Source organism: Micromonospora sp. NPDC006766, from assembly GCF_040636055.1.
Lineage (GTDB): Bacteria > Actinomycetota > Actinomycetes > Mycobacteriales > Micromonosporaceae > Micromonospora.
This window is the reverse complement of the sequence record NZ_JBEYIX010000003.1, coordinates 1-226,279: the sequence shown is the minus strand read 5'-3', so window position 1 is coordinate 226,279 and position 226,279 is coordinate 1. Positions and strand designations below refer to the sequence as shown.

214 protein-coding genes, 3 tRNA genes and 2 pseudogenes (1 of these 219 cut by a window edge) are annotated in these 226,279 nt (G+C 71.8%); 121 read left to right on the top strand and 98 right to left on the bottom strand.

Annotation, left to right across the window (positions count from 1 at the left end):
* The 4 genes from ABZ671_RS06690 to ABZ671_RS06675 all read left to right on the top strand — a co-directional run.
* Window positions 1–247 carry the final stretch of an ABC transporter permease gene (locus ABZ671_RS06690; RefSeq protein ID WP_357852341.1) on the top strand. The gene continues 680 nt to the left of window position 1, outside the view, so only the last 247 of its 927 coding nucleotides appear in the window; its start codon lies beyond the left edge, outside the window; its stop codon occupies window positions 245–247.
* Between the two features lie 72 nt (window positions 248–319).
* Window positions 320–1,300, top strand: a complete 981-nt coding sequence (locus tag ABZ671_RS06685; protein ID WP_357852339.1) for an ABC transporter permease — start codon at window positions 320–322, stop codon at window positions 1,298–1,300.
* A 25-nt stretch (window positions 1,301–1,325) separates the two neighbouring features.
* A complete protein-coding gene (locus ABZ671_RS06680; protein ID WP_357852604.1) occupies window positions 1,326–2,354 on the top strand; it encodes an ABC transporter ATP-binding protein in 1,029 nt (342 codons plus the stop codon).
* Window positions 2,347–3,360, top strand: a complete 1,014-nt coding sequence (locus ABZ671_RS06675; RefSeq protein ID WP_357852336.1) for a dipeptide ABC transporter ATP-binding protein — start codon at window positions 2,347–2,349, stop codon at window positions 3,358–3,360. Before ABZ671_RS06680 ends, ABZ671_RS06675 begins: the two co-directional genes overlap by 8 nt.
* 98 nt (window positions 3,361–3,458) lie before the next feature.
* On the opposite strand, the gene ABZ671_RS06670 is transcribed toward ABZ671_RS06675, so the two are convergent.
* Window positions 3,459–3,812, bottom strand: coding sequence for a chorismate mutase (locus ABZ671_RS06670; protein WP_357852333.1), 354 nt, complete (start codon window positions 3,810–3,812; stop codon window positions 3,459–3,461).
* Window positions 3,813–4,106: 294 nt separating this feature from the next.
* Here ABZ671_RS06670 and pcrA point away from each other — a divergent pair, with 294 nt between their 5' ends.
* Window positions 4,107–6,497, top strand: coding sequence for a DNA helicase PcrA (gene pcrA / locus ABZ671_RS06665; protein ID WP_357852330.1), 2,391 nt, complete (start codon window positions 4,107–4,109; stop codon window positions 6,495–6,497).
* Between the two features lie 197 nt (window positions 6,498–6,694).
* Window positions 6,695–7,486, top strand: coding sequence for a metalloregulator ArsR/SmtB family transcription factor (locus ABZ671_RS06660; RefSeq protein WP_357852326.1), 792 nt, complete (start codon window positions 6,695–6,697; stop codon window positions 7,484–7,486).
* A 10-nt stretch (window positions 7,487–7,496) separates the two neighbouring features.
* Here ABZ671_RS06660 and ABZ671_RS06655 read toward each other — a convergent pair whose 3' ends face one another.
* Together ABZ671_RS06655 and ABZ671_RS06650 are read right to left on the bottom strand one after the other, a co-directional pair.
* Complete coding sequence (locus tag ABZ671_RS06655) at window positions 7,497–8,309, bottom strand: M23 family metallopeptidase (RefSeq protein WP_357852323.1); 813 nt, start codon at window positions 8,307–8,309, stop codon at window positions 7,497–7,499.
* Window positions 8,310–8,579: 270 nt separating this feature from the next.
* Window positions 8,580–9,272: a M23 family metallopeptidase gene (locus tag ABZ671_RS06650; RefSeq protein ID WP_357852320.1), complete on the bottom strand. Its 693-nt coding sequence runs from the start codon at window positions 9,270–9,272 to the stop codon at window positions 8,580–8,582.
* A 387-nt stretch (window positions 9,273–9,659) separates the two neighbouring features.
* On the opposite strand from ABZ671_RS06650, the gene ABZ671_RS06645 reads away from it, so the two are divergent.
* The 4 genes from ABZ671_RS06645 (at window position 9,660) to sucD (ending at window position 13,374) form a co-directional block, all read left to right on the top strand.
* Entirely contained in the window at window positions 9,660–10,064 is a 405-nt protein-coding gene (locus tag ABZ671_RS06645) for a cobalamin B12-binding domain-containing protein (protein ID WP_357852317.1), read from the top strand.
* Between the two features lie 351 nt (window positions 10,065–10,415).
* A complete protein-coding gene (locus tag ABZ671_RS06640) occupies window positions 10,416–11,123 on the top strand; it encodes a hypothetical protein (protein ID WP_357852314.1) in 708 nt (235 codons plus the stop codon).
* A 182-nt stretch (window positions 11,124–11,305) separates the two neighbouring features.
* Window positions 11,306–12,484 (top strand): ADP-forming succinate--CoA ligase subunit beta, encoded by a 1,179-nt coding sequence (gene sucC / locus ABZ671_RS06635; RefSeq protein ID WP_357852311.1) that lies wholly within the window; start codon window positions 11,306–11,308, stop codon window positions 12,482–12,484.
* A 2-nt stretch (window positions 12,485–12,486) separates the two neighbouring features.
* A complete protein-coding gene (gene sucD / locus ABZ671_RS06630) occupies window positions 12,487–13,374 on the top strand; it encodes a succinate--CoA ligase subunit alpha (RefSeq protein WP_357852308.1) in 888 nt (295 codons plus the stop codon).
* A gap of 57 nt (window positions 13,375–13,431) precedes the next feature.
* Here sucD and ABZ671_RS06625 read toward each other — a convergent pair whose 3' ends face one another.
* On the bottom strand, window positions 13,432–13,692 hold the full coding sequence (locus tag ABZ671_RS06625) for a DUF4190 domain-containing protein (RefSeq protein WP_357852305.1): 261 nt from the start codon (window positions 13,690–13,692) through the stop codon (window positions 13,432–13,434).
* 159 nt (window positions 13,693–13,851) lie between these two features.
* Here ABZ671_RS06625 and ABZ671_RS06620 point away from each other — a divergent pair, with 159 nt between their 5' ends.
* Window positions 13,852–15,198 (top strand): DUF6350 family protein, encoded by a 1,347-nt coding sequence (locus tag ABZ671_RS06620; protein ID WP_357852302.1) that lies wholly within the window; start codon window positions 13,852–13,854, stop codon window positions 15,196–15,198.
* Window positions 15,199–15,210: 12 nt separating this feature from the next.
* Here the strand turns inward: ABZ671_RS06620 and ABZ671_RS06615 are convergent, their stop codons facing one another.
* Entirely contained in the window at window positions 15,211–15,678 is a 468-nt protein-coding gene (locus tag ABZ671_RS06615) for a hypothetical protein (RefSeq protein ID WP_357852300.1), read from the bottom strand.
* A 39-nt stretch (window positions 15,679–15,717) separates the two neighbouring features.
* On the bottom strand, window positions 15,718–16,008 hold the full coding sequence (locus ABZ671_RS06610; RefSeq protein WP_357852298.1) for a CD225/dispanin family protein: 291 nt from the start codon (window positions 16,006–16,008) through the stop codon (window positions 15,718–15,720).
* Between the two features lie 177 nt (window positions 16,009–16,185).
* Between ABZ671_RS06610 and purN the strand changes: the two genes are divergently transcribed.
* Both purN and purH read left to right on the top strand, forming a co-directional pair.
* Window positions 16,186–16,806 carry a phosphoribosylglycinamide formyltransferase gene (gene purN, locus ABZ671_RS06605; RefSeq protein WP_357852295.1) on the top strand — a complete coding sequence of 207 codons (621 nt, stop codon included), beginning with the start codon at window positions 16,186–16,188 and terminating at the stop codon, window positions 16,804–16,806.
* Window positions 16,803–18,374: a bifunctional phosphoribosylaminoimidazolecarboxamide formyltransferase/IMP cyclohydrolase gene (purH, locus tag ABZ671_RS06600; RefSeq protein ID WP_357852292.1), complete on the top strand. Its 1,572-nt coding sequence runs from the start codon at window positions 16,803–16,805 to the stop codon at window positions 18,372–18,374. The genes purN and purH overlap by 4 nt, the downstream gene beginning before the upstream one ends.
* 47 nt (window positions 18,375–18,421) lie before the next feature.
* Here the strand turns inward: purH and ABZ671_RS06595 are convergent, their stop codons facing one another.
* The 5 genes from ABZ671_RS06595 to ABZ671_RS06575 form a co-directional block, all read right to left on the bottom strand.
* Window positions 18,422–19,450 (bottom strand): dipeptide ABC transporter ATP-binding protein, encoded by a 1,029-nt coding sequence (locus tag ABZ671_RS06595; protein ID WP_357852289.1) that lies wholly within the window; start codon window positions 19,448–19,450, stop codon window positions 18,422–18,424.
* Entirely contained in the window at window positions 19,434–20,471 is a 1,038-nt protein-coding gene (locus tag ABZ671_RS06590) for an ABC transporter ATP-binding protein (RefSeq protein WP_357852286.1), read from the bottom strand. The genes ABZ671_RS06595 and ABZ671_RS06590 overlap by 17 nt, the downstream gene beginning before the upstream one ends.
* A 5-nt stretch (window positions 20,472–20,476) precedes the next feature.
* Window positions 20,477–21,364, bottom strand: coding sequence for an ABC transporter permease (locus tag ABZ671_RS06585; protein WP_357852283.1), 888 nt, complete (start codon window positions 21,362–21,364; stop codon window positions 20,477–20,479).
* Window positions 21,357–22,295 (bottom strand): ABC transporter permease, encoded by a 939-nt coding sequence (locus tag ABZ671_RS06580; protein WP_357852280.1) that lies wholly within the window; start codon window positions 22,293–22,295, stop codon window positions 21,357–21,359. Before ABZ671_RS06580 ends, ABZ671_RS06585 begins: the two co-directional genes overlap by 8 nt.
* Before the next feature lie 87 nt (window positions 22,296–22,382).
* The gene (locus ABZ671_RS06575; RefSeq protein WP_357852277.1) at window positions 22,383–23,990 is read right to left on the bottom strand and encodes an ABC transporter substrate-binding protein; all 1,608 of its coding nucleotides are present in this window, start codon (window positions 23,988–23,990) and stop codon (window positions 22,383–22,385) included.
* 417 nt (window positions 23,991–24,407) lie between these two features.
* Between ABZ671_RS06575 and ABZ671_RS06570 the strand changes: the two genes are divergently transcribed.
* Both ABZ671_RS06570 and mdh read left to right on the top strand, forming a co-directional pair.
* Window positions 24,408–25,280: a bifunctional methylenetetrahydrofolate dehydrogenase/methenyltetrahydrofolate cyclohydrolase gene (locus tag ABZ671_RS06570; protein WP_357852274.1), complete on the top strand. Its 873-nt coding sequence runs from the start codon at window positions 24,408–24,410 to the stop codon at window positions 25,278–25,280.
* 129 nt (window positions 25,281–25,409) lie between these two features.
* On the top strand, window positions 25,410–26,360 hold the full coding sequence (mdh, locus tag ABZ671_RS06565; RefSeq protein ID WP_357852271.1) for a malate dehydrogenase: 951 nt from the start codon (window positions 25,410–25,412) through the stop codon (window positions 26,358–26,360).
* Window positions 26,361–26,387: 27 nt separating this feature from the next.
* On the opposite strand, the gene ABZ671_RS06560 is transcribed toward mdh, so the two are convergent.
* Complete coding sequence (locus ABZ671_RS06560) at window positions 26,388–27,179, bottom strand: TetR/AcrR family transcriptional regulator (protein WP_357852268.1); 792 nt, start codon at window positions 27,177–27,179, stop codon at window positions 26,388–26,390.
* Between the two features lie 90 nt (window positions 27,180–27,269).
* Between ABZ671_RS06560 and ABZ671_RS06555 the strand changes: the two genes are divergently transcribed.
* Together ABZ671_RS06555 and ABZ671_RS06550 are read left to right on the top strand one after the other, a co-directional pair.
* Window positions 27,270–27,680: a VOC family protein gene (locus ABZ671_RS06555; RefSeq protein ID WP_357852265.1), complete on the top strand. Its 411-nt coding sequence runs from the start codon at window positions 27,270–27,272 to the stop codon at window positions 27,678–27,680.
* A 111-nt stretch (window positions 27,681–27,791) separates the two neighbouring features.
* Complete coding sequence (locus ABZ671_RS06550) at window positions 27,792–29,009, top strand: NADP-dependent isocitrate dehydrogenase (RefSeq protein WP_357852262.1); 1,218 nt, start codon at window positions 27,792–27,794, stop codon at window positions 29,007–29,009.
* A gap of 294 nt (window positions 29,010–29,303) precedes the next feature.
* Here the strand turns inward: ABZ671_RS06550 and galT are convergent, their stop codons facing one another.
* The 4 genes from galT to ABZ671_RS06530 all read right to left on the bottom strand — a co-directional run bounded on the left by galT (window position 29,304) and on the right by ABZ671_RS06530 (window position 34,515).
* On the bottom strand, window positions 29,304–30,422 hold the full coding sequence (gene galT / locus ABZ671_RS06545) for a galactose-1-phosphate uridylyltransferase (protein WP_357852260.1): 1,119 nt from the start codon (window positions 30,420–30,422) through the stop codon (window positions 29,304–29,306).
* On the bottom strand, window positions 30,419–31,207 hold the full coding sequence (locus tag ABZ671_RS06540) for a DeoR/GlpR family DNA-binding transcription regulator (protein WP_357852257.1): 789 nt from the start codon (window positions 31,205–31,207) through the stop codon (window positions 30,419–30,421). The genes galT and ABZ671_RS06540 overlap by 4 nt, the downstream gene beginning before the upstream one ends.
* Window positions 31,208–31,353: 146 nt before the next feature.
* Entirely contained in the window at window positions 31,354–32,883 is a 1,530-nt protein-coding gene (cysC, locus tag ABZ671_RS06535) for an adenylyl-sulfate kinase (protein WP_357852254.1), read from the bottom strand.
* A 105-nt stretch (window positions 32,884–32,988) separates the two neighbouring features.
* Window positions 32,989–34,515 carry a glycosyltransferase family 2 protein gene (locus tag ABZ671_RS06530; protein ID WP_357852251.1) on the bottom strand — a complete coding sequence of 509 codons (1,527 nt, stop codon included), beginning with the start codon at window positions 34,513–34,515 and terminating at the stop codon, window positions 32,989–32,991.
* Between the two features lie 243 nt (window positions 34,516–34,758).
* Here ABZ671_RS06530 and ABZ671_RS06525 point away from each other — a divergent pair, with 243 nt between their 5' ends.
* Genes ABZ671_RS06525 through ABZ671_RS06510 form a run of 4 tightly spaced genes read left to right on the top strand, consistent with a single transcriptional unit; the run spans window position 34,759 to window position 38,212 of the window.
* The gene (locus ABZ671_RS06525) at window positions 34,759–35,673 is read left to right on the top strand and encodes an ABC transporter ATP-binding protein (RefSeq protein WP_357852249.1); all 915 of its coding nucleotides are present in this window, start codon (window positions 34,759–34,761) and stop codon (window positions 35,671–35,673) included.
* The gene (locus ABZ671_RS06520; protein WP_357852246.1) at window positions 35,666–36,550 is read left to right on the top strand and encodes an ABC transporter permease subunit; all 885 of its coding nucleotides are present in this window, start codon (window positions 35,666–35,668) and stop codon (window positions 36,548–36,550) included. Before ABZ671_RS06525 ends, ABZ671_RS06520 begins: the two co-directional genes overlap by 8 nt.
* Window positions 36,547–37,500 (top strand): ABC transporter ATP-binding protein, encoded by a 954-nt coding sequence (locus ABZ671_RS06515; RefSeq protein ID WP_357852243.1) that lies wholly within the window; start codon window positions 36,547–36,549, stop codon window positions 37,498–37,500. The genes ABZ671_RS06520 and ABZ671_RS06515 overlap by 4 nt, the downstream gene beginning before the upstream one ends.
* A 1-nt stretch (window position 37,501) precedes the next feature.
* Entirely contained in the window at window positions 37,502–38,212 is a 711-nt protein-coding gene (locus tag ABZ671_RS06510) for an ABC transporter permease (protein WP_357852240.1), read from the top strand.
* Between the two features lie 48 nt (window positions 38,213–38,260).
* Here the strand turns inward: ABZ671_RS06510 and ABZ671_RS06505 are convergent.
* Window positions 38,261–38,491 (bottom strand): annotated as a pseudogene (locus tag ABZ671_RS06505) (hypothetical protein); the annotation flags it as partial.
* 14 nt (window positions 38,492–38,505) lie between these two features.
* Here ABZ671_RS06505 and ABZ671_RS06500 point away from each other — a divergent pair.
* Window positions 38,506–38,694, top strand: a complete 189-nt coding sequence (locus tag ABZ671_RS06500; protein WP_357852237.1) for a zinc ribbon domain-containing protein — start codon at window positions 38,506–38,508, stop codon at window positions 38,692–38,694.
* A gap of 153 nt (window positions 38,695–38,847) precedes the next feature.
* On the opposite strand, the gene ABZ671_RS06495 is transcribed toward ABZ671_RS06500, so the two are convergent.
* The 4 genes from ABZ671_RS06495 to ABZ671_RS06480 all read right to left on the bottom strand — a co-directional run bounded on the left by ABZ671_RS06495 (window position 38,848) and on the right by ABZ671_RS06480 (window position 41,978).
* Complete coding sequence (locus ABZ671_RS06495; RefSeq protein ID WP_357852234.1) at window positions 38,848–39,369, bottom strand: methylated-DNA--[protein]-cysteine S-methyltransferase; 522 nt, start codon at window positions 39,367–39,369, stop codon at window positions 38,848–38,850.
* Complete coding sequence (locus ABZ671_RS06490; RefSeq protein ID WP_357852231.1) at window positions 39,366–40,862, bottom strand: AlkA N-terminal domain-containing protein; 1,497 nt, start codon at window positions 40,860–40,862, stop codon at window positions 39,366–39,368. Before ABZ671_RS06490 ends, ABZ671_RS06495 begins: the two co-directional genes overlap by 4 nt.
* Before the next feature lie 187 nt (window positions 40,863–41,049).
* Window positions 41,050–41,472, bottom strand: a complete 423-nt coding sequence (locus ABZ671_RS06485) for a hypothetical protein (protein WP_357852228.1) — start codon at window positions 41,470–41,472, stop codon at window positions 41,050–41,052.
* Window positions 41,469–41,978 (bottom strand): SigE family RNA polymerase sigma factor, encoded by a 510-nt coding sequence (locus ABZ671_RS06480; RefSeq protein WP_357852225.1) that lies wholly within the window; start codon window positions 41,976–41,978, stop codon window positions 41,469–41,471. Before ABZ671_RS06480 ends, ABZ671_RS06485 begins: the two co-directional genes overlap by 4 nt.
* Window positions 41,979–42,153: 175 nt before the next feature.
* Here ABZ671_RS06480 and ABZ671_RS06475 point away from each other — a divergent pair, with 175 nt between their 5' ends.
* From ABZ671_RS06475 to ABZ671_RS06445, 7 genes are all read left to right on the top strand, one after another.
* Window positions 42,154–42,597 carry a hypothetical protein gene (locus tag ABZ671_RS06475; protein ID WP_357852222.1) on the top strand — a complete coding sequence of 148 codons (444 nt, stop codon included), beginning with the start codon at window positions 42,154–42,156 and terminating at the stop codon, window positions 42,595–42,597.
* Window positions 42,598–42,667: 70 nt separating this feature from the next.
* On the top strand, window positions 42,668–43,414 hold the full coding sequence (locus ABZ671_RS06470) for a peptidase E (protein ID WP_357852601.1): 747 nt from the start codon (window positions 42,668–42,670) through the stop codon (window positions 43,412–43,414).
* A gap of 51 nt (window positions 43,415–43,465) precedes the next feature.
* Complete coding sequence (ychF, locus tag ABZ671_RS06465) at window positions 43,466–44,551, top strand: redox-regulated ATPase YchF (RefSeq protein WP_357852219.1); 1,086 nt, start codon at window positions 43,466–43,468, stop codon at window positions 44,549–44,551.
* Between the two features lie 193 nt (window positions 44,552–44,744).
* Window positions 44,745–46,376 carry a hypothetical protein gene (locus ABZ671_RS06460; RefSeq protein ID WP_357852216.1) on the top strand — a complete coding sequence of 544 codons (1,632 nt, stop codon included), beginning with the start codon at window positions 44,745–44,747 and terminating at the stop codon, window positions 46,374–46,376.
* Window positions 46,377–46,467: 91 nt separating this feature from the next.
* Window positions 46,468–46,965, top strand: a complete 498-nt coding sequence (locus ABZ671_RS06455) for a SigE family RNA polymerase sigma factor (protein WP_357852214.1) — start codon at window positions 46,468–46,470, stop codon at window positions 46,963–46,965.
* A complete protein-coding gene (locus ABZ671_RS06450; RefSeq protein WP_357852211.1) occupies window positions 46,962–48,005 on the top strand; it encodes a hypothetical protein in 1,044 nt (347 codons plus the stop codon). Before ABZ671_RS06455 ends, ABZ671_RS06450 begins: the two co-directional genes overlap by 4 nt.
* A 42-nt stretch (window positions 48,006–48,047) precedes the next feature.
* Window positions 48,048–48,836, top strand: coding sequence for an alpha/beta hydrolase (locus ABZ671_RS06445; protein WP_357852208.1), 789 nt, complete (start codon window positions 48,048–48,050; stop codon window positions 48,834–48,836).
* Here the strand turns inward: ABZ671_RS06445 and ABZ671_RS06440 are convergent.
* Window positions 48,833–49,051 (bottom strand): hypothetical protein, encoded by a 219-nt coding sequence (locus ABZ671_RS06440; RefSeq protein WP_357852205.1) that lies wholly within the window; start codon window positions 49,049–49,051, stop codon window positions 48,833–48,835. The genes ABZ671_RS06445 and ABZ671_RS06440 overlap by 4 nt on opposite strands.
* A 230-nt stretch (window positions 49,052–49,281) precedes the next feature.
* Here ABZ671_RS06440 and ABZ671_RS06435 point away from each other — a divergent pair, with 230 nt between their 5' ends.
* On the top strand, window positions 49,282–49,695 hold the full coding sequence (locus ABZ671_RS06435; protein WP_357852203.1) for a hypothetical protein: 414 nt from the start codon (window positions 49,282–49,284) through the stop codon (window positions 49,693–49,695).
* 216 nt (window positions 49,696–49,911) lie between these two features.
* Here ABZ671_RS06435 and ABZ671_RS06430 read toward each other — a convergent pair whose 3' ends face one another.
* From ABZ671_RS06430 to ABZ671_RS06420, 3 genes are read right to left on the bottom strand one after another with little or no spacing between them, the layout of a single operon-like run.
* Window positions 49,912–50,307 carry an arsenate reductase ArsC gene (locus tag ABZ671_RS06430; RefSeq protein WP_357852200.1) on the bottom strand — a complete coding sequence of 132 codons (396 nt, stop codon included), beginning with the start codon at window positions 50,305–50,307 and terminating at the stop codon, window positions 49,912–49,914.
* A complete protein-coding gene (locus ABZ671_RS06425) occupies window positions 50,304–51,035 on the bottom strand; it encodes an aquaporin (protein WP_357852197.1) in 732 nt (243 codons plus the stop codon). Before ABZ671_RS06425 ends, ABZ671_RS06430 begins: the two co-directional genes overlap by 4 nt.
* On the bottom strand, window positions 51,032–51,403 hold the full coding sequence (locus ABZ671_RS06420) for a metalloregulator ArsR/SmtB family transcription factor (protein WP_357852194.1): 372 nt from the start codon (window positions 51,401–51,403) through the stop codon (window positions 51,032–51,034). Before ABZ671_RS06420 ends, ABZ671_RS06425 begins: the two co-directional genes overlap by 4 nt.
* A gap of 79 nt (window positions 51,404–51,482) precedes the next feature.
* Here ABZ671_RS06420 and ABZ671_RS06415 point away from each other — a divergent pair, with 79 nt between their 5' ends.
* Entirely contained in the window at window positions 51,483–51,884 is a 402-nt protein-coding gene (locus tag ABZ671_RS06415) for an ArsI/CadI family heavy metal resistance metalloenzyme (protein ID WP_357852191.1), read from the top strand.
* A 273-nt stretch (window positions 51,885–52,157) separates the two neighbouring features.
* On the opposite strand, the gene ABZ671_RS06410 is transcribed toward ABZ671_RS06415, so the two are convergent.
* From ABZ671_RS06410 to ABZ671_RS06400, 3 genes are all read right to left on the bottom strand, one after another.
* Window positions 52,158–52,538: a GntR family transcriptional regulator gene (locus ABZ671_RS06410; protein WP_357852188.1), complete on the bottom strand. Its 381-nt coding sequence runs from the start codon at window positions 52,536–52,538 to the stop codon at window positions 52,158–52,160.
* Window positions 52,539–52,617: 79 nt separating this feature from the next.
* Complete coding sequence (locus ABZ671_RS06405) at window positions 52,618–53,049, bottom strand: GntR family transcriptional regulator (RefSeq protein WP_357852185.1); 432 nt, start codon at window positions 53,047–53,049, stop codon at window positions 52,618–52,620.
* A gap of 122 nt (window positions 53,050–53,171) precedes the next feature.
* Window positions 53,172–53,588: a winged helix-turn-helix domain-containing protein gene (locus tag ABZ671_RS06400; RefSeq protein WP_357852182.1), complete on the bottom strand. Its 417-nt coding sequence runs from the start codon at window positions 53,586–53,588 to the stop codon at window positions 53,172–53,174.
* A 347-nt stretch (window positions 53,589–53,935) separates the two neighbouring features.
* Here ABZ671_RS06400 and ABZ671_RS06395 point away from each other — a divergent pair, with 347 nt between their 5' ends.
* The 3 genes from ABZ671_RS06395 to ABZ671_RS06385 are packed head-to-tail and all read left to right on the top strand — an operon-like array spanning window position 53,936 to window position 56,930.
* Window positions 53,936–54,163 (top strand): DivIVA domain-containing protein, encoded by a 228-nt coding sequence (locus ABZ671_RS06395; RefSeq protein ID WP_357852598.1) that lies wholly within the window; start codon window positions 53,936–53,938, stop codon window positions 54,161–54,163.
* Window positions 54,163–54,423 (top strand): hypothetical protein, encoded by a 261-nt coding sequence (locus ABZ671_RS06390; RefSeq protein WP_357852179.1) that lies wholly within the window; start codon window positions 54,163–54,165, stop codon window positions 54,421–54,423. The genes ABZ671_RS06395 and ABZ671_RS06390 overlap by 1 nt, the downstream gene beginning before the upstream one ends.
* Window positions 54,424–54,434: 11 nt before the next feature.
* Window positions 54,435–56,930: a GNAT family N-acetyltransferase gene (locus tag ABZ671_RS06385; RefSeq protein WP_357852177.1), complete on the top strand. Its 2,496-nt coding sequence runs from the start codon at window positions 54,435–54,437 to the stop codon at window positions 56,928–56,930.
* A 15-nt stretch (window positions 56,931–56,945) separates the two neighbouring features.
* Here the strand turns inward: ABZ671_RS06385 and ABZ671_RS06380 are convergent, their stop codons facing one another.
* The 3 genes from ABZ671_RS06380 to ABZ671_RS06370 form a co-directional block, all read right to left on the bottom strand.
* Window positions 56,946–57,650, bottom strand: a complete 705-nt coding sequence (locus ABZ671_RS06380) for an ElyC/SanA/YdcF family protein (protein WP_357852174.1) — start codon at window positions 57,648–57,650, stop codon at window positions 56,946–56,948.
* Window positions 57,651–58,073: 423 nt separating this feature from the next.
* Window positions 58,074–58,436 carry a PH domain-containing protein gene (locus ABZ671_RS06375; RefSeq protein ID WP_357852171.1) on the bottom strand — a complete coding sequence of 121 codons (363 nt, stop codon included), beginning with the start codon at window positions 58,434–58,436 and terminating at the stop codon, window positions 58,074–58,076.
* A 34-nt stretch (window positions 58,437–58,470) separates the two neighbouring features.
* Window positions 58,471–58,779 (bottom strand): 4a-hydroxytetrahydrobiopterin dehydratase, encoded by a 309-nt coding sequence (locus tag ABZ671_RS06370; RefSeq protein WP_357852168.1) that lies wholly within the window; start codon window positions 58,777–58,779, stop codon window positions 58,471–58,473.
* A 184-nt stretch (window positions 58,780–58,963) separates the two neighbouring features.
* On the opposite strand from ABZ671_RS06370, the gene ABZ671_RS06365 reads away from it, so the two are divergent.
* Complete coding sequence (locus ABZ671_RS06365) at window positions 58,964–59,398, top strand: (deoxy)nucleoside triphosphate pyrophosphohydrolase (protein ID WP_357852165.1); 435 nt, start codon at window positions 58,964–58,966, stop codon at window positions 59,396–59,398.
* 53 nt (window positions 59,399–59,451) lie between these two features.
* Here the strand turns inward: ABZ671_RS06365 and ABZ671_RS06360 are convergent, their stop codons facing one another.
* The 6 genes from ABZ671_RS06360 to ABZ671_RS06335 all read right to left on the bottom strand — a co-directional run bounded on the left by ABZ671_RS06360 (window position 59,452) and on the right by ABZ671_RS06335 (window position 66,931).
* Window positions 59,452–60,519, bottom strand: a complete 1,068-nt coding sequence (locus tag ABZ671_RS06360) for a succinate dehydrogenase/fumarate reductase iron-sulfur subunit (RefSeq protein WP_357852162.1) — start codon at window positions 60,517–60,519, stop codon at window positions 59,452–59,454.
* A complete protein-coding gene (locus tag ABZ671_RS06355) occupies window positions 60,519–62,432 on the bottom strand; it encodes a fumarate reductase/succinate dehydrogenase flavoprotein subunit (protein ID WP_357852159.1) in 1,914 nt (637 codons plus the stop codon). The genes ABZ671_RS06360 and ABZ671_RS06355 overlap by 1 nt, the downstream gene beginning before the upstream one ends.
* A gap of 12 nt (window positions 62,433–62,444) precedes the next feature.
* Window positions 62,445–63,251 (bottom strand): hypothetical protein, encoded by an 807-nt coding sequence (locus tag ABZ671_RS06350; RefSeq protein ID WP_357852156.1) that lies wholly within the window; start codon window positions 63,249–63,251, stop codon window positions 62,445–62,447.
* A gap of 283 nt (window positions 63,252–63,534) precedes the next feature.
* Entirely contained in the window at window positions 63,535–64,923 is a 1,389-nt protein-coding gene (locus tag ABZ671_RS06345; RefSeq protein WP_357852153.1) for a metallopeptidase TldD-related protein, read from the bottom strand.
* Window positions 64,920–66,350: a TldD/PmbA family protein gene (locus tag ABZ671_RS06340; protein WP_357852150.1), complete on the bottom strand. Its 1,431-nt coding sequence runs from the start codon at window positions 66,348–66,350 to the stop codon at window positions 64,920–64,922. Before ABZ671_RS06340 ends, ABZ671_RS06345 begins: the two co-directional genes overlap by 4 nt.
* Window positions 66,351–66,382: 32 nt before the next feature.
* A complete protein-coding gene (locus tag ABZ671_RS06335) occupies window positions 66,383–66,931 on the bottom strand; it encodes a Uma2 family endonuclease (RefSeq protein ID WP_357852147.1) in 549 nt (182 codons plus the stop codon).
* Window positions 66,932–67,171: 240 nt separating this feature from the next.
* On the opposite strand from ABZ671_RS06335, the gene ABZ671_RS06330 reads away from it, so the two are divergent.
* The 5 genes from ABZ671_RS06330 to ABZ671_RS06310 all read left to right on the top strand — a co-directional run bounded on the left by ABZ671_RS06330 (window position 67,172) and on the right by ABZ671_RS06310 (window position 73,151).
* Complete coding sequence (locus ABZ671_RS06330) at window positions 67,172–68,275, top strand: ABC transporter ATP-binding protein (protein ID WP_357852144.1); 1,104 nt, start codon at window positions 67,172–67,174, stop codon at window positions 68,273–68,275.
* A complete protein-coding gene (locus ABZ671_RS06325; protein ID WP_357852141.1) occupies window positions 68,272–69,252 on the top strand; it encodes a dipeptide ABC transporter ATP-binding protein in 981 nt (326 codons plus the stop codon). Before ABZ671_RS06330 ends, ABZ671_RS06325 begins: the two co-directional genes overlap by 4 nt.
* A complete protein-coding gene (locus ABZ671_RS06320) occupies window positions 69,249–70,256 on the top strand; it encodes an ABC transporter permease (RefSeq protein WP_357852138.1) in 1,008 nt (335 codons plus the stop codon). The genes ABZ671_RS06325 and ABZ671_RS06320 overlap by 4 nt, the downstream gene beginning before the upstream one ends.
* A 12-nt stretch (window positions 70,257–70,268) precedes the next feature.
* The gene (locus tag ABZ671_RS06315; RefSeq protein WP_357852135.1) at window positions 70,269–71,264 is read left to right on the top strand and encodes an ABC transporter permease; all 996 of its coding nucleotides are present in this window, start codon (window positions 70,269–70,271) and stop codon (window positions 71,262–71,264) included.
* Between the two features lie 129 nt (window positions 71,265–71,393).
* Window positions 71,394–73,151, top strand: a complete 1,758-nt coding sequence (locus ABZ671_RS06310; protein ID WP_357852132.1) for an ABC transporter substrate-binding protein — start codon at window positions 71,394–71,396, stop codon at window positions 73,149–73,151.
* Window positions 73,152–73,215: 64 nt separating this feature from the next.
* On the opposite strand, the gene ABZ671_RS06305 is transcribed toward ABZ671_RS06310, so the two are convergent.
* The gene (locus ABZ671_RS06305) at window positions 73,216–75,363 is read right to left on the bottom strand and encodes a prolyl oligopeptidase family serine peptidase (RefSeq protein ID WP_357852129.1); all 2,148 of its coding nucleotides are present in this window, start codon (window positions 75,361–75,363) and stop codon (window positions 73,216–73,218) included.
* Between the two features lie 86 nt (window positions 75,364–75,449).
* On the opposite strand from ABZ671_RS06305, the gene mshB reads away from it, so the two are divergent.
* From mshB to ABZ671_RS06290, 3 genes are all read left to right on the top strand, one after another.
* On the top strand, window positions 75,450–76,373 hold the full coding sequence (gene mshB / locus ABZ671_RS06300; RefSeq protein ID WP_357852126.1) for an N-acetyl-1-D-myo-inositol-2-amino-2-deoxy-alpha-D-glucopyranoside deacetylase: 924 nt from the start codon (window positions 75,450–75,452) through the stop codon (window positions 76,371–76,373).
* Window positions 76,370–76,867, top strand: coding sequence for a hypothetical protein (locus tag ABZ671_RS06295; protein ID WP_357852123.1), 498 nt, complete (start codon window positions 76,370–76,372; stop codon window positions 76,865–76,867). The genes mshB and ABZ671_RS06295 overlap by 4 nt, the downstream gene beginning before the upstream one ends.
* A gap of 462 nt (window positions 76,868–77,329) precedes the next feature.
* The gene (locus ABZ671_RS06290; protein WP_357852120.1) at window positions 77,330–77,794 is read left to right on the top strand and encodes a hypothetical protein; all 465 of its coding nucleotides are present in this window, start codon (window positions 77,330–77,332) and stop codon (window positions 77,792–77,794) included.
* A 26-nt stretch (window positions 77,795–77,820) separates the two neighbouring features.
* Here ABZ671_RS06290 and ABZ671_RS06285 read toward each other — a convergent pair whose 3' ends face one another.
* On the bottom strand, window positions 77,821–78,807 hold the full coding sequence (locus tag ABZ671_RS06285; RefSeq protein ID WP_357852117.1) for a GNAT family N-acetyltransferase: 987 nt from the start codon (window positions 78,805–78,807) through the stop codon (window positions 77,821–77,823).
* A gap of 79 nt (window positions 78,808–78,886) precedes the next feature.
* Here ABZ671_RS06285 and fdxA point away from each other — a divergent pair, with 79 nt between their 5' ends.
* On the top strand, window positions 78,887–79,213 hold the full coding sequence (gene fdxA, locus ABZ671_RS06280; protein ID WP_089005361.1) for a ferredoxin: 327 nt from the start codon (window positions 78,887–78,889) through the stop codon (window positions 79,211–79,213).
* On the top strand, window positions 79,210–80,319 hold the full coding sequence (dapC, locus tag ABZ671_RS06275; protein WP_357852595.1) for a succinyldiaminopimelate transaminase: 1,110 nt from the start codon (window positions 79,210–79,212) through the stop codon (window positions 80,317–80,319). The genes fdxA and dapC overlap by 4 nt, the downstream gene beginning before the upstream one ends.
* A 48-nt stretch (window positions 80,320–80,367) precedes the next feature.
* Here dapC and ABZ671_RS06270 read toward each other — a convergent pair whose 3' ends face one another.
* Window positions 80,368–82,209, bottom strand: a complete 1,842-nt coding sequence (locus ABZ671_RS06270) for a M48 family metallopeptidase (protein ID WP_357852114.1) — start codon at window positions 82,207–82,209, stop codon at window positions 80,368–80,370.
* A gap of 211 nt (window positions 82,210–82,420) precedes the next feature.
* On the opposite strand from ABZ671_RS06270, the gene ABZ671_RS06265 reads away from it, so the two are divergent.
* From ABZ671_RS06265 to ABZ671_RS06255, 3 genes are read left to right on the top strand one after another with little or no spacing between them, the layout of a single operon-like run.
* The gene (locus tag ABZ671_RS06265; protein ID WP_357852111.1) at window positions 82,421–83,425 is read left to right on the top strand and encodes a prephenate dehydrogenase/arogenate dehydrogenase family protein; all 1,005 of its coding nucleotides are present in this window, start codon (window positions 82,421–82,423) and stop codon (window positions 83,423–83,425) included.
* A gap of 5 nt (window positions 83,426–83,430) precedes the next feature.
* Window positions 83,431–84,078, top strand: coding sequence for an SIMPL domain-containing protein (locus tag ABZ671_RS06260; protein WP_357852108.1), 648 nt, complete (start codon window positions 83,431–83,433; stop codon window positions 84,076–84,078).
* The gene (locus ABZ671_RS06255) at window positions 84,078–84,725 is read left to right on the top strand and encodes a nucleoside/nucleotide kinase family protein (RefSeq protein WP_357852105.1); all 648 of its coding nucleotides are present in this window, start codon (window positions 84,078–84,080) and stop codon (window positions 84,723–84,725) included. The genes ABZ671_RS06260 and ABZ671_RS06255 overlap by 1 nt, the downstream gene beginning before the upstream one ends.
* On the opposite strand, the gene ABZ671_RS06250 is transcribed toward ABZ671_RS06255, so the two are convergent.
* Window positions 84,702–87,263: a hypothetical protein gene (locus ABZ671_RS06250; protein ID WP_357852102.1), complete on the bottom strand. Its 2,562-nt coding sequence runs from the start codon at window positions 87,261–87,263 to the stop codon at window positions 84,702–84,704. The genes ABZ671_RS06255 and ABZ671_RS06250 overlap by 24 nt on opposite strands.
* Window positions 87,264–87,346: 83 nt before the next feature.
* A complete protein-coding gene (locus ABZ671_RS06245) occupies window positions 87,347–87,913 on the bottom strand; it encodes a sugar O-acetyltransferase (protein WP_357852099.1) in 567 nt (188 codons plus the stop codon).
* A gap of 130 nt (window positions 87,914–88,043) precedes the next feature.
* Between ABZ671_RS06245 and ABZ671_RS06240 the strand changes: the two genes are divergently transcribed.
* Window positions 88,044–91,406: a S8 family serine peptidase gene (locus ABZ671_RS06240; protein ID WP_357852096.1), complete on the top strand. Its 3,363-nt coding sequence runs from the start codon at window positions 88,044–88,046 to the stop codon at window positions 91,404–91,406.
* Between the two features lie 73 nt (window positions 91,407–91,479).
* Here ABZ671_RS06240 and dapD read toward each other — a convergent pair whose 3' ends face one another.
* Window positions 91,480–92,439, bottom strand: a complete 960-nt coding sequence (dapD, locus tag ABZ671_RS06235) for a 2,3,4,5-tetrahydropyridine-2,6-dicarboxylate N-succinyltransferase (protein WP_357852093.1) — start codon at window positions 92,437–92,439, stop codon at window positions 91,480–91,482.
* Window positions 92,440–92,463: 24 nt separating this feature from the next.
* Between dapD and dapE the strand changes: the two genes are divergently transcribed.
* Entirely contained in the window at window positions 92,464–93,537 is a 1,074-nt protein-coding gene (dapE, locus tag ABZ671_RS06230) for a succinyl-diaminopimelate desuccinylase (protein WP_357852090.1), read from the top strand.
* A 62-nt stretch (window positions 93,538–93,599) separates the two neighbouring features.
* Here the strand turns inward: dapE and ABZ671_RS06225 are convergent, their stop codons facing one another.
* Window positions 93,600–93,761: a hypothetical protein gene (locus ABZ671_RS06225; protein WP_357852087.1), complete on the bottom strand. Its 162-nt coding sequence runs from the start codon at window positions 93,759–93,761 to the stop codon at window positions 93,600–93,602.
* Window positions 93,762–93,918: 157 nt separating this feature from the next.
* On the opposite strand from ABZ671_RS06225, the gene ABZ671_RS06220 reads away from it, so the two are divergent.
* From ABZ671_RS06220 to ABZ671_RS06195, 6 genes are all read left to right on the top strand, one after another.
* The gene (locus ABZ671_RS06220) at window positions 93,919–94,782 is read left to right on the top strand and encodes a TIGR00730 family Rossman fold protein (RefSeq protein ID WP_357852084.1); all 864 of its coding nucleotides are present in this window, start codon (window positions 93,919–93,921) and stop codon (window positions 94,780–94,782) included.
* Between the two features lie 4 nt (window positions 94,783–94,786).
* Window positions 94,787–95,335 (top strand): TIGR00730 family Rossman fold protein, encoded by a 549-nt coding sequence (locus ABZ671_RS06215; protein ID WP_357852081.1) that lies wholly within the window; start codon window positions 94,787–94,789, stop codon window positions 95,333–95,335.
* Window positions 95,336–95,395: 60 nt separating this feature from the next.
* A complete protein-coding gene (locus tag ABZ671_RS06210; protein WP_357852592.1) occupies window positions 95,396–98,743 on the top strand; it encodes an ATP-dependent DNA helicase in 3,348 nt (1,115 codons plus the stop codon).
* Window positions 98,740–102,180, top strand: a complete 3,441-nt coding sequence (locus tag ABZ671_RS06205) for an ATP-dependent DNA helicase (protein ID WP_357852078.1) — start codon at window positions 98,740–98,742, stop codon at window positions 102,178–102,180. Before ABZ671_RS06210 ends, ABZ671_RS06205 begins: the two co-directional genes overlap by 4 nt.
* Before the next feature lie 195 nt (window positions 102,181–102,375).
* Window positions 102,376–102,579, top strand: a complete 204-nt coding sequence (locus ABZ671_RS06200) for a cold-shock protein (RefSeq protein WP_091595283.1) — start codon at window positions 102,376–102,378, stop codon at window positions 102,577–102,579.
* 196 nt (window positions 102,580–102,775) lie between these two features.
* Window positions 102,776–102,961: a hypothetical protein gene (locus ABZ671_RS06195; RefSeq protein ID WP_357852074.1), complete on the top strand. Its 186-nt coding sequence runs from the start codon at window positions 102,776–102,778 to the stop codon at window positions 102,959–102,961.
* A 21-nt stretch (window positions 102,962–102,982) separates the two neighbouring features.
* On the opposite strand, the gene ABZ671_RS06190 is transcribed toward ABZ671_RS06195, so the two are convergent.
* From ABZ671_RS06190 to ABZ671_RS06180, 3 genes are read right to left on the bottom strand one after another with little or no spacing between them, the layout of a single operon-like run.
* On the bottom strand, window positions 102,983–103,867 hold the full coding sequence (locus tag ABZ671_RS06190; RefSeq protein WP_357852071.1) for an ABC transporter permease: 885 nt from the start codon (window positions 103,865–103,867) through the stop codon (window positions 102,983–102,985).
* Window positions 103,857–104,633, bottom strand: a complete 777-nt coding sequence (locus tag ABZ671_RS06185; RefSeq protein ID WP_357852068.1) for an ABC transporter ATP-binding protein — start codon at window positions 104,631–104,633, stop codon at window positions 103,857–103,859. The genes ABZ671_RS06190 and ABZ671_RS06185 overlap by 11 nt, the downstream gene beginning before the upstream one ends.
* Complete coding sequence (locus ABZ671_RS06180; RefSeq protein WP_357852065.1) at window positions 104,630–105,685, bottom strand: ABC transporter substrate-binding protein; 1,056 nt, start codon at window positions 105,683–105,685, stop codon at window positions 104,630–104,632. The genes ABZ671_RS06185 and ABZ671_RS06180 overlap by 4 nt, the downstream gene beginning before the upstream one ends.
* A 225-nt stretch (window positions 105,686–105,910) precedes the next feature.
* Between ABZ671_RS06180 and ABZ671_RS06175 the strand changes: the two genes are divergently transcribed.
* From ABZ671_RS06175 to nudC, 3 genes are read left to right on the top strand one after another with little or no spacing between them, the layout of a single operon-like run.
* Entirely contained in the window at window positions 105,911–107,221 is a 1,311-nt protein-coding gene (locus tag ABZ671_RS06175; protein ID WP_357852063.1) for a pitrilysin family protein, read from the top strand.
* Window positions 107,218–108,555 (top strand): pitrilysin family protein, encoded by a 1,338-nt coding sequence (locus ABZ671_RS06170; RefSeq protein WP_357852059.1) that lies wholly within the window; start codon window positions 107,218–107,220, stop codon window positions 108,553–108,555. Before ABZ671_RS06175 ends, ABZ671_RS06170 begins: the two co-directional genes overlap by 4 nt.
* On the top strand, window positions 108,552–109,496 hold the full coding sequence (gene nudC / locus ABZ671_RS06165) for an NAD(+) diphosphatase (protein WP_357852056.1): 945 nt from the start codon (window positions 108,552–108,554) through the stop codon (window positions 109,494–109,496). The genes ABZ671_RS06170 and nudC overlap by 4 nt, the downstream gene beginning before the upstream one ends.
* 142 nt (window positions 109,497–109,638) lie before the next feature.
* Here the strand turns inward: nudC and ABZ671_RS06160 are convergent, their stop codons facing one another.
* The 3 genes from ABZ671_RS06160 to ABZ671_RS06150 form a co-directional block, all read right to left on the bottom strand.
* On the bottom strand, window positions 109,639–109,908 hold the full coding sequence (locus ABZ671_RS06160; RefSeq protein ID WP_357852053.1) for a hypothetical protein: 270 nt from the start codon (window positions 109,906–109,908) through the stop codon (window positions 109,639–109,641).
* Between the two features lie 213 nt (window positions 109,909–110,121).
* A complete protein-coding gene (locus ABZ671_RS06155) occupies window positions 110,122–110,361 on the bottom strand; it encodes a DUF397 domain-containing protein (RefSeq protein ID WP_357852050.1) in 240 nt (79 codons plus the stop codon).
* 73 nt (window positions 110,362–110,434) lie between these two features.
* A complete protein-coding gene (locus ABZ671_RS06150; RefSeq protein WP_357852047.1) occupies window positions 110,435–111,415 on the bottom strand; it encodes a helix-turn-helix transcriptional regulator in 981 nt (326 codons plus the stop codon).
* 203 nt (window positions 111,416–111,618) lie between these two features.
* Between ABZ671_RS06150 and ABZ671_RS06145 the strand changes: the two genes are divergently transcribed.
* Window positions 111,619–112,920, top strand: a complete 1,302-nt coding sequence (locus ABZ671_RS06145) for an MFS transporter (RefSeq protein ID WP_357852044.1) — start codon at window positions 111,619–111,621, stop codon at window positions 112,918–112,920.
* Between the two features lie 33 nt (window positions 112,921–112,953).
* Here the strand turns inward: ABZ671_RS06145 and ABZ671_RS06140 are convergent, their stop codons facing one another.
* On the bottom strand, window positions 112,954–113,196 hold the full coding sequence (locus ABZ671_RS06140) for a mycoredoxin (protein ID WP_357852041.1): 243 nt from the start codon (window positions 113,194–113,196) through the stop codon (window positions 112,954–112,956).
* A 93-nt stretch (window positions 113,197–113,289) separates the two neighbouring features.
* On the opposite strand from ABZ671_RS06140, the gene ABZ671_RS06135 reads away from it, so the two are divergent.
* The 3 genes from ABZ671_RS06135 to ABZ671_RS06125 all read left to right on the top strand — a co-directional run bounded on the left by ABZ671_RS06135 (window position 113,290) and on the right by ABZ671_RS06125 (window position 116,331).
* Window positions 113,290–115,449: an ATP-dependent DNA helicase UvrD2 gene (locus ABZ671_RS06135; RefSeq protein ID WP_357852038.1), complete on the top strand. Its 2,160-nt coding sequence runs from the start codon at window positions 113,290–113,292 to the stop codon at window positions 115,447–115,449.
* 124 nt (window positions 115,450–115,573) lie between these two features.
* Window positions 115,574–115,825 carry a hypothetical protein gene (locus ABZ671_RS06130; RefSeq protein WP_357852035.1) on the top strand — a complete coding sequence of 84 codons (252 nt, stop codon included), beginning with the start codon at window positions 115,574–115,576 and terminating at the stop codon, window positions 115,823–115,825.
* Window positions 115,826–115,965: 140 nt separating this feature from the next.
* Complete coding sequence (locus ABZ671_RS06125; protein WP_357852032.1) at window positions 115,966–116,331, top strand: WhiB family transcriptional regulator; 366 nt, start codon at window positions 115,966–115,968, stop codon at window positions 116,329–116,331.
* Window positions 116,332–116,691: 360 nt separating this feature from the next.
* On the opposite strand, the gene ABZ671_RS06120 is transcribed toward ABZ671_RS06125, so the two are convergent.
* The 3 genes from ABZ671_RS06120 to ABZ671_RS06110 all read right to left on the bottom strand — a co-directional run bounded on the left by ABZ671_RS06120 (window position 116,692) and on the right by ABZ671_RS06110 (window position 119,568).
* Window positions 116,692–118,038, bottom strand: a complete 1,347-nt coding sequence (locus tag ABZ671_RS06120) for an AarF/ABC1/UbiB kinase family protein (protein WP_357852029.1) — start codon at window positions 118,036–118,038, stop codon at window positions 116,692–116,694.
* Between the two features lie 10 nt (window positions 118,039–118,048).
* Window positions 118,049–119,167 carry a TOMM precursor leader peptide-binding protein gene (locus tag ABZ671_RS06115; RefSeq protein WP_357852026.1) on the bottom strand — a complete coding sequence of 373 codons (1,119 nt, stop codon included), beginning with the start codon at window positions 119,165–119,167 and terminating at the stop codon, window positions 118,049–118,051.
* A 233-nt stretch (window positions 119,168–119,400) separates the two neighbouring features.
* Entirely contained in the window at window positions 119,401–119,568 is a 168-nt protein-coding gene (locus ABZ671_RS06110; RefSeq protein ID WP_012014940.1) for a DUF5679 domain-containing protein, read from the bottom strand.
* A gap of 465 nt (window positions 119,569–120,033) precedes the next feature.
* On the opposite strand from ABZ671_RS06110, the gene ABZ671_RS06105 reads away from it, so the two are divergent.
* Window positions 120,034–120,555, top strand: coding sequence for a M48 family metallopeptidase (locus ABZ671_RS06105; protein WP_357852023.1), 522 nt, complete (start codon window positions 120,034–120,036; stop codon window positions 120,553–120,555).
* A 240-nt stretch (window positions 120,556–120,795) separates the two neighbouring features.
* The gene (locus tag ABZ671_RS06100; RefSeq protein WP_357852020.1) at window positions 120,796–121,410 is read left to right on the top strand and encodes a hypothetical protein; all 615 of its coding nucleotides are present in this window, start codon (window positions 120,796–120,798) and stop codon (window positions 121,408–121,410) included.
* A gap of 20 nt (window positions 121,411–121,430) precedes the next feature.
* Here the strand turns inward: ABZ671_RS06100 and ABZ671_RS06095 are convergent, their stop codons facing one another.
* Window positions 121,431–122,705, bottom strand: coding sequence for a zinc-dependent metalloprotease (locus tag ABZ671_RS06095; RefSeq protein ID WP_357852018.1), 1,275 nt, complete (start codon window positions 122,703–122,705; stop codon window positions 121,431–121,433).
* Window positions 122,706–122,821: 116 nt separating this feature from the next.
* Between ABZ671_RS06095 and ABZ671_RS06090 the strand changes: the two genes are divergently transcribed.
* The 8 genes from ABZ671_RS06090 to ABZ671_RS06055 all read left to right on the top strand — a co-directional run bounded on the left by ABZ671_RS06090 (window position 122,822) and on the right by ABZ671_RS06055 (window position 130,211).
* A complete protein-coding gene (locus tag ABZ671_RS06090) occupies window positions 122,822–123,835 on the top strand; it encodes a PDZ domain-containing protein (RefSeq protein WP_357852015.1) in 1,014 nt (337 codons plus the stop codon).
* A gap of 123 nt (window positions 123,836–123,958) precedes the next feature.
* Entirely contained in the window at window positions 123,959–126,934 is a 2,976-nt protein-coding gene (locus ABZ671_RS06085; protein ID WP_357852012.1) for a UPF0182 family protein, read from the top strand.
* Window positions 126,935–127,034: 100 nt separating this feature from the next.
* A tRNA-Met gene (locus tag ABZ671_RS06080) sits at window positions 127,035–127,108 on the top strand.
* A gap of 158 nt (window positions 127,109–127,266) precedes the next feature.
* Window positions 127,267–127,340, top strand: a tRNA-Met gene (locus ABZ671_RS06075).
* Between the two features lie 104 nt (window positions 127,341–127,444).
* A complete protein-coding gene (locus ABZ671_RS06070) occupies window positions 127,445–128,044 on the top strand; it encodes a helix-turn-helix domain-containing protein (RefSeq protein ID WP_357852009.1) in 600 nt (199 codons plus the stop codon).
* Window positions 128,045–128,263: 219 nt separating this feature from the next.
* The gene (locus ABZ671_RS06065) at window positions 128,264–128,962 is read left to right on the top strand and encodes an MFS transporter (protein ID WP_357852006.1); all 699 of its coding nucleotides are present in this window, start codon (window positions 128,264–128,266) and stop codon (window positions 128,960–128,962) included.
* 64 nt (window positions 128,963–129,026) lie between these two features.
* Window positions 129,027–129,278, top strand: a complete 252-nt coding sequence (locus tag ABZ671_RS06060; RefSeq protein ID WP_357852003.1) for a hypothetical protein — start codon at window positions 129,027–129,029, stop codon at window positions 129,276–129,278.
* A 99-nt stretch (window positions 129,279–129,377) separates the two neighbouring features.
* Window positions 129,378–130,211 carry a phosphoribosylaminoimidazolesuccinocarboxamide synthase gene (locus tag ABZ671_RS06055; RefSeq protein ID WP_357852000.1) on the top strand — a complete coding sequence of 278 codons (834 nt, stop codon included), beginning with the start codon at window positions 129,378–129,380 and terminating at the stop codon, window positions 130,209–130,211.
* A 20-nt stretch (window positions 130,212–130,231) separates the two neighbouring features.
* Here ABZ671_RS06055 and ABZ671_RS06050 read toward each other — a convergent pair whose 3' ends face one another.
* Together ABZ671_RS06050 and ABZ671_RS06045 are read right to left on the bottom strand one after the other, a co-directional pair.
* The gene (locus ABZ671_RS06050; protein WP_357851997.1) at window positions 130,232–131,107 is read right to left on the bottom strand and encodes a hypothetical protein; all 876 of its coding nucleotides are present in this window, start codon (window positions 131,105–131,107) and stop codon (window positions 130,232–130,234) included.
* Window positions 131,108–131,119: 12 nt separating this feature from the next.
* Window positions 131,120–131,413 (bottom strand): hypothetical protein, encoded by a 294-nt coding sequence (locus tag ABZ671_RS06045; protein ID WP_357851994.1) that lies wholly within the window; start codon window positions 131,411–131,413, stop codon window positions 131,120–131,122.
* Between the two features lie 102 nt (window positions 131,414–131,515).
* On the opposite strand from ABZ671_RS06045, the gene ABZ671_RS06040 reads away from it, so the two are divergent.
* On the top strand, window positions 131,516–131,977 hold the full coding sequence (locus tag ABZ671_RS06040) for a hypothetical protein (protein WP_357851991.1): 462 nt from the start codon (window positions 131,516–131,518) through the stop codon (window positions 131,975–131,977).
* 34 nt (window positions 131,978–132,011) lie between these two features.
* On the opposite strand, the gene ABZ671_RS06035 is transcribed toward ABZ671_RS06040, so the two are convergent.
* The 3 genes from ABZ671_RS06035 to glpK all read right to left on the bottom strand — a co-directional run bounded on the left by ABZ671_RS06035 (window position 132,012) and on the right by glpK (window position 134,500).
* Entirely contained in the window at window positions 132,012–132,464 is a 453-nt protein-coding gene (locus tag ABZ671_RS06035; protein ID WP_357851988.1) for a hypothetical protein, read from the bottom strand.
* 80 nt (window positions 132,465–132,544) lie between these two features.
* Window positions 132,545–132,967 carry a DUF3592 domain-containing protein gene (locus tag ABZ671_RS06030; protein ID WP_357851985.1) on the bottom strand — a complete coding sequence of 141 codons (423 nt, stop codon included), beginning with the start codon at window positions 132,965–132,967 and terminating at the stop codon, window positions 132,545–132,547.
* Window positions 132,968–133,015: 48 nt separating this feature from the next.
* On the bottom strand, window positions 133,016–134,500 hold the full coding sequence (gene glpK / locus ABZ671_RS06025; protein ID WP_357851982.1) for a glycerol kinase GlpK: 1,485 nt from the start codon (window positions 134,498–134,500) through the stop codon (window positions 133,016–133,018).
* A gap of 65 nt (window positions 134,501–134,565) precedes the next feature.
* On the opposite strand from glpK, the gene ABZ671_RS06020 reads away from it, so the two are divergent.
* Window positions 134,566–135,504 (top strand): ribose-phosphate pyrophosphokinase, encoded by a 939-nt coding sequence (locus tag ABZ671_RS06020; protein ID WP_357851979.1) that lies wholly within the window; start codon window positions 134,566–134,568, stop codon window positions 135,502–135,504.
* Between the two features lie 39 nt (window positions 135,505–135,543).
* On the opposite strand, the gene ABZ671_RS06015 is transcribed toward ABZ671_RS06020, so the two are convergent.
* The gene (locus tag ABZ671_RS06015) at window positions 135,544–135,996 is read right to left on the bottom strand and encodes an ATP-binding protein (RefSeq protein WP_357851976.1); all 453 of its coding nucleotides are present in this window, start codon (window positions 135,994–135,996) and stop codon (window positions 135,544–135,546) included.
* Window positions 135,997–136,111: 115 nt separating this feature from the next.
* Here ABZ671_RS06015 and ABZ671_RS06010 point away from each other — a divergent pair, with 115 nt between their 5' ends.
* Together ABZ671_RS06010 and ABZ671_RS06005 are read left to right on the top strand one after the other, a co-directional pair.
* Window positions 136,112–137,251, top strand: a complete 1,140-nt coding sequence (locus ABZ671_RS06010) for a DUF5931 domain-containing protein (RefSeq protein ID WP_357851972.1) — start codon at window positions 136,112–136,114, stop codon at window positions 137,249–137,251.
* Complete coding sequence (locus ABZ671_RS06005) at window positions 137,248–137,898, top strand: response regulator transcription factor (protein ID WP_357851969.1); 651 nt, start codon at window positions 137,248–137,250, stop codon at window positions 137,896–137,898. The genes ABZ671_RS06010 and ABZ671_RS06005 overlap by 4 nt, the downstream gene beginning before the upstream one ends.
* 4 nt (window positions 137,899–137,902) lie before the next feature.
* On the opposite strand, the gene ABZ671_RS06000 is transcribed toward ABZ671_RS06005, so the two are convergent.
* Entirely contained in the window at window positions 137,903–138,478 is a 576-nt protein-coding gene (locus ABZ671_RS06000; protein WP_357851966.1) for a DUF5709 domain-containing protein, read from the bottom strand.
* 210 nt (window positions 138,479–138,688) lie between these two features.
* Here ABZ671_RS06000 and ABZ671_RS05995 point away from each other — a divergent pair, with 210 nt between their 5' ends.
* Window positions 138,689–139,885 (top strand): glycosyltransferase, encoded by a 1,197-nt coding sequence (locus ABZ671_RS05995; protein ID WP_357851963.1) that lies wholly within the window; start codon window positions 138,689–138,691, stop codon window positions 139,883–139,885.
* Window positions 139,886–139,890: 5 nt separating this feature from the next.
* On the opposite strand, the pseudogene ABZ671_RS05990 reads toward ABZ671_RS05995, so the two are convergent.
* The 4 genes and pseudogenes from ABZ671_RS05990 to aroA form a co-directional block, all read right to left on the bottom strand.
* Window positions 139,891–140,776: pseudogene (locus ABZ671_RS05990) on the bottom strand (hypothetical protein); the annotation flags it as partial.
* A 61-nt stretch (window positions 140,777–140,837) separates the two neighbouring features.
* On the bottom strand, window positions 140,838–141,656 hold the full coding sequence (hisN, locus tag ABZ671_RS05985; RefSeq protein WP_357851960.1) for a histidinol-phosphatase: 819 nt from the start codon (window positions 141,654–141,656) through the stop codon (window positions 140,838–140,840).
* A gap of 43 nt (window positions 141,657–141,699) precedes the next feature.
* On the bottom strand, window positions 141,700–142,830 hold the full coding sequence (gene rsgA, locus ABZ671_RS05980; RefSeq protein ID WP_357851958.1) for a ribosome small subunit-dependent GTPase A: 1,131 nt from the start codon (window positions 142,828–142,830) through the stop codon (window positions 141,700–141,702).
* Complete coding sequence (gene aroA, locus ABZ671_RS05975; protein ID WP_357851955.1) at window positions 142,800–144,101, bottom strand: 3-phosphoshikimate 1-carboxyvinyltransferase; 1,302 nt, start codon at window positions 144,099–144,101, stop codon at window positions 142,800–142,802. Before aroA ends, rsgA begins: the two co-directional genes overlap by 31 nt.
* Window positions 144,102–144,202: 101 nt before the next feature.
* Between aroA and ABZ671_RS05970 the strand changes: the two genes are divergently transcribed.
* The 9 genes from ABZ671_RS05970 (at window position 144,203) to ABZ671_RS05930 (ending at window position 152,026) form a co-directional block, all read left to right on the top strand.
* Complete coding sequence (locus tag ABZ671_RS05970) at window positions 144,203–144,913, top strand: SOS response-associated peptidase (protein WP_357851952.1); 711 nt, start codon at window positions 144,203–144,205, stop codon at window positions 144,911–144,913.
* Between the two features lie 209 nt (window positions 144,914–145,122).
* Window positions 145,123–145,515 carry a WhiB family transcriptional regulator gene (locus tag ABZ671_RS05965; protein WP_357851949.1) on the top strand — a complete coding sequence of 131 codons (393 nt, stop codon included), beginning with the start codon at window positions 145,123–145,125 and terminating at the stop codon, window positions 145,513–145,515.
* A gap of 122 nt (window positions 145,516–145,637) precedes the next feature.
* Window positions 145,638–146,258 carry an alpha/beta family hydrolase gene (locus ABZ671_RS05960; protein WP_357851946.1) on the top strand — a complete coding sequence of 207 codons (621 nt, stop codon included), beginning with the start codon at window positions 145,638–145,640 and terminating at the stop codon, window positions 146,256–146,258.
* Window positions 146,259–146,491: 233 nt separating this feature from the next.
* Window positions 146,492–147,298, top strand: coding sequence for a sigma-70 family RNA polymerase sigma factor (locus ABZ671_RS05955; RefSeq protein ID WP_357851943.1), 807 nt, complete (start codon window positions 146,492–146,494; stop codon window positions 147,296–147,298).
* The gene (rsrA, locus tag ABZ671_RS05950; protein WP_357851940.1) at window positions 147,295–147,582 is read left to right on the top strand and encodes a mycothiol system anti-sigma-R factor; all 288 of its coding nucleotides are present in this window, start codon (window positions 147,295–147,297) and stop codon (window positions 147,580–147,582) included. The genes ABZ671_RS05955 and rsrA overlap by 4 nt, the downstream gene beginning before the upstream one ends.
* 186 nt (window positions 147,583–147,768) lie before the next feature.
* Window positions 147,769–148,776 (top strand): ABC transporter permease, encoded by a 1,008-nt coding sequence (locus ABZ671_RS05945; RefSeq protein WP_357851938.1) that lies wholly within the window; start codon window positions 147,769–147,771, stop codon window positions 148,774–148,776.
* 175 nt (window positions 148,777–148,951) lie between these two features.
* Window positions 148,952–149,893: an ABC transporter permease gene (locus tag ABZ671_RS05940; RefSeq protein WP_357852589.1), complete on the top strand. Its 942-nt coding sequence runs from the start codon at window positions 148,952–148,954 to the stop codon at window positions 149,891–149,893.
* Between the two features lie 52 nt (window positions 149,894–149,945).
* Window positions 149,946–150,932 carry an ABC transporter ATP-binding protein gene (locus ABZ671_RS05935; protein ID WP_357851935.1) on the top strand — a complete coding sequence of 329 codons (987 nt, stop codon included), beginning with the start codon at window positions 149,946–149,948 and terminating at the stop codon, window positions 150,930–150,932.
* Window positions 150,929–152,026, top strand: coding sequence for an ABC transporter ATP-binding protein (locus tag ABZ671_RS05930; protein WP_357851932.1), 1,098 nt, complete (start codon window positions 150,929–150,931; stop codon window positions 152,024–152,026). The genes ABZ671_RS05935 and ABZ671_RS05930 overlap by 4 nt, the downstream gene beginning before the upstream one ends.
* A 51-nt stretch (window positions 152,027–152,077) precedes the next feature.
* On the opposite strand, the gene ABZ671_RS05925 is transcribed toward ABZ671_RS05930, so the two are convergent.
* Together ABZ671_RS05925 and ABZ671_RS05920 are read right to left on the bottom strand one after the other, a co-directional pair.
* Entirely contained in the window at window positions 152,078–152,458 is a 381-nt protein-coding gene (locus ABZ671_RS05925; RefSeq protein ID WP_357851929.1) for a hypothetical protein, read from the bottom strand.
* Window positions 152,455–153,120: an HNH endonuclease family protein gene (locus tag ABZ671_RS05920; RefSeq protein WP_357851926.1), complete on the bottom strand. Its 666-nt coding sequence runs from the start codon at window positions 153,118–153,120 to the stop codon at window positions 152,455–152,457. The genes ABZ671_RS05925 and ABZ671_RS05920 overlap by 4 nt, the downstream gene beginning before the upstream one ends.
* Before the next feature lie 108 nt (window positions 153,121–153,228).
* Between ABZ671_RS05920 and ABZ671_RS05915 the strand changes: the two genes are divergently transcribed.
* Entirely contained in the window at window positions 153,229–154,692 is a 1,464-nt protein-coding gene (locus ABZ671_RS05915) for an MFS transporter (protein WP_357851923.1), read from the top strand.
* Between the two features lie 37 nt (window positions 154,693–154,729).
* Here ABZ671_RS05915 and leuA read toward each other — a convergent pair whose 3' ends face one another.
* A complete protein-coding gene (leuA, locus tag ABZ671_RS05910) occupies window positions 154,730–156,481 on the bottom strand; it encodes a 2-isopropylmalate synthase (RefSeq protein WP_357851920.1) in 1,752 nt (583 codons plus the stop codon).
* 263 nt (window positions 156,482–156,744) lie between these two features.
* The gene (locus ABZ671_RS05905) at window positions 156,745–157,494 is read right to left on the bottom strand and encodes a hypothetical protein (RefSeq protein ID WP_357851917.1); all 750 of its coding nucleotides are present in this window, start codon (window positions 157,492–157,494) and stop codon (window positions 156,745–156,747) included.
* Between the two features lie 249 nt (window positions 157,495–157,743).
* On the opposite strand from ABZ671_RS05905, the gene ABZ671_RS05900 reads away from it, so the two are divergent.
* Complete coding sequence (locus tag ABZ671_RS05900; RefSeq protein ID WP_357851914.1) at window positions 157,744–159,009, top strand: aspartate kinase; 1,266 nt, start codon at window positions 157,744–157,746, stop codon at window positions 159,007–159,009.
* Window positions 159,010–159,013: 4 nt separating this feature from the next.
* Window positions 159,014–160,081 carry an aspartate-semialdehyde dehydrogenase gene (locus ABZ671_RS05895; protein WP_357851911.1) on the top strand — a complete coding sequence of 356 codons (1,068 nt, stop codon included), beginning with the start codon at window positions 159,014–159,016 and terminating at the stop codon, window positions 160,079–160,081.
* A gap of 111 nt (window positions 160,082–160,192) precedes the next feature.
* Here the strand turns inward: ABZ671_RS05895 and ABZ671_RS05890 are convergent, their stop codons facing one another.
* Window positions 160,193–161,665, bottom strand: a complete 1,473-nt coding sequence (locus tag ABZ671_RS05890; RefSeq protein ID WP_357851908.1) for a sensor domain-containing diguanylate cyclase — start codon at window positions 161,663–161,665, stop codon at window positions 160,193–160,195.
* A 171-nt stretch (window positions 161,666–161,836) separates the two neighbouring features.
* Between ABZ671_RS05890 and ABZ671_RS05885 the strand changes: the two genes are divergently transcribed.
* Window positions 161,837–162,616: a phosphodiesterase gene (locus ABZ671_RS05885; RefSeq protein WP_357851905.1), complete on the top strand. Its 780-nt coding sequence runs from the start codon at window positions 161,837–161,839 to the stop codon at window positions 162,614–162,616.
* Window positions 162,617–162,623: 7 nt separating this feature from the next.
* On the opposite strand, the gene ABZ671_RS05880 is transcribed toward ABZ671_RS05885, so the two are convergent.
* The 4 genes from ABZ671_RS05880 to ABZ671_RS05865 all read right to left on the bottom strand — a co-directional run bounded on the left by ABZ671_RS05880 (window position 162,624) and on the right by ABZ671_RS05865 (window position 167,412).
* Complete coding sequence (locus ABZ671_RS05880; protein ID WP_357851902.1) at window positions 162,624–163,901, bottom strand: MFS transporter; 1,278 nt, start codon at window positions 163,899–163,901, stop codon at window positions 162,624–162,626.
* Between the two features lie 196 nt (window positions 163,902–164,097).
* On the bottom strand, window positions 164,098–166,140 hold the full coding sequence (locus ABZ671_RS05875; protein ID WP_357851899.1) for a carboxypeptidase regulatory-like domain-containing protein: 2,043 nt from the start codon (window positions 166,138–166,140) through the stop codon (window positions 164,098–164,100).
* 228 nt (window positions 166,141–166,368) lie between these two features.
* Window positions 166,369–166,445, bottom strand: a tRNA-Pro gene (locus ABZ671_RS05870).
* A gap of 73 nt (window positions 166,446–166,518) precedes the next feature.
* Window positions 166,519–167,412, bottom strand: a complete 894-nt coding sequence (locus tag ABZ671_RS05865) for a metallophosphoesterase (protein ID WP_357851896.1) — start codon at window positions 167,410–167,412, stop codon at window positions 166,519–166,521.
* A 25-nt stretch (window positions 167,413–167,437) separates the two neighbouring features.
* Between ABZ671_RS05865 and ABZ671_RS05860 the strand changes: the two genes are divergently transcribed.
* A complete protein-coding gene (locus tag ABZ671_RS05860) occupies window positions 167,438–167,893 on the top strand; it encodes a GatB/YqeY domain-containing protein (protein WP_357851893.1) in 456 nt (151 codons plus the stop codon).
* Between the two features lie 63 nt (window positions 167,894–167,956).
* Here the strand turns inward: ABZ671_RS05860 and ABZ671_RS05855 are convergent, their stop codons facing one another.
* A complete protein-coding gene (locus ABZ671_RS05855; protein ID WP_357851889.1) occupies window positions 167,957–170,395 on the bottom strand; it encodes a transglycosylase domain-containing protein in 2,439 nt (812 codons plus the stop codon).
* A gap of 403 nt (window positions 170,396–170,798) precedes the next feature.
* Between ABZ671_RS05855 and ABZ671_RS05850 the strand changes: the two genes are divergently transcribed.
* Window positions 170,799–171,119: a WhiB family transcriptional regulator gene (locus ABZ671_RS05850; protein WP_091199158.1), complete on the top strand. Its 321-nt coding sequence runs from the start codon at window positions 170,799–170,801 to the stop codon at window positions 171,117–171,119.
* A gap of 40 nt (window positions 171,120–171,159) precedes the next feature.
* Here ABZ671_RS05850 and ABZ671_RS05845 read toward each other — a convergent pair whose 3' ends face one another.
* The 3 genes from ABZ671_RS05845 to ABZ671_RS05835 are packed head-to-tail and all read right to left on the bottom strand — an operon-like array spanning window position 171,160 to window position 173,926.
* On the bottom strand, window positions 171,160–172,311 hold the full coding sequence (locus tag ABZ671_RS05845) for an ArsA-related P-loop ATPase (RefSeq protein ID WP_357851886.1): 1,152 nt from the start codon (window positions 172,309–172,311) through the stop codon (window positions 171,160–171,162).
* Between the two features lie 53 nt (window positions 172,312–172,364).
* On the bottom strand, window positions 172,365–173,342 hold the full coding sequence (locus ABZ671_RS05840) for an ArsA-related P-loop ATPase (RefSeq protein ID WP_357851883.1): 978 nt from the start codon (window positions 173,340–173,342) through the stop codon (window positions 172,365–172,367).
* Window positions 173,343–173,368: 26 nt separating this feature from the next.
* Entirely contained in the window at window positions 173,369–173,926 is a 558-nt protein-coding gene (locus ABZ671_RS05835; RefSeq protein ID WP_357851879.1) for a hypothetical protein, read from the bottom strand.
* Between the two features lie 354 nt (window positions 173,927–174,280).
* Between ABZ671_RS05835 and ABZ671_RS05830 the strand changes: the two genes are divergently transcribed.
* From ABZ671_RS05830 to ABZ671_RS05800, 7 genes are all read left to right on the top strand, one after another.
* Window positions 174,281–174,730 carry a hypothetical protein gene (locus ABZ671_RS05830; RefSeq protein WP_357851876.1) on the top strand — a complete coding sequence of 150 codons (450 nt, stop codon included), beginning with the start codon at window positions 174,281–174,283 and terminating at the stop codon, window positions 174,728–174,730.
* Window positions 174,731–174,790: 60 nt separating this feature from the next.
* The gene (locus tag ABZ671_RS05825) at window positions 174,791–174,946 is read left to right on the top strand and encodes a DUF4177 domain-containing protein (protein WP_013736319.1); all 156 of its coding nucleotides are present in this window, start codon (window positions 174,791–174,793) and stop codon (window positions 174,944–174,946) included.
* A gap of 5 nt (window positions 174,947–174,951) precedes the next feature.
* Window positions 174,952–175,413: a RidA family protein gene (locus tag ABZ671_RS05820; protein WP_357851873.1), complete on the top strand. Its 462-nt coding sequence runs from the start codon at window positions 174,952–174,954 to the stop codon at window positions 175,411–175,413.
* A gap of 128 nt (window positions 175,414–175,541) precedes the next feature.
* A complete protein-coding gene (locus tag ABZ671_RS05815) occupies window positions 175,542–176,336 on the top strand; it encodes an MBL fold metallo-hydrolase (protein ID WP_357851870.1) in 795 nt (264 codons plus the stop codon).
* Complete coding sequence (locus ABZ671_RS05810; protein WP_357851867.1) at window positions 176,333–179,905, top strand: adenylate/guanylate cyclase domain-containing protein; 3,573 nt, start codon at window positions 176,333–176,335, stop codon at window positions 179,903–179,905. Before ABZ671_RS05815 ends, ABZ671_RS05810 begins: the two co-directional genes overlap by 4 nt.
* Window positions 179,906–180,036: 131 nt before the next feature.
* Entirely contained in the window at window positions 180,037–180,507 is a 471-nt protein-coding gene (locus ABZ671_RS05805; RefSeq protein WP_357851864.1) for a hypothetical protein, read from the top strand.
* A gap of 30 nt (window positions 180,508–180,537) precedes the next feature.
* A complete protein-coding gene (locus ABZ671_RS05800) occupies window positions 180,538–182,061 on the top strand; it encodes a serine/threonine-protein kinase (RefSeq protein ID WP_357851861.1) in 1,524 nt (507 codons plus the stop codon).
* On the opposite strand, the gene ABZ671_RS05795 is transcribed toward ABZ671_RS05800, so the two are convergent.
* On the bottom strand, window positions 182,048–182,362 hold the full coding sequence (locus ABZ671_RS05795; protein ID WP_357851858.1) for a hypothetical protein: 315 nt from the start codon (window positions 182,360–182,362) through the stop codon (window positions 182,048–182,050). The genes ABZ671_RS05800 and ABZ671_RS05795 overlap by 14 nt on opposite strands.
* Before the next feature lie 187 nt (window positions 182,363–182,549).
* On the opposite strand from ABZ671_RS05795, the gene ABZ671_RS05790 reads away from it, so the two are divergent.
* On the top strand, window positions 182,550–184,361 hold the full coding sequence (locus ABZ671_RS05790; protein WP_357851855.1) for an alpha/beta hydrolase: 1,812 nt from the start codon (window positions 182,550–182,552) through the stop codon (window positions 184,359–184,361).
* A gap of 51 nt (window positions 184,362–184,412) precedes the next feature.
* Here the strand turns inward: ABZ671_RS05790 and ABZ671_RS05785 are convergent, their stop codons facing one another.
* From ABZ671_RS05785 to ABZ671_RS05775, 3 genes are all read right to left on the bottom strand, one after another.
* Entirely contained in the window at window positions 184,413–185,405 is a 993-nt protein-coding gene (locus tag ABZ671_RS05785) for a hypothetical protein (protein WP_357851853.1), read from the bottom strand.
* A 66-nt stretch (window positions 185,406–185,471) separates the two neighbouring features.
* The gene (locus ABZ671_RS05780; protein WP_357851850.1) at window positions 185,472–185,705 is read right to left on the bottom strand and encodes a hypothetical protein; all 234 of its coding nucleotides are present in this window, start codon (window positions 185,703–185,705) and stop codon (window positions 185,472–185,474) included.
* Window positions 185,702–185,920, bottom strand: a complete 219-nt coding sequence (locus ABZ671_RS05775; protein ID WP_357851847.1) for a hypothetical protein — start codon at window positions 185,918–185,920, stop codon at window positions 185,702–185,704. Before ABZ671_RS05775 ends, ABZ671_RS05780 begins: the two co-directional genes overlap by 4 nt.
* A gap of 409 nt (window positions 185,921–186,329) precedes the next feature.
* On the opposite strand from ABZ671_RS05775, the gene ABZ671_RS05770 reads away from it, so the two are divergent.
* The 5 genes from ABZ671_RS05770 (at window position 186,330) to ABZ671_RS05750 (ending at window position 188,542) form a co-directional block, all read left to right on the top strand.
* On the top strand, window positions 186,330–187,184 hold the full coding sequence (locus ABZ671_RS05770; RefSeq protein WP_357851844.1) for a helix-turn-helix transcriptional regulator: 855 nt from the start codon (window positions 186,330–186,332) through the stop codon (window positions 187,182–187,184).
* Entirely contained in the window at window positions 187,181–187,369 is a 189-nt protein-coding gene (locus ABZ671_RS05765; RefSeq protein WP_357851841.1) for a DUF397 domain-containing protein, read from the top strand. The genes ABZ671_RS05770 and ABZ671_RS05765 overlap by 4 nt, the downstream gene beginning before the upstream one ends.
* Before the next feature lie 99 nt (window positions 187,370–187,468).
* Window positions 187,469–188,029: a GNAT family N-acetyltransferase gene (locus tag ABZ671_RS05760; RefSeq protein ID WP_357851838.1), complete on the top strand. Its 561-nt coding sequence runs from the start codon at window positions 187,469–187,471 to the stop codon at window positions 188,027–188,029.
* 85 nt (window positions 188,030–188,114) lie between these two features.
* Complete coding sequence (locus tag ABZ671_RS05755) at window positions 188,115–188,336, top strand: Scr1 family TA system antitoxin-like transcriptional regulator (RefSeq protein ID WP_357851836.1); 222 nt, start codon at window positions 188,115–188,117, stop codon at window positions 188,334–188,336.
* 11 nt (window positions 188,337–188,347) lie between these two features.
* A complete protein-coding gene (locus ABZ671_RS05750; RefSeq protein ID WP_357851833.1) occupies window positions 188,348–188,542 on the top strand; it encodes a DUF397 domain-containing protein in 195 nt (64 codons plus the stop codon).
* 284 nt (window positions 188,543–188,826) lie between these two features.
* Here ABZ671_RS05750 and ABZ671_RS05745 read toward each other — a convergent pair whose 3' ends face one another.
* The 8 genes from ABZ671_RS05745 to ABZ671_RS05710 all read right to left on the bottom strand — a co-directional run bounded on the left by ABZ671_RS05745 (window position 188,827) and on the right by ABZ671_RS05710 (window position 199,143).
* Window positions 188,827–189,318, bottom strand: a complete 492-nt coding sequence (locus tag ABZ671_RS05745; RefSeq protein ID WP_357851830.1) for a hypothetical protein — start codon at window positions 189,316–189,318, stop codon at window positions 188,827–188,829.
* A gap of 931 nt (window positions 189,319–190,249) precedes the next feature.
* The gene (locus ABZ671_RS05740) at window positions 190,250–191,413 is read right to left on the bottom strand and encodes an acyl-CoA dehydrogenase family protein (RefSeq protein ID WP_357851827.1); all 1,164 of its coding nucleotides are present in this window, start codon (window positions 191,411–191,413) and stop codon (window positions 190,250–190,252) included.
* Window positions 191,413–193,389, bottom strand: coding sequence for a biotin carboxylase N-terminal domain-containing protein (locus ABZ671_RS05735; RefSeq protein WP_357851824.1), 1,977 nt, complete (start codon window positions 193,387–193,389; stop codon window positions 191,413–191,415). The genes ABZ671_RS05740 and ABZ671_RS05735 overlap by 1 nt, the downstream gene beginning before the upstream one ends.
* Before the next feature lie 9 nt (window positions 193,390–193,398).
* Window positions 193,399–195,000, bottom strand: coding sequence for a carboxyl transferase domain-containing protein (locus ABZ671_RS05730; RefSeq protein ID WP_357851821.1), 1,602 nt, complete (start codon window positions 194,998–195,000; stop codon window positions 193,399–193,401).
* The gene (locus ABZ671_RS05725) at window positions 194,997–196,694 is read right to left on the bottom strand and encodes an acyclic terpene utilization AtuA family protein (RefSeq protein ID WP_357851818.1); all 1,698 of its coding nucleotides are present in this window, start codon (window positions 196,692–196,694) and stop codon (window positions 194,997–194,999) included. Before ABZ671_RS05725 ends, ABZ671_RS05730 begins: the two co-directional genes overlap by 4 nt.
* On the bottom strand, window positions 196,691–197,359 hold the full coding sequence (locus ABZ671_RS05720) for a TetR/AcrR family transcriptional regulator (RefSeq protein WP_357851815.1): 669 nt from the start codon (window positions 197,357–197,359) through the stop codon (window positions 196,691–196,693). Before ABZ671_RS05720 ends, ABZ671_RS05725 begins: the two co-directional genes overlap by 4 nt.
* A 296-nt stretch (window positions 197,360–197,655) precedes the next feature.
* Window positions 197,656–198,399: a metallophosphoesterase family protein gene (locus tag ABZ671_RS05715; RefSeq protein ID WP_357851812.1), complete on the bottom strand. Its 744-nt coding sequence runs from the start codon at window positions 198,397–198,399 to the stop codon at window positions 197,656–197,658.
* Between the two features lie 66 nt (window positions 198,400–198,465).
* Window positions 198,466–199,143 carry a Crp/Fnr family transcriptional regulator gene (locus tag ABZ671_RS05710; protein WP_088981720.1) on the bottom strand — a complete coding sequence of 226 codons (678 nt, stop codon included), beginning with the start codon at window positions 199,141–199,143 and terminating at the stop codon, window positions 198,466–198,468.
* 129 nt (window positions 199,144–199,272) lie between these two features.
* Here ABZ671_RS05710 and ABZ671_RS05705 point away from each other — a divergent pair, with 129 nt between their 5' ends.
* The 6 genes from ABZ671_RS05705 (at window position 199,273) to ABZ671_RS05680 (ending at window position 204,609) form a co-directional block, all read left to right on the top strand.
* Window positions 199,273–199,935, top strand: coding sequence for an adenosylcobinamide amidohydrolase (locus ABZ671_RS05705; RefSeq protein ID WP_357851808.1), 663 nt, complete (start codon window positions 199,273–199,275; stop codon window positions 199,933–199,935).
* A gap of 83 nt (window positions 199,936–200,018) precedes the next feature.
* Complete coding sequence (locus ABZ671_RS05700; RefSeq protein WP_357851806.1) at window positions 200,019–201,176, top strand: CapA family protein; 1,158 nt, start codon at window positions 200,019–200,021, stop codon at window positions 201,174–201,176.
* 62 nt (window positions 201,177–201,238) lie between these two features.
* A complete protein-coding gene (gene nth / locus ABZ671_RS05695; protein ID WP_357851803.1) occupies window positions 201,239–202,018 on the top strand; it encodes an endonuclease III in 780 nt (259 codons plus the stop codon).
* Window positions 202,015–202,620 carry a TlpA disulfide reductase family protein gene (locus ABZ671_RS05690; RefSeq protein ID WP_357851800.1) on the top strand — a complete coding sequence of 202 codons (606 nt, stop codon included), beginning with the start codon at window positions 202,015–202,017 and terminating at the stop codon, window positions 202,618–202,620. Before nth ends, ABZ671_RS05690 begins: the two co-directional genes overlap by 4 nt.
* A gap of 55 nt (window positions 202,621–202,675) precedes the next feature.
* A complete protein-coding gene (locus tag ABZ671_RS05685) occupies window positions 202,676–203,368 on the top strand; it encodes a CoA pyrophosphatase (protein WP_357851797.1) in 693 nt (230 codons plus the stop codon).
* A gap of 62 nt (window positions 203,369–203,430) precedes the next feature.
* Window positions 203,431–204,609, top strand: coding sequence for a MarP family serine protease (locus tag ABZ671_RS05680; protein WP_357851794.1), 1,179 nt, complete (start codon window positions 203,431–203,433; stop codon window positions 204,607–204,609).
* A 52-nt stretch (window positions 204,610–204,661) separates the two neighbouring features.
* Here ABZ671_RS05680 and mycP read toward each other — a convergent pair whose 3' ends face one another.
* Window positions 204,662–206,026, bottom strand: coding sequence for a type VII secretion-associated serine protease mycosin (gene mycP / locus ABZ671_RS05675; protein WP_357851791.1), 1,365 nt, complete (start codon window positions 206,024–206,026; stop codon window positions 204,662–204,664).
* A 69-nt stretch (window positions 206,027–206,095) separates the two neighbouring features.
* On the bottom strand, window positions 206,096–210,061 hold the full coding sequence (gene eccCa, locus ABZ671_RS05670; RefSeq protein WP_357851788.1) for a type VII secretion protein EccCa: 3,966 nt from the start codon (window positions 210,059–210,061) through the stop codon (window positions 206,096–206,098).
* 104 nt (window positions 210,062–210,165) lie between these two features.
* Between eccCa and eccD the strand changes: the two genes are divergently transcribed.
* Window positions 210,166–211,569, top strand: coding sequence for a type VII secretion integral membrane protein EccD (gene eccD, locus ABZ671_RS05665; RefSeq protein ID WP_357851785.1), 1,404 nt, complete (start codon window positions 210,166–210,168; stop codon window positions 211,567–211,569).
* Window positions 211,570–211,642: 73 nt separating this feature from the next.
* On the opposite strand, the gene ABZ671_RS05660 is transcribed toward eccD, so the two are convergent.
* On the bottom strand, window positions 211,643–212,143 hold the full coding sequence (locus ABZ671_RS05660; RefSeq protein ID WP_091199103.1) for an inorganic diphosphatase: 501 nt from the start codon (window positions 212,141–212,143) through the stop codon (window positions 211,643–211,645).
* A gap of 602 nt (window positions 212,144–212,745) precedes the next feature.
* Between ABZ671_RS05660 and dacB the strand changes: the two genes are divergently transcribed.
* The 3 genes from dacB to tilS all read left to right on the top strand — a co-directional run bounded on the left by dacB (window position 212,746) and on the right by tilS (window position 216,311).
* Window positions 212,746–214,167, top strand: a complete 1,422-nt coding sequence (gene dacB / locus ABZ671_RS05655; protein WP_357851781.1) for a D-alanyl-D-alanine carboxypeptidase/D-alanyl-D-alanine-endopeptidase — start codon at window positions 212,746–212,748, stop codon at window positions 214,165–214,167.
* Window positions 214,168–214,249: 82 nt separating this feature from the next.
* Window positions 214,250–215,320 (top strand): zinc-dependent metalloprotease, encoded by a 1,071-nt coding sequence (locus tag ABZ671_RS05650; protein ID WP_357851778.1) that lies wholly within the window; start codon window positions 214,250–214,252, stop codon window positions 215,318–215,320.
* A gap of 4 nt (window positions 215,321–215,324) precedes the next feature.
* Window positions 215,325–216,311, top strand: coding sequence for a tRNA lysidine(34) synthetase TilS (gene tilS, locus ABZ671_RS05645; protein ID WP_357851775.1), 987 nt, complete (start codon window positions 215,325–215,327; stop codon window positions 216,309–216,311).
* 34 nt (window positions 216,312–216,345) lie between these two features.
* Here tilS and ABZ671_RS05640 read toward each other — a convergent pair whose 3' ends face one another.
* Entirely contained in the window at window positions 216,346–217,305 is a 960-nt protein-coding gene (locus tag ABZ671_RS05640) for a helix-turn-helix domain-containing protein (protein ID WP_357851772.1), read from the bottom strand.
* A 149-nt stretch (window positions 217,306–217,454) separates the two neighbouring features.
* Between ABZ671_RS05640 and ABZ671_RS05635 the strand changes: the two genes are divergently transcribed.
* From ABZ671_RS05635 to folE, 4 genes are all read left to right on the top strand, one after another.
* A complete protein-coding gene (locus ABZ671_RS05635) occupies window positions 217,455–217,592 on the top strand; it encodes a hypothetical protein (RefSeq protein WP_357851769.1) in 138 nt (45 codons plus the stop codon).
* A gap of 99 nt (window positions 217,593–217,691) precedes the next feature.
* Window positions 217,692–218,267, top strand: coding sequence for a hypoxanthine phosphoribosyltransferase (hpt, locus tag ABZ671_RS05630; RefSeq protein ID WP_357851766.1), 576 nt, complete (start codon window positions 217,692–217,694; stop codon window positions 218,265–218,267).
* Between the two features lie 388 nt (window positions 218,268–218,655).
* Complete coding sequence (ftsH, locus tag ABZ671_RS05625; RefSeq protein WP_357852586.1) at window positions 218,656–220,662, top strand: ATP-dependent zinc metalloprotease FtsH; 2,007 nt, start codon at window positions 218,656–218,658, stop codon at window positions 220,660–220,662.
* 32 nt (window positions 220,663–220,694) lie between these two features.
* A complete protein-coding gene (folE, locus tag ABZ671_RS05620; RefSeq protein WP_357852583.1) occupies window positions 220,695–221,360 on the top strand; it encodes a GTP cyclohydrolase I FolE in 666 nt (221 codons plus the stop codon).
* A gap of 2 nt (window positions 221,361–221,362) precedes the next feature.
* On the opposite strand, the gene ABZ671_RS05615 is transcribed toward folE, so the two are convergent.
* A complete protein-coding gene (locus ABZ671_RS05615; protein ID WP_357851763.1) occupies window positions 221,363–222,064 on the bottom strand; it encodes a hypothetical protein in 702 nt (233 codons plus the stop codon).
* Between the two features lie 4 nt (window positions 222,065–222,068).
* Window positions 222,069–224,633, bottom strand: a complete 2,565-nt coding sequence (locus ABZ671_RS05610) for an FtsK/SpoIIIE domain-containing protein (RefSeq protein WP_357851760.1) — start codon at window positions 224,631–224,633, stop codon at window positions 222,069–222,071.
* 286 nt (window positions 224,634–224,919) lie between these two features.
* On the opposite strand from ABZ671_RS05610, the gene ABZ671_RS05605 reads away from it, so the two are divergent.
* Window positions 224,920–225,477 (top strand): hypothetical protein, encoded by a 558-nt coding sequence (locus tag ABZ671_RS05605; protein WP_357852580.1) that lies wholly within the window; start codon window positions 224,920–224,922, stop codon window positions 225,475–225,477.
* A 3-nt stretch (window positions 225,478–225,480) separates the two neighbouring features.
* Here ABZ671_RS05605 and ABZ671_RS05600 read toward each other — a convergent pair whose 3' ends face one another.
* Window positions 225,481–226,080 carry a hypothetical protein gene (locus tag ABZ671_RS05600; RefSeq protein ID WP_357851757.1) on the bottom strand — a complete coding sequence of 200 codons (600 nt, stop codon included), beginning with the start codon at window positions 226,078–226,080 and terminating at the stop codon, window positions 225,481–225,483.
* Between the last annotated feature and the right edge of the window lie 199 nt (window positions 226,081–226,279).

Below are 226,279 nucleotides of genomic sequence, written 5' to 3'. Positions count from 1 at the left end.
CAACTCGCTCATCCCGGTCGTCACCCTGCTCGGGACCGACCTCGGTGCCCTGATGGGTGGCGCGATCGTGACCGAGGGCATCTTCGGCATCAACGGCATCGGCCGGCAGGTGCTGCGCGCCATCGTGACCAAGGAGAGCGCTACCGTTGTCGGCATCGTGGTGATCCTGGTGCTCGTCTACCTGCTGATGAACCTGCTGGTGGACCTGCTCTACGCCGCCCTGGACCCGAGGATCCGCTATGAGTGAGCGCAGCGAACGAATCATCAACGCAGTGCGCGTGGGCAATCAGGCCCGCGCTGAGCGAAGCGAGGTGCCGGCATGAGTGACCCGAGTGCCGCGTCGCTGGTCAACACCCCCCGCGCCGAGCAGCCGGCCGAGGCCGGCGCCCCGGTCGACGCCGGGCTGCCGGAGAGCGCGCAGAAGCAGCAGAAGCCGCGCGGCCTGCTCGGCGACGCCTGGCTCGACCTGCGCCGCAAGCCGCTGTTCTGGATCTCCGCCGGGTTCATCCTGCTCTTCGTGCTGATGGCGGCCTTCCCGTCGCTGTTCACCTCCGGAGACCCGGTGAACGGCTCGCTCGACAACAGCCAGGTGCGGCCGTCGGCCGACGCCTGGTTCGGCTACGACCTGCAGGGTCGGGACGTCTACGCCCGCACGATCTACGGCGCCCGCGCCTCGATCGTGGTGGCCCTGCTCTCCGTGGTCGGCACCCTGCTGATCGGCGGGACCATGGGCATCATCGCCGGCTTCCGCGGCGGCTGGGTGGACGCGCTGCTCTCCCGGGTCGCGGACATCTTCTTCGGCCTGCCCTTCGTGCTCGGCTCGATCGTCATCCTGACCACCTTCAACGGGGCCGGGACGGACAACAGCGAGTGGGCGATCATGGGCCTGGTGACCATGTCGCTGACCGTGCTGAGCTGGCCGGTCGTGATGCGGCTGATGCGCTCCTCGGTGCTGGCCACCAAGGAGGCCGACTACATCGTCGCGGCCCGGGCGCTGGGTGCCGGCACCGGCCGGATCATCCTCAAGCATCTGCTGCCGAACTGCCTGGCCCCGCTGCTGGTCTACGGCACGATCCTGGTCGGCTCCTTCATCGGCGCCGAGGCCACGCTGTCCTTCCTGGGCATCGGCCTGAAGCACCCGGTCGTGTCCTGGGGAATCATGATCAGTGAATCGCAGAACCTGCTCCGGGTCTCGCCCTATCTGCTCTTCTTCCCCGCCGCGTTCCTCGTCACGGCCGTGCTGAGCTTCGTCATGCTCGGCGAGACGGTTCGCGAGGCCCTCGACCCGAAGCTTCGATAGGGGAACTGAGTTGTCCGACATTCTCGTGTCCGAGCAGTCCGCGCCGGGCGCCGACGGTTCCGGCCGCCCCTCGGGCCGGCTGCTCGAGGTCGACGACCTGCGGGTCGAGTTCCGTACCCGGGACGGCGTCGCCAAGGTCATCAACGGCGTGACGTACCACGTCGACGCGGGGGAGACCCTCGCCGTGCTCGGCGAGTCCGGCTCCGGCAAGAGCGTCACCGCGCAGACGATCATGGGCATCCTCGACACCCCGCCCGGCTTCGTCACCGGTGGCCAGGTCCGCTTCCACGGCAAGGACATGCTCACGATGTCCCCCGAGCAGCGGCGTCGGATCCGGGGCGAAGGCATTGCGATGATCTTCCAGGACTCGCTCTCCGCCCTCAACCCGGTTTTCACCGTCGGCTTCCAGATCGCCGAGCAGTTCCGCATCCGGCGCGGCATGAGCCGCGCGGACGCCAAGAAGCGCGCGATCGAGATGCTCGACCAGGTGAAGATCCCGAACGCCAAGGGCCGGTACAGCAACTACCCGCACCAGTTCTCGGGTGGTATGCGGCAGCGCGCCATGATCGCGATGTCGTTGGCGCTGGACCCCGAGGTGCTGATCGCCGACGAGCCCACCACCGCGCTGGACGTGACCGTGCAGGCCCAGATCATGGACCTGCTCGGCGAGCTCCAGCGGGAGCGGCAGATGGGCATGATCCTGATCACCCACGACCTCGGCGTGGTCGCCGACGTCGCGGACCGGATCGCGGTCATGTACGCCGGCCGGATCGTTGAGGAAGCCGACGTGTTCGACCTGTACGCCAAGCCGGCGCACCCGTACACGCTCGGCCTGCTCAACTCGATCCCGCGGATGGACGAGAAGGGGCAGGAGCTCCGTACCATCAAGGGGCTTCCGCCGAACCTCATGAACATCCCGTCGGGCTGCGCGTTCAACCCGCGCTGCCCGATGGCGCAGCCGGTGTGCCGGGAGAAGCTGCCCATGCTGCTGCAGCTCGGCAGCGGCCGGGCCAGTGCCTGCCACTTCGCCGAGGAGCTCGTGAACCGTGACTGAGAACATCATCGAGGTTCGTGACCTGGTCAAGCACTACCCGGTCACCCGGGGCGTCGTCTTCAAGAAGACCATCGGTCACGTCAAGGCGGTCGACGGCGTCTCCTTCGACCTGAAGGCCGGCGAGACCCTCGGCGTGGTGGGCGAGTCCGGCTGCGGTAAGTCGACGCTGGCCCGGGTGCTGATGAACCTGGAGCGGCCGACCTCCGGCCAGGTGCTCTACAAGGGCCAGGACATCTCCCGGCTTTCCGGCGGGGCGCTGCGCCGCCTGCGCCGGCAGATCCAGCTGGTGATGCAGGACCCGTACACCTCGCTGAACCCGCGGATGACGGTCGGTGACCTGATCGGCGAGCCGTTCGAGATCCACCCCGAGGTGGCCCCGCGCGGCAGCCGCCGGACCAAGGTCAAGGAGCTGCTCGACCTGGTCGGCCTTAACCCGGAGCACATCAACCGGTATCCGCACCAGTTCTCCGGCGGCCAGCGCCAGCGCATCGGCATCGCCCGGGCGCTCGCCCTGCGGCCCGAGGTCATCGTCTGTGACGAGCCGGTGTCGGCCCTGGACGTGTCGATCCAGGCGCAGGTCATGAACCTGCTGGAGAAGCTCCAGGCCGAGTTCGGTCTGTCGTACGTCTTCATCGCCCACGACCTGTCGGTCGTGCGCCACCTCTCCGACCGGGTCGCCGTGATGTACCTGGGCAAGATGGTGGAGGTCGGCACCGAGGACGAGATCTACGAGCGGCCGACGCACCCGTACACCCAGGCGCTGCTCTCGGCGGTGCCGGTGCCGGACCCGACGGTGCGACAAAGCAAGGCGATCATCCGGCTCACCGGTGACGTCCCCTCCCCGATCAGCCCGCCCTCGGGCTGCCGGTTCCGGACCCGGTGCTGGAAGGCGCAGGACCTGTGCGCCCAGGAAGTGCCGCTGCTGGAGATCCAGCGGGGCTCGGACCACCCGAGCGCCTGCCACTTCGCCGAGCAGCGGGAGATCGTCGCCACCCACGAGGCGTGATCCGTCCGGGCCGCCTGCCGGTGTCGATCTGACGCCGGCAGGCGGTCCGTCCTTTTTTCGGCCCGTTCGAGGACGGCCCGCTCGTTTTCGGGGTCGCGTCACAGGGGTCCGCGGCCGGAGCGCAGCAGCAGCAGGGCGAGCTGGGTGCCGTCCGCGCCGAGCGCCACGCGGAACCGTTCCAGGATCTCTCGCTCCCGGGAGAGCACGAGCCGGGTCCCGCCGGCGGCCAGCCGGGTGGCCCCGACCTCCTGGGACAGGGCGGCCCGCTCCTGCCAGAGCGCGATGATCGTGCGGTCTATTTCGTCGATCCGCTCCCGGATGGCCACGATCCGCTCGGCGGCAGCCGAATCGTCGGTGCCCGTCCGGGCCGCCGCTGCCTCGGTCGGGCTCGCCTCGCCGGCCCGGCCGTGCCGCGCCACGCCGCCGCTGGACTCCACCACATCAGTCATCATCGTCGTACCTTTCGGGTCTCGGGTCAGGTGCCCGGATCCCGGGACGAAAAAGCCCCGGACTCCAGGAGCCCGGGGCTTGTCGCAGGTCTGTGCTCAGGCGCGACCTACGGCTGCCGGACTCCCGGTGCCGTAGTAAAAGTAAAAGCGCTGCTCGAACACGTCGTCGAGTATGCCGACCCGCGGGCGGGCCGCGCAAGGAAACCGCCAACCTGTGGGATCCCACGCCTATGTCCCGCACCCGGGGGGCCCGCGCCTCCCGAAGATGTCCGGCCTGCGGCATAGACTCGCCGTGCGATGCAACCTCTCTTCGACATTCCCGCGTCCCCGTCCGCACCGGAGTCCCGGCCGACCCCGCCGCACCGGCCGTCGGCGGCCCGGTCGGATCCGCAGGCCCTTCTCACCGGGTTGAACGGCCCGCAGCGGGACGCCGTCACCCACGCCGGTTCCCCCCTGCTGATCGTGGCCGGCGCGGGCTCCGGCAAGACCCGGGTGCTGACCAACCGGATCGCCCATCTGCTCGCCGCGCGGGACGTGCACCCGGGCGAGATCATCGCGATCACCTTCACCAACAAGGCCGCGGGCGAGATGAAGGAGCGGGTGGCCGCGCTGGTCGGTCCGCGCGCCCGGATGATGTGGGTGTCGACCTTCCACTCGGCCTGTGTCCGTATCCTGCGCGCCGAGCACGAGCACGCCGGCCTGAAGTCCACCTTCTCGATCTACGACGCGGACGACTCGCGTCGGTTGATGCAACTGGTCGCCCGGGAGTTGGATCTCGACCCTAAGCGCTACCCGGCGCGCGGGCTGGCGACCCAGGTCTCCAACCTCAAGAACGAGCTGGTCGACCCAGAGGCGTTCGCCGCGCGGGCCAAGGGGCCCAACGAGCGGGCCCTGGCGGAGGCCTACACGCTCTACCAGCGGCGCCTGCGCGAGGCACATGCGCTGGACTTCGACGACCTGATCATGGCGACGGTGCATCTGCTCCAGTCGCACCCGCACGTGGCCGAGAGCTACCGGCGCCGGTTCCGGCACGTCCTCGTCGACGAATACCAGGACACCAACCACGCCCAGTACGTGCTGATCAAGGAGCTGGTCTCCGGCACCGAGGGGGTCGACCCGGCGGAGCTGTGCGTGGTCGGCGACGCCGACCAGTCGATCTACGCGTTCCGGGGCGCGACCATCCGCAACATCCTGGAGTTCGAGCGCGACTTCACCGACGCCCGGACGATCCTGCTGGAGCAGAACTACCGCTCCACGCAGACCATCCTGAACGCCGCCAACGCGGTGATCGACCGGAACACCTCGCGCAAGCCCAAGCGGCTGTGGAGCGACGCCGGGGCCGGCGAGCAGATCGTCGGCTACGTGGCCGACACCGAGCACGCGGAGGCGGACTGGGTGGCCCGGGAGATCGACCGGCTGGTCGACTCCGGCGACACCCGTCCGGGTGACGTGGCGGTCTTCTACCGCACCAACGCCATGTCCCGGGTCTTCGAGGAGGTGTTCATCCGGGTCGGCCTGCCCTACAAGGTGGTCGGCGGGGTGCGCTTCTACGAGCGCAAGGAGGTCCGCGACGCGCTGGCCTACCTGCGCGCGGTGGTCAACGACGACGACACGGTCAGCCTTCGCCGGATCCTCAACACCCCACGTCGAGGCATCGGGGAGCGGGCCGAGGCGTGCCTGGAGGCGCTGGCCAGCCGCGACCGGATCTCCTTCGGGGCGGCGTTGCGCCGGGCCAAGGACGCACCCGGCATCTCCACCCGGGCCGCCAACGGCATCGCCGAGTTCGTCGCGCTCCTCGACTCCGCGCGGGAGCTGGCCGCGACCGGCACCCCGGAGGAGGTGCTGGAGGCCCTGTTGACCCGTTCGGGCTACCTGACCGAGCTGGAGGAGAGCCTGGACCCGCAGGACGCCGGCCGGGTGGACAACCTCCAGGAGCTGGTCAGCGTCGCCCGCGAATACACCGAGCGGATCGAGGCGCTCGGGGCGGAGGGGGAGCGGGCCACCGTGGCCGGCTTCCTGGAGCAGGTGGCGCTGGTCGCCGACGCCGACCAGATCCCCGCCGACGACCCCGACCACCAGGGTGTGGTCACCCTGATGACGCTGCACACGGCGAAGGGCCTGGAATTCCCGGTGGTCTTCCTGAGCGGTCTGGAAGACGGCGTCTTCCCGCACCTGCGCTCGCTGGGCGACAACCGCGAGCTGGAGGAGGAACGCCGACTGGCGTACGTGGGCATCACCCGGGCCCGGCAGCGCCTCTACCTGTCCCGCGCGGTCACCCGGTCGGCGTGGGGCCAGCCGGCCTACAACCCGCCGTCGCGATTCCTTGAGGAGCTGCCGCCGGAGCTGGTCCGCTGGGAGCGCGTCGAGGGCTCGTACACCTCGTGGGCCGGCGGGGGTGGGGGCGTGGGCGGCCGCGCCGACCGCGCGCCCGGCGGCTTCACCGGGGGTACGCCCAGGGCGACCCAGTTGGCGAAGCGGCTCGGGGTGGACGCCAGCCGGCTCTCCACCGCCAGCGAGCTGAAGCAGACGCCGAAGGTGTCGGCGGGGGACCGGGTGAACCACCAGCGCTACGGCCTCGGCCGGGTGCTGGCCGTGGAGGGGCACGGCCCGGGTGCCCGGGCGCAGATCGACTTCGGCGACCAGAGCCTGTGGCTGGTGCTCCGGCACGCTCCGATCGACAAACTGTGAGGCGGGCCGGCCCGGCGCGCTGCCGGGCCGGCCTCACCGCGTTCCGTGGCGCTCTGGTGGCGCCTCAAATCGTGTGAGCTCGACTTGATGGGCCTCGACCAGCCACGCGTCTTGACAGGCAGCCATCCGGCTGCCTAAATTTCATGCAGCCGAAAGGCTGCATACCGACAGGCGGCAACCCGGGTACGAGGGCGGGCATGGACGAGGTGTTCAAGGCACTGGCCGATCCGAGCCGACGCGCGTTGCTCGACTCGCTCAACGCCCGCAACGGGCAGACGCTGCGCGAGCTGTGCTCCGGCCTCGAGATGGCCAGGCAGTCCGTCAGCAAGCACCTCGCGGTGTTGGAGGAGGCCGGGCTCGTCGCCACCGTGCGGCGGGGCCGGGAGAAGCTGCACTACCTCAACGCCGCGCCCGTGCAGGAAATCGCCCATCGGTGGATCAGCCGCTACGACCGGGCCAGGGTTCAAGCCCTGGCGGACCTGAAACTCGTCTTGGAGGAGACCCCGATGAACGCGCCAACCTTCGTCTACACCACCTACATCCGCACCACCCCGCAGAAGCTCTGGCAGGCGCTGACCGAGCCCGCCTTCACCCGCCGCTACTGGGCCACGGAGTTCACCACGGACTGGTCCGTCGGCTCGCCGATGACCTGGGACAACCACGGCGTGCTGATCAGCGACCCGGAGCAGGTCGTGCTGGAGGCCGAACCCTACAGCCGGCTCTCCTACACCTGGCACGCCATCACCCCGGAGCTCGCCAAGCGCTTCGGCTGGGACGAGGGGCTGCTCGCCCGGCTGTCCGGCGAGGCCCGTTCGAAGGTCACCTTCACGATCGAGGAGACCGCGCAGGTCGTGAAGCTCACCGTCGTGCACGACGGCTTCGAGCCCGGATCGAGCCTGGCCGAGATGGTCAGCTACGGCTGGCCGAACGTGGTGGCGAGCCTGAAGACGCTGCTGGAGACCGGCGAACCGCTGCCGGCCGACGCCTGACCACCACTCGTCAGCAGGCCACGTCGATGCCCCGAGCGCGCAGGAAGGGCGCCGGGTCGATCTGGTTCCACATCTCGCCCTGGTGCACCTCGAAGTGCAGGTGGGGGCCGGTCGCGTCCCCGGTGGCGCCCTCGTAGCCGATGACCTGGCCGGCGCTCACCTGGTCGCCGACGCTCACGATCAGCCGGCTCTGGTGGGCATAGTGGGTCAGGTAGCCGTTGTGGTGGTCGATGAAGATCGAGTTTCCGTAGCCGTCGCCGTCGTTGCCGGCCTTGATCACGGTGCCCGCCGCGGTGGCGTGGATCGGCGTGCCCTCGGGCATCGCGAAGTCGATGCCGGCGTGCAGGGTGCCCCACCGTGGCCCGTAGCAGGAAGTGATCGTGGCACCGGCCATCGGGATGACCCACGCGGGCTTCGGCGGGGTGCTCTTCGTCGGCTTCGGCTTCGGCTTCGGCTTGGCGGTAGCGGTCTTCGTCGGCTTCGGGCTCGCCATGGTCGGGCCCGGCGACGGGCTGACCGCGGCGGCGGACGAGGCGGCCGGGGCGGCCGACGAGGTGTCCGGCACGGCAGAGCCTCGGGTCGAGCGGTCGGCGCGAGCGGCGGCCTCGGCGCGGGCCCGCGCCTCGAAGTCGACGGCGACCGGGTCGCCGGTCGGGGCGCCGTGATCGGCGGTGGCGACGGCGACGCCACCGAGGGCGAGGCCGACCAGGGCGACCGCGCCGATCACGAGGTACGTGGTGCGCCGACCCGTCCGCTTGCGCAGCCGGTGCCGGCCGGGGGCGTCGTTCTGGATGGAGCTGTCTTCCTGCACGGGGACCTTCACCAGTTGAGGGGCACGTGACCTCGAAATACTGGTTTCGGTCCGGGCCGCGACGGGCACCGACTCCGGGGCGACGCGTTCGGCCGGTGTCGCCTGCTGCCCGGCTTCATCCGCTCTGAGTGGTTTCGCGGCAAAGAGGATCACGACTTGGTATGGCGCCGCTCACAGTTGGAGGTGTGACCCAGTAGACTTTTACGCAAAGAAAACCGCCCGGATCGGTCGATCCGGGCGGCCAGTGGGCGATACGCAGCGTCAGGAAGCGGCTACGCTTCTCTAATATGCCTCGGTTTGCAGCTCAATGTCCACATCGCGGTCCTTGAGCCACGGCACCGGGTCCAACGGCTGCCCGTTGACATGCACTTCGAGATGTAGTTGAGGGCCGTAGGCGTGGCCGGTGTTTCCGACTAGGCCGAGCTGGTCGCCGGCCTTGACCTGCTGACCCTCCTTGACGGTGACCTCCGAGGAGTGACCATAGATCGCCTCGCTACCGTCCGCGTGCTGGACGATCACGGCGTAGCCGTAGCCACCGAACCAGCCGGCCTTGGTGACCGTGCCGCCGTGGATCGCGACGTACGGGGTGCCCTCCGGGGCGACCAGGTCGATGCCGGTGTGCAGCTTGCCCCAGCGCATGCCGTAGGCCGTGTTGAGGTCGTAGTCGTGCAGGGGAAGCCGCCAGACATCCTGCTCGGTGGCGGCCTTGCTGTCCGCGCGGCTGTCCCGGGAGGCGCGGTCGGCGCTGCCGGCGCGGGCCGCCGCGTCCTGGCTGGTGACCGAGGCCTGCTTGAGCTGGTCGAGGACCGACGGGCTGACGCTCTTGGCGTCGGGGAGGGCGTTCGCGCCGAGGGCGACGATGCCGGCCCCCACGAAGGCGGTGGTGACGACCGCGGCGTAGCGGCTTCGGGGAGGGGTGGGTACGCGGCGGCGACCGCGATATCTATCGGGCTCAGACGACAGGCGCTGGCGCACGCACACCCTCCGTTGTCGGGGATCCGATGCGATCGCCAGCCGTTCGGTGTGGCTCCGTTGAACGTCCGGCGACCGCGTCGTCACCCGTCCGTGGACCTGATGACAACCGTGGACACGGTAGCCAACAGCCACTCGTGTCACAAGCCAAAGCGCCGAATTGGTGTTTCGTTATGTCCGTTTACATGCGCTCTTGTCATAGCTCATGCCGCCGGTCGGATGGCCCTACGACTGGCCGTTCGTGGCGCAGAGTGACCGTTCGGCGGAGGTGTCCAGCTTCCCGTGTGCGTGGCCGGACGGTAGAAGCGCCGCCCGGGTGCCCGGCCCCCGGTCGGCCGGGTTACCGTTCGTTCAGGTGACAGTGCCGGAGCCGGCGAAAGGTGTGCGCTGATGAGCTCTCGTATCCGGGTAGTCGTCGCGAAGCCCGGCCTGGACGGTCATGACCGGGGCGCAAAGGTCGTGGCGCGGGCCCTGCGTGACGCCGGTATGGAGGTCATCTACACGGGCCTGCACCAGACCCCGGAACAGGTCGTGGAGACCGCGATCCAGGAGGACGCCGACGCGGTCGGCCTCTCCGTGCTGTCCGGCGCGCACATGACCCTTTTCAAGCGGGTGCTGGAGCTGCTCGCCGAACGCGACGCGGCCGACATCGTGGTCTTCGGTGGCGGCATCATCCCGGACGCCGACATCCCCGAGCTGGAGCGGCTCGGCGTCGCGAAGATCTTCACCCCGGGCGCGACCACCCAGTCCATCGTCGAGTGGGTTCGGGGGAACGTCGCCCAACCGGTCGGCTGACCGGCGTCCCCCTGCCTGAAAGCAGGCAGGGGGAGGGGCCGGACGCACCCCTCACACGCCCGGCCCCTCTATGCACGATGCCCCGCCGCCACCCCTCGACCGACAGGGCATCGGCCGTCTCCCGCCATCGCGCCTGACCAGCGCTCCGACATCAGACTCAACGACGCCCCCACCGGGGGGTTACGCCCGTCTGCCAACATCCCCCGGACGGCTGAGCTCGGCCCGAAGGGCGCGTGCCGCGTACACCGGGGCCGGCAGTTCACCGGGACGGTACGACCGCAGCGAGGGCCGTATCGTGTGCCTGCCCACACCGCCTTCCCGCGGTCGACGACTCTCAGCCGGGAGCCCGCCGTGACCCATCCCTCCCCGCAGCCGGATCCCGCCGGCGGGCCGCCGCCCCAGCAGCCGGGTCAGGGCTGGCCTCCGCCGCCGCAGCAGCTGTATCCGGCCGGGCCCGCGTACCCCGGCGGGCCCGGCCCGGCGCCGCTGCCGCCACCGTGGCCGGCGCCGACGGCGAAACGGATTCCGGAGAACCTGCCGTTCGTGGTCCGGCCGAACCTGGGCAAGCGGGCGCTGCTCTTCGGCGGCCTGCTCCTGTTCGTCGGCCTGGTGACGGCCTGCCCGCTGGGCCTGGCCGCGTCGTCCGCGGGCGACGCCGCGCTGCTGTTCGTCGTCATCCCGATGGTCATGCTGTTCTTCGCGGTGCCGGTGGGCCTCCAGCTCTGGCTCATCTCCTCCGGCGGCCCGGTCCTCGCGGTCGGGCCGGACGGGCTCTGGATCAAGACCCGGCCGACCCGGGGGCAGGCGATCTGGCTCCCCTGGGCGGCAATCGAACGGATCTACCTACGACGCTGGTCGCTGGAGAAGATGCTCTGCGTCAAGCCGCGTGACCCACGCGTCGGCTCCGGCCTGGGCGCCTTCACCGCCCTGGACTCGGGCCTGCAGCAGGCGTTCTTCGGCACGGGTTTCACCGCCACCGTCAATTTCGCCGACCGCCCGGAGGCGGAAATCATGCGGGCGGTCGTCGGGTACGCGGCCGGCCGCTGCCAGGTGGGCTGACCCGACGCGCCGGGTGGCTGTGTATTACCACACACGCCGCACCCGCTCGGTTGCCGCCGGTACCCACCTCGTTAGGCTGCGGCAAATGGCCTGTCTCATCTGATGACAGGCGTCAAACTGATTTGACCAACGCTGGTGGCGGCGCGACGGCGCGCCGCGGAGACGGGACGGGACGCGCAAACGTGGACCTGTACGAGTACCAGGGGCGGGACCTGTTCGAGCGGCACGGGTTGCCCGTGCTCGCCGGCGGCGTCGCCACTACCCCGGAGGAGGCCCGCGCGATCGCCGAACGCCTCGGCGGCCGAGTGGTCGTCAAGGCGCAGGTGAAGGTCGGCGGCCGTGGCAAGGCGGGCGGCGTGAAGCTGGCCGAGGGCGCGGAGGAGACGGTGGCCCGGGCCACCGACATCCTCGGCATGGACATCAAGGGTCACACGGTCCACAAGGTCATGATCACCGTGACCGCGGACGTGGCCGAGGAGTACTACTTCTCGTACCTGCTCGACCGGGCGAACCGCACCTTCCTCTGCATCGCCAGCGTTGCCGGCGGCATGGACATCGAGCAGGTCGCCGCTGAAACCCCGGAGAAGGTCGTCAAGGCCCCGATCGACGCCAACACCGGCGTGGACGAGGCGAAGGCGCGTGAGATCGTCACCGCTGCCGCCTTCCCGGCCGAGGTGGCCGACCAGGTCGTCGACGTCGCGGTGAAGCTGTGGCAGGCGTTCGTCGCCGAGGACGCCACGCTGGTCGAGGTGAACCCGCTGGCCAAGACCAAGGACGGCAAGTTGCTGCTGCTGGACGCGAAGGTCAGCCTCGACGAGAACGCCGGGTTCCGGCACCCGGACCACGAGGCTCTGGTCGACCAGGCCGCGGTCGACCCGCTGGAGCAGGCCGCCAAGGAGAAGGACCTCAACTACGTCAAGCTCGACGGCGAGGTCGGCATCATCGGCAACGGCGCGGGCCTGGTCATGTCCACCCTCGACGTGGTGGCGTACGCGGGCGAGCGGCACGGCGGCGTCAAGCCGGCCAACTTCCTCGACATCGGCGGTGGCGCGAGCGCCGCGGTGATGGCGAACGGCCTGGAGATCGTCCTCTCCGACCCCTCGGTCAAGAGCGTCTTCGTCAACGTCTTCGGCGGCATCACCGCCTGTGACGCCGTCGCCAACGGCATCGTGCAGGCGCTCGCCCTGCTCGAGCAGCGCGGCGAGCAGGTCACCAAGCCGCTCGTCGTCCGTCTCGACGGCAACAACGCCGAGGCCGGTCGGGCGATCCTCGACGGCGCGAACAACCCGTTGATCGAGCGGGTCGACACCATGGACGGCGCGGCCGAGCGGGCCGCCGAGCTGGCAGCTGCGGGGGTCTGACAATGGCTATCTGGCTGACCAAGGACTCCAAGGTCATCGTGCAGGGGATGACCGGTTCCGAGGGTTCCAAGCACACCCGGCGGATGCTGGCCGCCGGCACCAACGTGGTCGGCGGCGTCAACCCGCGCAAGGCGGGCCAGACGGTCGACTTCGACGGCACCGAGCTGCCGGTCTTCGCGACCGTCGCCGACGCCATGAAGGAGACCGGTGCCGACGTCACGGTCATCTTCGTGCCGCCGCAGTTCACCAAGGCCGCGGCCATCGAGGCGATCGACGCTGGCATCGACCTGGCCGTGGTGATCACCGAGGGCGTGCCGGTGCACGACACCGCCGCGCTCTGGGCGTACAACGTCGCCAAGGGCGAGCGGACCCGGATCATCGGCCCGAACTGCCCGGGTATCGCCTCGCCGGGCGCCTCCAACGCCGGCATCATCCCGGCCGACATCACCGGCAGCGGCCGGATCGGCCTGGTCAGCAAGAGCGGCACGCTGACCTACCAGATGATGTACGAGCTGCGCGACATCGGCTTCTCGACCTGCGTGGGCATCGGCGGTGACCCGATCATCGGCACCACCCACATCGACGCCCTGGCCGCGTTCGAGGCGGACCCGGAGACCGACGCCATCGTGATGATCGGTGAGATCGGCGGCGACGCCGAGGAGCGGGCGGCCGAGTTCATCAAGGCCAACGTCACCAAGCCGGTCGTCGGCTACATCGCCGGCTTCACCGCTCCGCCCGGCAAGACCATGGGCCACGCCGGCGCGATCATCTCCGGCTCGGCGGGCACCGCCGAGGCGAAGAAGGCGGCGCTGGAGGCGGTCGGTGTCAAGGTCGGCAAGACCCCGACCGAGACCGCCAAGCTGATGCGGGAGATCATGTCCGGCCGCTGAGCGGTCGGTGTGTTGTGCCGAGGGGGTCGACCGGATCCGGTCGACCCCCTCGTTGTCTCAGCGGTACCAGTACGGGTACCAGTAGGTGCCCCGGGCCCGGGCGATCGCGCTGCCGACGAGGTTGATGACGCCGAACGCGATGGCCAGCCAGCCGACCAGCTGAGACCGGTGGAACCGCCGCGCGTCCCGGATCGACAGGTAGCCGAAGACGATGCCGAGGACGCCGCAGCAGAACAGGCCGAGGATGATTCCCACGATGCCCCAGAAGAAGGACCGGTCCCGGCCGGCCGGTGGTGGCGGCGGATACGGAGCGTTCACGGCTTCCTCCGAACGGTCGCTGCCGCGACAAGACGGTCGCGCCTCCTCGGCTGAGGCTAGACCGTCATGGGGCCGTCGGCCGCGTGATCACGCAACTCGCCGCGGCACCGAGGCGGTATCGGACTGCCGCCGTTCGCGCGGCATGCCAGAGTAGAGCCGATGTCACCCGTCACCCCTGACCAGCCCCGCCTGCCCGCCGCCGGTGTCGTCGGCGGCCGGCCGATCGGCCGTGCCGAGCCCCGGGTGCCCGCGCCCCGGTCGGGGGAGGCGCCGCGCAGTCGGGCCCCGCTGCCCGTCGCCGCCGGGGTGGCGGCCGGCTGGGCCGCCGTGACGTCCTGGCTGCCGGTGACCCTGGTGCTCGGCCTGGCGCAGCTCAGCGCGGACGCCGGCTCGCTGCCTGGCGCGTTGCGTGCCGGCCTCGCCGGCTGGCTGCTCGGCCACGGGGTGCCGCTGCAGACCTCCGCCGGGCCGCTCGGCCTGGCGCCGCTCGCCCTGACCGCGCTCGTGGTCTGGCGGCTCACCCGCGCGGGCGTGCACACCACCCGGGCCATCGGTGCCCGCGGTGGTCGCTCGCCCCGGCAGGCGCTCACCGTCGCGGTCGCCGTCGGCATCGGGTACGCGCTGCTCGGCGCCCTCGCCGCGGTCGCGGTCAGCGCCGGCGGGCCACGGGTGTCCCCGGTCCGGGCCGGGCTGACCTTCGCGCTGCTGGGCGCCCTCGCCGCGCTGGTCGGGGCGGTGCGTACCACCGGTGTGTCGGTGCTGCTGGCCCGGCGGTCCGCGCCGCCGCTGCGGGACGGGTTGCGGACCGGGCTGGTCGCCGGGCTGCTGCTGATCGGCGCGGGCGCCGGGGCGGCCGGGCTCGCCGTGGCGACCGGCGGCGGCGACGCGGCCGACATGATCGGGGCGTACCGGACCGGGGTGACCGGTCAGGCGGGCATCACCCTGGTCAGCCTCGCCTATGCCCCGAACGCCACCATCTGGTCGGCCAGTTACCTGCTCGGGCCCGGGTTCGCCGTCGGCACCGACACGGCCGTCCGCACCAGCGAGGTGTCCGTCGGCGCGCTGCCGGCCGTACCGCTGCTGGCCGGGCTGCCGCGCGGGCCGATGGACGGGCTCGGCACGGGGCTGCTCGCGGTGCCGGTGCTGGCCGGGATGACCGCCGGCTGGCTGCTGGCCCGGCGGCTGGCCCGGGTCGCGGGCGAGGACCGGGCGAGGGCCGGCTGGCCGGCGCTGCTCGTCCCGGCGGTGCTCGCCGGCCCGGTCGCCGGGGTGTTGCTCGGCGTGACCGCCGCGATCTCCGGTGGGCCGCTCGGCGACGGCCGGCTGGCCGAGATCGGCCCGGTGTGGTGGCAGGTGGCCGGGGTGGCCGCGGTGGTTGTCGCCGTCGGCGCGCTGCTCGGGGCCGCCGCCACCAGGATCCTTACCCGCGAGACCACCGGCGGCGGCCGGGGGCGGATGCGGTCGGAAAGAGCGAGGGGCGCCCCGGATGCTTCGGGGCGCCCCTGAGAGACCGCTGGATCACGGGGCGGTCGGCAGGCTGAAGCTGAGCACCGTGTTCAGGATGATCCACGCGATGCTCAGGCCGGCACCGACCGCACCGCAGATCAGGCCGGCCTTCGCCTGGCCGTCGTTGTTGGCCAGCCCCTGCGCGGCCTTCTGCCGGCCCAGGTAACCGGTGACCGCCCCGGCGATGCCGACCGGGATGCCGATGAACGCGCAGCAGGACAGCGGGATCGACGCGATACCGAGGATCATCGACACCAGGCCCAGCGTGTTCTGCTGGCCCTGCGGCTGCGGGTAGCCGGCGGTCGGGTACGTCGGTGCGCCGTACGGCTGCTGCTGCGCGTACGGGTCCTGGTAGGGCTGCTGCCCGTACTGCGGCGCCGCGGGCGGCTGGGCGTACGGGTCCTGGGGCTGCTGCGGGGCGGCCGGGTCCTGTGGGGGCTGCTCGCCGTACGGGTCCTGACCGGGGTAACCGGGCTGCATCGCGGGGTGCTCCTTGGACTGGAGGTCGGTTGTCGGTGATTAGTTCGAGGTGGTGCTGAACAGACTCGTCAGCGTGCCGGCGAGGCAGCAGATCACGACGATGCCGATCCAGACGAGGCCGATGATCAGGGCCAGCTTGGACCACTTCTTCGACTCGGCGGCGGCGGCCTGGGCGCCGGCGTAGTCACCCTGCTGGAGCAGCGGGTTGACCTTGGATGCGTTCATGATCGCCGGGATGGCGAGGGGCCAGAACAGGAAGATCGCAACGATCGACATGGTCATGTTGTTGTCGATCTGCGCAGGCTGCTGCTGGGGGTATCCGGGCTGCATCGGACGTCCTCCTCATTCCAAGCACCGCTGTGGTGCTTATTCGCTGAAGGGTGCGGAACCCGGGGGTGGCCGGACTCCGAGCGATCGGCAGCGTATCGTGCCCGCGCCACCCCGGGTGATCAGCTGAGGCCTCCGCCCGAGCACTGGGCCTCCTGAGCTGCCCGATAGGGTGGCCGGGTGACCGAGCCCGCGTCCGTTGCCCGCCTCGTCGTCCTCGTCTCCGGCTCCGGTAGCAACCTCCAGGCGCTGCTGGACGCCAGCGCCGACCCCGGTTACGGCGCGCGGGTGGTGGCCGTGGGCGCCGACCGCGACGGCATCGCCGGCCTGGACCGCGCCGCCGATGCCGGGGTGCCGACCTTCGTCGAGCGGGTGAAGGACCATCCGACCCGCGCGGACTGGGACGTCGCGCTCACCGCCCGGGTCGCCGCGTACCAGCCTGACCTGGTGCTCAGTGCCGGGTTCCTGAAGCTGGTCGGCCCGCGCTTCCTGGCCGCGTTCGGCGACCGCTACCTGAACACCCACAACACTCTGCTGCCGGCCTTCCCCGGCATCCACGGCCCCCGGGACGCCCTCGCCTACGGCGTGAAGGTCACCGGCGCCACCCTGTTCTTCGTCGACGCCGGAATGGACACCGGCCCGATCGTCGCCCAGGTCACCGTGCCGGTGCTCGACGACGACGACGAGGAGACGCTCACCGAGCGCATCAAGGAGGCCGAGCGGCGCCAGCTCGTCGACCAGGTCGGTCGGCTGGTCCGTGAAGGTTGGACGATCACCGGCAGAAAGGTCACCGTTCCGTGAGCAGCACAGAGGACACCCGCCGCCCGATCCGGCGAGCGCTGGTCAGCGTCTACGACAAGACCGGCCTGGTCGAGCTGGCCCGGGCCCTGCACGAGGCCGGGGTGGAGATCGTGTCGACCGGCAGCACCGCGTCGACGATTTCCGGCGCGGGCGTGCCGGTGACGCCGGTCGAGCGGGTGACCGGCTTCCCGGAGATCCTCGACGGCCGGGTGAAGACTCTGCACCCGAAGATCCACGGCGGGCTCCTCGCCGACCTGCGCAAGGACGCGCACGCCGACCAGCTCGCCGAGCACGGCATCGCCGGCATCGACCTGCTGGTCTCCAACCTCTACCCGTTCCAGACCACGGTCGCCTCCGGCGCGAGCCAGGACGAGTGCGTCGAGCAGATCGACATCGGCGGGCCGGCGATGGTCCGGGCCGCGGCCAAGAACCACGCCTCGGTCGCCGTGGTGACCGACCCGGCGGCGTACCCGGCGCTGCTGGCCGCGCTCGCCGAGGGCGGCTTCACCCTGGCGCAGCGCCGGGCGCTCGCCGCCCGGGCGTTCGCCGACATCGCCGAGTACGACGTGGCCGTGGCCGAGTGGTTCGCGGCCACCCTGGCGCCGGCGGCCGACGGGTGGCCGGAGTTCGCCGGCCAGGCGCTGCGCCGGCAGACCGTGCTGCGTTACGGCGAGAACCCGCACCAGGCGGCGGCTCTCTACGCCGACCCGGCCAGCCCGGCCGGCCTGGCCCAGGCCGAGCAGCTGCACGGCAAGGAGATGTCCTACAACAACTACGTCGACGCCGATGCCGCGTGGCGGGCCGCGAACGACTTCCCGGGGCAGCCGGCGGTGGCGATCATCAAGCACGCCAACCCGTGCGGCATCGCGGTCGGGGCCGACGTGGCCGAGGCGCACCGCCGGGCGCACGCCTGCGACCCGGTCTCCGCGTACGGCGGGGTGATCGCGGTGAACCGGCCGGTCTCCGTCGAGTTGGCCCGGCAGGTCGCGGAGATTTTCACCGAGGTGCTGGTGGCCCCGGGCTACGAGCCCGGCGCTGTCGAGATCCTGCAGGTCAAGAAGAACATCCGGCTGCTGCACGCCCCGGAGTTCAACCCGCTGTCGGCCGAGTGGCGGCAGGTCACCGGCGGCATGCTGGTGCAGCTGCGGGACCGGATCGACGCCGAGGGCGACGACCCGGCGCACTGGCGGCTGGCCACCGGCGAGGCGGCCGACGAGGCGACCCTGCGCGACCTCGTGTTCGCCTGGCGCGCGGTCCGCGCGGTGAAGAGCAACGCGATCCTGCTGGCGAAGGAGGGCGCCACCGTCGGCGTCGGGATGGGCCAGGTGAACCGGGTCGACTCGGCGCGGCTCGCGGTCAGCCGGGCCGGCGCCGACCGGGCCCGCGGGTCGGTCTGCGCCTCGGACGCGTTCTTCCCGTTCGCCGACGGCCCGAAGATCCTCATCGAGGCTGGTGTTCGGGCCATCGTCCAGCCGGGCGGGTCGATCCGCGACGACGAGACCATCGCGGCCTGCAAGGAAGCTGGCGTGACGATGTACCTCACCGGCACCCGGCACTTCTTCCACTGAGCACGGTCGCATCCGGGCGCGGCCGACCGGCCGCGCCCGGATGCGGCTCAGGCGGCGGGGCGTACCTCGGCGAAGTGGCAGGCCGAGGGGTGCGGGTCGGCGGCGCGCAGCACCGCGAGCGGCTCCCGGGTGGCGCAGAGGTCCTGCGCCTTCCAGCACCGGGTGCGGAACCGGCAGCCCGACGGCGGGTCGGCCGGGCTCGGCACGTCGCCGGTGAGTCGGATGATCTTCTGGTCGTCGCGGGCGTCCGGGTCGGGCACCGGCACCGCCGAGAGCAGCGCCTGGGTGTACGGGTGGGTGGCCCGCTCGTAGATCTCCTGCTCGGTGCCCATCTCCACGATCTTGCCGAGGTACATCACCGCGACCCGGTCGGAGATGTGCCGGACCACCGACAGGTCGTGCGCGATGAAGATGTACGACAGACCGAACTCGTCCTGAAGCTGCTCCAGCAGGTTGATCACCTGGGCCTGAATGGAGACGTCCAGGGCTGACACCGGCTCGTCGCAGACAATGATCTCGGGCCGCAGGGCGAGCGCCCGGGCGATGCCGATGCGCTGGCGCTGGCCGCCGGAGAACTGGTGCGGGTAGCGGTTGACGTGCTCGGGGTTGAGCCCGACCACGTCCAGCAGCTCCTGCACCCGCCGCCGCTTGCTGCCCTTCGGCGCCGCCTCCGGGTGGATGTCGAACGGTTCGCCGATGATGTCGCCGACCGTCATCCGCGGGTTCAGCGAGGTGTACGGATCCTGCATCACCATCTGCATGTTGCGGCGCAGCCGGCGCAGCTCCGCCCCGGAGGCCTTGAACAGGTTCTTCCCCTCCAGCGAGGCCCGGCCGGCGGTCGGCTGTTCCAGCCGCATCAGCAGCCGGGCCAGGGTGGACTTGCCGCAGCCGGACTCGCCGACGACGCCGAGCGTCTCGCCGCGGCGCAGCTCGAAACTGACCCCGTCGACCGCCTTGACCGCGCCGATTTGCTTTTTGAACAGCACGCCCTGGGTGATCGGGAAGTGCTTGACCAGGTTGTCGACGGTGAGGATGGTCTCGCCGCGGACCTTCGTCGGGCTAGCGGGCGCTGTCATCACGAACCTCCTGGGCGAAGTGGCACGCGCTGGTCCGGCCCGCGCGGAGGGTCAGCTCGTGCGGCACCTCGTCCACGCAGACCTGCTGGGCGTACGGGCACCGGGGGTGGAACGGGCAGCCGGACGGGATGCGCATCAGGTTCGGCGGCAACCCCTTGATCGTCGACAGCGCCTGGCCGCGCACGTCCAGCCGCGGGATCGACGCCAGCAGCCCCTTGGTGTACGGGTGCGCCGGCGCCCGGTACAGCGAGCGCACGTCGGCGTGCTCGACGATCCGGCCGGCGTACATGACGGCGATCCGGTCCGCGACCCCGGCGACCACGCCGAGGTCGTGAGTGATCAGGATCATCGCCATGTCGAGGTCGCGGCGCAGGTCGGCCAGCAGGTCCATGATCTGGGCCTGCACGGTGACGTCCAGCGCGGTGGTCGGCTCGTCGGCGATGAGCACCCTCGGGTTCAGCGCGAGCGCCATCGCGATCATCACGCGCTGCCGCATGCCGCCGGAGAACTGGTGGGGGTAGTCGGCGAGCCGCTTCGCCGCGGCCGGGATCTTCACCAGGTCCATCAGCTCGACGGCCCGTCGGCGGGCGTCGGCACGGGACATCCCCTCGCGCTGGCGCAGCGTCTCGCCGATTTGCCAGCCGACCGGGAAGACCGGGTTCAGCGCGGAGAGGGCGTCCTGGAAGATGATCGCGATCTCCTTGCCGCGCACCTGCCGGCGCTCCTCCTCGGACCGGGTCAGTAGGTCCCGGCCCTGGTAGAGGATCTGGCCGGAGCGGATGTGCGCCGGCGGGGTGTCGAGGATGCCCATGATCGCCTGGGCGGTCACCGACTTGCCGGAGCCGGACTCGCCGAGCACGGCCAGGGTCTCGCCCGGGTCGAGGTGGTACGACACCCCGTTGATCACCTTGGCCACGCCCTCGTGGGTGCGGAACTCGATGTGCAGGTCCCGTACCTCGAGCAGGTGGCCACCGGGCGGGGTGGGGGTGGCCGGCACCGGCCGGATGGCGGATTGAGTCATGGCGGTCACCGCAGCTTCGGGTCGAAGGCGTCGCGGATCGCGTCGCCGAGCATGATGAAGGCGAGCACGGTCAGCGCGAGGAAGGCGGAGGGCGCGGCCAGCGGAATCGCCGACTCGCGCATGTGCACCCGGCCGGCGTCGATGTCGATGCCCCAGGAAATGGTCGGGGCCTTGAGGCCGATGCCGAGGAAGCTCAGCGTCGCCTCGGCGGCGATGAACGAGCCGAGCGCGATGGTGAGCACCACGATCGCCGGCGCGAGGGCGTTCGGCAGGATGTGCCGGAACATGATCCGGCCGTTGCCGGCCCCGAGCATCCGGGCCGCGGCGACGTAGTCCTGCTCCTTGGCGGTGATCACCGAGGAGCGGACCACCCGGGCCGCGGTCGTCCAGCCCAGCGCCGCCAGCACGAAGATCACCGCGCCGATCCGGACCGTGGTGCTGTCGCTGTGGACCCGCTTGAGCAGCACGATCGCGGCGAGCAGCAGCGGGATGCCGAGCACGATGTCGATCACGCGGGAGAGCGCCGCGTCGACCCAGCCGCCGAAGTAGCCGGCGAACATCCCGACGGTGAGCGCGATCAGGCCGGTGAACAGCGCGGAGAGCGCACCGACCAGCAGCGAGGCGCGGGCCCCGTAGACGGCCCGGGAGTACGTGTCGCAGCCCTGGAAGTCGTACCCGAAGAGGGCACCCCCGGACGGCCCGGCGTGTTGCCGGGAGAGCACACAGTCACGCGGGTCGTTGGCGGTGAACAGCGACGGGAAGGCGGCCATCGCGGCGACCAGCACGACCAGGGTCAGGCTGATCCAGAAGATCGGGTTGCGGCGCAGGTCGCGCCAGGCGTCGCCGGCCAGGCTGCGCGGCTTCTGCGGCGCGTCAACGGTGCGCTCACTCATAGCGGATCCTCGGGTCGAGTACGGCGTACAGGACGTCCACCACCAGGTTGGAGACGAGGTAGACCACGACCAGCACGCTGACGATGCCCACCACCAGGGGGCCGTCCTCGGTGCGGATGCCGCGGAAGAGGTTGAAACCGACACCGGGGATGTTGAACACGCCCTCGGTGATGATCGCGCCGCTCATCAGGTTGCCCAGCTCGACGCCGAGGAAGGTGATCACCGGGATGAGCGAGTTGCGCAGCACGTGCACGCTGACGATCCGGCGCTTGAGCAGCCCCTTGGACCGGGCGGTGCGGACGTAGTCGGCGCGCAGGTTCTCCGCCACCGAGGTACGGGTCAGCCGCAGCGCGGTGGCCAGCGAGAGCGAGCCGAGCACGATGCCGGGCAGCAGGAGCGCGTACAGGCTCGGCTCGGCGCCGGCGGTCGGCGGGAAGAGCTGCCATTTGACGCCGAGCAGGTACTGAGCCAGCGGGGCGAGCACGATGGTCGGGATGCCGAGCACCAGCAGGGTGAGCACCAGCGTCGAGTTGTCGAAGATGCTGCCCCGGCGGATGCCGGCGATCACGCCTGCGGTGACGCCGAAGACCACCGCGACGACCATGGCGATCAGCGCCAGCTTGATGGTGACCGGCCAGGCGGCGGCGAGGATGTCGCTGATCTGCCGTCCGGTCAGTGACTGCCCGAGGTCGCCGTGGAGCAGGTTCTTGAGGTAGTCGAAGTAGCGGTAGAAGAAGCCGCCGACGCCGGTGGCGTCGAGGTGGTACTTCTCGGTCAGATATGCCCGCTGGGCCGCGGTGACGGGTCGTTCCCCCGCGAGCGCCTGGATGGGGTCGCCCTGGCCGGCGAACATCAGCGCGTAGACGATCAGAGTGGTCCCGAAGAACGCGAGAACCATCTGGAGCAGTCGCCGCAGAATGAAGCGGAACATCCTGAAGTCTCTCTGGGAGGGCGGAAGGTAGGCCGCTCGCGCGGGTCGGACCACCCGGTGTGGGCGGCCCGACCCGTCGTGCGGGTGTTACTTGACGGCCTCGATCTTCAGCAGGTCGACCCGGTCGAAGAGGTCCACCTCGACGTTCTTGACCTTGGTCGAGGAGCCGAAGTTGTTCTGACCGAACCGGAGCGGGATCACCGGCATGTCCTGGGCCAGGAGGTCCTCCGCCGCCTGGTACTTCTTGATCGCCTCGTCCTCGGTCGGGGCGCTGGCGCCCTCGGCGACCAGCTTGTCGAACTCCGGGTTGCTGTAGCCGTAGTAGTTCGACGAGCCGTTGGTGCTGTACAGCGGGCCGAGGTAGTTCTCCATGGACGGGTAGTCCATGACCCAGCCCATCCGGAACAGGCCGACGGACTGCTTCTGCCGGAGCTTGGTCAGCAGGTCCGCGAACTTCGGCTCGGCGGTGCCGACGCACTCCACGCCCAGGTTGGCCTTGAGCTGGTTGCAGGTGGCGTCGATCCAGTCCTTGTGGCCACCGTCGCCGTTGTAGGACAGCTCGATCTTCTTCGGGCCGCCCGCGGCCTCGTACATGGTCTTGGCCTTGACCGGGTCGAACTCACCGGCCGCGCCGATGGTGTTGTCCCGGTAGCCGGCGACGACCGGCGAGACGAACGAGCGGGCGGACTGCTGCGAGCCCTTGAAGATCGACTGGGTGATCTCGTCCCGGTCGATCGCCATCGAGATGGCCTTGCGCACCTCGGGGTTGCTGAACTCCTTCTGGTAGGTCGGGAAGGACAGCACCTGGAGCGAGGAGGCCGGGCTCTGCTGGAACCGGTCGCCGAGGTCGGCGGCGGCGGTCGACAGGTTCTCGGTCGGGATCGACTTGATCACGTCGAGGTTGTCCGACAGCACATCCGCGTACGCGGCGGTCGGCTGCTGGTAGATCCGGAACTCGACGCCGTGCACCTTCGGCTGCTGGCCGGGGAAGGCGTCGTACTTCTCGACCTCGACCTTGGCGTCGTGCTGCCAGGTGCCCTTCATTTGGAACGGGCCCTGGCCGATCGGCGCCTGCTCGTAGCCCTCGGCGAGCACGCCGGGGGCGGAGAAGGCCGCCTTGGGCAGCGGGTAGAAGGCCGTGTAGCCGAGCATGCTCCTGAAGTCGATGTACGGCTCGGAGAGCGTCACGGTGAAGGTCAGGTCGTCGACCTTCTTCAGGCCGCTCAGCGTGTTGGCCTTCGGCTTCTCGCCCTGCATGTCGTCGTAGCCGGCGATCTTCTCGAAGAAGTAGCTGGACTCCTGGCCGTTGGGGGCGTACGAGCCGTAGTTCCAGGCGTCGATGTAGCTGTCGGCCGTGACCGGTTCGCCGTTGTGGAAGGTGTAGCCGGGCTTCAGCTTGATCGTCCAGACCTTGTTGTCCGACGAGGTCACCGATTCGGCCGCCACCTCGTACGGCAGGTTCGCCTCGTCGTAGCCGATCAGCGGGCTGAACAGCGCGGCCAGCACCTGGGAGCCGCTCGTCTCGGTGACATTGGTCGGCACCAGGTGCTGCGGCTCGCCGATCTCGATCCGCACGGCCGCGTTGGGGTCACTCTTGCCGCCGCCGCCGCTGCCGCCGCCCGAGCCGCAGGCCACCAGGCCCAGGGTCACCGCGAGCGGGAGAGCGGTCCAGGCAGCGAGCCTACGAACACGCATTGAGTCTCCTCATCTCCTCACGCTGCGCAGTTAGGCCCGGCACTGGGTAACGCTGCGCAACAATCGGCAACGGTAGGTCGTTCCGGGCCGACTCGGCAACGAGAGCATTGCGATGTGGTAACGGAGCGGACCCCCCGGTCTTGGTGGGACCGCAGGTCTCTGCTATAGGGGGCCGTGAAAGAAGAGCTGGTCAATGCCGCTTTTTGGGGCGCTCATGGCACCCCCGTGGCGTGCTCTTGACGCCTTCACGCGCTTGTCAGCCGGCTGTCGGCTGCGCCCCGATTGATCATTCGGTGTCCGTCTCACAATGTGGTGAGGCGCACATTTTGTGACGGTGAGTGACGAACGCCACGTTACGGAGGGTCACGGTTGCCCGTCAGCGGCCGGGCGTACCGCGCGCCGTGAGACGATCCATGCGTGACGGCGATGATCCTGGACGGCAAGGCGACGGCGGCGGAAATCAAGGACGAGCTGCGGACGCGGGTCAAGGCGCTGGCGGAGCGCGGGACCATCCCGGGGCTCGGCACGGTGCTGGTCGGCGCCGACCCCGGCTCCCAGGCGTACGTCAACGGCAAGCACCGCGACTGCGCCGAGGTGGGGGTCGCCTCGATTCGCCGCGAGCTGCCCGCCGACGCCACGCAGGAACAGCTGGACGCCGTCCTCGCCGAGCTGAACGCCGACCCGGCGTGCCACGGCTACATCGTCCAGCTGCCACTGCCGGCCCACCTGGACACTCAGCGGGCGCTGGAGATGATCGACCCGGCCAAGGACGCCGACGGGCTGCACCCGGTCAACCTGGGCCGGCTGGTGCTCGGCTACGACGCCCCGCTGCCCTGCACCCCGCGCGGCATCGTCGAGCTGCTCCGCCGGCACGACGTCGCGCTGCGCGGGGCCAAGGTGGCGCTGATCGGCCGGGGCAACACCGTCGGTCGCCCGCTCGGCCTGCTGCTCACCCGGCGCAGTGAGAACGCGACCGTGACCTTGTGCCACACCGGCACGCTCGATCTCGCCGAGCAGACCCGCGCCGCCGACATCGTCATCGTCGCGGCCGGTGTGCCGGGGCTGCTCACCGCCGACATGATCACGCCCGGCGCGACGGTCGTCGACGTCGGCATCACCCGGGTGATCGGCGCCGACGGCAAGGGCCGCTACACCGGCGACGTCGACCCGGAGGTGGCCGAGGTGGCCGGCAAGCTGGTGCCGATGCCGGGCGGCGTCGGCCCCATGACCCGCGCCATGCTCCTCACCAACGTCGTCGAACGAGCCGAGCAAGGAGGATCCCCCTCTTAACGCCTCAGGTATAGGAGGGGCCCCCTGTTAACGCCCGAGCGCGTCATAACGGTCCGCCCCTGGCCCGATCGGTGCCAGGATGGCTGATACGGTCCGGAAAACCGACTGGCATCAGGGAGTGGGACGACCATGGGTAAGAAGGTCACTGTCGTCGGGGCCGGCTTCTACGGCTCCACCACCGCGCAGCGCCTGGCCGAGTACGACGTCTTCGACACCGTCGTGATCACCGACATCGTGGAGGGCAAGCCGGCGGGTCTCGCGCTGGACCTCAACCAGTCGCGCGCCGTCGAGGGTTTCGAGACCAAGGTCGTCGGCGTCACCACCGGCCCGAACGGCGAGGGCTACGAGGCCATCGAGGGCTCGGACGTCGTCGTCATCACCGCCGGCCTGCCCCGCAAGCCGGGCATGAGCCGGATGGACCTGCTGGAGACCAACGCCAAGATCGTCCGCCAGGTCTCCGAGAACGTGGCCAAGTACGCCCCGAACGCCGTCGTCATCGTGGTCTCCAACCCGCTCGACGAGATGACCGCGCTGGCACAGCTCGCCACCCAGTTCCCGAAGAACCGGGTGCTCGGCCAGGCCGGCATGCTGGACACCGCCCGGTTCACCAACTTCGTCGCCGAGGCGCTGAACGTGCCGGTGAAGTCGGTGAAGACCCTGACCCTGGGCTCGCACGGCGACACCATGGTCCCGGTCCCCTCGAAGAGCACCGTCAACGGCAAGCCGCTGCGTGAGGCCATGCCGGCCGAGCAGATCGAGGAGCTGGTCGTCAAGACCCGCAACGGTGGCGCCGAGGTCGTCGCGCTGCTGAAGACCGGCTCCGCGTACTACGCCCCGTCGGCCGCCGCCGCTCGGATGGCAAAGGCCGTGGCCGAGGACTCCGGCGACGTCATGCCGGTCTGCGCCTGGGTCGACGGCGAGTACGGCATCTCCGGGGTCTACCTGGGCGTCGAGGCCGCGATCGGCGCCGAGGGCGTCAAGCGGGTCGTCGAGACCGACCTGGACGCCGACGAGCTGGCCAGCCTCAAGGAGGCCGCCGAGGCCGTCCGCGCCAAGCAGTCCGACGTGGCCAACATGTGATTCGACCCACCGGAACGCCCCGCGACCTCAGTCGCGGGGCGTTTCCGTATTCCGGACCCGGGCGGCGTCGACCAGCACGCTCAAACCGTCCAGGACCCGTTGCAGCCCGAACTCGTACGCGTGTTCCGGGTCGTAGGCCGCGCCGTGGGCGGCGCCGGCCGCGCTGCCGACCCGGACCGCGGTCGGATATCTCGACTCGTCGAACACCTGGGCCAGCAGCGGACCGTTCGCCGCCCACCACTGCTCCTCGCTCTGCGCGCTGTCCCGCTGGACGGCCCGCGCCTCGGCCGTCGACCGCGCCGCGGCCCGGACGAAGTCGAGCAGATAAATCAGGGACGCGTCGCGTGCCACGTCGTCCAGGTCGGTGTCGTCGAAGGCGCGCAGCTCGTACTCGTACTTCGCCATCAGGCCCGGCCCGAGCGGTGGCCGCACCGTCGCGACCTCGGCCGCCCACGGGTGCGCGGCGAAGAGGTCCCGGTTGTCCCGGGCGACGGCCGCCACCCGGCTGCGCCAGGACTTCCGGGAGCGGTCCGGCCGGGGCATTCCCGCGTAGAGCCGGTCCAGCATCAGGTCGAGCAGTTCCGCCTTGCCGGGCACGTACGTGTAGAGGGTCATGGGTGCCACGCCGACCGCCTGGGCGACGCGGCGCATCGTGAGCGCGTCGAGCCCTTCGGCGTCCGCCAGCTCGATGGCGGCGGCCACGATCGCGTCTACCGATCGCCCCTGCCGAGGGCCCCGGCGCGGGCCGTCGGCGGGCTGACGCCACAGCAGTTGCAGGGTGCGGGCCGGGTCGCCGGCCCCGCTTCGGTACGTGGACACCGGATCATCCTGTCAGGTCAATAACTCTGTACGGCGTACGTTGTACAATGTACGGAGTTATTGTCCGCGACCCGCGCCACGGAGGCTCCCTTGCAGATCACCGCATCGGCCATCTCGCTCAACGTCGACGACGTGTCGACCTCGGCCGCGTTCGCGCAGCAGCACTTCGGGTTCCGGGAGGAGATGGCCGCCGACGGCTTCGTCTCGCTGGCTCGTGAGGGGGTCGGCTTCAACCTGGTATTCCTGCGTACCGGCCTGGCGCTCCTCCAGCCGGAGAGCCTGCGTCACCAGCGCGCCGGCGGGCTCATCGTGGCCTTCGTCGTTGACGACATCGACGATCAGTACGCCCGGATCCAGGCCGCCGGCGTCCCCGTCACGACCGCGCTCCAGACCGAACCCTGGGGAGAGCGCTTCTTTCAGATCACCGACCCGAACGGGGTGATCTACCAATTCGTGCAGTGGGTGCACACGGCGACGGCGGCGGTGAACCCGGCCGTGTGAGGTCACGGCATCCGGGAAAGGACGCAATCGGAGGCCGGCTGGGGCGCCCCGACCAGTTTCCAGTACGCTCGTACTGCTTGAGCACGTGTCCCCCGAGAGGAGCGCCGGCCGATGGCGAAGATCAAGGTAAACAACCCGGTCGTGGAACTCGACGGCGACGAGATGACCCGGATCATTTGGAAGCAGATCCGGGAGCAGCTGATCCTGCCGTACCTCGACGTCGACCTGCACTACTACGACCTGTCGATCGAGCACCGCGACGCCACCGACGACCAGGTCACCATCGATGCCGCCAACGCCATCAAGGAGCACGGCGTCGGCGTCAAGTGCGCCACCATCACCCCGGACGAGGCCCGGGTGGAAGAGTTCGGCCTTAAGAAGATGTGGCGGTCGCCGAACGGCACCATCCGCAACATCCTCGGCGGCGTCGTCTTCCGCGAGCCGATCATCATGTCCAACGTGCCGCGGCTCGTGCCGGGCTGGACCAAGCCGATCGTCATCGGCCGGCACGCGCACGGCGACCAGTACAAGGCCACCGACTTCGTCGTCCCCGGCCCGGGCACGGTGACCATCACCTACACCCCGGCCGACGGCAGCGCGCCGATGGAGATGGAGGTCGCCAACTTCCCCGGCGGCGGCGTCGCCATGGGCATGTACAACTTCGACGACTCGATCCGGGACTTCGCCCGCGCCTCGATGCGCTACGGCCTGGACCGCGGCTACCCGGTCTACCTGTCGACCAAGAACACCATCCTCAAGGCGTACGACGGCCGGTTCAAGGACATCTTCGCCGAGGTGTTCGAGAACGAGTTCAAGTCGCAGTTCGAAGCGGCCGGCATCACCTACGAGCACCGGCTGATCGACGACATGGTCGCCGCCGCGCTCAAGTGGGAGGGCGGCTTCGTCTGGGCCTGCAAGAACTACGACGGTGACGTGCAGTCCGACACCGTCGCCCAGGGCTTCGGCTCGCTCGGCCTGATGACCTCCGTGCTGATGACCCCGGACGGCCGTACCGTCGAGGCCGAGGCCGCGCACGGCACCGTCACCCGGCACTACCGGCAGTACCAGAAGGGCGAGAAGACCTCGACCAACCCGATCGCGTCGATCTACGCCTGGACCCGGGGCCTGGCCCATCGGGGCAAGTTGGACGGCACCCCGGCGGTCACCGAGTTCGCCAACACCCTGGAGCGGGTCATCATCGACACCGTCGAGGGGGGTCAGATGACCAAGGACCTCGCGCTGCTCATCTCGCGCGACGCCCCGTGGCTGACCACCGACGAGTTCATGGCGGCGCTCGACGAGAACCTGGCTCGCAGGCTCGCCGCCTGATCCCGGGTACGCGTCACGACGGGGCCCGCCGGCTGATGCCGGCGGGCCCCGTCGCCTCTGCCGGCCGCGTCACCGCAGGTGACAGCCATCGTTGAGGGTGGTGGACGGGATCCCAGTCCCGTCCAGGAAGGTTGACCGCGGTCGCCTCGCGGCGTGAGTGCCGATCAGCCAGCCTTCCCGGCTGTCGCGCACAGCCGGCCGTCCCTTCCCTTGCGGGGGGCCCTGTCCCGGGCCCCCCGCGCCCTGTTGGCTCTGCCCAAGTGTTAAGAGGGGGCCCCTCCTCTACCGGAGGCGTTAAGAGGGGGCCCCTCCTCTACCGGAGGCGTTAAGAGGGGGCGCCTCCTTGCGTAGTAGCTCCGCCGCGCGCTCGGGGGCGATGTCGGTGATGAAGACCCCCATGCCGGACTCGGAGCCGGCCAGATACTTCAGCTTGTCCGGGGCTCGCCGGACGCTGAACAGCTGCACATGCAGATGCCCCAGTTCGCGGTCGACGCGCACCGGCGCCTGGTGCCAGGCGGCGACGTACGGCATCGGCAGGTCGAACAGCCCGTCGAAGCGGCGCAGCACGTCGAGGTAGAGCGGGCCGAAGGCATCCCGCTCGGCGTCGTTCAAGGCCGGGATGTCCGGCACCGGGCGGTGCGGGGCGACGTGCACCTCGAACGGCCACCGGGCGGCCGCCGGGACGTACGCCGTCCAGTGTTCGTTGCTCGCCACCACCCGGTCCCCGGTGGCACGCTCGGCGGCGAGCACGTCCGCGTACAGGTTCTTGCCGCCGGTGCGCGCGACGTGCCGGCGGGCGGCGGCGAGCATCGCCCGCGTGCGGGGCGTCACGAACGGGTACGCGTAGATCTGGCCGTGCGGATGGTGCAGGGTCACCCCGATCTCCACCCCCCGGTTCTCGAACGGGAAGACCTGCTCCACTCCGGGCAGTTCGCCGAGCACGCTGGTCCGGTCGGCGAGTGCGTCCAGCACGGTCCGCACCCGCCGTGGCGAGAGGCTGGCGAACGAGGCGTGGTGGTCGTCGGTGAAGCAGACCACCTCGCACCGGCCCTGCCCTGGGCGTACCGGGGTGAACGGGGTGATCCCGGCCGGCTCCGCGGCGACCCGTTGGCTCAGCGCCGGAAAGCGGTTCTCGAAGACGGCCACGTCGTAGTCGGGGGCGGGGATCTCACTGAGCCGGCCGTCCCGGGAGGGACAGAGCGGGCACTGGTCAGCCGGGGGCAGGAAGGTGCGGGTCTGCCGGTGCACCGCCACCGCCACCCACTCGTCGGTCAGCGGGTCGTACCGGAGCTGGGACGCCGGCGGCGGCGGGGGCAGCTCGCGCCGGTCCGGCTGGTCGCGGACCGCGTCGTCCCGCTCGTCGAAGTAGAGCAACTCGCGGCCGTCGGCCAGCTCGATCCGGGTACGCCTCACTGCGGCCTCTCGGCGCCCGGCACCACCACCAGCTCGCCCACCCGGTCCGCGAGCACCCGACGCGCGTCCGCCGCCAGCCGGTCGTCGGTGACCAGCACGTCCGCGGCGTCCAGCCCGACGATCGAGGAGATGCCGACGGTGCCCCACTTGGTGTGGTCGGCGAGCACCACCAGCCGGTCGGCCGTGGCCACCAGGGCCCGGTTGGTGTCCGCCTCCATCAGGTTCGGGGTGGTGAACCCGGCCCGTTCGCTGATTCCGTGCACACCGAGGAAGAGCAGGTCCAGGTGGAGCGCCCCGAGGGCCGCCACGGCCAGCGGGCCGACCAGTGCGTCGGACGGGGTACGCACCCCGCCGGTGAGCACCACGGTCTGGTCCGGCCGGCCGACCACGTGCAGGATCTCAGCCACCGGAAGCGAGTTCGTCACCACGGTCAGCCCCGGCACGTCGACCAGGCGGCGAGCCAGCTCGGCGGTGGTGGTGCCGGCGGACAGGGCGATCGCGGCGCCGGGGCGGACCAGCCGCGCGGCCCGGTCCGCGATCGCCGCCTTCTCGGCAGACTGCCGCACCGCCTTGGCGTGGAAGCCGGGCTCGTCGGTGGAGCCGGGGCCGGCGAGGGTCGCCCCGCCGTGCACCTTGGCCAGCAGCCCCCGCTCGTGCAGCGTCTCCAGGTCCCGCCGGATGGTCATGTCGGAGACGCCGAACTCGGCGGCCAGCTCGGTGACCCGTACGCCCCCGGCGGCGCGGACCCGTTCCAGGATGGCCGACTGCCGCTGCCGCGCCAGCACCCGCCGTCACCTCCGGCTCTCGCGGCCACGTGCCCATGCGGCCGAACGTGTTCCAACAAAGACGAACGCTATCGCGCAGGAAGGCGTGGCGAAAGGAAGGGACGCGCCCGCCCCGACCGCGGCCGGCGGGTTGCCGACGGGGACGGTCAGGCGGACTGGGGGCGGGACTCCACCCAGCCGGTCTCGGTCAGGTGTTCCAGCACCCGCTGCACCGCCTCCTCGACTGTCAGATCCGTGGTGTCCACCACCAGGTCGGCGTCGGTCGGCTCCTCGTACGGGTCGTCGATGCCGGTCATCCCGGTGATCAGGCCGGCCCGGGCCCGCGCGTACAGGCCCTTGCGGTCACGCTGCTCGCACACCTCGAGCGGAGTCGCGACGTGGACCAGCAGGAAACCGGCCCCGGCCGCGTGCGCCATCTCCCGGGCGGTGATCCGGGCCGCCGCGTACGGGGCGATCGGGCAGCAGATGCCGACCCCCCGGTGCCGGGCGATCTCGGCGGCCACCCAACCGATCCGGCGCACGTTGGCGTCCCGATCGGCCTTGCTGAAGCCCAGCCCGGCGGAGAGCTCGCGGCGCACCACGTCACCGTCGAGCAGCGTGATGCTGCGCTCGCCGCCCTCGCGCAACACGTCGGCCAGGCCGCGGGCGATGGTCGACTTGCCGGAGCCGGACAGCCCGGTCAGGAAGACCACCAGGCCGCGATGCCGGCGCGGCGGACGGGCCCGAGTCAGCTCCTTCGCCACCGCCGGCGGGGTGTGCCACTCGGGCAGCGGGAAGCCTCGGTCGAGCAGGTCGTCGATCTCCTCCTGGCTGAGCGCCAACCGCCGGTTACGCGGCGGGATGTCCTCCCGCCAGCGCCACTGCCCGTCCCGGTTGTCGTAGGCCAGCTCGCGCGGCACCAGCACCCGCAGGCCAGCACCGGAAAGCATCCCCTCGGTGGAGAGCAGGTGGGTGACCCCGTACGCGGCGGCGACCCGGGCCCGCAGCAGCGCGTCGCTGATCTCGTCGCGCCGCCGGGCCAGCGGCACCGCCACCAGAGTGGCCGGGGGCATCCGGTCACGGGCGGCGAACACGGCGCGGACCAGCGCCTCGGACGGGAGCCCGCCGGTGCCCTCGTCGCCCGCCGGGATCATCACCAGCAGGTGCGCGCCCAGGGTGCGGGCGGCGTGCGCGATCTGCGCGAGCTGCGGCCGGTGCAGCGGCCGGTCGGCGAAGATGCCGAGCACCCGGCCCGGTGGCAGCAGCGCCCTGACCTCCTCGGGGCTGCGTCGCAGCCGCTGGAACGGCCCGTGTCCGCCGTCGCCGAGCCGGCGCACCACGCCGCCGACGCCAACCATGCCCTCGCGGACCGGCCAGGCGTCGGTCACGTCCATCGCGGCCACCGGAGCACCCTCGCCGTCGGTGAGCACCAGCGCCCGGCGCAGCGGGTCGTCCAACTGCAGGTCGTCGGCGAGTGGCGCCGGCACCTGCAGGGTCACCGGAACCGGCCACGGCGTCCCGTCGGCCAGCTGGCCGCGCCGGCCCAACGCGACCAGGTCGGCCCGGGTCATGAAGCCGGTCAACGGCGCGTACGCCCCGGTCAGCAGCAACTGCAGATCGGCCAGCTCACTGGTTCGAGGCGCGTACGCCGGCGCGTCGCGCAGCACGTCCTCGGGCAGCACCCACCCGTTGCTCATCAGACCCCCAACTCACCGGCCGGCACACAGTTTCTCAGCCGGCCGCCGATCGGTCGAGAGCGCCATTGCTCTCCCGGGCGTCGTCGGCCGAACTCGGCCGACGGGTCACCGCGCCGAAACCGGTCGGGTGCCCGGGCGGGAAATGAACCGACGGGCCGCCCGGCGGAGCCGGGACCAGAAGGAGCGATCGTTGTGCACCCGCGGCCGGGCGCCGTCCACGGCACAGCTTACGGGCAGCGCCAGGCCGACGTCTCTCGTCCAGCCCGCGCTGCTCACCCGCGCCCGCAGCTGCCAGGTTCCCCGGGTACGGCCACCGTTCACCGTGGTGAAGTCCACCTCGGCGACCGCCCGGTACCGGATCTTCAGCTGGTTCCCGACGGGCACCCGCTCGATCTCCACGGTGACCGGCAGGAAGATCTCCTCCTGGGTTTCCTCGCGGCGGGCGACGAGGTCCACCTTGCCGGCGGTGGCCGCAACCTCGACGCCCGGCACAGCCACCCAGTCCACGGGGATGACCGGCAGGTCCCGGCCGTCGGCGCTGAACCGCATCGGCTTGTTGCCGACCAGCAGTTGGGCGGAGAAGTTCACGGTCAGCATGGGCCCGCTCACCTTGCCGCGATGCACGGTGGCCTGCGCGCGGACGCCCGACTCCCACTCGGCCAACCGGCGCAGGTCCGCGACCCGGCCCTGCTCGGCAAGGTAGGCGATGGCCCGGAGCAGCGGGGGCAGACTGGCGGCCACGCCCGGGGCGAACCGGTCCCGCAGGATCTGTCGGATCTCCGCCGCGACCTGGTCGAGCCACTCCGTCGGGGCCTCCGTCAGCCGGCGCCCGCGCAGCCGGTCAATCATCTCGTGGCGCAGCCAGCGCCGGTGCACCCGGTCACGCAGCGGCCCGGGTGGGATGTGCGCGTCGATGATGTCGAGGGCTTCGCGCAGGCCGTCGTAGTACTCCGCCGGGTCCAGCCGGGTGGCCGTCACGTTGCCCCCGTCTGTCCGGCGGTAGTGGTGGTAGCAGGTGTAGTCCGACAGCACACAGGTCCGCTCGGAGAGCAGGTACGCCCGGATCACCATGCGGTGGTCCTCGAGCCGGCGGGGCATCCCCTCCGGAAACCGCAGCTCGTGCTTGTCGAGGAACGACCGCCGGAACAACTTGTGACAGGTCATGCTGTCGACCAGCGGCGCGTTCGCCAGGGTGGCGTCGAACCGGTTCTGCCGGAACAGCTCGCGGGGCACGGAGCGCCCGTGCCCGGCCATCTTGCCCACCACGATGTCGGCGTCGTTCGTCCGGGCGCAGGCGTACAGGCGCTCCAGCGCCTCGTCCGCGAACCAGTCGTCGTCGTCCGCGAAGAAGACATACTCGCCCCGGGCCTGTTCGACCCCGAGGTTGCGGGGGCGGGACGGCCAGCCCGAGTTCTCCAGGTGCAGCACCCGAAAGTGCGGGTGCCGGGCGGCCAGCTCGTCCAGAAGTTGCGGGGTGTCGTCACGCGAGCCGTCGTCGGCGAAAATCACCTCGAACTCGCCGGGCGGCAGGGACTGGCGCTCCAAGGATGTGACGAGCCGGTCGAGGTGGGGCGCGCAGTTGTGGGTGGGCACCACCACGCTCACCTTGGGACTGTCCGCGCCGATAGCCATGATCTCTCCGAAAGGATCGGTCGGCGTCACCCCGGGCAGGGCGCCGGCTCTCGTGCGGAGGCCGGTACGACAGGCGAGACTTTAGTGCCCCGGAGTACCCCCAAAGGCCCATTTCGCAGATATCACGAATATCGCCGCCGCTTCATGTGACCAGCACCTAAGGGGCCGGGCCAGTGGAGATCAGGGAATCGCCGGGGTCCCAGCTCATCCCGGAAAGTGCCCCGACTCCCTACGCTGGTCGGCGTGACACTGCTCGCGACCGAGTCGCTGACCAAGACGTACGGGGGTCGAGTCACCGCGTTGACCGACCTCACGGTGTCGGTCGAGCCGGGGATCATCGGGCTGGTCGGTGCCAACGGCGCCGGCAAGTCCACTCTGATCAAAATCCTGCTGGGCCTGCTCGCTCCGACCAATGGCCGGGTCCGCGTGCTCGGCCTCGACCCCACCACCGACCCGGCGGCGGTCCGCGCCCGGGTCGGCTACATGCCCGAACACGACGCCCTGCCGCCCGACCTGTCCGCCGCCGAGCTGGTCACCCACCTGGGTCGGATCAGCGGGCTGCCCCGCACGGTCGCTCGGGAACGGGCATCCGAGGCGCTGCGCCACGTCGGCCTCCACGAGGAGCGCCACCGGGCCGTCGGCGGCTACTCCACCGGCATGAAGCAGCGGGTGAAGCTCGCCCAGGCCCTGGTGCACGACCCCGACCTGCTGCTGCTCGACGAGCCCACCAACGGCCTCGACCCGGCCGGCCGCGACGCCATGCTCGCCCTGATCCACCGGATCGGCACCGAGTTCGGCATCTCCGTGCTGGTCTGCTCGCATCTGCTCGGCGAGGTGGAGCGGATCTGCGACACGCTCGTGGCCATCGACGGCGGGCGGTTGCTGCGCGCCGACCGGATCGCCGCGATGACCTCCGCCACCGACGTGCTCGCCGTCGAGGTGAGCGAGGGTACGGACGAGCTGGCCGCCCGGCTCGCCGCGCTCGACCTGCCGGTGTCCCGGGAGGGGCGGCTGCTGCTCGTCCCGCTCGCCGACGACGCCACCTACGACCTGATCCTCGGCGCGGTCGCCGAGCTGGACCTGCCGCTGCACCGGCTCGACCAGCGGCGGCACCGGGTGGCCGAACTCTTCGCCACGAGGGAGCCCAGCCATGCCTGAGCCGACCGGCGTCATCCACGACATCGGATACCAGCGTTACACCGGCCCCCGGCTGGGGCGCCGGCACGTCTTCGGCGCGCTCTACCTGCACGGGCTGCGGACCGCGTTCGGCCTGGGCCGGTCCGCCAAGGCGAAGATCTTTCCCTGGCTGGTGCTCGGCATCGTGGTGATCGTCGCCGCCGGGCTGACCGCGGTACGCACCCAGACCGGCCAGGTCGTCATGACGTACGCCCAGTTCGCCGACGCGATGAGCTGGCTGGTCATCTTCTTCGTCGCGGTGGTCGGGCCGGAGCTGGTCTCCCGCGACCTGCACAGCGGGGTGCTGCCGCTCTACTTCTCCCGGCCGCTGCCCCGGACGGACTACCCGCTGGCCAAGCTGCTGGCGCTGATGACCGCGCTGTGGCTGCTGCTCGGCGGGCCGCAACTGGTGATGTTCCTCGGCGCGGCGTTCACCACCGACCGGGGTATGCGCGGGGTCTGGGACGAGCTGCTCGACCTGCTGCCCGGCCTGCTCTACGCCGGGCTGTGGGCGGTGGTGTTCGCCTCGATCGGGCTGCTCATCGCCTCGCTCACCGGCAAGCGGGCGTTCGCCGCCGGCGGGATCGTGGCGGTGTTCCTGATGACCGCGCCGGTCGTCGGCATCCTGTCGATCATGCCGTCCCGGACGGTCAATGAGCTGGCCTTCCTCGCCTCGCCCTCGACACTGGTTGGTGCCGTCGGCACCTGGGCGCTGGGGGACCTGCTGGTTCCCGAAGGCCGGGTCGGCGGCATCCCGATCGGCGACTTCGGCCCGCTCTACGGCGTCGCCGCCGTCCTGCTGGTGACCGGCTGCGTCGCCCTGCTGTTGCTGCGATACCGGAAGGTGGCCGCCCGATGACCACGATCAGCGCGGAGGCGGCGGCCCCGACCACGCCCGCGTCCACCCTCGACCTCGCCGGGGTCTCCCGCTGGTACGGCAACGTGGTGGCGGTCAACGACGTCACCATGCGGCTCGGGCCCGGGGTGACCGGCCTGCTCGGGCCCAACGGCGCCGGGAAGACCACCCTGCTGCACATGATGGCCGGCTTCCTCAGCCCGTCCCGGGGGGCGGTCACCCTCGACGGGGAGCCGACCTGGCGCAACCCGGGCGTCTACCGGCGGCTCGGCCTGGTCAGCGAGCGGGAGGCGGTGCAGACCTTCCTCTCCGCGTACGAGTTCGTGCTGGCCAGCGCGAAGCTGCACCGGCTGCCCGACCCGGAGGCCGCGGCCCGCCGGGCGATCGACCTGGTCGAGATGGCGGACGCGCAGGACCGGCGGATCGGCACCTACTCCAAGGGCATGCGGCAGCGCACCCGGGTGGCGGCCGCGCTGGTCCACGACCCGCAGGTGCTGCTGCTCGACGAGCCGTTCAACGGGATGGACCCGCGGCAGCGGCTGCACATGATGGCTCTGCTGCACCGCCTCGGGGACGCCGGCCGGACCATCCTGTTCAGCTCGCACATCCTGGAGGAGGTCGAGCAGGTCTCCGGCACCGTGCAGGTGATGGTCGCCGGCCGGCTGGCCGCCTCCGGTGACTACCGGACCATCCGCCGGCTGATGACCAACCGGCCGCACGTGTTCGCGGTGCGCTCCACCGACGACCGGGCCCTCGCGGTCGCGCTGATGGCCGATCCGTCGGTGACCGGCGTGGAACTAGGTCGGGACGAGCTCACCGTTCGGGCCGGCGACTACGGCGCCTTCACCCGGGCGCTGCCGAAGATCGCGCTGGCCCGGGGCGTCCGGGTCCGGTCGCTGACGCCCGAGGACGAATCGCTGGAGAGCGTCTTCTCCTATCTGGTGGGGGCCTGACATGTCGACCGTTACCTGGATCACCGCCCGTGGGCTCTTCGGCCGGCGCCGGTTCCTGCTGCTGCTTCCGCTGCCCGCGCTGCTGTTGGCGCTCGCGATCGTCTCCCGCGCCCTGGGCGTGCACCCGAGCCAGTGGGGGCCGCCGGTGCTCGTCGGGCTCGGGTTGGCCGTGGTGCTGCCGGTGGTCGCGCTGATCGTCGGCACCGGCGTGCTCGGTGCCGAGATCGACGACGGCACGGTGGTGCACATCCTCACCAAGCCGCTGCCCCGCTGGCAGATCGTGCTGCCGAAGCTCGCGGTCGCCACCGGGGTCAGCGCGGCCACCGTGGCAGTCCCGCTCTACGTCGCGGGCGTGCTCGCCGATTCGGTACGCCTCGGCCTGGCGCTGGCCGCCGCCTCGGCGCTCGGCGCGCTGGCCTACTCGGCGCTGTTCCTGGCGCTCAGCCTGCTGACCCGGCGGCCCGTGCTGCTCGGCCTGGTCTACGTGCTGATCTGGGAAGGGCTGCTCGGCCGGTTCGTGGACGGCACCAAGGTGCTCTCCATCCAGCAGTGGGTCATCGCCCTCGCCGACCGGATCGCCCCGACCGAGTTGCTCGGCACCACGGTCTCGGTCCCGGTCGCCGTGGTCATGGCCGCCCTGGTCGCGGTCGGCTCCACCGTCCTCGCCATCGACCGCCTCCGCTCCTTCAGCGTCGCCGGCGAAACCAGCTGACGTAAGGAGGGGCCCCTGTTAACGCCTCCGGTAGAGGAGGGGCCCCAGCACGTCCGGGTCGCCCACGAACCCGCCCGGTGCCCCGCGCTGCGCCTCCTGGTGGCCCGGCGGCGGCTCGCCGGACGGGTCGACCGGGAGTATCGACTCGTCGGGTGTGAGAGGGTGGCACCAGTCCGGCTCGCCAACGTCGTCGAGCCGGTACCACACCGGCACCGGCACGCCGAAAAGGCGCTGCCGGCTGACCAGCCAGTCGCCCACCCAGTGCTCGTAGCGGCGACGCGGCCTGGCGGCAGTTGCGCGCCCTGCTGGAGTGCAAAGCCGACTGGTACGGCCGGTACCTGGTCGTCGTGGACCGCTGGTTCCCGTCGTCGAAGCTGTGCTGCGGGTGTGGTGCGTTCGCTGAGCGGATGCCGTTGAACGTGCGGTCGTGGACCTGCCGGTGCGGGCAGACCCACGACCGGGACGTCAACGCGGGCCCGTAACCTTCTGGCCGCCGGACTGGCGGTGACAGCCTGCGGAGACGGTGTAAGACCTCAACGAGAGTCCTCTCGGACGGGGCGGTCGTCGGCGAAACAGGAAACCCCGAGGGCGACCAAGGGAATCCCCGTCCTTCAGCTTCAGGGGCCGGGAGGATGTCAACGACCGATCGTAGGCAAGGGCCGCCCCTCATGGCCGAGAAGCCACTCCTTCACGTCCAACCCCCAGCGGTAGCCGCCCAGCGTGCCGTCGGTGCGCAGTACCCGGTGGCACGGGACGAAGAGGGCGGCGGCGTTACGGGCGCAGGCCGCCGCGGCGGCGCGTACCGCGGCCGGTCGCCCGGCCAGCTCGGCGAAACCGGTGTACGTCACCGGCTCGCCCGGCTTCACGTCGCGCAGCACCTGCCAGGCGTGGGCCTGGAAGGCACCGCCGGTGTGCTGCTCCACCGGAATCGCGTCGATCGCGGCCAGGTCACCGGCCAGGTAGGCGCGGACCGCGGCGGTCACCGGGCCGAGCTCTGCCCGATGCCGCAGGTCGCCGCGCAGGCTCGGATGCATCAGCGGCACGAGCGTGGCCGGATCGGCGGTGAACCCGGCCGCCCGGACCGCCCCGCCCGGTCCGGTGAGCATGCTGAGCGGGCCGGCGGGGGTGTCGGCGATGCTGCTGTCCAGGATGGTCATGACGTTCTCCAGAGTCTGATCACCGCGTACGACCGCCAGGGGCGCCAGCGGTTCGCGTACGTGTCGAGGGTCTTCGGGTCGTCGGGCAGGCCGAGCGCGGCGGCGCCCCGGCGTACGCCCAGGTCGGTGGGGAGGAAGACGTCGGGGTCGCCGAGGGCCCGCATGGCGACGTAGCCGGCGGTCCACGGCCCGATCCCGGGCAGCGCGAGCAGCCGCCGTACCGCCTCCTCCCGATCCCCACCCGGCTCCAGATCCAGGGTGCCGTCCGCGACGGCCCGCGCCACCGCCCGGATCGTCTCCCGCCGGGCCCCCGGCATCCGAAACCCCACATCCTCCACGCCGAGTAACTCCTCCGCGCTCGGAAACGCCCCCAACCCTCCCTGTCGATCATGAGGTTGGCGGCGGCTCGGGAGATCCACATCGCCGTCAACCTCATGATCAACGGGGAGGTTGAGGGGGGCGGTCGCGGAGCGGAGGTGAGTGAGGGTGGTGCGGGCGGAACGGAGGGAGATCTGCTGGGTGGTGATGGCGCGGACGGCCATTTCGAAGCCGTCGACGGCGTGGGGGAGGCGGACGCCGGGTTCCGCCCGGACGGCCGGGGTCAGGGTGGGGTCCTGGGCCAGGGTGGTGTCGATCGCGATGGGGTCGGCGTCCAGGTCGAGCAGGCGGCGGCAGCGGGCCACCGCAGGAGCCAGGTCGCGCATGTCGGCCAGGCGCAGCGTGGCGGTCACGTACCCGTCGGCCGGGGTCAGCGCGACCGTGCCGGTACCGTGCGGCAGACGCAACCCCCGGTGGTACGTCCCGTCGCGCACCTCCTCGACGCCGGGCAGCGCCCGCAGGGCGAGGAAGTCCAGCAGTGCCGCCGCGTGCAACGGCGGCCGGTACGCCAGCCGCAGCGTGATCGTGCCCGCCCCGCCGGTCGCGGGCTGCCGGCCTCGGCTGATTCGCAGCTCGGACGGCGTCGCCCCGTACACCTCGCGGACCGTGTCGTTGAACTGCCGGACGCTGCCAAAGCCGGCGGCGAACGCGACCTCGGCCAGGCCGAGCCCGGTGGTCTCGATGAGGGTACGGGCGGTCTGGGCACGCTGGGCCCGGGCCAGCGCCAGCGGCCCGGCGCCCAACTCGGCGCGGAGCATCCGGTGCAGGTGCCGCTCGGTGTAGCCAAGGCGGGCCGCCAGCCCCGGCACGCCGTCCCGGTCGACGACCCCGTCCGCGATCAGCCGCATCGCCCGCCCGACCACGTCGGCGCGGACGTCCCACTGCGGCGAGCCCGGAGCGGCGTCGGGACGGCAGCGCCGGCAGGCCCGCAGGCCGGCGCCCTGCGCCGCGGCGGCGGACGGAAAGAACCGGACGTTCTGCCGCTTCGGCGTCATCGCCGGGCAGGACGGCCGGCAGTAGATCCCGGTCGACGTCACGCCGGTGTAGAACCAGCCGTCGAAGCGCTGGTCCCGGCTGTCGACGGCCCGGTAGCACCGTTCGAAGTCCAACTCCACGCCACCGATACTGCCTCGCAGCTCCAGCCCTCGGCTGGCGGGATTCGGACCCGACCGTACGCCCTGCCTGCCGCCTCCGCGCCGCGCCGCCCGACACGGTCAGTGGAACGCCATTGCGAGGCGATCGGCTATGCCCGGCGGTCGCCGTTCCGCAGGGAAGGACGACCGCCGGGCGCGCGTCGGAAGGTCAGCGGCGCGGGCTGGGGGAGAGGCTGGTGGTGGGCGGGGACGGCGTGGGGGATGGGCTGGCGTTGGGGGCGGACGGCGTGGGGGATGGGCTGGCGTTGGGGGCGGACGGCGTGGGGGATGGGCTGGCGTTGGGGGCGGACGGACTCGGGGAAAGGAGGGGGGTCGGGGATTTGGCCGGCGTGGTGGCCGCGGGCAAGCGCGGAGTAGCGGGCCTGGGCGCGTCCTCGCGGACCGCCGCGACGGCCAGCGGCGCGGCGACGAACACGGCGGCGATCGCCCCCGCCACGCTGAGCGCTGTGGTGGTGCGCCTGCGGGTTCGGGCCCGGCGTTCCGCCGGGATCAACTGGTTCTGCACAGGTGGTGCCTCCTCGGCCAGGTCGGAGAGGGTGGCGCGGATGAGATCCTCGAACGGCGTGCTCACAGCCGTACCTCCAGGAGTTCGACGTCCGGCAGGAGTTGCCGCAGCCGGCTCACCGCCCGGTGGGTACGGCTGCGTACCGTGCCGACGGTGCAGCCCAGCACCTCGGCCACCTGGGTCTCGGTGAGGTCCTCGTAGTAGCGCAGGACCACCACCGTGCGCTGGGCCGGCGGCAGCCGTCGCAGCGCCGCCCGCATCGCCAGGCGTACGTCGATGCCGGCGCTCAGGTCCGGCTGGACCGCCTCGTCGGCCCCGGTGAGCGTCGTCTCCCGCCGTCGACGCAGCCGTCGCCACCAGCTCACCTGCTCTCGGTACATGACCGCCCGCAGGTAGCCCTCCGGGTCGACGTGCCGCAGCGTCCGCCACTTCGGGATGGTCTTGGCCAGCGCCGACTGGAACAGGTCCTCGGCGGCGTACCGGTCGCCGGTGAGCAGGTACGCGACCCGCATCATCGCCGGCGTGCGGTTGGCCACGAACTCGGCCAGCCGGGCCCGGTCGTCCTCGTCCACGCACCCTCCCGCGCTTGTTTGTCACCTATTCAGACGCCCCAGGTCAGCCCAGCTATCCCTGACGCGGCAACGGATTCCGGCGCGAGAAGTGTCGGTAGTGGTCGGTACGGTCCCGCCGATCAACTCAAGAAAAGGTGCGGGGGATGGCGAGCGTGGCCGGGCGAGGTGCCCGCTGATGCGGTCGGGGCGGATGCGGCTGGACCGCGCGGTGATGCAGGGCTTGTACGACCGGATGCGGGTGGTGGCGCCGGCCGCGTACGGCGCGATCGAACGGGACCGGGCGGACGACCCGGGGCGCGCCTTCGCCGAGACCGCGTGCGGCCGGCTCGCCGGCTCGCTCGACCCGGCGGGGCTGCGGGCGCTCGGCATGTGGGCGCACCACTGGTGCATGCGCTTCTACGACGACGACACCCGGGTCGGCCTACGGTTGGTCCGCGAGATCGCCGGCCGGCGCGGGCTGGGCTGGACGCTCGACGAGGTGCGCTGGCTGCTCGACCAGTCGTACGCGGCCGGTCCCGCCGCCCCGCACCGGTTCACGCTGCCGCTCGCCGCCGCGGCCGAGTTGCCGCCGAGCGGGGGGTGCCGGGCTGCGGGGCGCCCGGCCGATGGCGCAGGATGACCGAAGATCGTTCTGCGCCACCCCGCAGGATGATCGGAGAATCACCAGGCCACTCGACCGGGAGGACGCCATGCCGGCCGCCGAACCGACCATCGTCGCCACCAGCACGGGCTTCCGCAGCCGCCGGCGCGGCCCGTGGGACGCGCAGCCCGGGCCGATCTTCGAGCTGATGGCCGAGCTGGCGGAGGCCGGCGACGCGCCGAAGATCTGCTACCTGAACCAGGCCGTCGGCGACCAGCCCACCTCGTACACCGTTTTCTACGGCGCGTTCGCCGGCACCCGATTCCGCCCGTCCCACCTGGCCCTGTTTCCGATGCCCAACGTCGAGGACATCCGGGCCCACCTGCTCGCCCAGGACATGATCTGGGTCGGCGGCGGCAGCGTCGCCAACCTCTGCGCGGTGTGGCGGGTGCACGGCCTGCCGGACATCCTGCACGAGTGCTGGCAGGCCGGCGTGGTGCTGGGTGGCGTCTCCGCCGGGTCGATCTGCTGGCACCTCGGCGGCGCCACCGACAGCTACGGCCCGACCCTGCGGCCGTTCACTGAAGGGCTGGGCTGGCTCCCGTACGGCAATGGGGTGCACTACGACGGTGAGGAGCAGCGCCGGCCGCTCATGCACAAGCTGGTGGGCGACGGCACGCTGCCGACCAGCCACTGCACGGACGACGGGGTGGGGCTGGTCTACCGGGGCACCCGGCTGGCCGAGGCGGTGGCGGACCAGGAGGGTGTCGCCGCGTACCAGGTGACGCGGGAGGCGGACGGCAGCGTGCGGGAGACCCGGATCGAACCCCGGCTGCTGACGGCTCAGGCCCGCTGAGTCGGGCCTGCCTGTCCGCGACGCGCGGCGAACGGCGTAAGCTGGCTCGTCGTGAGTCTCACCATCGGCATCGTCGGCCTGCCCAACGTCGGCAAGAGCACCCTGTTCAACGCGCTGACCAAGAACGACGTGCTCGCGGCGAACTACCCGTTCGCCACCATCGAGCCGAACGTCGGCGTGGTCGGGCTTCCCGACGAGCGGCTGGACAAGCTCGCCGAGATCTTCTCCTCGCAGAAGCTGCTGCCGGCGCCGGTCTCGTTCGTCGACATCGCCGGGCTGGTCCGGGGTGCCTCGAAGGGGCAGGGCCGGGGCAACGCGTTCCTGGCCAACATCCGCGACGCCTCGGCGATCTGCCAGGTGGTGCGCGCCTTCTCCGACCCGAACGTGGTGCACGTCGACGGCAAGGTCTCCCCGGCCGACGACATCGAGACGATCAACACCGAGCTGATCCTGGCCGACCTCCAGACCCTGGAGAAGGCGCTGCCCCGGCTGGAGAAGGAGGCCAAGCTCCGCAAGGACCGGGCCGCCGCCGTCGAGGCCGCGAAGAAGGCCGTCGAAGTCCTCGACAGCGGCACCACCCTGTACGCGGGCGCGGCCGCCGCCAAGATCGAGCTGGAGCACCTGCGCGAGCTGCACCTGCTCACCACCAAGCCGTTCCTCTACGTCTTCAACGTCGACGAGGCCGAGCTGGGCAACGCCGAGTTCCTCGACGAGCTGCGCGCCCTGGTCGCCCCCGCCGAGGCGATCTTCATGGACGCCAAGATCGAGTCCGAGCTGGTGGACCTGCCCGAGGAGGAGGCCCGTGAGCTGCTGGAGTCGATCGGGCAGTCCGAGCCGGGGTTGAACCAGCTCGTCCGGGTCGGCTTCCGCACTCTCGGGCTCCAGACGTACCTGACGGCCGGCCCCAAGGAGGCGCGGGCCTGGACGGTCCCGGTCGGCGCGACCGCGCCGGAGGCCGCCGGGGTCATCCACAGCGACTTCCAGCGCGGCTTCATCAAGGCCGAGGTGGTCTCCTACGCCGACCTGGTCGACGCCGGATCGATGGCGGCGGCGAAGGCTGCCGGCAAGGTCCGGATCGAAGGCAAGGAGTACGTCATGCAGGACGGCGACGTCGTGGAGTTCCGCTTCAACGTCTGACGTTATTGACGTCATGCGTTACGGAGATCGTGGGCTATCATCCCGCCGTTGCGAGCAGCCTGAGGCTGTCGTCGGCGCTGATCGACTCGGTGTGCGGCAAGATGTGGTCTCGTCCTCGAATTTGACCACCATGTGCCGCACAATGAGTTGATCAAGTATCGAGGCTCGCCCTCCATCGATAAGGATTCGTGGAATGGCCACCCTTCTTACCCGGGCCACGTCCAGCGTCGGCCCGTTTGTCCACTTTGGCCGCAGGGCGGTCACCAAGATTCTCGCGTCTGCTCTCGTGCCGGCCATTCTGGTCGGCGGCGGCACCCCTGCGCTTGCCGCGAGTGACACGCTCACCATCACCACCCTGGACCGGAACGGCAAGAAGGTCGCGGTCACGACGACCGTGGTCAACCTGGCCACCAACCAGAGCCGTTCGGTCAAGTCCGGTCAGGTCAAGAAGCTGCCGAAGGGCACGTACGCGGTCCTCGCCTCGATCGACACCGGCCTGGTGTCGACGCTCGGGGCCAGCGTCGTCAAGGTCTCCGGCGCCGCCAAGACCACCCTGGACGCGCGCAAGGGTCGCCGGGTCACCGTGGGCCTCAGCCCGGCCCCCGCCGGTGCCGGGCTCGAGACACAGACCACCGCTCAGGTCTGCACCGCCCACCAGACGGCGGTGGTGCGGGTCGAGGCCATCGATCTCGGCGACGGTGAGCTGTACGTGATTCCGAACTCGTCGAAGAAGCTGGCCTTCGCGGCGATGCGGGTCTGGACCAACCGCTCCGGCGAGGGCGATCGCCACGCGGTCATGTATTCCACCACCACCGGCATTCCGAGTTCGCCGTCGCGGACCTTCAGCCAGTCCTCACTTGCCACGGTCAACGTGGAGACCCGGCGCGGCCCGTCCGCGTCCACCAGCACCGGGCTGCGGGTGCAGCCGATCGACCGCTCCTGCGGTGACCGCATGTGGGGCGGTCTGCTCGACATCGACCGGCCGTATCGAACGAAGGTATTCCTGTCACCGGGCAAGTGGGACATCTTTACCACCAATTGGGCGGAAACCAAGTCCGGTTCCAGCTGGAATATCGGCGGCCTTTCCGCGCTGCGCCAGGTTGCTGCGGGTAAGTCGTACAACCTGCGGTTCAACCAGAGCGCGTGGGGCCCGGCCGTGGAGTTGCCGGTGGTGCTCAATGGCCGGCTTTCCTACTCGCTGAACGACATGTTCGCCGATCCCAACTTTCCCCGGCAGAGCGTCGAGGGCGGTGACAAGGCGACGGGGACCCTGACGTTCCGTGGCAAGACGGTCAAGACGGTCAAGGACCGGGGCTGGGAGCCCGGGGCGACGGTCCTCAGCTACAAGGTGAAGACGGCCGGCTGGTACACCCTCACCAACACGGCGAGCCGCTACTACCCGGAGATCACCTTCCCGGCCGGGATGCTGTCGCCGAGGACCAGCGTCACGTTCCGGTTCAAGGCGAAGCCGAAGACCTCGGTGACGGCACCCGTCTACGCCATCACCATGCAGCCCGCCGGCCTCAACCTCTACAACCAGGCGAAGCCGGGCAGCACCACGAACGTCCCGCTGAAGCTGAGCCGGCCCAAGGGTGCCCCGGACGCCAAGCTGGGCAAGAACCCGAAGGTGAAGACGATCACCGCCAAGGCCTCGTTCGACGACGGCCGGACGTGGCGGTCGGTGCCGGTCAAAAAGATCAACGGTACGTGGACCGCGCTGGTCGGCAACCCGCGGTCCGGCGCGGTCTCGCTGCGGGTCCGGGTCACCGACACCACCGGCGGCTACACCGACGTGACGATCATCCGGGCGTACGCGATCGGCTGAAATCTGCCGGATGGCGTGCCCCAGCGACGTGCAACCTTCTCGGGCCACAGGCGGTACTACCTGGTGACCGACTGGACGAGAGGGTGGGCACGTGATCACACCGGAGGGTTTCGACGACTTCGTCGTCACCCGGTCACCGCGGCTGTTGCGCACCGCGTATCTGCTCACCCGCGACTGGGTGTCGGCTGAGGACCTGCTGCAGACCGCGCTGGCGCGGGCCTGGGAGGCGTGGCGGCGCATCGACGGTGACCCGGAGCCATACGTACGGCGGATCATCGTCAACGCGTACGCGTCGTCGTGGCGGCGCCGGTGGCGGGGTGAGTTGCCCACGGCCGACCTGCCCGAGATCGTCGTCGAGGCCGACCCGCACGTCGGCCTCGACGACCGGGACCGCCTGTGGCGGGCGCTGGGCCGGCTGCCGCGCCGGCAGCGTGCCGTGCTCGTGCTTCGCTACTTCGAAGACCTTTCCGAGGTCGAGATCGCCGAGGTCCTCGGCTGTTCGGTCGGCACGGTCAAGAGCCAGGCCAGCCGGGCGCTGGCCAAGCTCCGCCTGGACGAGACGCTGACGCCGGAAGGGACGCTGCGGTGAACCTGATCGATCTGAAGCAGGTGCTCGACGAGCGCTCCGGCGACCCGGCCGAGCACGTCGTGCACCACCTGCGGCTGCAGGGCGTACGCGCCAAGGTCACCGCCCGCCGGCGCCGGCGTATCGCGTCCTGGACCGCCGGCGCGATCGTCGCCCTGGCCGGCGTCGCGGCGGCCGCCGTCGTGCCCGGGCTGCGCCCCGACGTCACCCCCACCCCGGCGGCCACGCCCTCGCCGGTACGCACGATCGAAGGCTTCCCGGAGTACGCCAACGGAGCGCGTGTCGTGGCCGCGAAGTCCGCCGCGCTGCCGCAGCAGCGCCTCGAGCTGACGATCGTGCCGACCACTCTCGATCTCGTCGTTTTCACCCGCTGCGACGGCACGGGAGAGAAAGTCACGCTTGAGGCAAAGGTGACCGTGAAGGGCCATGACTTCGTCGCGGGAGGCTGCGGTGGCACCTTCCAGCCCGGGGGCTGGTACGGGAGCGACGTCCCGGTCGGCAAGCCGGTCACCTTCGTCATGACGATCACCGGAGCGCAACGGTCCGATGACACGGGTGGTGGCCACGTGGCGATCCCGGAGACCGGCACGTTCGGGCTCGCGCTCGGTGAGCGGATGCCGTTCGACCAGTATCCGCTGCCACCCCGGCCGTCGGAATCGCTCGCCCCACTGCCCGAGGTGCTACCCGCCGGCTGCACCGAGGAGCTGTGCCCGGACGCCGTCATCATCAGATCCGACCCCGCCGACCCGACCCGCACCGTACGACGAACCTTGGCTTGGAAGACGATCGGCTCGGTCGACATGGTGGCCCAGACGCCCGGGCTCCTCCACCTGCGCGTCAACGGCCTTGATGTCACGACTGGCGAGTGGTGGGACTACGCGATGGGCGGCTACGGGATGTACGGCGACAAGGACGGTGACTGGAGTCGCCTCGGCCTCGGTCTGCACCCCGGCGACTCGGTGACGGTCGAGATCGTGCCCGAGCACATGACCGGAGCCTGGCAGGTCGTCTTCACGCCGGACCGAGCGGGTGGGGGCGAGTAGCGTGCGTACTGCCGCTGCGGATCCCAGAGAGGCTGACCGGTCATGACGGAAACCATCACGTCCAGGGACGGCACGACGCTCGTCGTCGACACGATCGGCCAGGGCGCGCCGGTGATCCTCGTCGGCGGCGCGTTCAACGACCGCTCGACCGTGGCCGGGCTCGGCGCCGAACTCGCGTCGGGGTTCACTGTGGTGACCTACGACCGGCGCGGTCGGGGTGGCAGCGATGACCGGAGCGAGGGCTACCGGGTCGCCAACGAGGTCGACGACCTGGCCGCGGTCATCGCGCACGTCGGCGGCCGGGCCGCGGTGTTCGGCCACTCCTCCGGCGCGGTGCTCGTGCTGGAGGGGGCGATGCACGCATTGCCGATCGACCGGGTCGCCGTCTACGAGCCCTCGTACCAGGCCGACGAGAGCCTGCCGAGGCCGCCGGCCGACGTCTACGACCGGCTCCGGGCGCTGGTCGCGGCCGGGGACCGCGACGGCGCGGTGGAGCTGTTCCTCTGTGGCGTGGTCGGCGTCCCGGCCGGGGCGGTCGCCGGGATGAAGGCCGACGAGACGTGGCCGTTCCTGCTCGACAAGGCGCCGAGCCTCCCGTACGACGTGCTGCTCAGCACGCCCTGGCAGCTGATGCCGTTCGACCGGATCGCCCGGATCGGCGTCCCGGTGCTGGCCGTCTACGGTGACCGGACCGCGCCGGGCCTGGCGGCGGCGACGAAGGCGGTCGCGGCGACCGTGCCGGGCGCGGTGCTGGAGGTGATGCCCGGGGAGGACCACGCGGTGTTGCAGCGGCCGACGGCCCTGGCGGCGATCCTGGCCAAATTCTTCTAAATGCGGGCCAGATCTGGGCCAGAATCGCGGCTCAGGCTGCCCGGCTCGTGCGGTGGCCGGGTCAGCACATGACTGATCGATGCCAGCAGCAGCCCGAAGCACAGGCCGCAGAAGGCCAACGAGAGATCGCTGTCGGCACCGTTGACCGCCGGGTTGCCGGCCAGGGAGGTCATCGCGCTGCCGACCGGTAGACCGACGAAGTAGAGCGCCATCATTGCCGGGAACAGTGCCGCGCCGCAGACGACCGCGACGGGAAGCAGGGATCAGGGCGACCTCCCGGGCGGCTACGACGGCGAGCGTCGCGGCGACCGGCATGCCGATCAGGCCGACAACGTTGTCGGCGGCGGCGAGCCAGGCGGCCAGCGCGGCCACCCCGACGAAGACGCCTATCCGCAGGGCACGGGCTGCGGTGAGCCGAACGGCGACGAACCCGATCATGGTAGCGATGAACATCACGACCAGCCCTGCCTTGAGCATCGCGAGCGCGTTCTCGACCTGGACCTGGTCCGGGTTCGTGACGGGCTCCTCCCAGGGGGTGGTGACCACCATCGTCGCAACCGCGAGTAGTGCGCCGACGGTAGCGAACAGGTGGCGGGCGAGCGCCGTTCCGCCCCGGCCCGTCGAGATCCGCACAGCGATGACGGCAGTCGCCGAGAACACGCCGATGCCGCCGACCGCGAGCCAGGCCGCGGTGGTGCCGCCGGCGACATCAATCCGGTCCAACCAGAGGTCCACGCCGAGCCAGCCGGTCGCCGCGACCGCGCCGGCGGCGACGCCGCGAGGGTTCGCCCTGCAGATCAGGATCACCCCGCCGATGGCCAGCAGGATCGCCAACTGGCGGATGTCCCGCGGCCAGTAGGTGTTGTTGCCAGCCAACTCCGGGTATTTCTCGCCGGTGACGATGTCGGTCCAGAAGCCTTCGGGCTGCATGATCGGCTGGTAGATCGCCAGGGCCGGCGCCCAGATCACCGCGCCAGTGACACCCGAGAGTGCGCCCACAATGAACTGCCAGTTTTTCCGCATGTCGCATCTTCTCGCCCGCCCGCCGCGCTGGGAAGTGCCAGTTGCCGGCACGTCACAGATCGGCGAGCAGGGCCGCCACCCGGGTCCTGATCTCGTCGCGGACCTGGCGTACGACGTCGAGCGGCTGCCCGGCGGGGTCGGTGAGCCGCCAGTCCTCGTACCGTTTACCGGGGAAGACCGGGCAGGCGTCGCCGCAGCCCATGGTGACGATGACGTTGCTGGCCTCGGCGGCGTCCCAGGTGAGGCGTACCGGGGTCTGGTCGGTGAGGTCGATGCCGACCTCGCGCATGGCCTCGACGGCGACCGGGTTGATCTGGTCGGCGGGTGCGCTTCCGGCGGAACGCACCTCGACGGTGTCCCCGGCGAGGTGGCGCAGCCAGCCGGCGGCCATCTGGGAACGGCCGGCATTGTGTACGCAGACGAACAGGACGCTCGGCTTCTCGCTCATCGGAGCGCGGTCTCCTCGATGGGGTGGGGCACGATGGCGGCATCGGTGGCGCGTCGGGCCTGCGGGTACCAGACGGCCAGCGCGGCGACGGCGACCAGGCCGCCGACCAACTGTGCGGCGACGAAGCCGGGTACGGACGCCGGGGCGATGCCGGCGAAGGTGTCGGTGAACGCCCGACCGATGGTGACCGCCGGGTTGGCGAACGAGGTGGACGAGGTGAACCAGTAGGCGGCGCCGATGTAGGCACCCACGGCGGCGGGCGCGGCGGTCGCCCGGTCGCTGCGGGCCAGCGCGAAGATCAGCACGACCAGGCCGGCGGTGGCGACGACCTCGGCCAGCCACAGGTTGCCCCCGGTACGGGCGGTGTGTGACCAGGACACGGCCGGCAGCCCGTACATGAGGGCGGCCAGCACCGCTCCGGCGACCGCCCCGGCGACCTGCGCCGCCGCGTAGCCGGCGAGTTCCCGCACGGTCAGGCCGGTCCCGGTACGGCGGCCCAGCCACCAGTCGACGGCGGAGACGACCGGGTTGAAGTGTGCGCCGGAGACCGGACCGAACGTCAGGATCAGCGCGCCCAGCGCGAGGGCGGTGGCGACCGCGTTCTCCAGCAGCTGCAGCCCGACGTCGCCGGGGGAGAGGCGGGCGGCGGCGATCCCGGAGCCGACCACGGCGGCGACCAGCAGCGCGGTGCCGGCGAACTCGGCGGACGCGCGCCGGGCCAGGCTCACGCGCAGGCCCCGGCGTCGGCCTTGGCGGCGGGTGCGGCGGAGATGTCCAGCAGCGCGCCGAGCTGGCGGAACGCCTCCGGCCTGACCCGGTACCAGACCCAGGTGCCGCGCCGCTCCGAGTCGACCAGGCCGGCCTCGCGCAGCACCTTGAGGTGGTGGGAGATGGTCGGCCCGGACAGGTCGAACGCCGAGGTCAGGTCACAGACGCAGATTTCGGGCACCGAGGCGATCATCGACATCAGCCGCAGCCGGACCGGGTCGCCGAGCGCCTTGAACATCGGCGCGACCAGCGCCGCCCGATCGGCGTCCAGGGCGCGGACGCCGATCGGGGTGCAGCAGGCGGCCGCTTGCAGGGCTTGTTTCGACACACCTCTAGCTTGACGGATTTCTAAACAGCGTGCAACAGTGGTGGCACCTGCTTCGATGAACATCGAGATAAGGGGAGTCATGTCCCGCGTCCAGCTCGCCTTGCGCGTCTCCGACCTCGAAGGCTCGGTGGCCTTCTACGCCAAGCTGTTCGGCGTCGAGCCGGCCAAGCGCCGCCCCGGCTACGCCAACTTCGCCATCGAGAACCCGCCCCTGAAGCTCGTCCTGCTGGAAGGCGAGCCCGACCAGCCCACCGTCATGGACCACCTTGGCGTCGAGGTGCCCAGCACCGACGAGGTCAACGCGGCCACCCGGCGACTCACCGACGCCGGCCTCGTCACCCTCGAGGAGAACGACACCGAGTGCTGCTACGCCCTCCAGGACAAGGTCTGGGTACGCGGCCCGGGCAACGAGCCGTGGGAGGTCTACACCGTCAAGGCCGACTCCGCCCAACTGGAGAGGGCACCCACCAACTGCTGCTGACCACCGACAACGCGTCCGGCGAGGACGTGGAGAAGCCCGGCGGTCACCCTTTCCTTCGATTACGGTGACCGCCCGGGCAGGCCTGATCTCGGACCGGCACGGTCGATTACCTTCGATCGGTGTCAGCTGAGCAAGACGACACGCCGAGGCGACGACAGCTGAGCTGCCACAGATCACGGGCCGGATCATCATGTTCAAGCCCCTGGCGACCAGCAGGGTGCCAACCGTCGCACACCTGACCGGGATGCCCTCGGCACTCCTGGTCAGCCGAGTTCACTCCGACCTGGGGCGGGTCAGCTCGACCTCGTCGCCCGGCAGGACTTCGACGCCGCCCTGGACATCGCGGACTTCGAGGACCGGTACGCCTTCGTCGAGGTTGAGCGATTGACGCTCGCGCCCGGTTGGCATACGGGCGATCACCGATCCGCCTGCAACCAGCTCAACCTTCCTACGCTGGGTGGCCTCGCGTACGTAGCTGCCGTGTCCGCGCACTGTGCGGACCAGTCCTTCCGAACGCAAGAGCGAGATGCCCATGCGGACCGCTTCGCGGCCGATCCCATACTCCTGCGTCAGTCGTGCCTCGCTCGGCAGTGCACTGCCGGGTTCCAGGTCGCCGGCTTCGATCCGCTGCCGTAGCAACTCGGCCAGTTGCACATAGACCGGTGTGTGCGAGCGCAGGTTGATAGCCAGAGTGGAGCCTACGAGTTCATCGCCACAAGGCGCATGCATGTCATCACTCTTCGTGGCCGGTGGGCGAAAGCGGTGGGATCAGTTCGACCTCGTCACCTGCGAGGACGTCAACCTTGCCGTCGGGGCTGCGAACCTCCAGCACCGGCACGCCTTCGTCGAGCTGCATCCTGCGGCGCTCATCGCTCGTGGGCATCCGCGCGATTACCGAACTACCGACGGCCAGCTCGACCTGTCGGCGCTGTGGCACTTCGCGGACCCGGGTGCCGAACGGTCGGGCGGTGGTGACGAGGCCCTCCGATCGAAGCAGTGCGACCGCCATGCGAACAGCGTCGCGGCCGATCCCGTGCTCCTGGCTCAACCGCATCTCGCTGCCGACGGCAGCACCCGGAGAGAGTTCCCCCGACTCGATCTGCTCCCGGATCAGGTTGGCGAGCTGCATGTAGACCGGCATGTGGGAGCGCGGATCGATGGTCACACCACACAACTCCTTGGTCCATAGGTGACAATCAGGATTTTGTGTCCCTGAGCCCGATCTCTATAGCAACGATCAAGCCGACGCGCCAACGATCGGGATCGGACGCCACGGTTGGCCGGAGATCACTCCGACTTGGGATGGATTAACTCGACCGCGTCGCCCGGTAGAACCCTAACGCCGCCCTCGGCGTCGTGGACTTCGAGGACCGGCACGCCCTCGTCGATGTCGAGGGAGCGGCGCTCGTCGCTGGTCGGCATTCGGGCGATCACCGAGGCGCCTGGCAGCAGCTCGACCCGCTGCCGCTCCGGTCGGTGACGCACCGTTGTGCTCTGGCCCCGGCTGGTGCTGACCAATCCCTCGTAGCGCAGGACCCAGATGGCCTCGCGTACAGCGTCCCTGCCGATCCCGTATTCCTGGCTCAGTCGCGCTTCGCTACCGATTGGCGCACCGGGTGGTAGCTCGCCGGACTCGATCCGGGCTCGAAGCAGGTCGGCGAGCTGCACATAGACGGGGGTGTGCGATCGCGGATCGATGGTCATGCCTCCAGCGTTGACGCCTCATGGGCAAGTGATCCTTTGGCCGAATGGCCTTGTAGCCATAAGGCATTAAGGGTTAGGGTGGCAGCCACAGCAGGTGATCAGGCGATGACAGCCGCGCTATCACTCGTCGGTGAGCTGGCTCTGGTGGCCGTACTGCCGGGTGGGGCTGCGGTGGCAGGGCCGGGGTGGGCCGCCCGTTCGCGGCGGGCGGGTGGACCACCCCTTCCAAGGGAAACCCCAGCGGAAAGGTGGGACAGGTCGTGCGCTTCTTCCGGCTTACCCGTCGGCATGAAGAAAGCAAGCAGAACAGCAAGCCGGGCTACTACCGGTCGGCGGCCTGTCCGCCGCTGCGCCCCTGGCAGGTGCGGGAGCGGCGGTTCCGGCCGAGCCGGTTCGGCCGGCGCGGGCTCGACCCGCAGGAGGTGCACGAGTTCCTCGACCGGGTGGCCGACGACCTGGCCGCCGTCTACGACGCGCTGGGCACCAGCCGGCAGGAGACGGCGCGGATCAAGGACGCGCTGCGCGGCTGGCAGTCCGAGCAGGCGCAGCGCGCCAACGCGGGGGCGCGATACTGATGCCGCCCGACCGGCAGCGTTTCGTCATCCATCTTCCGGTGCTCGCCGGGGACCTGGTCGGTGCCGTACGCCTGGCCCGGGTGGTGGCCCGCTGGGCGAGGCTGCTCGCCACGGCCGACCCGGGCGAGACCACCGTCTCCGCCGAGGACAACCAGGGCGTACGCCATCGGGTCTTCTGCGATCTGCCGCTGCCCAACGGCCGGCGCTGCCTACTCGGGGCCGACCACGACGGGCCGTGCGCGCGGCGGTTGGTCCGGTGACCGGGCCGGCGGTGATCACGTGTACCACCTGCGCGGGGCTGGGGTTCCTGCTGGAGCCCTGCTACTGCGCCGACGGCGGCAACCGGCTGCTGGTGGACGGGGTCGACGACGTGGGCGAGGCGTACCGGGACTGCCGGCTCTGCGCCGGGGCCGGGACGGTGACGCAGGCCTGCGTCGACTGCGGGCGGCGCGAGCGGTGCCGGGCACAGCTCGTGCTCACCGTGGTCAACGTCGACACCGGCGTGACCGCCTCGCGCAGTGTGGTGCCGGGCAGCGTCGAGTCGACCCGGGACGCCCGGGGCCGGTGGTGCCTGGCGTTGGCGCCGCTGCTGCGCGAGCTGACCGACGCCGTCGGCGCGACCGGTCTGATCGAGCGGCGCCGGCCGTGGGAGGTGAGCCAGCAGACGCTGGGGCTCGGCCCGCGCTGGCGGCCCGGCCTGCCGGCCGAGCAACGGTACGCGTTGGAGGCCGAGGCGATCGCCCGCCACCGGCACCGGCCGTGGTGGGTGCTGCTCGGCCGGTCGATGCTGCTGCCGCCCGACGAGCCGGACGAGGCGTTGGGCCGGCTCTGCGCCCTGGCGGACCTGCTCTGCCTGGACCTGGTGGTCGAGGCGCGGCGGCAACCCTGGCGCGATCCGACCTGGCAGGTCCGCTTCGAGGTGCCCGGCGGCGAGGTGCCGGCAGAGGCGACCGGCCACCCGGACCTGCGCCTGGCGCTCGCCACCACCAGCATCGACAATGCCCTGCTCGGGCTCGACGAGCGCGGGCGGACGGCACCCGCGTACGCCCTGCGACCGGTGCGGGCGACGGCGGCCCAGCCGGTCGTCGACCTGGACCGGCTCGGCCGGCGGATCGACGCCGACCTGACCCGCGCGCCGGCCGCGCAGGCGATCTGGCGCGACGGCCGCTGGTGGCACACCCGCCTGGTGCCCGGCGGGCAGACCGTCGTGCTGCGCGAACGGGAGACCGGGCAGGTAGCCCGCCGCCGGCTGACGGTGCTGCTGCGGGCGGCGGAACCGCCCGCGCCCTCCTGGCAGAGCGAGCCGATCGACCATGACACCTGTCCCGACTGCGTCCCCGGCAGCCGGCTGGTCCGTTGTGACTGCGTCGTGGCTGACCGGTCGCCCGACCCGGCCTGTCGCCACTGCTCAGGGGCGGGGTTCACGCCGTCGGTCTTCCCCTGCCCCCGCTGCCAGGGCAGTAGGCGTCTGCACACCACCCTGATGGTGACCGTCACCGACCTGCGGGACCGGGTCCACCACGAACTCTGGCGACCCGCGTCGAGCGGGCCCGCGGCCGAGTCGAGGCACTGGCTCGCCGGGCGCTACCGGCTCGCGGACCGGGCGGCCCAGCTCGGCGTACGCCCTCAAGACCTCACCGAGGCCGACGGCGGCAAGCCGGTCGCCGTCGAGCTGCGCGAGGGTCTGCTGTACGGCGACGAGCGCGACCCGGAGCGGGAGTTCGTCACCCGGGCCGCCGCCGGTCGGCCCGGCGCACGCCTGATCGTGGTCGCCGCGCGGCCCGACGTCCCGCCGCTGGCGGACCTGGTCCGGCTCGCGGTCGGGCTGTCCCTGTGCCTGGCGGTCACTGTGCGCGCCCACGGCCCGGCCGAGCTGGGCAGGTGCTCGTGGGGCGTCCAGCTTGTGCCCTGCGGAACCCCGCCGGATCGGCTCGACGGGCCGTGCCGGCCCTCCGTGGAGGCGGCGGTCGCGTTCTGCCTGCGGTTTTTGGACAACGCGGTGCTGGCCGCCGTGCCGGTGGACCCGGACGTGCCGATCCCCGTCCCGCAGTCGCCGGTCGAGCTGCCGCTCGCCGACCCGGTGCCGGTGCTCGTCCAACTCGGCGAGCGCTATGCCGGCACCCCGGTGGCCGTCGAGTTCAGCCGGGGCGGCTGCCGGATCCAGGTACGCGGGCAGGACGGCTGGGTGCCCGTCGCCCAGGCGTCCACTCTCGCCGACGCGGCCCAAGGCCGGCTGAGGTGGCCCGTCGGCCCGGCACCGGGGCAGCCTGGCGGGCCGGAACGGCCTACCGTTACGCGAATGACGCTCAGACTGGAACCGATGACCGACGAGCAGTACCGCCGGTATCGAGACGACGCCGAGGTGTCCTACGCCCAGCACATCGCGGAATCCGGCATGCTGCCGCCGGCGGAGGCGCGGCAGAAGGCGCGGGACGACTACGCGCGGCTCCTGCCCGACGGGCTCGCCACCGAGGGCCATCACCTGTGGACCGCGTACGACGGTGACGTCGAGGTGGGAATGTTCTGGCTGAACGTCGAACGGAAATCGGACGGGCCGCATGCGTTCGTGTACGACTTCGAGGTGCGCCCCGAGCTGCGGCGCAAGGGCTACGGGCGCGCGATCATGGAAGCGGCCGAGGCGCGGTGCCGAGAGTGGGGCATCGTCGGCATCGGTCTGAACGTGTTCGCCGCCAACGTCGGCGCCCGGGCGCTGTACGAGCAGATGGGCTTCGAGGCAGCCACGGTGCAGATGCGCAAGCGCTTGTAGGCGATCCGGTCGCCGTCAACCGGCGCGGAGGGCTTCCTCGACGCCGGGCTCCTGACGGCCGAGGTGCACCGGGTCGCGGCCGGACACCACGTCCACCACCGCCTTCACACAGGCGCCGTACTCGCGGGTCGAGCTGATCCGCCACTTCACGGCGTACCGTCCCCGGACGGAGTCGTCGCCCACGCCGTTGGCCTCGATCCCCAGGTGCCGGCAGAGCGAGACGGCGCGGGGCAGGTGAAAGGACTGGGTCACCACCGTGAGACGGTCCACCCCGAAGATCTGCTTGGCCCGCACGCACGAGTCGTACGTGTCGAATCCGGCGTAGTCGAGCACCACCTTGCCCGACGGCACACCCCGGTCTACCAGCCAGCGGCGCATCGCCTCGGGCTCGTTGTAGTCGGCGTGCATGTTGTCGCCGGACACCAGGATCACGCGGACCTTGCCGGCGTCGAACAGGCGCTGGGCGAGCTGCAGCCGGGCGGTGAGGAACGGCGCCGGCTTGCCGTCCGCCTCCACTTTCGTGCCCAGCACCAGAGCGACCGGCGCCTCCGGCACACTGGCCTCGTCGAAGATGTGGCCCTCGGCGCCGCCGCGGATCCACGCCACGCTGGCCGCGCTCACCACGGCGGCCAGCGCCGCGCCGACGGCGACGCCGACCAGTGCCCGTCGCACCCGACGGACGGTCCACCACTGCTTGACGACCGCGAACCATTTCAGCATGGGAATGAGTGTCTCAGGCAGGCGCATCTGTGGGTTGACCCGTCACGCGGCTGGCGCTCTGTCGTTAACTGAGGGTGATGTCGGCCTGCGGAGATCCGCTGTCACCCAACGTGACGGCGTTGGATCTGCCCTCGTTTGGTGCCCCGGACGCATCGGCTGCTTGAACAGCGGAAACCTGTGGGGCGATTTCCGCACGGTGACCTCGCCTCTCCGCCTTTGCTCTGCAGCCAGCTGCGCAACAGGAAACCGTGCGTGACTGTTGCGTATATGGCTGCAGAGCAAAGTTACCCGCGACCCTTCGGGGCGCGGTAGGAGATTTGTACAGACAGTGATGGCGACTCGCTGCAGCTGACGCCACGGCTGGTGGGCGTCAGCGGCGGGACGCGTCCGTGGGCCAGCGCGTCCAGCGGTGGCCGGAGAGGGTCAGGAAATGTGGTGCAGGATCAGGTTGTGCACGTGGTGGCTCTTCTGGGCGCCGCGGAACTCGACCTCGTAGGTCTGCGCGCCGACGTGGATCGCGATCGCACCGGTGGAAAAGTACGCGCCGCCCCACGACTTGTTGCTGACCACGCTGACGCTGGTGATCTTCGAGTACGGGATGCTGGTGATGGCGTACCGCTTGCCGATGAAGGAGCGGTCCTGAATGATCACCCGCCGGTCGGTCAGGCCGATGAACCCGGTGCCGGTGCCGATCGCGTCGTAGACGGCGATGATCTGCTCGCCGGCCAGGAGCCCGCTCTGGATCTGCTGGAACTGGTCTTTGCGGTCATACGTGGGGGTGGTCATGCCCTACGACGGTAGGCGGGGCGTGCCAGGCGGATCAGGGCTGAGTGACGGCCCGGACCGCGTCCTCGATGCGGGCGGCCAGCAGGACCGCACCCTCGGTCAGCGGGTCGCCGTCGCCGTGACCCACCCGGATCTGCGTACGGTCGGCGCTGCGGCTGATCTCGGGGCGCAGGTGCAGCGCGTCGGCCACCACCTTGACCCGCTCGGTCAACGCGGCGTGCTGGGTGTCGTCGAGGGCGATCGTGCGGTGGATCTGCTCACCTTCGCGGGTCCACCCCGTCAGCAGGGCGAGGGCATCGCTCAGATAGTCGTGCTTTGCCCGGCCGCTGAACAGTGCGCGCATTACCGCACCTCCGAGGCGTCGTTGCCGGCTCGTGGCCAAATCGTCGCTGTCCCGTGTCCTGGTTGACGGCCTCTAGTGTGTCGTCGTGCGGATGGTGTGTCCACGCCCACACTTCCGTGTTCTGCTGTCCTGACGGCGGTATCAGCTACCCAAACCGCCGATTGATCTGGCACCCTGGACGCCCGTGCGGACCGAACGGGCGAGCGGTAGTGGGCAGGCCGACCGGCGTGAGCTGAAGGTGGTCGTCGGCGCTGCCATCATCGTGGACGGCCGGGTGCTGGCGTGCGCCCGATCCGCGCCACCAGAGGTAGCCGGCCGCTGGGAGTTCCCAGGTGGCAAGGTCGAGCCGGGAGAGAGCGAGAACGCCGCGCTGGTCCGCGAGTGCGCCGAGGAACTCGGCGTACGGGTGGAGATCGGTGCCCGGGTCGGCCGGGACGTTCGGATGGCCCACGGCCGGTCCGTTCTCCGGGTCTACCTGGCCCGCCTCCTCCACGGCGACCAGCCGCAGGCGCTGGAGCACTCCGAGTTGCGCTGGCTTTCCGCCGCCGAACTCGACAGCGTGCCCTGGCTGCCCGCCGACGTGCCGATCGTCGCCGCCCTACGCCCCCTGCTGCCGTAACGGGACGGGGGCCGGCGGCGTGTGCCGCGGCCCCCGTCGTCGTCCGTGCCGGCTCAGTGCTTCGGCTCGTCCTGCTGCGGGTGAGCGAAGTTGAGGTGCTGCGGCGGCAGCGGGAACCGGACGTCGTCGCCGAACGGTGACGGCGCGGCGGCCTTGTCGAAGGTCAACTCGGTCAGCGGCAGCCGACCGTTGGCGTCGACAGCGGGTGCCGTCGGGTGCGGCACCTCGCGGTGCCAGTTGACGCCCGCCTGTGCCTGCGCCTCGGACCGCGCGTCGTGCGAGCCACCGGCGTGCGAGTGCATTTCCAGCGGGTCACCCGCCGTCGCGGCGTCACTGTGATGACCGCTGGTCACGCTGGTCTGAGGCACCTGACCCCTCCGGAAGATCTTGCTACCAAGCCACACAAGGGGATCGTACCTGCGGTCGACGACCCGTTCCTTCATGGGGATGATCCCGTTGTCGGTGATCTTGATGTGCTCGGGGCAGACCTCGGTGCAGCACTTGGTGATGTTGCAGAAGCCGAGTCCCATCTCGGCCTGCGCGTACTCCTTGCGGTCGGTCTTCGCGTCGAGCGGGTGCATGTCCAGTTCGGCCGCCCGGATGAAGAACCGGGGACCGGAGAACGCCGGCTTGTTCTCCTCGTGGTCGCGGATCACGTGGCAGACGTTCTGGCACAGGAAGCACTCGATGCACTTGCGGAACTCCTGCGAGCGCTCGACGTCCACCTGCTGCATGCGGTACTCGCCGGGGGCCACGCCGGCCGGCGGTGCGAACGCCGGGGTCTCCCGGGCCTTCTCGTAGTTGAACGAGACGTCGGTGACCAGGTCCCGGATGACCGGGAACGTCCGCAGCGGGGTGACCGTGACGGTCTCGTCCTCCTCGAACGTCGACATCCGGGTCATGCAGCTCAGCCGCGGCTTGCCGTTGATCTCCATGGAGCAGGAACCGCACTTGCCGGCCTTGCAGTTCCACCGGCAGGCCAGGTCCGGCGCGTCGGTGGCCTGGAGCCGGTGGATCACGTCGAGGACGACCTCGCCCTCGTTGACCTCGACCGTGTAGTCCTGCAGGTCGCCGCCGGTCTCGTCGCCCCGCCAGATGCGGAACTGCCTCTTGGTCCCCATTACTTGCTCGCCTCCTCAGCGAGGGCGTCGAACTCGGCGAGTTCCTCGTCGGTCAGGTACTTGGCCAGCTCCGCCCGGTCGAAGAGGGCGATCAGTTCCGGGCGCAGCTTCGGCAGCGGCTTGTGCGTCAGGCGGACCGCGTCGCCGTCCAGCGAGCAGACCAGGTTGACCCGCCGCCACTTCGCGTCCATCTTCGGGAAGTCCTCCCGGGTGTGCCCGCCGCGCGACTCCTGCCGCTCCAGCGCGGCCTTCGCGGTGCACTCCGAGACCACCAGCATGTTGCGCAGGTCCAGCGCCAGATGCCAGCCCGGGTTGTAGCGCCGGCCGCCGGACGCGCTCACCTTGGCCACCCGTTCCCGCAGCTCCGCCAGTCTGCGCAACGCGTCGACCAGCTCGCCCTCCCGGCGGATGATCCCGACCAGATCCCCCATCACCGCCTGCAGGTCCTGCTGGAGGACGTACGGGCTCTCGCCGGTGTCCCGCTGCAGCGGCGCGAGCGCCGTCTCCACCGCGGCCTCCACCGCCGGCAGCGACACCGTCGGGCGGGTGGTGAGCTGGTCGGCGTACGAGGCGGCGTGGCCGCCCGCCCGCTTACCGAAGACCAACAGGTCCGACAGCGAGTTGCCGCCGAGCCGGTTGGAGCCGTGCATACCACCGGAGACCTCACCGGCGGCGAAGAGCCCGCGTACGGTGCCCGCCGCCGCCCCGGAGTCCGGGTCCACCTCGACGCCGCCCATCACGTAGTGGCAGGTCGGGCCGACCTCCATCGGCTCCTTGGTGATGTCGACGTCGGCCAGCTCCTTGAACTGGTGGTACATCGACGGCAGGCGGCGGCGGATCTCCTCGGCCGACTTGCGGGAGGCGATGTCCAGGTAGACGCCGCCGGCCGGCGTACCCCGACCGGCCTTGACCTCGCTGTTGATCGCGCGGGCGACCTCGTCGCGGGGGAGCAGCTCGGGCGGACGCCGGTTGTTGTCCGGGTCGGTGTACCAGCGGTCCGCCTCCGCCTCGTTGTCGGCGTACTGCTTGCGGAACACGTCCGGCACGTAGTCGAACATGAACCGCTTGCCCTCGGAGTTCTTCAGCACCCCGCCGTCGCCGCGGACCGACTCGGTGACCAGGATGCCCTTCACCGAGGGCGGCCATACCATGCCGGTCGGGTGGAACTGGAGGAACTCCATGTTGATCAGCGTCGCCCCGGCGCGCAGTGCCAGCGCGTGACCGTCCCCGGTGTACTCCCAGGAGTTCGAGGTGACCTTGTACGAGCGACCCACGCCACCGGTCGCGAGGACCACCGCCGGCGCCTCGAGGAGGATGAACTCGCCGGACTCCCGGTAGTAGCCGAACGCGCCGGCGATCCGGTCGCCGTCGAGCAGCAGCTCGGTGATGGTGGTCTCGGCGAAGACCTTGATCCGCGCCTCGTAGTTGCCGAACTCCCGCTTGTCCTCCTGCTGCAGGGAGACGATCTTCTGCTGGAGGGTACGGATCAGCTCCAGCCCCGTCCGGTCGCCGACGTGCGCCAGCCGCGGGTACTCGTGGCCGCCGAAGTTCCGCTGGGAGATCTTCCCGTCCTTCGTACGGTCGAACAACGCGCCGTACGTCTCCAGCTCCCAGATCCGCTGCGGCGACTCCTTCGCGTGCAGCTCGGCCATCCGGAAGTTGTTGAGGAACTTGCCGCCGCGCATGGTGTCGCGGAAGTGCACCTGCCAGTTGTCCCGGGAGTTCACGTTCCCCATGGCGGCCGCGGCGCCGCCCTCGGCCATCACGGTGTGCGCCTTGCCGAACAGCGACTTCGAGATGATCGCGGTCTTCTTGCCGGCCAGTCGGGCCTCGATCGCCGCGCGCAGGCCGGCGCCGCCGGCCCCGATCACGACGACGTCGTAGTGGTGTCGTTCGATTCGCGTCTCAGTCATGTCCAGGGGCCTCTAGTTGATGAACCGCGGGTCGGCGAACCAGCCGGCGGAGACCGCCATGATGTAGAAGTCGGTCAGCGCCAGGGTGCCGAGGGTGATCCAGGCGAGCTGCATGTGCCGGACGTTCAGCCAGGAGACGAAGGTCCAGGCCTTGTAACGCACCGGGTGCTTCGAGAAGTGCTTGAGCCGGCCGCCGATGATGTGCCGGCAGGAGTGGCAGGAGATGGTGTACGCCCAGAGCATCACCACGTTGCCGATCAGGACCAGGTTGCCCAGCCCGAACCCGAACCCCTTGGGAGAGTGGAACGCGTAGAACACGTCGTACGTGTTGATCGCCGAGATGATCGCGGCGGCGTAGAAGAAGTAGCGGTGCAGGTTCTGCCCGAGCAGCGGGAACCGGGTCTCCCCGCCGTACGTGGCGTGCCCGTCCGGGACCGCGCAGGCCGGCGGCGAGAGCCAGAACGACCGGTAGTAGGCCTTGCGGTAGTAGTAGCAGGTCAACCGGAACAGCAGCAGGAACGGCAGGGTCAGCGCCGCATCCGGGATGATCCACCAGTTCGGCAGGAACGTGCCCATGTGGGCGGAACCCTCGCCGCACCGCTCGGTCAGGCACGGGGAGTAGAACGGCGTCAGGTAGTGAAAGTCCTGGACCCAGAACCACTTGTGCATGAAGACCCGGACCGTCGCGTAGATGATCCAGGCGCTGAGGCCGACGACGGTGATCAGTGGCGCGAGCCACCAGCGGTCGGTCCGCAACGTCTTCGCCGCGATCGCGGCGCGTGCTCGCGCCCCGAGCGGCCTCGTTGCCGTTGATGTCATTCAAGTCTCCCTGACGGCGCCCTCGCGGGGCGGCAGATCACCTTCCGTACCGGCCAGCGGACCGGCGACCGCGTCCACTGCCACGTCTTGCGCACGCATGCGACCACGCCGGCGAACCGGCGTAGCTAAATGACACACGTTACGCCGATCTTCGCGGCGTGGCCGCGCATCGCAGTGTCCCGTGTGTCCCGCAGGTTGGAAAGACCCGAGCCATGATCAATATTCGCGTCGCTGGAATCGACCGGCCGCGCGGGACTGTCCGGTCCTGCGCCACCCGGGGCGGTCAGCCCGACGCGCCGCCGGTGAAGTTCCACGACGCCAGCCGCAGCGGCGGGGCCTCCCACCAGGAGCCGTCGACCCGGTCCGGCTGGCGGACCGGCTGCCGGCCCAGGCCGAGCACCCGGCCCGGCCCCAGAGCACGCGGGTACGACTCGGTGAAGCGGAAGTCGCGGACCGCCCTGGTCGGCACCCCGTCCTCGACCAGCCAGACCCCGTTCCGGGTCAACCCCGTGATGACCAGCCGTTTCGGATCGAGCACCCGGGTGTACCAGAAGTCGCTGACGAGCAGCCCGTGCCGCAGCCCGGCGACCAGTGCGGCGGTGTCCGGATCGGCCACTGCCCCAGCCAGCGCCCCACCGCCGGTGGCCGGGCGGTCGCCGTCGGTGCCGGGAAGGAGGCGCAGGTTGTGCGGGATCGGGCCGAAGGTGGCCCCCTCGGGCGTCCCGTGACCGGTGGACTCGGCACCCGCCTCGGCGCCGCTGCGCCGGTCGTGCGCCACTGCGGTCGTGGTGCCCGCGTCAATCAGGGTCAGTGCCCGTCGGGGCGCACCCTCCAGGTCGAACGGCAGCGCCGAGGCGTGCAGCGGGTCGTCGACCAGGGTCACTGACGGGTCGAACTGGACGGTGTCGAGCTCGGCGAAGGACTGCCGCTCGGCGTGCCGCTTGCCGTTGAAGCCGAACCAGGCGAGGTTTTGCAGCAGGTCGGCGACGGCGGCTGGTTCGAGCACCACCTCGTACCGCCCCGGGGGCAGCTCGACCGGGTCGGTCGCGGCCCGCGCCTTCGCCGCCGCCCGCGCGCCGAGCACCGCGCCGTCCAACTCGCCGAGCCGGTCGGCGCAGCGGCGGGCCACCCCGTCGGCCCCGCCGGTACGCGCGATGCCGTCCATCGCCGCCTCGGCCGTACGCCCCACCACCGCATGCCCGGCCGAGTTGGCGAACGCGCCCGACCGGCACGCCGTCCGGCAGTAGCCGGCCGTCTCCAGCCCACCGGCGGCGTCCACGAAGGCGCGTACCCGGGCGGCCCGATCGTCCGGGGCCGCGTACGCGGTGGCCTCGTCGAAGACCGCGCCCGGCGGTACCGGCGACGGCGCGGTCAGCCCCGGCCAGGCCGGGTCGGCCGGGACGAGCCGGGCCGCCGCTACGGTCCGCTCGACCAGCGCGGCCAGCCCGTCGGGGTCCAGCAGGCTGCCGGTGCCGGCGGCGGTCCGCCCGTCGACATGCAGCCGCAGCCGCACCGTGGTGCCCGACTCGGACACGTTCTGATGGATGAACGAGTTCGCGAACCGGGTCAGCGCCAGGTCGGTGCGGATCACGGTGACCTCGGCCTGCGCGTCCGGCCCGGCGAGCCGGCGGACCAGCTCGACGACCCGGCCGGCGACGTCCAGCTCGCTCATGCGCGTACCCCCACCCGGACGTTGCGGAAGCGGGCCGGGGCGGCCGGATGGCCGGTGTGCCCGACCTGGCCCGGCTGGCCCTTGCCGCAGTTCGGCGTGCCCCACGGGACGATCTCCGAGGAGAGCATGTCCATCGAGCGCCAGAAGACCGGCCCGATCCCGGTGTAGGTGGGGTTGCGCAGCATCCGCCCCCGCCGGCCCTTCTTCACCTCCCAGCCGACCTCGCAGCCGAACTGGAAGTTGAGTCGCCTGTCGTCGATCGACCAGGAACGGTTGACGTCCATCAGCACCCCGTCGTCGGTGGCCGCGATGATCTCGTCGAGGGTGTGCGGGCCCGGCTCCAGGCCCACGTTGGTCATTCGTACCATCGGCAGCCGGGCCCAGCCGTCCGCCCGTACGCTGCCGCCGTAGCGGAGACCGGCGACGGCGGCCGAGTCCCGGCCGGCGAGCACCCCTACCCAGCGGCCCGCGCGGACCGCGTCCCGCTTGACCGCCGGGGAGCCCTCGTCGTCGAAGCCGAAGCTGCCGAGGGCACCCGGGATGGTCGGGTCGACGGTGATGTTCATCAGATTGGAGCCGTACCGCAGCGCGCCGAGCTGGCGCAGATCCAGCCAGGACGTTCCGGCGAAGGCGGCCTCCCAGCCGAGGATCCGGTCCAGCTCGATGGCGTGCCCGACCGACTCGTGGATCTGCAGGGCGAGTTGCTCGCCGCCGAGGATCAGGTCGGTCTCGCCGGACGGGCACTCGGGCGCGGTGAGCAGCTCCCGGGACTCCTCGGCGATCCGGGCGGCGTGCGCGGCCAGGTCGAGCGAGGTGACCAGCTCCCAGCCGGTCGTGCCGTACTGGCCGCGGTAGCTCGGGTAGGAGCGGCGCTGCGTCTCGCCGTCGCCGATGGAGGTGGCCGAGATGCCGGCCCCGCATTCGCGGATGCGCTGGTCGATGCGGTGCCCCTCGCTGGAGACGAACCACTTGGTGGTGTCCCAGATCTGGTAGAGCCCCTCGGCCAGGTCGGCGCCGTGCGCGCGCATCGTCTCGGTGGCGCGGACCAGCAGGTCGCCCTTGTCGGAGAGGGAGACGCCGAGCGGGTCCACCTCGCAGCCGGAAGCCCAGCTCGCGACGGTCGCCGCGACGGGGACCAGGTCGATCGGCGGGCCGGGGACCCGCGCGCTCGCGGTGGCGATCGCCGCGGCGCGCCGGCCGGCCTCGCGGGCCTCCGACAGCTCGGGTACGGCGTGGAAACCCCAGCTCGACCCGACCAGCGCCCGGACGCCCAGCCCGATGCTCTCGTCCTGGGTCAGCTCCTCGATGTCGCCGTTGCGGGCCGACATCGACTCGTAGCGGCGGTGCATCACCCGGGCGTCCGCGTACCGGGCTCCCGCGTCGAGGGCGGCCTGGACAGCGTCGGTCGCCGCATCGAACTCGCTCATCGGTTCACCCTAGGCGAGCGCGCCGACATCTGTCAGGAGACGAGATCCTCCGGCCGGATCGTGGCGCGGACGGGCTCGGTCAACTCCAGCACCTCTCCCGCCTTTGTGATGGACCGCTCGACATAGTGCCCACCCTGACGTTGGTAGAGGAACATGGTCAGGGTCTCCTGCTCGATCAGGAGGTACCACTCAATCCCGGCAGCGGCGTAGTAGTGCATCTTGAGCACCTTGTCGGTGGCCGCGTTGCTCGGCGAGATGATCTCGCAAGCCAGGTGGACATCACGGGCGTCGATGACGAGCACCTGAAGATCGATGTCACTGGTGATGACCAGATCGGGAATCGGGATCCGGCCTGGCCGCAGGCGGACGTTCACCGCTTCGAGCACCCGCAGGCCGGCCTCACGCACCGGCTTGCGGAGCGCGGCGCGGAGTTCACCGGAAATATTCTGGTGCAGCGGGGTCGGTCCAGGGGTCACGTAGAGGCTCCAGTCGAAGAGTTCGACGCGTTGCTGCGTCTCGCCGAGGGCGAGGTACTCCTCTTCGGTCCACGGTCCGTCGTGGTCGAACACCGCCGCGGTCATGTCACCTCCACCTCATGCCGGCACGCATCTTCACCTGAGCATCCCGGCCATCGTCGCACTCGCCGTGCGATCCCGACACGGAGACATCGAGCTGTTACCGGGAGTCTCCAGTCGATGGGCTGGCCAATCTCGAAACCCACTCGTTACGCTCGGCCCACTGACATCCCACGATTCGTAGCTTATTTTCGCCTCCAAGGATTTGCTGTAAGTTCCCTTCATTTACTGAAGAGGGAGGCGGTCGTGGGCAGGTCGGAGTCGGCGCCGTCCGGGGAACCGGACCGCCCCGAAGTCCCGGAGCAACGCTCCGGTGAGGATCCCTATCTGCGGGTGAATGACCTACGGGTGCGCTTCGACACCGAGGACGGTGTGGTCCGGGCGGTGGACGGGGTGTCGTTCTCCGTGGAGCGGGACCGCACGCTGGGCATCGTCGGCGAGTCGGGCTCGGGCAAGAGCGTGACGTCGCTGGCGATCCTGGGTCTGCACAACGCGAAGCGGGCCACGATCACCGGTGAGATCCGGGTGGGCGGCCGTCAGCTGGTCGGGCTGCCGGAGGAGGAGATACGGCGGCTGCGCGGCCGGGACATGGCGATGATCTTTCAGGATCCGCTGTCGGCGTTGCATCCGTACTACACGGTCGGTCGGCAGATCGCCGAGGCGTACCGGGTGCACCACCCGAGCGCGGGAAAGCGGGAGGCCCGGCAGCGGGCGGTGGACATGCTGGGCCGGGTGGGGATTCCGCAGCCGGAGAAGCGGTTCGACCAGTATCCGCACGAGTTCTCCGGCGGGATGCGGCAGCGGGCGATGATCGCGATGGCCCTGGTGAACGACCCGGACCTGCTGATCGCCGACGAGCCGACGACCGCGCTGGACGTGACGGTGCAGGCGCAGATCCTGGATCTCCTCGCCGACCTGCAGGCGGAGTTCCGGTCGGCGATCATCCTGATCACGCATGACCTGGGGGTGGTGTCCCAGGTGGCCGATGACGTGTTGGTGATGTACGGGGGCCGGGCGGTCGAGCGCGGCAGCGTGGCACAGGTGCTGCGTGCGCCGCAGCATCCGTACACCTGGGGGTTGTTGTCGAGCGTGCCGTCGTTGCACGGCGACGCGGACGCGGACCTGGTGCCGATCCGAGGCAACCCGCCGTCGTTGATCAACTTGCCGTCGGGGTGCGCGTTCCACCCGCGCTGCCGGTATGCCGGCCGCAACGGCGACCGTTCCCGCACGGTGGTGCCCGAGCTGCGGTCGGCCGGGAATGCGGGCCACCTGGTCGCCTGTCACCTGCCCGCCGAGGAACGCACCCGGCTCTACCGGCAGGACATCGCCCAGGTGGGAGTCGCCCGATGACCGAACCACTGCTCGCGGTGCGCGGGCTGACCAAGCACTTCCCGGTACGGGACGGTTTCCGGGCCAAGGGCGCCGTGCGGGCGGTCGACGGGCTGGACTTCGAGGTGCGCCCCGGTGAGACGTTGGGCCTGGTCGGGGAGTCCGGGTGCGGCAAGACCACCACCGGCCGGATGCTGGTACGCCTGCTGGAACCCACCGCCGGGACGATCGAGTTCGCCGGGCGGGACATCACCCATGCCCGCCGTCGGCAGCTGCGGCTGTTGCGGCAGGACCTGCAGATCATCTTCCAGGACCCGTACGCCTCGCTGAACCCCCGCCACACCGTCGGCCGGATCGTGGCCATGCCCCTGCAGGTCAACGGGATCAACCCACCCGGCGGTGTCAAGAAACGCGTCCAGGAGCTTCTCGAACTGGTCGGGTTGAATCCGGAGCACTACAACCGCTACCCGCACGAGTTCTCCGGCGGGCAACGCCAACGCATCGGCATCGCCCGCGCCCTCGCGCTGCGGCCGAAACTCATCGTCGCCGACGAACCCGTCTCCGCGTTGGACGTCTCCATTCAGGCCCAGGTCGTCAACCTGCTGCGCGAGCTGCAACGCGACCTCGACCTGGCGTTCGTGTTCATCGCCCACGACCTGGCCGTGGTACGCCACTTCTGTCACCGGGTCGCCGTCATGTACCTCGGCAAGATCGTTGAGATTGGCGACCGGGCGGACATCTACGAGCGCCCGCAGCACCCGTACACCCGGGCGCTGCTGTCGGCGATCCCCGACGTGACGAAGCTCGGGCCCGGTGGTCGCATCCGGTTGACCGGCGACGTGCCCACCCCGCTGAACCCGCCGTCGGGCTGCCGGTTCCGCACCCGCTGTTGGAAGGCGGAGGACATCTGCGCCGCCGAGGAACCGACGCTCGTGCCCGGGGACGGTGGCGGGCAGTGGACGGCCTGCCACTTCCCGGAGAAGGGAGAGCTGCGGTGAGTGAGCAACGCATCGGCACCGGTCTCGACATCGCGGCGGCGCCCACGGAGCCGGTGCTTGCGGAGACGGCGAAGCAGTTTGTCGGCCGGTCGCCCGGGCAGCTCGCCTGGTTCCGACTGAAGCGGGACCGAACGGCCATGATCAGCGGTGGTGGGCTGATCTTCTTCATCCTGCTCGCCGCCGCCGCGCCCCTGGTGGAATGGCTCTACGGCAAGGGGCCGCTGGAGCGGTTCACCCAGTTGCTCGACCGCAACGGAAACCCGCTGGGCTACGCCGGCGGGATGAGCCCGGACCACTGGTTGGGGGTGCAGCCCCGGTTGGGCCGGGACATCTTCATCCAGCTGGTCTACGGTCTGCGTACCTCGCTGATGGTCGCCTTCGTCGCGGCGCTGCTCACCATCACGCTGGGGGTCCTGATCGGCATCCTCGCCGGCTACCTGGGCGGCAAGGTCGACGCGGCGATCACCTGGTTCATCGATCTCACGCTGGCGTTTCCGTTCTACATCTTCTGTTTCGCGTTCGTGCCGATCGCGGCGGCCCAGTTCTACGGCCCACGGGATCAGGAGGCGGCGTGGTTCAGGCCGCTGCTGCTGGTGCTCATCTTCGCCCTCTTCAACTGGACCTACACCGCACGCCTGGTGCGCGGCCAGGTGCTGTCGCTGCGGGAGCGAGAGTTCGTCGAGGCGGCCCGGGCGTCCGGCGCCGGCCTGGGGCATGTGCTCTTCCGGCAGCTGTTGCCCAACCTCTGGGCGCCGATCCTGGTCGTCTTCTCACTCAACGTGCCGTCCCTGATCACCGCCGAGGCGGCGCTCTCCTTCCTGGGCATCGGCATCGTGGAACCCACGCCAGACCTGGGCCGGCTGATCTCGGACAGCATCCCGTACGTCCGCGGTGATCCGGCGTTCACCCTCACCGGCGGAATCGCGCTCTTCCTGCTGGTGCTTTCGTTCAACCTCTTCGGTGACTCGTTGCGCGACGCGCTCGATCCGAAGTCGACCCGATAGGCGGCCTGGACGATGCTTCGTTTCGCCATCAAAAAGCTGCTGCTGGCGGTGAGCACACTTATCACGGTCAGTGTTCTCACGTTCGGGCTGTTCTTCGCGGTGCCCAACAATCCGGCCGAGCTGATGTGCGGTAACCGCAAGACGTGCAGTCCCGAACAGCAGCAGATAATTGCCCGCCGGATGGGACTGGACAAGCCGATCGTCACGCAGTACACCGACTACATGAAGGGCATCGTCGCCGGACGGACCTTCGGCGAGGGTGAGGCGGCACGAAAGTGTCCGGCGCCGTGTCTGGGCTATTCGTTCCGTAATGACGAGCCGGTTTTGGAGATCATCGGCAGAACCCTGCCGGTCACCCTCAGCATCGTGTCCGGGGCGGCAGTGGTCTGGCTGGTGCTGGGCGTCTCCATCGGGATGATCTCGGCACTGCGTCAGGGCACCGTGTTCGACCGGCTGGCGGTCGGCACGTCGCTGGTCGGCGCCTCCGTCTCCATCCTGCTCTTCGGGCCGCTGCTGCTGATCATCTTCGTGTACGAGGGTGGCTTACTGAGCTATCCGCGATACACCCCGATCACCGAGAATCCGTTGAAGTGGGCCGAGGCGCTGGTGTTGCCGTGGTTCGCCCTTGGATTTCTCAACTCGGCCATCTACGCGCGGCTGTCCCGGGCGCAGATGTTGGAGACGCTCTCCGAGGATTTTGTTCGTACCGCCCGGGCTAAGGGGTTGCCCAAGCTGAAGGTGTACGGCCGGCACGCGTTGCGCGCGGCGATCACCCCGATCATCACCATCGCCGGCCTGGACCTGGGTGTCTACCTCGCCGGCACGGTGATCACCGAGACGATCTTCGGGTTCACCGGGCTGGGCAAGGCCTCGCTCAACGCGGCGCTGAATCTCGACATGCCGCTGGTGATGGCCACGGTGCTGTTGTCAGCGGTCTTCATCGTGACGGCCAACGTCATTGTCGACGCGCTCTACGCGGTGATCGATCCACGGGTGCGACTGGGCTAGCCGGTTCGAAGCGGCGGGTGTTCCCGGGTTCCGGGAGGAGCCGGACGCCATCCGTTATCCGAAAGAAATATCCAGGTAACAGGATGAAGGCGGAGGATACCTTCATTCTTGGAACGGAGGGACGACCTGATGCGACCAAGACGTGCGGTGGCCGCCACCGGCATCGCTTGCATGCTTGCGGCAGCCGCTCTCGGTGGCTGCTCGAAGAACACCGGCGACGGTGGCTCGGATGACGAGAAGGTCCAGCAGCAGACCAGCGCGATCGCGACCGACCCGAAGGACTCGCAGGGTCCGGCGCCCGAGGTGCCGGGGGCCAAGCGGGGTGGCACGCTCAAGCTGATGCTCGAGACCGACTACGAGCACCTGGACCCGCAGCGGACGTACACCGTGCAGGCGATGGCGACGGAGCACCTGCTGGTGCGCACGCTCACCCAGTTCCGCGAGGACGGCAAGGGCAAGCTGACCCTCGTCGGCGACCTCGCCGAGACGCCCGGCAAGGACGTCAACGGCGACTGCAAGACCTGGGAATTCACCCTGAAGAAGGGGGTGAAGTACGAGGACGGCACCGAGGTCAAGGCGGCTGACGTCGCGTACGGCATCGCCCGGTCGTTCGAGGAGAGCATCGACGGCGGCGCGACCTACGTTCAGGAGTGGCTGGCCGACAACCCCAGCTACAACGCCGACTACAAGGGGCCCTACACCTCGGGCAACACCAACGTGCCCGGTCTGACGGTCGACGGTGACTACGGCCTGAAGTTCGCCTTCAAGAACCCGCACTGCGACCTGCCGTTCGCGCTGGCGCTGCCGACCTCGGCACCGGTGCCCCAGGCCAAGGACACCAAGACCGAGTACGACCGTCGGATCTTCTCCTCCGGCCCGTACAAGATCAAGGAGTACGTGAAGGACACCCGGCTGGTCCTGGAGCGCAACCCGAACTGGGACGCGAAGACCGACCCGCTGCGGCACGACTACCTCGACGGCGTGGTCGTCGAGATGGGCCCGAACGCCACCGCGCAGACCGAGCGGGTGCTGGCCGGTTCCGGCGACGACGCCGCAGCGATCGCCTGGGACGGCGTGCCGCAGTCGCTGGTCAACCAGGTGCTGAACGGCGACCAGGCGATCAAGGACCGGCTTGACCACGTGGCTGGTCCGTTCGTCTACGTGTTGAGCATCAACAACGAGCGGATCAAGGACATCAAGGTGCGCCAGGCGATCGGCTGCGCGCTGGACAAGCAGGGCATCCTGCTGACCCAGGGCGGCGACGCGGCCGGCCGGCTGACCAACACGCTGATGGCCAACACCACGATCGGCTGGGCCGACTACCCGGACCCGACCGGCTGCGGCCCAACCGGTGACCCGGAGAAGGCCAAGGAACTGCTCGGCGGCCAGAAGGTCAAGCTGGTCTTCATGTCCCGCAACAGCGAGTTCGGCCAGCAGACCGCCCCGGTGGTCAAGGAGAGCCTGGAGAAGGCCGGCTTCGAGGTCGTCGTCCAGTTCGTGGAGCGGGCGCAGCACAACCCGATCGCCCGTACCCGCGGCAACCAGTACGACATCTACATCTCGAACTGGGGCGCGGACTGGCCGAGCGGCGCCTCGACCATCCCGGTGCTGTACGACGGCCGCAAGCTCGGCCCGCAGGGCAACTCCAACGTGTCGTACTTCAACGCCGACGACGTCAACGCTGAGATCGACAAGGCTTCGGCGATGCCGGCGGGCGATGCGGGACCGGCCTGGGCCAAGATCGACAGGATGATTGAGGAGAAGTACTACCCGGTCGCCCCGATCTTCCAGAACAAGCACATGGTGCTGCTGGGCGCGAAGGTCGGTGGGGTCTTCGTCTCCGACAACATCGGCGTGGAAGTGCTGTACAACGCCTACCTCAAGTGACCTGAGGTGAGGGAAGGGTCCCTTCTTGTCGGCTGGCGGAAGGGGCCCTTCTGCGTACCCCGGCTCAGCCGAGGTGGCGGCGGAGGAAGTCCAGCTCCAGGCGTAGCAGCTGCTCGGCGACGCCGCCGGCGGCCAGGTGGGAGGCGCCGGTCAGCGGCAGCACCGCGTGCGGCCGGCCGGCGGCCAACAGCGCCGCCGAGAGGCGCAGCGTGTGCGCGGCCACCACGTTGTCGTCGACCAGGCCGTGCACCAGCAGCATCGGCCGGGCCTGTGCCGGGTCGCCGACCGGCTCGGCGGCCAGCTCGACCAGCGAGTGGTGGGCGTAAACGTCCATCCCGTCGTCGGGCAGCCCCAGATAGCGCTCGCTGTACGCGGTGTCGTACAGCGTCCAGTCGGTGACCGGGGCGCCGACGATCGCGCACCGGAACAGCTCCGGGTGGCGCAGCACCGCCAGCCCGGCCAGCCAGCCGCCGAACGACCACCCCCGTACCGCCACCCGGGCCAGGTCCAGGTCCGGGTGCTTGCCGGCGAGCGCGGTCAGCGCGTCCACCTGATCGGTCAGGATCACGTCGGCCACCCGCCGGTGAATCGCCTTCTCGAACGACGGGGCGACGCCCGGGGTGCCCCGGTTGTCGATGGTCACCACCGCGAAGCCCTGCTCGGCCCACCACTGCCGCTCCAGCCAGGCCGCCCGTGCGGCGATCACCTCCTGATGACCCGGGCCGCCGTAGACGTCCAGCAGCACCGGCAGCTTCGTCCCCTTGACGTGCTCTGACGGATAGAGCACGGCGCTCGGCAGCCGCCGGTCGGTCACCCGCACCATGGTCGGCCGCGGCGCGTACGGCGGGATCGCGGCCAGCGAGCGCAGCTTCGCCACCTCCCGGTCGCCGTGCCACACCGCCCAACTGGTGCCCGGGTGCTCCAGCGAGGCGGCCCCGACCACCAGCGTGGCGCCGCCGATCGCGGCGGTGTGCCAGCCCGGGTCGCTGCCCATCCGGCGGGCGTCCACCCCACCGCCGATCACCGTGCGGACCCGGTAGAGGTGACGCTGGCTCGGCTCGCCGTCGCTCGCCTCCACCAGGAGGTCCGCCGGGGTGCTCCCGCCGCCCGGCAGCCGCCCCACCACCCGGCGTACGTAGAGCGAGGGTGGGGTGAGCAGGGTGCCGTCGGCGAACAGGCAGCGGGCGTCGTACCCGTCGTGGGCCAGTTCGCCGCCGACCAGCACCCGGCCGTCGGGCAGATGTGCCGGGGTGCCGGGGATCGGCTCCACCCAGCGCGGGTCGGCCAGCTCGGCGTGCACCTGCGTCTCGCCGGTCCGCGGGTCCACCGCGAGCACCAGGCCGTGCTGCTGCGATCGGCGTAGCACGGTGATCAGCGGCCCGCCGTCGGCCCAGCCGACCGAGGTCAGGTACGGGTAGGTCTCGCGGTCCCAGTGCACGTCGACCCAGCCGCCGTCGAGGTCGAGCAGGTGCAGGCTGACCTCCGCGTTCGCCCCACCCGCCTGGGGGTACGCGACGGTCGTCGGCGGGCTCGCCGGGTCGGCCGGGTCGTGCAGGTGCCAGTGCGGCAACCGGGACTCGTCCACCCGGGCGGCCAGCACCGTCCGCCCGTCCGGGGCCCACCAGTAGCCGCGGTACCGGCCGAACTCCTCGGCCGCGATGTGCTCGGCGAGCCCCCAGGTCACCCCGCTGTCCTCGCCGGCGAGCAGGTTGTCGGCGCCGTCCGGTTCGACCACCCGCAGCTGGCCCCGGCGTACCCCCTCGGCCGCGTCGGTGACGTAGGCCAACCGCTCGCCGGTGGGATCGGGGCGTGGATCGATCACCGGGCCGACGGCGGCCACCTCGACCACGTCGCCGTGCACCAGGTCGGCCCGGAACAGCCGACCGGCCAGCGCGAACGCGGCCACCCGGCCGGCTCCGTCGAGCGCGTAGGAGCCGATGCCGCCGGCGGTGAGCCGCAGCCGCTCGCGCAGCGCCCGTTCGCCGGGTGCCAGGGCGGGGGGCTCGCCGTCGGAGCCGAGCAGCACCGCCGGGTCGGCGACCAGTCGCTCCTCGCCGGACGTGACGTCGAGCAGCCAGAGCGCGTCGGCCGGGTCCTCCGGTCCCGATGAGCGCAGGAAGATCACCCGGGACCCGTCGTCCGCGACGGAGACGGCGCGCGGCGCCCCGTGGCTGAACCGACGGGTACGGGCGGCCAGCTCGGGAAAGTCCACAACTCGGATCGTAAGACCGGGCCGGGCGTGATGTGGCCGACCTACGCGGACGCGTAAGCCTCGCCGGGGCAGGACCGCCGGATAGAGTGACGCTCGTGACGACGCTGCCCGACCGACGCCTGCTGCTGGTCCACGCGCACCCCGATGACGAGTCCATCGGCACCGGCTCGACGGTGGCGCACTACGCCGCCACCGGCGCCCACGTCACCCTGGTGACCTGCACGCTCGGCGAGGAGGGCGAGATCCACGTACCGGAGCTGGCCCAGCTCGCCGCGGCCGAGGCCGACCAGCTCGGCGGTTACCGGATCGGCGAGTTGGCCGCCGCCTGCGCCGCGCTCGGCGTCACCGACCACCGCTTCCTCGGCGGCGCGGGCCGCTACCGGGACTCCGGCATGATGGGCCTGGCCACCAACGAGCACCCCCGGGCCTTCTGGCGGGCCGACCTCGACGAGGCCGCCGGGCACCTGGTGGCGATCATGCGCGAGGTCCGCCCGCAGGTCATGATCACGTACGACGCCAACGGCTTCTACGGCCACCCCGACCACATCCAGGCACATCGAGTGGCGATGCGCGCACACGAGTTGGCCACCGCCGAGGGGATCGCCCCGGCGAAGGTCTACTGGACGGCGATCCCGCGCAGCGTGCTGGAGGCCGGTTTGAACGCGTTCACCGAGTCCTCGGACAACCCGTTCGCCGGCGTCGACAGCGTCGACGACCTGCCGTTCGGCACGCCCGACCCGGAGATCGCCGCGCGGATCGACGCCACCGACCAGCACGCCGCGAAGGAGGCGGCGATGCGGGCGCACGCCACCCAGATCCCGCCCACGTCCTGGCTCTACTCGATTGCCGGCAACTTCGGCACCGGGTTCATGGGCGTGGAATATTTCACCCTGGCGGTCGGCGAGCAGGGTCCGGGCAGCGGCCCGTACGGCTGGGAGGACGACCTCTTCGCCGGGCTGCCGCTGGACGGACCGGACCGGTCCCCGGTCGCCGCGGTCGGCGCGCGGTGACGCTGCCGGCCGTGCCGATGCCGGTCGCCGCCGAGCCGCCGTCCACCGAGCCGCCCGCGAGGTCGGCGCGGCCCCTGGCGGGCGTTGCCCTGCGGATCGCCGGCGGCGTCGTGGCGATCTGGGCGGGCCTGCTCGCCGCGGTGCTGGAACTGATCTTCGCCACCTGGGCCTGGGAAGTGGTCAAGGGCCAGCCCGGCGGCCTGACCAAGGGGACGGTCGGCACCTCGCTGGCGGTGGGTGCCATCGCCGCGGTGGTGGCGCTGACGGTCCTGGTGGGCTGGTTCGCGCACACCGTCGTCGGCACCCGCTGGGCGGTGGCGCTGCCCGCCCTGGTCTGGTTCGCAGTGGTCGTTGCGGGTTCCGTCAAGACCACCGAGGGCGACCTCGTGCTCACCGGCGACAACGTGATCGGCCTGGGGATGATCGTGGCCGGCGCGGTCACCTTCGCGGTGCTGGGTTTCCGTCAACTCGTGGTGCCACCCACCACCTCCTGAGCCGGGGTGCCCGCGCCCTGGTGGGCGACTTGCCGACCGTAACGCTCGGTGGCGAAGGGTCCGGGTGAGCCGGCAGGTAGTCGGCGACTTTGCTCTGCAGCCATTGGCGCAGCAGTAACCGATCGTGATCCTGGCCGGATTGGCGTGCAACCGTGCTGTCGGCGAATGTCCAGTTCAGCAAGGTGTTGCGTCCGTGGCTGCAGAGCAAAGTTGCCTCCGGAGTCCCGCCGGCGGCGATGGGCTTGCTCACGTTGAGTGATTGACGACGCTTGTTGCGGAGCGTAGTCGGTCAGCGGTGGCTGCTCCGGGTCGAGGTGGCCGGGCGCGCGCAGGGTGTGTGCAGGGTGTGCGTGCAGGAGAATCCGGGGGAGCGACGGTGCTGACGACGCACAGGTCGCGGTGGTAGATATTCCTGCCAGGGAGTCCGCCGCCGGGGCGGACGGTGATGGCGGGAGACGTGCGATGAAGGAGCGGTGGGGTGCCGCAGGCGTGCTGGCGGCGGCGCTGTTCGTGGTGAACGTGGTAGCCCGGCTGGTGATCAAGCTCGGCTTCCCGGACAACGATACCGCCAACGACCGCGTCTCCCTGGCGATGTTCGTGGTGATCGGGCTGGTGCTCGCCGTGCTGGCCTTCCGCTGGGGCACCGACCGGCCAGCGAGCCGCCTGATCGGCGACCTGGCGGCAGCGGTCGGGGTGGCGCTGGCGCTGACCGTGTTCGTCGGTCCGCTGCTGGTCGGCGAGAACCCGTTCGGCGGGGGCGCCGGGCTGTTCTTCGCCCAGATCTGGCTCTACCTGGCGGCCACCGGGGCGGGCGTGCTGGTGGGCTACCTGACCCTCACCGCGCTCGGCCGGGATCACCGGTCCCAGCAGCTCAAGCGGTTCGCTGAGCTGAAGGCCGCCAAGCCGCGCAAGGTCGTCCGCCGCTGACACCAAGCCGTCGGCGTGGCCGTGGTTCAGGCCGGGGCGACCCGGGTCAGGTAGGTGTGGTGGGTGGTGAAGCCGAGCTTCCGATAGAGGGCCACGGCGGGGGCGTTGCGCTGCTCGACCTGGAGGAAGGCATGGGTGGCGCCCTCCGCCGCACCCCAGTCGGCCAGCGCCCGGATCACCCTGCTGGCCAGCCCCTGTCGGCGCGCCTCGGGCAGCACCTCGATCAGGGTCAGGCCGAGCCACCGCCGCTCGCCGGTGACCGTGCCCCGGCCGAGGGCGACCAGCCGACCGTCGGCGTACACGTGGGCGAAGCGGATCCGGTGCACGGCGGTGAGCACGTGTCGGGCGGCGTCCGGCAGATCGCCCTTGCGCCCGGCGACGGCGGCGAACCAGTCGTCCGTCGGCGCGGCGGTCAGCTCAACCGGGGGCAGGGCGGGGTCGCTGCCGGCGGGTGGCGGCGCGGCCGGTCCCGCCAGCGACGCGGTCAGCGCGGCGAGCGCGGCGGTCTGCACCAGCACCGGCGGCCGGGCGGCCCAGCCCCGCGCGTCCAGTTCGGCGCCGATCGGGGTGGCCAGCGGCAGCGGCGTGTTCACCAGGGCCGGCTGCCCGTGGTCGGCGTACCAGCGCTGCACCGCGTCCAGCGCGTCGGGCAGCGGACGGTCCGGGTCGCCGACCGGCAGCGCCGAGTTCGCCCGGCCGGTCCAGCCGGCCGCGCTGCGCAGCAGCCAGTCGCCGAGCCGGCCGCGGACCGGGGCGGGCCACGCCTCGTCGGCGGCCAGCTCCAGGGCGGCCACCGCGACGGCGGTCGGCCGGCGGGCCGGCGGCACGCGCTTCGCCCGGTGCACCTCATCGACCGGGACCCGTAGCCGGCCCCGGTCGGTGGCCATCGTGATGTGGGTCTCGCTGAGCTCGACCAGCTCGCCGAGGGCGTCGGAGAAGAGCGGCCGGCCTTCGCGAATACCCACAATTCGGCGGACCACGATCCGGTGGCCCACGTCTTGCTGTCGGAGCACGATCGACCTCCTCCCCGGCGAGATACTAGGCTCTTACCGTCGCAGGTGATCGCGACGAGTCTTGCGGAGGAGAAGACCGGTGACCTACATCATCGCCGAGCCGTGCGTGGACGTGCTCGACAAGGCATGCATCGAGGAATGTCCGGTCGACTGCATCTACGAGGGCAACCGGATGCTCTACATCCACCCCGACGAGTGCGTCGACTGTGGTGCCTGCGAGCCGGTCTGCCCGGTCGAAGCGATCTTCTATGAAGATGACGTCCCGGAGCAGTGGAAGGACTACACCGGGGCTAACTACGAGTTCTTCGAGGACCTCGGCTCGCCCGGTGGCGCCTCCAAGATCGGCAAGGTGGAGAAGGACGCGTCGTTCGTGGCCGCCCAGCCGCCGCGCGGAGAGGGCCACTGAACCGGCCCGAGCCGGTCTCGTCGCGGCTGCCCGACTTCACCTGGGACACCCTGGACGTCGCGGCCGCGACGGCCGCGGCGCACCCGGGCGGTCTCATCAACCTCTCGATGGGCACGCCGGTCGACCCGGTGCCTCCGGTGATCCGGCAGGCCCTCGCGGACGCGTCGAACGCCCCCGGCTACCCGCTGACCGCCGGCACCCCCGCCCTGCGGGACGCCATCGCGGCCTGGGTGGCCCGGGCGTGCGGCGCGGGCGTCGACGGGCTCGGTGTGCTGCCCACGATCGGTTCCAAGGAGCTGGTCGCCGGGCTGCCCACGCTGCTCGGCGCCGGCCCCGGCGACGTGGTCGTGGTGCCGTCGATCGCCTACCCGACCTACGAGGACGGCGCCCGGCTGGCCGGCGCCACCACGCTGCGCACCGACTCGCTGACCGCGGTCGGTCCCACCCCCCGGGTACGGCTGGTCTGGGTCAACTCGCCCGGCAACCCGACCGGTCGGGTGCTGCCCGCCGCCCACCTGCGCAAGGTGGTCGACTGGGCGCGCGAGCGCGGTGCCGTGGTCGCCAGCGACGAGTGCTACCTCCCGCTCGGCTGGGACGCCGAGCCGGCCTCGATCCTGTCGCCCGAGGTCTGCGGCGGGTCGTACGAGGGTGTGCTGGCGGTGCACTCGCTCTCCAAGCGCTCCAACCTGGCCGGCTACCGGGCCGGGTTCGTGGCCGGTGACCCGGCTTTGGTGGCCGAGCTGCTCAAGATCCGTAAGCATGCCGGCCTGATCGTGCCCGCGCCGGTGCAGGCGGCAATGGTGGCCGCGCTGGGCGACCAGGCGCACGCCGACGAGCAGCGGGAGCGTTACCGCGCCCGGCGGGAGCGGCTGCGCGCCGCGTTCACCGACGCCGGCTTCACTGTCGAACACTCCGAGGCCGGTCTCTACCTCTGGCTGACCCGCGACGAGGACTGCTGGGAGACCGTCGACTGGCTGGCCCGGCGCGGCATCCTGGTCGCCGCTGGCATCTTCTACGGCCCGGCCGGCGCCCGGCACGTCCGGGCGGCGCTGACCGAGTCCGACGAGCGCATCGCGGCCGTCGCCGACCGGCTCGCCCAACCCTGACGAGCGCGACGTGGCGGCCGATCCAGGCGGACCGGCCACCACGTCGGGTCAGTCGTTGACCCGCTCGAACACCTTCAGCAGGGTGTCCCGGCTGTGCTTCTCCAGGAACTCGCTGGACATCAGCTCCTGCATCTGCACGGTTCGGCCGTCGTACAGGGTCAGGGTCGCCTTAAGCGGCACCTCCCGCGTCACCTCGACCGAGGTGATCTCCTCGTACGGCAGGTACGGGTGCCGGGTGGCCAGCTCGCCCACCGGCTCCGCGCTGACCAGCTCCGTGAGCCGCTTCTCGCCCTCGCTGGACCTGCCCGGGTCGGGAATCAGGACGAGGCCGTTGTCCAGCACGAGCACGTCGTGCTCCCGGCCGTCGATCTTGATGTTGGCGAGCCCACCGATCAGATCGGCGTCGCGCGCCGACGCCCGGGCCTGCACCACCGTCGCCTGCGTCACGTCGACGCCCAGCTCGGCGAGGCGGGCCAGCGCCTCGTCCAGCGTCTGCGGCGACACCGCCAGCTTGGCGATCTCGGCCAGGTCGCACGGCTCACCGTCCGGGCCGATCAGCCGCGCCGGCGCGGACCAGGACAACTGCCACCGGGCTCGCCCCGAGCGAATCGCCGCGTTGTCGAGCAGCGTCTCCATCGGGCCGGCGAAGGCGATCGCCGCCTCCTTCCGGGTGGCGTCGGGGAAAAACTGCTCGGCGAACTCACCGAGCCGGCCGGCGCGGACCAGGTCCAGCACCGTCGGCAGGCCCGGGGCCGCGGTGTCGGTGAACCGGCCGGCCGCCCGGTAGATGCCGTCCGCCTCCTGCTGCACCCCAACGGCCAGCGTCTCGGCGATGAACTCGGGCCAGGGCAGGATCCGCCGCGAGCCGTGCTCGACCACCAGGTCCTGCAGCTGCCGCCCGGCGATCGCCACGTCGGCGAGCATGATCGAGGCCGGCCGCTCGTCCGGCCGCGCCTGCTCCGCCGGCGCGTCACCCATCGCGGCGACCCGTACGCCGATCGGTGGGTGCGTGTCCCAGCGGGACGCCTCCTGTTCGGGCGCGTTCTCCCGCAGCTCGTCGATCTCGTTCCGGCGAGCCTCGATCAGCTGGGCGAAACCGCCGAAGAGGTCGTCCGGCGCGAGCCCGGCCGACCAACCCGACTCGACGTACGCGCGCATGTAGAACGCCCAGGCCGCGTCGAGCGCGGGCAGCGTTCGCAGTGCGGAGGTGGCGGCCTCGTGGCCGGCGAGGCGCACCGACGCTCGGTCGGCCTCCAGCTCCTGCCGGCGGGACGCCGCGTTGTCGACCAGCAGGTAGAGCCTCGCGTAGCCCCGGAAGACCCAGCCGATCGGGTTACGCCGGCTGATCCGCTCGATGGTCCCCCCGATGGCCAGCCGGCCCCGGTAGGCGATTCCGCCGAGCCGGGTGTGCCGGCCCGAGTAGTGGCCCAGCTCGTGCGCGAGCACCGAGCGGAGCTGGTCGACCCGCATTGCCTGCAGCAGCGGCAGTCCGATGTAGAGGGTGCGCCGGCCGCCGATCAGGCCGAGCAGCCGGCTCTGCTCGGCGACCGCCGCGTTCACCTCCGGCACCAGCCGGATCTCGTCGGGCGCGCGGGTGCCGACGGCGGTGGCCAGCTCCCGCACGGTGGCCCAGAGCTGAGGCGCTTCCCGCTCGCCCAGGATCAGGCCGGGTGCCGGCTCGTTCTTCGTGCGGATCGCCTTCCAGAGCCCGACGGCGACCGCGCCGAGCGCGGCGACCAGTGGAAGCAGCACCTTGCTGGTCAACAGGCCGTTGGTGTGGCCGAACAGCCAGACCCCGAGCGCGGCGACGGCGGCGAGCTGAAGCAGCGCGACGACGTAGAAGCCGACCAGCATGACCACCGAGGCGAGCGCCCGGTACGTCGCGGACATTCGGTTCCTTCCGAGGAGAGGTGAGCTGCCCGCCCACAATGCCGGGCGAGCCGTCCGGGGACCGTACGACGTACGCGCCGATCGAGCAAGATCCTTCCGCCGGCCTCGGCCCCTGACATTCGGCGGCCACCACGGGAGGCCCGGGCGATATTCTCGGCGGGACTTCCAGCGGGGCCGCCCCGGCCCCGTACGACGGGATGCCGAGGTGGGCATGGGCGGGCAGCGGCGGGTGGCGGTGGTCGGCACCGGCCTGATCGGTGGCTCGGTGCTGCTCCGGCTCCGGGACGCCGGGCTCGACGTCGCCGGCTGGGATCCGGACCCGGCGACCCGCCGGTACGCCGCAGAGCGGGGCGTCGCCGCCCCGGACACCCTGGAGGAGGCGGTCGCCGGCCGGGACGTCGTCTTCCTCTGTGGCCCCCTGCCCACCCTGGCCACGACGCTGACCCGGGTGGCCGGCGCCACCGACGACCGGTGCGTGCTCACCGACGTGGGCAGCATCAAGGCGGAGGTGGCAACTGTCGCCACCGCGCAGGGGCTCGGGCACCGGTTCGTGCCCGGCCATCCGATGGCCGGCGCCGACCGAGCCGGCCTCGCCGCAGCCTCCCCGGATCTGCTCGACGGGGCCGCCTGGGTGCTCTGCCCGGGGCCGACCGGGATGACCGCGTTCCGCCGACTCACCGCGCTGCTCATCGACGTCTTTCACGCCCGGGTGGTGCCGATGTCCGCGCCCGAGCACGACACCGCCGCGGCGCTCGCCTCGCACGTGCCGCACCTGCTCGCCGGCGCGCTGGCCGGGGCCGTGCAGCGGGCGGCGCTGCGCGACGCGGTGCTGGCGCTCGCCGCAGGCAGCTTCACCGACGGCACCCGGGTGGCCGGTGGCCCGCCGGAGCGGACGACGAACATGCTGCTCGGCAATCGCGACCGGGTGCTGGCCGAGCTCGGCGCGGTGCGGAACTTCCTCGACGAGCTCTGCGCCGCGTTGGCAGCCGGGGACGCCGGGGCGCTCACCGCTCGGCTCGACGAGGCCCGGGCGGCCCGGGCCGCGCTGCGCAGCCGCTCGTACACCACCCACCGGCGTGAGTTCCCGGCCGCCGCCGAGCACGCGGGGGAGCTGGCGTACCTGCGGGAGCTGGGCGCGGCCGGCGGGCACCTCACCGGCTGCCACGTGGCGGCCGGCGCGGTCAGCTACACGGCACACCTGCCTGGCTTAGGGTGAGGGGCATGGCGGACGCACCGGTGGTGGCGGTACGCGGCGAGGCGTACCGGGAGGTCGCTCCCGAGCTGGCCCGGTTCGCGGTCACCGCGTCCGCCCGGGACCGGGACCGGGAGACGACGCTGACCCGGTTGGCCGAGCGGGCCGCCGCCGTTCGGGTGCTGCTGGACTCGGCCGGGCCGGCCGTGGAGCGACGGGAGACCGGCCAGCTCCGGGTCTGGCCGGAGACGAAGCGTTCCGGCGAGCGGGTGGTCGCCTACCACGGCAGTGTCACCACGACCGTCACGGTCGCCGACTTCACCGCGCTCGGCGAGCTGATGCTCCGGCTGGCCGACCAGGACCAGGTCGAGGTGGCCGGCCCGTGGTGGTCGCTGCGGCCGGACAGCCCGGCGTACCGGGAGGCGCGGCACGCCGCCATCGCGGATGCGCTGGCCCGTGCCCGGGAGTACGCGGAGGCGCTCGGCGCTCGGGTGACCGGCCTGCTCGAGCTGGCCGACACCGGCCTGGCCGCCGCCCCGCCGATGCTGGCCCGGGCCGTCGGTTCCGGCGGCATGGCCGGCGGGGCCCCGCCCGAGCTGGAGCTGGATCCACGCCCGCAGCCCGTGCAGGCGGCGGTCGAGGCCCGGTTCACCATCAGCGAGCCGGTGCTCGGCTGATGCTGCCGGCGCAGGTGCTCCCGCTCGGTGATCTGGGCACCCGGGCCCGGGCGCTGGCCGCCGCCGGGCCGCGGCAGTTGCTCGGCATCGCCGGCGCGCCCGGCGCGGGCAAGTCCACCCTGGCCGAGCGGATCGTCGCCGAGGTCGGGCCGGCCGCTCGGCTGGTGCCGATGGACGGCTTCCACCTGGCGCAGTCCGCGCTGGTCCGGTTGGGTCGGGCGGAGCGCAAGGGCGCCCCGGACACCTTCGACGCCTACGGGTTCGTCGCCACCCTGCGCCGGCTGCACCGGCTGGAGCCGACCTCGGTGTGGGCGCCGGTGTTCCGCCGCGACCTCGAGGAGCCGGTCGCCGGGGCGATCGAGGTGCCGCCCGAGGTCCGGCTGGTGGTGACCGAGGGCAACTACCTGTTGCTGCGGGAGGATCCCTGGGACGAGGTGCGTTCCCTGCTGCACCAGGCCTGGTTCCTCGACCTGGACGTCGAGCTGCGGCAGCGCCGGCTGACCGCCCGGCACGAGGCCCACGGGAAGACCCCGCAGCAGGCGCGGGCCTGGGCGTTGGGCAGCGACGAGGCGAACGCCGCCCGGGTCGCCGGCACCGCCGAGCGGGCCGACCTGGTGGTCCGGTTAGCCGACCCCCTGCCGGGGTGACGGCACGGCCCGGCGGAGCAGCCGGGCCACCACCGCCCGTTCGCGGGCGAACTCCACCGCGTCGGGGTAGCCGCTGTGGCTGCGGATCGGTGGATCGGCCACCTCACCCCCGCTGGGGTGCAGCGCCTCCGGGTCGGCGACCGGCACGTCCCGCTCGCCGGCGCTGACCTGCCAGCCCAGGGGATCGGTCGGGCGCCAGAAGTTGGTCCAGGCGATGTCTCCGCCGGGCCAGGTCAGCGCCCGGGTGAGCACCCGCAGCCGGGCCGGTCCGAAGTACGCCGGGAAGACCCGGCCGTAGAGCCGGGTGAACTGGCAGCCGTACGAGAAGAACCAGATTCGCCGCCGCCACCGACGGGCGAGCTGGAGCAGCGTGGCGGCGCAGATGACGGTGCCCTGGCTGTGCCCGGAGAGGATCACTCCGTCCATCCGGCGGGGGTCGTGTGCGGTGAGCGCCAGCAGGCCGGCGACCCGGGTCTGGAGTTCCGGCACCGCGCGCTCGGCGTAGCTGGGCGGGGCGAGCGGGTGCGCGGCGCGCGGCCAGAACGTGCCGATGTCCCAGATCACGCCGACCGACCGGCGGACCGTGTCGCTGCGGTAGCCCAGCAGGCCGAGGGCGGCGACCACCAGCGGGAGCCAGCCCAGCAGCCATCCCCCGAGGTCGGCCGTCCAATCGACGAGGAGCTGCCAGCCGGACGGGACCCGCGAGCCGGGGCGGCCGCCGGAGAGCCCCGCCGCGCAGCAGAACGCCACCAGCACCGCCGAGCTGGCGGCATAGCGGCCGACCAGCCGGATCGCGTGCTCGCCGACGATTCGGTGCAGCGCCCGGAAGGTGCTGACGTCGTGGCAGCGGCGCAGGTCGTGGGCGGAGAGGTCGGCGGCATCCGCGGTCAGGGTGGCGTATTCGGCCGCGCGCAGGCGCCGGAAGAGGAAGGCGGCTCGGCTCAGCAGGCCGACGAGGGCGAGCAGGGCGACCACGCAGGCCACCCCCATCCACGACACCGCCGGTGGGGGTGTCACCCGCCCGCTGGGGCGGGCCCGGTCGTCGAGCAGACTGCTGCACCAGTGCAGCAGTCCGGCGGAGTAGGCGACCGCCAGCATCCAGCCGAAGCCGGCGATGATCGCCGGGCCCCGCCCGCCCCAGGCGACGCCGCCGTCCGCGTCCGGCGGCTGCTCGGCGCTGGCGGGCCCGGTGCGCGGCAGCAGCAGGCCGGTCACCGCGACGGCGATGGCCGGCACGGCCAGCATCCAGGGCCGCAGTCCGGCGGGGGCCGCCGGCAGGCCGGGCAATCCCCGCACGGTCCATACCAGCCCGAGTGGCAGCAGCACGCCGCCGGCCAGCGGAGCGACCAGCGCCCGCCGCCCGGACCGGGTCACCGCGCCGATCGCCATCAGCAGCAGCGCCTGGTACGTGGCGAGCCAGGCGACGATCGCGTCGTACCCGGGCAGCGAACGGTCGGCCTCGCAGCCGATGATGTCGGGATCCCGGATGCAGATCGGCACCCGGAGGTCGGCGAGTAGTCGGCCGTCGGGGAGCAGCAGGAGCAGAACCGTGCCGAGCAGCCCCAGCCCGGTGAGCGCCGCCACCGTCGCGCTCCACCGGCCCAGCGGGGTGTGGCCCTGCCGGCGGGTGAGCCAGGGTCGGCCCAGCGCGACCACGGCGATCGCCACGACCGCGGCGAGCGCGGCGACGGTCGGCCAGGCGACGGCGGCCCGCAGACCCTGCGGTGGAGCCATGATGATCACCCCGGTGACCGGCACCGCCGCGGCGACCACGGCTCCGGAGCAGAGGTGCAGGACGGCGGCCCGCCGCAGTTGCCCCTCGCCACACCAGAAGGTCGGATCCTGGAGCGGGTTCTCCAGCGGCTCGGGCTCGACCTGCGGCTCCGGTTCGTGGGCCGTCGGCCGGGGCTGCGGGTCGGCAGGCATCTCCGCCTCGTACTGGTAGGTGCGCCAGGCGACGGCACCGATCAGCACCAGCAGGAGCAGCGGCAGCAGCAGGCCGACGGCGAGCGCCCGGGTGCCCTGGCGCCACCAGTTGCTGGTGAGGAAGTCCAACGGGCCGGGGAGATGGTCGAGGCAGCCCTGGCCGACGCACTGCCAGCCGATCAGGTTGACGCCGACCCCGGTCACCGCGATCACCAGGGTGCCGGTGAGGCTCAGGCAGAACAGCCGGATGAGCCAGGCTGTGATGCCGGAGCGGCTGCGCCAGCGTTCCCGGTCCGGGTCGGGCGGGATGCCGGTGCGGGCGTAGAGCGCCACGTTGGCCAGCGCGAAGGGCAGCAGCAGCGTCCACAACGCCCGCTCGATGTCCCGTGCGGTCCGCGCGCCGGAGGTCAACTGCCCCCAGCTGTACGCCTCGACGGTGATCGGGTCGTCGGGACCGGCGGCGGTGGAGCGGTAGAAGCCGGTGACCGCGTCGCCGGCGACGAGCCAGGGCTGTGGGCCGTCGCCGCCCGGGGTGGGACGCAGACCGAGCAGCTGGTCGGGTGGAGTGTTCGACACCCCGTGCACCCGAAGTTCGAGCACGCGCTCCATCATCGCTGCCCCCTGGGAAGCCCTACTACCCAGAGTGCATCGTCCGGCGCGGAACCGCACCCCCTCGGAAGTGTTGTTTTAGCAGCTCAGATGGCCTTTTCCAGGGTGCGTACCGGTCGAGCGGGATTACCCACGGCGACGATGTTGGGTGGCAGATCCTTCGTCACCACGGCGCCCGCGCCGACCACCGTGTTTTCGCCGATGCTGACGCCGGCCAGCACGATGACCCCGCCGCCGAGCCAGACGTTGTCGCCGATCGCGATCGGTCGGGCCGACTCCCACTTGTCCCGCCGGGCCGCCGGCTCGATGGGATGGGTGGCCGTCAGGAGCTGCACGTTCGGCCCGATCTGGACGTCGGCGCCGATGGTGATCCGAGCGACGTCGAGGAAGACCGCGTTGAAGTTGACGAAGCTGCGCGGCCCGATGTGGGTCTGCCAGCCGTAGTCGCAGTGGAACGGTGGCCGGACCCAGGTGCCGTCCCCGAGCGAGCCGAGCAGCTCCCGCAGCGTGGTGAGCCGACCCTGCGGGTCGTCGGCGGAGCCGGTGTTGAAGCGTTCGGTGAGCCGGGCGGCCCGGTCCAGGTCGGCGGTGATCTCCGGGTCGTCGGCGATGTACAGCTCGCCGGCCAGCATGCGGTCTTTCATGGTGCTCACCGGCAGATCATGCCCCGCCGAGAGCGGCGATGCGCGGTAGATTGCGACTTCCATATGCATACCGAGTATGCAATCCTGGCGGTCGCCGTCGATGTGCTCTCACTCGATGTGGACGCCCCCTGAAGGAGGAATGTTGCGCCGCAACAGAAGGAAACTCGCCGCGATCGGCCTCACCCTGGGGCTGGCGCTCGGCGTACCCGGGCCGGCGTCCGCCGTGCCGGGAGCGGGCCCGAGCAGCCCGACCGCCCGCGCCGCCGCCCCGGCCGTCGGCCGGCCCGTCACCGTCACCCTGATAACCGGCGACCAGGTCACCGTGACCGCCACCGGCAACGCCGCAGTACGCCCCGCCGCCGACCGGGCCGGCATCCACTTCCTGGTCGGCCGGGAGGGCGGCCACCTCACCGTCCTTCCGCAGGACGCGCTGCCACTGGTCCGGGCCGGCCGGGTCGATCGGCGGCTGTTCGACATCACCGAGCTGATCGAGTCCGGCTACGACGACGCCCACCGGGACACGCTGCCGCTGCTGGTGTCGTACCCGCCTGGTTTGGCCCGTCGCGCGGCGTCCCCGGTCGGCGGCGCCCGGGTGATCCGCGAACTGCCGGTGATCGGCGGCGCGGCACTCGTCGCGTCGAAGGCCGATGTCGGCACGGTCTGGGCTGCGGCGTCCGCCGGCCGGGCCGGCGTCCGGGTCGACGCGGCGGGGGGTGTCGACCGGATCTGGCTGGACGGCCGGCGGCGGGTGGCCCTCGACCACAGCGTGCCGCAGATCGGCGCGCCCGCCGCCTGGGCCGGCGGCTGGACCGGAAAGGGGGTGACGGTCGCGGTGCTCGACACCGGCGTCGACCTCACCCACCCCGACCTGGCCGGCAAGGTCGCCGAGTCACGCAACTTCAGCGAGGTGCCCGAGGCGGACGACCTGATCGGGCACGGCACCCACGTCGCGTCGATCATCGCCGGCAGCGGGGCCGCCTCCGGCGGCCGATACCGGGGCGTTGCCCCCGACGCCACCCTGCTCTCCGGCAAGGTCTGCGAGGACCAGTACTGCTCCGACTCGGCCATCCTCGCCGGCATGCAGTGGGCCGCGGCGGAGAAGCACGCCACCGTGGTCAACATGAGCCTCGGCAGCGGGGCCAGTCCGGAGATCGACCCACTTGAGCAGGCGATCGAGACGCTGACCGAGCAGTACGGCACGCTCTTCGTCGTCGCGGCCGGCAACGACGGCCCAGACGGCTCGGTCGGCTCGCCGGCCACCGCCGACGCCGCGCTGGCCGTCGGGGCCGTTGACCGGAACGACGAGTTGGCGTTCTTCTCCAGCCGCGGGCCGCGCACCCGCGACGGGGCCATCAAGCCGGACATCACCGCCCCCGGCGTCGGCATCGTGGCCGCCCGGGCCGCCCACGGCGTCATCGGTGACCCGGTGGGGGAGCGGTACGTGACCCTCTCCGGCACCTCGATGGCCACCCCGCACGTGGCCGGCGCGGCGGCGCTGCTGGCCCAGCAGCACCCCAGCTGGACGGCCGCGCAGTACAAGGCCACCCTGATGGCCTCCGCGAAGCCGCACCCGGGCCAGACGGCGTTCCAGCAGGGCGCGGGACGGGTCGACATCGCGCACGCGATCACCGAGCAGGTGACCAGCGATCCGGCCAGCGTCTCGTTCGGCACGGCGACCTGGCCGCACGACCACAACCAGCCGATCGCCCGGACGGTCACCTACCGCAACTCCGGCAGCGGCCCGCTCACCCTCGACCTGGGCACCGAGGTCACCGGCCCGGACGGGCGCACCGCGCCGACCGGGATGTTCAACCTCAGCGCGTCCCGGCTCACCGTGCCGGCGGGCGGCACCGCCCAGGTGACGGTCACCGCGGACACCCGGCTCGGCGGGGTGGACGGCGACTGGACCGGGCGGCTGGTCGCCCGCGCCGGCGCGACGGTGGCGGTCACCCCGCTGGCCGTCAACCGCGAGGTGGAGAGCTACGACCTGACGGTCGTCCACCGGGACCGGGCCGGCGCGCTCACCGGGGACTACTACACCAGCCTGATCGCCCTGGACGGCCCGGCCGGCCCGACCACCCGGGCTTTCCTGTGGGGACAGCGCGCCGAGTCGCGGATCCGCCTGCCCAAGGGCCGGTACGGCGTGGCGAGCCTGCTCTACCGTCCGGACGGCGAGGACTGGTCCGAGATGTCCATGCTGGTCCAGCCCGAACTGGTGGTGGACCGAGACCAGCGGATCACTCTCGACGCCCGGCTGGCGAAGCCGGTCCGGATGACCGTGCCGCAGCGGGGAGCCACCCCGGTGTGGATCGACTCCACGGCGACCTGGATGGCCGGCGACCACCGCTACTTCTGGACGCTCGGGGCGGACACCTTCGACGGGCTGTACAGCGCCCAAGTCGGTAAGAACGTCTCCGACTCCCGCTTCGTCGGCACGCTGGCCAGCCAGTGGGCCGAGTCGAGGTACGCGGCCAGCCCGTACTTCTACGCCCTCAACGAGCACTTCCCCGGCCGCTGGCCGACCGGGTACGTACGGCACTACCAGCCGGCGGACCTGGCGACCGTGACGCACCGGTTCCGGGGCGGCGATCCGGGGCTGGAGACGGTCCTGCGGGCGGTCGTCCCCGAGTCGGACTACGCCCTCGGCTACGCCTCGGCGGCGATCCTGCCGGTGACCGTCCCCGGACAGCGGACCGAGTACTACAACGCCAACCAGACGAGATGGCGCTCCGTGACCGAATTCGGCGGCCCCGGTGAGGGCGGCTGGTACGAGACGAAGGCGGTGCTGGCGTCGGTGCCGACCCGGTACCCGGCCGGCCGGAGCTACCAGGAGGAGTGGAACTCCGCGCCGTACGGGCCGTCGTTCCCACAGCCGGACCGGCCGGGGCAGGGCGTGACGCGCAACGGCGACACGATGGTCGTCAACCTGCCGATGCACAGCGACGCCGCCGGGCATCCTGGTAATTCGGTCAACGACACCGAGCGGACCGCCCTGTATCGCAACGGCAGGCTGCTCGACGAGCAGCCGGACGCCGGGTACGGCGAGTTCACCGTCCCGCCGGGCGTGGCGGACTACCGGCTGGAGACCTCGGCCACGCGGCGCTTCACCGACCTGAGCACCGAGGTGTCGGCCGCTTGGACGTTCCGTTCGACGCACGTCCCGGGTGACGACTGGGCGCGGCTGCCGGCCATGGCGGTCCGCTTCGCGCCGTCGCTGGCGGCCGACAACAGCGCGCCGGCCGGCCGGGCGTTCACCATCCCGGTGACGGTGCACCGGCAGCCCGGCGCACCGGCCGCCACGGTCGCGGCGCTCACCGTCGACGTGTCGTACGACGGCGGGCGGACCTGGCGCAAGGCGGACCTGCGCAGGCAGGGCGCGGGTTGGGTGGCCGACGTCCGGCACTCCGCCGGTCGAGGCTACGTCTCCCTACGCGCCACCGCACGAGACAGCGCCGGCAACACGGTGACCACGCGGATCATCCAGGCGTACCGCCTGCGGTGAGTCGCGGCGACTCCAGCCGGAGTTGCCGGAAGCGTCCGGGTCCGCGGTTTTCCCGCCGCGGGCCCGGATCGCGTCAGTCGTTGGCGTGCAGGGCAGCGTTCAGCTCGATGCCCCGGCCGGTGCGCGGCTTGGCTTCCAGCGCCCCGGTGACCGAGTTGCGCCAGAAGAGCAGCCCGTCCACGCCGGAAAGCTCGCGGGCCTTGACCACCCGGCCGTCCGGCAGGGTGATCTTCGACGCAGCGGTGATGTAGCAGCCGGCCTCCACCACGCAGTCGTCGCCGAGGGAGATGCCGACACCGGCGTTCGCGCCGACCAGGCTCCGCTCGCCGATCCGCACCCGATCGGTGCCGCCGCCGGAGAGGGTGCCCATGATCGAGGCACCGCCGCCGATGTCGGAGCCGTCGCCGACCACCACGCCCTGCACGATCCGGCCCTCGACCATCGAGGTGCCCAGCGTGCCGGCGTTGAAGTTGACGAAGCCCTCGTGCATCACGGTGGTGCCCGAGGCCAGGTGAGCACCGAGCCGGACCCGGTCGGCGTCGGCGATTCGCACCCCGGCGGGGACCACGTAGTCGGTCATCCGGGGGAACTTGTCCACCCCGTACACCGCGAGGTGGCGGCCGGCGGCCCGCTCGATCACGCGCAGCTCGTCCACTCGCTCCGGCGGGCACGGCCCGGCCGAGGTCCAGGCCACGTTGGCCAGCTTGCCGAAGATGCCGTCGAGGTTGAGCTCGTTGGGGCGCACCAGGCGGTGGGAGAGCAGGTGCAACCGGAGGTACGCGTCGGCAGCGTCCTTGATCGGGTCGTCCAGCGAGCCGATCACGGTGACCACCTGGACCGTACGCAGGCCGGGCAGCGCCCGCTCGCCGACCGCGCCGGGCGGCAGGTCGAGGACGTCGGCCTCGCCCTCCCCGGGGACGAGGGGCAGCTCGCCGAGCCCGAGCTTGCCGGTCGGGTACCAGGTGTCGAGCACCAGGTCGTCAGCGGTGATCGTGGCCAGGCCGATGCCCCAGGCGGCTTCTGCGGTCGTCACGAGGATGACGGTACCGTGCGAGACATGCAGAACCCGCTGACCCCCGAGGTCTTGGCTGATCCGGTGGCGCTCACCCGCGCGCTGGTCGACATCGAGTCCGTCTCCCGCAACGAGAAGGCGATCGCCGACTGCGTCGAGGAGGTGCTGCGGGGCGTGCCGCACCTGACCACCTACCGGCACGGCAACACGGTGATGGCCCGTACCGACCTGGGCCGGGCGCAGCGGGTGGTGCTCGCCGGCCACCTGGACACCGTTCCGCACAACAACAACTTCCCGTCGACCATGCGGGGCGACCTGATGTACGGCTGCGGCACCTCGGACATGAAGTCCGGGGTGGCCTTCGCGCTGCACCTGGCGGTGACCCTGCCCGACCCGCGTTACGACGTCACGTACTTCTTCTACGAGGCCGAGGAGATCGAGTCGGAGTACAACGGGCTCACGCTGGTCTCCCAGGCCCACCCGGAGTGGCTCCAGGCCGACTTCGCGGTGCTGCTGGAACCGACGTACGGGGTCGTCGAGGCCGGCTGCCAGGGCACCATGCGGGCGATCGTCACCACGTACGGCGAGCGGGCCCACGCGGCCCGGTCTTGGCGCGGGGTGAACGCCATCCATGGCGCCGGCGAGGTGCTGCGCCGGCTCGGCGGGTACGAGGCGCGCCGAGTAATCATCGAGGGCTGCGAATATCGAGAGGGCCTGAACGCGGTCCGGATCGTCGGCGGGGTGGCCGGCAACGTCATCCCGGACCGCTGCGAGATCGAGATCAACTACCGGTACGCCCCGGACCGCGACCCCGCGGCGGCCGAGGCGCACCTGCGCGAGGTCTTCGCCGGCTTCGACCTGGCGGTCACCGACGCGGCGGCCGGGGCGGCTCCGGGACTGGACAACCCGCCGGCGCGGGAGTTCCTGGCCGCGGTGGGTGCGGCCCCGATCGGCAAGCTGGGCTGGACGGACGTGGCCCGGTTCGCCTCGATGGGCATCCCGGCGCTGAACTTCGGCCCGGGCGATCCCAACCTGGCTCACTACAAGGACGAGCACGTCGAGTTGACCAAGATCCGCGATGGGGCGGCCACCCTGTACCGCTGGCTCGCCGCCAACTGACACCGGATACGCGACCGGGGGCCCGTCGGTGCGGTGGGCCCCCGGGATCGTGCGGCGCTGCGTCAGACGGTCGTCGTCAGCGAGGTGTCCGGCTCGGCGGACTCGCCGGTGAGGTCGGCGTGGTGGGCTTCCATCATGCGGGCGCGGCGGCGCTCAGCCACCACGTCGCGGATTCGCCGCTGCATCTGCCGGCGGATCCGGATCATCTCGGTGTTGTTGATCAACGCTGGCTCCTCCCCCGAAGGCGCGCGCCGGGGCATACCCCGTATGTGTGAATAGTAAGACGTGCGGGCGACCGATTTAGTTGCCCAAGATCGCCAAGAATTTTTCCGGCTCGCCGGCCTCCACGCCCGGCCGCCGTGGCTCCATTACGGTGGCCCCATGAGCCAGAGCAACGGGCGGCAGTCCGGCCGCGGTCCGCGCAGGGAACGGCACCGGGGTGCGGTCACGCTGCGCAATCACGCCATCCCGACCAGCACCGCCGACCAGCGGCTGCTGGACTCCCGGGGCCGGGGCGACTGGAAGACCAAGGACGCCTGGCGGGCGTTGCGCATCCTGTCGGAGTTCGTCGAAGGCTTCGACACCCTGGCCGACCTGCCGCCCGCGGTCAGCGTCTTCGGCTCGGCCCGCAGCAGGCCGGAGAGCCCCGAGTGCCGGATGGCCGAGGACCTGGGCGCCGCGCTGGCCCGGGCGGGGTACGCGGTGATCACCGGAGGCGGCCCCGGGGTGATGGAGGCGGCCAACCGGGGTGCCAGCGAGGCGGGCGGGGTCTCCGTCGGGCTCGGCATCGAGCTGCCGTTCGAGCAGGGCATCAACGACTGGGTCGACCTGGCCATCGATTTCCGCTACTTCTTCGCTCGCAAGACCATGTTTGTGAAGTACGCGCAGGCGTTCGTCGTGCTGCCCGGTGGGTTCGGCACCATGGACGAGCTGTTCGAGGCGCTGACCCTGGTGCAGACGGGCAAGGTCACCCGCTTCCCGGTGGTGCTGATGGGCCTCGACTACTGGCGGGGCCTGATCGACTGGCTGCGCGACAGCATGGCCGCCGAGGGCAAGATCGGCCCGACCGACCTGGACCTGATCTGCCTCACCGACGACGTCGAGGAGGCGGTCCGGCACATCGTGGAGGCCGAGGCGGTGCTCTCCGCCGAGCAGGAGGCGATCCGCGAGGAGGCGGTCGCCCGGGTCGCCGCCGACCAGCAGGCCGCCGAGGCCGCGTCCGAGCGGCCGACGGGGCAGGGCTGACCCGATGGCCTCAGTCTGCGTGTTCTGCGCGTCCTCCCGTACCCTCGACCAGCGTTGGCTGGACCTGGCGGCCGAGACCGGCGCGGAGCTGGCCCGGCGCGGGCACACCCTGGTCAGCGGCGGCGGCCGCGTCGGCATGATGGGCGCGGTCGCGGACGGCGCGCGGGCCGCCGGGGGCCACACGCTCGGGGTGATCCCGCAGGCCCTGGTCGACCTGGAGGTCGCCGACCTGGCCGCCGACGAATTGCTGGTCACCGACGGAATGGCCAGCCGCAAGACGCTGATGATCGAGAAGTCGGACGCGTTCGTCGCCCTGCCCGGCGGGCTCGGCACCCTCGACGAGTTGTTCGAGGTGTGGACCACCGCCACCCTGGCCATGCACGCCAAGCCCATGGTGCTGCTCGACGTGGACGGCTTCTACCGCCCCCTGCTCGACTGGCTGGGCACCCTCGCCACCCACCACTTCCTCAAACCCGCCGCCCTCGACCTCCTCCTGGTCGCCCCCACGATCCCGGAGGCCCTGACCCTCCTGGAATCCCGCCTAACCTCATGATCATCCAGTGGGTGGGAGGGGGAGGGGAACGGTGTCGTAGTCAGGTGGTGGGATGGGGTGATGCAGGCGTACCGGTTGGTGCGTCGATCCGGGGGGTCGACGGGCGATGCCGCGTACCCACCGTCGCGCCGGCCGGACGCGGGGCAGGCCGAGGTGGTCGCGCACACCGGCGGGCCGATGCTGGTCGTCGGCGGGCCCGGCACGGGCAAGACCAGCACCCTGGTCGAGGCGGTCGCCGCCCGGGTGGCCGAGGGGGTCGACCCTGAGCGCATCCTGGTGCTCACCTTCAATCGGCGTGGCGCCACCGACCTACGCCACCTGATCGAGGCGCGGATCGCCGGCGCCGGCTATTCGTCCGGGAACGGGCCGGCCGCGGGCAGCACCGCCCGGGTGGTCCGCGAACCGCTGGTCCGCACCTTCCCGGCGTACGCGTTCGGCCTGCTCCGCCGGGCCGCCGCCGAGCGGGGCGAGCCGTCGCCCCGGCTGCTCACCGGCCCCGAGCAGGATCTGATCATCCGCGAGCTGCTCGACGTGGTCGGCGAGGAGTCGGGCGACGATCCGGTCGGCTGGCCGGAGGACCTGCGGCCGGCGCTGCGCACCCGGGCGTTCGCGCAGCAACTGCGCGACCTGCTGATGCGCGCCGCCGAGCGGGGTGTCGGCCCGGTCGAGCTGGCCCGGCTGGGGGAGAAGCTGGGCCGCGCCGACTGGCCGGCCGCCGCCCGCTTCCTGCGGGAGTACGTCGCCGTCCTCGCCCTTCGCGACGTGAGCAACCGCGGCTCGATCGCGTACGACCCTGCGGAGCTGGTCCGGGCCGCCACCGGCCTGCTGCTCGACGATCCCGAGCTGCTGGCGGCCGAGCGCCGCAGGCTGGCCCACGTCTACGTCGACGAGCTGGCCGACACCGATCCGGCTCAGCTCGACCTGCTCGCCGTCATCGCTGGCGGGGGCAAGCCCCTGGTCGCGTTCGCCGACCCCGATTCCTCCACGTACGCCTTCCGCGGCGCTGACCCCGCCGGCGTCACCACCTTCCCGCACCGCTTCCGCACCGCCTCCGGGGCGCCCGCCGCGCAGGTGCTGCTGACCACGTCGTACCGGGCCGGCCCGGAGTTGCTGGCGGCGACCACCCGGCTGGCCCGCCGACTGCGCGGGCCGGCGGCGCACCGGCGGCTGCGCCCGCTGCCCGACGCGCCGCCCGGCACCGTCGAGGTGCGCACCTTCCGCTCGGCGACCAGCGAGTCGGCCTGGCTGGCCCACGCGTTGCGTGAGGCGCACCTGCTCGACGGGGTGCCCTGGTCCCGGATGGCGGTGCTGGTCCGCTCCACCGGCCGACAGCTGCCGTCGTTGCGGCGTGCCCTGCACACCGCCGGCGTGCCGACCGTGGTGCACGGCGAGGATCTGCCGCTGCACCTGCAGCCCGGGGTGGCCCCGCTGCTGCTCCTGCTCCGCTGCGCCCTCGAACCCGACCGGCTGGACGAGGAGACGGCGGTCGCCCTGCTGCACTCGCCGCTGGGCGGTGCCGACCCGCTCGCCGAACGGCGGCTGCGGCAGGGGCTGCGCGCCCTCGCGTTGGCCGCCGGCGACCGCCGGCCCTCCGGCGAGCTGATCGTCGAGGCGCTGCGCGACCCGGCCGAGCTGGCGGCCATCGAGCGGCGCTGGGCCGCCCCCGCGCAGGCGGTGGCGCAGCTGCTGGCGGTCGCCCGGCAGGCGGCGGCCACCCCGGCGACCACCGCCGAGGACGTGCTCTGGGCGGTGTGGCGGGAAAGCGGGCTGGCCGAGCGCTGGGCGGGGGCGATCACCCGGGGCCGGGCGGCCACCGGGGAACACGAGACCGCCCAGCGCTGGCGGGCCGAGGCCGCCGACCGGGACCTGGACGCGGTGCTGGTGCTCTTCGACGCGGCGGCCCGGTTCACCGACCGGCTGCCCGGCGCGCGCACCGAGGTCTTCCTCGACCACGTGCTGGGGCAGGACCTGCCGGCCGACACCCTGGCCGCCAGCGCCGACCGGGGCGAGGCGGTACGCCTGCTCACCGCGCACGCCGCGAAGGGCCTGGAGTGGGACCTGGTCGCGGTCGCCGGCATGCAGGAGGGCGTCTGGCCGGACCTGCGGCTGCGCGGCAGCCTGCTCGGCTCCGAGCGGCTGGTCGACGTGCTCGCCGGCCGGGCCGACGGCACCGGCGAGCGCGCCGGCCTGGTCGGGCAGACCTCGGCGCTGCTCGACGAGGAGCGCCGGCTGTTCCACGTCGCGGTCACTCGAGCCCGGCGTCGACTCCTGGTCACCGCGGTCGCGTCGGCGGCCGTCGGCGGCGACGACCATGAGGAGCAGCCGAGCCGGTTCCTGCTCGAGCTGGGCCCACCCGCCGCCGCGGACGGAGACCAGCCGGAGCCGACCGTGCTTCCGGTCACCCTGCCGCCGCGCGGGCTCACCCTGTCCGCACTGGTGGCGGAGTTGCGTACCGCGGTGATCGACCCGGCGGCGCCACTCACCCGGCGGCGCGCGGCGGCGGCCGAACTGGCCCGACTGGCCGCCGCCGGGGTGCCCGGCGCGCACCCGGACGACTGGTGGGGGCTGCGCGGCCTCTCCGACGACCGGCCGCTGGTCGACGAGGGCGAGCCGGTCCGGGTCACCCCGTCCGCCATGGAGAGCGCGCTCCGGTGCAGCCTGCGTTGGCTGCTGGAACGGCACGGCGGCGCCGCCCCGGCCAGCGCCGCGCAGGGCGTCGGCAACCTGGTGCACGCCGCCGCCATGCTGGCCGAGGACGCCAGCGTCGACCGGGCCACCCTGGTGGACTACGTGGCCGCCCGGTTCGACGCGATCGAGCTGGCCGCCCGTTGGCTGGTCGGCCCGGAACGCGTCCGCGCCGAGGCCATGGTGGACAAGCTGCTGCGCTGGCTGGCCGGCAACCCGCGCCGGCTGCTGGCCATCGAGCACGAGTTCGCGGTACGCCTCGACGACCCGCGTCGGCCGGTCGCGCTGACCGGGCGGGTGGACCGGCTGGAGGTGGACGCCGAGGGTCGGCTCGTGGTGATCGACCTGAAGACCGGCAAGTCGACCGCGGTCACCGAGCGGGAGGTGGCCGAGCATCCGCAGCTCGGGGCGTATCAGGCGGCGGTGGAGGCGGGGGCGTTCGCCGAGTTCGGCGACGAGTCCGGGGGCGCCGCGCTGGTGCAGCTCGGCACGAGCGCCCGGGAGGCCAAGGAGCAGACCCAGGCCGCCGCCGGTGAAGGGCCGGAGGCCGGCTGGGCGACCGCGCTGGTCCGGCGTACCGCGGATACGATGGCCGCTGCCACCTTTGCCGCGGTCGCCAACTCCAAGTGCCGGGTCTGCCCGGTCCGGACGAGCTGCCCGGTCTCCGGGCAGGGGCGCCAGGTGGTCGAGCCGCCGACCGTTCGCCGCCCGGAGCAGCAGTGACCCAGCCCACGCTCTTCACCAGCGCGACGCCGACCCCCCGGACGGCGGACGCCGGTCCCCGGTACACCCCGGTGGAGCTGGCGAAGCTGCTGCGGCTGCCGGCGCCGACCCGGGAGCAGGCGGCGATCATCGCCGCGCCGGTCGAGCCGCTGCTGGTGGTCGCCGGGGCCGGCTCGGGCAAGACCGAGACGATGGCCGCCCGGGTGGTCTGGCTGGTCGCCAACGCCTACGTGCGGCCCGAGCAGATCCTCGGGCTCACCTTCACCCGCAAGGCCGCCGGCGAGCTGGCGCACCGGGTGCGTACCCGGCTCGACCAGCTCATCCGTCGGCTCGGCCGGCCACGCCGGGGGATCCAGGACGACACTCTGGCCGGCGAGCCGACCGTCTCGACCTACCACTCGTACGCCGGGCGGATCGTCACCGAGCACGGGCTGCGCGCCGGCCACGAGCCGACCACCCGGTTGCTCACCGAGGCGTCCCGCTGGCAGCTCGTCGACCTGCTCGTACGCAACTACGACGGCGACATGTCCGAGGTGGACCGGATGCCCAGCACCGTCACCGACGCGGTGCTGGCGCTGGCTGGGGAGTTGGACGAGCACCTGGTCGAGCCGGACGAGTTGGCCGCCTGGACCGGCCGGTTCTTCGCCGACGTGCAGTCCCGCCCCGGCCGGGTCTACGCCGACGTCCGGAAGGCGTTGCAGCTCCAACAGAACCGACTGAAGCTGCTGCCGCTGGTCCGGGCGTACGCGCGGCGCAAGGACGACTTCGAGGCGATGGACTTCGCCGATCAGCTCGCCCGCGCCGCCCGGGTGGCCCGGCGCCACCCCGGCGTCGGGCTGATCGAGCGGGACCGGTTCCGGGTGGTGCTGCTCGACGAGTACCAGGACACCAGCCACGCTCAGGTGGTGCTGCTCAACGCGCTCTTCGGCGGTGGCCACCCGGTCACCGCGGTCGGCGACCCGTGCCAGTCGATCTACGGCTGGCGCGGCGCCAGCGCCGGCACGCTGGACCGCTTCCCCACCGAGTTCGCCCGCGCCGACGGCGCCCCGGCCCGGGTGCTCGGCCTCACCACGAGCTGGCGCAACCGCCCGGAGATCCTCGGCGTCGCCAACGCGCTCTCGGTGCCGCTGCGGGCGGCCGGCGCCCGGGTGCCGGAGCTGCACGCCGCGCTCAGCGTCAAGGACCCGATCCCGCACCGCAGCCCCCGCGGGCAGGCGGCCGGCACCGTGCACTGCGCGCTCCTGGAGACGTACGCCGACGAGGCCGAGTGGATCGCCGACAGCGTGCTCGCGGCCTGGCGCGGGGCGGCCGGGATGCCGGGCGCCCTGCCCGAGCATCTCCCGGTGCCCCGGCGGCCCACCACCGCCGTGCTGGTCCGGCTGCGCAGCCAGATCCCCGCCATCGAGTCCGCACTGCGCGCCCGGGGCCTGCCGGTCGAGGTGGTCGGGCTGGGCGGCCTGCTGGACACTCCCGAGGTCCGGGACGTGGTCTGCACCCTGCGGGTGCTCGCTGACCCGACCGACGGGGCGGCGCTGCTGCGCCTGCTCACCGGGGCGCGCTGGCGGATCGGGCCGCGCGACCTGGTCGCCCTGCACCGGCGGGCGAAGGCCATCGCGCGGGCCCGTCGGGAGCTGGCCGGCGACGACGGGCCGGAGATCACCGTGGACGTCCTCGACGAGGCCACCCTGGTCGAGGCGCTGGCCGACCTGGGGCCGGCGCAGGCGTACTCGGCGGAGGGGTATACGCGGCTGCGGTCGTACGGGATGGAGCTGGCGCTGCTGCGCTATCGGCTGGACCAGTCCCTGCCGGAGCTGATCGCGGACATCGAGCGGACCATCGGCCTGGACGTGGAGGTGGCGGTCCGGGCCGGCCGGGACGGCACCGGCGACGCCGGTCTGGCCCGGGGGCACCTGGACGCGCTCGGCGACGTGGCGGCCCGGTTCAGCGGCGAGACGCCCGGCGCGACCCTGGCCGGTTTCCTCGCCTACCTGGCCGCCGCCGAGGACGAGGAGCGCGGCCTGACCCCCGGTGAGGTCGAGGTGGTGGAGGGCGCGGTGCAGATCCTGACCGCGCACGCCGCCAAGGGTCTGGAGTGGGACGTGGTGGCGGTGGCCGGGCTGACCCGGGGGGTCTGGCCGGGGCCGGTGCGCAACTCCGACCACTGGCTGGGCGGGTTGGGCGTGCTGCCGTTCCCGCTGCGCGGCGACGCCGACGGGCTGCCCGAGCTGGGCCTGGCCGGGGCGGAGGACCAGCGTGGGGTGGCTCGGGCGCTGGCGGACTTCGCCGACGGCTGGCGGGCGCACGACGAGCGGGAGGAGCGCCGGCTGGCGTACGTGGCGGTGACCCGGCCCCGGCGGCTGCTGCTCTGCTCCGGCTACTGGTGGGGGGAGGGCACGAAGAAATTCCGTGGGCCCTCGGTTTTCCTGCGCGAGGTGCACGACGCCTGCCTGGCCGGCGCGGCCGGGCACCTGGTCGACGAGTGGGCGCCCGAGCCGGCCGGTGATGCGGTGAACCCGACCACCGAGGTGGTGCTCCGGGCGGAGTGGCCGGCCGACCCGCTCGGTGCCCGCCGGCCCGCGCTGGCCGAGGCCGCCGCGTTGGTCCGTCGCTACCTCGCCGAGCCGGCGGCGGCCCACCGTGAGGCGATGGTCCGGACGAGCGGCGGTGCGGCGGCTGAATCGTCGTCGGCGGTGGGCCCGGCGGTGGGCCCGGAGGTGGATCCGGAGGTGGTCCGCTGGCGGCGGGAGGCCGATTTGCTGCTGGCCGAGCGGGCGGAGCTGGCCCACCGGGCGGAGGCGGTCGACGTCGAGCTGCCCCGGCAGCTGTCGGTGACTCGGCTGGTGGCGCTGCGCCGCGATCCGGTGGCGCTGGCCCGGGCGCTGCGCCGCCCGATGCCCGCCGAGCCCAACCCGTACGCCCGGCGCGGCACCGCCTTCCACGCCTGGCTGGAGCAGCGGTTCGGCGCCGACCGGCTGTTGGACGTGGACGAGCTGCCCGGCGCGGCGGACGACGACGCGGCCCCGGACGAGGCGCTCACCGAGCTACAGGAGCGGTTCCTGGCCAGCGAGTGGGCCGAGCGGATGCCGGTGGAGGTCGAGGTTCCGTTCGCCACCGTGATCGCCGGCGTGGTGGTCCGGGGCCGGATGGACGCCGTCTTCACCCGCCCCGGCGGCCGGTACGACGTGGTCGACTGGAAGACCGGTCGCCAACCCACCGGGCGGGAGGCCGAGGCGGTGGCGGTGCAGCTCGCGGTCTACCGGCTGGCCTGGGCCGAGCTGGCCGGGGTGCCGGCCGAGCGGGTGGGTGCCGCCTTCCACTACGTACGGGACGGCGTCACCGTCCGGCCGGCCGACCTGCTCGACGCCGACGGGCTGACCGCGTTGATCGCCGGCGTGCCGGAACTTCCGGACAGGGCTGCGTCGTCCCGCCAGTCGTGATACGGTAAACACGTTGCAGTTTTGGTTTCCAGAGACTCTGTGTGCGCCTGGCGGATTGTGGCCCCAGGCGCACTTTGTCGTGTCCGGAGTACTCCGGGCGGAGCGACCAGCAGCGACAGGTGTGCCCGGTGGCACACCACCCTTCCGGCCTGCGACAGGCGTGGGCCGGACCGTTCCGTCAAGGAGACGAAACACATGGCTATTGGCACCGTCAAGTGGTTCAACGCTGACAAGGGCTTCGGCTTCATCACCCCGGACGGCGGCGGCGCCGACGTCTTCGCCCACTTCTCGGCGATCCAGTCCTCCGGCTACCGCAGCCTGGACGAGAACCAGCGGGTCGAGTTCGACGTGACCCAGGGCCAGAAGGGCCCGCAGGCGGAGAACATCCGCCCGCTCTGAGTCGCCGCCTGACCGGCACGCCGGTCTGAGCAACATCGGGGAAACTGCTGCCTCAACCGCGGTTGAGGCAGCAGTTTCCCCGCACTTGTCTGCGGCACCCGTCGGAAAGGTGACTGTGTCGCGCATCCGTGTCGGGTGATGCTGGCATCCGGGGGGAAGAGGCCGGGTGTGCCGGCCGGGCGCGGAAGGGGTGACCATGGCAGGCGAGGCCCATTCGGGGGCGGCGCGCGAGTTGCTGCTGGTCCTCGCGGTCGCGGGACTGGGTCTGGCGCTCGCCATGGTGGCCGCGTTCGGGCCCTGGCATCCGGCGTCCGCCGGTCCCGCCCGGGCCGGGCTGGTCGAGCTGCACAGTCCGGCCGGGCGGGCGGTCGACGCGGGCTGAGGCCGACAGCGGGTCAGGGAGTCAGTTGCCGGCCTGGTCCAGCACGCCCCACCGGCGGCGGATCGCCTTGTCGGCCGCGCCGAAGGCGACGTCCACGCCGAGCCCCACCGTCAGGATGACGATCATGATGGCCATCAACCGGGGCGCCTCGTTGAGTTCCCGGGCGTAGGTGAGCTGCGCGCCGATCGACGTCCGGGTGGCGATGACCACCAGCAGTTCGCCGGCCATCAGGCTGCGCCAGGCGAACGCCCAGCCCTGCTTGAGCCCGGCCACGATCGCCGGCAGCGCAGCCGGCGCGATCACGTACCGGTAGAGGTTGAGGCCGCGGGCGCCGAGGTTGCGGCCCGCCCGTACCAGCAGCGGCGGCACGTAGTCGACGCCGTGGATGACGCCGTTGGCGACCGACGGCGCCGCGCCGAGCACCACCACGAAGAAGATCGCCTGCTCGCTGAGCTGGAAGAGCAGGATGGCCAGCGGGAACCAGGCGATCGACGGCATGGTCTGCAGCGCGGTGATCATCGAGCCGAGCGCGGCGCGGAGGACCTTCACCCGGGCCACGGCCAGGCCGAGCACCAGCCCGACGGCAACCGCGACGGCGAACCCGACGACGGCCCGCCGGCCGGTGGTGGCCAGGCCCTCCCAGAGCGCCGGGCTGACCAGGTAGTCGCCGAGGTCCGCGAAGACCGTGGCCGGGCCGGGCAGGACCCACGGGTCCTTCCAGCCGGTCCAGACCACCGCCTGCCAGCCGGCGACGGCCAGGGCCAGCGCGGTCAGCTTCGGCCACAGCGCCGACCAGGCTCGGCGCAGTCGGCTGGGGCCCTGCTCGCGGCCCGCGATCTCCAGGGCGTCCAGGCCGGTGATCTCCGCGTCGCTGCGCGCGGACCCGACGAACGTGTCACTGGCCATGGCGGCTCACCTCCGTACGCAGCCGGGCGGTGACCTCGGCGGCGATGGTCGCGATCTCCGGGGAGTCGATCCGGCGGGGCCGGGGCACGTCGACCTGGGTGGACCAGATGATCCGGCCGGGCCGGCTGGAGAGCAGGATGATCCGGTCAGCCAGCCGGGCCGCCTCACGGACGTTGTGCGTCACGAAGAGCACGGTGAGCTTCCGCTCGGACCAGATCCGTTCCAGCTCGTCGTGAAGGATGTCCCGGGTCATCGCGTCGAGCGCGCCGAACGGCTCGTCCATCAGCAGCACCGGCGTGTCCAGCGCGAGGGTCCGGGCCAGCGCGACGCGCTGCCGCATGCCGCCGGAGAGCTGGTGCGGGCGCTTGCGGCCGAAGTCGGCCAGGTGCACCGTGCGCAGCAGCGCGGCGACCCGCGCCCGGCGCTCGTTCCGGGGCACCCCGCGCAGCTTGAGCGGCACCTCGACGTTCGCCTCGACGGTGAGCCACGGGAAGAGCGCCGGCTCCTGGAACATCAGGCCCGGTTTCGCATCTCCCAGCTCGACCCGCCCGCCGCTGGTCCGGTCCAGCCCGGCGACCAGGTTGAGCAGGGTGCTCTTGCCGCAGCCGGAGGCACCGACCAGGCAGACGAACTCGCCGGGGGCGACGTCCAGCGACACCCCGTCCAGGGCCAGGACGGCGTGCTCACCCTGGCCGTACACCTTGGTTACGCCGCGCAGCGCGACCGAGCCGGTCGCGCTGCGCGGGGCGGTCGTGGTCGCCGTCACGGCTGGGTTACCTCCGGTTTGCCCTGCGCCTTGAGCACGTCGTTGAGGTATTTCAGGTCATAGAGGCCGGTGAGGTCAACGGGCTGGGTCAGCTCGACGGCGACCGCGTGGTCCAGGCCGGTCTTCAGCGAGGCCGGAATCGGGTCGTCGGTGAACTCCAGGCTGGGCCACGCCTGCTTGATCAGCTTGAGGTCCAGCGGCTTACCGGTGATCTTGCCAATGTGGTCGGAGATGGCCTGCTGGGCCTCGTCCGGCTTGCTGTTGACGAACTCGTTCGCGGCGACCTGCCCCTCGACCAGCTTCTTGACCACGTCGGGGTGGGCCTTGAGGAACTTGGTGCTGACGATCAGGTTGGTGATGACGAACTTCCGGTCCGGCCACAGGTCGCGCTCGTCGACCAGCACCTTGCCGCCGGCGTTGACCAGCCGGGAGACGTACGGCTCGGGCACCCAGGCGCCGTCAATCGCGCCGCTGGCGAAGGTGTCCACCGTCTGCGCGTTCTCCTGCGGGACGACCTTGACGTCGCCGCCACCCTCCTTGGTGGTGGTCAGGCCCTTCTCCTTGAGCCAGTAACGCAGCGCCACGTCCTGGGTGTTGCCCAGCTGCGGCGTGGCGATCTTCTTGCCGCGCAGCTGTTCGACCGAGGTGATCTCCGGCTTGACCACCAGGGCGACGCCGCCGGAGGCGGCGCCGGAGACGACCCGGACCGCCTCGCCCTTGGACTTGGAAAAGGCGTTCACGGTCGGGTTCGGACCGATGTACGTGGCGTCGACCGCGCCGGAGAAGAGCGCCTCGATGGCGGCCGGGCCGGCGTTGAAGGTGTTCGTCTCAAGCCTGACCCCGCTGCCGAGCTTCTCGGTGAAGATCCCCTTCTCCACACCGACCACCGCCGGCGCGTGGGTGATGTTCGGAAAGTAGCCGAGGCGCAGGGTCACCGGACCGCTGGCGGCGTCGCTGTCGTCGCCGCAGGCCGCCGTGCTGCCAAGGGCGACCGTGCCGAGCACGGCGAGGGTGGCCAGCGAGGCCAGCCGACGCATGGGGAGCCGTCTCATCGCGCGTCCAATCCGTATTCCTACTTAGTTGGTAGGAAGAGTGGGGCAAGCGCGGAGCGGCGTCAAGACCCATCTACGATCTGGGATGGATGGTCTCGTGATTCACGTTGATTCCCACCTGTTCGGAGGAGTGGGTGGGGCTGGACGGCCCATCGCCGCCACCGCCGTCCGGAGCGCCCGGCCGCACTGCGGGTACGGCCGGCGCGGACACGTTAGGGTCGGTCCGTGCCGTCGAGAGCGAAAATTCCAGCGACGAAGTACCCGGTCGAGCGGTTCAACCTCGACAACGGCCTGCGGGTGGTCCTCACCCCCGACCGCAGCGCCCCGGTGATCGGGGTGGCGGTGGTCTACGACGTCGGCATCCGGTCCGAGCCGGAGGGGCGCACCGGCTTCGCCCACCTCTTCGAGCACCTGATGTTCCAGGGCTCGGAGAACCTGGAGAAGCTGGCCCATTTCCGCCACGTTCAAGGCGCCGGCGGGACCTTCAACGGCTCCACCCACCTGGACTACACCGACTACTACGAGACCCTGCCGAGCAACGCGCTGGAACGGGCGCTCTTCCTGGAGGCCGACCGGATGCGCGGCCCCCGACTGACCGAGGAGAACCTGCGCAACCAGGTCGACGTGGTCAAGGAGGAGATCCGGGTCAACGTGCTCAACCGGCCGTACGGCGGGTTTCCCTGGCTGACCCTGCCGCCGGTCATGTTCGACACCTTCCCCAACGCGCACGACGGCTACGGCTCCTTCGACGACCTGGAGTCGGCCACCGTCGACGACGCCGCCGACTTCTTCCGGCGCTACTACGCCAGCGGCAATGCCGTCCTCGCGGTGAGTGGGGACATCGACGTGACCGAGGCGACCACGCTGATCGAGCGGCACTTCGGCGACGTGCCGGCCTGCCCCGCCCCACGTCGACCCGACTTCACCGAGCCCGACCTGACCGCCGAGCGGCGCACCTCGTACACCGACAAGCTGGCGCCGCTGCCGGCGGTGGCCGGGGCCTGGCGGGTGCCCGACCCGGTGACCGACTTCGCCGGCTACCTGCCGTACGTGGTGCTGGCCGAGGTGCTCACCGACGGGGACGCGTCCCGGCTGGTCGAGCGGCTGGTCCAGCGGGACCGCACGGTCACCGGCCTCGGCGGTTACCTCGGCTTCATGGGCGACCCGTTCGACGTCCGTGACCCCACCGCGCTGCTGCTCCAGGCCCACCTGCCGCCCGGAGGAAGCGTCGACCAGGTGTTGCGCACCATCGACGAGGAACTGGACCGGCTCGCCACCGACGGGCTGACCGAGGGAGAGCTGGCCCGTACCCAGGCCCGGATGGCCACCCACCTGCTGCGGGACACCGACGCGGTGCTCGGCCGGGCGCTGCGGATGGCCGTGCTCGAACAACAGCGCGGCGAGCCGGGCCTGCTCAACGAGCTGCCTCGGCTGGTCGGCGAGGTGACCGAGGAACAGGTCCAGGCCGCCGCCGCCACCCTGCGGCCGGAACGCCGCGCATCCATCGAGGTCATCGCCGGAGGTGCTGCCCAGTGAGCGCAACCGTGGAGACCGGGACCCGGCCGTTGCCGGCGCTCGGCCCGACCCACAAGCTCAAGCTGCCGACGCAGGCCGAGCGCACGCTCGCCAACGGGCTCACCGTGATCGCCGTACGCCGCACGGCGATCCCGCTGGTGGAGCTGCGGCTCTGGATGCCCGCCGGGCGCACCCACGTGGCGCGCGGCGCGGTCCTCGCGCAGACCATCCTCTCCGGCACGGCGACGCACAGCGCGACGCAGCTCGCCGCCGAGTTGCAGAAGGTCGGCGGTGCGCTTGCCGCCGGCATCGACCCGGACCGGCTCATGCTCTCCGGGGCCAGCCTGGTCACCGGTTTGAACCGGATGCTGGAGCTGCTCGCCGATGTGCTGACCGGGGCCGTCTATCCGAACGACTGGGTGGAGATCGAGCGCGACCGGCTGGTCGACCGGATTCAGGTCGCCCGGAGCCAGCCCGCCCACCTGGCCCGGACCGCGCTGCTCAAGCGGATCTACGGTCGGCACCCGTACGCCGTGCAGACCCCCGAACCGGACGAGGTGCGTACGGTCCGGCCAGCCGTCCTGCGCCGGCTGCATGCCGAGCGGGTGCACCCGTCCGGCGCGGTGCTGGTGCTGGTCGGCGACGTGCAGCCGGAACGGGCCCTGGACGCCGCCGAGCAGGCGCTTGGCGGCTGGCACGGGGCGGGGCACGCCGCCGAGTTGCCTCCCGCACCGCCCCTGGAGCCCGGCCCGCTGCTGCTGGTCGACCGACCCGGCTCGGTGCAGTCCTCGCTGCGGATCGCCCTGCCGGCGGTGCCCCGCACCCATCCCGACCACGCCGCGCTGCAACTGGCCAACCTGGTCTTCGGCGGCTACTTCTCCTCCCGCTGGGTGGAGAACATCCGCGAGGACAAGGGCTACACGTACGGGCCGCACTCGGTGGTGGAGCATTCGGTGGCCGGTTCGGTGCTGGTCGCCGCCGCCGAGGTGGCCACCGAGGTCACCGCACCGGCGCTGCTGGAGACCCGGTACGAGCTGGGTCGCCTCGCCGCGTTGCCGCCCAAGCCGGAGGAGCTGGAGCAGGCCCGGCAGTACGCCCTCGGCACGCTCCAGCTCGGCATGTCCACCCAGGCCGGGCTGGCCTCGCTGACCAGCGCGTACGCCGGCAACGGGCTGCGCCTGGACTTTCTCGCCGAGCACGCCGCCCGGCTGGCGAAGGCGACCGTGGACGACGTGGCCGAGGCGGCGGCCCGCTACCTCGCCCCGGCGAAGGCGGTCACCGTGGTCCTCGGTGACGCCGAGCGGGTCGCTGAGTCGCTGGCCACGCTCGCCCCGGTCCGAACGGAGCCGGCGTGAGTGGCGAGCCCGCCCCGCCGCTGGCCCGGTCCACGCTGGACCGGGCGGCGCACCGGCGTACCGACCCGGACTGGCTCGCCGAGGCGTGGGAGCGGGCCCGGGTGCTGGTGCTGGACTCGACCGACGACGGCCGGACTCTGGTGCGGGGCGAGGCCGCCCCGCCGGAGCTGGTGCTGGTCGGCCCGGACGAGTTGCCCGAGGTGCCCCGATCGGTGCCGATGTTCCTCGGCGTCGAGTCGGACGGCGTACCGGTCTTCGCGGTGGACGCGCCGCTGCCGGAGCTGCCCGGCACCCGCCGGGTCGACCTGCGCGAGGTGGGTCACCTGCTGCTCGACCGGGATGCGGGGATCTTCACCACCGGGCTCGCCCTGCTGAACTGGCATGTCCGGCACGGCTACTCGTCGGTCACTGGATATTCCACTCAGGTCGACGAGGCCGGCTGGTCGCGGGTCGACGCGCTGGGCGAGCGGGTCTGGCCGCACACCGACCCAGCCATGATCGTGCTGGTCCACGACGCGGTGGACGGCCCGGAGGGGCGCTGCCTGCTCGGCAGCAACGCCGGGTGGACGCCCGCGCCGGGGGAGCGCCGTTACTCCTGCCTGGCCGGCTACATCGAGCCGGGGGAGTCGGCCGAGGCCGCCGTGCTCCGCGAGGTCCGTGAGGAGGTCGGCGTCCGGGTCGGGGAGATCTCGTACGCGGGCAGCCAGTCCTGGCCGTTCCCCGGCTCGCTGATGCTCGGTTTCCTGGCCCGCGCCGACGTCGACGAGCCGATCCGGGTCGACCCCGCCGAGATCGTTGACGCCCGCTGGTTCACCCGGCGTGAGATCGGCGCCGCGCTGGCCGGCGAGTCGGTCGACGTCGACGGGGAGCGGCTGGTCCTTCCGCCGCCCACCTCGATCGCACTGTTCCTCGTCCACCGCTGGCTCGACGGGCACTGCTGACCGGCGGGAGCCGGACGCGGTCCCGGCCCGGAACCGTCGTTGCCGCGGCGGTCCCGGGCCGGGAACACGGGCCGTCGTAGCCGGGTAGGGCAGGAAACGCGGCGGGGGAGGCCGGTCCGGCAACGACGGACGTCGGATGAAATCAGCTGCCGCCCCAGCGGTAGGGGTCCTCGGGGTCGTGGCTCTCGACCGGGAGCACCTTGACCCGTTGCCGGCCGGCGCGTACGGCCCCTACGCAGGCCAGCGCCCGGGCCAGCAGCAGGGCGGCGTCCCGGTCCTCGGCGTGGACGACCTGGCGGCGCGGCTCCGGCGTGGTGGTCTCGTCGCGTACCCGGCCACCACCGGCCCACGCGGCAGCGATGTCGGTGTCGGCGGCGTTACGGATCTCGGTGCGGACGATCAGGAACCGCATGGCTGTCCTCCGGGTGCGGATGGACGGATACGCGATGGAACTTCCACGTCACTCTTTCGCCATGTTACGCCCGGTCGTCGTCCCAGCAAGTGAAACTCGACGATCGTTGGCGGGCGTTGGCCGATCGGAGGAGACCAGGTCAGCGCCGTTGTCGGGGTGGAAGCACGGCGGGGCCGCCGGCGCGACGCCGACGGCCCCGAGGTGCTGGGCGGATCACTTCAACGCGAACTGCCCGTTCTTCGCACCGCCGATGAAGCCCAGCCATCCGGCCCGGTTGAACAGCAGCACCGGCCCGCTCGGGTCCTTGCTGTCCCGCAGCGCCACCGCCGCCGGCCCGGTGCGCAGTGGCGCGATCTCCACGCAGTTCGAGGTCTGACTGCGGCTGCTCTTGCGCCAGCCGGCACCAGCGAGTTGCCGGGCGAGGTCGGATGAGCTGTTGCGGATCTCGTTCATGGTTCTGCTCCTGGTCTTGGAGTGCTCCGATGGGGACGAGTGACGCCGCGTGGGACGGCCAGGTCCGCGTGGATCACCGGTCCGTCGTCAGGCGCCCCGAGCCGTGGCGACGCTGGGTCGGCGCCGTTGCCGACCTGAACGCCGCGGTGGGCTCGGCTGCCGTTTCGGCCAGCCGTCCCGTCGCCTCGATGAGCCAGGAGAGGGTGTCCGATGCGGAGAGCGCCGCTGAGCGTAGCCACTCGAACACCACTTTATAGCGATTTAGGGTGTTTGCCTCGGTTGACATGACGTCGGTAAACCCACCTTCGATGGCCAGCGTCTCCGGGTCGAGCGGATCGGCGAACCGGTAGACCGAGAAGGCGGTGGGTGGGAGGTACCAGTCGCCGACCCGGGTGTCCCGCAGCAGCAGGTGCAGCGTCACGTTCGGCAGCATGGCCAGCTCGCAGAGATGCACGATCTGCTCGTACAGGACCTCGCGCGGGCCGGCCCGCCGGCCGAGGGCTGCCTCCTCCAGCACCGCCGTGTAGCGCGGCGCCTCGGGGGAGCGGGTCAGCAGCGCCTGGCGGGCCTGGCGGGCGCGTACCTCGGTCTCCGGGTCCTCGGTCTCCGGGTCGCCGGCCTGTTCCGCGACCCGGGACGCGGAGCTGATCCGGTGCCGGGCGTAGCCGGGGGTCTGGAGCAGCCCGGGGACCAGCACCGGGTTGTACTCCGAGATCACGGCGCAGCCCGCCTCCAGCTCGGCGAACGCGCGCTGCTGCTGGGTCATCACCGGGAAGTTGCGCAGCCAGCCGCGCATGTCACCGGCCTCCAGGGTGATGCCAAGCAGTTCCTCGCGCAGTTCGTCGTGCACGCCGTAGAGGGTCAGCAGAACGGCGACGTCGTCCGGGTCGGGGCGGCTGCGCCCGTTCTCCAGTCGGGACAGCTTGGACGCGGAGGCCCAGCCGATCCGCTCGATGACCTGGTCGCCGGTGAGGCCGGTCAGCTCACGCAGCCGGCGCAACTCGGTGCCGAGCCTGCGACGGCGCAGGATCGGGCCTGGTGCGGCAGGAGGCACAGTGTCCTCTTTCCCGTCGACCGTCGCGACGCGACGGTAACTGTATGAAGTTCGCCCCCCACGGTCAGTATGGACGGCGCGACCGGTGTCGGAGGTTCCGGCGAAGGCGTGTCTCGAAACTAAAAGAGGGCCTACCCCGGCCCGGGCGGGAACGTCCGGGCCAGGGTATCCACCCCCGACACACCCCCGCCGGAGGGAACCTGATGCGCATCGTGCTGCGCCGCCCCGACTTCCGCCTGCTCTTCGTCGCCCTGCTGGCCAGCATGGCGGCCGAGTCGGTCCTGCTGCTGGCCCTCGCCGTCTGGGCGAAGGACCTGACCGGATCGGACGGCATGGCCGGGGCGACCATCTTCGCGATCATCGCGCCGATGACGCTGGCGCCGCTGGTCGGCTGGATCGTCGACCGGTGCCGCCGCCGGCCCTTTTTCGTGGCCGCCAACCTCGGCACGGCGGTGCTGCTCGCACCGCTCTTCGCGGTCCGCGACCGCGCCGACATCTGGATCATCTACGCGGTGGCCGCCTGCTACGGCCTGTCGTACATCGCGTTGAGCGCGGCCCTGAGCGGGCTGATCCGACAACTGGTGCCGAGCGAGCTGCTGGCCGACGCGAACGGGGTGCTGCAAACCGTCCGGCAGGGCCTGCGGCTGGTGGGTCCGCTCGCCGGGGCCGGGCTCTACGCCGCGATCGGGGGGTGGCTGCTGGTCGCCCTCGCCATGACCGGCTTCCTCGCCGCCGCGGCCGTGGTCGGCCTGCTCCGCGTCGCCGAGTCCGGGCCGTCCGGGCCGTCCGGCGCCGACCTGAGCTGGCCGGCCGAGCTGGGTGCCGGCCTGCGGCACCTGGCCGGCGAGCCCGCGCTGCGCCGCGCCCTGCTCGGCTACGGGCTCGGCTCGCTGGTGATGGGCTTCACCGAGTCGCTGATCTTCGCGTACGTCGACCTGGGGCTGCACCGGGAGGCCGCCTTCGTGGGCGTGCTCGTCACCGTGCAGGGCGTCGGCGGGCTGCTCGGCGGGCTCGTCTCGGCCGCCGTGGTGCGCCGGGCCGGGGAGGTGGGGTCGCTCGCCGCCGGGGTGACCTTCTTCGGGCCGGCCGCGCTGGCGCTGGCGTATCCCCGGCTCTGGCTCGGCGTGGTGGCGCTGCTGCTGGCCGGGGTGTCCCTGCCGCTGACCATGGTGGGGCTCAACACGCTGATCCAGCGGCGCACCCCGGCGAGGTTGGTCGGCCGGGTCGCCGCCGCCTCCGAGGCGTTGGTCAGCGGCCCGCAGGCGCTCTCCATCGGCACCGGCGCCCTGCTCGTCGGAGTCTTCGACTATCGCCTGCTCTTCGCCCTGGTCGGGATGGTCACCACCGCCGCCGGCGCCTACCTCTGGCACCACCGCCACCTGACCCCACCCGCCCAACCTCACCCCCCACTGCCCCGCACCCCTCACATTCCCGCCCCGCGCCGCCCGCTGCCTCCCGTTGATCACGAGGTTGCCGTGGTGGCACGTCGATCCCGAGGCCGCTGACCTCATGATCAACGGAGGGTGGCGGCAGCGGGGTCAGCCGGGGAGGGTGGACAGGTGGGTTTTGACCTGGGTGATCGAGGGGTTGGTCAGGGCGCTGCCGTCGGTGAAACGCAGGGTCGGGACGGTCTGGTTGCCGCCGTTGACGCTCATCACGAACTCCGCGGCCTGCGGGTCCTGCTCGATGTCGACCACCTCGTAGGCGATGCCCTCCCGGTCGAGCTGCGACTTCAGCCGGTGGCAGTAGCCGCACCACGGCGTCGAATACATCGTCAACATGGTCAGATCCTCCAAGGGGGATGGCTCGCGCCTGGCTCGATCAGGCCAGGCTAACCGTTTCAACATCGTCGGCGGCTGGGATGATTCCTCGCTGTGGTGGTTCACTCAGCGGCGGAACGGGTGCTGGCCGGTCTGGATCCGGAGCAGCGGTCCGCGGTGACCGCACCGGCCGGCCCGGTCTGCATCCTGGCTGGCGCCGGCACCGGCAAGACCCGGGCGGTGACCGCCCGGATCGCCCACCGCGCGCTCACCGGTGAGATCTCCCCCCGGCACGTGTTGGCGGTCACCTTCACCGCCCGCGCCGCCGCCGAGATGCGACACCGAATCGCCCTGATCGGGGTGCCAGGTGTGCAGGCACGCACCTTTCATTCCGCCGCTTTGCGCCAGGTGCGCTACTTCGCGCCCCGGCTGCTGGCCGGTCGCGCCATGCCGGAGCTGCTGGACAGCAAGGTCCGGATGGTCACCCTGGCCGCCGCCAAGGTGGGCCTGCGCGCCGACCGGGCCGCCGCCCGCGACCTCGCCGGTGAGATCGAGTGGGCCAAGTCGTCCCTGGTCGAGCCCGGGGAGTACGTGGTGGCCGCGGCCAAGGCGCTGCGCGAGACCCCGCACGAGCCGGCGAAGGTGGCCGAGGTCTTCACCGCGTACGAGCGGCTCAAGCGCGGCACCGGCGTGATCGACTTCGAGGACATGCTGCGCGCCGCGGTCTGGGGCATCGAGGAGCACGCCGACGTGGCCGAGCAGGTACGCGGCCAGTACCGGCACTTCGTCGTCGACGAGTACCAGGACGTCAACCCGCTACAGCAGCGGCTGCTGGACGCCTGGCTCGGCGGCCGGGACGACCTCACCGTGGTCGGCGACGCCAGCCAGACGATCTACTCGTTCACCGGGGCGACCTCGTCGTACCTGGTCGACTTCCCGCGCCGGCACCGCACCGCCACGGTGGTCCGGCTGGTCCGCGACTACCGCTCGACGCCGCAGGTGGTCGGGCTGGCCAACGCCGTGATCTCGCAGGCCCGGGGCGCCGAGGCCCGGCTGCGGCTGGAGTTGCACGGCCAGCGCCCGCCGGGCCCGGAACCCGATCTGCGGATCTTCACCGATGAGCCGGCCGAGGCCAACGCCGTCGCCGCCCGCTGCCGGGCCTTGATCGACAGCGGCACCCCGGCCCGGGAGATCGCGGTGCTGTTCCGCACCAACGCGCAGTCCGAGGCGTACGAGAAGGCGCTCACCGAGGCGCGGGTGCCGTATCAGGTGCAGGGGGCGGAACGCTTCTTCGAGCGACCCGAGGTGCGGCAGGCGATGGTGGCGCTGCGCGCCGCCACCCGCTCGATCGACGGCTCGATCCCGCTGCCGGCCGCCGTGGTCGAGGGGCTCGCCGCCGTCGGCTGGGCGCCCGACGCGCCCCCGCCCGGCGGCGCCGCCCGCGAGCGGTGGGAGGCGCTCGCCGCGCTGGTCCAGCTCGCCGAGGAGTACGCCGCCACGCCCGAGGTGGTGCCGATCGGGGAGGCCGCCGCGGTCGAGCGCCCGGTGACCCTGGCCGACTTCAACGAGGAGCTGGCCCGGCGGGCGGCCCAGCAGCACGTGCCCACCGTGGAGGGGGTGACGCTCGCCTCGCTGCATTCCGCCAAGGGTCTGGAGTGGGACGCGGTCTTCCTGGTCGGCCTGGTCGAGGGCACCCTGCCCACCTCCTACGCGAAGACCACCGAGCAGGTCGAGGAGGAACGGCGGCTGCTCTACGTCGGGATCACCCGGGCGCGGGAGTGGCTCTGGCTGTCGTACGCCGTGGCCCGCTCGCCGGGCGGACGGGCCCGGCGGCCCTCCCGGTTCCTGCCGCAGCTCGATCGCTCGGGCGGCGCCGAGCGGGCCGGTGCCGGCGCGGCCCGGCGGACCGAGCGGCGCCGGATCCAGGTGGTCTCCTGCCGGATCTGCGGTGCCACCCTGCTGGCCGGGGCAGATCGGAAGCTGGGACGTTGCCCGACCTGCCCGTCCGACCTGGACGAGGAGCTGTACGAGCGGCTGCGCGAGTGGCGGCAGCGGGTGGCCGAGGCGCAGCGGGTGCCGGCATACGTGGTCTTCACCGACGCGACGCTCACCGCCTTGGCCGAGCGGAAGCCCGGACGAAGCGAGGAGCTCATCGCGATCGCCGGGATCGGCCCCCGCAAAGTGGGACTTTACGGCGATACCGTGCTGGCCCTGGTGGGGGGCGCGGCGGTCGACGATGTCTGCCCGCAGAAAAGTTTCGAATCTGACCGTTAAATCGTTTGCCCTCGCCCCGAGGCGAGGAATAGCCTCAGGACACACCTCGCGAGCGGCGCCATTCTGGCTGCTCATGAGGGACGAGTCCACGGTCGGCACGAGGAAAGTCAGGGAGGTGGCCCCAATGGAGATCTACATCTACGAGCGTCCGGCGGCGATGCCAGCTGCCTGCGTTCCGCTGTCGGCCGTCCGGGTGGCCCTTGCCGCTCGACCGTCGGTCTCGCAGCCGCACCAGGCCCAGGTTCAGGCCGAGCTGAACCTTGCCGTGGCGCCGCTGGCGGGGATCGAGGGGACCAGTGGCTTCACGGGCATGGGCATCGGCGTCAAGAAGCGCACGGATGTCCGCGGCGTTCCACCTCGAGGTAGACCGGTCTGATCCACAGACCACCGGCTCACCTCGAGGCCGCGGAACCCGTAAACCGGGATCCGCGGCCTCAGTTTTTTGCACCGCCGTAACGCCGAAGTACGTCGGGAAAGCGATCCACGAGATCGAAGTGAGAGAGAGGTGACCGGAGGATGAGTCTGGCGTTGGCCCCGCTCGACGTGAGCGTCGAGGTGGAGGCGAACCTGCCCTGCCGGAAGTTCGACCCCGACCTGTGGTTCTCTGACGCGCCCACCGAGCTGGAGTTGGCCAAGTCGCTCTGCGGGGACTGCCCGCTGCGCGTCGAGTGCCTCGCCGGTGCGGTCGAGCGCGCCGAGCCGTGGGGAGTCTGGGGCGGCGAGATCTTCGAGCGTGGCGCGGTCGTCCCGCGCAAGCGGCCCCGCGGCCGTCCGCGCAAGGAGGACCTCGCCCGCGACGCCCAGCTCCGGGTCGAGGCCGAGGCGCGACTGGTGGCCAGTGGGCTGTCCGAGTCGCGCAACGCCGTCCGGCTGGCGGCCTGACACCCCCCGTTCCACACGTCCCCGCCGGTGATCCACCGGCCGCGAGAAAGCCGAATCGATGATGCACCTGCCGAATGGAACCGAGATGCAACTACTTCACGAAGCGTTGTCCCGGGCTCGAATGCCCCGGCCTCAGGCCGGTCGCACCACCACGAGCACTGAGGCAACCCGTTCCGCCCGTACCGTCGCCATGAAGAGCCGGAGCCGATCCGCTCGCGACCTGGGCGTTCTCTAGATCACTACCAGTACGACGGGGGCGGCGGCCGGATGGCCGCCGCCCCCGCGGCGTCTCCGTGGCGGCCCCAGCGGGTGGCCGCGCAGCGGCGGGCCTTGGCGCCCCGATGACGGCCGCTCCGGCGCTCAGGCCACCGGGGCGAAGCCGGGCAACCAGCGTTCCAGGATCGCCCGGTAGGGGGCCTTCGCCTCCAACTGGCAGAGCACGCCGATCGAGCCCAGCGTCACCCGGTGGATCAGCAGGTAGGACGGGGGCAGGTTGAGCTGGCGGCTCAGCTGGAACGAGGGCGACCGCGGGCTGGCCAGCCGGGTGGCCTCGGCGCGCAGCCAGGCCCGGGTGAACCGGAACTCCTCCTCGGCGACCGGGGTCAGCATCGGCTGGAGCCACTCCAGCAGCGCCTGCGCGTCGATCGGCTCGGTCTGGCTGACGAAACCCTCGTCGCGTAGCCCGTTCACCACGCCTTCCGCGTCGCCACGGATCGCCCGCGCGGCGATCCGGCCGATCGGCTCGGGGGTGCCCTCCGGCATCCGCGCCACCGCGCCGAAGTCGAGCACGCCGAGCCGGCCGTCGGGAAGCAGCCGGAAGTTGCCCGGATGCGGGTCGGCGTGCAGCAGCCCGGCGCGCATCGGCGCGGACAGGTGCAGCTCGGCCATCAGCCGCCCGGCCTGGTCGCGCTGCTCCTCGGTGCCGTTGCGGATGATCTCCGCGAGCGGGATGCCCGCCACCCACTCGGTGATCAGCACTCGGGGCGCGGCGTCCAGCACGGCCGGAATGAAGATCTGCGGGTCGTCGGCGTACGCCGCGGCGAAGGCGCGCTGCGACTCGGCCTCCAACTCGTAGTCCAGCTCCTCGGTGATCCGTTCACGCAGCTCGACCAGGAGCGGCTTGACGTCCAGCCCGGGCTGGATCGCGCGAAACATTCCGCCCAACCGGGAGAGCTGCTTCAGGTCCGCGAGCAGGGCATCCCCGGCGCCGGGGTATTGAATCTTCACGGCGACGTCCCGGTGGTGCGGTGCGCCGCCCGGGCCGTACCCCGGGTCACGCCAGACCGCGTGGTGCACCTGGCCGATGCTGGCGGCGGCGGTCGGGGTGTCGTCGAACTCCACGAAGCGATCCCGCCAGCCCGGCCCGAGCTGCTCGGCCAGCACCTTGTGCACGGTCGCCGCGGGCAGCGGCGGGGCGGCCTCCTGGAGCTTGGTGAGCGCCTGGCGGTAGGGCCCGGCGATCTCCTCGGGCAGCGCTGCCTCGAAGACCGACAGCGCCTGGCCGAACTTCATCGCCCCGCCCTTGAGCTGCCCCAGCACGCTGAACAGCTGCTCGGCGGTGCGCTGTTGGATCTCGGCGGAGATGACCTCGGACGCGAGCCCGGTGACCCGCTTGCCCATGCCGAGGACGGTCCGCCCGGCGAAGCCGAGCGGCAGAGCGGCGAGCTTGGCGGTCCGGGACACGGCCCGGCGCGGGATGTCGGTCACCCGGTCATTGTTACCGACTCGACGGGCCCGCTGCTGGTGCGAACCCGGAGCGGGTGGTGCCGATTCGGCTCGGACGACGCCCCGAGCACCCGCAGGACGGGTGGGGCGGCCAGCGGCGGCGGCGGAGCCGACCGGCCCCGGCGATGTCGACGGCGCAGCCGAGGGTCTCCGGGGTGCCGCCGTCAAGGTGGGCCAGCACCTCCGCCGCCGCGTACGCCACCGCCGCCAGCTGGGTGGTGGCGGCGCATGGGCGCTCGGACCCGTCGGCCGCGAGCTGGGCGGCGAGTGCCGGCCAGTCCGGGTCACGGTCCACCCGGTGCAGGTCGAGACAGTTCAGGCAGGGACCCGTCGGTGGCCGTACCAGCGGGCCGACCACCGGCACGCCACCGCGCAGGTCGACCAGGAGGTGGGATTGGCGACGCTGCGCGTACCGGGCGGCCAGCAGGGCCGCGGGCCGGTCCGTGCCGAGCTGGACCACCAGGTTGACGTGGCCCCGTCGGAGCGGCAGCGGGCCGGTCTCCGTCCCCGGCGCGCACCGGCCGAGCGCGGCCCGGATGGCCGGGACCAGCGGTTGACCCAGCTCCGCGGCGGTCAGGCCGGCCCCGATCAGGTCGCCGGGGCGGACCGGGCCGGCCAGGTCGGGCGCCACGTGGCCGACACCCGCCTGGGCCAGCGCGACGGCGATCGCTCCACCAAGCCGGCCGGCACCGGTGATCAGCACCCGGGCGGCCCGGCGACGGCGCAGCACCTGGGCCGGCGTGCCGGCCAGCCCAGCGGTGGCCAGGGACAGGGCTTCGGCCTCACCGGCCAGCCGGGCCCGGACCGGCCCGGCGAGGTCGCGGGGGAGCAGGCTGTGCGCCGGTACGACGAGACCCGCCGCCCGAAGCGTGTCCAGCAGGATCCGGGCCTCCTCCGGCGTCACCTGGGTTGTGGCCGCGTACGCGAGGACGGCGCGCTCGCTGCGGGTGCCGTCCAACAGGTCGAGCAGGCGGACGGCCCGGGGGTTGGCCACTTCCAACAGGACGGCCCGCCCGGGCTCGAGACCGAGTTGCAGGGTGTGTCGGTCCCGCCAGAGCCGGGTCAGGCCCGGCAGGAGCGTCGGACGGGCGAGTGGGGTGCGGCCGGTCATGCCACGAATCGTGGCCGTGTCCGCGCTGTCCGTCGATCGTTGTCCACAGGTGCGCCGGTCTGTATCCAGGGCTGTCCACAGGTAGAACCGGTTTATCCACAACCGGGCGGTAGCAGTGTCGGTCAGCCGACAGCCCGGGGCTGAACGCGCCGCCGGGGGAGGGCGACCGCCGGCCGCACTCCCCCGGGTGGCGGTGGTGCCGGCGGCTCAGGGCCTGCCGGCACCTTCGCGAATCAGACCTTGGCCTTGCCGAGGATGCGGTTCACTGTTGTGCCACACACCGGGCACTTGCCCTTGGCCATGTTCATGCCGGTCTTCGAGACCTCCACGCGCCCCTCGAAGTCCCGCTTCTCCTTGCACTTCACGCAGTAACCGTTGTAGGTCTGGGCCTGGTCGGCCACGCTAGCCCTCCTCATCTCGTCCGCCGGCATGGCCGGCGGGTCTCCCTGCGGCGGGCCACGCGTGGCTCCGGCGCCGGGGGGTTCTCCGCGGTCACGCTCGTGACCGCTGGTTGGCGGACCCTACCCAGCTCTGGGGGGTTCCATGTCAGCTGTGCGTCGACTCTGTGAGCTAGCCGACGACGAGAGTGTGCATGCCGAGTTAGGTCGGATAAGTCAGTTTGGCGGGGACACGCCGGGTGAATGCCCACAGATTCCCCTTCGGGTGGCCCCGCGTGCGGCCCCGCCGGTAGATCACCTAACGTGTGCGGACGCTGGTGGGTGGCGGCCGTAAGGAAAATTTTCAGGACTTTTGGTAACCAACCGCTACTTTCCGGACGCTGATCGTCGTGTTGGCTCTTGCGGATCCCTGGTCAGTACGCATTAGCTTGCCTTCGTGACAGTCATCCGAGGCTGCGCGGACCACTGATGGCCGCGACGCGGAAGCCGGTCGTCGAGGTGCGGCGCAGTCAGCGCCGGCGACGCACGGTGTCCGCGTACCGGGACGGCGAACGGGTCGTGGTGCTCATCCCCGACCAGTTCTCCCGGGCCGAGGAGAGCGAGTGGGTCGACCGGATGCTGGCCCGGCTCGCCGCCCGGGAGGGCCGACTCGCCCGATCCGACTCGGAGCTGCTCGCTCGGGCCGCCCGTTTGATCAACCTCTACCTGCCCGAGCACGGTGCCACGGCCGTCCCGGCCAGCGTGCGCTGGGTCACCAACCAGAACGGCCGCTGGGGCTCCTGCACCCCCGCCGACCGCACCATCCGGATCTCTCACCGCATCCAGGACATGCCCGACTGGGTGATCGACTACGTGCTCCTGCACGAGCTGACGCACCTGATCGTGCCCAGCCACAACGACCAGTTCTGGGCCCTGGTCGGCCGGTACCCGAAGACCGAACGGGCCCGTGGCTACCTGGAGGGCGTCGCCTCCGTCGCCCTCGCCGGCTGAGGTCCGCCCCGCCTGGTCTGACCGGCCACCGCGAGCCGTCTCGCCCGGCGCGCCGTGACCGGGCGCCGACCTTCGTTCGCACGCTACGAACTTGATGACGTGGACGACTCAGGCGCTCGTGACTCGTTTACGTCATCAGGTTCGTAGCTTCCATGAGGCCATACCCGCCCCGCTGCGGGTGCGTCACCCGGGACCGGCGGCGGGTCCGCCGTGTGGTGCGGCCCGGGTTAGGGTCGCACCGTGGCTCGACGCGTGGTGGTGGCGTTGCTCGCCCCGGTGGCCTGGACGCCGCCGGGGATCGATCCGACGCGGTGGCGTACCGCGCTCGCCGAGGACGTCGTGGACCTGCTCGCCACGCTCAACGAGGTGGAGACCGCGGTGGCGGTGACGCCCGAGGACCGCTGGCTGGCCGAGGCCGTGGTCTGGCCGGGCACCGCCGTGTACGAGGTGTCGGCACCGACCGTCAACGCGGTCTTCGCCGCACTGGCCGGCACCGCGGGCGGGTACGACCAGGCGGCCGTGGTGGTCGCCGACGCGCCCGACCTGCCCGGGCTCACCCTCGGCAAACTGCTGCGACCGCTGTCCAGCCGCCCGGTGGCGGTCGCCCCGGTGGAGGGCGACGGCCCCGGCCTGCTGGGAGTGGCGGCCCGGCTGCCCGTACCCGAATGGTTGCCGGCGGTGGATCTGGACACGGCCGCGCCGGCCGACGTGCGCGCGGCCGCCCCGCGTCCCGGCGACGTGGCCGTCACCGCCGGCTGGCGCCGGCTGCGCGGGGCGGCCGACCTGGCCACCCTCGACCCGGCCTTCGAGGGCTGGGACGCCACCCGCGCCGTCCTCTCCGGTCGGGCGGACTGACACCGCCAAGATGGCGAGGGTCAGGAGGACCGGTCGTCGCCCTCGGGCGGGGACTGCTCCTCAGGAGCGCCGGGGGCGGTGAAGTCGAAGTTGGCCAACTCATCGTCCAGGTCGCTGCTCGTCGCGGCGAACGCCGCCGGGTTGGCGAAGTCGTCGTTCGAGGGGAGCAGATCAGGGTGGCCCCAGATCGCGTCCCGGCCGGCGATGCCGCGGTGCTCGGTCAGCGCCGACCAGAGCGCGGCCGCCTCGCGCAGCCGACGGGGCCGCAGCTCCAGGCCGACCAGAGCGGCGAAGGTCTGTTCGGCCGGCCCGCCCGCGGCCCGGCGCCGGCGGAACGCCTCGCCGAGGCGTACGACGTTGGGCAGCCGCTCACCGGCGGCGCTGTCGACGACGTGGCACACCCACCCCTCGACCAGGGCGAGCACGGTCTCCAGGCGGGCCAGGCTGGCCTTCTGCGCCGGCGTGTCCTCCGGCGTGAAAATGCCCTCCAGGGCGATCGCCTGCATCGACTCCGGGTCGGTCGGGTCGACCCGGCCCATCGCTTCCTCGATCGCCTCGCGGTTGACCCGGATGCCGGCAGCGTAGTTCTCCACCGCGGTGAACACGTGCCCGCGCAGCCACGGCACGTGCTGGAAGAGCCGCTGGTGGGCGGCCTCGCGCAGGGCCACGTAGAGGCGCACCTCGTCCTCGGGCAGTTCCAGGCCCTCGCCGTACGCCCGGATGTTGGCCGGGATGAGCGCGGCGGTGCCGGCCGGGCCGAGCGGCAGGCCGATGTCGCCGGCGGAGAGCACCTCGGCGGCGAGCGAGCCGAGCGCCTGGCCGAGTTGGCCGCCGAAGAGCGCACCGCCCAGCGTGGCGACCATCGACTGCATCGGGCCGAGCTGGGCCCGGGCCTCCGGAGGAACCAGATCTCCCATCGCGCCGACCATCCGGCTGGCCACCGGGTCGCAGAGCTTGCGCCAGACGTCGAGGGTCTTGTAGATCCACTCGTTGCGGTTCCAGGCGACCGACGTCCGGATGCCGGAGGGCCACGAGGTGGCCGGCTCCAGCCAGAGGTCGGCGATGCGCAGCGCGTCTTCGACCGCGTTGCGTTCGAACGGCGAGACCGCCGGGTCGCCGGCGGCGGCGAGCTGACTCGCGGCCACCTGCCGGGCGAGGTCCCAGTTGACCGGCCCGCTGCCCGGCGCGGAGAGCAGGTGCTGCAACTGCGCCATGAACTGCTGCATCTGCGCGGGATCGTTGGGGTCTGGTGGTTGCCCACCCGGGAGCGCGAAGCCGAACGGAATATCAGGCACGTCGTCTACGGTACGCGGACGACGCCGCAGGTCGCGCCCGCCGGCATTGCGCTGAGGGCGAAGTCCGCCGGGTCGTCGAGCCGGGCGGCGGCGCCCCGCTCGGTACGCTCTGCCGCATGAGACGTCGCGGCGTGACCGTACTCCTCGGTGCACTGCTCACCGCCCTGCTCAGCATCGGTGCGTTGAGCATGCCCATCCCGTACGTGGTGCTCGGTCCCGGCCCGACGGTCAACACCCTCGGCACCTCGAACGGTAAGGAGATCATCGAGGTCACCGGCCGGTCGACCGCCACTTCCGCCGGGCAGTTGCGGCTCACCACGGTCGGGGTGCAGCCCACCGTCCGGCTCCGCTCGGCGCTGGCCGGCTGGTTCTCCTCCGACGAGGCGGTGGTGCCCCGCGAGCTGGTCTACCCACCCGGTGAGTCGCAGCAGCAGGTCGAGCAGCGCAACGCCGAGGACTTCCAGAACTCGCAGACCAGCGCGGAGACGGCGGCTCTGCGCAAGCTGGGCTATCCGGTCGAGGTGCTGGTGAAGGCGGTCACCCCGGGCGGGCCGTCGGTCAACGCGCTCAAGCCCGGCGACGTGCTCACCTCGGTCGACGGCCAGCAGGTGACCAGCGCCGCCCGGCTCACCGGCCTGATCCGGGCCAAGCCGGCCGGCAGCGCGCTGAGGATCGGATACACCCGGGACGGGCAGCCGGGCTCCGCCACGGTGACCAGCCGGGAGCAGGACGGCCGGCCGCGGATCGGCGTCGAGATCGACCAGCAGCAGCCGCACCCGTTCGAACTCAAGATCAACCTTGGGGACATCGGGGGGCCGAGCGCGGGGCTGATGTTCGCCCTGGGCATCATCGACAAGCTGGAGCCGGCCGACCTCACCGGCGGGAAGATCATCGCCGGCACCGGCACCATCGACGACGAGGGTCACGTCGGCCCCATCGGCGGGATCGCCCAGAAACTGGTCGGCGCCAAGAAGGCCGGGGCGAAGGCATTCCTGGTGCCCGTCGACAACTGCGCCGAGGCGGTCAGCAACGCGCAGCCCAACCTTCCGCTGCTCAAGGTGGCGTCGCTGGACGACGCGCTGAAGGCGTTGGAGACCCTGCGCGCCGGGGGGCAGCCGGCCCGCTGCTGAGGCGGTCCGGGCGTGGTGCGGAGGATCGTGACGTGACCTTGACCCGACGTGTCCAGGAATACCCCGTACTCTGGGTGCCTGGTCGGAGCCGATCACATCGAGCGTGCGGAGCCAACAGTGGTCATGCGTAGCAGCCCCCTGCCGAGAATGAGCCGGCGCGGACGCGCCACGATCGGGGTTCTGATCGGGGTGTTCCTACTCTTCACCCTGCTCGGGTGGGGGGTCAACGCCTGGACCGACTGGCTGTGGTTCGACGAGGTCCACTACACCCAGGTCTTCACCGGGGTCCTGGTCACCCGGCTGACGCTGTTCCTCGTGGTCGGGGCCAGCCTGGCGATGATCACCGCGGGCAATCTCTGGCTGGCGTACCGGCTGCGACCCCGGCTGCGCCCGCACTCACCCGAGCAGGCCACCCTGGAGCGCTACCGGATGCTGCTGAGCCCGCGGCTCGGCACCTGGATCGCCCTGGTCTCCGCCGTCATCGGGCTCTTCGCCGGGCTGTCGGCGCAGGGCCGGTGGGGTCAGTGGATGCTCTTCCGCAACGGCGGGAGCTTCGGTGTGCGGGACCCCGAATTCAAGGTCGACGTCGGTTTCTACGTCTTCCAGCTCCCGTTCTGGCGCTACCTGCTCGGCGTCGGCTTCACCGCGGTGGTGCTGGCCCTGCTCGGCGCGCTGGCCGTGCACTACCTCTACGGCGGGGTGCGCCTGCAGGGCGTCGGCGACCGGATGACCAACGCCGCCCGCGCCCACCTGAGCACGCTGGTCGCTGTCTTCGTCCTGCTCAAGGCGGTCGCGTACGTGCTGGACCAGCGGGCCATGCTGCTGGAGTACAACGAGGGCGCCAAGCTTTACGGCGCCGGCTACGCCGACGTGAACGCGCTGCTCCCGGCGAAGGAGATTCTCGCCTACATCGCGGTCGTGGTGGCGATCGCGATCATCGTGTTCTCCAACGCGGTGATGCGGAACCTGGTCTGGCCGGGCATCTCGCTCGCCCTGCTCGGGGTCTCGGCGGTGGCGATCGGCGGCATCTACCCGTGGGCGGTGCAGACCTTCGAGGTGAAGCCGAGCGCCCGCGACAAGGAGGCGCCGTACATCCAGCGCAGCATCGAGGCGACCCGGGCCGCGTTCGGGCTCGACACGAAGACCACCGCGTACCCGGCGAGCAATCTCGTCCCGCCGGCCAGCCTGGCCACCGACACCTCGGTGGTGTCGAACATCCGGCTGCTCGATCCGCAACTGGTCTCCCAGACGTACACCATGCTTCAGCAGGTGCGCGGCTTCTACGACTTCGGCGCGAAGCTGGACATCGACCGGTACACCGTGAGCGGCAAGACCTCCGACTACACGGTCGGCCTCCGGGAGATCAACTACGAGAGGCTGACCCCGCAGCAGAGCAACTGGATCAACCGACACACCGTCTACACCCACGGGTACGGATTGGTGGCCGCCCCGGCCAACCAGGTCTGCAACGGTGTGCCGTACTTCGTCTCGGGCTTCCTCGGGGAGCCGGCCAAGGAGACGCAGGGCTGCTCGTCGCCGACCGAGGAGATCCCGGCCGAGCAGCCGCGGATCTACTACGGCGAGCGGATGACGGACGACGACTACGCGATCGTCGGGCAGACCGGCGACCGCAACGTGGAGTTCGACCGCCCGATCTCGAGCGGTGGCGATCAGTACTACACCTACAGCGGTGCGGGTGGCGTCAAGATCGGCTCGTTCACCCGGCGGCTGCTCTATGCGATCAAGGAACAGGAGTCGAACTTCCTCCTCTCCGAGGCGATCAACTCCGACTCCAAGCTGCTCTACGTACGCAACCCCCGAGACCGGGTGGAGAAGGTCGCGCCGTTCCTCACCCTCGACGGTGACCCGTACCCGGCGGTGGTGAACGGCCGGGTGCTGTGGATCATCGACGGCTACACCACGGCCGCGACCTACCCCTACGCCGACCGGGTCAACCTGCAGACGGAGACGGCCGACGAGTTGACCGGGCGGGGCACCTTCCAGCTCGCCCGGGAAGACGTCAACTACATCCGCAACTCGGTCAAGGCGACCGTCGACGCGTACGACGGCACGGTCCGGCTGTACGAGTTCGACGACACCGACCCGGTGCTCAAGGCGTGGAACAAGGCGTTCGGCGGTGGCCTCGTGCTGCCCAAGGGCGAAATCCCGCCGGAGCTGACCGCCCACTTCCGCTACCCGGCGGACCTGTTCAAAGTGCAGCGCAACCTGCTCACCCGGTTCCACGTCACCGACCCGGGCGACTTCTACTCCGGGCAGGACTTCTGGGAGGTGCCGAACGCCCCGGACGCGCCGGACAGCGGGCAGCGGCAGCCGCCCTACTACCTCTTCACCCAGTTCCCCGGGCAGGACGACGGGCCACGCTTCCAGCTCACCTCCGCGGTCACCCCGAACCGCCGGCAGAACCTCGCCGCGCTGATCTCCGGGTCGTACGTCGACGGGCAGCCGCGGCTGGAGGTGCTGGAACTGCCGGACCAGACCCGGACCGGTGGCCCGGTCCAGGTGCATCAGCAGATGACCAACGACGGCGACATCCGGCAGCAGCTCAACCTGCTCTCGTCCAACCAGGCGCAGGTGCAGTACGGCAACCTGCTCTCGCTGCCCTTCGCCGACGGCATGCTCTACGTCGAGCCGGTCTACGTGAAGAGCAACCAGCAGGACGCGTTCCCGCTGCTGCAGAAGGTGCTGGTCTCCTACGGCGACGGCAGTTCGTACGTGGTGTTGGCCAACAACATCAGCGACGGCATCAAGCAACTCGTCGAGAAGGGCAAGCGGGCGGGTGCCGGCACCCCGCCGGCCGACCCGGGCGGCAACCCGCCGAGCGGTGACAATCCCCCGGCCACCGCTGAGCCGGTGTTCACCGGGGAGCTGGCTCAGGCCGCCGACCGGGTGCAGAGCGCCATCGCCGAGGTCAAGGCCGCCCAGACGTCCGGTGACTTCGAGCGGTACGGCCGGGCGTTGAAGACGTTGGACGAGGCGATGACCGCGTTCCAGCGGGCGCAGGAGGCGGCCAAGCCGGCAGCCAGCGGCAGCCCGGCCGCGTCATCCCCGCCCTCGCCCTCGCCGTCACCGAACGGCTGACACCGGCCCGACCCCCGTGGCCCGCAAGACCCGAAGCGGTCTCGCGGGCCACGGCCGTTTTGCGCCCAGTGGGGTCCGTGCGCTACGGTTAACGAGCCGACGCGGGGTGGAGCAGCTCGGTAGCTCGCTGGGCTCATAACCCAGAGGTCGCAGGTTCAAATCCTGTCCCCGCTACTCATGACGAAGGGCCCCGGAGATTTCTCCGGGGCCCTTCGCCGTTCCGCGCCACCGGCGCGGAGGGCGCCGCCCGCAAGGGTGGCGGCACGCGCCGCAGCGAAAGGTCGGACCCGGCTGATCTCCACGGCGGGGATGCGATAGGCTGTACATAGCGACGCGGGGTGGAGCAGCTCGGTAGCTCGCTGGGCTCATAACCCAGAGGTCGCAGGTTCAAATCCTGTCCCCGCTACTCATGACGAAGGGCCCCGGAGATTTCTCCGGGGCCCTTCGTCGTTCCCGAGAACCGATCGCGGAGGGCTTGCTCGGCAATTTCTGAGAGCCTACTCTCGAAACATGTCTCTCAGAAATCCAGGCGAGCAGGGCAACCCATACGGTGATCTGGAACTGACCGACCCGAAGGCGATGCGGGCGCTGTCGCACCCGGTCCGGCTAGCCATCCTGTCGCGGCTCCAGCGGTACGGCGCGGCGACCGCCACCGAACTCTCCGAGCACGTCGGCGCGACGCCCTCGGTGACCAGCTGGCACCTGCGGCACCTGGCGGGGTTCGGGCTGGTCCGCGACAGCGGCACCGGCGGGGACGCGCGGAAGCGGTACTGGGAGGCGAGCACCCGGGGATTCCGGTTCGACTTCCCCGACGACGAGGAGGGGCGGGCCGCCAGCCAGGTGCTGAGCCAGGCGCTGTTCGCGCAGTACGCAGACGCCCCGCAGCGGTGGATGACCGGGGTCGAGCCGCGGCTCGAACCGGAGTGGCGGCGGGAGGCGGGCGTGTCGAACACCGGCGTACGGCTGACCGTGGCCGAGTTGGCCGCCGTCAACGCCGCGATCGAGCAGGTGCTCGCGCCGTACGTCACCCGGGACGCCGCCGACCAGCCGCCGGACGCCCGGCACGTTCGCCTCATGCGCTACGTCATGCCCGAGGCGGAGGAGCGGTGACCGGCCCGGCCGCGCCGCGCCGATCGCTGCTCCGCGAGCCCGGCTTCCGGTCGTTCTTCGTCGCGCACACCGTCTCGCAGTTCGGCGACCGGATCTCCGAGCTGGCCTTCCCGCTCCTCGCGGTGCTCGTGCTCGACGCCACCGCCGCCCAGGTGTCGGTGCTGACCGCCCTGGTGTGGCTACATCGGCCGGATCCGGCGGGACCGGCCGGCACCGATCGTGGAGGCCGACGATTCCCGGCCGGCGGCGTTGTGGCGGCAGGCACGGGACGGGCTGACGTTCACGCTCCGGCATCCCGTGCTCCGGGCGGCCCTCGGCTGCACCACGACGGTCAACTATTTCAGCTTCGTCTTCAGCGCGTTGCTCGTGCTCTTCGCCAGCCGTACGCTCGGCCTACCCGCCGGGCTGCTCGGCCTCGCCCTGGGAGCCGGCGCGGTCGGCGGCCTGCTGGGCGCGGTGATCGCCCCGCGGCTGTCCGTCCGCATCGGCGTGGGCCGCAGCATCACGATCGGCGCCGTCGTCTTCCCGGCCTCGATCCTCCTGGTCGCCGTCGCCGGGGGACCGCTCTGGTCGAGGGCGCTGCTGGTGGGCGGGGCGGAGTTCCTCTCCGGGCTGGGTGTGATGCTGTTCGACGTCAACCTCAACGCCCTCAACGCCACCGTTATCCCCGACGGCCTGCGCAGCCGGGTGGCCGGGGCCTACTCCGCGGTCAACTACGGGATCCGGCCGCTGGGCGCGCTGACCGGCGGCGTGCTCGGCAGCTGGCTCGGCCTGCGACCCACGCTGTGGATCGCGGCGATCGGCGGCACGCTGTGCGTACTGTGGCTGCTGCCCTCGCCGATCCCGGCGGTGCGTTCGCTGGAGCATGTCGACGGGCTCGACGGCGACCGGGTCGATCTCACCGTCGCCGGCGCGTGATCCCGCCGGCGGTGTTCGCCTCCCCGCCCGGTCCCGGTTTGCGTGGCTCAGCGAGGATGACGGTATGTCTGCTTGGAACAGGTGGTGGGGCCGGCTCGGTGCGGTCCTCGGTACGGTCGCGCTCTCGGCGTTCGTGCCGGTCGCGGCGTGGGCGTCCACGGGAAGCGGCGAGGTGGTGACGGACGTTGCCCGACGGCGGGGCGGCTTCGGCTTCCTCGGGTTGCTCTGCTGCCTGCTGGTGGTCGGGGTGATCGTGGCGATCGTGCTGCTGATGATGCAGCTGATGCGCAACCGGCGGGGCGGCCCGCCGCGCTGACAGACCGGCCCGGCGCGCTGACGCCCGGCCGCCGGCCGGGCCGGTGAGACGGGCGGTGGCCGCGCCGGGCGACCGTCCGGCCCGTGGTGTACTAGCGGCGTGGAACTTCTGCACTCGGGCAAGGTCCGGGACGTCTACGCCGACGGCGACGACCTGATCCTGGTCGCCTCCGACCGCATCTCCATCTACGACGTGGCGCTGCCGACTCCGATCCCGGACAAGGGTCGCCTGCTCACCGCCCTGTCGCTGTGGTGGTTCGAGCAGCTCGCCGACCTGGTGCCGAACCACGTGGTCTCCGCCACCGACGTGCCCGAGGAGTTCGCCGGCCGGGCGATGCGCTGCCGGCGGCTGGAGATGGTCCCGGTCGAATGCGTGGCCCGGGGCTACCTCACCGGCGGTGGGTTCGAGGAATACCGCCGCACCGGCGCGGTCTCCGGTGTCGAGCTGCCCCGGGGCCTGGTGGAGGCGTCGATCCTGCCCGAGCCGATCTTCACCCCGTCGACCAAGGCCCCCAAGGGCGAGCACGACGAGCCGATCACCTACGCGCAGGTGGTCGACAAGCTCGGCGCGGAGACCGCCGCGCGGCTGCGGCAGATCACCATCGACGTCTACCGGCGCGGCGCGGAAATCGCCGCCGAGCGGGGCATCCTGATCGCCGACACCAAGATCGAGCTGGGCTGGACGCCGGACGGCAGCCTGATCCTCGCCGACGAGCTGCTCACCTCCGACTCGTCCCGGTTCTGGCCGGCCGAGTCGTACCAGCCGGGCCGGGCCCAGTTCTCCTACGACAAGCAGTACGTCCGGGACTGGGCCACCGACAGCGGCTGGGATCGGCAGTCGCCGGCGCCCGAGGTGCCCGCCGAGGTGGTCGAGGCAACCCGGGCGCGCTACGTCGACGTCTACGAGAAGCTCACCGGCAACCGCTGGTCCTGAACCCGGCCCGTCGCAGCGGGTCAGTGGTTCCAGGCGTCCTCGCCGAAGAAATGGCCCCAGATGTTGTCCACGAAGCCGCCCGTGCCGTAGGCCGGGTCCCCCTCGTCGTCCTCGCCGGCCGGGACGTACTGCGTCCCGCCGCCGAAGAGCAGGGCTCCCGCCCCGTACGGCGTGCCGCCGACGATCTTGGAGCCGACGAAGTCCCGCTCCGCCTTGGAGAGGAACCCGACGGCCACATTGTCCAGACCGTCGACGGCGGCCTGGACGAGATCCTTCAGCACGTCGGTGTTCCCAGTGCTCAACTGCACCCGCACGTCGACGGCGAGGGCAGCGGCGATGGTGGCGGCGCCGACGGTGGAAACCGTCTCGACAATCGCCTCGATGGACTTCAGCGTGGCCAGCCCCTCGGCGGCGATCGAGTTGGCGGTCGCCTCGGCGGAGGCCGCCGCCGGCGCGCCGACCACGGTGGCTGCCGCCGCCAGGATGAAGGTGGCGAAAGCGAAAAGGATCGTGGAGACCACCACGTACGCGACGACCAGGATGAGCAGCGCCGAAGCGACGCAGATCAGGGTCCCACAGACCAGCAGGGCAACGGCCTGGTCGCAGACCACCTGCACGTCGTACGCCTGCACGTGTTGCCCGAACGCGTTCCGGTCCGCGCCGCTCCACTGCTCCGGCGACACCGCGGAAACCGTATCGGTCAAGCCCTGCCGGACCGAGTCGAGCTGGCGGTAGAGCTCCATCCACTTCCGAGAGATGTCGATCAACGACTCCGGGTCGCACTGGTTCATGTAGACGATCTGAGCGACGGGCCAGGCCGCCGGAATGACCGCGGCGGCGAACGTTATCTCGGCCATGGCCGTCTTGGCGGCCGCAGCTGAACTGCTTGTTGCCATGCCGTCCTCACCTCACCGGATCGCGATTGTGCTGGCCTGTTCCGTCGCTTCCCAGTTGTCGGCGTTGCTGTTCAACCGGGACCGGATCTCGGTGAGGTGGGCCCGCTTGGTGCGCAGCTCCTCCTCCAGGAACTCCACCGCGCCGACGTACGCGAGCGCGAGCTGTGGGACCACCGTGGTGAAGTTGCTGTGTTCGATGGCCCGGGTCTCCTCCAGCAGTCGGGAAGCCTCTTCCAACCCCGACCCGACCTGCTTCTCGATCGCCTCACCCAGGGCGCGAATCGCCACCACGTCAACCTCGATCATCAGCCCTCCCGTGGCGCACCGCCGTTCGCTCTGCGCCGGCCGGGCCCGAGCCTAGCAAGATCGGAAATCGAGGGCTGTCCCGCCGCTGGTAACCTCCGGAGCATGGCATCCCACCCCCCGGCGCCGGTCCCCGGTGGATACACCGAACGGATGGCCGGTCGGCCTCGCTGGCAGCGGATGCTCTTTCCGGTTCTGCTGATCGGCGCGGCCCTGGTGATACCGGTGGGATTCGCCCGGCAAGCGATCAGGGCCGAACAGGTGACCATCCAGGTCGAAGCCTGTGACCTTCATGGACAGAAGGGCACCCGGGCCTGCCGGGGCACCTGGCGACTGGCCGACGGGCGTGCCGTGTCCGGGCCGATCGACGGTGGACTGCAGGATGTCGGTACAGAGATTCGTGGCTGGGGGAACGACGAACGGGCCACCGCCACCATCTTCACCTGGCTGATCGCACCGATCATGATCGGCTCGGCGCTCCTGGTCGGGTTGGGGGCCTTCGCCGTGGTCTGGCTGCGGCTGGCATGGCGGGCCCGCCGGGCGGGCGGCGGCCCGGCCGCACGCTGACCGGCGTCGCGTCAACTCGGGCCGCCGTCCGGCGTCAGACCCCCAGCTGGCGGCGCAGTCGCTCCATCAGCTCGCTGCTCTGCCGCAACGGGCCGCTGACCAGCTCGTTGAGCTGTGCCAGCTTGGCCTGTGCCGCAGCCGGGTCGCCGATCAGCGCCTGCGGTCCGGCCTGGTCGCCCGCGTCGCGTACCGCCTCGGTGGTCTGCCGCTGCAGATCCGCTCGGGCCGACCGGAGCAGCTCCTGCAGCAATTCGGCCAGCTCGGCCGAGGAGCGGCGCATCACCCGGGGGTCGAGCCGCAGCTCGTGGGCAGGGTCGTCGGCGGTGCAGGCCACCTCGATCTGCCCGTCCTCGCTGACCGCCCGGCCGATGAGCCCGGCCAGCCGGCCCCGCAGCTCCTCGCCACGGGTCATCTGCTCGCGCATCCGGGCGGCGATCCGCGCCATCGGGTCGTCGTTTCCCGTCGGCTGCCCGGTGGTAGCGGTCATCTTTGCGTCACCCTCGCATTGTCGTGCCGATCGCGTCTGGCAGACGGTAGCCGGAGTCTGTGCTCCGCGCACCAGTGGGTTCAGAAGGTGTGGAAGGTGTACACCCCGCCGATCACGACGCCGGCGCCCACCAGCAGCAACGCGACGAACGGGATGACCACGGACTCGGTACCGCTGCCTCCGTCGGGGACGACCAGGATCCGCGACGGTCGGGAGGGGTCGTAGACCACAGTGACCGGGTTGCCGTCCGGAGTGAAGGGGGATTGGCGCCACCGACCCGGCGATGACGTCATCAGCATCCCGTCGGTGGTGTGATAGCGCACCACGGGCGTGTAGATCTCGCCGCTTCTGATCTTGCTGACCAGCAGGTCCACCACCTCGCCAGGCACTCGGCGGCCCTCGCGCAGCAGGCGTCGGTCGCGCCAGAACCGGACCGTCCCGTAACCGATCCCGGCCGACCCGAGGCCGGACATGACGAGTAGCACCAGCAGGGGCACGGGCATCTGCCTCTCCGTTCGGTCAAACCGCGCCGCGGGTGATCCGCGTGCGGGTCACTCCACCCAGTCGAGGGTGCGTTGCACGGCCTTGCGCCACTGGCGCAGCTCCCGGTCGCGCAGCGCCGGGTCCATCTCCGGGGTCCACTCCGCGTCGGCGCGCCAGTGTTCGCGCAGGGTGGTCAGGTCCGGCCAGAAGCCGACCGCCAGCCCGGCCGCGTACGCGGCGCCGAGGCTGGTGGTCTCGGTGATCCGGGGACGGACCACCGGCACGTCGAGCACGTCGGCGAGGAACTGCATCAGCAGCGCGTTGTCGGTCATCCCGCCGTCCACCCGTAGCCGGCGCAGCGCCACGTCGGAGTCGGCGTTCATCGCGTCGACCACCTCGCGGGTCTGCCAGCCGGACGCCTCCAGCACCGCCCGGGCCAGGTGCCCCTTGGTGATGTAGCCGGTCAGCCCGGCGATCACGCCCCGGGCGTCGCTGCGCCAGTGCGGCGCGAACAGCCCGGAGAAGGCCGGCACCACGTAGCAGCCGCCGTTGTCGTTGACCGTGCGGGCCAGCTCCTCGACTTGGGGGGCGGTGGAGATCAGACCGAGGTTGTCCCGCAGCCACTGCACCAGCGCGCCGGTGACCGCGATCGCGCCCTCCAGGGCGTAGGAGGCCGGCTGGCCGGCGATCCGGTACGCCACGGTGGTGAGCAGGCCGTGTTGGGAGACGACCGGGCTGGTGCCGGTGTTGAGCAGCAGAAAACTGCCGGTGCCGTAGGTGCACTTGGCCTCGCCGGGCTGGAAGCAGGTCTGTCCGAAAAGGGCGGCCTGCTGGTCGCCGAGCGCGCTGGCCACCGGCACCCCGGCAAGCACCCCGTCAGCGGTGCCGTAGACCTCCGCCGAGCTGCGGATCTCCGGCAGCATCGCGGCCGGCACCCGCAGCGCGTCGAGCAGCTCCGGATCCCAGTCCAGCGTTTTCAGGTTCATCAGCATGGTCCGGCTGGCGTTGGTCACGTCGGTGACATGCCGGCCGGTCAGCTTCCAGATCAGCCAGCTGTCGACCGTGCCGAAGAGGACCTCGCCCCGTTCGGCGCGCGCGCGCAGCCCGTCGACGTGCTCGAGGAGCCAGCGCAGCTTCGGCCCGGCGAAGTAGGTGGCCAGGGTCAGGCCGGTGCGGGCCTGAAGCCGTTCCTCGTCGTACACCTCGGCCAGCTCGCGCAGCAGCGGGCCGGTGCGGGTGTCCTGCCAGACGATGGCGTTGGCGACCGGGCGGCCGGTGGCCCGGTCCCAGACCACGGTGGTCTCCCGCTGGTTGGTGATGCCGACGGCGGCCAGCCCGCTCGGGCCGGCGTCGGCGGCGGCCAGCGCCTCCCGCACGACCTGTTGGACGTTCGCCCAGATCTCCTCGGCGTCGTGCTCCACCCAGCCGGGCTGCGGGAAGAGCTGCCGGTGTTCGCGTTGGGCGACGGAGACGACCTCCCCGGCCCGGTCGAAGACGATGCAGCGCGACGAGGTGGTGCCCTGGTCGATGGCGGCGACGAACTCTCCGGTCACGGCAGCACGGTACCTGCCGGGATCGTCCGTCGCCTGCCGCGCGCCGGCCCGTACGATCGGCAAACGTGCGTGACATTGCCGTATTCAGCGGAACCGCCCACCCGGAGCTCGCCGCCGAGATCTGCGCCCACCTCGATGTTCCGCTGCACCCGGTGCGGGTGTCCCGGTTCGCCAACGACTGCCTGGAGGTGCAGTTGCAGGCGAACTGCCGGGAGCGTGACGTCTTCCTCATCCAGCCGTTGGTGCCGCCGGTGCAGGAGCACCTGGTCGAGCTGCTGCTCATGATCGATGCGGCCCGGGGCGCGTCGGCCGGACGGATCACCGTGGTGCTGCCGCACTACGCGTACGCCCGGTCGGACAAGAAGGACGCGCCGCGCATCTCCATCGGTGGCCGGTTGGTGGCCGACCTGCTCACCTCGGCCGGGGCGCACCGGGTGCTGGCGATGACCCTGCACTCCCCGCAGGTGCACGGCTTCTTCAGCGTCCCGGTGGATCATCTGCACGCGCTGCGCGAGCTGGCCAGCCATTTCCAGGGGTACGACCTGAGCAACACGGTGGTGGTCTCGCCGGACCTCGGCAACGCCAAGGAGGCCGCCGCGTTCGCCCGGATGCTCGGCACGCCGGTCGCGGCCGGCGCGAAGCAGCGGTTCAGCGACGACCGCGTGAAGATCAGCACGGTGATCGGCGACGTGGCGGACCGGGACGTCATCGTGCTCGACGACGAGATCGCCAAGGGCAGCACGGTGATCGAGCTGATCGCCCACCTGCGCGAGTTGAAGGTCCGGACGATCCGGTTGGCCTGCACCCACGGCCTGTTCTCCAGCGGGGCGCTGGAGCGGCTGAGCGAACAGGAGGGGGTGCTGGAGATCGTCTGCACCAACACGGTGCCGATCCCGGCCGAGAAACGGGCGCCGAAGCTGGCGGTGCTGTCGGTGGCGCCGGCCCTGGCCGAGGCGATGCGGCGAATCCACAACGGCGAGTCGGTGAGCGCGCTCTTCGCCTGATGCCCGAGTTAATAGGGGGCCCCTATACAACGCCAGGCGTTAACAAGGGGCCCCTCCTTGCACGAGGGTCGCGGTGATCCGGACGGTTGTGCCCGTCTCGCCGGTGTCGACCACCATGCTGTTGCTCAGTTCGCGGGCGAGCCACAGGCCCCAGCCACCGGCGGTGTCCGGGGTGGGCCGGCTGCGGTCGCTGAGCCGGCGGGCGCTGATCCCATGGCCGTGGTCGGCGACCTCGCAGACGAGTTCCCCGGCCTGGCGCCACAGCCGTAGCCAGCCCCGGCCGCCGCCGTGCCGGACGGCGTTGGTGATCAGCTCGTTGACCGCCAGCACGAAGTCGTCCAGCCGCTGGCCGTGCAGCCCGGCGGCCCGCGCGCAGGAGGTGACCGAGTGCCGCAGCTCGGTCACCTGGGCCCGGTTGAAGGCCTCGGCGATGAGGGGGAAGGGTTCGATGGGCGCAACCGTACGCGGTGCGGGGGTTTCTGCATTCGTCATGGCCCCGTCCCGGCGGTGGATCTCGGCGATTTTCGCGGCATTCCCACCTTACGTCGGGGTTTCTCGGGCCGCACCCACCAGCCCGTTCGGCACCGGCTGTGGCATGGTGTCGCGCATGTCGTCGTCTCCGGGTGGCCTGGAGGGGCCGCTCTGGCGGTCGATCGCGGTGTTCCGGATCGCTTCGCTGGCGTACGTCGGGGTGTTGGTGCTCCGCGACGCCCACCGGTACGCACACCCGCTCGCCGCCGGCGGCGTACTCCTGGTGATGCTGGCCTGGACCGGAGCGACCGCAGCCGGCTATGCGCGTCCGGCCGGGCGGCACTGGCCGTTGCTCCTGGCCGACCTCGGTGTGGTCATGGCGATCATGGTGGCGACCCCGTGGGTGGTGGGCCGCGCGGCGCTCGCCGCCGGCCTGCCCACGCTGACCGTCGCCTGGCTGGCCGGCCCGGTGCTGGCCTGGGCGGTCGCCGGTGGTCGGCGGTGGGGCGCGGTCGGCGCGCTGGTGCTCAGCGGGGTCGACCTGGCCACCCGGGAGCGGATCAACCAGTCCTCGGTCACCGGGGTGATCCTGCTGCTGCTCGCCGGCGTGGTGGTCGGGCACGTCGCCCGACTGGCGGTTACCGCCGAGCAGCGGCTGCAACGGGCGGTGGAGCTGGAATCGGCCACCCGGGAGCGGGAACGGCTGGCCCGGGACATCCACGACTCGGTGCTCCAGGTGCTGGCAATGGTGCAGCGGCGCGGCGCGTACCTGGACGGCGAGGCGGGAGAGCTGGCCCGGCTGGCCGGCGAGCAGGAGGCGGCCCTGCGTGCCCTGATCGGCCGTGCGGGCGCCGCGCCGGGCGAGGAGGGGGCGGGTGAGGAGGGGGCCGACCGGGACCTGCGCGACCTGCTCGACCGGTATTCCTCTGCACTGGTCGAGGTCGCCGCGCCGGCCACCCCGGTGCGGTTGCCCGCGCGAGTGGCCGGCGAGCTGGCCGCCGCCGTCGGAGCGGCGTTGGACAACGTGACCCGGCATGCCGGTGGGCGGGCCTGGGTGCTGATCGAGGACGAGGGGGAGACGGTGACCGTCTCGGTACGCGACGAGGGCCCGGGAATCCCGGAGGGTCGGCTGGCCGAGGCCGCGGCGCAGGGCCGGCTCGGGGTGGCGCAGTCGATCTGCGGCCGAATCGCTGATCTGGGCGGTGAGGTGCGGATCGTCTCCGCCGCCGACGCGGGAACGGAGATCGAGTTGAGTGTGCCGAGGAGCGGCCGATGAGCACCGGCGTACGGGTGATGGTGGTCGACGACCACCCAATGTGGCGGGAGGGGGTGGCCCGCGACCTCACCGAGGCCGGGCACCTGGTGGTGGCGACCAGCGGGGAGGGGCGGCAGGCCGTCCGGGTGGCCGCGGCGGCCCGCCCGGACGTGGTCGTGCTCGACCTGCAACTGCCGGACGTTTCCGGCGTCGAGGTGATCCGCGGGCTGCGCGCCGTGCTGCCCGAGGTGCGGGTGCTGATGCTGTCGGCCAGCGGCGAGCCGCAGAGCGTGCTGGACGCGGTGAAGGCCGGGGCCACCGGTTACCTGGTCAAGTCGGCTGCGCCGGCCGAGTTCCTGGACGCGGTGCGCCGCACCGCGGCCGGCGAGCCGGTCTTCACGCCCGGGCTGGCCGGGCTGGTGCTAGGGGAGTACCGCCGGCTGGCCGCCGCACCGGCCATCGCCCACGACGAGGCGCCCCGGCTCACCGATCGGGAAACCGAGGTGCTGCGGTTGGTGGCCAAGGGCCTGTCGTACAAGCAGATCGCCGGGCGGCTCGGGCTCTCCCATCGGACGGTGCAGAACCATGTGCAGAACACGCTCGGCAAGCTCCAGCTTCACAACCGGGTCGAGCTGACCCGGTACGCCATCGAGCAGGGCCTGGACTGATCGCTCACGGGGTCGCCTCGGGCGGTCGCGTCTCGTGGACGGCCAGCTCCTCGGCGGTCGCCCCGCCGCCGGCCGCGCCGGCGTCGTACCCGATGTTGTCGACCTCCTGGTCCGTGTGCGCGCCCTCGTCCGGCTCGACCAGCCGGCCCACCTGGTGGTCCGCGACGGTGCCGAGCTGACCGTGGTCGTAGAGGGAGACCGGCGAGTGCCGGTCGGAGGTCGGGCCCGGGTCGATCACGTCCGCGTCGAACTGGGCCTGCGCGGCGGCCTCTTCGCTGTCCGCCTCGGCGGCGATGCCCGGGTCGACCGGGCCGGCGAGCGGGTCGTCGGCGGGCCGCTCGTACGCCTCCCGCTGGAGCTTGTAGTCCAGCGACTCGCCGTCGAGTTGCTCCTCGGCGGTGGTCCCGAACCGGTCCACCGCGACCGGGTCGCGGTCGGCGGGAAGCTGGGCGGGCTCGGGACCGTCCGCCTCGCGTCCGGTCAGCACGTCGTCGTTGGCCGTGGAGTCGTCGTCGGCGGTGTCGGGCAGGCCCTCCGCCTCCGGGTCGGACACGGGGGTGGGGTAGTCGTCGTCGCGCATGACCGGTCACTACCCGCCGAGTTGACCGCGTTAACCGGGTCCGGCGGAATGGATCGGGAGGAACGGGCGAAAAGCGGCTAGTTTCGCGCCCCGGCGGGCCAGCGCGGGGCGGACGGTTCCCGATCTGCCAGGTTTCGACGCAGCGGGGCCGGGTTAATGGGACCCTCTGACCGGAGGACCAACGCTGGATTGAACGCGTGGAGGTGCACCATGCGCGTCGGCCTTGTGTGCGCGCACACCGGCCCGTCCGTCGAGGGGTCCACCGTCGGTACCCACCAGCACGTCGCGCGGGTGGCGGCCGAACTCGCCGGGCGGGGTCACGACGTCCGGGTCCACGAACGGCGCGACGAGCCGGGCCAGCCGGAGTCGATCGAGCTGGACGGCTACCGGTTGGAGCGGGTGCCGGTGGGCCCACCGATCCCGCTGGGCACCGCCGAGCTGGTGCCGCACGTGGCCGAGTTCGGCCGCTGGCTGGCGCAGCGGTGGTCCGGTGACTGGACGCCCGAGGTGGTGCACGGGCACTACTGGGTCGGTGGTCTGGCCGCCGCCCACGCCGTACGGGAGACCGACATCCCGGTCGTGCAGACCTTCCACTCGCTCGGCATCGAGCAGCTGCGCCACCTCGGTCAGCGCTACGACGGGCCGGGGGAGCGGATCCCGCTGGAGCGGGCGTTGACCCGGGCGGTGGACATCGCGGTCGCCCAGTGCAACGACGAGGTCGACGAGCTGACCCGGATGGGGCTCCAGCGCACCGCGGTGGCGATGGTGCCGACCGGGGTGGACACCACGTGTTTCCATCCGGACGGCGAGGCGGCGCCCCGGGACCAACGGCCCCGGATCCTCTCCGTCGGTGGGCTCTCGCCCGGGCACGGCCAGGAGGACGTGATCCGGGCGATGCGGCTGGTCGGCGACGCCGAGCTGGTGGTCGTCGGCGGTCCGCCCGCCGCGCGGCTCGCCGAGCACGCCGAGGCGTGCCGGTTGCGTGAGCTGGCCGACCGGACCGGGGTGGCCGACCAGGTGAAGCTGGTCGGTGCCGTCCCGCACGATCAGATGGCGACCTGGTACCGCTCCGCCGACGTGGTCGCCTGCACGCCGCACTACTCCTCGGCCGGACGGGTGTCGCTGGAGGCGATGGCCTGCGGGGTGCCGGTGGTCGGCTACGCGATGGGTGGCCTCGCCGACGCGGTGGTCGACGAGGTGACCGGAAAACTCGTCCCGCCCGGAGACGTCCGTGCCCTCGGGGTGACCCTGCGTCGGCTGCTGGCCGACAACGCCGGGCGGTTCGCGTACGGGCACGCCGCAGTAGACCGGGTGCGCTGCAGCTACACCTGGGAACGGACCGCCGGTGCGCTGGAACGGCTCTACGAGCGGGTGGTCAGCCGGCGCAGGCCGGTCGAGGCGGCCTGAGGTCAGCGGCGCGGTGGCCTGAGGTCAGCGGCGCGGCGGGGCGGCCGTGCCGGCGGCGATCATCGGGCGTTTGCGGTCGCGGGCGGAAGGGTGCTGGTGCTGCGGCTCGGCGTACCGGGTCAGGCCGACGACCGAGACCAGCGTGGCCAGGAAGCCGACGCCGGCCAGCCACTCCCGTCCGGGCCAGATCCGGTCGTTGAGCAGCAGCAGGCCGATGATCGCCGCGGGGATCGCCCCGGCGGCGTCCATCGCGGCCACCGCCGCCGTGGTGGAGCCGCGTTGCATGGCCAGGCCGAGCAGCAGCTGCCCGACCACCGAGTGAGCGATCAGCAGATAGAGCAGCGGGTCGCGGACGAACGCCTCCGCCGAGTCGGCCGAGGCGAGCGGCCGGGCGGCCACCGCCGCGGCGGAGAACGCCATCCCGGCCAGCGAGCCGAGCGCCACCGACCCGGGAGCGCCGCGCAGCCGGGCGCTGAAGAAGCCGAGCACGGCGATCACGATGAGCGCCGCCGCCAGGCCGGCGAGCCCCGCGGGACCGAGCTGCCGGGACGGCGCGGGCTCGGCGGCGAGCACCAGCGCGGTGATCCCGGCGAAGAGCAGCACGAGCAGGAGCACCTCGGCGACCGGAAGGCGCCACTTGAGCACCAGCACACCGAGCAGGGCGGTCACCCCGAGCCCGGCCGCCACGCTGGCCTGGACCAGGAACAGCGGCAGGTCGCGACGGGCCAGGAAGGCCAGTATGAAGCCGGCCATCTGGCAGATCAGCCCGACCAGGTAGGTCCGGTGGCCGGCCAGCCGTAGCAGCAGCCCCGGGTCGAAGGTGTGGTGCACGGTCGTGCGCGCCGCGGCCACCGACTGAAGCAGGTTGGCGAAGCCGTACGCGACGATCATCGCCGCCAGGAAACACCAACCGTAGGACGCCACCTGGCGAGGATAGAGGACCGCTGCCGGGTCAGCGCGCGGCTGGTGGGCCGAGCCGGGCCAGGATGTCCTCGTGCAGTGCGCCGTTGGTGGCGATCGCGCTGAATTCGCCGGCGCTGGCCCCGCCCGGGACGGGTCGGCCGGCCACGTCGGTGAAGGTGCCGCCCGCCTCGGTGACGATCGGGACCAGGGCGGCGATGTCCCAGAGGGACAGCTCCGGCTCCACCATCACGTCCAGTGCCCCCTCGGCCAGCAGCATGTAGCCGTAGAAGTCGCCGTACGCCCGGCTGCGCCAGGTGTCGCGCATGATCTGGAGCACGGCGTCCAGCCGGCCCGCCTCCTCCCAACCCGTCAGCGAGGAGTAGCAGAAGCTCGCGTCGGCCAATTCCGTGACGCCGGACACCCGGATCGGCGTGCCGGCACCCAGGTCGGGGCCGGCGTACGCGCCCTCGCCCTGGGCGGCCCACCAGCGTCGGCCGAGCGCCGGGGCGGAGACCAGGCCGAGCACCGGACGGTCGGCCTCCAGCAGGGCGATCAGGGTGCCCCAGACCGGTACGCCCCGGACGAAGTTCTTCGTGCCGTCGATCGGGTCGATCACCCAGCGTCGCCCGTCGGGGCCGGTGGCGGGTTGCTCGCCGTACTCCTCGCCGAGCAGGCCGTCGCCCGGTCGGTGCTCGGCCAGCAGCGCGCGGATCGCCCGCTCGACGGCGGTGTCCGCGTCGGTGACCGGGGTCAGGTCCGGCTTGGCTTCGACCCGCAGGTCGAGGGCGCGGAACCGGGCCGTGGAGATGGCGTCGGCGGCGTCGGCGAGCAGGTGGGCGAGGGCGAGATCGTCGGCGTACCCGGTCATGCCGGACACGGTAGCTGTCTTCCTGAGGTCGGCGTTCCGCCGGTCAGGAACCGGCGAGCGGATCGCCGGGGTTGCGGTCGGGCTCGCGCGGGTCGCCCTCGCCGGACCGGGAGGCCAGCAGCCGCCGGTACGACGCCAGCCGGCGCGGGTCGGCCTTGCCGGCGGCCACCCAGGCGTCCAGCGCGCAGTCTTCCTCGTCGGCGGTGTGTGGGCAGTTCGCCGGGCAGTCGACCGTCGCCTCCACCAGGTCGGGGAAGCCGTGCAGCAGGCTCTCCGCCGAGACGTGCGCCAGCCCGAAGCTGCGCACCCCGGGGGTGTCGATGATCCACCCAGGGTCGCCGTCGGAACCCGGCAGCGCGGGCAGCCGCAGCGCCACCGCGCTGGTCGAGGTGTGCCGGCCCCGGCCGATCGCGCTGACCGCGCCCACCGCCCGGTCGGCCTCCGGGACGAGGCGGTTGACCAGCGTCGACTTGCCCACCCCGGAGTGCCCGACCAGCACCGACACCCGCCCGGCGAGCAGCGCGCGCAGCGCGTCCAGCTCCGAGCCCGGCCGGATCAGCACGTACGGCAGCTCCAGCTCGGTGTAGTAGTCGAGGACCGCCTCCGGGCCGGCCAGGTCGGCCTTGGTGAGGCAGAGCAGCGGCTCGATGTCGGCGTCGTACGCGGCCACCAGGCAGCGGTCGATGAACCCGGTGCGCGGTGGCGGGTCGGCCAGCGCGCTGACGATCACCAGTTGGTCGGCGTTGGCGACGACGACCCGTTCCAGCCGGCCCTCGGCGGTGGTCGCGTCGTCCTCGGCGGTACGCCGCAGCACCGAGCTGCGCTCGGCGATCCGGACGATCCGGGCCAGCGCGCCCGGCACGCCCGAAGTGTCACCGACCAGCCCGACCCGGTCACCCACCACCACCGACTTGCGGCCCAGCTCACGCGCGCGCATCGCGGTGACGGTCGGGACGTCCGGCCCGGCGTCGGGCAGCACGCAGGTGTAACGACCCCGGTCGACGGCGATGACGAACCCGTCGACCGCGTTCTCGTGCCGGGGCCGGGTCCGGGTACGCGGGCGCGACGATTTCCCGGGTCGGATCCGGACGTCGTCCTCGTCGTACTCCCGCCGCCTGGTCGCCAGGACGTCCCCCCGTCGCGTCAGCTCTTGCCGGTCACCATTGCCGACCATAGTGCCGGGAACTCCGGCATGGTTTTCGAGGTGCACGTCACGTCGTCCACCTCGATGCCGGGGACGGCCAGCCCGGCCACCGCCGCCGCGTGCGCCATCCGGTGGTCGGCGTACGTCCGGAAGGTCCCGCCGCGCAGCGGGCGGGGGCGGATCTCCAGCCCGTCGGCGGACTCGGTGATGTCCGCGCCCAGCGCGGTGAATTCCCTGGCCAGCGCGGCGAGCCGGTCGGTCTCGTGTCCGCGGATGTGCCCGACACCGGTCAGCCGGGACGGCGAGTCGGCGAGCATCGCCAGCGCGGTCAGCGCCGGGGTCAGCTCGCTGACGTCGGAGAGGTCGGCGGTCAGGCCGTGCACGCCGTCGGTGCCCCGGACGGTCAGCCCGGCCGTGGTCAGCGTCACCTCGCCGCCCATCCGGGTCAGCAGGGAGCGGAGCTGCTCGACCGGCTGCATGCTGCTGCGCGGCCAGCCCTGCAGGGTCACCTCGCCGCCGGTGACCAGCGCGGCGGCGAAGAACGGCACGGCACCGGAAAGGTCCGGCTCGATCTCCCAGCCGCGACCGGCCAGCGGGCCGGGCTCCACCGCCCAGACGTCGGGGGCGCCGTCGTCGACCGCGGCCCCGGCGGCGCGGAGCATCTGCACGGTCATCCGCAGGTGCGGCGCGGACGGGACCGGTGGGCCCTCGTGCCGGACCACCAACCCCCGGTCGAAGCGGGGCGCGGCCAGCAGCAGCCCGGAGACGAGCTGACTGGAGGCGGAGGCGTCGATCACCACCTCGCCACCGGCGACCCGGCCGGTGCCGAGGACCGCGAGCGGCAGGCTGCCGCTCGCGGGGGTGTCGATGCGTACGCCGAGGGAGCGCAGCGCCCCGATCAGCGGCCCGAGCGGGCGGACCCGGGCCTGCTGGTCGCCGTCGAAGGTGACCCGGCCCGCCGCGAGCCCGGCCACCGGCGGCAGGAAGCGCATCACCGTGCCGGCCAGGCCGACGTCGACGTGCGCGGGGCCGACCAGCCGGTGCGGCCGAACCAGCCAGCGCTCGTCGTCGGAGATCGACACATGGGCGCCCAACCCGCGCAACCCGCCGGCCATCAACTCGGTGTCCCGGGCGCGCAACGGCCGGTCGAGCGTCGAGGAACCGTTGGCCAGCGCGCTGAGCACCAGGGCCCGGGCGGTCATCGATTTGGACCCGGGCAGGCGCAGCGTGACGGCGACCGGGTCGGTGGCGGTAGGTGCGGTCCACGGCTGCGGCGGCCGGGTCGCGGTCAGATTCCCCACGCCCCCATTCTGCCAACTCGCGGGACCGGTGGAACCGTTCGTCGCGCCTGCTCCCGGCTGTCGGGACAGCCAAAACGTCCCCGGCGAGCTAGCGTTGCGCCATGTGCGGGAGGTACGCGACGACCCGTAGCGCGGGCGACCTGAGCGCGCTGTTCGAGTCGTACGACGAGACCGGCGGGGCGGTCGGCCCGGACTTCAACGTCGCGCCGACCGACCCCGTGCCGCTGGTCCGACTGGCCCCGGAGGGGCACCGGTTGCTCTCCGTCGGCCGCTGGGGCCTGGTGCCGCACTGGTCCCGCAGCGCCGCCGGCGCCGCCCGCATGATCAACGCGCGGGCGGAGACCGTCGCCACCAGTCGGGCGTACGCCCGCTCCTTCGCCCGCCGGCGCTGTCTGGTCCCCGCCGACGGCTGGTACGAGTGGGTCCGCGAGCCGGACGGGCGGCGGCAGCCGTACTACCTGACCCCGGTGGACGGTTCGGTGCTGGCCCTCGCCGGGATCTGGTCGGTCTGGGAATCGGCGGGCTCGGCCCTGCTCAGCTTCAGCGTGTTGACCACCCCGGCGGTCGGCGAGTTGGCCGAGGTGCACGATCGGATGCCGCTGCTGCTGCCCCGACAGCGGTGGGCGTCCTGGCTCGGCCCGGCCGACGAGCCCGCCGCGCTGCTCGCCCCGCCCGCCCCGGAGTGGCTCGCCGGGCTGGAGATCCGTCCGGTCGGCCCGGCGGTCGGCGACGTCCGGAACGACGGGCCCGGGCTCACCGCCCGGGTGTCCCTGACGCGGGGGGAGACGGCCTCGGAAATGACGCTGTTCTGATCATCTCGGCGCATTGTCGTGTGCTGATTTGCCGAGGTTGCGCCCGAAACGTCGCTCGGCTTTTAGGAATGTTTACGGCAGAGGGTTGTCCCCGTGTCCGTAAGTGCGGTACAACACAGCGCCGGCGTTGGGCGTCTGTTCGCACGGGGCGGATGGCACCCATCGATCGCGTGTGATCATTTGCCGGTCCCACGGGGGAGGTGGGTGTATTGACACGGGCGCGTATGCCCCGGCCGCACGAGGTAGCCGCCGCACGACGAGACCCGCGACTGCTCCGGGCGCTGAGTGAGCGGCGGCACGACGAGGCGTGGCGGACCAGAGGTACCTGCCAGAGCGTGGATCCGGAGACGTTCTTTCCGGCACCGAACGAGCCGGCCGACACGGCCGTGGCGCTCTGCCGCAGCTGTGACGTCCAGGGCTCATGCCTGGCCTGGGCGCTGGAGGTGGGCGACTGCCACGGCGTCTGGGGCGGCACCACGCCGCGCGAGCGGCGGGCGATGCTCGTCGCCTGGCGCAGTGAGGTGCAGCCGGATCCGGACGTGGCTGACGAGGCCGGTCCGCCGGTCCGCGACAGCCTGCTCGCACTGGTGCCGTCGCGCTGATTCGCGCACCGTCGCCCGCGTCCCGTCGGGGCGCGGGCGACGGTCTTTTCCATGAGCCGCGCGATTGCGACGCGCGGTGCGGCCGGTACGGTGCGGCGATGTGCCGGACGCAGAATGGGCCGGTGCGGCACAGTGCTCAGCAGATAGAGACGCCCCGCGGCCCGGCCCGCGCCGACACCGACCTGCCGATCGGCCCGGTGGACACGCTGCTCGTGCTGGGGCACGGCGCGGGCGGCGACGTGGACGTGCCAGACCTGCTCGCGGTCCGGGACGCGGTGGTCAGCGCCGGGGTGGGCGTGATCCGGGTGACCCAGCCGTATCGGGTCGCCGGTCGGCGCGCGCCCGCTCCCGCCGGGCACCTCGATGAGGCCTGGCGGGCCGTGTTGGCCGCGCTCCGGGAGCGGCACTCGGCGGTGTCCCGCTGGGTGGTGGGTGGTCGCTCCAGCGGCGCCCGGGTCGCCTGCCGGACCGCCGGCGTCGTCGGCGCGGCCGGCATCGTCGCGCTCGCCTTCCCGCTGCATCCTCCGGCGCGCCCGGAGCGCTCACGCGCCGACGAACTGGCCACCGGCCTGCCCACCCTGGTGGTCAACGGCGACCGTGACCCGTTCGGCGTTCCCGACCCGGGCCCGAGCGTCGAGGTGGTGGTCCGCCCGGGTGAGCGGCACGACCTGCGGCTCGACCCGGCGGGCACCGCCGCAGTGGTCCGCGACTGGTTGCGCGCGCGAGGCTGGGCCGCCGCCTGACGCGTGGCCGCTGTTGTCAAGGGGCGGGCGTGACCGTCGGCGGCAGCGGGTCGTTGCATCGGTTGGTGTCGGGTGCCGGTCGGGCCTCCGAGGCCATTCTCCCAGGCCCTTCCTGGTCCCAGCACCGGTCGCGGCCGGGGCCGGGACCAGGAACGGCGGGCGGCGGCGGAATGTGCCGTCGACGGCGGGCGTTACCACCCCCGGACGACTATTGCAGCCGAGGGGGGTGGCCGGTGCCGATCGAGACACGGAGCCGGGAGCGGGACGAGCGGGACGCACAGGCGCTGAGGCGGCTGCTCGACGCGCCGGAGTGGGCTGCGGCGACGGTGAGTGCCAGCACACCGGCCGGAAGTGAATCTGCGGGCAGGTCAGTACGCGTATCCTCGGCGAGAAAGCATCCGACGCGAGGGGATGTGCGGTTGACCACCGAGAAGACGGACGAGCGCAGGGCCCGTTTCGAGCGGGACGCGATGCCCTTCGTCGATCAGCTCTACGCTGCCGGGCTGCGGATGACGCGGAACCCGGCGGATGCCGAGGACCTGGTCCAGGAGACCTACCTGAAGGCGTACGCCGCCTTCCACCAGTTCGAGCAGGGCACCAACCTCAAGGCCTGGCTCTACCGGATCCTGACCAACACCTACATCAACTCCTATCGGAAGCGGCAGCGCCAGCCCGTGCAGGCGCCCACCGACGAGATCACCGACTGGCAGCTCGCCGAGGCCGAGTCGCACACGTCCAGCGGGCTGCGCTCGGCCGAGACCGAGGCGCTCGACCGGCTGCCGGACAGCGACGTCAAGGAGGCCCTCCAGCAGTTGCCGGAGGAGTTCCGCCTCGCCGTTTACCTGACCGATGTCGAGGGCTTCTCCTACAAGGAGGTCGCCGAGATCATGGGCACGCCGATCGGCACTGTGATGTCGCGACTGCACCGTGGTCGACGTAATCTGCGCAAGCTGCTCGAGCAGTACGCGGCTGAGCGGGGGTTCACCGCCGCGCCGTCGAAGGGTTCGACCGCCACCGCCAGCCGGGAGGTGCGACCGTGAGCTGTGGAAAGCCGCACGAGACGGACTGCCGTGAGGTGATCGCGGAGGTCTACCTCTACCTGGACCTGGAGTGCGCCGATGAGCGGCGCGACCTGATCCGGCACCACCTGGACGAGTGCGGGCCCTGCCTGCGCGAATACGGGATCGAGCAGGAGGTGCGGGCGTTGGTGGCCCGCTGCTGCGGCAACGAGACCGCGCCGGAGCAGTTGCGGGAGCGACTGCGGGCCCGCCTGACCGAACTGGTGGTCTTCGAGACCACCGAGTCGCGCGAACTCACCGACTGAGCGCGAGCGCGACCAGACAAAGACACCGGTGGGGCCGGGGGGGCCGGACCCCGGGCCCCCCCGGGTGGGGGCCCCCCCCGCCGGCGCGGCCGCCCCCGCCCCGCCCGCCCTCCGGGCCCGCGGGCCGGGGCGGGGCCCCCCCGGCCCGGGCCGACCCGCTGTTATCGAGAATCTGGTGTGTGAGAGATGTTGCGTGTCATAGTCCGCCGACTGCTCCAGTTGGTGGTGACCCTGATGGCGCTGTCAGCGCTGATCTTCATCTGGCTGCGGAATCTGCCCGGCGGCCCGGTCGAGGCGCTGCTCGGTGAGCGGGGCACCCCGGAGCGCCGAGCGCTGCTGACGAAGGCGCTCGGCTACGACCAGCCGATCCTGGTGCAGTACGCCAAGTTCATGCAGCGGGTCCTGACCGGCGACTTCGGCAACTCGATCCGGAGCGGCGACCCGGTGACCGAGGTGCTCGGCCGTGCCTTTCCGGCCACCATCGAGCTGGCTCTCGCCGCCATGATCATCGCGATCGGGCTGGGCGTCCCGCTCGGTTACCTCGCCGCCCGCCACCGGGGCCGGCTGCTGGACAATCTGAGCATCGCCGGCACCCTGCTCGGCATCTCGATCCCGATCTTCTTCCTGGGCTACCTGCTCAAGGACGTCTTCACCCAGAACATCCACCTGTTCCCGCCGTCCGGGCGGCTCAGCACCGGCGTGGACAACACCAACGTCACCGGGTTCTTCGTCCTCGACGGGCTGCTCACCCGGGAGTTCGACGTCACCGCCGACGCGCTGTGGCACCTGATCCTGCCGGCGTTCACCCTGGCCACCATCCCGTTGGCGGTGATCGTCCGGATGACTCGGGCCAGCGTGCTGGACGTGCTCAACGAGGACTACGTCCGCACGGCCGAGGCGAAGGGCCTGCGGCACAAGACCATCCGCGGTCGCCACATCCTGCGCAACGCCCTGCTGCCCGTGGTCACCACCATCGGCCTGCAGACCGGCGCGTTGCTCTCCGGCGCGGTGCTGACCGAGAAGGTCTACAACTGGGGCGGCCTCGGCACGCTGATCACCAACTCGATCAGCGGCGGCCGCGACTACCCGGTGCTCCAGGCACTGATCCTGCTGGCCGCAGTGGTCTTCGTGGTGGTCAACCTCCTGGTCGACCTCTCCTACGCCGTCATCGACCCGAGGGTGCGTGTGCGATGAGTGAGCGTAGCGAGGGAATCATCAGGCACAGTGCGGCGGAGCCTCATGCTGCCGCCGAGCGAAGCGAGGTGGCGGCATGAGCGACCCGATCACCCGGCCCGGGGTGGCCGCCCCCCGCGACGGTGCCGACACGCCCGCCGCCGACAAGCGCCGTGAAGACGCGACCGAGCGCGGCATCGGCCGGCTCGGCGACCGCAAGAAGGCGAAGCTGGATGCGCTGGCCCAGGCCAGCGCCGACAAGGGCGGCGTCAGTCTGCTCCGGGACGCGGGTCGCCGGCTGCGACGCAACCCGGTCGCCATGGTCGGCGTGGTCATCGTCGCGGTGTTCGTCCTGGTGGCGGTCTTCGCGCCGCTGCTCGCGCCGCACGACCCGGCGCAGCGTTTCGCCGAGCTGACCAAGAACCTCACCGTCGACAACATCCCCGGCGCCACCGACGGGTTCCCGCTCGGGTCGGACCCGATGGGCCGGGACTTCCTCTCCCGCCTGATCTACGGCAGCCGGCAGACCCTCTTCGTCGGCGTGCTCGCCACGCTGATCGGGCTGGGGCTCGGGGCGCTGATCGGGGCCGTCGCCGGCGCGTTCGGCGGCTGGATCGACAACATTCTGATGCGCCTCACCGACGTGATGCTGGCCCTGCCGGCCCTGCTGCTGGCGATCAGCCTGGTCGCCATGGCCAGCCGGTCGAGCCAGTGGACGGTGATCATGGCGGTGGCCATCGTCAACGTGCCGATCTTCGCCCGGCTGCTGCGCGGGTCGATGCTGGCCCAGCGGGAGAGCGACCACGTGCTGGCCGCTCGGGCGCTGGGCGTGAAGCAGCACTCCATCGTGTTGCGGCACATGCTGCCCAACGCGATGACCGCGGTGATCGTGCAGGCCACGCTGACCCTCTCCACCGCCATCCTGGAGGCCGCCTCGCTCTCCTTCCTCGGTCTCGGCGACCCGGACATCAACCGGGCCGAATGGGGCCTGATGCTCGGTGTGGACGGTGTTCGCTACTTCGAGGTGCGGCCGGAGCTGGCCTACTACCCGGCGTTGGCGATCATCGTGGTCGCGCTCGGCTTCACCCTGCTGGGTGAGGGAATGCGCGAGGCGATCGACCCGAAGAACCGGCGGTGACGGCGATGCGGTGGACCAGCACAGCCGGTACTCGGCGGAAGGAAGTGACCCGATGAGCCTGCTCGACGTACGCGATCTGAGCGTGGTGTTCCAGCGTCGCGGTGAGCGGTCGTTCACCGCGGTCGACAAGGTCAGCTTCAGCGTGGAGCCGGGGCAGACCGTGGGCCTGGTCGGCGAGTCCGGCTGCGGCAAGAGCGTGACCAGCCTGGCGATCATGGGCCTGCTGCCCAAGCGAGGCAATAAGGTCACCGGCCAGGTGATGTTCGACGGCACCGACCTGCTCCAGCTCCGCCCGAGCGACATGCGGGACCGGCGCGGCCGGGACATCGGCATGATCTTCCAGGACCCGCTCTCCTCGCTGAACCCGGTCGTGCCGATCGGCGTCCAGGTGGCCGAGGTGCTGGAGCGGCACCGGGGCATGGATCGCAAGGCGGCGTTGAAGGAGGCCCGGGAGCTGCTCGACGCGGTCGGCATCCCGGACCCGACCCGGCGGCTGAAGGAATATCCGCACCAGATTTCCGGTGGCATGCGCCAGCGCGCGCTGATCGCCATCGCGCTGGCCTGCAAGCCGCGGCTGCTGATCGCCGACGAGCCGACCACCGCGCTCGACGTGACCATTCAGGCGCAGATCCTCACGTTGCTCAAGCAGCTCGTCGACGAGACCGGCACCGCGCTAGTCATGATCACGCACGATCTCGGCGTGGTGGCCGGTCTCTGCGACACGGTCAACGTGCTGTACGGCGGCAAGGTCGTCGAGCGGGCCGCCCGGCACGAGCTGTTCGCCCAGCCACGGCACCCGTACACCCACGGGCTGCTCAATTCCGTGCCGCGGCTGGACGCGCCCCGGGGTGAGCGGCTGCACGCCATCCGCGGCTCGGTGGCCGACAACATCCCGTGGGTGGAGGGGTGCGCGTTCGCCCCCCGCTGCGACCGGGTGGTGGACGCCTGCCTGGAGGGGACGCCCCCGCTCGAACCCAACGCGACCGGCGGCGACCTGCGCTGCAACAACCCCGTTTCCGAGGAGGTGGCGGTGCCGTGACCGAGCGAACCGAACCACTGGTCGAACTGCGCGACGTCAAGGTCCACTTCCCGATCAAGAGCGGTGTGCTCTTCGACCGTACGGTCGGTTACGTCTACGCCGTCGACGGCGTCTCGCTGTCAATCAACAAGGGTGAGACGTACGGCCTGGTGGGCGAGTCGGGGTGTGGCAAGTCCACCCTCGGCCGGGGCCTGCTGCGGCTGGTCGAGCCGACCGACGGGGAAATCGTCTTCGACGGCACCGACGTCCGCTCGCTCAAGGGCGAGACGATGCGCCGGGCCCGCCGCCGGATGCAGATGATCTTCCAGGACCCGCTGTCCAGCCTCGACCCCCGGCAGTCCGTGGAATCGCTGCTGGTCGAGGGGCTCAAGGCGCACGGGCTGGCCGACGACAAGGCGGCCACCGCGAAGCGGCTCCGGGAGACCTTGAACGCGGTCGGGCTGCCCGCCTCGGCGCTGAGCAAGTATCCGCACGAGTTCTCCGGCGGCCAGCGGCAGCGCATCGGCATCGCCCGGGCGCTGGTGCTCGACCCGGACCTCATCGTCGCCGACGAGCCGGTATCCGCGCTGGACGTGTCGATTCAGGCGCAGGTGCTCAACCTGCTGGAAGACCTGCAGAACGAGCGGGGCCTGACGTACCTGATCATCGCCCACGACCTGGCGGTGGTGCGGCACATCGCCGACACCGTCGGGGTGATGTACCTGGGTGGGCTGGTGGAGGAGGCGTCCAGCGACGACCTCTACCGCGAGCCGATGCACCCGTACACCAAGGCGCTCATGTCGGCGGTGCCGGTGCCGGACCCGACGGTGGAGGACCGCCGCGAGCGGATTCTGCTCGCCGGCGACCTGCCCTCGCCGAGCAACCCGCCGGCCGGGTGTCGGTTCCACACCCGTTGCCCCTGGGCTCAGCCGACCCGCTGCGCCGACGAGCGGCCGGCGCTGCGCGAGGTGCTCAGCGGGCACCGGGTGGCCTGCCACTACGCCGAGCAGATCGCCGACGGCCGGATCCGGCCGCACGAGGTGGAGCCGGAGCTGGTCCGACCGGACGAAGGCGCGCCGCCGAGCGAGCCCGGTGAGTTGATCCCGACCCCGTGAGCACAGCACGAGGCCCCCTGCCCGGTCGCGGGCAGGGGGCCTCGTCGCGTCTCAACCCTCCGGACGGTCGAGCAGGGCGACCGCGATGGCGTGCACGGCGTCCAGGCCGGCCGGGTCGGCCAGCGGCACCTTCCCGCCGGTCACCACGTACCACTCGTCGGCATCCTTGTACTGCACGTGCAGGGTGACCTGGCCGTCGGCGTACTCGGTGCACAGGGTCAGCTCGCCGGTCACCACGCCGACCTCGTCGGTCATCACCCCGCCCGGGCCGGCCGTGATGTCGGTGGTCCGCTGCTGCGGGCCGGCGCCCTCCGGGGCGCCGCCGGGCGGGGCGGCGTCGGCGGACATGCCCGCCCCGGGGACATCGGCGCAACCGGGCGGTGTGCCGTCGGCCGTCATCCCGGCCGAGGCGGAACCAGCTTCCTCGCTCATCGGCAGCCCTCCAACATGTCGGCGAGGGCGGCCTTCTCGGCGCTGGTCACCGTCAGCTGCCAGTAGTGCTTGACCGCCACCCAGTCCGTAGCGTACTGGCACCAGTACGCACGGGTCGGCGGCTTCCACTGCGACGGGTCCTGGTCACCCTTGGCCCGGTTGGAGCGCGCGGAGACCGCGATGAGCTGCGGCCGGGTCAGGTCGTTGGCGAAGTCGCCGCGCTTCGAGTCGTCCCACTCGTCCGCGCCGGAGCGCCAGGCGTTGGCCAGTGGCACCACGTGGTCGATGTCCACCTTCGCCGGGTCGTCGAGGACCACGTCGTCGTACCGGCTCTTCCAGCTGCCGCCGACCACGTCGCAGCCGTTGAGCTTGATGTCGTCGCCGTCCTTCTGCAGCACGCTGTCGCGCACGTCGCAGTTCTTGCCGACCTTCCGCCAGTGCGGGAATCGGGACCGGCTGTAGCCCTTCATGGACCCGGCGGCGGCCACGGTCAGTTCGTTGAGTTGCTTGGTGACGGCCCCGGTGCCGCTCCCGGCCCCGGCGCTGTTACTCGTCGATGTCTCCGGCTCGTCGGCCACCGGCACGCAGCCGGCCATGCCCAGGGCGACCACCGCGGCGAGTGCGGCCGCCAGCCCGGCGCGGGCTCCTGATCTCGTACGCACAGACGACACCCCTCCAGCTTGCGTGCTCCTGGCGAGTCCGCACAGTACCCCGAAAGGGTTTCCGCGATTCGTGGCGTCGGTAGTGGAGTGCGGGCAGAGTGATTACTCATGACCCCAGCCACTCCCGCGCTCCGGATGGGCACCGCCGCCGGGCGGGGCACCCTGCTCGCCGCCGTCCTCGCCTCCGGCATGGTGTTCCTGGACAGCACGGTGGTCAACGTGGCGTTGCCCCGGCTCGGGGCGACCCTCAAGGCCAGCGTCGCCGATCTGCAGTGGACGGTGAACGGATACCTGTTGATGTTGGCCGCGTTCGTGCTGCTCGGGGGCGCGCTCGGAGACCGGTTCGGCCGCCGGCGGATCTTCCTGATCGGCGTGACCTGGTTCGCGGCGGCGTCCATGCTCTGCGGGCTGTCCCAGGGGACCGGCTGGCTGATCGTGGCCCGGTTCCTGCAGGGCGCCGGCGGGGCGCTGCTCACCCCCGGTTCGCTCGCCGTGCTCCAGGCCAGCTTCCACCCCGACGACCGGGGACGGGCGATCGGCACCTGGTCCGGGCTGTCCGGGGTCGCCACCGCCCTCGGCCCGCTTCTCGGCGGGTGGCTCATCGATACGCTCTCCTGGCGGTGGATCTTCTTCATCAACCTGCCGCTGGCCGTCGCGGTGGTGCTCGCCGCGCTGCGCTGGGTGCCGGAGAGCCGCGACGTGGCCGCCTCGCGTACCGGGGCGAAGCGGCGGTTCGACATCGTCGGCGCGCTGCTCGGCGCGCTGGGCCTCGGCGGCATCACGTACGCCCTGATCGACGCGCGCGGCGGACGCGTCCCGGCGGTGCTGGCGTCGGTGCTGGTCGGGGTGCTCGCCGCAGTGCTCTTCGTGCTGGTCGAGCGCCGGCGTGGGGAAGCCGCCATGCTGCCCACCAAGCTGTTCGGCAGCCGGCTCTTCTCGGTGCTGAACGTCTTCACCGTGTTGGTGTACGCGGCCCTCGGCGGGTTCACCTTCTTCCTCGCCGTCTATCTGCAGAACGGGATCGGCTGGTCCCCGTTGCTCACCGGGCTGGCCACCGTGCCGATGACACTGCTACTCCTGGTCGGCTCGCCCCGGGCCGGGGCGCTGTCGGCCAGGATCGGCCCGCGGCTGCCGCTGACCGTCGGGCCGGTGCTCGCCGCGGCCGGTCTGCTGCTGCTGCGCCGGGTCGGGCCGGGGGCGTCGTACTGGGTGGATGTGCTGCCCGGGGTGGCCCTGTTCGGGGCAGGCCTGACCCTGGTGGTGGCACCGCTGACCACGTCGGTGCTGGCGGCGGTCGCGGACCGGTTCGCCGGGGTGGCGAGCGGCTTCAACAACGCCGCGTCCCGGGCCGGGAGCCTGCTGGCGGTGGCCGCGTTGCCGCTGCTGGTCGGCCTCTCCGGCACCGGGTACGAGCAGAAGGCGGCGCTGACCGTCGCGTTCCGTGGGGCGATGCTCTGGTGCGCCGGCCTGCTGCTGCTCGGCGCCGCCCTCGCCGGCCTGCTGATCCACCGCCCCACCGGTAAGGAGGGGCCCCCTGTTAACGCCTCCGGTAGAGCAGGGGCCCCTTGTTAACGCCGGGGTGTTAACAAGGGGCCCCTGCTTCCTGGGCTCAGGCGCGGGCGCGGTTGACGGCGCTGGTGACCGCCTTCACCGAGGCGGTCACGATGTTCGCGTCCATCCCGACGCCCCAGAACGGGTGCCCGTCCACCTCGCACTCCACGTAGGCGGCGGCCTGCGCGTCCCCACCGGAGGAGAGCGCGTGCTCGTGGTAGTCGAGCACGCGCACCGCCACGCCCAGGGCCTGCAGCGCATTGACGTACGCGTCGATCGGGCCGTTGCCGATCGCGGCGAGCGCGCGGACCTCGCCGTCGAAGCCCACTTGGGCCTCGATCTCGACCTTGCCGTCCGCTGTGCCGATGGTGTAGCCGGCCACCGCGACCGCCGGGTCGACCTGGTGGTCGACCAGATAGTTGCGGGCGAAGATGTCCCACATCGCGGCCGGCTCGACCTCGCCACCGTCGTGGTCGGTGACCCGCTGGACCACGCCGGAGAATTCGATCTGCAGCCGGCGCGGCAGGTCGAGCTGGTACTCGGTCTTCATGATGTACGCGACGCCGCCCTTGCCGGACTGCGAGTTGACCCGGATGACCGCCTCGTAGGTGCGGCCCAGGTCCTTCGGGTCGATCGGCAGGTAGGGCACGGCCCAGGTGAACTCGTCGACCGGCACACCGGCCGCCGCGGCGTCGGCGTGCAGGGCGTCGAAGCCCTTCTTGATCGCGTCCTGGTGGGAGCCGGAGAAGGCGGTGTAGACCAGGTCGCCCGCGTACGGGTGCCGCTCGTGCACCGGGAGCTGGTTGCAGTATTCAACCGCCCGCCGAACCTCGTCGATGGTCGAGAAGTCGATCATCGGGTCGATGCCCTGGGAGAACAGGTTCAAACCCAGCGTGACCAGGTCGACGTTGCCGGTGCGTTCGCCATTGCCGAACAGGCAGCCCTCGACCCGGTCCGCCCCGGCCAACAGGCCCAGCTCGGCGGCGGCCACGCCGGTGCCCCGGTCGTTGTGCGGGTGCAGGCTCAGCACCAGGCTCTCCCGCCGGGGCAGGTGCCGATGCATCCACTCGATCGAGTCGGCGTACACGTTCGGCATGGCCATCTCGACGGTGGCCGGCAGGTTGACGATCAACTTGCGGTCCGGGGTCGGGTCAACGGCGTCGATCACCGCCGCGCAGACCTCCAGCGCGTACTCCAGCTCCGTGCCGGTGTACGACTCGGGGGAGTACTCGTAGCGGATGTCGGTGTCCGGGGTGTGGATCTCCGCGTACTTCCGGCAGAGCCGGGCGCCGGTGGTGGCGATGTCGGTGATGCCGTCCCGGTCCAGGCCGAAGACCACCCGCCGCTGGAGCGTCGAGGTGGAGTTGTAGAAGTGCACGATGGCCCGGCGGGCGCCGCGCAGCGACTCGAACGTCCGCTCGATCAGGTGCTCCCGACACTGGGTGAGCACCTGGATGGTGACGTCCTCGGGGATCAGGTCCTGCTCGATCAGCTGCCGGACGAAGTCGTAGTCCGTCTGGCTGGCCGAGGGGAAGCCGACCTCGATCTCCTTGTAGCCCATCTGTACGAGCAACTGGAACATCCGGCGCTTGCGCTCCGGCGACATCGGGTCGATCAGCGCCTGGTTGCCGTCGCGGAGGTCCACCGCGCACCAGCGCGGCGCGGCCTCGATTCGACGGGTCGGCCAGGTGCGGTCCGGCAGGTCGAGCTGGAACTGCTGGTGGTAGGGCAGGTAACGGTGGAACGGCATCCGGCTGGGGCGCTGCCGGGCGATCGGATCGGTCTCAGCGTCAGTGGCGGTTTCAGCCATCTCGGAGAGCTCCCTGGGAACATGTGGCGTCAGCAGATCGGAAGGCGTCGGCGGAATGCCGGGCGACGTTGCCCGTGCGGGTGCCGAGAAAAAGTTCGGATTGCTGGACGGCGCGGTTCAACCCCGCGACGAGGTGCCGGCCGTCAGGCCTCGTCGCGGCGGCCAAGGAGAAGATACGCCTGCCACATGACAGGGTGACCCTACGTGATCGGGGTGGCCGCTGGTAGGGCAGTCCGCATTTTGAGACGCAAGTCCCATGTTGCCTACTGCGCCCGCCGCCCCACCGGCTCACCCTCGGTGACCGGCCCGGCCAGCCGCACGGTGGCGGGTGCCGCCCCGGGCTCGCCCGCCAGCTTGAGGGTGCCGAAGGCGGCCCGGACCCCGGTCGGGACGCCGTCCGGCCGGAAGCAGTAGATGCCCACGTCCAGCGGGGCGTTCAGGGAGGCGGACGTCGAGTCCACCGAGTAGCACTGCCCGCTCATCCCGGTCGGCGGGGTGGCGGGGGAGATCGCGAGCGGGGCCCGCCGGTCGGTGAGCACGCCCAGCGAGTCGGTGAACGGATGCTGCACCCGGGGGTCCAGCTTCCCCGGTACGGCGTCGTCGGGGGCGCCGAGGCGTACGCAACTCGGCGGCTCGGGGTGGCCGGCCGAGGGCAGGGCGCACTGGAACAGCCCGTCGGCGGTGGCGGCGAGCGAGACGTCGACCGTGCCGCCGCGCCCCCAGCCGGGCACGTCCACCCGCCAGGAGCCGTCGTTCGCGCTGGTCACCGAGATCGTTCGATCCGGGCCGTCCTCCGCGGTCAACGTGTACGTGGCGGTGAGGTGGCGATCCTGGGCGGCGGCCGCCAGGGCGGCCAACTCGTCGCGGGCGGCGTCCGCCTCCGCCGGTATCGGGTCGGCCGTGCTGACCAGGGCGGGCGGGGGCGGGTCGGCGGTGCAGGCGGCCAGCGGCGCCGGCAGGGCGAGCGCCAGGACACCGGCCAGCCGCCGGGCCGCGCGGAGGTGAGCGTGCACCGGGACATTCTGCGGTGCCCGGAGGGATCCCGGGAGCCCGTCGTACGGCTGTTGTGCCGGCGTGTCGCGCGGGCCGTGATCGACCCGGCCGGCGCTCGTGAGTCGTCCCACCTCCGGCCGGATGGTGGGATCACCCGGTTCGGCGCCGGGCCGGGCCCGATACCCTGGGACGGTCTGACACGCGCCGCCGGGCCGGATCCCGGCGGCGCCGGCACGCTCAGGGTCATCGCTGGGAGGGAGTGCACCGTCGTGGCACTCGTAGTGCAGAAGTACGGCGGATCCTCCGTCGCCAACGCCGAGCGGATCAAGCGGGTGGCCGAGCGTATCGTGGCTGCCCGGAAGGCCGGCGACGACGTGGTCGTGGTGGTCTCCGCGATGGGTGACACCACCGACGAGCTGCTCGACCTGGCCAACCAGGTCAGCCCGCTGCCGCCCGGCCGCGAGCTGGACATGCTGCTCACCGCCGGGGAGCGGATCTCCATGGCGCTGCTCGCCATGGCCATCCACAACCTGGGGTACGAGGCCCGCTCGTTCACCGGCTCGCAGGCTGGTGTGATCACCACCTCCGTGCACGGCAGGGCCCGGATCATCGACGTCACGCCGGGCCGCCTCAAGGGCGCGCTGGACGAGGGCGCGGTGGTCATCGTGGCCGGCTTCCAGGGTGTCTCGCAGGACACCAAGGACGTCACCACGCTGGGCCGGGGTGGGTCGGACACCACCGCGGTGGCGCTCGCCGCCGCGCTCGACGCGGACGTCTGCGAGATCTACACCGACGTGGACGGCATCTTCAGCGCCGACCCCCGGATCGTGCCGAATGCCCGGCACATCAAGCACATCACCTACGAGGAGACGCTGGAGCTGGCGGCCTGCGGCGCCAAGGTGTTGCACCTGCGCAGCGTCGAGTACGCCCGGCGCGCGGGGTTGCCGATCCACGTCCGTTCGTCATACTCGACCAGCACCGGCACCATGGTCACCGGATCGATGGAGGACCTTCCCGTGGAACAGGCACTGATCACCGGGGTTGCCCACGACCGCAGCGAAGCGAAGATCACCATCGTGGGGGTGCCGGACGAGCCGGGCGCGGCCGCGCAGATCTTCAACACCGTGGCCGGGGCCGAGATCAACATTGACATGATCGTGCAGAACGTGTCCACCGAGGGCACCGGCCGCACGGACATCTCCTTCACCCTGCCCAAGGCCGACGGCCCGACGGCGATGGCCGCCCTCAGCAAGATTCAGGACGTGGTCAAGTTCAAGGGCCTGCTCTACGACGACCACGTCGGCAAGGTCTCGCTGATCGGTGCCGGCATGCGCTCGCACCCGGGCGTCGCCGCGGGCTTCTTCGCCGCCCTCGGTGCGGCCGGGGTGAACATCGAGATGATTTCCACCTCGGAGATCCGGGTCTCCGTGGTCTGTCGGGACACCGACCTCGACAAGGCGGTCCGGGCCATCCACGAGGCCTTCGACCTGGGCGGCGAGTCTGAGGCCGTGGTCTACGCGGGCACCGGGCGGTAGCGCGATGCCGTCGCTGCCCGTCCTTGCCGTGGTCGGGGCGACCGGTGCCGTCGGCACGGTGATGTGCCAGATCCTCTCCTCCCGGCGCAACGTCTGGGGAGAGATTCGGCTGCTCGCCTCCGAGCGCTCCGTAGGGCGGCAGGTGCAGTGCCGAGGCGAGCTGCTCACCGTGCAGGCGCTCACCCCCGAGGCGTTCGACGGGGTGGACGTGGCGATGTTCGACGTCCCGGACGAGGTCTCGGCGGAGTGGGCGCCGATCGCGGTCGGCCGAGGCGCGGTCGTGGTGGACAACTCCGGCGCGTTCCGGATGGACCGGGACGTCCCGCTGGTGGTTCCGGAGATCAACCCGGAGCAGGTGCGCAACCGGCCCAAGGGGATCATCGCCAACGCCAACTGCACCACCCTGGCGATGATCGTGGCCGTCGCCCCGCTGCACCGCGAATACGGCCTGCGTGAGCTGGTGCTCGCGTCGTACCAGGCGGCGTCCGGGGCGGGCCAGTCCGGCGTCGACGTGTTGCACGCCCAGCTCAGCAAGATCGCCGGGGATCGGGTGCTCGGTTCCCGTGCCGGTGACGTGCGGCAGGCGGTCGGCGACGAGCTGGGCCCGTTCCCGGCACCGCTGGCGCTCAACGTGGTGCCCTGGGCCGGCTCGCTGGCCGACGAGGGCTGGTCGTCCGAGGAGATGAAGATGCGCAACGAATCGCGCAAGATCCTCGGGCTGCCCGATCTGAAGGTTTCCGCCACCTGCGTACGGGTGCCGGTGGTGACCGGCCATTCGGTCGCGGTGCACGCGGTCTTCGCCACCGAGGTGGACGCCGAGGGCGCCCGGGAGGTGCTGCGCAACGCCCCCGGCGTGATCCTGGTCGACGACCCGGCCGCCGGCGAGTTCCCGATGCCGATCGACGCCGTCGGCACGGACCCCTCCTGGGTCGGCCGGATCCGCCGCGCCGTCGACGACCCCCGCGCCCTAGACCTGTTCGTGACAGGCGACAACCTCCGCAAGGGCGCCGCCCTAAACACCGCCCAGACCGCCGAACTCCTCGCCCAAACCCTCCCCCTCCCCCACCCCTAACCCGCCCACCCGCGTCGATCATGGACTTATGGCGCCCGGAAGGACCGTTTCGCGGCTTTCCTGAGGTGCCACAACCCCTTGATCGGCGCGGGTGGGGGAGTACGGGGCCGGTTAGGCGGGGGAGAGGTGGACGGCGTCGCGGCCTTGGCGTTTGACGGTGTAGAGGGCCTGGTCGGCGCGGTGGAGGGTGCGTTCGGGGGACTCGCCGGGGTGGGGTAGGGCGACGCCGACACTGATGGTGCGGCCGGTGCGCCGGGCCGCCTCGGTGAGGCGCTCGGCGATCCGGACCGCCTCCTCGGGGCGGCTGACCTCGATCACCGCTACGAACTCGTCGCCGCCGGTCCGGTACAGCTCGTCGCCCTGCCGCAGCGCCCCCTCCAGCGCCCGGGCCAGCCCAACCAGGAGCCGATCCCCGGCCTGGTGGCCGTACGTGTCATTGACGTCCTTGAAGCCGTCCACGTCGATGGCCAGCAGGGCCGTACGCCCCGGCGTGGCGCTCGCGATCCGCTGCTCGAACGGCCCGGTGTGCCGCAGGCCGGTGAGCGGGTCCGAGCTGGCCTCCTCGCGCAGCCGGGCGAGCGTACGCAGCCGCTCCAGGCAGGCCCACGCCTGCCCGGCCAGCAGCTCCAGCAGGTTGACCGTGGTCGGGTCGGGGCGCAGCAGCCGCTCGTCGGCGACCAGCAGCACCCCACCGACGTCCGGCGGCCCGACCGGCACCACCACCAGCGTGCGGGCCCCGGCCCGGACCAGCGGCAGATGGTCTTCGGTCGGCGGATGTTCGGCCTCGCCGAGGGTGTACGCCGAGCCGTGCCGGTGAGCCCGGGCGATCAGTCGGCCGAGCGCGTCGGACCCGGCCTCGGCCAGCTCGGCCCGGATCCGGGACTCCAGCTCGCCGGGTGTGCCGGTCGGCACGCCCAGCCGTGGCTCTGGCGGGCCGGCGAGGAGCAGCACGGCGGCGGCGAGGGCCGACCCGTCGCGGGCCGCGCTGAGCGCGGCGGTCAGCAGGTCCCACTCGGTGGTGGCGGCGGTCATCGCGGCGGCATGCCGGAGTAGCTGCTCGCTGCGGCTCTCCGCCGGCGGCCCGCCGAGCGCCGCGATCCGGGCACCCAGCCGGTGGGCGAGCCGTTCGGCGGTCTCCCGCCACCGTGCCAGCTCGACCGGGCCACTCCACTGCAGGTCGAGCACGCCGATCGGGCGGCCCGCCGGGCCCAGCACCGGTACGCAGAGCTCAGCGGTGACGTCGGGGCGTACCGGAAGGTGGTCGGGGGCGGCGGTGACGTTGGTGACGGCGGCGGGCTCACCGGAGGCGTACACGCGGCCGACGATCGACCGCTCCAGACCGTCGCGGGGCGTGCGCACCGAGCGGGAGTTGTCGCCTCCGGCCTGCGGCGGCACGGTGGAGAAGACCTGCCAGGCGCCGGTCGCCGCCACGCAGCGAAGCCGGTCGTGCACCCGGAGCAGGATCGAGATCGCCGCCGGGGTGTACCGAGCGAGCGCGTCGACGGCCCACTCGCACGCCTCGACCACGGTCGACGCCATCGGAAGGCGGACCGTGACGTCTCGAATGACTCGCTCGTGCTCCACGTCGTTCCTGGTCAGGGGTCGGGGCGCGATCAAGGGTACTCAGCGTGCGGCCCAGCGGCCTTCGTACACATGTGCTATCCACAGGGTGTGGATGCGGCCTGTGAACACGGCGGACCCGCGCGGTGGAGCCGGCGACGATAACGTGAGGATCCCGGTCCCGAGGAGGCGTCGATGCTCATCGCCCAGCTCAGCGACCCGCACGTGACCACCGGCCCGCTCGCTGCCGAGCGGGCCACCGGGCTGCACCGCGCCCTCGGCCGCGTGTTGGCGCTGCGGCCCCGGCCCGACTGCGTCGTCATCACCGGAGACCTGGTCGACAACGGCCGCCCCGACGAGTACGTCGCGCTGCGCGAGATCGTCGGGCGGTTCCCGCTGCCGGTGCACTTCGCCGCAGGCAACCACGACGACCGGGAGTCGCTGCTCGACACCTTCGGCGGCACCCCCTACCTCGGGGGCGGGTTCTCGGCTCACTACCACGTCGACCACCCGGACGGCACGCTCGTGGTGCTGGACTCGCTCGCCCCCGGCGGCAGCGGCGGCCGGCTCGGCGACGAGCAACTCGGCTGGCTCGACGGAGTGCTCGCCGGCCGCCCGGACCAGCCCGCCGTGGTGTGCCTGCACCATCCGCCGGTCGCGGTGGGGATACCGGCGATGGACGCCATCCGGCTCGCCGACGCCGACGCGTTCGCCGCGGTGGTCGCCCGTCACCCCCATGTCGTACGCGTCGCAGCCGGGCACCTGCACCGCCCGGTGACCAGCACGTTCGCCGGCACGGTGCTGACCACCGCGCCGAGCACCTGGGTGCAGGTGAGCCTGACCACGAGCGACGAGCCGGAGGTCGGGCTGGTCGCCGAACCGACCGCCTTCCTGCTGCACCGGGTGGCCGACGGCGGCTGCGTCACGCACACCGTCCAGGTGAGCCACGCCGCCGGGCAGACCTGCTGGTTCTGACCGCCGCTCAGGTGACGGCGGGCTCCGGCTCGCGAGTGGGAGTGAGGCGGCCGTCCTGGGCGGGGGTGAGCAGCCGGCGCAGCGACAGGGCCAGCACCGACGCGGCCAGACAGCCGCCCACCACGAACGCCACCCAGAGCCGCCCGTGCGCCGCGCCGAGCAGCGGGCCGGCGGTGACCGGGCCGATGATCCCGCTGATCCCGAAGATCATCGAACTCATCGCGTTGTACCTTCCGCGCAGCTCGTCGGTGGCGAGCGCGTTCGTCAACGCCGGCATCACCGGCGAGAGCATCGTCTCGCCGAACCCGAAGATCGCCGAGCAGGCCACGACGCCGAACGCCGCGACCAGTGCGTTGCCCGTACCGACCAGGCCGGCCATGCCGAGCACCAGCCAGGCGGTCGCGAAGACCGCGCCCACCGCGGCGAGCGCGCGGGTCCGGCTGCGCCCCTCCATCCGGCGGATCATCAGCAGTTGGGAGAGCACGATCATCACGGTGTTGGCGGCGAGCGCCCAGGCCACCACCCGTGGCGTCACCTCCACCACCCGGACCGAGTACGCGGCGAAACCCACCTCGATCTGCGCGTACCCGCAGGTGGTGAGCACCAGGCCGAAGATGACCAGCCGCCGGAACGGCCGGTCCCGCAGCACGGCGAGGTAGCCGCCCGCCGACTTCCCGGTGCCCGCCGCCGAGGCCTGCGTCAGGCGGTGCCCGACGTGCGGCAGGGTCAGCAGGATCAGGGCCGGCGTCAGGTAGCTCAGCGCGTCGAGCAGGTAGATGGCCTGGAAGGTGACCGGGCGGGCGATGTCGACCACCGCGCCGGAGATCAGGCCGCCCACCCCGATGCCGAGGTTGAGCAGAGCGAACTGGAGGCCGAAGACCCGCTGCCGCTCGCCGTCGCCGGTGAGCGAGGCGAGAATGGTGGTCTGCCCGGACCAGAGCGCCGAGCCGCCCACCGCGATCAGGGTGCTGACCGCGAACGCCATCCCGAGCGAGTCGACCAGCGCGAGCGAGCCGGTGCCCACCGCCTCGACCACCAGGCAGGGCAGCACCACCCGGCGGGCGCCGAACCGGTCGATCAGCGTCCCGCCCAGCGGGGACAGGGCCAGGGTCACCGCACCGAACCACCCGATCACCAGGCCGGCCTGGTTGTCGGTCAGGCCGCGCACGTTGGTGAGGTAGATGAAGAGGAACGGCAGGGTCAGCCCGCGCCCGATGGCCGACAGCAGGGTGCCGAGGAGGATTCGACGGGCTTCCGGACGGGCGGGTAGGGCGCGGCGCAGCATGGGTGGATTCTCGACGAGGGGTAGAACGACCGGCGAGCGGATTACCGGTGGAACTGGGCTTGACCTAGCCCGTTGGTGAGTAAGAACACTGCGCCTGCCAGGCCGGCCATCGCCGAGCCGAGGGGCCAGGCCTGCGCGTGCCCTCGGACACGGAAGGCCGGACACGGCGAGGCGTGCCCGGCCTTCATCGGCGTGATCAGCCGAGCGTGAGCTCGAATGCCGTGTTCTTGTGCTTGTGGATCTTGTATCTGGTCGCGGAGGCGAAGTCCTTGCCGCCGACGAACCTGCGGCCGCTCTCGTTCGGGTAGTACTCGAACCGGACGTGCTGCCCGCCGATGAGCTGCCTGGCGGCGCCGACGTTCGGTCCGGAGATCCACCACAGACCGACGAAGTCACCGGTGTCGACGTTGCGGGCGGCCACGTACCCGTTGAACGGCGTGGTACTCGCTACCGTCACCGTGACCCCGGCCGCGAGTCGGTAGTCGTACGTGGTGGTGCCGCCCGCGACGACCTTGATCCGGTCGGCTCGGTCGCGGTTGGCCTCGCCGCCGCTCCACTGGGTGGCCTGCCCGGGCACCTCGAACAGGAGCGGCCACTCGTACGGGCCGAGCTTGTCGATCCGGTAGCGCCCTCCGTCGCCGATCCCGAAAACACCGAAGTTGCTGCCCAGACCGACGGGCCCGCCGGCGATCCGGACGGCTCCGTTGGACAACGCGGCACCGTCCGGCCCGAAGGCTTGACCGGTGATGACACCCGCGCGATCCATCCGAATGACCGGCGGGGTGATCGTCTCGCCGGACTTTACGGTGAACTTCATGGCGCGCCGCAGGTCGCCGGTGCCGCCGTGCGGACCGAGCCACTGCGCGCCGTAGCCCTTGGCCTCGGCCGGCCAGGCCAGCAGCTGATAGGTGCCCGCACCCTTCCCGATCATCTGGGTGACCTTGCCGTTCGTGTCGGTGAGCGCGCCACAGCTGTCCGGCATCCGGACCTCGTCGACGCGCACCGGGACGATGCACACGTCGGGCAGCGGAGCGCCGGTCTTGGCGTCCACGACGGTGGCGGTGATCCGGGCCATCGGCTCCATGACCAGCCTGACGTCGGCCTGCTCGCCGGCGACCACGGTCACCGAAGCCCCGTCGAAGGAGTAGCCCGAGGCCCAGGCCCAGATTTCGTGGGTGCCGATGGGGACGGTCGGGTAGATGACCTCGCCGTTCTCGGCATCACGCGCATCGATCCCGATGCTGGAGGAGAAGCCCAGGATCGACCGGCCCGTACGCGAATCCACGGCGGTGAGGCGGACGCTGCCCGTCGGCAGCGTCCGGTCGTCGACCGTGGTGGTCTGGTCCTTGGTGACAGTGAACCGGGTCGCCGCCGACTGGTCCACCGTGCTGTAGGCATACTGCTGGATGAACAGCACCGAACTGGAGAACTGGACCGTGTAACCGGTGCCCACCGGCACCTGGTCGAGCCGGTAGCGGCCGTCCTCGTCGGTGTAGGTGTTGCCGTAGAACTGGCCGTTGCTGACATAGACGTCCACGCCGGACAGCGGCGCGCCGGATGTGTCGGTGAAACGGCCCGCCACGGCGCCGGTGGGGATGAGGGTGTCGTTGACCGTCACCGTGCCACCCGCCGTGACTGCGAAGACCGCCGCAGCGTCGCTGTCCAACGTGCCGTACGCGAACTGGCTGAACGCGCCGACGTCGAACCGGATCCGGTAGCTGCCCGGTAAAACCTGGATGCTGAAGTTGCCGTCCGAATCCGTTCTGCCGTTGCCATAGCTGCTGTAGTCGACGGCCTCGGCGTTGACGAACACGTACGGAACCGGGGCGCCGGCCCGGTTGACCAGCCGCCCGGTGATGGTGCCGACCGGCAGCAGCTCGTCATTGGCCACCGTCGCGTGGCCGGCCGTCACGGTGATGAGATTCGCCGAGGACCAGTCGGTCTTGCCGTAGGCGTACTGCTCCGGGTGACCCCAAGGCGCGAAGTTCACCCGGTACTTGCCCGGAGGGACCGCGTTGAACGCGTAATGGCCCTGGTCGTCGAGCCACGCGTAATCCCAGTGGTCGACCTCGTCACCGTAGAGGTAGACGGAGCCGCCGGTGACCGCGACTCCGCCGTCGGTCAGCCGGCCGGTGATGGAGCCGGTGTCTGCCGCCTGGGCCGGCGTGGCCAGCCCGGTCAGGGCCAGGGTGACGCCCAGCAGCAGCGCGCCGAATCGGCGCAGCATTGAACTGCTCATGATTCCTCAGCTGTGAAAGGAGCGAGGATGTGTCGGGGGGAACACATCGACCCGTCAGCCTAACGGCGGGCGGTGATATTCGCTGTCCCGCACCGGAGCAGGTGAGGAATCGAGCTGTCAGGGCATGACAGAGACACGACGCCCGGAGTGCCTGCGCGACCCTGCTCGTCGACTTGGACGTGGAACGCTAGAGGGCACATCCATTGATTGGATGTGCCCTCTGACCTCTGGTCGGGGTGGCCGGATTCGAACCGACGACCTCTTCGTCCCGAACGAAGCGCGCTACCAAGCTGCGCCACACCCCGAGGCGTGCCGACAAATAGTAGCCCACCCGCTCCGAAGGTCAAACTCGGTACCCCCTCACCGGGCGCGGGTCGCTCAGCGGGGGATCAGGGTGAGGACGCTCGCCTCGGGTGGGCAGGCGAAGCGCACGGGCGCGGTGGGGTGCGTACCGAGGCCGGCGGAGACGTGCAGCCAGGAGTCCGAGCCGGGCCAGCGGTGCAGCCCGCGGGCCATCGATCGGGGCAGTCCGCAGTTCGTCACCAGCGCGCCAATGCCAGGTACGCAGACCTGGCCGCCGTGGGTGTGCCCGGCGAGCAGCAGCCCGAAGCCGTCCGCAGCCATCCGGTCCAGCACGGCCGGTTCCGGGGAGTGGCTGACGGCGATGGCGAGCGCCGCTCCGGAGGCGACCGGACCGGCCACCGCGTCGTAGTCGTCCCGCTCGATGTGCGGGTCGTCGACGCCGACCAGCTCGATCTCTCGGCCCCCCGCCTTCAGGGTGGTCCGCGCGTTGTTGAGGTCCGCCCAGCCGGCGCCGGTGAAGACGGCGCGCAGCTCCTCGTACGGCAGCGGCAGGCCCTCGGCGTACTCCCGGTCCGGCAGGAAGTAGGTGAACGGGTTCTTCCAGACCGGCCCGGTGTAGTCGTTGGAGCCGAAGACGAAGGCACCCGGCAGGTCGAGCAGCGGTTGCAGGGCGCGCAGCACGCCGGGGAGCGCATCGGGGTCAGCCATGTTGTCCCCGGTGACCACCACCAGGTCCGGGTCGAGGGCGGCCAGCGAGGCCACCCAGTTCTGCTTGCGCCGCTGGTTGGGCATCATGTGCAGGTCCGACAGGTGCAGCACGCGCAGCGGCTCGGCGTCGGTGGGCAGCACCGGCACGTCGTACCGGCGCAGGGTGAACATGTTTCGCTCGACGAGCGACGCGTACGCCAAGGTGGCCGCGCCGGCGACGGCGGTCCCGGCGGCGAGTCGGAATAGTGTGCGCTTTCGCATGACGTTCAGGGTAGTTTCACCACCCATGAGCACGCTGAAGGATCGTCTCACCGCCGACATGCGCGCAGCTCTCAAGGCGCGCGACGAGCTGACCACCTCCACGCTGCGGATGGCCCTCGCGGCCGTCGGCACCGCCGAGGTCGCCGGCAAGGCCAAGCGCGAGCTCAGCGACGACGAGGTGCTCGCGGTGCTGACCAGGGAGGCGAAGAAGCGGCGCGAGGCGGCCGTCGCGTTCGCCGACGCGGGGCGCGCCGAGCAGGCGGGCAAGGAGACCGCCGAGGGCGAGGTGCTGGAGCGCTACCTGCCGAAGCAGCTCTCCGACGCCGAGCTGGCCGAGCTGGTCGGGGGCGCGCTCGCCGCGGGCGGCTTCACCGGCAAGGCGCAGATGGGCCCGGCCATGAAGGCGGCCCAGGCCGCGGTCGCCGGCCGGGCCGAGGGCGGTCGGGTCGCCGCCGAGGTACGCCGGCAGCTCGGCCTCTGATACTGGCCGAAGAAGAAGCGGGCGGGCTCCCGAGGGGTGCCCGCCCGCTGTTGTTGCTCCGCGTCAGCCGCGTGGCTTTCGCCCGTTGCCGGGTGTCGGCGTGACGCCGCCGGGCCCGGTGCTGGTGCCGGGTGTCGGCGTGCTGCCCTGGCCGGAGCTGACCTCGATGGTCACCACGCCGCCCTTGATGGTTTTCCCGTCCGGGCTGGTGCCGGCGGCGGTGCCCGCCGGGCACTCCGACGTCACCTTGCTGCTGGACACCACCGGCTCGAAGCCGGCGCCGCGCAGCCGCGACTTGGCAGTCTCGATCGACTCGCACTTGACGCTCGGGATGGAGCGCTGGTCGCCGTAGACGATCTTTCCGCTCGGCGGGGTGAAGTCGATCTTTTCCTTGCCCTTCATGGCGGCGCGCAGCGTTTCCATGACGGCCGGGTTGATCCCGTACGCCTGGCTGTGCCCCATCTGCTGGGTGGTCTGCGGCCAGTCCGGGTCGGCCATGATGCCGGCCACCGCGTACTGCTTGGTCATCGCGACCAGGGCCGCGGTCTTGTCCCCGTCGGTGGTGCCGGACTTGCCGGCCACCGGGGCGTTGACGAAGCCGCGGACCCCGCCCGCAGTGGGGGTGCTGCAGTGCGAGGTGGAGGAGCGGTCGCCCACGGGGCAGCGGGCGACGTCCACGGCGGCCCGGGCCACCTGCGTGTCGATCCGCTTCTCGCAGTGTGGGTTGGCGATGTCGAGCTTCTCGCCGTCCGGGCCGCGGATCTCCTGCACCGGGATCGGCTCGCAGTATCTGCCGTCCGCCGCCAGGGTGGCGTACGCGTTGGCCAGCTCCAGCGGCGTGGTGTGCGCGACGCCCAGGGTGAACGCGCCCCAGTCGTGCGCGGCGTCCTTGTTTGCCGCGACCTTGGCGTCGTACGGGTCGCGGAAGGTGAGGCCGAGCTTCTGCGCCGCCTTCACCACGTTCTCCGCGCCGACCTGCTGCTGCAGAGAGACGAAGTAGGTGTTGACCGAGAAGCCGAACGCGCTCCACATGGTGTGCGGCCCGGCCATGGCCTGGCTTGCGTTCGTCGGGCAGTAGAGGCCGGTGCCCGGGCAGGCGGCCGGCGAGCCGGGCTTGACGGGGTACTCGGACGTGAACTGGTGCGGCGCGTTCATGCTGTAGGCGAGCGGGAAGCCCTTCTCCAACGCCGCCACCACCGTGAAGATCTTGAAGGTCGAGCCGGCCTGGTAGCCGGTGATGCTGCCGCCGCCGCTGATCAGCGGGTTGACCGTGTTCGGGTAGCTGCCCCGGATGCCCTTCTTGGCCTTCGCCGGATTACTGGAGAGCTTGTTCTGCGGCTTGTCCGGGTCGTCGAGCTTGAAGTTCCGGTTGGTCGCGAGGGCGCGGACCCGGCCGGTGCCCGGCTCGACCACCGCGACCATCCGGGCGCCCTTGCTGTTGACGCTCAAGTTGTGGCGCACCGCCGCGTCGGCACCCTTCTGGGCCTGCACGTCGAGGCTGGTGGTGATGGTGTAGCCACCGCTCTTCAGCCGGCGCTCCCGGTCGTACGTCGTGGAGCCGAACGTCTCCTGCTGCATCCACCAGCGGTAGAAGTAGTCGCAGAAGAAGCCCCAGCTCTGCGTGGTGGCCTGGACGCAGCCGTTCGGGGTGCGCTTGTGGTTGACCTTTAGCTTGATCTGCTTGGCCTGGTCGGCCTCTTCCTTGGTGATGGCGCCGATCAGCACCATGTTGTCGATGACGTAGTCCCGCCGGATCACCGCGTCGTCGTAGCCGGACGTGGTGGTGGGGTCGTACGCGCTCGGTGCCTTCACCAGGCCGGCCAGCAGCGCCGACTCCTGGATGTCCAGCTTGCTCGGCGGCTTGCCGAAGTAGACCTGGCTGGCGGCGAACACGCCGTACGCGCCGTTGCCGAAGGGCGCGAGGTTGAGGTAATGCTCCAGGATCTCGTCCTTGGAGAGCTCCTTGTCGACCTGGAGGGCCATCGACATCTCGCGCAGCTTGCGGGCGCTGGTGTCCTCGGTCGCGGCCACCACGTCGGCCGGGTGGGTCGCCGAGTACGAGATGGCCAGCCGGACGTACTGCATGGTCAGCGTCGACGCGCCCTGCTTGGAGCCGCCGCCGCTGTTGTTGACGAAGGCCCGGGCCACGCCGTTGAAGTCGACGCCGTTGTGCTTGTAGAAGTTGTGGTCCTCGGCCGCGATGATCGCCTTCTGCATGTACGGCGAGATGTCCTTGAGTTTCACGTTGCGACGGTTCTCGTCGTACATGGTGGCGAGCGGCGTCTTGCCGTCGGCGGCGAGCAGATAGGTGATCTGCGGGGAGCGGGCGTCGTAGTTCAGTGTCTTCGGCAGCGAGTCGTAGGTCTCGGCCCCCGCCTTGGCGGCCAGTCCGGACATCGCCACCGCGGGGAAGGCCGCCGCCGCGACCACCACGCCGGCCAGTAGGCCACAGATGAGTAGCGATGCGGCGTTGGTCAGCAGATTGTGGTCACGTTTCCGCATCCAGGTCACCTCGACAGGGTACGCGAGTAGGAATCGAGGGGCGCTGGGGCGTCTTTTCCCCATTTCCTGCGCGCGCCGGCCTCGTTGTGCTAAACGCACGAACCCTGGTGCTTGGTTGCGTAAACCTGGCGGGAAGTCTCCCCCGAACGGGGAAGCCGCGCAGGGTTTTCACATACCTCGACCGGGTAGACGGCGGACGCAGGCCCGGGAAGCCGGGAGTGTCCGGAATGATGGATTTCGCCGACAACGTTGCGTAATCGGGTGACTACCCACCATGATGATGGCGGCGACACGAGCCACATGTCGTCCGCGCCGCCCTAGGGGAGGCCGGCCGGACGACCGGGGGGAAATTCGACGGCTGGTCGCGCGAAGTCGTGGTTGATGCAAGGGGGGACGTGTACAGATGGGCATGATCGCTGACTGGCCGTCACTGGCGGCGTGTCAGAACGGGGACCCGGACGCGTTGTTCGTACAGGGTGCCGAACAGAACGTGGCGAAGCGGATCTGCCGGAGCTGCCCAGTTCGGTACGAGTGCCTGGCCGACGCGCTCGACAACCGGATCGAGTTCGGCGTGTGGGGTGGCATGACCGAACGCGAACGCCGGGCGTTGCTGCGCCGTCACCCCCAGGTGACCAGCTGGCGCAAGATGTTCGAGGCGGCCATGAAGAAGAACGCCAAGGAGAAAGCCGGCAAGGACAAGATTCTGGTGACCTCGGCCAACTGACCACTGTGCCGGCCGGCCGCCCGGCCGGTCGGCACGGCGCTCATCGCCGGCTGATCGCCTCGCCGATCGTCCGCAGCCCGTCGACGTCGTGCACGTCGGCGGGCTGCGCCGTCACCGACACCGTCGGCACCGCGGGAAACGCCTCGGTGAACCGGGCCGCCACCCGCTGCTCGCGTACGGCCTGCTGGGCCAGCGCGGCGTGGGCCCGCAGCACCTCGACGGTGCGCGCGTGCCCGCCCTCCCGGGCCAGCCGTTCCGCCGCGGCCACGCTGTCCGCCGCGCTCAGCTCGGTCACGGCCGGCCGGTGCACCCGGTTGAGCACCAGGCCGGCCAGCGGCATCCGCTCCTCGCGCAGCCGGCCCGCGAAGTAGGCCGCCTCCCGGACCGCGTCCGGCTCCGGGGCCGCGACCAGCAGGAACGCCGTCTCCCGGGCCTGCAGAATCCGGTACGTCTGCTCGGCCCGCTGCCGGAAGCCGCCGAACATCGAGTCCAGGGCGGCGACGAAGCCGGAAAGGTCGGTCAGCAGTTGTGCCCCGATCACCTTCTGCACCGCCTTCGAGAACAGTCCGAAGCCGGCGGTGACGAAGCTGAACATGCTCCGCCCTCCGCTGCGTGCGGGGGCGAGCAGCAGCCGCAGCATCCGGCCGTCGAGGAAGCGGGAGAGCCGGGCGGGCGCGTCCAGGAAATCCAGCGCCGAGCGGGACGGCGGGGTGTCCACCACGATCAAGTCCCACTCGCCCCGAGCGTGCAGCTGGCCCAGCTTCTCCATCGCCATGTATTCCTGGGTGCCCGCAAAGGTGGAGCTCATGGCCTGATAGAAGGGGTTGGCGAAGATCTCCGCAGCCTTCGCCGGGTCGGTGTGCGCCAGCACCACGTCGTCGAAGGTCCGCTTCATGTCGAGCATCATGGCGTGCAGCTCGCCGCCGCTGTCCTCGACGTCGATCCCCTTGACCTGGCGGGGCTTGTTGTCCAGCTCGGTCAGGCCCAGCGACTGGGCCAGCCGGCGGGCCGGGTCGATGGTCAGCACCACCGTCCGCCGGCCGTGCCGCTCGGCCGCCCGCAGCGCCAGCGCGGCCGCGGTGGTCGTCTTGCCCACCCCGCCCGCCCCGCAGCAGACCACGATCCGTACGCCGGGGTCGGCGAGGATCTGGTCGACGTCCAGTGGCGGCGCCGCGGCTTCGGAAGGCACCAATCGAGCGTATCGGTCGGCGGGGTGTGTCTGCCCGGGCTGCCCGCAGGTGTGAGTCAATCCGCCCGGACGAGCGCCCGGGCCAGCGTCTCCAGCCCCGCCCGGTCGACCCCCTCGGGGAGCAGCGGCAGCTCGGTCAGGGGCAGGCCCAACTCCCCCAGGTCGGCCCGGAGGGAGTCTTCCAGCTCCCGGCGTACCCGCTGATCCCGGGCCTCCTCGGCCAGGCCGGCCACGGTCCGCGCGTCGGTCGGCAGGCCGGCGGCGGCCAGCCCCCGCTTCAGCTCGGCCGCGGTCACCTCGCGCCCGGCCGGCACCGGCGGCCGGGCGGCGTTCACGATCACCCGGCCGACCGGGAAGCCGAGCTGGGTCAGTTCGGCGATCGCGTCGACCGTCTCCTGGATCGGCATCTCCTCTAGCAGGGTCACCACGTGCACCGCGGCCATCGGCGAGCGGAGCAGCGCGGCGACTCCCTCGCTCTGGGTCTTGATCGGGCCGACCTTGGCCAGCCGGGCGGTCTCCGCGGTGACGTTGAGGAAACGGCCGATCCGCCCGGTCGGCGGGGCGTCCAGCACCACCGCGTCGTACGTCCGGCGCTGCCCGTTGGTCCGGGTGGTCGCCTCCTTGACCTTGCCGGTGAGCAGCACGTCCCGCAGGCCCGGGGCGATGGTGGTGGCGAAGTCGATGGCGCCCAGCTTGCGCAGCGCCCGGCCGGCCGCGCCGAGCTTGTAGAACATGTCCAGGTATTCCAGGAGCGCCTCTTCGGCGTCCACGGCCAGGGCCCGCACCTCGCCGCCGCGCGGGGCGTCGGCCAGGTGCCGTTCCTCGTACGGCAGCGGATCGGTGCCGAAGAGCTGAGCGATGCCCTGCCGCCCCTCCACCTCGACCAGCAGGGTCCGCCGGCCGCCGGCGGCCAGCCCGAGCGCCAGCGCCGCGGCGACGCTGGTCTTGCCCGTGCCGCCCTTGCCGGTCACCACGTGGAGGCGGGCCGGCCACCCGGTGCCGGCGGGTTCGGCCGGCTGCTCAGCTGCTGCCACCGGTCGAGCCTACCCAGCCGCCGGGCTCACCCGACCTCGCAGACCCACCAACCCGTCTTGCGCACCATGGTGAAGCGCAGCTCCTGGCTGGCCACCTTCTCGTCGGCGGTGGTCATGGTGACCTCGGTGGTGACGGTCGCCCGGTCGTCGGTCTGGTTGTCCACCGTCGGGGTGCTCCACCGGAACCGCGGATTCCGGTACTGCCCCGCGTACTGCCGCACTTCGGTGACCTTGGCGGCGATCTTCTTGTCGTCCCGGGCGGCCGAGCAGACGAAGGTGGCCGCCTTACTGGCGTCCTGGTCGCGGTAGACCGCGGTGAGGAAGCCCTCCACCGCGACCGTCGGCTCCTTCGCGCCCTCGCCGTCCTCGGCGTTCCGCAGGGCGAAGAACGCAGCCGTGCCGCCACCGCCGCAGAGCAGTATCGCCGCAGCCAGCACGATCAAAGTGATCAGCAGCCCGCGCCGCTGCTGCGGCGCTGGCGGGTCCTGCAGTGGCCCGGCGGGCGACGTGGCGCCGGCGGGTTGTTCCGGGTGAGGCGGACCGCCGGGCGAGCCGGCGGCGTCACCGATGGGCGGTTGGGTCATGTCTTCCCCCCGGGTTGCGGTGCCGGCGCCACCCGATGGCGACCTACGTGATCGGGCGTGCGGGCGAGCGCGGGATGGCCAGTCCAGACCCGAAGGGTAACGGTCGGCGGGGGATCGGTCGGCCCCGCGTGGGCGACCGGGCGCGCGGTCCACGCCCGGGGCAAACGCGAGGCCGCCATCGCTTCCCCGACGGGCGGTCTGTCGCATATGTGACTGGACGTGACCGGGCCTGCGCGTCCCATTGCTGGGACTGTCGCCAGGTCCTAGTTTCGTCGCACGCGGGGGCCGGACCGCCGGCGAGTCCGAGCCGGACGATGGTGACTTTGAGCAGGTACGAGGCCCGGAGGCAAGGGTATGCGCGACGCGGAGAACGTCCCTCGAGGCCAGTTCCGCCCCGGTGAGCGGGCGGGGCGGCCCGGCGAGGCTGACGGATCTGGTAAGGGGTTGCCGCTCAACGAGCGGTCGTACCGGCTGCCGTTCGAGGGGATCCGTACGCTGGTCGGGCCCGGTGAGCGGAGCCGCAGCGAGGAGGAGCCCGGCTACGTCATCCACCTGCCGGTCCGGGTCGGCGACCTGGCGGCGGCGACCGCGCTGGCCGGCACCGTGGCCACCTCGCTCGGTTTTCTCAGTGAACTGGACGCCGGCGAGACGACGGTCTCCACCGCCGACGACCAGAACAACCGGCACCGGGTCTTCTGTGATCTGCTGCTGCCCGACCGCACCCGGTGCCCGCAGCGCTACGACCACGAAGGCCCCTGCGGCGAGGGGCCCCCGGCGCCTGAGCAGCGTCCCGTGTCCGGCTAGCACCACCGGACCGTAGGCTGTGGCTGACTGAAGCCCATCAGGCAAGGGAGCCTTGACTCGATGCAAAAGTGGGAATACGCCACGGTGCCGCTGCTGGTCCACGCGACCAAGCAGATCCTCGACAACTGGGGCGAGGACGGCTGGGAACTGGTTTCCGTGGTCCCCGGTCCGAACCCGGAGCAGCTCGTCGCCTACCTCAAGCGCCCGAAGGCGTGAGCGCCATGGCGAACGGACCACACGCGAAACTCGCCGAGCTGGGCCTGACCCTGCCCGAGGTGGTGCCGCCGGTGGCCAGCTACGTGCCGGCCGTCCAGTCGGGGCAGCACGTCTACGTCTCCGGTCAGCTGCCGATGGTGGAGGGCAAGCTGCTCGCCACCGGCAAGGTTGGCGCCGGCGTCTCTGCCGAGCAGGCGAAGGACCTGGCGCAGCGGTGCGCACTGAACGCCATCGCCGCGATCGATTCGCTGGTCGGCCTGGAGAACGTCGTCAAGATCGTGAAGCTGACCGGGTTCGTGGCCAGCGCGCCGGGCTTCACCGGCCAGCCGGGCGTGATGAACGGCGCCTCCGACCTGTTCCTCACGGTCTTTGGCGAGGCCGGCCGGCACGCCCGCAGCGCCGTCGGCGTAGCCGAACTTCCCCTGGACGCCCCCGTCGAGGTCGAGGCCATCGTCGAGGTCGCCTGACCGGCCCACCCCACCCGCCCCCGCGATCTTGCACTTTTCGCCGGTGCGAAAGCCGTGAACGACCACAAACCAGTGGCCGGAAGTGCAAGATCGCGGGGAGTGGCGGGCGGGGTCGTACGATCGCTGCCATGGGTGGGCATGTGACCGGGGCGGTAGGGGCGCTCGCGGACGAGCTGCCGGGGTGGGTGAGGCTGCTGCTTGCGCCGAACCCGGGGGCGATGACACTTGAGGGCACCAACACCTGGGTGCTGCGCGCCCCCGGCGCGAAACACGCGGTGGTCGTCGATCCGGGTCCCGCCGACGAGGAGCACCTGGCGGCGATCGCGGCGTACGGGCCGGTCGGCTTCGTGCTGATCACCCACGGCCACCCGGACCACACCGAGGGCTCGGCCCGCCTGAGCGAGCTGCTCGGCGGGGTGCCCGTCCGCGCAGCCGACCCGGCGCACACCATCGGCGGCGAGCCGCTGACGCCGGCCGCCGCGCTGGACGCCGGGCTCACCATCCGTCTGCTGAGCACCCCCGGGCACACCGCCGACTCGGTCTGCTTCCTCGTCGAGCACGGCGACGAGCGGGTGATCCTCACCGGTGACACCATCCTGGGCCGGGGCACCACCGTGGTCGCCCACCCGGACGGCCACCTCGGCGACTACCTGTCGAGCTTGGAGCTGCTCTCGACGTACCGGGGGATCCCGGCGCTGCCGGGGCACGGCCCGGCGCTGGCCGACTGCGGCGCGGCGGCCGAGTTCTACCTGGCCCACCGGCGGGCCCGGCTCGACCAGGTCCGCGCCGCGGTGGCCGGGGGGGCCACCACCGCGCCGGAGGTGGTCGCCACGGTCTACGCCGACGTCGACCGGTCGCTGTGGTGGGCGGCCGAGTGGTCGGTCCGCGCGCAGCTCGAATACCTCGGAGTGGAGCAGCCGTGACCTGCCCGGTGTGTGGGACCGTCGCCGTACCCGGCGCCCGGTTCTGCCACAACTGCGGGGCCGCGTTGCCGGCCGCCGCGACGCTGCCCGCCACCGAGCGGCGGGTGGTCACCGTGCTCTTCGGCGACCTTTCCGACTTCACCTCCTGGTCGGAGGACCTCGACCCGGAGCGGGTCGGCGCGGTCACCGACCGGGTGCTCGCCGCCCTCGCCGGCGCGGTGAAGACCTTCGGCGGGCACGTCGACAAGCTCACCGGTGACGGGATCATGGCCGTCTTCGGTGCGCCCGTCGCGCACGAGGACGACGCCGAGCGGGCGGTCCGTGCCGCGCTCTCCATGCAGCGGGCGGTCCGCCGGGTGCTCGACGACGAGCGGGGCGGCGGCGCGCCGCTCGGCCTGCGGGTCGGGCTGAACACCGGTGACGTGATCGCCGGTATCCAGGCGGCGATCGAATACACCGTCATCGGCGACACGGTGAACACCGCCGCCCGGCTGGCCGACGCCGCCGCCGTCGGCGCGGTCTACGCGGGCGCGCGAACCTCCGCCGCCACCCGGCACGTCGCCTCCTGGCGGGCGCTGCGCCCGCTGCGGCTCAAGGGCAAGCGCGAGCCGGTCGAGGCGTACGAGCTGCTGGGTCTCCTGGACGCGCCCGGCACCCGGTCCGGCCTCGGCGACGAGGCGCCCTTCGTGGGTCGGGAGACCGAGATCGGCCGGATCGCCGGCCGGCTCGCCGAGGTGATCGACCGGAGCGAGCCCCGGGTGCTGCTGATGACCGCCGAGGCGGGGATCGGCAAGTCCCGGTTCGCCGCCGAGGTGGAGCGCCTCGCCGCCGGCTACGACGTCGGCGCCGGCCGGTACGCCGCGCACACCGGCGCCCGGGTGCTCTCGGTGCGCTGCGCCGCGTTCGGCGAGCGTCGCCGGCTGGCCCCCCTCGCCGACCTGGTCCGAGCTGCGGTCGGCCTGCCCAACGACGCTGCCACCGCGGTCACCCGGCCGGCGGTCGAGGAGCGGCTGCGCCGGCTCGGGCAGCGGCTGGGCCGGCTCCCCGGCGAGCTGCCACCCATCGCCGTCGACCAACTGCTGGCCCTGCTCGGGTACGCCGAACTCCCCGCCACCACCGAGACCGGCGAGTGGAACGCGGCCGCGTCGCATCCGGACGCCGAGGCGGTGCCGAGCGCGGTCGCCGACCTGCTCAGCGCGCTCGCCGTCGAGGCGCCACTGGTGATCGTCGTGGACGACCTGCACGACGCCACCGCCGAGACGATCAACGCGCTCGGGTTGACCCTCTCCCGGCTCAGCGGCCCGGTGCTGGTGCTGCTGCTCGGCCGCCCCGAGCTGGTCCGGACCGCCGGCGCGCTGACCCGGGTCGCGGACGCCGAGGTGCACGCGTTGCCCCCGCTGCGCGGCGCGGACGCGGCCCGGCTGCTCACCAGCTACCTGAACGGCGGCAAGCTGCCGCAGGCCGACGCCGACCGGCTGCTCGCCACCGCGCAGGGCAACCCGTTCTACCTGGCCGAGCTGATCACCCTGCTGATGGAGCGCGGGGCGCTGACCCCCGGCCGGGATCGGAACGCTCCGATCGGCTGGCGGCTCGCCCCCGGCTCGCTGGGCAGCCGGCTGCTCTCCCGGGACCTGGCCGCCGTGCTCGCGGCGCGGATCGACGCGCTGCCGTCGGACGCCCGGTCGGTGCTGCGGAACGCCGCGGTGGTCGGCGACACCGTGCCGACGGGCGCGCTGGAGGCGCTCCGCGAGCAGCGCGTCGGGCGGGACGGCCGCCCGGCGGCGGTGGCCGCGGTCGAGCTGGACCGGGCCGTGGAGGAGCTGCTGCAACGTCGCATGCTGCACCGCACCCGCACCGGGTTCGCCTTCGCCACCCCGCTGATGCGGGAGGCCGCGTACGCCGGGGTGAGCAAGGCGGAGCTGGCCGAGCGGCACGCCGTGCTGGCCCGCTGGGCCGCCCCGGAGAACGCGGCCGCCGCCGGGCCTTCGACCAGCGGGTTCACCGAGACGGCCCGGGACGATTTCGTCGCCGAGCACGTCGAGCGGGCCGCCGCCCTCGCCGACGCGGTGAAGCTGCGCCCCGACGCGCCGGCCCGCGCGGTGGCTCCGCTGGGCGTGGCCGCGCTCGGCCGGGCCGCCCGCCGCGCGCTGCGCTCCGGGGAGCCGGCGCTGGCCGTCGAGTACGCCGAGCGGGCCGCCGAGCTGGCCCGGGACGGGCTGCCGCTGGCCGACCAGGTGGTGCACGCCCGGGCGCTGCTGCAGATCGGACGCCCGAACGACGCGCTCGCCTCGGCCGAGAAGATCGCGGCCAACGCCGGCGACGCGGCGGCCACCCGGGCCAGCGCACTGCTGCTCGCCGGGCTGGCCCACCAGACTGTCGGTGACGCCGACCGGGCGGTGTGCTGCTGGCAGGAGGCGCTGCAGGTGGCGACCAGCGCGGAGCTGCCGGCGATGCGCGCCTCGGTGATGCGCCGGCTCGGCATGGCCGACTTCATCGCCGGCCGGCTGAGCCAGGCGGGCAGCCGGCTGGCCGCCTCCTACCAGCTGAGCCTCTCCGCTCGGGACCTGCGCGGGCAGGCCTGGTCGTTGCAGAACCTGGCCTGGGTGACCACCACCCGGGGCGACTTCGCTGGCGCCGACGCGGTGCTCGGCCGGGCCGCCCGGCTCTTCGCCGAGCTGCGGGACCCGTACGGGCGGGCCTGGCTGCGCGGCACCACCGCCTTCGCCCGGCTGCTCGCCGGTCGGCTGCGGGAGGCCTGCCGGCTGGCGCAGGTGTTCCTGCCGTTCGGGGAGCGGGTCGGTGAGGCGTGGGCCGTCGGCACGCTCCGGGCAGTCGAGGCGTACGCCACCGCCGAGCTGGGTGAGCTGGCGGAGGCCGACCGGGGGGCGCGCCGGGCGTACCGGGAGTTCGCCGAGATCGGCGACGACTGGGGGCAGGGATTCGCGCTGGTCGTCCGCGGGGTGGTGGCACGCGGGCTGGGTGCATCCGAGCACGCGGCGGACCTGCTCACCGAGGCTCTCGGGTACGCCAACCGAACGTCGCATCCGCTGCTCACCGGCATGGCCGGCACGCTGCGCGGGTTCGTGGCCCTGGAACTGGGCGACCGCGAGACCGCCGAGCGGGACGCCCGGTCGGTGCTGACCACCGTGGAGCCGCACAACCCGCAGGCTCCCGCCCAGGTGGGGCCCCGGGTGCTGCTCGCCATGGCCCGGCTCGCCGCCGATGATTCGGCGACTGCGGTGGGACTGCTCGCCCCGGTCGCCACCGCGCACACCCCGTCGCTGCTCTTCTCCCGCCGCCAGACGATGGCCCGGTACGCGTCCGCGCTGCTCGCCCACGGGCAGCATGAACAGGCGCTGGACTGGGCGCGGCGGGCCGTGGTCGCCCCGGCCGAGGACGTCCGCAGCCAGGTGATCGGGGCCTGCGTGCTGGCCGAGGCGCTGGCCGCCTGCGGCCGCCCGGCCGAGGCTCTGGCCAGCGCCGAGGAGGCGGTCCGCCTGGCGTACGCCACCGAGCAGCGCAGCGAGCGGGCCGCCGCCGACGCCCTCCGCGTCCGCCTCGCCGGCTGACTCCCGCACGCCCCGCCGGGCCGCAGGGGTGGTGCGGTGGGTACCCGGACAGGTTTGCCGGTTTCGGGGATGTGAGCGGCGGGCGTGGCGGCTAGCCTCGGGGGCCGAGGGGTCGTGGGTGGGGAGGACACATGAGGCTGCCGCGTTCGGGTGCCGGCTGGACGATGGCGGTCTTCGGGGTGCTGGCGCTGCTGCTCGGCGCGCTCGGGCTGGTCTGGCCGGAGGCCCAACTGCGCATGCTGGGCTTCGAGATTCCGGCCGAGCGGGCTGCCGGTGACTACACCGGCACGTTCCTCACCGCGTCCTCGATGGCCTCCTTCAACATGGGGGTCTACTACCTGCTGGCCGCCGCCACCGAGTGGCGGCCGTTCTACCGGTTCACGGTCTGGTTCCGGCTGGTCACGTTCACGGTCTTCAGCATCGCGGTGCTGTCCGAAGTGGCCCCGGGCCGATTCTTCGGGGTGGCCGCCTGGGAGGGGCTGGGTGCGGTGGCGACGGCCGTCGCCCTCTGGTGGGATGCCCGCCGGGTGGCCGCCGGCGGTACGCCGGACGACATCGCCGCCGGGGCGGTCTCCGTGCCGGCGGCCGATACGGCGCATTGAGCGACCGGGATCGTTGGGTATTTTCGAGCCGTGACCGAGACTCCGCCCGGCGCCCTGCGGCTGCCCATCGTGCCCGGTCTGACCGATTTAGAGGTTTTTGCCCGAGGGGGCTACGCCACCGTCTACCGGGCCATCCAGATCTCAGTGGGGCGCGAGGTCGCGGTCAAGGTGGAGAATCGCCCCCTGGACAGCGAGCGGGACCAGGCGCGCTTCCTGCGCGAGGCGCGGGCCGCCGGTCGGATGTCCTCCCACCCGCACGTGGTCGACCTCTTCGACGTCGGGGTCACCGTCGACCAGCATCCCTACCTGATCATGGAGCTCTGCGACGGGTCGTACGCGGAGCGGATGCGCACCGCGCCGCTGGGCCCGGTGGAGGCCCGCGACCTCGGCGTCAAGCTCGCCGACGCGCTCGCCCACTCCCACGCGTCCGGGGTGCTGCACCGGGACGTCAAGCCGGCCAACATCCTCCACTCGCACTTCAACCCGGCGGTGCTGGCCGACTTCGGGCTGGCGGTGCTCGCCGAGGTGCGCGACGCCTCGGTCACCCTGGAAGTGCTCACCCCGGCGTACGCGCCGCCGGAGATGTTCAACAACAGCCCGCCGTCGCCGGCGGTCGACGTCTACGCGCTCTGCGCAACCCTGTACGCGGTGATGTACGGTCGGCCGCCGCGCTGGCAGTCGGAGCGCAACCCGAGCCTGGTCACCCTGCTGGAGATGTTCCACCAGCCGATCCCTGACCTGCCCGGGGTGCCGAGCGAGCTGATCGATGTGCTGCGGCTCGGCATGTCCAACGACCCCGGGGAGCGCCCCTCCGCCGTCGAACTGGGCGGCCTGCTCGCCGCGCTCCCGATCGAGCCGGCCGCCTCCTCGACCAGCGGGGTGCCGTACCTCGGTGCCCCGATCGGCCACGGGTGGAGCACGGGCGGGGCGTATCCCGTCGGTCCGAAGGGCCAGCCGGTGCCGTGCCCGTCCACGGAGGAGGACGGCCCGACCGTGCCCGCGCGTGACCGGCGGTGGGCGCGTCGCTGGCTCCGCGGCGGCGCGGGTGCGCTCGCGCTGGCCGCGTCCGCCGGCGCGGGAGCCTGGTTCGCCAGCGGCATGCCGGGCCTGGGTCTGCCGACGTCGATGGGTAGCGCGATCGCCGACCCGGCTGGGCCGAAGGCCCTACCGGGCTGCGCGGCCGAGGGCGTACGCCTGCCGACGGGCGCCCGCTGCGTATCCGAGTTGGAGTGTTTCGGCCCGGTACGGCTGCGCAGCGACCGGGCCGAGGCGACCCGGGTGCCGTGCGACGGCCGGCACACCTGGGAGACGTACGTCGCGGGCGACCTGCCCGCGGCGCTGGTCGGGGCGGGCCACGCCGCGGTCGCTGCCGACCCGGCCGTCCAACAGATCTGCAACGTTCGCACCTTCCGGCTGGTCAGCGGCATCGACGAGCCGGCCGGCTGGAACCTCGAGGTGCTGCCCCCGTCCGGGACGGACGAGGGCCGCAGCTATCGCTGCCTGGCCGGGCGGGGCGTGGACGCGCTCGCCGTGCCCACCCTCACCGGTCGTTGAGCCCGTGCGCCGCCCGCCGCTGCCGGACCGCCCGGGAATCGATCGCGTCCAGCGTGTCGGCGTCCACGCCGTGGCCGCCGGGCGCCGGCCAGTCCTCGCCCGGCGTCTCGCCGACCCGCGCCTGCCGGGCGGCGGCCACCAGCACCCCGGCAACCATCCCGAGCAGCACGCAGACCAGGGCCAGGAGCACCGAGAGAATGCCCTCGGGGCGCCAGGCCACCAGGGTCACGAGCACCGCCACCGCCGCCAGCGATGCGACGGCGGCCTTCATCCGCGCATCAGGCTTCGGGAGGGAACTCATCCGACAAGCATGACTGGGGACGGTCTCCTGTCAACGTGCGAAGCGGAAAGGCGACACCACAAGGCGTCAAGCTGATGACAAATAGGATCGATTGACGTTTGACGGGCGCTATTGGTGGCCGGCGCTTCTTAGAGTGACGAAGGTCGAGGTGTTCTCGACCGACCCGTTCCCACCGGAAGGCAGCTACATGCCACGTGCAATCCGGTCCCTGATCGCATCAGGGATAGCCGGCATCGTCCTCGCCGGATCAGCGATCACGCCCGCCGTCGCGGCGCCACTCGCCGCAGCCAAGTCCGATCGGACCAGCGCCGTTGAGGCTCGCCGCGTCGACCGCGTGCCGACCCCGAAGCTCCGCTGGTACAAGTGCTACGGCTACGCCCAGTGCGCCACCGTCCGGCTGCCGCGCAACTACGACAAGCCGAAGGGCGCCACCACCGAGATCGCGCTGCTGCGGGTCAAGGCCCGCGACCAGAAGCACAAGATCGGCAGCCTTTTCATCAACCCGGGCGGCCCGGGCGGCTCCGGCACCGGCATCGCGCTCGCCGCGCCCTACTTCCTGAGCGACAGCCTGCTCGACCGCTTCGACATCGTCGGCGTCGACCCGCGCGGCGTCGCCAACAGCGAAAACATCAAGTGCTTCCGCTCGGTGCGGGACCAGACGAAGGCGAGTGCCGGGCTCAACGTGGCCTTCCCGTGGACCAAAGCCGAGGAGAAGGCGTACGTCGCCTCCTCGAAGGCGGTCGGCAAGGCGTGCTCGACCACCGGTAAGCCGCTGACCGGCGCGGCGTCCACCGCCGAGGTGGCCCGCGACATGGACGTGCTGCGCCGCGCGGTCGGCGACAAGAAGCTCACCTACCTGGGCTTCAGCTACGGCACGGCGCTGGGTCAGTACTACGCCAACATGTTCCCGGACCGGGTCCGCGCCCTCGTGGTCGACGGGGTGCTCAACCCGAACGCCTGGGTCGGTAAGGGCAAGGCCCGCAAGCAGCTCCAGGAGACCCGGCTGCGCAGCGCCGACGGAGCGTACAAGGCCCTGCGCGAGATCCTGACCCGGTGCGCCAAGGTCGGCGCGGAGCAGTGCCCGCTGGCGTCCACCGGCAACCCGATCGCCGCGTACGACACGGTAGCGAAGCGACTGCGCAAGAAGCCGGCGGTGATCAACGACCCGGACTTCGGGCAGTTCAAAATCAGCTACGCCGACTTCGTCGACGCCTCCCTCGGCGCGCTCTACAGCCCCTACGGCTGGCTGATCATCAGCGACATGACCAGGTGGCTGCTGGAGGCGACCGACCCGGCCGCCCCCGCGCCCGTCCGGGCGCAGGCCGGTGCCGCCCTGGCCAAGCGCGCCGCGAAGGCCCGCCAGCAGCGCGCGTACGACTTCCCGTACGACAACGGGTACGAGACGTTCCTGACGGTGGACTGCACCGACGCGTACCACCCGAAGAGCGCCAGCTCCTGGCCGAAGCTCGTCGCCGCCGCCGACAAGCGGGCCCCGTACTTCGGCCGGGAATGGGCGTGGGTCAGCGCGCCGTGCGCCCGCAACACCTGGACGGTACGCGACAAGAACGCCTACACCGGGCCGTTCAACCGGCGTACCAGCGCTCCGGTGCTGGTGGTCGGCAACTTCTGGGACCCGGCGACCAACTACAAGGGCGCGGTCAGCTCGGCGGCGCTGCTGCCGAACAGCCGGCTGCTCAGCAGCGACAGTTGGGGGCACACCGCGTACGGCACGTCAGACTGCGTGACCGGCGCGATCGACAGGTACCTACTCAAGGTGAAGCTGCCGGCGAAGGGCACCGTGTGCACCGGTGACGACCAGCCGTTCGTGTACGGGCCGGATTGGCCGGAGGACCCGGACAACCCGGAGTCGCCGGACGTGCGGGCAACCATGTCGAAGAGCGCCCTCGCCCAGCAGGGCGAGCCGCGCCGGGGCGAGCCGAAGCGGCTCCCGCCGGTGGTCACGCCGCTGCCGCTGACCGGCACGCTGACCGTCCGCTGACGGACCCCGGGGTACGGCGGGTGATCGGGCACCCGCCGTACCCCGGCCCGCTCAGCCGAACGCGGTCGTGTAGTAACGCACCCGGTAGAAGCGGGCACCGCTCTTGCTGTGGTTGCCGGAGCTGAAGCGGATGGTCTTGCTCCACTCGCCCTCGCCGGAGCCGGGCACGACCCAGGCCTTCACCCCGTTCGGCAGCCGGGTGTACGCCTTCACGTGAGCGGTGTTGCTCGCCACACTCACCGAGGTGAACTGCCAGCTGTTGCCGGCGTACACCAGGTTGAGCGTGCGCACCTTGTAGGACGAGGTGAAGTAGTAGCCCCCGCCCTTGTAGTCGGGGAGGATGTCGTGCCCCATCTTGGCCTTGCCGGCACCGTCGCTGAAGGTGTACTTCGTCCGGTACTGCAGCCGGGTGCTCGAGCCGTTTCCAGTGATCCCGTACAGCCGGGCCTCGCCGTCGCCCACGGCGATGATGAAGCCATTCTGGTTGTAGATCACCCCGTGCGCGCCGGGGAACTTGATGAACTGCGCCGCCTTGGTGCCGGGCTTCCCCCCGTTGGAGCTGGGGACGAAGAGGTGCAGCCCGCCGCCGCTGGTCGCGCCGTTGGCCCCCTTTGTGGTGGCCACCACGATCGCGCCCTGGGTCGCGATCCGCTCGATCGAGTGCGGGTTGCCGGTGACGGTGGCCTGCCAGACGATCCCGCCGGTCTTGGCGGAGCTCATCTTGCTCTCCTGGATCATCGCCACCTGGCCGCGGTAGTCACCGGCGCCCGAGGCGGTCACCAGCATGACGTTGCCCCAATTGGCGGTGGCGCGGCGCTTGACGTCCGACAGGTTCGTCCAGGTGCCGGTACGGCTCGGGGCCTGCCACAGCACCGTACCGCTGCTCCAGGAAGCGGGGTTGAAGCGGAGGATCTGCCCGCTGGCCTGCTCCGTCGCCATCACGTACTGCGTCGCCGCCTCGGCTGGCGCCGCGCCGAACAGCCCGGCGAACGGCACCGCGATCACGCCGGCAACCGCAGCCCTGAGGATCGACCTTCTGTCCATTAACCCTCCGTAGTGGTTGGTCGTGCGGGTGATCTTCCCAGCGCCGAGCCCCGCGCACTGTCCCGCTCATGGTGTGCCCCGCCACCCTTGGGCGAGGGCGGCCAGCCCGGCTTTCTGGACGAAGATCGAGCGACGAGCGACGGCATCGCCCTTGGCGTTGAGCTGGTAGCCGTCCAGCCAGACCCACCCGTCGTAGGTCACCCAGTCGAGCACCCTGATCAGGCGGAACAGCATCGGCTCCACGAACTGCACGCTGGCCGCTCGGTCGATGCGAAGCAGGTCGCCGGCGCGGAGCGTCACCGAAGCCAGCCGAGAAACCGGCGGTACACCAGCCCCGCAGGTGCCCAGCCCATGTCCTGGGTCGCCGCCACGAAACACGAGCCCATATAGATGGCGAGGGACGTGGGCGCGTCCTCGTACTCGGCACGTAGCTCCTGTCGGCGGGTGCGGCAGGGCCAGGGGGCACCGCAGCTGCCGCAGATCCAGGTCGGTAGGACCGGGCCGTGCGTGGTCATCGGCCCTCACCCGGCCAGTGCCCGTGGTTGATCGGAACGCGGTGTCTGGACCGGCAGGGCAGGTCGCTCCCGCAGCGGCAGACCCGCCGCCATCTCTGCCATGACCACACCGGCCGATGCCGGCGGGCCAGGGTCAGGGCTGTGGCGATCACGTACTGGTCGTAGCTGACGTGCCTGCTCATCCCGCCCTCCTCAGGTAGGGGGCGCGGCAGCCGGGCCACGCACGGTCATCCGACCACCACACCCAGCTCATGCTTTACCGGCGAGGACTCGATATGCAAGATTACATTTTGGATGAAACGAATGAAGGGCTTTCAGAGCGTTGGGCTCCATTGCGGAGCGTGGCCGACAGGTGTTACATATCGAGCGCAGGTTTCGCCCGGTATGTAGTGCCGGAGAGGAAGCAGCAATGACAACGGACACCGGCTCGACCGTCCCGAGGCGGCAGCTTGGGCGGCACCTCCGGCAGCTCCGCGAAGAGGCGCGGATGACCGTCAAGGCAGCAGCTGACGCGCTGGAGTGGTCCACCCCGAAGATCTGGCGGATCGAAACGGGCGCTACGTCCATGCGCTCGCTCGACGCCGAGGCGATGTGCAAGGTCTACGGAGCGTCACCAGAACTGACCGAGGCGCTGATGGGCCTCGCAAAGGAGACGAAGGGGCGCGGCTGGTGGCACTCGTATGGCGACGCCATCCCCGAGTGGTTCGAGCTGTACGTCGGCCTGGAAGCCGCCGCGAGCCGCCTGCGCAAGTACGAGGCACAGCTGGTCCCCGGTCTGCTCCAGACCAAGGCCTACGCCACCCGTGTCTACGAAGTCGCGCACCGAGACATGACGGCGGAGGAGATCGACCGAGGCGTGGCCGTGCGACTCGGCCGGCAGACACTCTTGACCCGCTCCCTACCCCGCGCGCCGCAGGTTGACATCGTGCTTGACGAGGCCGTCCTGCGGCGGGGTGTGGACGCTGAGCAGCTCAACCACGTCATCGTGGTCAGCCGTCAGTCGAACGTGTCCGTGCGGGTGGTGCCGTTCGGCGTCGGTCTGCACCCCGCAGGCTTGGCCAACGGTGCCTTCACGATTCTCGACTTCGATGCGGGTAGCGAGCCGTCGATCATCTACTCCGACGGCCTGACCGGTGCCCTGTACCTCGAAAAACCGGCCGAGGTCGCAGCGTACGAACGCGTATGGTCCGCCATCGAGAAGCAAGCCCTCAGCGAGGCGCAGACTCGCAAGCTCATCGCATCGATCGCAGAGGAGCAGGCATGACCCCCCTCACCTGGAAGAAGAGCACGCGGAGCAACGCTGGCGGGGACTGCGTAGAGGTCGCCGCCCCGCCGCAGGCCGTCATGGTTCGTGACAGCAAGGACCGGCAGGGACCGGTGTTGTCGTTCAACGCCGTTGAGTGGCGCGGCTTCATCGAGGCCATCAAGACCGGGAAGTTCGACGGTTGAGGACCGCCGTTTCGCTGGCCATCAACGACCACCAGGTGGGTCATTACGAGCTGCGGTTAGGGCTGAGCTGGTGGGTCGACGAGGGGCAGCGGTAGCCGCATGACCACAACCGTGCGGACCATCGAGGATGTGACCCTGCGGATCGGTGAGCAGCTGACGCTGAGCCCGCCGCAGGCGCAGGACGCCCCTGCGATTCATGCCGCCGTCCAGGATCCGGAGATCCGCCGCTGGTTGCCGCTGCCCAGGCCCTATCCGCTCGACCTGGCCATGGAGTTCTGCACCGTGATGGCGCCCGGCGTCCGCGCCTCCGGCAGGGGCTTGATCCGCAGCGTCCGCGAGCGCGGCGAGTTCGCCGGCATCATCGACGCCAAGCGGATCGATTGGCGGGCTGGCGTGTGCGAAATCGGCTACTGGCTGGTGCCGGCGGCCCGCGGCCGTGGCCTGATGACTTCCGCAGTCGATGTCTTCTCCCGATGGCTGCTGAACCACGCCGGGTTCGAGCGCGTCGAGTTGCGGATCGCCCCGGGCAACACCGGTTCGATTCGGGTCGGTGAGCGGGCCGGATTCGCGTTCGAGGGCACTGCCCGTAACGCAGGATTCACCGATTCAGGCCGCGTCGACCTGGCCATTTACGCACGGATCGCGGCTGATCTCGAGTGACGACTTGCAGAGACCGGCGCGAATGATCTACGGCCGGACGGCGTCGCGGGGCAGGAAATGGAACGACAGGCGATCCTGGCCGGCGATGGCCCGCCGATGCTACTTCCCGCCGATGCCGGACCCGTACCCGGACGGAGCCGAGGAGCGCATGATCTACGTGGACACGCTCACCGGCGCCCTGTACCTGGACCGGCCCTCCGAGATCGCTGCGTACGCCGCAGCGCATGAACAACTCCAAGCCCTCGCACTGGCGCCGAAGCCCACGCGAGATACGCTGCGTACGATCGGTGCCGATTTGATCACGTAGGAGGGTGTGGCATGGGCCTGACTCGCGTCACCTGGCGCAAGAGCACCAGGTCCGGCTCAAGTGGCAACTGCGTAGAGGTTGCCACGCCGCCCCGGGTTGTGATGGTCCGCGACAGCAAGGACCGGCAGGGGTCGCCACTGTCCTTCACCCCCGAACAGTGGGCTGACTTTATCGAGGGCATTAGGGCCGGCAAATTCGATGTGTGAGTGGGTGGCCCGATAGCTTTTGTCCACAGGCATGCCAGTCATGTCTTGGTCTTGGTGAAAGCCCTGCGTACCGCCGGCCTTCAGGCTCGTCGACTGGAAGAGGAGCAGGGCCCTCCCGGTCATGATCGACAGACTTTGCTTCGGCTCTGGCCGGCGTGGCCATCAATGACCACCGAGCGGGACACCGCGAGGCGCGCAGCCGCCGCCCGTTGGGCCTCGGACATGCTGCAAAAGCACGTGCCGCTCCCACCCGTTAAGGGTTAGGAGCGGCACGGTTGAGGTAGTCAGCAGGCCACAAGATGGCGCACGGCTTCCTGCGCCTTCCTGTAGTTTTCCCTCCTGCTGGCAGGAAAGCCTTCCTCAATTGCGAATTGAAGAGCTGCCGCCACATCCTCAACCAATGAATGAAGGATTTCGCCACGCTTTGCCTCGGCCGGAATGCTCCACTCGCGCTCGAAAATGAGCCTGTTGAAGTCGGCAACCCCAACAGTCACATAGCGTTGCCTCGGCGAGTGGTAGACGATTCCATCCAGAAGGCCGGGGCCCTCGTCGTCGTCGAGTGCTTGCTCATCTCCGTCTGAGAGCGGAACATACAACCAAAGAGAGATGTCGCCTGTGTAGCCAAGCACGCGCCAGAATAGGTGGGCTACACTGCCCGTCCTGAATACGCCCAGTGTAGGTACACCGTTGTAGCGGTCGAAGATCTCGACCTCCTCCACTGAGGTGATCGGCGCCCATGCCAGGTTGCCCAACTTTGGGAGAACGGACTTACTCACGAATATCACCTCCCGTGGACTCAGTGAAGCACTTGTCGAAGCTCATGGCCATCCCGTCATCCCACTCGGCAGGCCCATGTGGCCCAGACGGTGGGAAGACCGAGACGTGCAGGGGATTGCCTCGGGTGGGCGAGTGCGCGACCTCGAAGCCGGCCTGACGCAGCGCGCCCGCAGTCGTGTAGCGAGCCGTAGCCCAAGGCGGTGCGGCCTTGGTGACTAGGAGCGCGACTGCCATCTTGGACTGTCGACCGATGATCAAAGACATCTCTGTCTCGCCAATGTTTACCCGCAGATGGTTACGGAAACCCTCGCCATCTTCTCCGTACTGAGTGAGCTCCACATCATCCCGTAGTTCCTGGACCTCGGCTAAGCTGCCTTTTTTACCGGGCACTCGGGTCCACCTTCGGTAACTTCATCGGCCAGGAGTTGCCTGAAGTTACCAACAGGACACCAGAGGTAGTGTCAGGAATCCGACAGTAGGTGTGCCTGGCTGCCATGCGTGTGGTGATCGCGCTCAAGGGGTAACCTACCCCTTCACCGGCCTTACGGGACCAACTCGGGCAAACCTGCCCCAGCTTGGGCGGACCAGTGCTAGGGTCTGCGGCTCGCAGGCCTGCGTGCCGCACCAAAATCGACCACCTTAACCCCCGCCATACGTCCAGTCAGCTCTGGGCGATTCATGGCCGTCCAGGCCGTTCGCACTTCCGCATTCCCTTCGCTGATAATTGCACGACCAAATAGTTCCTTCGAAGATCGCCAATCGCGCCTACGGCATGCCCGCGCATGACCAAAGCTTGGACCGAAACGCCGGTTATTCCGCCTCCGCCGGATCCGGCCAGCAACCGCGGGCAGTGCGCAGCAGTGAAGTTCACAGGCAGCAGGCGTCCTGGATGGTTGGCCGAGGCGAGACTTCTGGCCGGCCCGAGTCGGCTCAGTAGGACTTGTCCTGACCCAGTACATGCTGGGCGATGAAGTTGAGGATCATTTCTCGGCTGACCGGGGCGATGCGGCCGGCGCGGACTCCGCCGAGCAGGGTGGCCACGCCGTACTCGGTGGTCATGCCGGCCCCGCCGAGCGCCTGGACGGCGGTGTCCACGGCGAGGGCGGCGGCCTCGGCGGCCGAGTATTTGGCCATGTTGCCGGCGACGCCGGCCTCCAGGTCCCGACCGGCGTCGTAGAGGGTGGCCGCCTTGTAGACCATCAGCCGGGCCAGTTCGACCTGCACGGCGGCGTGTGCGAGCGGGTGCGCGACGCCCTGGTGAGTGCCGATGCTTCGGCCGCCCCACACCTTCCGGGTGGCGGTGTAGCCGCTGGCCCGCTCGATCGCGTACCGGCCGGTGCCGGCGCCCATCGCGGCGACCGTGATCCGCTCCGGGTTGAGCCCGGCGAAGAGTGCCGGCAGCCCGGCGTCCAGGGATTCGCCAACCAGTGTGTCGGCGGGCAGTCGGACGTCGTCCAGGTAGAGCAGGAACTGGTTCTCCGGGGAGACGATCTCCATGTCCAGCTTGGCGCGGGTCAACCCGGGCGCATCAGTGGGTACGAGGAAGAGGGCGGGCTTCAACCGGCCGGTCGTCGCGTCCTCGGTGCGGGCGACCACCAACACGTGCCCGGCCTCGTCGACCCCGGAGATGTAGCACTTGCGGCCGGACAGCAGCCAGCCGTCGCCGTCCCGGCGGGCCACCGTGCCGAGCCGGTGGAAGTTGGAGCCGGCCTCCGGCTCGGTGATCGCGAAAACGATCTTCTGCGAGCCGTCGGCGAGGCCGGGCAGGTGGCGCTTGCGCTGCGCCTCGGTGCCGTGCTTGTTGATCACGGTGGCGGCGATGGCGGGGGAGACCACGAGCAGCAGCAGCGGGCAGCCGGCCGCGGCCAGTTCCTCGCAGACGATGGCCAGTTCGGTGATGCCCGCGCCCCCGCCGCCGTACTCGGTGGGGATGTTGACGCCGAGGTAACCGAGCCGGCCGGCCTCCTGCCACAGCTCGGTGGTGTGTTCGCCGGCCTTTGCCTTCGCCACGTAGTAGTCGTGGCCGTACCGGCGGCCCAGCGTGCGGACGGCGTCGCGGAGCTGCTCCTGCTCGGGGGTGAGGTCGAAGTTCATCAGAGGGCCTCCGTAACGGGCTCGACCACGGCCAGCACGGCCCCGGTGTCGACCTGGCCGCCGGGCGGCACCGGCAGCTCGGCGACCACGCCGTCGGCCGGGGCGAGCACGGGGTGTTCCAGCTTCATCGCCTCCACGGTCAGCAGCAGGTCACCGGCGGCGACCCGCTGACCGACCTCGACGTGCACCCGGGTGACCGCGCCGGGCAGCGGCGCGAGCAGCGACCCGGCGGCCAGCGTGGGCATGGGCGGAGGGAAACGCGGCAGCTCGATGAGGCTCGCCGCCCCGTCCGGGCCGTCCACGAAGACCTCCGACCCCACCCGGTGTACGCGGAACCCGCGCTGGACGCCGTCGACGTCCAGCACCACCCGCTCCGGCGCGGCCTGGACCAGGGCCACGGCCGGTGCGAGCTCGCCGGCCGACGTGGTCGACCACTCAGCGAGCGCGCCGGTCCGGTCCAGCCGGTAGCGGACCTCGATCTCGCCGTCCGGACCGGTGAAGCGCGTGACCTGCGGGAAGGCTGGCACGTTTCGCCAACCCGACGGCAGCCTGGAAAGCACCGGCGCGGAGGCACGCCGCTCGGCGGCCGAGGCGAGCGCGGCGGCCAGCGCGGCGAGCGGAAGCTGGTCGCCGGGGAGCAGCGGGGCGAAGACCTCCGGGTGCCGGTCGAGGAAGCCGGTGTCGATCTCGGCGGCACCGAACTCCGGGCTGCGCAGCACCCGGACCAGCAGGTCCCGGTTGGTGGCGACGCCGTGCAGCTCGGCCCGGGCCAGCGCGCCCGCGAGGGCCCGGGCCGCCTCGACGCGGGTGGGTGCCCAGGCGATCAGCTTGGCCAGCATCGAGTCGTAGTGCACGCTCACCGTCGAGCCGTCCACCACGCCGGAGTCGAGCCGGAGCCCGCGCGGCGGGCCGAACTTCCCGGCCACGCCGGGGATCGTGAACCGGTGCAGGACCCCCGTCGCCGGCCGGAAGCCCTGGGCCGGGTCCTCGGCGCAGAGGCGTACCTCGATCGCGTGGCCGTCGGTCGGCGGGGCCGCCGCCAGCGGCAGCGGCTCGCCCTCGGCGACCAGCAGTTGCAGCCGGACCAGGTCCAGCCCGGTGACCGCCTCGGTGACCGGGTGCTCCACCTGGAGGCGGGTGTTCAGCTCCAGGAAGTAGATCGCCCCGTCGGGCGCGAGCAGGAACTCGACCGTGCCCGCGCCGACGTAGTCGACCGCCCGGCCGGCGGCCACCGCCGCTTCGTGCAGGCGCTGCCGCACCTGCGGCGGGACGACTCCGGGCGCCTCCTCGACGATTTTCTGGTGCCGGCGCTGGATCGAGCACTCGCGTACCCCCAGGGCCACGATCGTGCCGTGGGTGTCGCCGAAGATCTGCACCTCGACATGCCGGCCGCGCTCGACGTACGGCTCGAGGAAGACCGTGCCGTCGCCGAACGCTGCCACCGCCTCACGCCGAGCGGCGGCCACGGCGCCGGCGAGCCCGGCGGCGTCGCGGACCACCCGCATGCCCCGCCCTCCGCCGCCCGAGGCCGCCTTGACCAGCACCGGGAAGTCGGTCACCTGGGCGGCTTCGGTCCAGGTCGGCAGCATCGGCACGCCCACGTCGGCGAGCAGCGCCTTCGCCGCCAGCTTGTCGCCCATCGCGGCGATCGCCTTGGCGGGCGGGCCGACCCAGGTCAGCCCCGCGTCGACCACCGCCGCGGCGAACCCGGCGTGCTCGGCGAGGAAGCCGTAGCCCGGGTGGACGGCGTCCACGCCGGCCCGGCGGGCCGCGTCCAGCATCAGGTCGATCCGCAGGTACGTCTCGGCCGGCGTGTTCCCCGGCAGGCGTACGGCCCGGTCGGCCTCGGCGACGAAGGGCGCGTCGGCGTCCGCGTCGGAGTGCACGGCGACCGTCTCGACGCCGAGCGCCCGGCAGGTGGCGAAGACCCGGCGGGCGATCTCGCCCCGGTTGGCCACCAGCAGGCTTGAGATCACGGGAAGCTCCTACATCCGGAAGACGCCGAAATTGGTGGCGCCCTGGACCGGTCCGCTGTGGATGGCCGACAGGCAGAGCCCGAGGACCGTACGGGTGTCCCGAGGGTCGATCACCCCGTCGTCGTAGAGCCGACCGGAGAGGAAGAACGCCCCGGACTCGGACTCGATCTGCTGCTCGACCATCGCCCGCATCGCGGCGTCGGAATCCTCGTCGTAGTCGCGGCCCCGGGCGGCGGCGGCCTGCCGGGCCACGATGGAGAGCACCCCGGCGAGCTGTGCCGGGCCCATCACCGCCGACTTCGCGTTCGGCCAGGTGAACAGGAACCTCGGCTCGTACGCCCGGCCGCACATGCCGTAGTTGCCGGCGCCGTAGGAGGCGCCCAGGTTGACCGTCAGGTGGGGCACCGTCGAGTTCGACACCGCGTTGATCATCAGGGCGCCGTGCTTGATGATGCCGCGCTGCTCGTACTCGGTGCCGACCATGTAGCCGGTGGTGTTCTGCAGGAAGATCAGCGGGGTGTCGGCGGCGTTGGCGAGCTGGATGAACTGGGTTGTCTTCTGCGCCTCCTCGCTGAACAGCACGCCCCGGGCGTTGGCGAGCACGCCCACCGGCCATCCGTGCAGCTCGCCCCAGCCGGTGACCAGCGCGGTGCCGTAGGCCGGCTTGAACTCGTCGAAGTCGCTGCCGTCCAACACCCGGGCCAGCACCTCGCGCGGGTCGAAGGGCACCTTGAGGTCGGCGCTGGCGACGCCGAGCAGCTCCTCCGGGTCGTACCGGGGCGGCCGGGGCGCCGGGTTGCGCGGCGGTGGGCCCTGCTTGCGCCAGTTGAGCCGGCGTACGCACTGCCGGGCCAGCCGGATGCCGTCCCGCTCGTCCTCGGCGAGGAAGTCGGCGAGCCCGGACCGGGTGGCGTGCATGGCCGCCCCGCCCAGCGACTCGTCGTCGGTCACCTCGCCGGTTGCCATCTTCACCAAGGGTGGCCCGGCCAGGTACACCTGGGACCGGTCCCGGATCATGACGGTGAAGTCGGACATCCCGGGCACGTACGCGCCGCCGGCGGTGGCGTTGCCGAACACCACGCTGACCGTGGGGATCTTCGCCGCGGAGAGCCGGGTCAGGTCGCGGAACACCCGGCCGCCCGGGATGAAGATCTCCGCCTGGGTGGGCAGGTCGGCACCGGCCGACTCGACCAGGTTGACCATCGGCAGCCGATTGGCCAGCGCGATCTCGCCGGCCCGCCGGGTCTTCGCGAGGGACCACGGGTTGACCGCGCCGCCGCGTACGGTCGGGTCGTTGGCGACGACCAGGCACTCCACGCCCTCGACCACCCCGATGCCGGTAACCACGCTGGCGCCGACCGGGAAGTCGGTGCCGTACCCGGCCACCGGCGACAGCTCCAGAAACGGGCTGTCCGGGTCGAGCAGCAGTTCGATCCGCTCCCGGGGGAGCAACTTGCCCCGTCGGTGATGCCGGGTCACGTACTTGTCGCCGCCGCCGGCCCGCGCCTGGTCGAGCGCGGCGTTCAGCTCGGCGAGGCGCTCCAGCAGGGCCTCCCGGTTGGCCCGGTAGGCCGGCGAGGAGGCGTCGAGCGCGCTGCCCAGCGTGGTCACGGGTCGGTCCCCTTCGGCGGCCCGGTGGGCAGGTCCGCCGGCAGGTCGACGATTCGGGCGCGGAGCAGCTCACCGAGCGCCTTGGCCTGTGGGTCGAACCGGGTGGAGGCGGCCACCCCTTGGCCGAGCAGCCCCCGGAGTACGAAGTTGACCGCGCGCAGGTTCGGCAGCTCGTACCGTTCGACGGTCAGCGGGGCGGTCTCCGGCAGCAGCTCGGCCAGCCGCTCGACGCTGAGCCAGCCGCGCAACCACGCCCAGGTCGCATCGGTCCGGGCCCAGACGCCGAGGTTGGCGTCCCCGCCCTTGTCCCCCGACCGCGTCCCGACCAGCTCCCCGAGCGGCCCCCGCCGCGTCGGATGCAAGGAGGGGGCCCCTGTTAACGGATTCTGTTGTACAGGGGCCCCCTGCAAACATGTGGTGGGCGGGGGAGGGATCGGCAGGCGAATGCCGTCGGGCAGCACGGCGACGTGGGCGACCGCGTCCTGCGGCACCGTGTCGGCGGTGAACACCCCGTACGGCGTCGCATCGCCGGGCAGGGTGGTCAGCGTGCAGCCCGGGTAGGAGGCCAGCGCCAGTTCCACCGCGGCCGCCGAGAAGGCCCGCCCGGCCCGCACCCGGTCACCGTCCCGCAGGTGTACGTGCAGCAGCGCGCTCGCCGCCTCGGTGTCGGTGGCGTCCGAATGATCGGTACGCGCCAGCGTGAACTCCAGCCCCTCCGTGCCGACCGCCTCTGCCAGTTGCCCCCGGACCAGCGCCGCCTTGGCCGGGATGTCCAGCCCGCAGAGCACGAACGTCATCGAGTTGCGGTAGCCGCCCAGGTTGGTGACGCCCACCTTGAGGGTGGGCGGCGGGGGCAGGCCCCGGACCCCGCTGACGTGGACCCGGTCCGGGCCGTCCGGGCGCAGCCGCACGGTGTCCAGCCGGGCCACCACGTCCGGCCCGAGGTACGCCGGCCCACCCACCTCGTACAACAGTTGGGCGGTGACCGTCTCGACGGTGACCGCGCCCCCGGTCCCGGAATGCTTGGTGAGCACCGCCGAGCCGTCCGGATGGAGCTCCGCGATCGGAAAACCGGGCCGATGGCCGCAGTCGGGCAGCTCGGTGAAGAAGCTGTAGTTGCCGCCGGTGACCTGCGCCCCGCACTCGATCAGGTGCCCGGCGACGGTGGCCCTGGCCAGGGCGTCCAGGTCGTCCCGCCCCCAGCCGAAGCGGGCGATCGCCGGGCCGACCGCCAACGAGGCGTCGGTGACTCGGCCGGTCACCACGACGTCCGCCCCCGCGTCGAGGCAGGCGGCGATCCCGAACGCACCCAGGTACGCGTTGGCGGTCAACGCGTCCGGCCGGTCGAGCGCGTCGCCCTCGACGTACCCGATCCGGACGTCGAGGCCGAGCCGGGCGGCGAGCGCGGTGATCGCGGCGGCCAGGCCGGCCGGGTTGAGCCCGCCGGCGTTGGTCACCAGCTTGACCCCGTGGTCGAGCGCGGTGTCGAGGCAGCCCTCCAGCTGGCGGAGGAAGGTCTTCGCGTAGCCGAGGGAGCCGTCGCGCAGCCGGTCCCGGCCGAGGATCAGCATGGTCAGCTCGGCCAGGTAGTCGCCGGTCAGCACGTCCAGCTCGCCGCCGTCGAGCATCTCCTGCCAGGCGTTGAACCGGTCGCCGTAGAAGCCGGAGGCGTTGCCGACCCGCAGGACGCTCATGCCGTCACCCCGGCCCGCTCGCCGTCGCCGGCCCGCTCGCCGTCGCCGGCCGGCCCGCCGTCGGGCGCGAGCAGGGTGGCGAGCTGACGCTTCCAGGCGTGCAGCAGGGCGGTACGGCGGGCCGAGTCGTCGCTGAGCAGGTTGGCCACGCCGAGGCCGCGCAGCAGGTCGAGGGTGGTTTGCACCGCCTCCCGTACGCCGGGCTGGCGTTCGTCCACGCCGAGCAGCTCGACGGTCAGTCGGTGCATCTCCCGGCCGACCCGAGCTTCGAGGGGGACCAGGGCGTCGCGCAGCTCGGGGTCGGTGCGGGCGGCCACCCACAGCTCCAGGGCGGCGACGAAGAGCGGCCCGGTGAAGGCGGCGGCGAGCAGGTCGACCACCCGGTCCAGCCGCCGCGGGCCGGCCGGCAGAGCGTCGGCCTCGGTGCGCAGCTCCAGCGCCCGGCGCTCGGTGAGGTGGGCGACGGCGGCGGTGACCAGGGCGGCCTTGGTCGGGTAGTGGTGCAGCTGGGCACCCCGGGAGACGCCGGCCCGGGCCGCCACCAGGGTCGTCGTGGTGCCGGACCAGCCGTGTTCGACCAGGCACTCGACGGTCGCCTCCAGTAGTCGGGCCTGGGTGGCCCGACTGCGCTCCTGCTGAGCGACGCGGATCGATGTGGCGGACACGGGGTCAGCCTGCCGCCGCCGAAACAAACAGTCAAGCCTGTCTTTTTTGCTCCCGGTCCGTGCTCGCCACCGGGTCGGTGCCGCAGGCGCCCGAGGTGCCCTGGATGGGCCGGACGGATGTCCGCGAGCTCCTTTGGAGCTGACGTCACAAGCGATTCACGATCTCGCCGCGCCGTCGAATCCGTCGGGCCTCCGGACTGCCCAACGGGCGATGCCGGACCGGCCGCAGGTCCGGTGACCTCACCAACGACTCAGCTCGAAAGCGATGCTCGGCCTTACGCTCCGCCGGACGCCGGTCAGCGGCCGTCACGGGGGCCGAAGGCGACGAGCGCGTCCACGTCCGAGTGGCGGGAGCGCAGGTACTCGTCGGCCCAAGGGGCGGCATCCGGGAAGGTCGACCCGGCCACCACCCGGGCGCAGGCGGCGTCGACGTCGTACCCGGTCCGGCGCAGCTGTACGCCTGGCCCGAGCAGGGCCCACCACGCGCCCGTCCCGCCGTACGGCATGCCGACACTGCCCGGGTTGACCACCAGTCGACGGTCGACGAGCCGGGTGAACGGCATGTGGGTGTGCCCGCAGACCACCGTGCCGACCTCGGTTGGCAAGGCCGCGAACACCTCGGCCCAGCGCTCGAGCCGGGAGTCGACCAGCACGACCTCCTCGTCGTTCCGGGGCGTGGCGTGGCAGAAGAGCACCTCACCGAGGCCGGCGACCGGCAGCGTGACGGTCAGCGGCAGCGCGGCGAGCCGGGCCACGTGGTCATCCCGGAGTTGGGCGGCGGCCCAGTTCGAGATCTCGATTGACGACGTCTTGCCGGCCCGGGCCTCGACCAGCTCACGGTCGGCGTTGCCGCCCACCCAGCGGGCCCGGTCGCCGAGGGTGGTGAGCAGGTCCAGCACCTCGACCGGCTGCGGGCCGGCGGCGAGGTCACCGACGAGCACGATCAGGTCGGCGGTGGCCACGTCCGGCTCGGCCAGTACGGCCTCCAGCGCCGGCAGTACGCCGTGAATGTCGGACAGGACCGCGACACGTTCGAGCATCGCCCCAGCGTGGTCGCCCCACGTGGCGCGGTCCAGCGATTCTGCGCCGGGCAGACGACTCGGGCGTTAGACCCGCGCGCGACGGGCCAGGCGCTCCGGGTCGAGGATGATGATGCTCTTGCCGTCCAGCCGCAGCCAGCCGCGCGAGGCGAAGTCGGCCAGGGCCTTGTTGACGGTCTCCCGAGAGGCGCCGACCAGCTGGGCGATCTCCTCCTGGGTGAGGTCGTGGGTCACCCGCAGCACGCCGCCGTCGCGGGTGCCGAACCGGCCGGCCATCTGGAGCAGGTTCTTGGCGACCCGTCCCGGCACGTCCGTGAAGATCAGGTCGGCCAGCGAGTCGTTGGTCCGGCGGAGCCGGCGGGCGAGCACCCGCAGCAGCTGCTCAGCGATCTCGGGCCGGTTGTTCAGCCAGGGCCGCAGGGCCTGCTTGCGCAGCCGCACCAGCCGGGTGTCGGTGACTGCGGTGGCCGTCGCCGTACGCGGGCCGGGGTCGAAGAGCGACAGCTCGCCGACCATGTCCGACGGGCCCATGACGGCGATCAGGTTCTGTCGGCCGTCCGCCGCGCGGCGACCCACCTTGATCTTGCCGGACAGCAGGATGTAGAGGCTGTCGCCGGGCTCGCCCTCGTTGAAGACGACTTCGCCCTTGCGAACCTCGAGCGTTTCCATCTCTTTGGCGAGCGCCTCGGCAGCCTCCGGGTCGACACCCTGGAAGATCCCGCTGCGGGCCAGTACCTCGTCCATCGCGCACCTCCACCTGCGCATGCCGTCCGTCGGCCGGGTCCGCCGTCCGCTGATCCCTCGCGCGCCGCCAGTCTAGGCGCACGTGAGCAGAAATCAGAGGTGCACCCCTCGGATCGTAGGCTCTGTGACGTGCTGAGCGAGCCTTTCCTGACCTCCCGTCACGAACAGGGGTGGGACGTCCCATTGCTGGTCTGGCGGGCCGAGACGCCGCTGCTGGCGGTCGGCACCGCCCCGCTCGGCGGCGGGCTCGGCGTACGCCGGTGGGTGATCAACGCGACCGTGCCGATGTCGTACGACCGGGACGACCCGGCGGACCACCTGGCCGAGCTGGCCGACGGCCTGGGCCTGGCCGGCCCCGGGGTGGGGCTGCTGACCGGGGTGGACGTGACCGAGGTGGTGGACCGGGCCGACAGCGGCGTGCGGGTCTGGGCGACGGTTGGGCTCGGCACCCCGGTCTGGGCCGCCGCGCCGACGCCCGCCACCCCGGCCCAGCGCGTCGGCACGGTCAACATCGTGGTGTACGTCCCGGCCCGGCTCGGCGAGGCCGCCCTGGTCAACGCGGTGGCCACGGCCACCGAGGCGAAGGCACAGGCGATTTGGGAGCTGGGGCTGCCGGCCACCGGCACCCCCACGGACGCGGTCACCGTGCTCTGCCCGGCCGATGGCGACGCCGCCCCGTACGGCGGCCCCCGGTCGACCTGGGGTGCCCCGTTGGCCCGGGCCGTGCACGCGGCCGTCCGGGCCGGTGGCGCCGGCACCGTCGTACCGTGGTCCGACCGCAGGGCGGGCTGAGTCGGGGAGCCCGCTCGGCCGTACGGCATTGTCGACCGATCGGCCATCGCCAGGGTGTTTCGGGGACGGTATCGTCGCGAACGATGTATACTCGCGCCCCCTCCGCTGCCCGCCTCCGTCGTCGTTTCGTCGCCGCCCTCGGCATGCTGCTGTTCGCCCTGGTCGCGGCCGGCTGCGGCGATGCCGCCGGCAGCGGGCCGGTATGGCAGCCGGGCGAGGCAGGCGGGTCCACGGCCTCAGCGGCCCCCACCGGCACCACCCCGTCCAGCTCACCGGAGACTGTCTCGTTCGCCGCGACCGGTGACGTGATCATGGGCAACGCCCCGTCCCGGCTACCGGCCGACGGGGGGAACGGCTTCTTCGACGACGTCCAGGCCGCGCTCAAGGCCGACCTGGTGATGGGCAACCTGGAAGAGCCGCTCACCGAGGACACCGGCACCGGCAAGTGCGGGGCCAACTCGACGGACTGCTACCAGTTCCGGGCGCCCCCCGGCTACGCCGCGCACCTGCGCGACGCCGGGTTCCACCTGCTCAACCAGGCCAACAACCACGCTAACGACTACGGCCCGCGCGGCTACCAGAACACCCAGGCCGCGCTGGAGGAGCACGGGCTCAAGCACACCGGCGCGCGCGACGAGATCACCATGGTCGAGGTACGGGGGGTGAAGATCGCCGTACTCGGCTTCTCGTCGTACGCGTGGTCGAACAGCCTCACCGACATCGCGGCGGCCAAGAAGGTGGTCGCCCAGGCCGCCGAGCAGGCCGACCTGGTCGTGGTGCAGGTGCACATGGGGGCCGAGGGCGCCGACCGGACGCGGGTCAAGCCGGGCACCGAGATGTTCCTCGGGGAGAACCGGGGCGACCCGATCCGCTTCTCGCACGCGGTGATCGACGCGGGCGCCGACCTGGTGATCGGGCACAGCCCGCACGTGCTGCGCGCCATGGAGTTCTACCAGGGGCGGCTGATCGCGTACAGCCTGGGCAACTTCGCCGGCGGCGGGAAGTCGCTGAACAGCTCCGGCCGGCTCGGCTGGGGTGGTGTGCTGAAGGTCTCGCTCGCGGCGGACGGCAGCTTCGTCAAGGGCGAGTTCACCTCGACGGCGATGGACGGCGTGGGGCGGCCGGCGATCGACGGGCAGCACCGCGGCCTCGGGCTGGTCCGGGAGCTGAGCCAGGCCGACTTCCCGAAGACCGGCGCCCGGCTCGACGCCGACGGCCGGATCACCGCGCCGGACGCCTAGCGCGGCCGGCCCGGCGTGTGGGCCCCACCGAAAGAACGGCTGTGCGACGTAGGCTGGCCGGCGTGACCACGAGTTCCCCCGAGACCGACCTCGGCCGTACGCGCCGCGCCCGGCGGATCGGTCGGGCGCTGGCCGAGACCCACCCCGACGCGCACTGTGAACTCGACCACTCCAACGCGTTGGAGTTGGCGGTCGCCACCATCCTGTCGGCGCAGTGCACCGACAAGAAGGTCAACGAGGTCACCCCGAAACTCTTCGCCCGCTACCGCACCGCCGCCGACTACGCCGGGGCGGACCGCGCCGAGCTGGAGGAGCTGATCCGGCCCACCGGGTTCTACCGCAACAAGACCAGCTCGCTGATCAACCTCGGCCGGGCGCTCTGCGACCGGTACGACGGCGAGGTCCCGGGCCGGCTTACCGACCTGGTCACCCTGCCTGGCATCGGCCGCAAGACCGCCAACGTGATCCTCGGCAACGCCTTCGGGGTCCCCGGCATCACCGTCGACACCCACTTCCAGCGGCTGGTCCAGCGGTGGAAGCTGACCTCCGAGACCGATCCGGTCAAGATCGAGCATGCCGTCGGCGCGCTGTTCCCGAAGCGCGACTGGACGATGCTGTCGCACCGGATCATTTTTCATGGGCGGCGGGTCTGCCACGCCCGCAAGCCCGCCTGCGGCGCCTGCACGTTGGTGAAGCTCTGCCCGTCGTACGGGACCGGGCCGACCGATCCGGCGCTGGCGGCCAAGCTGCTCAAGGGCCCGCGCGCGCGGGACCTCGCGGCGGCGGTCGGCATCGACCCGGACCTGGTGCCGCAGCAGGCGGTCGTGGCGGAGGTGCCGTGAACCGCCGGCTCGCGTACCTCCTCGTTCCGCTGCTGGCGCTCGCCGGCTGCACTGCCGCCACCGCCGAGCAGCCGGCGGGTCCGGGGACCCGCGCCGAGCGCCCCTCGCCGTTCGCCGACTGCGCCACGCTGACCGTCGCGCCGGCCTCGGCCGCCCCGGCACCCGAGGGCACCCCGAAAGATCGACTGCCCGAGCTGACCCTCGCCTGCTTCACCGGCGGGGCTCCGGTCGCGCTGCGCGACATCAAGGGCCCTGCGGTGATCAACGTCTGGGCGTCCTGGTGCCCGCCCTGCCGGAAGGAGCTGCCCGCCTTCCAGCGGCTCAGCGAGCGGGCCGCCGGCCGGTTCCAGGTGATCGGGGTGAACAGCCAGGACGACCGGAGCGCGGCGCAGTCCATCGGCGAGGACTTCGGCGTCCGTTTTCCCATGCTGGTCGACCAGGGGGACGCGTTCGAGCGGGCGCTCGAACGCAAGGCCTTCCCGCTGACCGTGCTCGTCGACGCGGACGGCCGGATCCGGCACACCGACGCGACCGGCGCGCTGGACGACGCCCGCCTCGCCGAGCTGGTCCGGAAGCACCTCGGCGTGGAGGTGCCGGCATGAGCAGCCGGGCCGAGCCGATCCGGCGGGCCGCGCGGTGGTGGACGGAGCCCCTGCGGTGAGCCGACAGCCGCCAGCCTGGCTGGACCCGCTGCTCGGGCGGCTCGGCACCGCCCGCGTCGAGGATTTCACCCGACTCACCACCCCGGAACGCGGCGGCCGGGAAAGCGCCGTGCTGGTGCTGCTCGGCGAGGCGGCAGGGGCCGGCCCGGACGTGCTGGTCCTGCAGCGCGCCGCCACGCTGCGCAACCACGCCGGGCAGCCGGCCTTCCCCGGCGGCGCGGCCGACCCGGAGGACGTCGACGCCAGCGCCACCGCGCTGCGAGAGGCGAACGAGGAGGTCGGGCTCGATCCGACCAGCGTCACCGTGCTCGCCGAGCTGCCCAAGCTGTGGATTCCGGTCAGTGACTTCGTGGTCACCCCGGTGCTCGCCTGGTGGCACGCCCCACATCCGGTGCATCCCCGCGAACCGGCCGAGGTGGCGCACGTCGACCGGCTGCCCGTCAGCGAGCTGGTCGACCCGGAGAACCGGATGCGGGTACGCCACCCGAGCGGCTGGATCGGCCCGGCCTTCTCGGTACGCGGCATGCTGGTCTGGGGTTTCACCGCCGGGGTGCTCAACACTCTGCTCGAGATGGGGGGCTGGGCCCGCCCGTGGCCGCGCTCCCCGGTGGTGGACCTGCCGCCGACCGAGGCCGCCCCGGCACCCTCGGCCGGCACCGACGTGGTCGACGAGAGCGCCGTCCGTTGATCTGACGGTCACGTTCCGTGAGCGGTGGGCCGCGCCGCGCCCCGGGCCCGTACCCTTGACGGGTGTCCGTCGTGGATCTCGTACTGATCCTGCTCATGCTCGTGTTCGCGATCAGCGGGTACCGCCAGGGCTTCGCCATCGGGGCGCTGTCGCTCTCCGGGTTCTTCCTGGGCGTCCTGGTTGGCCTCCAGGTCGGCCCGCTGGTGGCCCGGCAGTTCACCGACAGCGGGACCCGAGTGTTGATCTCCCTGGTGGCGATCTTCGGGATTGCCGTGCTGGGGCAGGCACTGGCCGGCTGGATCGGCTCGCACCTGCGCCAGACCATCACCAACGACCTGGTCAAGCGGCTGGACGACATCGGCGGCGCGCTCGTCTCGGTCCTTGCGGTCATGCTGGTGGTCTGGCTGGTCGCGGTGCCGCTCGGCTCGTCGTCGGTGCCCTGGGTGGCCTCCTCGGTGCGTAACAGCGCCCTGCTCACCGTGATCGACCGGATCCTGCCGGACAAGGCGCAGCAGCTTTCCACCGCGCTGCGCGACACGGTCGACACCAACGGCTTCCCGGACGTCTTCGGCAAACTCTCGCCGACCCGCGCCCGCCAGGTGTCCCCGCCCGACCCGGCGTTGGCCGGCTCGCAGGTGGTGGCGAACAGCCAGCGGTCGGTGGTGAAGGTGCTGGGCTCCGCGCCGAGCTGCTCCCGCCGCATCGAGGGCTCCGGCTTCGTGTACGCCGACGACCGGGTGATGACCAACGCGCACGTGGTGGCGGGCACCCGTTCGGTGGCGGTGGAGCTGCGCGGCCAGCGGTACGACGGCGAGGTGGTCGTCTACGACCCGCAGCGGGACCTGGCCGTGCTGCACGTGCCCGGGCTGCCCGGGCCGTCCCTGCGCTTCGCCGCCGGCCAGGCCGGCACCGGGGCGGACGCCATCGTGCTGGGCTACCCCCTCGACGGCCCGTACGACGCCCGTCCGGCTCGGATCCGGGACGTCGATCGGATCACCGGGCCGGACATCTACGCCTCGGGCGACGTGACCCGGGAGATCTACACGATCCGGGCCTTGGTCCGCAGCGGCAACTCGGGCGGCCCGCTGGTCTCCTCGAACGGGCTCGTGCTCGGGGTGATCTTCGCGGCAGCGGCCGACGACCCGAACACCGGTTTCGCGGTGACCGCCGCCGAGGCCCGGCCGGTGGCACTTTCCGGCGCGGAGCGTACCCGGGCGGTCGGCACCGGCGACTGCACCTGAGCGGGTCGGCGGTGAAGGCCCAGCGCCCGATCAGCCCGGTGCCGGGTCAGGGTCAGCGGCGGGCCTGCCGGAATCGGCGGACCAGCAACGCGGCGCCGGTGACCAGGGTGACGAACAGCGCGAGGCCGGCCCAGAGCCGCTCCGGCACCGGCTCGGTGACCTGGCCAGCCGGCCGGGCCGACCACCGGCCCGGCTGCCTCGAAGTGGCAGGGGTGAACGGGTCGATGCCCGGCCCGCCGGCGGCCGAGGCCTCCCGGCCCGCGCCGGGCGCCGGACCGAAGCCCACCACACCCGGGGAGTCGCCGTCGTCGAGCGGGTTGCGTCCCATCGGTGGCACGTCTGTGGTCAGCGCGGCCACCGGATCCACCATGCCGTAGCCGAACCGGTCGTTCCGGCCGGCGGGCCCGAGGTGCCGGGCGGTGCTGATCATCCGGTTGATGACATCTCCGGCGGACATCTGCGGGTAACGGGCCCGGATGAGAGCGGCGGTCGCGGCGACCAGCGGAGCCGCGAAGCTGGTCCCCTGCACCCGCCAGTATCCGGCGGGTGGGCGTGCCCCGTACAGCGCGGTGGCCGGCGCGGTGAGCACCGTCTCGGCACCGGTGATCGAACCGGACCAGAGGTTGTCAGTGTCGCGTTCCAGGCCGGCGACGGCGACCACGCCCGGCTCGCGGGCCGGGTACCAGACCCTCGGACTGCTCGACGTGGCCAGGTTGCCGGTGCAGGCGACCACCACGACATCCCGGGCGAAGGCGTAGTCGAGGGCTGCGGCCAGGGCCAGGCTGTCTCCGCTGCCCCCGAGCGACAGGTTGATCACGCGGGCGCCGTTGTCGACCGCCCAGCGCACTCCCTTGGCGACGATCAACGCGTCGTCGTAGCGGTTCTCTTCGTCGAGCACCCGGACCGGAAGGATCCGGGCGTCCGGTGCCAGCCCCACCACCCCGCGGTCGTCGTCGGCGCGCCCGGCGATCAGACCGGCGACCGTGGTGCCGTGCCCCACCGGGTCCGGCCCGTCGGCGCCGTCGGGGGAGACCAGATCGATGCCAGGCAGCACCTGGCCGACCAGATCCGGGTGGGAACCGTCCACCCCGGAATCGATCACCGCGACCACCACGCCACGCCCGGTCGACGTACGCCACGCCGTCTTCGCCCGCAGCACTTCGAGCTGCCACTGCTCGTCGCGGACCTGGTCCACCCGCACGGCCGTGTCCACCGGGGCCAGCCAGGACGGCAGCGCCGTGGCGGCCGGACGAGCCGAGACGGTGTACGTGCGCGGGGTCGCGTGTGCGGGCGGGGCCAGCGGACCGGCCACGGTGGCGACGACGGCCGCCACGCCGAGCAGCGCGCGACCGGTGAATCGCCGGACCACCGCCGAAGCTCTCTGCCGATCCCTGGTCACAGTCCCCAGCCATTTCATCGCGACCGAAACATGCTGCTCGGAGATTACCGGTTTTCCCGTATGTGACGGTGCAAGTCGGTGAAGCGGTCAACCGGGTGGCAGGTGGGCCAGCTGCACCAGGCGTACGCCCTCCCGGCGGGTGACCAGCCGGCCCCGGCCGGGCGGCAGCGGACCCGCCTTCACCTGACCGACGAGCGGCCCCTCCTCCGGGCCGCCGGACATCACCAGGCCGGGTGTGGAAAGTTCCCGCAGCCGCTGGATGATCGGCTCGTACGAGGTCCGGCCGGCCCCGCCGGTGCGGCGGGCCAACACCAGGTGCAGGCCGACGTCCCGGGCGTGCGGGAGGTGCTCCTCCAGCGCGCGCAGCGGGTTCGTCGGCCCTCCGGCCACCAGGTCGTAGTCGTCGACCAGCACGAACAGCTCCGGGCCGGTCCACCACGACCGACTGCGCAGCTCGGCCGGGGTGACCTCCGGTCCCGGGATCCGCCCCTGCAGATAGCCGGCCGCCGACTCGATCAGCTCCATCGTGTGCGGCGCCGCGGTGCCGTACCCGATCAGGTGCGACGTCTCGATCGTCCCCATCAAGCTGCGTCGGTAGTCCACCAGCATCACCCGGGCCTGCTCGGGAGTAAACCGGCCGACGATCGAGGTGGCCAGCGCACGCAGGAACGACGACTTGCCGCACTCGGCGTCGCCGAAGACCACGAAGTTCGGCTCGGTGGCGAAGTCCAGCACCACCGGGCGTAGATCCGCCTCGGCCACCCCGATCGGGAAGGCCAGCCCGCTGGTGGCGCTCTGGTCCAGCGCGGCGTACGGCAGCACCGGCGGAAGCAGCCGCACCCGGGGCGCCGCCGGCCCGGCCCACGCCTCGACGGCCGCCTTGACCAGGTCCGCGGTCTGGCCGCCCAGGCCGGTGACCCGGGGCTGGGCGGTGAGGAAATGCAGCTTGCCGGCGGTGATTCCGCGTCCGGGCCGCTTCTCCGGCACGGTCGCCGCGGCCGCCCGCTTGATCACCGAGTCGGCCGGGTCGCCGAGGCGCAGTTCGAGGCGGGAGCCGAACAGGTCCCGGATCGCCGGTCGGAAGTCCGACCAGCGCAGCGCGCTCGCCACCACGTGCACCCCGTACGCCAGACCCCGGGTGGCCAGCTCGGTGACCAGCGGTTCCAGGTCCTCGTAGTCGCTGCGCAGGCTGTTCCAGCCATCGATCACCAGGAACACGTCGCCGAACGGGTCGGTGCCGGCCTCCCCGCCGGCCAGCGCCGCGGCCCGTCGCCGTCGCCAGGCCGCCATCGACTCCACGCCCGCCTGGGCGAAGCGCCGCTCCCGCTCGGCCAGCAGGGTGGCGATCTCTCCGACGGTGCGGCGTACCGCGGTGTCGTCGGCGCGCCCGCTCACCCCGCCGACGTGCGGCAGGTCGCGCAGCGCGGCGAGCGTCCCGCCGCCGAAGTCGAGGCAGTAGACCTGCGCCTCGGCCGGGGTGTGGGTGAGCGCCAGCGCGCAGATCAGCGTGCGCAACGCGGTGGACCGACCGCTGCCCGTCGTGCCCACCACCGCGACGTGACCGGCCGCCCCGTCCAGGGCCAGCCACAGCAGGTCCCGGCGCTGCTCGAACGGCTTGTCCACCACGGCCACCGGCACCTGCAGGGCGCCGTGCAGCTCCGGGTTGCCGACGGTGAGCCCGCGTACCGGGTCGACCCCGACCGGGCCGAGCAGCTCGTCGAGGGTGGGAGCGGAGTCCAGCGGCGGCAGCCACACCTGGTGCGCCGGCGGCCCCTGCCCGGCGAGCCGCCCGACGAGCAGGTCGAGCAGACTCTCGGTGGCCTGCTCGGCGGGCGGCGTGGCCGGGGCGGCCGGCTCGGGGACCGGCACGAAATGAGTGGTGAAGGTCAGCAGCCGGGACCGACCCGCGTCTGCGCCGCCCACCGGGCCGCCGCGACGGCGTGCCGCCCCGGAGACGTACGCGGCCTTGAACCGGGCCAGCGGGTCGGTGCCCGCGCGCAGGTAGCCGTGGCCGGGATTGCGGGGCAGCTCGTACGCGTCCGGCACCCCGAGCACCGTCCGCGACTCCAGCGCAGAGAAGGTCCGCAACCCGATCCGGTACGACAGGTGGGTGTCGAGTCCTCGGAGACGTCCCTCTTCCAGCCGCTGGCTCGCCAGCAGCAGGTGCACGCCGAGCGACCGACCCAACCGGCCGATCTGGACGAACAGGTCGATGAAGTCCGGCTTGGCGGAGAGCAGCTCGGAGAATTCGTCGCAGATCAGCAGCAGCGACGGCAGCGGGGCGAGCGGGGTGCCGGCGGCCCGGGCCCGCTCGTAGTCGCGCAGGCTGGCGAAGTTGCCGGCCCGGCGCAGCAGCTCCTGCCGGCGCATCAGTTCGCCGTTGATCGCGTCGACCATCCGGTCGACCAGGGGCAGCGCGTCGGCCAGGTTGGTGATCACCGCGGCGGTGTGCGGCAGCCGTTCGAACGACGCGAAGGTGGCACCGCCCTTGAAGTCGACCAGGACGAAGTTGAGCTGCTCCGAGCTGTGCGTGGCGGCCAGCCCCAGCACCAGGGTGCGCAGCAGCTCCGACTTGCCGGAGCCGGTCGCGCCGATGAGCAGACCGTGCGGGCCCATGCCGTCCTGCGCCGACTCCTTGAGGTCCAGCTCGATCGCGCCGCCGTCGGCGCCCACCCCGATCGGCACCCGCAGCCGGTCCCGGGCGGCCCGGGGCGCCCAGCCCTGCTCCGCGGTGAAGCTCTCCGGGTCGCCGATGCCGAGCAGCTCGGGCAGGCCCGGCTCGGCGCCGGGCGGGGCGTCCGGTCCGCGTACCGTGCCGGCGAGCCGCAGCGGGGCGAGCCGGCGGGCGACCGCCTCGGCGTCGGCGAGATCCAGCCCGTCGGCGGTGCCCACCTCGGCGGAACCCTCGGCGGAGTGCGACCGCAGCCGGCCGTCGGCCAGGTCGAGCAGGAGGGCGTAGCGGTCGAGCAGGCGGGGCGGCGGGGTGTCCAGGTCGAGCACGGTGACCGCGTCGATGCCGCCGTCGCCGGCCAGGCCGGTGGCTCCGGTCAGGTCGCCTCCGTCGAGCACCACCACCACGTGCGGGCCGTCGGTGGCCGGGCCGGCCGGGCTGAACCGGGACCGGCTGGTCAGCACCTCGTCGAGGAGCCGTTCCAGCTCGACGGCGGAGCTGGTGACCAGCCGGACCGGACCGAGCGCGTCGGTGCGGCTCGGATGGTGGGCGTGCGGCAACCACTTGATCCACTCCCAGTGCACCCGCCGTTCCGGCCCGGCGCAGACCGCGATCAGCAGCTCGTCGGGGGCATGGAAGACGGCGAGCTGGGTGAGCACGGCCCGGGCCAGTGCCTGTGCGGCCGGCGAACCGGTGCCGCGCGCTCTGCCGGTGCCGCGTGCCTCGCCGGGGCCGCGCAGGAAGACCCGGGCGAAGCTGCGTAGCGAGAGCGCCACCGGCAGGTCCGGCACCACCGAGTACGCGTCGAGGAAGCGCCGCAGCGCCCCCGCCGTCATCGGCTCCAACTCCTCCAGCGGCCGGGTGACCGGCGGCACCAGCGGGGTGGCCAGCGTCTGCGGCCCGAGCCCCACCCGGACCACGGCGAAGTCCGGGTCGACCGGCCGGCGCTCCCACACCCGGTGGCTGTCCACCGTTGACCAGAGCCGCCCCGGATCGGGGTGCCGGTAGTAGAGCCCGGCCCGCTGTGCCGTCACGGTCTCCCGGACCCGGCGTCGCAGGGTGGTGAGGTGACGCAGGTACTCCCGACGGGCGGCCATCATGTCCGCCTTCTTGGGGCCGGCGCTGCCCCAGGAGGTCACCAGCATCGCCAGCGAGGAGAGCCCGAACATGCCGCCCACCACGTACGAGTAGGCGCCGCCGCCGCGACCGAACATCATCGCCATTGCCACCGTGCCGCCGAGCATCGGCAGCACCATCAACGCCTGCTGCCAGCGCCCGCCGACGCCGACGGGGATCTCCGGCGGCGCCTCGACGGGCAGCTCGCCGGCCGGGATCTCCGGAGCCGGCCGGCGCGGCGGCCGTTTGATGACGACAGTGGACAAAGAGCCCTCCCCGAGATGGCTCTCGGTAACCCGAGCCTGGCTCATGGTAGGTAAAGTCCGGTCATCCGTCAGCCACCGTTCCCGCTCGATATGGAGAAACACCGATGACGACCGGGCTGGCCCGGGTCACGATCAGCGCCCCGCAGCGGCGGGTGGACGTGGCCCTGCCGGAGCAGGTTCCCCTGGCCGAGCTGCTGCCCGAGGTGCTTCGGCACGCCGGGGAGGGCCTGGCCGACGATGGCGAGCGGCACGGGGGCTGGGTGCTGCGCCGCACCGACGGCGCGGTGCTGGCCACCGCGCAGGCGCTGCTGCCCCAGGGCGTACGCGACGGTGAGGTGCTGCACCTCGTCCCGGCCCGCGCCCAGTGGCCCGAGCTGGAGTACGACGACGTGATCGAGGCGATCGCCGACGGGGCCCGGCGCCGGGGTGTCCCCTGGTCGCCCACGGCCACCCGGGCGGCCAGCCTGGCCGGGGCGGGCGTGCCGCTCGCCGTGGGGCTGCTCGCCGTGCTGTCCGCCGGTCCCGGGCACCGGGCCGGCTGGCCGGTCGCCACTGCGGTGGCCCTGCTCCTCCTGCTCGCCGCCACCGTCGCCTCCCGGGCGTACGGGAACGGGCCGGCCGGCACCACCCTCGGGGGGTACGCCCTGCCGTACGCCGCTGCGGCCGGCGCGCTCGCGGTCGGCTCCGGCGACCCGGTCGGCCCGTTCCGGCCGATCTCCTGGCTGGGTGCGCCCGAACTGCTGACCGGCTCGGTGGCGCTGCTGCTGGCGTCGGTGCTGGGCCTGCTCGGGGTGGCGAGCCGGTCCCGGGTCTTCGTGGCCGGTGCCACCGCCGGGGCGGCCGGCGGCCTCGCCGCACTCGGCGGGCTCGTGCTCGCCGCGGCGGGCACCGCGGCGGTGCTGCTGTGCGTGCTGGTCTTCGCGCTGGGCGGGCTGCCGCTGCTGGCCATCCGGCTCGGCAAGGTGCCGCTGCCGCCGATCACCCTGCCCGCCGCCACCCCGGCCGGCGGCCCCGACGGCGTCCGCGACCTGCCCGACCGGGGCCGGGTGCACGCGGCGGTGGCCCGGACGGAGGAGATGCTCACCGGGATGCTGCTCGGGCACGCCCTGCTCGCGGTCGCCGCCACGGCGGTGCTGGCCACCGCCGGCGGATGGGCCGGTCGGCTGCTGGCGGCGGTCAGTTGCGCGGTGCTGCTGCTGCGCTCCCGGCTGTTCGTGGCGGTACGCCACCGGGTGCCCACCGTTACCGCCGGCCTGTCCGGGTACGCGGTGCTCGGTGCGGTGCTCGTCGGTCACGCCGGTTCGGGCGGCCGGCTCACCCTGGCCGTCGGCGGGTTCGCCCTCGCCCTGCTCGCCGTCGCGGCCGGCGCCACGTACGCCCGGCGGCCCGTCTCCCCGTACGTCGGTCGGCTGGCCGACCTGGCCGACACCACGCTGGTGGTCTCCGTGGTGCCGGTGGCCTGCGCGGTGTTGGACCTCTACGACCGGGCCCGCGGACTGCTCGGCTGAGCGCCGTCCGGTCCGGTGACGATGCGGGCCCGGGTCGCTCTGTGGAGCGACCCGGGCCCGTCGAAGTCGAAGATCAGTGCTCGCCGCGCTCGGCGGCCTCCCGGGCGCGCTGGTACGAGGCCTGGATCTCGGCCTCGGCCTCGGTGCGGCCGACCCAGGTCGCGCCCTCGACCGACTTGCCGGGCTCCAGGTCCTTGTACACCTCGAAGAAGTGCTGGATCTCCAGCCGGTCGAACTCGCCCAGGTGGTGGATGTCGCGCAGGTGCTCCTGGCGCGGGTCCTCGTAGGGGACGCAGAGGACCTTGTCGTCGCCGCCCTTCTCGTCGGTCATCCGGAACATGCCGATGGTGCGGCAGCGGATCAGGCAGCCGGGGAAGGTGGGCTCCGGGACCAGCACCAGCGCGTCCAGCGGGTCGCCGTCCTCGCCGAGGGTGCCCTCGATGAAGCCGTAGTCAGCCGGGTACTGCGTGGAGGTGAAGAGGGTGCGGTCCAGCCGGATCCGGCCGGTCGCGTGGTCCACCTCGTACTTGTTGCGGTGACCCTTCGGGATCTCAACCGTGACGTCGAAATCCATCTTCCACGCTCCCTCGTTTGCCCACGTTGGCTAACGGAAACCAGTGCCGCCGCTCCCGGCCAGGGGGAATCACCCCCGCCGACTCCGGCCGCCGCATAGTGTTCGGACCGAAGTAGTGTCACCCAAGGTGCTTTCGAACCGGGGAGGAGGGGGTCGTGGGGAGGGAAGATTCACACTACCGCCCCGAGAGTGTTGACGGGCGCCGGTCCGGCACTTTCGGTCCGGAGGGTGCCACCGGGCGCGTATCTGTCCCGGATGCGCATCTTCCGCGCGTTCCGGGCCGGCCGACCGGCTCCGCCCCCGTCGGCCGCGCCGATCCCCGGACGTACGGCGCCGACCCGGTAGGCCGGGATGATTCCCGGCGGTATGGCACCGCCCCGGTGGGTCGCGCCGACCCTCGGACGTACGGTGCCGCCCCCGTCGGCCGGGCCGATCCGCGCACCCACGGCGCCGACCCGGGATGGTACGGCCCCGGTCCGGTCGCCCCGGTGAGCTGGCCCGCCCACGACGCGCCCGGCGGGATACCAGTGAGCCCACCCGTCCCGCCCTCCGGGAGCGCCCCACCCCCACCCCCACCCCCGCCGCGCCGTCGTCTTCGGCTGATGGCGGTGCTGTCGGCCGTGCTGGTCGTCGCCCTGGCCACCGCCGGGCTGGCCGTGTTCCGCCCCGGCCCGGTCGCCGACTGGCTGGGCGGCAGGCCGAAGGCGAGCGCCGAGCCACCCGAGCCCGACCCGCCGGTCGTGCTCGCCGGCGCCGACGCCAACGCGCCGCTGCCGACCCCCGAGGGCGTACGGGCCGCGCTCGAGTCGCTGGTCCGTGCCGCCGCGCTCGGCGACCGGGTGAACGTGTCGGTGGCCGACGTGGCCACCGGCAAGGAGCTGTACGGCCGCGGGCAGGACGATCCCACCGTGCCCGCCTCGGTGACCAAGCTGGCGACCGGGGGGGCCGTGCTGGCCGCCCGGGGGCCGGCGTACCGGATTCCCACCCGGGCGGTGGCCGGCGCGGCCCCCGGCGAGGTGATCCTCGTGGGCGGCGGCGACCCGACCCTGGCGGTGGACAAGAACGGCTTCTACCCCGGCGCGGCCCGGCTCGACGATCTCGCCGGCCAGGTACGCAAGGCGCTCGGCGGCATCGCACCGACGAAGGTCACGGTCGACTCGTCCCTGTTCTCCGGCCCGGTGTACGAACCCGGCTGGGACTCCGACATCCCCACCGGCGGCTTCGGCGCGGCGATCACCGCGCTGACCACCGACGCCGGGCGGCGGGACCCGGTGGCGGCCCGGAAGAACTTCGACGCCACGCACGGTGCGGCCGAACGGGTCCCGCAGCCGGACCTGACCGCCGGTCAGCAGTTCGCGAAGCTGCTCGGGCTCTCCGGGGCGGCCGCCGAAGTGAAGCGGGGCACTGCGCCCGCGGCCTCCGGCGCCTCGGCCGGCGCGGCCCCGGCGCCCGGCACCGAGCTGGGCAAGGTCGAGTCACTGCCGATGTCCCGGCTGGTCGACATCATGATCAGCGACAGCGACAACGTCATCGCCGAGTACCTGGCCCGGCAGGTGGCGTTGACCAAGGGCAAGCCGGCCTCGTTCACCGGCGGCGCGGCCGCCACCGGCCAGGTGCTCGGCGAGCTGGGCCTGCCGGCCAACGAGATCAGCCTGGCCGACGGCAGCGGGCTGTCCCGGACCAACCGGATCAGCCCGTCCCTGCTCACCGATCTGATCGTTCTTGCCGGCAACGGCAGCCACCCGGAGCTGACGGCGATCTTCGGTGGCCTGCCGGTCGGCGGTTGGTCCGGCACCCTGGACACCCGCTACCAGAAGGCGGCGACGAAGGCGGGCGCCGGCGTGGTCCGGGCCAAGACCGGCACGCTGAGCGGGGTCAACGCGATCGCCGGGCTGGTCACCACCGCCGACGGCCGGCTGCTCACCTTCGCCGTCCTCACCGATCGGGCACCGGACACCCTGGACGACACCCGGGAGGCGCTCGACCGGATCAGCTCCGCGCTGGCCGGTTGCGGCTGCCGCTGACCCGTCCCGGCCCGGGGCGACCGGTGTCGATCGCCCGTCGCGAGCCGAGGTGGGGGTGTCGCGGCACGGGTACGGTGGGTTCATGGCGCAGTTCGTGGACTGGGATCTGGCCGCCGCGACCGCGGGGGCGCTGGGCAAGTCGGGCCCTCGGGTGTCGTACGCGGAGGCCACCGACGTGGTCGGCGAGCTGCGACGGCTGACCGAGGAGGCGGCCGGGCACGTCGCCGACTACACCGGCCTGCGTGCCCAGGTCGTCCACCCGCCGGTACGCGTGGTGGACCGCCGGGACTGGGCCGCCGCCAACATCGACGGCCTGCGTGAGGTGATCGGCCCGCTGGTGGCCCGCCTCTCCGGCGACAAACGCCCCGGGCCGCTGACCGAGGCGATCGGTTCCCGCCTCACCGGGGTGCAGGCCGGCACCGTGCTGGCATACCTTTCCGGCCGGGTTCTCGGCCAGTACGAGGTCTTCGCGGGCGATCCCGGCCAGCTGCTGCTGGTCGCGCCGAACATCGTCGAGGTGGAGCGGAAGCTGCAGGCCGACCCTCGGGACTTCCGGCTCTGGGTGTGCCTGCACGAGGTGACCCACCGGACCCAGTTCACCGCCGTGCCGTGGATGCGCGCCTACTTCCTCAGCGAGGTGCAGGCGTTCGTGGACGCCGCGCAGGGGGGCGAGCACCTGCTGGAGCGGCTGCGGCGCGGAGTCGCCACCCTGGCGGACGCGGTGAAGGATCCGGAGAGCCGGGCCAGCGTGCTGGACATCGTGCAGACCCCGGCGCAGCGCGCCGTGCTCGACCGGCTCACCGCGCTGATGACCCTCCTGGAGGGGCACGCCGAGTTCGTGATGGATGGCGTCGGCCCGCAGGTGATCCCGAGTGTCGAGTCGATCCGGGCGGCGTTCAACCGCCGCCGGGAGTCCGGCAACCCGTTGGAGAAGGCGATCCGCCGGCTGCTCGGCATCGAGGTCAAGATGCGCCAGTACGCCGAGGGTCGCAAGTTCGTGCACGGTGTGGTCGACCGGGTCGGCATGGCGGGCTTCAACAAGATCTTCGGTTCGCCGCTGACCCTGCCCCGGCTGGACGAGCTGGGCGACCCGGACGCCTGGGTGGCCCGGGTGCACGGGGGGTCGGCCCGCGCCACCCCGGCCGCCGACTGAAGCCGTGGCGCCGCTGGCCCCACCGGTCGCCGCCGTCCGGGTCGCCGTACGCCGGGCTCTGACCGGGCTGCCCGGGGCGGGCCCGGTGCTGGTGGCCTGCTCCGGGGGCGCCGACTCGCTGGCGCTGGCCGCCGCGACCGCCTTCGTGGCACCGCGCCTCGGCCGACGCGCCGGCCTGGTGACCGTCGACCACGGCCTGCAACCCGGCTCGGCCGGGCGCGCCGAGGCGGTCGCCGACTGGGGGCGCGAGCAGGGCCTCGACCCGGTCGAGGCGGTGCCCGTGCGGGTCGGTGGGCGGGCTGGTGGCCCGGAGGCGGCCGCCCGGGAGGCCCGCTACGAGGCGCTGGTCGATGCCGCCCGGCGGTATGACGCCGCCGCGGTGCTGCTGGGGCACACCCGCGACGATCAGGCCGAAACCGTGTTGCTCGCGCTCGCCCGGGGCGCCGGCCCGCACGGGCTGGCCGGTATGCCGCAGCGCCGCGAGCTGGCCGGTGTTCCGCTGCTGCGGCCGCTGCTGGACGTCGCCCGGGAGGACACCCGCCAGGCGTGCGCGGCGCTCGGCTTGACCTGTTGGGACGACCCGCACAACGTCGACCCGGCGTACGCCCGATCCCGGGTCCGCGCCGACCTGCTGCCGGCCCTGGTTGATGCGCTCGGTCCCGGCGTGGTGGACAACCTGGCCCGGACCGCCCGCCTGCTCGCGGCCGACACCGCCGCCCTCGACGATCTGGCCGCCGTCGCGCTGGCCGACGTGCGGGCTGCCGGGGGAGGGCTCACGGTCGCGGCGCTGGCCGCGCTGCCGGCAGCGGTCCGTACGCGGGTGCTGCACGCCTGGGCGCGGGAGCTCGGCGCCGCACCAGCCGCCCTGTCTTACCGGCATGTGGCCGCGCTGGACGCCCTGGTCACCGACTGGCACGGGCAGGGCGCCGTGCACCTGCCCGGCGGGCTGCCGGTGGTCCGCCGCGACGGCCGCCTGACCGCCACGGACTGATGCCCGCCGGCCCCGGACATGCGGCGGCTGGCGATCAGGCGTCAACCCGGTCCCGGAAGGTGGCCCGGTAGGCGTGTGGGGTGGTGCCGACCCGGCGGGTGAAGTGGTGCCGCAGCGCCGCCGCGTCGCCGAAGCCGGCATGGTCGGCGACGCTCTCCACGCTCAGCCCGGTCTCCTCCAGCAGCCGCCGGGCCAGCAGCACCCGCTGGTTGGTCAGCCAGCCGTGCGGGGTGGTGCCGGTTTCGGCGCGGAACCGGCGGGCGAAGGTACGCGGGGCCATCCCGGCCCGGGCGGCCAACTCGTCCACGGTCACGGTCCGGTCCAGGTGGCCCATCAGCCAGGCCAGCACCGGCGCCAGGGTGGGTGCCTCCGGCGTCTTCGGGATCGGTGTCTCGACGTACTGCGACTGGCCGCCGTCACGGTGCGGCGGGACGACCATGCGCCGGGCCAACCGGGTGGCCGTCGTCGAGCCGTGCTCCTGGCGGACCAGGTGCAGGCAGGCGTCGATTCCGGCGGCGGTGCCGGCGCTGGTCAACAGCCGCCCGTCCGCCACGTAGAGCGAGTCGCACCGGACCCGGGCCGCCGGGTACCGCCGTTGCAGGTCATCGACGTGCCGCCAGTGGGTGGTGCAGTTCCGGCCGTCCAGCAGCCCTGCCGCGCCGAGCACGAACGCGCCCGAGCAGACGCTCAACACCCAGGCTTCCCGGTCGGCGGCGCGGCGCAGCGCGTCCAGCACCGGCGCGGGGACGGGCGCCCCCGGGGTGTGCGCCGGCACGGCCACCAGATCCGCCTCCTCGACCGGGGCCAGGTCGGCGTGCGGGGTGAGGAGGAACCCGGAGCGGCTGCGGACCGGTCGACCGTCCGCCGTGCAGAGATCGAAGCGGTAGCCGGGAAAGCCGTCGGTCGTCCGGTCGGTGCCGAACACCTCGGCGAGGACGCCGAGCTCGAACGCGGCGACCTCGTCCAGCGCGATGACGGCCACCGAGCGAAGCATGTGACGAGGGTAACCCGATGTGTGGCAGGAAATCGACGGCTGCTGGCATTCCTGCCACTGTTCCGGCCGTAGGCTGCGGCGCAGACTGGTCACATCCGGTGCGCACCGGCGGCGAAACCGACATCAACCATGCGAAAGCGAGCGCCGCCATGACTAGCCTGCTGCTTCTGCTCTTCCTCCTCTTCCTCGCCGTCACGAGCGCCGTCGGCCTGACCACGGACACCCGGGACTCGGCCGACTGGAAGCCGACCGACGACGGTCGCCGTCGGTCTTCCCGTGCCTGCTGAGATGGCTCGTACCTTCTGTGGCGAATCTTCCCGGCGGAGCCGCATCCAAAGAGGCGGCCCCGCCGACGGAGGCCATCCGACGTACGGCAGGCTAGGAGCATGGCTGACGGCTCCTGGTACGACGCCGACATCGACCACGTGATCATTTCCGAGGCGCAGATCCGCGAGAAGACCGCGGAACTGGCCAAGCAGGTCTCGGCGGATTACGCGCACGTCGAGGACGGTCTGCTGCTCGTCTGCGTGCTCAAGGGCGCGGTCATGTTCATGGCCGACTTCGCCCGCGCGCTGGGCCGCCAGGGACCCCCCGCCGAGTTGGAGTTCATGGCCGTCTCCTCGTACGGCCAGGGCACCACGTCCTCCGGTGTGGTCCGGATCCTCAAGGACCTGGACCGGGACATCGCCGGCCGGCACGTGGTGGTCGTCGAGGACATCGTCGACTCCGGCCTGACCCTCTCCTGGCTGCTGCGCTACCTGGAGTCCCGCTCCGCGGCCAGCGTCGAGGTGGTCGCCCTGTTCCGCAAGCCGGACGCGGTCAAGGTGCCGGTTCCGGTCAAGTACGTCGGCTTCGACATCCCGACCGAGTTCGTCGTCGGCTACGGCCTCGACTTCGACGAGCGGTACCGGGAGCTGCCCTACGTCGGCGTGCTCAAGCCCGAGGTGTACGCCCGAGCCTGATGCCCGGCGCGGCCCGGCCGAGCCGGGTCCGTCAAGCTGACGCACAGCGGATTCTCAGCCTTCCGGCCTACGGTGGGGGCGGCGGCGTGGAAGCATCCTTCACGCCCAGCCCTCGAAGCGCGCGACCGGGCGTTCGGGTGGCTGGGTGGGAAGCGCTTCGCCTCGCCGGCTCGGAGACCCGGTTCGCCGTACGCGTAAGTGCCGGGCTCGCAAGCTCACATCTGGCCCGAACGGTGTACCGTCGAATGACCGCGGCGCGGCAGTTGGCGCGCCTCGGGGTCGGGGCCGGCTCGCACGGCGGCTGCGGCGCCGCCCGGGGCGGCGACACCATTAAGACGATCAGGACGTCGATCAGGAGGATGCGGGCGTCTCGATGCCCGACGACAGTATGGAACGCACGCGTTTCTTCCGCCGACCGGTGGTCTGGATCATCCTGGTCATCCTCGGCGCCGTTGTACTCAGTCAGCTGTTCACCTCTGGTCCCAGTTACCACCGGGTGGACACTTCCGTCGCGCTCGCCCAGCTCAACAAGGGCGGTATCGAGAAGGTCGTCTTCCAGGACAAGGAGCAGACGCTCCAGATCGACCTGAAGGACAAGGCCAAGTTCGACGACACCACCACGGACCGGATCCAGGCCCAGTTCCCCTACGAGGCGGGCAACCAGGTCTTCACCGAGGTGCGTAACGCCGAGGCGGCCGGCAAGATCACCGGTCCGGTCGACACCAAGGTGTCGTCGGACAGCATCTGGGTGAGCCTGCTGGTCAACCTGCTCCCCATCGCGCTGCTCGTGCTCCTGCTGCTGTTCTTCATGTCGCAGATGCAGGGCGGCGGCTCCCGGGTGCTCAACTTCGGCAAGTCCAAGGCGAAGATGATCACCAAGGACACGCCGAAGACCACCTTCGCGGACGTGGCCGGGGCGGACGAGGCCGTCGAGGAACTGCACGAGATCAAGGACTTCCTGCAGAACCCGGCGAAGTACCAGGCTCTGGGTGCCAAGATCCCGAAGGGTGTGCTGCTCTTCGGCCCGCCCGGCACCGGTAAGACCCTGCTCGCCCGGGCGGTCGCCGGTGAGGCCGGGGTGCCGTTCTACTCCATCTCCGGCTCCGACTTCGTCGAGATGTTCGTGGGTGTCGGCGCCAGCCGGGTCCGCGACCTCTTTGAGCAGGCCAAGTCGAACGCGCCGGCGATCGTCTTCGTCGACGAGATCGACGCGGTCGGCCGGCACCGCGGCGCCGGCATGGGCGGCGGCCACGACGAGCGGGAGCAGACCCTCAACCAGCTTCTGGTCGAGATGGACGGCTTCGACACCAAGGGCGGCGTCATCCTGATCGCCGCCACCAACCGGCCGGACATCCTCGACCCGGCGCTGCTGCGCCCGGGCCGCTTCGACCGGCAGATCCCGGTCGACGCCCCCGACATGGAGGGCCGCAAGGCCATCCTGCGGGTGCACGCCAAGGGCAAGCCGTTCACGCCCGACGTCGATCTCGACTCGGTCGCCCGGCGTACCCCCGGCTTCAGCGGTGCCGACCTGGCCAACGTGATCAACGAGGCCGCGCTGCTCACCGCCCGTAAGGACCAGCGGGCGATCACCAACGACTCCCTCGAGGAGTCGATCGACCGGGTGATCGCCGGCCCGCAGCGCCGGACCCGGGTGATGAGCGACCAGGAAAAGAAGATCACCGCCTATCACGAGGGCGGGCACGCGCTGGTCGCGTGGGCGCTGCCGCACGCCGCGCCCGTGCACAAGGTGACCATCCTGTCCCGGGGCCGGTCGCTGGGCCACACCCTGGTCCTGCCGACCGAGGACAAGTACACCCAGACGCGGGCCGAGATGGTCGACACCCTGGCGTACGCGCTGGGCGGCCGGGCCGCCGAGGAGTTGGTCTTCCACGAGCCCACCACGGGTGCCGGCAACGACATCGAAAAGGCCACCCAGCTGGCCCGCGCGATGATCACCCAGTACGGCATGAGCTCCAAGCTCGGTGCGATCAAGTACGGCACCAGCGGCGACGAGCCGTTCCTCGGCCGCAGCATGGGCCACGAGCGGGACTACTCGGACGCGGTGGCCGCCGAGATCGACGGCGAGATGCGGGCGCTGATCGAGCTGGCCCACGACGAGGCCTGGGAGATCCTGGTGGAATACCGGGACGTCCTGGACAACATCGTGCTCGAGCTGATGGAGAAGGAGACCCTCTCCACCGCCGACATGGCCCGGATCTGCGCGCGGGTGGCGAAGCGCCCGCCGATGGCCCCCTACCACGGCTTCGGCAAGCGCCAGCCCTCCACCGAACCGCCGGTGCTCACCCCCGCCGAGAAAGAGGCCCTGAAGGCGCAGGCCCAGGCCGACGGTGCCTCGGTCGGCGGCTCCTCGAACAACTCGGACGGTACGCACTGAACACGGACGCCGCGGCCAGCCCCGACAAGGGGCTGGCCGCCTCGTCGACCGAACCCGACGTTGACGAGGCCCTCGACTACGTCGCCGCGCGCCTGATCAGCGGCAAACTCACCGGCCGGCCGGTCGAGGAGACCATGGACCTGGCCCGGATCGAGAAGGCCGTCCGGGAAATCCTCATCGCCGTCGGTGAAGACCCGGACCGCGACGGCCTCCGGCAGACGCCGGCCCGGGTCGCCCGCGCGTACGCCGAGCTCTTCGCCGGGCTGCGGGTCGACCCGGCGCAGGTGCTCAGCACCACCTTCGAGGCCAACCACGAAGAGTTGGTGCTCGTCCGGGACATCGACGTGATGAGCCTCTGCGAGCATCACCTCCTGCCGTTCCGGGGCAGCGCGCACATCGGTTACATCCCAGGGCCGGACGGGCGGATCACCGGCCTGTCGAAGCTGGCCCGGCTGGTCGAGGTCTTCGCCCGCCGCCCCCAGGTGCAGGAGCGGCTCACCTCGCAGATCGCCGACCTGCTGATGAGCAAGCTGGCCCCGCGCGGCGTCGTCGTGGTGCTCGAATGCGAGCACATGTGCATGGCGATGCGCGGCATCCAGAAGGCCGGCGCAAAGACGATCACCTCGGCGGTTCGGGGCACCCTCCAGCACGACGCCAAGTCCCGCGCCGAGGCGATGGCGCTGATCATCCCCCGGTAACGTCAGCCAGCCAGCATCGCCAGCAGGATCCCGGCGGTGGACAGCACCGCCGGGACCAGGCACACCAGCGCGCCGAACCGGGGCGTCCGGTCCACCCGGTCCTCTGGACGGGGCCGGAACAGCCGACCCACCACGAGCCAACCCACCATCACCGCGACCGCCGGCATCGGCAGCCCCACCACCAGCGCCGTGACGCTCGCCGGGCCGGTGCCCGTGGTCAGGAAAAGCGTCAGCTGAACCAACGGGACCACCAGCGCCAGCGGCCCGTACACCAGCAGGTTGCGGGGGCGTGCCGGCCAACGCGCCAGCCGGGGCAGTCCACGCGCGGCGAGCGTGTCGTCCGCGGCGTCCACCCAGCCACCGGCGGTCCGCAGGCAGGTCAACACCGCCGCCGGTCCGGCCGTCATCGACCGGGCCGCCTCGCCGACCTCCGGCGGCGTCGGCGCCAGCGAAATCGCCGATACGCTCCGTTCCCGCAGCCGCGACTGCTGCGCGGCCAGTCGCTCCCGTACCGCGGTCAGCTCCTCACGGGCCGCCGCCACCGACCTGGCCTGCTCGCCGGCGGCGGTCGCCGCGGACCGGCGTACCCCGTCGAGCTGCCGGGCAGCGGCCACGTAGTCCGCCCAAGCCGTCTCGACCGGGTGCACGTCCGCCGTCGAACCGCCGGACCGGGGTGCGGGCACGGCTGTACCGGTCTCGCTCATCGGCTCACGCCTCCTGCCCGAAGGGCACCAGAACCTGCTCACCGGGGCCGTCCCAGAGCATCGCCCGCCCCGGGCGGGGCCGCCACCGGACCGGCCGGTCGAAGAGCTGCTCCAGCCGGCCGCCCGGCACGTCGGTCACCACCACGGCGGTCAGCTTGTCCGCCTCGCCCTCCGGGCCGAGCAGCCCGGCCAGCGGCGCCACGGATCGCCACCAGCCGAGCAGGTGCCGCCCGGCGGGCGGCCCCTCCAACAGCAGCGTCCGCAGCCGGTCGGCGGGCAACTCGGTCCCATCCGGCACGTCCAGCCCGAACACCACCAGATAGCCCGGCTCGTCGGCCTCCAACGCGGCCCGCAGCCCCGCCACGTCGACCGTCGTCACCTCATGCCGCTCCGCCAGCTCGGCGGCGAGGGCCGCAGCCGGCTCGGTCGACCCGTTCGCCAGCGGCGCCAGCACGAAGCGCGCCGAGCCGTGATGCGCGGCCACGCTCCGGACCGCCGTGATCAACAGCCGCTCGGCCTCCTCGTCCCGCCCCAGCACGGCCAGGTTCCGGCCAGCGGCCGGCCCGAGCGGCACGGCAGCCGTGGACCGGCGTACGTCCACCGCCCGACCGAGCAGCGCGGCCGGGGCGTGCGCCCGACCGGCCAGGGCGGCGCGGTAGCGCGGATCGTTGGCGAGCAGCGGGCGAGCGTACCCGGCGAAGACCACGGGCGGCGCCCCGTCCTCCGGGCGGGCCGACCAGAGCCGCTGCCGCAGCCCGGCGAGGAAATCCGGGTCCTGGTGCGGGTCCGGAAACCGGACCATCCGCTCGTGGCCCCGGGTCGCGCCACGCGGCCCGCCCAGCCCGCCGGCGGTGTTCACCACCGCGCTGCCCACCGGCAGGCCGGCCGCCGCGTCGTTCGTCGGCTCCAGCACCGCCGCGCCGCCGGGCAACGCCACCCGGACCGGGAACTGCCCGAGCAGCGGGTCCCGCGGGCCACCGATGCCGAGGTCACCCTCGCCGGCCAGCACCAGGTGAATCCCGTACGCGCGCGCGGCGCGGGCCAGCGCCTCCAGCCGGGCCAGGATGTCGACGGCCAACCGGTCCCGTTCCCGCAGCAGCAGCGGAAAACTGTCGATCACGCACACGATCCGGGGCAGCGGCTGATGCCGGCGCAGCTCCGCGTAGCGCTGCCCGCCCGCGCGTCGACCCGCGTCCGCCCGGCGGCGTAGCTCCGCCTCCAACTCGCCGAGCAGATCCGCCACGTACTCCCGGTCGGCTGCCATCCCGGCGGCCCGGACCTGCGGCACCCAGGAGCGGTCCCGCTCGGTCTGCAGGAACTCCACGAAGGACTCGCCCTCGTCGAGGTCCGCCAGATAGAGGGCCAGCTCACCGGGACCGTACCGGGCGGCCAGGCCGAACAGCACGTTGGTGAGGAACGCCGACCGCCCCGCCTGCGAGCGGCCGCTCACCAGCCAGTGCGGAGTCAACTCGGTGAAACCGAGACTGACCGGCCGACCGCCGGCGTCCCCGACCACCGTGGCCAGCCCTTCGACGGAATCCGAAATCCACAGCTCGCCCGCTGGCAGCAGATCGGCCAGGGCGAGCCGGGAGCCGTCCTCGATCTGCCGGGTCAGCCGGCGGCAGACCTCGGTGATCAGCTCCTGCGGCGGGTCCTCCTCGACGAAGACCGGCGAGTTCAGGCCGCCGGGCGGCTCGGCGCCGGGACTGCTCAAGCCGGCAGCGGGCGGATCGCCCACCAGCGCGTACGCCGTGCGCACCGCCACCGGGGTGGCCTGGGGCAGCGGCGCGTCGGTCGGCCAGCCGGCCACCACCAGGTGCAGACCGGCCCGGTGGCCCTGGGCGGCCAGCTCGCCGATCCGAGCGAGGTCGGACGGGGCGCTGCCGTCAGGCAGGGCGGCCACCATCAGCAGCATCGTACGGTCGACGATGCCAGGTCGCTGCGCGGCGTCAGGCGCGCCGGGCTGGGGTTGTCGCAGCCCGCGTTGCCGGGCCACGCCGGCGGCCACCCACTGCTCGGCCTCGGCGAGGACCGCTCGGAGCCCCACCACGTCGGTGGCGGGCGGCGGCAGCAGCCCCGCGTCGGTCAGCTCCGCGAACCCGGTGAACACGCCCTCGGCCTCGGTGCCGTCCACCGCGCGGGCCAGCAGGGCACCGGCCGGGGTGGCGGCGAAGAGACGGAGCATGATGGCCCGGAGCAGCCCGGCAACCCGGGGGTCTCGGGCGTCGGTGTCGATGCTCAGATGTCCATTGCCGAACAGCGGAACCAAGGCGGGGAACCGGGCGTCGTCCAGCGGCGCGGCGGTGCCGACCCGGACCACCGGCGGTGGGCCGTCCCCGGGCGGGGTGGCCGGGGTCAGTGTCTCCATCGGAGCACCGGCCCAGCCCGGCGCGGCGAGCGCCGCCGCCGCCCGGAGCCGCTCCGCCAGCTCGTACTGGCGGTGCTGGTCGGCCGGGGCCGGCCGGATCTCGTCGAGAATGCGAGCCGCCGCGGTCGCGATGGCTTCGGCCCGTCGGTGCAGCGCAGCGGCCCGCCCGGCTCGCGCCCTCGGACTCGCCACCGCGTCCACCTCACTTTCCCGAGGCCGACATGTCCTCCCCGAGCTGAGACGGTATCCCAGCCGACGGCCGTCCTCCGGGATGTCGGTCGGCGCTGCGCCGGTCTTTGCGCCAGCGGTGAGCAGGCTCACCTCGGCGCTGCCCCTGCCGCCAGCTCTTGGTGCCGTCCCTCGCCGCCGCCGCCGGCCCGGCCGGCCCGGCGACGCCGCCCGCAGCCGCCCGGCGGGTCGCCACGATCGGGGGATCTGAGGCATTGGGTACGCGAGGCCCAGCCGATAGCCTCAGGAGGTGGAATCAGTGCAGCCCCCCGCCGGTTCCCAGGTATCCCGCGTACCGGCGCAGCGGACCCCGCCCGAGCAGCTGGCGCCTCCCACGCCAGCCCCGGCGCCGGAACGTCCGCGTCGGCGGCTGCGTACGGTCCTGACCGTGGTGGCTGGGGTGTTGGCGCTGCTCTGCGGCAGCGGTGCCGTCGTCGGTTTTGTGCTGTACGACCGGGCCACCGCCCCGGACCGCAGCGCCCCCGACGTCGTGGTGGCCAGCTACATCCAAGCCTTCCTGGTCGACCGCGACGACTTTAAGGCGAATGAGTTCACCTGCCGGCACGGAAACGACCTCGATGATCTACGGCTTCTCCGTGACGATCTCATTGCGCGCGAAAAGCGGTTTAGGACGACGATTTCGGTGAGCTGGGAGGGCCTTAGCATCCAGCAGGAGGGCTACCTCGCCAAGGTCCAGCTCGACCTCGTCATCTCGGCCTTCGCTGACGGAATTAAGCAAAGCGACCAGCAACGCTGGAATTTCGTAGCACGACGGGATGCTGACTGGCGTGTCTGCGAGGGAAAGCGCGCGGAGTGAATCTCACTCGAGCCAGAGCAGGTGGACCGGGACCTCGAGGGTGGTCGGTGGCTGGCCGCGCCACGCCCAGCGGTACCACTCCAGCTCGGGAGCCACGCGGACGCAGATGTCCCCGTCCGCGCCGGAGTAGGTTTCGGTCACCGCCCGGAGGTCGCGTTGCTCGGTCGCTCCCGTCACGTGCACCACGCGCCGGCCGGCCACCGAGTCCGCCTCGAAGACCGGGGTGGGCACGCGATGAGCGGGCGCGTCGAGGGAGACCAGCCGGAGGCCCGGCTCGCCCGGGCGGCCGGCCGGCGGGCGTTCGCCCACCGTCTCGACCCAGACCCGTTCCACCGGTACCAGCGGTGCGAACACCTCCATCTGCTCGGACTCGGCGCGGTACCACTCGTGCTCGGGAATGACCGGCACGTAGGTGCGGCTGCCCTGCACCACTCGCTCGTCGGCGCGCAGGTCGCCGCGCCAGCCGAGACCGGGTAGGCCGACCAGCACCCGCCGGCCGCGCAGCTCGATCCGGCCGGTGGCGGGAACGATCTCAATGGGCCGGGGCGGTAGCGGCGCCCAGTCGGGCTGGTCCGCGAACGGGTCGGGCAGTGGGTCGCTCATACCTGCGCCGGCCTCACGCCGTGTTAGTGGCAGGAGGCGTTGTTCGGCATGTGCGGTATTCGTTTGGTGGTGTCATGTGTCGTGGCCTCGCGCGTTGAGGTAGGCGGTCCAGTCGCTGTTGGTGTGTCGTGCCCAGCGGAGGGCGGTGTTGGTGGTGATGCCGAGTAGGTCGGCGACGATGGGTGCTGGTAGGTCTGCG

Coding starts and splice junctions, on each gene's coding strand:
- ABZ671_RS06685 (WP_357852339.1), top strand. CDS start 320: ATGAGTGACCCGAGTGCCGCGTCGCTGGTCAACACCCCCCGCGCCGAG.
- ABZ671_RS06670 (WP_357852333.1), bottom strand. CDS start 3,812: ATGATGACTGATGTGGTGGAGTCCAGCGGCGGCGTGGCGCGGCACGGC.
- pcrA (WP_357852330.1), top strand. CDS start 4,107: ATGCAACCTCTCTTCGACATTCCCGCGTCCCCGTCCGCACCGGAGTCC.
- ABZ671_RS06660 (WP_357852326.1), top strand. CDS start 6,695: ATGGACGAGGTGTTCAAGGCACTGGCCGATCCGAGCCGACGCGCGTTG.
- ABZ671_RS06645 (WP_357852317.1), top strand. CDS start 9,660: ATGAGCTCTCGTATCCGGGTAGTCGTCGCGAAGCCCGGCCTGGACGGT.
- sucD (WP_357852308.1), top strand. CDS start 12,487: ATGGCTATCTGGCTGACCAAGGACTCCAAGGTCATCGTGCAGGGGATG.
- ABZ671_RS06620 (WP_357852302.1), top strand. CDS start 13,852: ATGTCACCCGTCACCCCTGACCAGCCCCGCCTGCCCGCCGCCGGTGTC.
- ABZ671_RS06615 (WP_357852300.1), bottom strand. CDS start 15,678: ATGCAGCCCGGTTACCCCGGTCAGGACCCGTACGGCGAGCAGCCCCCA.
- ABZ671_RS06610 (WP_357852298.1), bottom strand. CDS start 16,008: ATGCAGCCCGGATACCCCCAGCAGCAGCCTGCGCAGATCGACAACAAC.
- ABZ671_RS06595 (WP_357852289.1), bottom strand. CDS start 19,450: ATGACAGCGCCCGCTAGCCCGACGAAGGTCCGCGGCGAGACCATCCTC.
- ABZ671_RS06590 (WP_357852286.1), bottom strand. CDS start 20,471: ATGACTCAATCCGCCATCCGGCCGGTGCCGGCCACCCCCACCCCGCCC.
- ABZ671_RS06585 (WP_357852283.1), bottom strand. CDS start 21,364: ATGAGTGAGCGCACCGTTGACGCGCCGCAGAAGCCGCGCAGCCTGGCC.
- ABZ671_RS06580 (WP_357852280.1), bottom strand. CDS start 22,295: ATGTTCCGCTTCATTCTGCGGCGACTGCTCCAGATGGTTCTCGCGTTC.
- ABZ671_RS06575 (WP_357852277.1), bottom strand. CDS start 23,990: ATGCGTGTTCGTAGGCTCGCTGCCTGGACCGCTCTCCCGCTCGCGGTG.
- mdh (WP_357852271.1), top strand. CDS start 25,410: ATGGGTAAGAAGGTCACTGTCGTCGGGGCCGGCTTCTACGGCTCCACC.
- ABZ671_RS06550 (WP_357852262.1), top strand. CDS start 27,792: ATGGCGAAGATCAAGGTAAACAACCCGGTCGTGGAACTCGACGGCGAC.
- cysC (WP_357852254.1), bottom strand. CDS start 32,883: ATGAGCAACGGGTGGGTGCTGCCCGAGGACGTGCTGCGCGACGCGCCG.
- ABZ671_RS06530 (WP_357852251.1), bottom strand. CDS start 34,515: ATGGCTATCGGCGCGGACAGTCCCAAGGTGAGCGTGGTGGTGCCCACC.
- ABZ671_RS06520 (WP_357852246.1), top strand. CDS start 35,666: ATGCCTGAGCCGACCGGCGTCATCCACGACATCGGATACCAGCGTTAC.
- ABZ671_RS06515 (WP_357852243.1), top strand. CDS start 36,547: ATGACCACGATCAGCGCGGAGGCGGCGGCCCCGACCACGCCCGCGTCC.
- ABZ671_RS06510 (WP_357852240.1), top strand. CDS start 37,502: ATGTCGACCGTTACCTGGATCACCGCCCGTGGGCTCTTCGGCCGGCGC.
- ABZ671_RS06495 (WP_357852234.1), bottom strand. CDS start 39,369: ATGACCATCCTGGACAGCAGCATCGCCGACACCCCCGCCGGCCCGCTC.
- ABZ671_RS06475 (WP_357852222.1), top strand. CDS start 42,154: ATGCGGTCGGGGCGGATGCGGCTGGACCGCGCGGTGATGCAGGGCTTG.
- ABZ671_RS06470 (WP_357852601.1), top strand. CDS start 42,668: ATGCCGGCCGCCGAACCGACCATCGTCGCCACCAGCACGGGCTTCCGC.
- ABZ671_RS06460 (WP_357852216.1), top strand. CDS start 44,745: ATGGCCACCCTTCTTACCCGGGCCACGTCCAGCGTCGGCCCGTTTGTC.
- ABZ671_RS06445 (WP_357852208.1), top strand. CDS start 48,048: ATGACGGAAACCATCACGTCCAGGGACGGCACGACGCTCGTCGTCGAC.
- ABZ671_RS06440 (WP_357852205.1), bottom strand. CDS start 49,051: ATGATGGCGCTCTACTTCGTCGGTCTACCGGTCGGCAGCGCGATGACC.
- ABZ671_RS06435 (WP_357852203.1), top strand. CDS start 49,282: ATGAACATCACGACCAGCCCTGCCTTGAGCATCGCGAGCGCGTTCTCG.
- ABZ671_RS06430 (WP_357852200.1), bottom strand. CDS start 50,307: ATGAGCGAGAAGCCGAGCGTCCTGTTCGTCTGCGTACACAATGCCGGC.
- ABZ671_RS06415 (WP_357852191.1), top strand. CDS start 51,483: ATGTCCCGCGTCCAGCTCGCCTTGCGCGTCTCCGACCTCGAAGGCTCG.
- ABZ671_RS06400 (WP_357852182.1), bottom strand. CDS start 53,588: ATGACCATCGATCCGCGATCGCACACCCCCGTCTATGTGCAGCTCGCC.
- ABZ671_RS06390 (WP_357852179.1), top strand. CDS start 54,163: ATGCCGCCCGACCGGCAGCGTTTCGTCATCCATCTTCCGGTGCTCGCC.
- ABZ671_RS06380 (WP_357852174.1), bottom strand. CDS start 57,650: ATGCTGAAATGGTTCGCGGTCGTCAAGCAGTGGTGGACCGTCCGTCGG.
- ABZ671_RS06375 (WP_357852171.1), bottom strand. CDS start 58,436: ATGACCACCCCCACGTATGACCGCAAAGACCAGTTCCAGCAGATCCAG.
- ABZ671_RS06370 (WP_357852168.1), bottom strand. CDS start 58,779: ATGCGCGCACTGTTCAGCGGCCGGGCAAAGCACGACTATCTGAGCGAT.
- ABZ671_RS06360 (WP_357852162.1), bottom strand. CDS start 60,519: ATGGGGACCAAGAGGCAGTTCCGCATCTGGCGGGGCGACGAGACCGGC.
- ABZ671_RS06355 (WP_357852159.1), bottom strand. CDS start 62,432: ATGACTGAGACGCGAATCGAACGACACCACTACGACGTCGTCGTGATC.
- ABZ671_RS06350 (WP_357852156.1), bottom strand. CDS start 63,251: ATGACATCAACGGCAACGAGGCCGCTCGGGGCGCGAGCACGCGCCGCG.
- ABZ671_RS06345 (WP_357852153.1), bottom strand. CDS start 64,923: ATGAGCGAGCTGGACGTCGCCGGCCGGGTCGTCGAGCTGGTCCGCCGG.
- ABZ671_RS06340 (WP_357852150.1), bottom strand. CDS start 66,350: ATGAGCGAGTTCGATGCGGCGACCGACGCTGTCCAGGCCGCCCTCGAC.
- ABZ671_RS06335 (WP_357852147.1), bottom strand. CDS start 66,931: ATGACCGCGGCGGTGTTCGACCACGACGGACCGTGGACCGAAGAGGAG.
- ABZ671_RS06325 (WP_357852141.1), top strand. CDS start 68,272: ATGACCGAACCACTGCTCGCGGTGCGCGGGCTGACCAAGCACTTCCCG.
- ABZ671_RS06315 (WP_357852135.1), top strand. CDS start 70,269: ATGCTTCGTTTCGCCATCAAAAAGCTGCTGCTGGCGGTGAGCACACTT.
- ABZ671_RS06310 (WP_357852132.1), top strand. CDS start 71,394: ATGCGACCAAGACGTGCGGTGGCCGCCACCGGCATCGCTTGCATGCTT.
- ABZ671_RS06290 (WP_357852120.1), top strand. CDS start 77,330: ATGAAGGAGCGGTGGGGTGCCGCAGGCGTGCTGGCGGCGGCGCTGTTC.
- ABZ671_RS06270 (WP_357852114.1), bottom strand. CDS start 82,209: ATGTCCGCGACGTACCGGGCGCTCGCCTCGGTGGTCATGCTGGTCGGC.
- ABZ671_RS06265 (WP_357852111.1), top strand. CDS start 82,421: ATGGGCGGGCAGCGGCGGGTGGCGGTGGTCGGCACCGGCCTGATCGGT.
- ABZ671_RS06260 (WP_357852108.1), top strand. CDS start 83,431: ATGGCGGACGCACCGGTGGTGGCGGTACGCGGCGAGGCGTACCGGGAG.
- ABZ671_RS06255 (WP_357852105.1), top strand. CDS start 84,078: ATGCTGCCGGCGCAGGTGCTCCCGCTCGGTGATCTGGGCACCCGGGCC.
- ABZ671_RS06250 (WP_357852102.1), bottom strand. CDS start 87,263: ATGATGGAGCGCGTGCTCGAACTTCGGGTGCACGGGGTGTCGAACACT.
- ABZ671_RS06240 (WP_357852096.1), top strand. CDS start 88,044: ATGTTGCGCCGCAACAGAAGGAAACTCGCCGCGATCGGCCTCACCCTG.
- dapE (WP_357852090.1), top strand. CDS start 92,464: ATGCAGAACCCGCTGACCCCCGAGGTCTTGGCTGATCCGGTGGCGCTC.
- ABZ671_RS06220 (WP_357852084.1), top strand. CDS start 93,919: ATGAGCCAGAGCAACGGGCGGCAGTCCGGCCGCGGTCCGCGCAGGGAA.
- ABZ671_RS06215 (WP_357852081.1), top strand. CDS start 94,787: ATGGCCTCAGTCTGCGTGTTCTGCGCGTCCTCCCGTACCCTCGACCAG.
- ABZ671_RS06210 (WP_357852592.1), top strand. CDS start 95,396: ATGCAGGCGTACCGGTTGGTGCGTCGATCCGGGGGGTCGACGGGCGAT.
- ABZ671_RS06200 (WP_091595283.1), top strand. CDS start 102,376: ATGGCTATTGGCACCGTCAAGTGGTTCAACGCTGACAAGGGCTTCGGC.
- ABZ671_RS06195 (WP_357852074.1), top strand. CDS start 102,776: ATGGCAGGCGAGGCCCATTCGGGGGCGGCGCGCGAGTTGCTGCTGGTC.
- ABZ671_RS06190 (WP_357852071.1), bottom strand. CDS start 103,867: ATGGCCAGTGACACGTTCGTCGGGTCCGCGCGCAGCGACGCGGAGATC.
- ABZ671_RS06180 (WP_357852065.1), bottom strand. CDS start 105,685: ATGAGACGGCTCCCCATGCGTCGGCTGGCCTCGCTGGCCACCCTCGCC.
- ABZ671_RS06160 (WP_357852053.1), bottom strand. CDS start 109,908: ATGCGGTTCCTGATCGTCCGCACCGAGATCCGTAACGCCGCCGACACC.
- ABZ671_RS06155 (WP_357852050.1), bottom strand. CDS start 110,361: ATGAACGAGATCCGCAACAGCTCATCCGACCTCGCCCGGCAACTCGCT.
- ABZ671_RS06145 (WP_357852044.1), top strand. CDS start 111,619: ATGCGCATCGTGCTGCGCCGCCCCGACTTCCGCCTGCTCTTCGTCGCC.
- ABZ671_RS06140 (WP_357852041.1), bottom strand. CDS start 113,196: ATGTTGACGATGTATTCGACGCCGTGGTGCGGCTACTGCCACCGGCTG.
- ABZ671_RS06130 (WP_357852035.1), top strand. CDS start 115,574: ATGGAGATCTACATCTACGAGCGTCCGGCGGCGATGCCAGCTGCCTGC.
- ABZ671_RS06125 (WP_357852032.1), top strand. CDS start 115,966: ATGAGTCTGGCGTTGGCCCCGCTCGACGTGAGCGTCGAGGTGGAGGCG.
- ABZ671_RS06115 (WP_357852026.1), bottom strand. CDS start 119,167: ATGACCGGCCGCACCCCACTCGCCCGTCCGACGCTCCTGCCGGGCCTG.
- ABZ671_RS06105 (WP_357852023.1), top strand. CDS start 120,034: ATGGCCGCGACGCGGAAGCCGGTCGTCGAGGTGCGGCGCAGTCAGCGC.
- ABZ671_RS06090 (WP_357852015.1), top strand. CDS start 122,822: ATGAGACGTCGCGGCGTGACCGTACTCCTCGGTGCACTGCTCACCGCC.
- ABZ671_RS06085 (WP_357852012.1), top strand. CDS start 123,959: ATGCGTAGCAGCCCCCTGCCGAGAATGAGCCGGCGCGGACGCGCCACG.
- ABZ671_RS06070 (WP_357852009.1), top strand. CDS start 127,445: ATGTCTCTCAGAAATCCAGGCGAGCAGGGCAACCCATACGGTGATCTG.
- ABZ671_RS06060 (WP_357852003.1), top strand. CDS start 129,027: ATGTCTGCTTGGAACAGGTGGTGGGGCCGGCTCGGTGCGGTCCTCGGT.
- ABZ671_RS06050 (WP_357851997.1), bottom strand. CDS start 131,107: ATGGCAACAAGCAGTTCAGCTGCGGCCGCCAAGACGGCCATGGCCGAG.
- ABZ671_RS06045 (WP_357851994.1), bottom strand. CDS start 131,413: ATGATCGAGGTTGACGTGGTGGCGATTCGCGCCCTGGGTGAGGCGATC.
- ABZ671_RS06040 (WP_357851991.1), top strand. CDS start 131,516: ATGGCATCCCACCCCCCGGCGCCGGTCCCCGGTGGATACACCGAACGG.
- ABZ671_RS06035 (WP_357851988.1), bottom strand. CDS start 132,464: ATGACCGCTACCACCGGGCAGCCGACGGGAAACGACGACCCGATGGCG.
- ABZ671_RS06030 (WP_357851985.1), bottom strand. CDS start 132,967: ATGCCCGTGCCCCTGCTGGTGCTACTCGTCATGTCCGGCCTCGGGTCG.
- ABZ671_RS06015 (WP_357851976.1), bottom strand. CDS start 135,996: ATGACGAATGCAGAAACCCCCGCACCGCGTACGGTTGCGCCCATCGAA.
- ABZ671_RS06010 (WP_357851972.1), top strand. CDS start 136,112: ATGTCGTCGTCTCCGGGTGGCCTGGAGGGGCCGCTCTGGCGGTCGATC.
- ABZ671_RS06005 (WP_357851969.1), top strand. CDS start 137,248: ATGAGCACCGGCGTACGGGTGATGGTGGTCGACGACCACCCAATGTGG.
- ABZ671_RS06000 (WP_357851966.1), bottom strand. CDS start 138,478: ATGCGCGACGACGACTACCCCACCCCCGTGTCCGACCCGGAGGCGGAG.
- ABZ671_RS05995 (WP_357851963.1), top strand. CDS start 138,689: ATGCGCGTCGGCCTTGTGTGCGCGCACACCGGCCCGTCCGTCGAGGGG.
- hisN (WP_357851960.1), bottom strand. CDS start 141,656: ATGACCGGGTACGCCGACGATCTCGCCCTCGCCCACCTGCTCGCCGAC.
- rsgA (WP_357851958.1), bottom strand. CDS start 142,830: ATGGTCGGCAATGGTGACCGGCAAGAGCTGACGCGACGGGGGGACGTC.
- ABZ671_RS05970 (WP_357851952.1), top strand. CDS start 144,203: ATGTGCGGGAGGTACGCGACGACCCGTAGCGCGGGCGACCTGAGCGCG.
- ABZ671_RS05945 (WP_357851938.1), top strand. CDS start 147,769: ATGTTGCGTGTCATAGTCCGCCGACTGCTCCAGTTGGTGGTGACCCTG.
- ABZ671_RS05935 (WP_357851935.1), top strand. CDS start 149,946: ATGAGCCTGCTCGACGTACGCGATCTGAGCGTGGTGTTCCAGCGTCGC.
- ABZ671_RS05925 (WP_357851929.1), bottom strand. CDS start 152,458: ATGAGCGAGGAAGCTGGTTCCGCCTCGGCCGGGATGACGGCCGACGGC.
- ABZ671_RS05915 (WP_357851923.1), top strand. CDS start 153,229: ATGACCCCAGCCACTCCCGCGCTCCGGATGGGCACCGCCGCCGGGCGG.
- leuA (WP_357851920.1), bottom strand. CDS start 156,481: ATGGCTGAAACCGCCACTGACGCTGAGACCGATCCGATCGCCCGGCAG.
- ABZ671_RS05895 (WP_357851911.1), top strand. CDS start 159,014: ATGCCGTCGCTGCCCGTCCTTGCCGTGGTCGGGGCGACCGGTGCCGTC.
- ABZ671_RS05885 (WP_357851905.1), top strand. CDS start 161,837: ATGCTCATCGCCCAGCTCAGCGACCCGCACGTGACCACCGGCCCGCTC.
- ABZ671_RS05880 (WP_357851902.1), bottom strand. CDS start 163,901: ATGCTGCGCCGCGCCCTACCCGCCCGTCCGGAAGCCCGTCGAATCCTC.
- ABZ671_RS05875 (WP_357851899.1), bottom strand. CDS start 166,140: ATGAGCAGTTCAATGCTGCGCCGATTCGGCGCGCTGCTGCTGGGCGTC.
- ABZ671_RS05865 (WP_357851896.1), bottom strand. CDS start 167,412: ATGCGAAAGCGCACACTATTCCGACTCGCCGCCGGGACCGCCGTCGCC.
- ABZ671_RS05860 (WP_357851893.1), top strand. CDS start 167,438: ATGAGCACGCTGAAGGATCGTCTCACCGCCGACATGCGCGCAGCTCTC.
- ABZ671_RS05855 (WP_357851889.1), bottom strand. CDS start 170,395: ATGCGGAAACGTGACCACAATCTGCTGACCAACGCCGCATCGCTACTC.
- ABZ671_RS05850 (WP_091199158.1), top strand. CDS start 170,799: ATGGGCATGATCGCTGACTGGCCGTCACTGGCGGCGTGTCAGAACGGG.
- ABZ671_RS05835 (WP_357851879.1), bottom strand. CDS start 173,926: ATGACCCAACCGCCCATCGGTGACGCCGCCGGCTCGCCCGGCGGTCCG.
- ABZ671_RS05830 (WP_357851876.1), top strand. CDS start 174,281: ATGCGCGACGCGGAGAACGTCCCTCGAGGCCAGTTCCGCCCCGGTGAG.
- ABZ671_RS05825 (WP_013736319.1), top strand. CDS start 174,791: ATGCAAAAGTGGGAATACGCCACGGTGCCGCTGCTGGTCCACGCGACC.
- ABZ671_RS05820 (WP_357851873.1), top strand. CDS start 174,952: ATGGCGAACGGACCACACGCGAAACTCGCCGAGCTGGGCCTGACCCTG.
- ABZ671_RS05815 (WP_357851870.1), top strand. CDS start 175,542: ATGGGTGGGCATGTGACCGGGGCGGTAGGGGCGCTCGCGGACGAGCTG.
- ABZ671_RS05805 (WP_357851864.1), top strand. CDS start 180,037: ATGAGGCTGCCGCGTTCGGGTGCCGGCTGGACGATGGCGGTCTTCGGG.
- ABZ671_RS05795 (WP_357851858.1), bottom strand. CDS start 182,362: ATGAGTTCCCTCCCGAAGCCTGATGCGCGGATGAAGGCCGCCGTCGCA.
- ABZ671_RS05790 (WP_357851855.1), top strand. CDS start 182,550: ATGCCACGTGCAATCCGGTCCCTGATCGCATCAGGGATAGCCGGCATC.
- ABZ671_RS05785 (WP_357851853.1), bottom strand. CDS start 185,405: ATGGACAGAAGGTCGATCCTCAGGGCTGCGGTTGCCGGCGTGATCGCG.
- ABZ671_RS05775 (WP_357851847.1), bottom strand. CDS start 185,920: ATGACCACGCACGGCCCGGTCCTACCGACCTGGATCTGCGGCAGCTGC.
- ABZ671_RS05770 (WP_357851844.1), top strand. CDS start 186,330: ATGACAACGGACACCGGCTCGACCGTCCCGAGGCGGCAGCTTGGGCGG.
- ABZ671_RS05765 (WP_357851841.1), top strand. CDS start 187,181: ATGACCCCCCTCACCTGGAAGAAGAGCACGCGGAGCAACGCTGGCGGG.
- ABZ671_RS05760 (WP_357851838.1), top strand. CDS start 187,469: ATGACCACAACCGTGCGGACCATCGAGGATGTGACCCTGCGGATCGGT.
- ABZ671_RS05755 (WP_357851836.1), top strand. CDS start 188,115: ATGGCCCGCCGATGCTACTTCCCGCCGATGCCGGACCCGTACCCGGAC.
- ABZ671_RS05750 (WP_357851833.1), top strand. CDS start 188,348: ATGGGCCTGACTCGCGTCACCTGGCGCAAGAGCACCAGGTCCGGCTCA.
- ABZ671_RS05740 (WP_357851827.1), bottom strand. CDS start 191,413: ATGAACTTCGACCTCACCCCCGAGCAGGAGCAGCTCCGCGACGCCGTC.
- ABZ671_RS05725 (WP_357851818.1), bottom strand. CDS start 196,694: ATGAGCGTCCTGCGGGTCGGCAACGCCTCCGGCTTCTACGGCGACCGG.
- ABZ671_RS05715 (WP_357851812.1), bottom strand. CDS start 198,399: ATGCTCGAACGTGTCGCGGTCCTGTCCGACATTCACGGCGTACTGCCG.
- ABZ671_RS05710 (WP_088981720.1), bottom strand. CDS start 199,143: ATGGACGAGGTACTGGCCCGCAGCGGGATCTTCCAGGGTGTCGACCCG.
- ABZ671_RS05700 (WP_357851806.1), top strand. CDS start 200,019: ATGTATACTCGCGCCCCCTCCGCTGCCCGCCTCCGTCGTCGTTTCGTC.
- mycP (WP_357851791.1), bottom strand. CDS start 206,026: ATGAAATGGCTGGGGACTGTGACCAGGGATCGGCAGAGAGCTTCGGCG.
- eccD (WP_357851785.1), top strand. CDS start 210,166: ATGACGACCGGGCTGGCCCGGGTCACGATCAGCGCCCCGCAGCGGCGG.
- ABZ671_RS05660 (WP_091199103.1), bottom strand. CDS start 212,143: ATGGATTTCGACGTCACGGTTGAGATCCCGAAGGGTCACCGCAACAAG.
- dacB (WP_357851781.1), top strand. CDS start 212,746: ATGGCGGTGCTGTCGGCCGTGCTGGTCGTCGCCCTGGCCACCGCCGGG.
- ABZ671_RS05650 (WP_357851778.1), top strand. CDS start 214,250: ATGGCGCAGTTCGTGGACTGGGATCTGGCCGCCGCGACCGCGGGGGCG.
- ABZ671_RS05640 (WP_357851772.1), bottom strand. CDS start 217,305: ATGCTTCGCTCGGTGGCCGTCATCGCGCTGGACGAGGTCGCCGCGTTC.
- ABZ671_RS05635 (WP_357851769.1), top strand. CDS start 217,455: ATGACTAGCCTGCTGCTTCTGCTCTTCCTCCTCTTCCTCGCCGTCACG.
- hpt (WP_357851766.1), top strand. CDS start 217,692: ATGGCTGACGGCTCCTGGTACGACGCCGACATCGACCACGTGATCATT.
- ftsH (WP_357852586.1), top strand. CDS start 218,656: ATGGAACGCACGCGTTTCTTCCGCCGACCGGTGGTCTGGATCATCCTG.
- ABZ671_RS05615 (WP_357851763.1), bottom strand. CDS start 222,064: ATGAGCGAGACCGGTACAGCCGTGCCCGCACCCCGGTCCGGCGGTTCG.
- ABZ671_RS05600 (WP_357851757.1), bottom strand. CDS start 226,080: ATGAGCGACCCACTGCCCGACCCGTTCGCGGACCAGCCCGACTGGGCG.